180 protein-coding genes, 4 tRNA genes, 2 pseudogenes and 1 riboswitch (2 of these 187 only partly in view) are annotated in these 230,686 nt (G+C 44.0%); of the genes and pseudogenes, 74 read left to right on the top strand and 112 right to left on the bottom strand.

Going from position 1 to position 230,686, the window contains the following annotated elements; translation table 11 throughout:
- Together recQ and ABWW58_RS07345 are read right to left on the bottom strand one after the other, a co-directional pair.
- A protein-coding gene (recQ, locus tag ABWW58_RS07350; RefSeq protein WP_353868506.1) for a DNA helicase RecQ crosses the window boundary here: on the bottom strand, positions 1-1,041 show its 5' portion. Its footprint begins 747 nt before the window's first position; the window shows 1,041 of its 1,788 coding nt (coding positions 1-1,041); the start codon lies at positions 1,039-1,041; its stop codon lies off the left edge, out of view.
- A 77-nt stretch (positions 1,042-1,118) separates the two neighbouring features.
- Entirely contained in the window at positions 1,119-1,709 is a 591-nt protein-coding gene (locus ABWW58_RS07345) for a cysteine hydrolase family protein (RefSeq protein ID WP_353868505.1), read from the bottom strand.
- A gap of 90 nt (positions 1,710-1,799) precedes the next feature.
- Here ABWW58_RS07345 and ABWW58_RS07340 point away from each other — a divergent pair, with 90 nt between their 5' ends.
- Positions 1,800-2,261 (top strand): Hsp20/alpha crystallin family protein, encoded by a 462-nt coding sequence (locus ABWW58_RS07340; RefSeq protein ID WP_353868504.1) that lies wholly within the window; start codon positions 1,800-1,802, stop codon positions 2,259-2,261.
- A 48-nt stretch (positions 2,262-2,309) separates the two neighbouring features.
- Here ABWW58_RS07340 and ABWW58_RS07335 read toward each other — a convergent pair whose 3' ends face one another.
- Positions 2,310-3,467, bottom strand: coding sequence for an aminotransferase A (locus ABWW58_RS07335; protein ID WP_353868681.1), 1,158 nt, complete (start codon positions 3,465-3,467; stop codon positions 2,310-2,312).
- Between the two features lie 88 nt (positions 3,468-3,555).
- Positions 3,556-4,719 (bottom strand): branched-chain amino acid aminotransferase, encoded by a 1,164-nt coding sequence (locus ABWW58_RS07330; protein WP_353868503.1) that lies wholly within the window; start codon positions 4,717-4,719, stop codon positions 3,556-3,558.
- Between the two features lie 351 nt (positions 4,720-5,070).
- On the opposite strand from ABWW58_RS07330, the gene ABWW58_RS07325 reads away from it, so the two are divergent.
- Together ABWW58_RS07325 and ABWW58_RS07320 are read left to right on the top strand one after the other, a co-directional pair.
- A complete protein-coding gene (locus ABWW58_RS07325; RefSeq protein ID WP_353868502.1) occupies positions 5,071-6,315 on the top strand; it encodes an MFS transporter in 1,245 nt (414 codons plus the stop codon).
- 133 nt (positions 6,316-6,448) lie between these two features.
- Positions 6,449-7,027: a DUF6944 family repetitive protein gene (locus ABWW58_RS07320; protein WP_353868501.1), complete on the top strand. Its 579-nt coding sequence runs from the start codon at positions 6,449-6,451 to the stop codon at positions 7,025-7,027.
- Here ABWW58_RS07320 and ABWW58_RS07315 read toward each other — a convergent pair whose 3' ends face one another.
- The 3 genes from ABWW58_RS07315 to ABWW58_RS07305 are packed head-to-tail and all read right to left on the bottom strand — an operon-like array spanning position 7,028 to position 8,220.
- Positions 7,028-7,357 (bottom strand): hypothetical protein, encoded by a 330-nt coding sequence (locus ABWW58_RS07315; RefSeq protein ID WP_353868500.1) that lies wholly within the window; start codon positions 7,355-7,357, stop codon positions 7,028-7,030.
- Between the two features lie 36 nt (positions 7,358-7,393).
- A complete protein-coding gene (locus tag ABWW58_RS07310) occupies positions 7,394-7,633 on the bottom strand; it encodes a hypothetical protein (RefSeq protein ID WP_093674539.1) in 240 nt (79 codons plus the stop codon).
- Positions 7,634-7,677: 44 nt separating this feature from the next.
- Complete coding sequence (locus ABWW58_RS07305) at positions 7,678-8,220, bottom strand: hypothetical protein (protein WP_353868499.1); 543 nt, start codon at positions 8,218-8,220, stop codon at positions 7,678-7,680.
- Between the two features lie 459 nt (positions 8,221-8,679).
- Between ABWW58_RS07305 and ABWW58_RS07300 the strand changes: the two genes are divergently transcribed.
- Positions 8,680-10,398: an IS1634 family transposase gene (locus ABWW58_RS07300; protein ID WP_353868498.1), complete on the top strand. Its 1,719-nt coding sequence runs from the start codon at positions 8,680-8,682 to the stop codon at positions 10,396-10,398.
- 141 nt (positions 10,399-10,539) lie between these two features.
- Positions 10,540-11,058 (top strand): GNAT family N-acetyltransferase, encoded by a 519-nt coding sequence (locus ABWW58_RS07295; RefSeq protein ID WP_353868497.1) that lies wholly within the window; start codon positions 10,540-10,542, stop codon positions 11,056-11,058.
- Positions 11,059-11,335: 277 nt separating this feature from the next.
- Here ABWW58_RS07295 and ABWW58_RS07290 read toward each other — a convergent pair whose 3' ends face one another.
- Both ABWW58_RS07290 and ABWW58_RS07285 read right to left on the bottom strand, forming a co-directional pair.
- A complete protein-coding gene (locus tag ABWW58_RS07290) occupies positions 11,336-11,644 on the bottom strand; it encodes a type II toxin-antitoxin system RelE/ParE family toxin (RefSeq protein ID WP_353868496.1) in 309 nt (102 codons plus the stop codon).
- Positions 11,645-11,649: 5 nt separating this feature from the next.
- Positions 11,650-12,036, bottom strand: coding sequence for a hypothetical protein (locus ABWW58_RS07285; protein WP_353868495.1), 387 nt, complete (start codon positions 12,034-12,036; stop codon positions 11,650-11,652).
- A gap of 246 nt (positions 12,037-12,282) precedes the next feature.
- Between ABWW58_RS07285 and ABWW58_RS07280 the strand changes: the two genes are divergently transcribed.
- The gene (locus tag ABWW58_RS07280) at positions 12,283-13,980 is read left to right on the top strand and encodes an adenine deaminase C-terminal domain-containing protein (RefSeq protein ID WP_353868494.1); all 1,698 of its coding nucleotides are present in this window, start codon (positions 12,283-12,285) and stop codon (positions 13,978-13,980) included.
- Between the two features lie 338 nt (positions 13,981-14,318).
- Here ABWW58_RS07280 and ABWW58_RS07275 read toward each other — a convergent pair whose 3' ends face one another.
- Complete coding sequence (locus ABWW58_RS07275; protein WP_353868493.1) at positions 14,319-14,945, bottom strand: hypothetical protein; 627 nt, start codon at positions 14,943-14,945, stop codon at positions 14,319-14,321.
- Positions 14,946-14,969: 24 nt separating this feature from the next.
- Positions 14,970-15,473 (bottom strand): hypothetical protein, encoded by a 504-nt coding sequence (locus ABWW58_RS07270; protein ID WP_353868492.1) that lies wholly within the window; start codon positions 15,471-15,473, stop codon positions 14,970-14,972.
- Positions 15,474-15,715: 242 nt separating this feature from the next.
- Here ABWW58_RS07270 and ABWW58_RS07265 point away from each other — a divergent pair, with 242 nt between their 5' ends.
- Together ABWW58_RS07265 and ABWW58_RS07260 are read left to right on the top strand one after the other, a co-directional pair.
- The gene (locus ABWW58_RS07265; RefSeq protein WP_353868491.1) at positions 15,716-16,267 is read left to right on the top strand and encodes a hypothetical protein; all 552 of its coding nucleotides are present in this window, start codon (positions 15,716-15,718) and stop codon (positions 16,265-16,267) included.
- Between the two features lie 201 nt (positions 16,268-16,468).
- Positions 16,469-17,830, top strand: coding sequence for an IS4 family transposase (locus tag ABWW58_RS07260; RefSeq protein ID WP_353867754.1), 1,362 nt, complete (start codon positions 16,469-16,471; stop codon positions 17,828-17,830).
- A gap of 345 nt (positions 17,831-18,175) precedes the next feature.
- On the opposite strand, the gene ABWW58_RS07255 is transcribed toward ABWW58_RS07260, so the two are convergent.
- Positions 18,176-19,471, bottom strand: coding sequence for an MFS transporter (locus ABWW58_RS07255; RefSeq protein WP_353868490.1), 1,296 nt, complete (start codon positions 19,469-19,471; stop codon positions 18,176-18,178).
- Between the two features lie 352 nt (positions 19,472-19,823).
- Positions 19,824-20,561: a tRNA pseudouridine(38-40) synthase TruA gene (gene truA, locus ABWW58_RS07250; protein ID WP_353868489.1), complete on the bottom strand. Its 738-nt coding sequence runs from the start codon at positions 20,559-20,561 to the stop codon at positions 19,824-19,826.
- A gap of 217 nt (positions 20,562-20,778) precedes the next feature.
- On the opposite strand from truA, the gene menB reads away from it, so the two are divergent.
- Together menB and ABWW58_RS07240 are read left to right on the top strand one after the other, a co-directional pair.
- Positions 20,779-21,600 (top strand): 1,4-dihydroxy-2-naphthoyl-CoA synthase, encoded by an 822-nt coding sequence (gene menB / locus ABWW58_RS07245; protein ID WP_353868488.1) that lies wholly within the window; start codon positions 20,779-20,781, stop codon positions 21,598-21,600.
- A complete protein-coding gene (locus ABWW58_RS07240) occupies positions 21,597-23,090 on the top strand; it encodes an o-succinylbenzoate--CoA ligase (protein WP_353868487.1) in 1,494 nt (497 codons plus the stop codon). Before menB ends, ABWW58_RS07240 begins: the two co-directional genes overlap by 4 nt.
- Before the next feature lie 560 nt (positions 23,091-23,650).
- Here ABWW58_RS07240 and ABWW58_RS07235 read toward each other — a convergent pair.
- Positions 23,651-23,818, bottom strand: coding sequence for a hypothetical protein (locus ABWW58_RS07235; RefSeq protein ID WP_353868486.1), 168 nt, complete (start codon positions 23,816-23,818; stop codon positions 23,651-23,653).
- 239 nt (positions 23,819-24,057) lie between these two features.
- Here ABWW58_RS07235 and ABWW58_RS07230 point away from each other — a divergent pair, with 239 nt between their 5' ends.
- On the top strand, positions 24,058-24,540 hold the full coding sequence (locus tag ABWW58_RS07230) for a PH domain-containing protein (protein WP_353868485.1): 483 nt from the start codon (positions 24,058-24,060) through the stop codon (positions 24,538-24,540).
- The gene (locus ABWW58_RS07225; RefSeq protein WP_353868484.1) at positions 24,530-25,969 is read left to right on the top strand and encodes a PH domain-containing protein; all 1,440 of its coding nucleotides are present in this window, start codon (positions 24,530-24,532) and stop codon (positions 25,967-25,969) included. Before ABWW58_RS07230 ends, ABWW58_RS07225 begins: the two co-directional genes overlap by 11 nt.
- Positions 25,970-25,987: 18 nt before the next feature.
- Here ABWW58_RS07225 and ABWW58_RS07220 read toward each other — a convergent pair whose 3' ends face one another.
- Both ABWW58_RS07220 and ABWW58_RS07215 read right to left on the bottom strand, forming a co-directional pair.
- Positions 25,988-26,710, bottom strand: coding sequence for a uracil-DNA glycosylase (locus ABWW58_RS07220; RefSeq protein ID WP_353868483.1), 723 nt, complete (start codon positions 26,708-26,710; stop codon positions 25,988-25,990).
- A 51-nt stretch (positions 26,711-26,761) separates the two neighbouring features.
- Positions 26,762-28,327, bottom strand: coding sequence for a bifunctional metallophosphatase/5'-nucleotidase (locus ABWW58_RS07215; protein ID WP_353868680.1), 1,566 nt, complete (start codon positions 28,325-28,327; stop codon positions 26,762-26,764).
- Positions 28,328-28,634: 307 nt separating this feature from the next.
- Here ABWW58_RS07215 and ABWW58_RS07210 point away from each other — a divergent pair, with 307 nt between their 5' ends.
- Together ABWW58_RS07210 and ABWW58_RS07205 are read left to right on the top strand one after the other, a co-directional pair.
- A complete protein-coding gene (locus ABWW58_RS07210) occupies positions 28,635-30,659 on the top strand; it encodes a penicillin-binding transpeptidase domain-containing protein (protein ID WP_353868482.1) in 2,025 nt (674 codons plus the stop codon).
- Positions 30,660-30,890: 231 nt separating this feature from the next.
- The gene (locus ABWW58_RS07205; RefSeq protein WP_353868481.1) at positions 30,891-31,100 is read left to right on the top strand and encodes a hypothetical protein; all 210 of its coding nucleotides are present in this window, start codon (positions 30,891-30,893) and stop codon (positions 31,098-31,100) included.
- 83 nt (positions 31,101-31,183) lie between these two features.
- Here the strand turns inward: ABWW58_RS07205 and ptsP are convergent, their stop codons facing one another.
- The 9 genes from ptsP to ABWW58_RS07160 all read right to left on the bottom strand — a co-directional run bounded on the left by ptsP (position 31,184) and on the right by ABWW58_RS07160 (position 44,515).
- On the bottom strand, positions 31,184-32,902 hold the full coding sequence (gene ptsP / locus ABWW58_RS07200) for a phosphoenolpyruvate--protein phosphotransferase (protein WP_353868480.1): 1,719 nt from the start codon (positions 32,900-32,902) through the stop codon (positions 31,184-31,186).
- Positions 32,903-33,245: 343 nt separating this feature from the next.
- Positions 33,246-35,171 (bottom strand): PTS fructose transporter subunit IIABC, encoded by a 1,926-nt coding sequence (locus ABWW58_RS07195; RefSeq protein ID WP_353868479.1) that lies wholly within the window; start codon positions 35,169-35,171, stop codon positions 33,246-33,248.
- Between the two features lie 111 nt (positions 35,172-35,282).
- Positions 35,283-36,194 (bottom strand): 1-phosphofructokinase, encoded by a 912-nt coding sequence (pfkB, locus tag ABWW58_RS07190; RefSeq protein ID WP_353868478.1) that lies wholly within the window; start codon positions 36,192-36,194, stop codon positions 35,283-35,285.
- A 384-nt stretch (positions 36,195-36,578) separates the two neighbouring features.
- Complete coding sequence (qoxD, locus tag ABWW58_RS07185; RefSeq protein WP_353868477.1) at positions 36,579-36,896, bottom strand: cytochrome aa3 quinol oxidase subunit IV; 318 nt, start codon at positions 36,894-36,896, stop codon at positions 36,579-36,581.
- Position 36,897: 1 nt separating this feature from the next.
- Entirely contained in the window at positions 36,898-37,527 is a 630-nt protein-coding gene (gene qoxC, locus ABWW58_RS07180; RefSeq protein WP_353868476.1) for a cytochrome aa3 quinol oxidase subunit III, read from the bottom strand.
- Positions 37,527-39,470 carry a cytochrome aa3 quinol oxidase subunit I gene (qoxB, locus tag ABWW58_RS07175; protein ID WP_353868679.1) on the bottom strand — a complete coding sequence of 648 codons (1,944 nt, stop codon included), beginning with the start codon at positions 39,468-39,470 and terminating at the stop codon, positions 37,527-37,529. Before qoxB ends, qoxC begins: the two co-directional genes overlap by 1 nt.
- 16 nt (positions 39,471-39,486) lie before the next feature.
- Entirely contained in the window at positions 39,487-40,434 is a 948-nt protein-coding gene (gene qoxA, locus ABWW58_RS07170) for a cytochrome aa3 quinol oxidase subunit II (RefSeq protein WP_353868475.1), read from the bottom strand.
- Between the two features lie 1,075 nt (positions 40,435-41,509).
- Positions 41,510-42,655, bottom strand: a complete 1,146-nt coding sequence (locus ABWW58_RS07165; protein ID WP_353868474.1) for a LysM peptidoglycan-binding domain-containing protein — start codon at positions 42,653-42,655, stop codon at positions 41,510-41,512.
- Positions 42,656-42,730: 75 nt separating this feature from the next.
- Positions 42,731-44,515, bottom strand: coding sequence for a putative bifunctional diguanylate cyclase/phosphodiesterase (locus ABWW58_RS07160; protein WP_353868473.1), 1,785 nt, complete (start codon positions 44,513-44,515; stop codon positions 42,731-42,733).
- A gap of 237 nt (positions 44,516-44,752) precedes the next feature.
- Between ABWW58_RS07160 and pdxK the strand changes: the two genes are divergently transcribed.
- Positions 44,753-45,592: a pyridoxine/pyridoxal/pyridoxamine kinase gene (gene pdxK, locus ABWW58_RS07155; protein WP_353868472.1), complete on the top strand. Its 840-nt coding sequence runs from the start codon at positions 44,753-44,755 to the stop codon at positions 45,590-45,592.
- A 94-nt stretch (positions 45,593-45,686) separates the two neighbouring features.
- On the opposite strand, the gene ABWW58_RS07150 is transcribed toward pdxK, so the two are convergent.
- Positions 45,687-46,304: a TetR/AcrR family transcriptional regulator gene (locus ABWW58_RS07150; RefSeq protein WP_353868471.1), complete on the bottom strand. Its 618-nt coding sequence runs from the start codon at positions 46,302-46,304 to the stop codon at positions 45,687-45,689.
- Between the two features lie 179 nt (positions 46,305-46,483).
- On the opposite strand from ABWW58_RS07150, the gene ABWW58_RS07145 reads away from it, so the two are divergent.
- Positions 46,484-47,215, top strand: coding sequence for an ABC transporter ATP-binding protein (locus ABWW58_RS07145; RefSeq protein WP_445783419.1), 732 nt, complete (start codon positions 46,484-46,486; stop codon positions 47,213-47,215).
- Complete coding sequence (locus tag ABWW58_RS07140; protein WP_353868469.1) at positions 47,212-48,420, top strand: ABC transporter permease; 1,209 nt, start codon at positions 47,212-47,214, stop codon at positions 48,418-48,420. The genes ABWW58_RS07145 and ABWW58_RS07140 overlap by 4 nt, the downstream gene beginning before the upstream one ends.
- Before the next feature lie 536 nt (positions 48,421-48,956).
- Here the strand turns inward: ABWW58_RS07140 and ABWW58_RS07135 are convergent.
- Entirely contained in the window at positions 48,957-49,466 is a 510-nt protein-coding gene (locus ABWW58_RS07135) for a PTS sugar transporter subunit IIA (protein WP_445783418.1), read from the bottom strand.
- 210 nt (positions 49,467-49,676) lie between these two features.
- On the opposite strand from ABWW58_RS07135, the gene ABWW58_RS07130 reads away from it, so the two are divergent.
- Positions 49,677-51,863 (top strand): alpha-galactosidase, encoded by a 2,187-nt coding sequence (locus ABWW58_RS07130; RefSeq protein ID WP_353868468.1) that lies wholly within the window; start codon positions 49,677-49,679, stop codon positions 51,861-51,863.
- A gap of 136 nt (positions 51,864-51,999) precedes the next feature.
- Here the strand turns inward: ABWW58_RS07130 and ABWW58_RS07125 are convergent, their stop codons facing one another.
- From ABWW58_RS07125 to ABWW58_RS07110, 4 genes are all read right to left on the bottom strand, one after another.
- Positions 52,000-53,310 (bottom strand): MFS transporter, encoded by a 1,311-nt coding sequence (locus tag ABWW58_RS07125; RefSeq protein WP_353868467.1) that lies wholly within the window; start codon positions 53,308-53,310, stop codon positions 52,000-52,002.
- Positions 53,311-53,847: 537 nt separating this feature from the next.
- A complete protein-coding gene (locus tag ABWW58_RS07120; RefSeq protein WP_353868466.1) occupies positions 53,848-55,746 on the bottom strand; it encodes an ABC-F family ATP-binding cassette domain-containing protein in 1,899 nt (632 codons plus the stop codon).
- A gap of 89 nt (positions 55,747-55,835) precedes the next feature.
- The gene (locus ABWW58_RS07115; RefSeq protein WP_353868465.1) at positions 55,836-56,471 is read right to left on the bottom strand and encodes a class A sortase; all 636 of its coding nucleotides are present in this window, start codon (positions 56,469-56,471) and stop codon (positions 55,836-55,838) included.
- Between the two features lie 175 nt (positions 56,472-56,646).
- Positions 56,647-63,822 (bottom strand): SpaA isopeptide-forming pilin-related protein, encoded by a 7,176-nt coding sequence (locus ABWW58_RS07110; RefSeq protein ID WP_353868464.1) that lies wholly within the window; start codon positions 63,820-63,822, stop codon positions 56,647-56,649.
- A 719-nt stretch (positions 63,823-64,541) separates the two neighbouring features.
- On the opposite strand from ABWW58_RS07110, the gene ABWW58_RS07105 reads away from it, so the two are divergent.
- Positions 64,542-66,140, top strand: a complete 1,599-nt coding sequence (locus ABWW58_RS07105) for an IS1634 family transposase (protein WP_353868463.1) — start codon at positions 64,542-64,544, stop codon at positions 66,138-66,140.
- A gap of 42 nt (positions 66,141-66,182) precedes the next feature.
- Entirely contained in the window at positions 66,183-66,860 is a 678-nt protein-coding gene (locus ABWW58_RS07100; protein WP_353868462.1) for a DUF3885 domain-containing protein, read from the top strand.
- Positions 66,861-66,913: 53 nt separating this feature from the next.
- Here the strand turns inward: ABWW58_RS07100 and ABWW58_RS07095 are convergent, their stop codons facing one another.
- Together ABWW58_RS07095 and ABWW58_RS07090 are read right to left on the bottom strand one after the other, a co-directional pair.
- Entirely contained in the window at positions 66,914-75,274 is an 8,361-nt protein-coding gene (locus tag ABWW58_RS07095) for a SpaA isopeptide-forming pilin-related protein (RefSeq protein WP_353868461.1), read from the bottom strand.
- 350 nt (positions 75,275-75,624) lie between these two features.
- The gene (locus tag ABWW58_RS07090) at positions 75,625-76,704 is read right to left on the bottom strand and encodes a response regulator (RefSeq protein ID WP_353868460.1); all 1,080 of its coding nucleotides are present in this window, start codon (positions 76,702-76,704) and stop codon (positions 75,625-75,627) included.
- A gap of 183 nt (positions 76,705-76,887) precedes the next feature.
- Between ABWW58_RS07090 and ABWW58_RS07085 the strand changes: the two genes are divergently transcribed.
- Both ABWW58_RS07085 and ABWW58_RS07080 read left to right on the top strand, forming a co-directional pair.
- Entirely contained in the window at positions 76,888-79,998 is a 3,111-nt protein-coding gene (locus tag ABWW58_RS07085; protein WP_353868459.1) for an ATP-binding protein, read from the top strand.
- Complete coding sequence (locus ABWW58_RS07080; protein ID WP_353868458.1) at positions 79,982-83,011, top strand: hybrid sensor histidine kinase/response regulator; 3,030 nt, start codon at positions 79,982-79,984, stop codon at positions 83,009-83,011. The genes ABWW58_RS07085 and ABWW58_RS07080 overlap by 17 nt, the downstream gene beginning before the upstream one ends.
- 98 nt (positions 83,012-83,109) lie before the next feature.
- Here ABWW58_RS07080 and ABWW58_RS07075 read toward each other — a convergent pair whose 3' ends face one another.
- Complete coding sequence (locus ABWW58_RS07075) at positions 83,110-84,009, bottom strand: DMT family transporter (RefSeq protein ID WP_353868457.1); 900 nt, start codon at positions 84,007-84,009, stop codon at positions 83,110-83,112.
- Between the two features lie 181 nt (positions 84,010-84,190).
- Positions 84,191-86,524, bottom strand: coding sequence for an RNA polymerase recycling motor HelD (gene helD / locus ABWW58_RS07070; RefSeq protein ID WP_353868456.1), 2,334 nt, complete (start codon positions 86,522-86,524; stop codon positions 84,191-84,193).
- Positions 86,525-87,046: 522 nt separating this feature from the next.
- Between helD and ABWW58_RS07065 the strand changes: the two genes are divergently transcribed.
- A complete protein-coding gene (locus ABWW58_RS07065; RefSeq protein WP_093674334.1) occupies positions 87,047-87,439 on the top strand; it encodes a hypothetical protein in 393 nt (130 codons plus the stop codon).
- 71 nt (positions 87,440-87,510) lie between these two features.
- Positions 87,511-87,993, top strand: a complete 483-nt coding sequence (locus ABWW58_RS07060; protein ID WP_353868455.1) for a hypothetical protein — start codon at positions 87,511-87,513, stop codon at positions 87,991-87,993.
- A gap of 8 nt (positions 87,994-88,001) precedes the next feature.
- On the opposite strand, the gene ybaK is transcribed toward ABWW58_RS07060, so the two are convergent.
- From ybaK to ABWW58_RS07035, 5 genes are all read right to left on the bottom strand, one after another.
- Complete coding sequence (ybaK, locus tag ABWW58_RS07055) at positions 88,002-88,484, bottom strand: Cys-tRNA(Pro) deacylase (protein WP_353868454.1); 483 nt, start codon at positions 88,482-88,484, stop codon at positions 88,002-88,004.
- A gap of 809 nt (positions 88,485-89,293) precedes the next feature.
- Positions 89,294-90,340 carry a PTS sugar transporter subunit IIC gene (locus ABWW58_RS07050; protein WP_353868453.1) on the bottom strand — a complete coding sequence of 349 codons (1,047 nt, stop codon included), beginning with the start codon at positions 90,338-90,340 and terminating at the stop codon, positions 89,294-89,296.
- Between the two features lie 492 nt (positions 90,341-90,832).
- The gene (locus ABWW58_RS07045) at positions 90,833-91,438 is read right to left on the bottom strand and encodes a DNA-3-methyladenine glycosylase (RefSeq protein WP_353868452.1); all 606 of its coding nucleotides are present in this window, start codon (positions 91,436-91,438) and stop codon (positions 90,833-90,835) included.
- A gap of 30 nt (positions 91,439-91,468) precedes the next feature.
- A complete protein-coding gene (locus ABWW58_RS07040; RefSeq protein WP_353868451.1) occupies positions 91,469-92,122 on the bottom strand; it encodes a M15 family metallopeptidase in 654 nt (217 codons plus the stop codon).
- 64 nt (positions 92,123-92,186) lie between these two features.
- The gene (locus ABWW58_RS07035) at positions 92,187-93,140 is read right to left on the bottom strand and encodes a TerB family tellurite resistance protein (protein WP_353868450.1); all 954 of its coding nucleotides are present in this window, start codon (positions 93,138-93,140) and stop codon (positions 92,187-92,189) included.
- 238 nt (positions 93,141-93,378) lie between these two features.
- Between ABWW58_RS07035 and ABWW58_RS07030 the strand changes: the two genes are divergently transcribed.
- Positions 93,379-94,761 carry a hypothetical protein gene (locus ABWW58_RS07030; RefSeq protein ID WP_353868449.1) on the top strand — a complete coding sequence of 461 codons (1,383 nt, stop codon included), beginning with the start codon at positions 93,379-93,381 and terminating at the stop codon, positions 94,759-94,761.
- Positions 94,762-94,821: 60 nt separating this feature from the next.
- On the opposite strand, the gene ABWW58_RS07025 is transcribed toward ABWW58_RS07030, so the two are convergent.
- From ABWW58_RS07025 to ABWW58_RS07015, 3 genes are read right to left on the bottom strand one after another with little or no spacing between them, the layout of a single operon-like run.
- Entirely contained in the window at positions 94,822-95,832 is a 1,011-nt protein-coding gene (locus ABWW58_RS07025; protein ID WP_353868448.1) for an ABC transporter substrate-binding protein, read from the bottom strand.
- A 16-nt stretch (positions 95,833-95,848) separates the two neighbouring features.
- On the bottom strand, positions 95,849-96,667 hold the full coding sequence (locus ABWW58_RS07020) for an ABC transporter permease (protein WP_445783417.1): 819 nt from the start codon (positions 96,665-96,667) through the stop codon (positions 95,849-95,851).
- Between the two features lie 33 nt (positions 96,668-96,700).
- On the bottom strand, positions 96,701-97,471 hold the full coding sequence (locus tag ABWW58_RS07015) for an ABC transporter ATP-binding protein (RefSeq protein WP_353868447.1): 771 nt from the start codon (positions 97,469-97,471) through the stop codon (positions 96,701-96,703).
- Positions 97,472-97,849: 378 nt separating this feature from the next.
- Between ABWW58_RS07015 and ABWW58_RS07010 the strand changes: the two genes are divergently transcribed.
- Genes ABWW58_RS07010 through ABWW58_RS07000 form a run of 3 tightly spaced genes read left to right on the top strand, consistent with a single transcriptional unit; the run spans position 97,850 to position 101,101 of the window.
- Positions 97,850-98,593, top strand: a complete 744-nt coding sequence (locus ABWW58_RS07010) for an ABC transporter ATP-binding protein (protein WP_353868446.1) — start codon at positions 97,850-97,852, stop codon at positions 98,591-98,593.
- A 3-nt stretch (positions 98,594-98,596) separates the two neighbouring features.
- Complete coding sequence (locus ABWW58_RS07005; protein WP_353868445.1) at positions 98,597-100,228, top strand: hypothetical protein; 1,632 nt, start codon at positions 98,597-98,599, stop codon at positions 100,226-100,228.
- A 48-nt stretch (positions 100,229-100,276) separates the two neighbouring features.
- Positions 100,277-101,101, top strand: a complete 825-nt coding sequence (locus ABWW58_RS07000) for a nucleotidyltransferase domain-containing protein (RefSeq protein ID WP_353868444.1) — start codon at positions 100,277-100,279, stop codon at positions 101,099-101,101.
- A gap of 55 nt (positions 101,102-101,156) precedes the next feature.
- Here the strand turns inward: ABWW58_RS07000 and ABWW58_RS06995 are convergent, their stop codons facing one another.
- A complete protein-coding gene (locus tag ABWW58_RS06995; protein ID WP_353868443.1) occupies positions 101,157-101,495 on the bottom strand; it encodes a hypothetical protein in 339 nt (112 codons plus the stop codon).
- 1,020 nt (positions 101,496-102,515) lie between these two features.
- Positions 102,516-103,382 carry a helix-turn-helix domain-containing protein gene (locus ABWW58_RS06985; RefSeq protein ID WP_353868441.1) on the bottom strand — a complete coding sequence of 289 codons (867 nt, stop codon included), beginning with the start codon at positions 103,380-103,382 and terminating at the stop codon, positions 102,516-102,518.
- Between the two features lie 120 nt (positions 103,383-103,502).
- Here ABWW58_RS06985 and ABWW58_RS06980 point away from each other — a divergent pair, with 120 nt between their 5' ends.
- A complete protein-coding gene (locus tag ABWW58_RS06980) occupies positions 103,503-104,732 on the top strand; it encodes an MFS transporter (RefSeq protein WP_353868440.1) in 1,230 nt (409 codons plus the stop codon).
- A 31-nt stretch (positions 104,733-104,763) separates the two neighbouring features.
- Positions 104,764-105,243: an NUDIX hydrolase gene (locus ABWW58_RS06975; protein ID WP_353868439.1), complete on the top strand. Its 480-nt coding sequence runs from the start codon at positions 104,764-104,766 to the stop codon at positions 105,241-105,243.
- 237 nt (positions 105,244-105,480) lie between these two features.
- Here the strand turns inward: ABWW58_RS06975 and ABWW58_RS06970 are convergent, their stop codons facing one another.
- The gene (locus ABWW58_RS06970; RefSeq protein WP_353868438.1) at positions 105,481-106,425 is read right to left on the bottom strand and encodes a nucleoside hydrolase; all 945 of its coding nucleotides are present in this window, start codon (positions 106,423-106,425) and stop codon (positions 105,481-105,483) included.
- A gap of 750 nt (positions 106,426-107,175) precedes the next feature.
- Here ABWW58_RS06970 and pepT point away from each other — a divergent pair.
- On the top strand, positions 107,176-108,408 hold the full coding sequence (gene pepT / locus ABWW58_RS06965; protein WP_353868437.1) for a peptidase T: 1,233 nt from the start codon (positions 107,176-107,178) through the stop codon (positions 108,406-108,408).
- Positions 108,409-108,474: 66 nt separating this feature from the next.
- On the opposite strand, the gene ABWW58_RS06960 is transcribed toward pepT, so the two are convergent.
- Positions 108,475-109,872, bottom strand: coding sequence for an MFS transporter (locus ABWW58_RS06960; protein ID WP_353868436.1), 1,398 nt, complete (start codon positions 109,870-109,872; stop codon positions 108,475-108,477).
- A gap of 175 nt (positions 109,873-110,047) precedes the next feature.
- Here ABWW58_RS06960 and ABWW58_RS06955 point away from each other — a divergent pair, with 175 nt between their 5' ends.
- The 6 genes and pseudogenes from ABWW58_RS06955 to ABWW58_RS06930 all read left to right on the top strand — a co-directional run bounded on the left by ABWW58_RS06955 (position 110,048) and on the right by ABWW58_RS06930 (position 115,123).
- Positions 110,048-111,217, top strand: coding sequence for an MGDG synthase family glycosyltransferase (locus ABWW58_RS06955; RefSeq protein ID WP_353868435.1), 1,170 nt, complete (start codon positions 110,048-110,050; stop codon positions 111,215-111,217).
- Between the two features lie 171 nt (positions 111,218-111,388).
- Positions 111,389-112,105, top strand: a complete 717-nt coding sequence (locus ABWW58_RS06950) for a DUF2271 domain-containing protein (RefSeq protein WP_353868434.1) — start codon at positions 111,389-111,391, stop codon at positions 112,103-112,105.
- Positions 112,106-112,131: 26 nt separating this feature from the next.
- Positions 112,132-113,070, top strand: a complete 939-nt coding sequence (locus ABWW58_RS06945) for an FAD:protein FMN transferase (RefSeq protein WP_353868677.1) — start codon at positions 112,132-112,134, stop codon at positions 113,068-113,070.
- A gap of 3 nt (positions 113,071-113,073) precedes the next feature.
- Positions 113,074-113,757, top strand: a complete 684-nt coding sequence (locus ABWW58_RS06940; protein ID WP_353868433.1) for a hypothetical protein — start codon at positions 113,074-113,076, stop codon at positions 113,755-113,757.
- Between the two features lie 20 nt (positions 113,758-113,777).
- A pseudogene (locus ABWW58_RS06935) lies at positions 113,778-114,414 on the top strand (LysE family translocator).
- Between the two features lie 46 nt (positions 114,415-114,460).
- Positions 114,461-115,123, top strand: coding sequence for a hypothetical protein (locus ABWW58_RS06930; protein ID WP_353868432.1), 663 nt, complete (start codon positions 114,461-114,463; stop codon positions 115,121-115,123).
- Between the two features lie 74 nt (positions 115,124-115,197).
- Here ABWW58_RS06930 and ABWW58_RS06925 read toward each other — a convergent pair whose 3' ends face one another.
- The 12 genes from ABWW58_RS06925 to ABWW58_RS06870 form a co-directional block, all read right to left on the bottom strand.
- On the bottom strand, positions 115,198-116,580 hold the full coding sequence (locus ABWW58_RS06925) for a DUF4179 domain-containing protein (protein ID WP_353868431.1): 1,383 nt from the start codon (positions 116,578-116,580) through the stop codon (positions 115,198-115,200).
- On the bottom strand, positions 116,561-117,094 hold the full coding sequence (locus ABWW58_RS06920) for a sigma-70 family RNA polymerase sigma factor (RefSeq protein WP_353868430.1): 534 nt from the start codon (positions 117,092-117,094) through the stop codon (positions 116,561-116,563). The genes ABWW58_RS06925 and ABWW58_RS06920 overlap by 20 nt, the downstream gene beginning before the upstream one ends.
- Before the next feature lie 118 nt (positions 117,095-117,212).
- Entirely contained in the window at positions 117,213-118,286 is a 1,074-nt protein-coding gene (gene rlmN, locus ABWW58_RS06915; protein WP_353868429.1) for a dual-specificity RNA methyltransferase RlmN, read from the bottom strand.
- A gap of 545 nt (positions 118,287-118,831) precedes the next feature.
- Positions 118,832-119,869 (bottom strand): AI-2E family transporter, encoded by a 1,038-nt coding sequence (locus tag ABWW58_RS06910; protein ID WP_353868428.1) that lies wholly within the window; start codon positions 119,867-119,869, stop codon positions 118,832-118,834.
- A 197-nt stretch (positions 119,870-120,066) separates the two neighbouring features.
- Positions 120,067-122,460, bottom strand: coding sequence for a GW dipeptide domain-containing protein (locus ABWW58_RS06905; protein WP_353868427.1), 2,394 nt, complete (start codon positions 122,458-122,460; stop codon positions 120,067-120,069).
- Between the two features lie 179 nt (positions 122,461-122,639).
- A complete protein-coding gene (locus tag ABWW58_RS06900) occupies positions 122,640-124,946 on the bottom strand; it encodes a GW domain-containing glycosaminoglycan-binding protein (RefSeq protein ID WP_353868426.1) in 2,307 nt (768 codons plus the stop codon).
- A gap of 1,328 nt (positions 124,947-126,274) precedes the next feature.
- Complete coding sequence (locus ABWW58_RS06895) at positions 126,275-127,615, bottom strand: C1 family peptidase (protein ID WP_353868425.1); 1,341 nt, start codon at positions 127,613-127,615, stop codon at positions 126,275-126,277.
- A gap of 114 nt (positions 127,616-127,729) precedes the next feature.
- Entirely contained in the window at positions 127,730-128,725 is a 996-nt protein-coding gene (locus ABWW58_RS06890; RefSeq protein ID WP_353868424.1) for a 5-oxoprolinase subunit C family protein, read from the bottom strand.
- Complete coding sequence (pxpB, locus tag ABWW58_RS06885; RefSeq protein ID WP_353868423.1) at positions 128,716-129,435, bottom strand: 5-oxoprolinase subunit PxpB; 720 nt, start codon at positions 129,433-129,435, stop codon at positions 128,716-128,718. The genes ABWW58_RS06890 and pxpB overlap by 10 nt, the downstream gene beginning before the upstream one ends.
- A 71-nt stretch (positions 129,436-129,506) precedes the next feature.
- A complete protein-coding gene (locus ABWW58_RS06880) occupies positions 129,507-130,307 on the bottom strand; it encodes a putative hydro-lyase (RefSeq protein WP_093671174.1) in 801 nt (266 codons plus the stop codon).
- 18 nt (positions 130,308-130,325) lie between these two features.
- Positions 130,326-131,087, bottom strand: coding sequence for a LamB/YcsF family protein (locus ABWW58_RS06875; RefSeq protein WP_353868422.1), 762 nt, complete (start codon positions 131,085-131,087; stop codon positions 130,326-130,328).
- A 21-nt stretch (positions 131,088-131,108) separates the two neighbouring features.
- Positions 131,109-132,320 carry an NRAMP family divalent metal transporter gene (locus ABWW58_RS06870; RefSeq protein WP_353868421.1) on the bottom strand — a complete coding sequence of 404 codons (1,212 nt, stop codon included), beginning with the start codon at positions 132,318-132,320 and terminating at the stop codon, positions 131,109-131,111.
- Positions 132,321-132,551: 231 nt separating this feature from the next.
- Here ABWW58_RS06870 and rpiA point away from each other — a divergent pair, with 231 nt between their 5' ends.
- From rpiA to ABWW58_RS06855, 3 genes are all read left to right on the top strand, one after another.
- The gene (gene rpiA, locus ABWW58_RS06865) at positions 132,552-133,256 is read left to right on the top strand and encodes a ribose 5-phosphate isomerase A (protein ID WP_353868420.1); all 705 of its coding nucleotides are present in this window, start codon (positions 132,552-132,554) and stop codon (positions 133,254-133,256) included.
- Complete coding sequence (locus tag ABWW58_RS06860; protein ID WP_353868419.1) at positions 133,256-134,224, top strand: Gfo/Idh/MocA family protein; 969 nt, start codon at positions 133,256-133,258, stop codon at positions 134,222-134,224. The genes rpiA and ABWW58_RS06860 overlap by 1 nt, the downstream gene beginning before the upstream one ends.
- Positions 134,225-134,367: 143 nt before the next feature.
- Positions 134,368-135,864, top strand: coding sequence for an aldehyde dehydrogenase family protein (locus tag ABWW58_RS06855; RefSeq protein ID WP_353868418.1), 1,497 nt, complete (start codon positions 134,368-134,370; stop codon positions 135,862-135,864).
- 89 nt (positions 135,865-135,953) lie between these two features.
- Here ABWW58_RS06855 and ltrA read toward each other — a convergent pair whose 3' ends face one another.
- Positions 135,954-137,342 carry a group II intron reverse transcriptase/maturase gene (gene ltrA, locus ABWW58_RS06850; protein ID WP_353867335.1) on the bottom strand — a complete coding sequence of 463 codons (1,389 nt, stop codon included), beginning with the start codon at positions 137,340-137,342 and terminating at the stop codon, positions 135,954-135,956.
- 551 nt (positions 137,343-137,893) lie between these two features.
- A riboswitch (SAM riboswitch) is annotated at positions 137,894-137,999 on the top strand.
- A 122-nt stretch (positions 138,000-138,121) separates the two neighbouring features.
- Here ltrA and ABWW58_RS06845 point away from each other — a divergent pair.
- Positions 138,122-139,426, top strand: a complete 1,305-nt coding sequence (locus tag ABWW58_RS06845; RefSeq protein ID WP_093671163.1) for an O-acetylhomoserine aminocarboxypropyltransferase/cysteine synthase family protein — start codon at positions 138,122-138,124, stop codon at positions 139,424-139,426.
- A gap of 105 nt (positions 139,427-139,531) precedes the next feature.
- On the opposite strand, the gene ABWW58_RS06840 is transcribed toward ABWW58_RS06845, so the two are convergent.
- The 9 genes from ABWW58_RS06840 to ABWW58_RS06800 all read right to left on the bottom strand — a co-directional run bounded on the left by ABWW58_RS06840 (position 139,532) and on the right by ABWW58_RS06800 (position 149,501).
- Positions 139,532-140,734: an NAD(P)/FAD-dependent oxidoreductase gene (locus ABWW58_RS06840; RefSeq protein ID WP_353868417.1), complete on the bottom strand. Its 1,203-nt coding sequence runs from the start codon at positions 140,732-140,734 to the stop codon at positions 139,532-139,534.
- A 174-nt stretch (positions 140,735-140,908) separates the two neighbouring features.
- Positions 140,909-140,980: transfer RNA gene (locus ABWW58_RS06835), tRNA-Glu, on the bottom strand.
- Between the two features lie 150 nt (positions 140,981-141,130).
- Entirely contained in the window at positions 141,131-141,784 is a 654-nt protein-coding gene (deoC, locus tag ABWW58_RS06830) for a deoxyribose-phosphate aldolase (RefSeq protein ID WP_353868416.1), read from the bottom strand.
- Between the two features lie 28 nt (positions 141,785-141,812).
- On the bottom strand, positions 141,813-143,111 hold the full coding sequence (locus tag ABWW58_RS06825; protein ID WP_353868415.1) for a pyrimidine-nucleoside phosphorylase: 1,299 nt from the start codon (positions 143,109-143,111) through the stop codon (positions 141,813-141,815).
- Between the two features lie 89 nt (positions 143,112-143,200).
- Positions 143,201-144,394 (bottom strand): phosphopentomutase, encoded by a 1,194-nt coding sequence (locus ABWW58_RS06820; protein WP_353868414.1) that lies wholly within the window; start codon positions 144,392-144,394, stop codon positions 143,201-143,203.
- A gap of 162 nt (positions 144,395-144,556) precedes the next feature.
- Positions 144,557-145,510, bottom strand: coding sequence for a ketopantoate reductase family protein (locus tag ABWW58_RS06815; RefSeq protein ID WP_353868413.1), 954 nt, complete (start codon positions 145,508-145,510; stop codon positions 144,557-144,559).
- 1,054 nt (positions 145,511-146,564) lie between these two features.
- Positions 146,565-147,449, bottom strand: a complete 885-nt coding sequence (locus ABWW58_RS06810) for a glycine betaine ABC transporter substrate-binding protein (RefSeq protein ID WP_353868412.1) — start codon at positions 147,447-147,449, stop codon at positions 146,565-146,567.
- 1 nt (position 147,450) lies between these two features.
- Entirely contained in the window at positions 147,451-148,299 is an 849-nt protein-coding gene (locus ABWW58_RS06805) for an ABC transporter permease (protein ID WP_445783416.1), read from the bottom strand.
- Positions 148,296-149,501: a quaternary amine ABC transporter ATP-binding protein gene (locus tag ABWW58_RS06800; protein ID WP_353868411.1), complete on the bottom strand. Its 1,206-nt coding sequence runs from the start codon at positions 149,499-149,501 to the stop codon at positions 148,296-148,298. Before ABWW58_RS06800 ends, ABWW58_RS06805 begins: the two co-directional genes overlap by 4 nt.
- Positions 149,502-149,776: 275 nt before the next feature.
- Between ABWW58_RS06800 and ABWW58_RS06795 the strand changes: the two genes are divergently transcribed.
- On the top strand, positions 149,777-150,331 hold the full coding sequence (locus ABWW58_RS06795) for a GbsR/MarR family transcriptional regulator (protein ID WP_353868675.1): 555 nt from the start codon (positions 149,777-149,779) through the stop codon (positions 150,329-150,331).
- 393 nt (positions 150,332-150,724) lie between these two features.
- Here ABWW58_RS06795 and ABWW58_RS06790 read toward each other — a convergent pair whose 3' ends face one another.
- Both ABWW58_RS06790 and ABWW58_RS06785 read right to left on the bottom strand, forming a co-directional pair.
- Complete coding sequence (locus tag ABWW58_RS06790; RefSeq protein ID WP_353868410.1) at positions 150,725-151,750, bottom strand: NAD(P)-dependent oxidoreductase; 1,026 nt, start codon at positions 151,748-151,750, stop codon at positions 150,725-150,727.
- Positions 151,751-152,281: 531 nt separating this feature from the next.
- Positions 152,282-152,668, bottom strand: a complete 387-nt coding sequence (locus ABWW58_RS06785) for a DUF4183 domain-containing protein (protein ID WP_353868409.1) — start codon at positions 152,666-152,668, stop codon at positions 152,282-152,284.
- A gap of 322 nt (positions 152,669-152,990) precedes the next feature.
- On the opposite strand from ABWW58_RS06785, the gene ABWW58_RS06780 reads away from it, so the two are divergent.
- The gene (locus tag ABWW58_RS06780) at positions 152,991-153,350 is read left to right on the top strand and encodes a DUF4183 domain-containing protein (protein WP_353868408.1); all 360 of its coding nucleotides are present in this window, start codon (positions 152,991-152,993) and stop codon (positions 153,348-153,350) included.
- Between the two features lie 291 nt (positions 153,351-153,641).
- Positions 153,642-154,661: a Rossmann-fold NAD(P)-binding domain-containing protein gene (locus tag ABWW58_RS06775; RefSeq protein ID WP_353868407.1), complete on the top strand. Its 1,020-nt coding sequence runs from the start codon at positions 153,642-153,644 to the stop codon at positions 154,659-154,661.
- 181 nt (positions 154,662-154,842) lie between these two features.
- Here the strand turns inward: ABWW58_RS06775 and ABWW58_RS06770 are convergent, their stop codons facing one another.
- Positions 154,843-155,829: a polysaccharide biosynthesis protein gene (locus ABWW58_RS06770; RefSeq protein WP_353868406.1), complete on the bottom strand. Its 987-nt coding sequence runs from the start codon at positions 155,827-155,829 to the stop codon at positions 154,843-154,845.
- Positions 155,830-156,197: 368 nt separating this feature from the next.
- On the opposite strand from ABWW58_RS06770, the gene ABWW58_RS06765 reads away from it, so the two are divergent.
- The 5 genes from ABWW58_RS06765 to ABWW58_RS06745 all read left to right on the top strand — a co-directional run bounded on the left by ABWW58_RS06765 (position 156,198) and on the right by ABWW58_RS06745 (position 161,406).
- Positions 156,198-157,415, top strand: coding sequence for a glycosyltransferase family 4 protein (locus ABWW58_RS06765; RefSeq protein WP_353868405.1), 1,218 nt, complete (start codon positions 156,198-156,200; stop codon positions 157,413-157,415).
- Positions 157,416-157,558: 143 nt separating this feature from the next.
- Positions 157,559-158,182, top strand: a complete 624-nt coding sequence (locus ABWW58_RS06760; RefSeq protein WP_353868404.1) for a DUF1796 family putative cysteine peptidase — start codon at positions 157,559-157,561, stop codon at positions 158,180-158,182.
- A gap of 367 nt (positions 158,183-158,549) precedes the next feature.
- Positions 158,550-159,785, top strand: coding sequence for a glycosyltransferase family 4 protein (locus ABWW58_RS06755; RefSeq protein WP_353868403.1), 1,236 nt, complete (start codon positions 158,550-158,552; stop codon positions 159,783-159,785).
- Entirely contained in the window at positions 159,778-160,437 is a 660-nt protein-coding gene (locus ABWW58_RS06750) for a hypothetical protein (protein WP_353868402.1), read from the top strand. Before ABWW58_RS06755 ends, ABWW58_RS06750 begins: the two co-directional genes overlap by 8 nt.
- A 24-nt stretch (positions 160,438-160,461) precedes the next feature.
- On the top strand, positions 160,462-161,406 hold the full coding sequence (locus ABWW58_RS06745) for an NAD-dependent epimerase/dehydratase family protein (protein ID WP_353868401.1): 945 nt from the start codon (positions 160,462-160,464) through the stop codon (positions 161,404-161,406).
- A 276-nt stretch (positions 161,407-161,682) separates the two neighbouring features.
- Here the strand turns inward: ABWW58_RS06745 and ABWW58_RS06740 are convergent, their stop codons facing one another.
- Both ABWW58_RS06740 and ABWW58_RS06735 read right to left on the bottom strand, forming a co-directional pair.
- Positions 161,683-162,489, bottom strand: coding sequence for an outer membrane protein assembly factor BamD (locus tag ABWW58_RS06740; protein WP_353868400.1), 807 nt, complete (start codon positions 162,487-162,489; stop codon positions 161,683-161,685).
- Between the two features lie 283 nt (positions 162,490-162,772).
- Positions 162,773-163,957, bottom strand: coding sequence for a pyridoxal phosphate-dependent aminotransferase (locus ABWW58_RS06735; protein WP_353868399.1), 1,185 nt, complete (start codon positions 163,955-163,957; stop codon positions 162,773-162,775).
- Positions 163,958-164,214: 257 nt separating this feature from the next.
- On the opposite strand from ABWW58_RS06735, the gene ABWW58_RS06730 reads away from it, so the two are divergent.
- Positions 164,215-165,801: an amidohydrolase gene (locus ABWW58_RS06730; protein ID WP_353868398.1), complete on the top strand. Its 1,587-nt coding sequence runs from the start codon at positions 164,215-164,217 to the stop codon at positions 165,799-165,801.
- Positions 165,802-165,824: 23 nt separating this feature from the next.
- Positions 165,825-166,190 carry a DUF4181 domain-containing protein gene (locus ABWW58_RS06725; RefSeq protein ID WP_353868397.1) on the top strand — a complete coding sequence of 122 codons (366 nt, stop codon included), beginning with the start codon at positions 165,825-165,827 and terminating at the stop codon, positions 166,188-166,190.
- A 12-nt stretch (positions 166,191-166,202) separates the two neighbouring features.
- Here ABWW58_RS06725 and ABWW58_RS06720 read toward each other — a convergent pair whose 3' ends face one another.
- Positions 166,203-166,715 carry a DNA-deoxyinosine glycosylase gene (locus ABWW58_RS06720; RefSeq protein WP_353868396.1) on the bottom strand — a complete coding sequence of 171 codons (513 nt, stop codon included), beginning with the start codon at positions 166,713-166,715 and terminating at the stop codon, positions 166,203-166,205.
- 243 nt (positions 166,716-166,958) lie between these two features.
- Between ABWW58_RS06720 and ABWW58_RS06715 the strand changes: the two genes are divergently transcribed.
- On the top strand, positions 166,959-167,051 hold the full coding sequence (locus ABWW58_RS06715) for a helix-turn-helix domain-containing protein (RefSeq protein WP_353868395.1): 93 nt from the start codon (positions 166,959-166,961) through the stop codon (positions 167,049-167,051).
- A 6-nt stretch (positions 167,052-167,057) separates the two neighbouring features.
- Positions 167,058-168,134 carry an RNA-guided endonuclease TnpB family protein gene (locus tag ABWW58_RS06710; RefSeq protein WP_353868394.1) on the top strand — a complete coding sequence of 359 codons (1,077 nt, stop codon included), beginning with the start codon at positions 167,058-167,060 and terminating at the stop codon, positions 168,132-168,134.
- A 60-nt stretch (positions 168,135-168,194) separates the two neighbouring features.
- Here the strand turns inward: ABWW58_RS06710 and ABWW58_RS06705 are convergent, their stop codons facing one another.
- Genes ABWW58_RS06705 through ABWW58_RS06695 form a run of 3 tightly spaced genes read right to left on the bottom strand, consistent with a single transcriptional unit; the run spans position 168,195 to position 170,304 of the window.
- The gene (locus ABWW58_RS06705; protein WP_353868393.1) at positions 168,195-168,893 is read right to left on the bottom strand and encodes a polymer-forming cytoskeletal protein; all 699 of its coding nucleotides are present in this window, start codon (positions 168,891-168,893) and stop codon (positions 168,195-168,197) included.
- A gap of 23 nt (positions 168,894-168,916) precedes the next feature.
- Positions 168,917-169,642 carry a hypothetical protein gene (locus ABWW58_RS06700; RefSeq protein WP_353868392.1) on the bottom strand — a complete coding sequence of 242 codons (726 nt, stop codon included), beginning with the start codon at positions 169,640-169,642 and terminating at the stop codon, positions 168,917-168,919.
- Positions 169,643-169,671: 29 nt separating this feature from the next.
- Positions 169,672-170,304, bottom strand: a complete 633-nt coding sequence (locus ABWW58_RS06695; RefSeq protein WP_353868391.1) for a YhbD family protein — start codon at positions 170,302-170,304, stop codon at positions 169,672-169,674.
- A 192-nt stretch (positions 170,305-170,496) separates the two neighbouring features.
- On the opposite strand from ABWW58_RS06695, the gene ABWW58_RS06690 reads away from it, so the two are divergent.
- On the top strand, positions 170,497-171,834 hold the full coding sequence (locus ABWW58_RS06690; RefSeq protein WP_353868390.1) for an amino acid permease: 1,338 nt from the start codon (positions 170,497-170,499) through the stop codon (positions 171,832-171,834).
- A gap of 192 nt (positions 171,835-172,026) precedes the next feature.
- Entirely contained in the window at positions 172,027-173,004 is a 978-nt protein-coding gene (locus ABWW58_RS06685; protein WP_353868389.1) for a LacI family DNA-binding transcriptional regulator, read from the top strand.
- Between the two features lie 40 nt (positions 173,005-173,044).
- On the opposite strand, the gene ABWW58_RS06680 is transcribed toward ABWW58_RS06685, so the two are convergent.
- The 3 genes from ABWW58_RS06680 to ABWW58_RS06670 form a co-directional block, all read right to left on the bottom strand.
- Positions 173,045-174,280 carry a DUF2075 domain-containing protein gene (locus ABWW58_RS06680; protein WP_353868388.1) on the bottom strand — a complete coding sequence of 412 codons (1,236 nt, stop codon included), beginning with the start codon at positions 174,278-174,280 and terminating at the stop codon, positions 173,045-173,047.
- Positions 174,281-174,368: 88 nt separating this feature from the next.
- Positions 174,369-175,322, bottom strand: a complete 954-nt coding sequence (gene msrA, locus ABWW58_RS06675; protein WP_353868387.1) for a peptide-methionine (S)-S-oxide reductase MsrA — start codon at positions 175,320-175,322, stop codon at positions 174,369-174,371.
- Between the two features lie 238 nt (positions 175,323-175,560).
- Entirely contained in the window at positions 175,561-176,280 is a 720-nt protein-coding gene (locus tag ABWW58_RS06670) for an LbetaH domain-containing protein (RefSeq protein WP_353868386.1), read from the bottom strand.
- A gap of 387 nt (positions 176,281-176,667) precedes the next feature.
- On the opposite strand from ABWW58_RS06670, the gene ABWW58_RS06665 reads away from it, so the two are divergent.
- Both ABWW58_RS06665 and ABWW58_RS06660 read left to right on the top strand, forming a co-directional pair.
- A complete protein-coding gene (locus ABWW58_RS06665; RefSeq protein ID WP_353868385.1) occupies positions 176,668-179,052 on the top strand; it encodes a phosphoketolase family protein in 2,385 nt (794 codons plus the stop codon).
- A gap of 142 nt (positions 179,053-179,194) precedes the next feature.
- Complete coding sequence (locus ABWW58_RS06660; protein ID WP_353868384.1) at positions 179,195-179,716, top strand: GNAT family N-acetyltransferase; 522 nt, start codon at positions 179,195-179,197, stop codon at positions 179,714-179,716.
- A 113-nt stretch (positions 179,717-179,829) separates the two neighbouring features.
- Here the strand turns inward: ABWW58_RS06660 and ABWW58_RS06655 are convergent, their stop codons facing one another.
- From ABWW58_RS06655 to ABWW58_RS06645, 3 genes are all read right to left on the bottom strand, one after another.
- Positions 179,830-180,042 (bottom strand): hypothetical protein, encoded by a 213-nt coding sequence (locus ABWW58_RS06655; protein ID WP_353868383.1) that lies wholly within the window; start codon positions 180,040-180,042, stop codon positions 179,830-179,832.
- A 238-nt stretch (positions 180,043-180,280) separates the two neighbouring features.
- Positions 180,281-181,096 (bottom strand): ABC transporter permease, encoded by an 816-nt coding sequence (locus ABWW58_RS06650; RefSeq protein WP_353868382.1) that lies wholly within the window; start codon positions 181,094-181,096, stop codon positions 180,281-180,283.
- Positions 181,093-182,124: an ATP-binding cassette domain-containing protein gene (locus ABWW58_RS06645; RefSeq protein ID WP_353868381.1), complete on the bottom strand. Its 1,032-nt coding sequence runs from the start codon at positions 182,122-182,124 to the stop codon at positions 181,093-181,095. Before ABWW58_RS06645 ends, ABWW58_RS06650 begins: the two co-directional genes overlap by 4 nt.
- A 758-nt stretch (positions 182,125-182,882) precedes the next feature.
- Here ABWW58_RS06645 and ABWW58_RS06640 point away from each other — a divergent pair.
- Entirely contained in the window at positions 182,883-183,827 is a 945-nt protein-coding gene (locus ABWW58_RS06640) for an aldo/keto reductase family protein (protein ID WP_353868380.1), read from the top strand.
- Between the two features lie 142 nt (positions 183,828-183,969).
- Complete coding sequence (locus tag ABWW58_RS06635) at positions 183,970-184,461, top strand: hypothetical protein (RefSeq protein ID WP_353868379.1); 492 nt, start codon at positions 183,970-183,972, stop codon at positions 184,459-184,461.
- A 50-nt stretch (positions 184,462-184,511) separates the two neighbouring features.
- On the opposite strand, the gene ABWW58_RS06630 is transcribed toward ABWW58_RS06635, so the two are convergent.
- Positions 184,512-185,621 (bottom strand): PTS sugar transporter subunit IIC, encoded by a 1,110-nt coding sequence (locus ABWW58_RS06630; RefSeq protein ID WP_353868378.1) that lies wholly within the window; start codon positions 185,619-185,621, stop codon positions 184,512-184,514.
- Between the two features lie 252 nt (positions 185,622-185,873).
- Between ABWW58_RS06630 and ABWW58_RS06625 the strand changes: the two genes are divergently transcribed.
- A complete protein-coding gene (locus ABWW58_RS06625) occupies positions 185,874-187,517 on the top strand; it encodes a malolactic enzyme (RefSeq protein ID WP_353868377.1) in 1,644 nt (547 codons plus the stop codon).
- A 159-nt stretch (positions 187,518-187,676) separates the two neighbouring features.
- On the top strand, positions 187,677-188,567 hold the full coding sequence (locus tag ABWW58_RS06620) for a LysR family transcriptional regulator (RefSeq protein ID WP_353868376.1): 891 nt from the start codon (positions 187,677-187,679) through the stop codon (positions 188,565-188,567).
- Between the two features lie 46 nt (positions 188,568-188,613).
- On the opposite strand, the gene ABWW58_RS06615 is transcribed toward ABWW58_RS06620, so the two are convergent.
- Positions 188,614-189,930 (bottom strand): L-cysteine desulfidase family protein, encoded by a 1,317-nt coding sequence (locus ABWW58_RS06615; protein WP_353868375.1) that lies wholly within the window; start codon positions 189,928-189,930, stop codon positions 188,614-188,616.
- A gap of 434 nt (positions 189,931-190,364) precedes the next feature.
- On the opposite strand from ABWW58_RS06615, the gene nrdD reads away from it, so the two are divergent.
- Positions 190,365-192,572, top strand: a complete 2,208-nt coding sequence (nrdD, locus tag ABWW58_RS06610) for an anaerobic ribonucleoside-triphosphate reductase (protein ID WP_353868674.1) — start codon at positions 190,365-190,367, stop codon at positions 192,570-192,572.
- 13 nt (positions 192,573-192,585) lie between these two features.
- Positions 192,586-193,173, top strand: coding sequence for an anaerobic ribonucleoside-triphosphate reductase activating protein (gene nrdG / locus ABWW58_RS06605; protein ID WP_353868374.1), 588 nt, complete (start codon positions 192,586-192,588; stop codon positions 193,171-193,173).
- Between the two features lie 271 nt (positions 193,174-193,444).
- On the opposite strand, the gene ABWW58_RS06600 is transcribed toward nrdG, so the two are convergent.
- On the bottom strand, positions 193,445-194,131 hold the full coding sequence (locus tag ABWW58_RS06600; protein ID WP_353868373.1) for a hypothetical protein: 687 nt from the start codon (positions 194,129-194,131) through the stop codon (positions 193,445-193,447).
- Between the two features lie 489 nt (positions 194,132-194,620).
- Between ABWW58_RS06600 and ABWW58_RS06595 the strand changes: the two genes are divergently transcribed.
- On the top strand, positions 194,621-194,866 hold the full coding sequence (locus ABWW58_RS06595; protein ID WP_353868372.1) for a hypothetical protein: 246 nt from the start codon (positions 194,621-194,623) through the stop codon (positions 194,864-194,866).
- A gap of 238 nt (positions 194,867-195,104) precedes the next feature.
- Here ABWW58_RS06595 and pgmB read toward each other — a convergent pair whose 3' ends face one another.
- From pgmB to ABWW58_RS06570, 5 genes are all read right to left on the bottom strand, one after another.
- Positions 195,105-195,785: a beta-phosphoglucomutase gene (pgmB, locus tag ABWW58_RS06590; protein ID WP_353868371.1), complete on the bottom strand. Its 681-nt coding sequence runs from the start codon at positions 195,783-195,785 to the stop codon at positions 195,105-195,107.
- Positions 195,786-195,802: 17 nt separating this feature from the next.
- Complete coding sequence (locus tag ABWW58_RS06585; protein WP_100486615.1) at positions 195,803-196,840, bottom strand: aldose epimerase family protein; 1,038 nt, start codon at positions 196,838-196,840, stop codon at positions 195,803-195,805.
- Between the two features lie 65 nt (positions 196,841-196,905).
- Positions 196,906-199,182, bottom strand: coding sequence for a glycoside hydrolase family 65 protein (locus ABWW58_RS06580; protein WP_353868673.1), 2,277 nt, complete (start codon positions 199,180-199,182; stop codon positions 196,906-196,908).
- A 142-nt stretch (positions 199,183-199,324) separates the two neighbouring features.
- Positions 199,325-200,689, bottom strand: a complete 1,365-nt coding sequence (locus ABWW58_RS06575) for an SLC45 family MFS transporter (RefSeq protein WP_353868672.1) — start codon at positions 200,687-200,689, stop codon at positions 199,325-199,327.
- 242 nt (positions 200,690-200,931) lie between these two features.
- Positions 200,932-201,915 (bottom strand): LacI family DNA-binding transcriptional regulator, encoded by a 984-nt coding sequence (locus ABWW58_RS06570; RefSeq protein ID WP_353868370.1) that lies wholly within the window; start codon positions 201,913-201,915, stop codon positions 200,932-200,934.
- A 315-nt stretch (positions 201,916-202,230) separates the two neighbouring features.
- Between ABWW58_RS06570 and ABWW58_RS06565 the strand changes: the two genes are divergently transcribed.
- From ABWW58_RS06565 to ABWW58_RS06550, 4 genes are all read left to right on the top strand, one after another.
- Entirely contained in the window at positions 202,231-203,103 is an 873-nt protein-coding gene (locus ABWW58_RS06565) for a helix-turn-helix domain-containing protein (RefSeq protein ID WP_353868369.1), read from the top strand.
- Between the two features lie 70 nt (positions 203,104-203,173).
- Positions 203,174-203,785 (top strand): sugar O-acetyltransferase, encoded by a 612-nt coding sequence (locus ABWW58_RS06560; RefSeq protein WP_353868368.1) that lies wholly within the window; start codon positions 203,174-203,176, stop codon positions 203,783-203,785.
- Positions 203,786-204,583: a Cof-type HAD-IIB family hydrolase gene (locus tag ABWW58_RS06555; RefSeq protein ID WP_353868367.1), complete on the top strand. Its 798-nt coding sequence runs from the start codon at positions 203,786-203,788 to the stop codon at positions 204,581-204,583. It abuts the gene before it with no gap.
- The gene (locus ABWW58_RS06550; RefSeq protein ID WP_353868366.1) at positions 204,580-205,737 is read left to right on the top strand and encodes an MFS transporter; all 1,158 of its coding nucleotides are present in this window, start codon (positions 204,580-204,582) and stop codon (positions 205,735-205,737) included. Before ABWW58_RS06555 ends, ABWW58_RS06550 begins: the two co-directional genes overlap by 4 nt.
- An 840-nt stretch (positions 205,738-206,577) precedes the next feature.
- Here ABWW58_RS06550 and ABWW58_RS06545 read toward each other — a convergent pair.
- Both ABWW58_RS06545 and ABWW58_RS17185 read right to left on the bottom strand, forming a co-directional pair.
- A pseudogene (locus ABWW58_RS06545) lies at positions 206,578-206,928 on the bottom strand (TatD family hydrolase).
- A 150-nt stretch (positions 206,929-207,078) separates the two neighbouring features.
- A complete protein-coding gene (locus tag ABWW58_RS17185; protein WP_438271004.1) occupies positions 207,079-207,171 on the bottom strand; it encodes a flagellar basal body rod C-terminal domain-containing protein in 93 nt (30 codons plus the stop codon).
- Positions 207,172-207,234: 63 nt separating this feature from the next.
- Here ABWW58_RS17185 and ABWW58_RS06535 point away from each other — a divergent pair, with 63 nt between their 5' ends.
- Together ABWW58_RS06535 and ABWW58_RS06530 are read left to right on the top strand one after the other, a co-directional pair.
- On the top strand, positions 207,235-207,576 hold the full coding sequence (locus tag ABWW58_RS06535) for a hypothetical protein (protein ID WP_353868364.1): 342 nt from the start codon (positions 207,235-207,237) through the stop codon (positions 207,574-207,576).
- A gap of 276 nt (positions 207,577-207,852) precedes the next feature.
- Positions 207,853-208,392 carry a hypothetical protein gene (locus ABWW58_RS06530; RefSeq protein WP_204988010.1) on the top strand — a complete coding sequence of 180 codons (540 nt, stop codon included), beginning with the start codon at positions 207,853-207,855 and terminating at the stop codon, positions 208,390-208,392.
- Positions 208,393-208,632: 240 nt separating this feature from the next.
- Here the strand turns inward: ABWW58_RS06530 and ABWW58_RS06525 are convergent, their stop codons facing one another.
- The 3 genes from ABWW58_RS06525 to ABWW58_RS06515 all read right to left on the bottom strand — a co-directional run bounded on the left by ABWW58_RS06525 (position 208,633) and on the right by ABWW58_RS06515 (position 210,768).
- Positions 208,633-209,820, bottom strand: a complete 1,188-nt coding sequence (locus ABWW58_RS06525; RefSeq protein ID WP_353868363.1) for a phage tail tip lysozyme — start codon at positions 209,818-209,820, stop codon at positions 208,633-208,635.
- 12 nt (positions 209,821-209,832) lie between these two features.
- The gene (locus ABWW58_RS06520; protein WP_353868362.1) at positions 209,833-210,234 is read right to left on the bottom strand and encodes a phage holin family protein; all 402 of its coding nucleotides are present in this window, start codon (positions 210,232-210,234) and stop codon (positions 209,833-209,835) included.
- 135 nt (positions 210,235-210,369) lie between these two features.
- Complete coding sequence (locus ABWW58_RS06515; protein ID WP_249099405.1) at positions 210,370-210,768, bottom strand: ArpU family phage packaging/lysis transcriptional regulator; 399 nt, start codon at positions 210,766-210,768, stop codon at positions 210,370-210,372.
- Positions 210,769-211,573: 805 nt separating this feature from the next.
- Between ABWW58_RS06515 and ABWW58_RS06510 the strand changes: the two genes are divergently transcribed.
- A complete protein-coding gene (locus ABWW58_RS06510; RefSeq protein WP_353868361.1) occupies positions 211,574-212,014 on the top strand; it encodes a hypothetical protein in 441 nt (146 codons plus the stop codon).
- A 146-nt stretch (positions 212,015-212,160) separates the two neighbouring features.
- Here ABWW58_RS06510 and rlmH read toward each other — a convergent pair whose 3' ends face one another.
- The 15 genes from rlmH to ABWW58_RS06435 form a co-directional block, all read right to left on the bottom strand.
- Positions 212,161-212,640: a 23S rRNA (pseudouridine(1915)-N(3))-methyltransferase RlmH gene (rlmH, locus tag ABWW58_RS06505; RefSeq protein WP_093671057.1), complete on the bottom strand. Its 480-nt coding sequence runs from the start codon at positions 212,638-212,640 to the stop codon at positions 212,161-212,163.
- A gap of 515 nt (positions 212,641-213,155) precedes the next feature.
- Complete coding sequence (locus ABWW58_RS06500; protein ID WP_353868360.1) at positions 213,156-214,394, bottom strand: S1C family serine protease; 1,239 nt, start codon at positions 214,392-214,394, stop codon at positions 213,156-213,158.
- A 329-nt stretch (positions 214,395-214,723) separates the two neighbouring features.
- On the bottom strand, positions 214,724-215,518 hold the full coding sequence (locus ABWW58_RS06495) for an MBL fold metallo-hydrolase (RefSeq protein ID WP_093671054.1): 795 nt from the start codon (positions 215,516-215,518) through the stop codon (positions 214,724-214,726).
- 43 nt (positions 215,519-215,561) lie between these two features.
- Entirely contained in the window at positions 215,562-216,377 is an 816-nt protein-coding gene (locus ABWW58_RS06490) for a two-component system regulatory protein YycI (protein WP_353868359.1), read from the bottom strand.
- The gene (locus ABWW58_RS06485) at positions 216,374-217,693 is read right to left on the bottom strand and encodes a YycH family regulatory protein (protein WP_353868358.1); all 1,320 of its coding nucleotides are present in this window, start codon (positions 217,691-217,693) and stop codon (positions 216,374-216,376) included. Before ABWW58_RS06485 ends, ABWW58_RS06490 begins: the two co-directional genes overlap by 4 nt.
- A 1-nt stretch (position 217,694) precedes the next feature.
- Positions 217,695-219,509 (bottom strand): cell wall metabolism sensor histidine kinase WalK, encoded by a 1,815-nt coding sequence (walK, locus tag ABWW58_RS06480; RefSeq protein ID WP_353868357.1) that lies wholly within the window; start codon positions 219,507-219,509, stop codon positions 217,695-217,697.
- Complete coding sequence (gene yycF / locus ABWW58_RS06475) at positions 219,502-220,221, bottom strand: response regulator YycF (RefSeq protein WP_353868356.1); 720 nt, start codon at positions 220,219-220,221, stop codon at positions 219,502-219,504. The genes walK and yycF overlap by 8 nt, the downstream gene beginning before the upstream one ends.
- A gap of 306 nt (positions 220,222-220,527) precedes the next feature.
- Positions 220,528-220,600: transfer RNA gene (locus ABWW58_RS06470), tRNA-Phe, on the bottom strand.
- 10 nt (positions 220,601-220,610) lie between these two features.
- A tRNA-Asp gene (locus ABWW58_RS06465) sits at positions 220,611-220,686 on the bottom strand.
- 3 nt (positions 220,687-220,689) lie between these two features.
- Positions 220,690-220,766 (bottom strand) — tRNA-Met (locus ABWW58_RS06460).
- 774 nt (positions 220,767-221,540) lie between these two features.
- A complete protein-coding gene (locus tag ABWW58_RS06455) occupies positions 221,541-222,827 on the bottom strand; it encodes an adenylosuccinate synthase (RefSeq protein WP_353868355.1) in 1,287 nt (428 codons plus the stop codon).
- A gap of 145 nt (positions 222,828-222,972) precedes the next feature.
- The gene (dnaB, locus tag ABWW58_RS06450; protein ID WP_353868354.1) at positions 222,973-224,343 is read right to left on the bottom strand and encodes a replicative DNA helicase; all 1,371 of its coding nucleotides are present in this window, start codon (positions 224,341-224,343) and stop codon (positions 222,973-222,975) included.
- 66 nt (positions 224,344-224,409) lie between these two features.
- Positions 224,410-224,853: a 50S ribosomal protein L9 gene (gene rplI / locus ABWW58_RS06445; protein ID WP_353868353.1), complete on the bottom strand. Its 444-nt coding sequence runs from the start codon at positions 224,851-224,853 to the stop codon at positions 224,410-224,412.
- Complete coding sequence (locus tag ABWW58_RS06440; protein ID WP_353868352.1) at positions 224,853-226,832, bottom strand: DHH family phosphoesterase; 1,980 nt, start codon at positions 226,830-226,832, stop codon at positions 224,853-224,855. The genes rplI and ABWW58_RS06440 overlap by 1 nt, the downstream gene beginning before the upstream one ends.
- 571 nt (positions 226,833-227,403) lie before the next feature.
- Entirely contained in the window at positions 227,404-228,348 is a 945-nt protein-coding gene (locus ABWW58_RS06435) for a YybS family protein (RefSeq protein WP_353868351.1), read from the bottom strand.
- Positions 228,349-229,056: 708 nt separating this feature from the next.
- Between ABWW58_RS06435 and ABWW58_RS06430 the strand changes: the two genes are divergently transcribed.
- The 3 genes from ABWW58_RS06430 to ABWW58_RS06420 form a co-directional block, all read left to right on the top strand.
- Positions 229,057-229,992, top strand: a complete 936-nt coding sequence (locus tag ABWW58_RS06430; RefSeq protein ID WP_353868350.1) for a cation diffusion facilitator family transporter — start codon at positions 229,057-229,059, stop codon at positions 229,990-229,992.
- Positions 229,993-230,127: 135 nt separating this feature from the next.
- Positions 230,128-230,598, top strand: coding sequence for a chemotaxis protein CheW (locus ABWW58_RS06425; RefSeq protein WP_353868349.1), 471 nt, complete (start codon positions 230,128-230,130; stop codon positions 230,596-230,598).
- 76 nt (positions 230,599-230,674) lie between these two features.
- Positions 230,675-230,686 carry the 5' portion of an HD domain-containing protein gene (locus ABWW58_RS06420; RefSeq protein WP_353868348.1) on the top strand. 648 nt of this gene lie beyond the right edge of the window, so only the first 12 of its 660 coding nucleotides appear in the window; the start codon lies at positions 230,675-230,677; its stop codon lies beyond the right edge, outside the window.

The raw sequence follows: 230,686 nt of genomic DNA, 5'->3' as shown, positions 1-230,686 counted from the left end.
CTGATCAATAAAAAACTTCTGCAGCCGAATATCCTGCGGCGCAAACAAAAGAATACAGTCACTTTTTTCGCCGTCACGTCCCGCGCGCCCCGCCTCCTGGTAATAGGCTTCTATGTTGCGCGGCATATTGTAGTGAATCACAAAGCGGACATTCGACTTATTAATCCCCATTCCGAAAGCATTGGTTGCGACAAGCACCGTCAGATCATCATAAAGGAACCGCTCTTGACTGGAAGCGCGCTCCTGTTCGGAAAGCCCGGCGTGATAACGGCCAACAGCCAGTCCCTTCTGCGCGAGCCGCGCATACAACCGGTCCACTTCCTTACGTGTCGCCGCATAAACGATTCCCGGCTGATCACGGTTCGTCTTCAAATAATCCAACAAAAAGGTGTCCGCATTCTGACCACGGATCACCTGAAAGTTCAAATTTTCACGTGCAAATCCTGTTGCCACCACACCATCCGAAGCAATACCGAGCAGCTGACGAATATCTGCCGTCACATTCGGTGTAGCCGTTGCCGTGAGCGCGACAACAGTAGGCTTTTGCTCAAATCGGGTGATCATTGCAGGTATGGAGCGGTAGCTTGGCCTGAAATCATGCCCCCACTGCGAAATGCAGTGCGCTTCATCAATGGCAACGAGTGATACACGCATGCGCTCCAGAGCACGAACAAAGTTTGGAACTTCCAGTCGTTCCGGCGCAATGTAGACCAGCGTGTACTCGCCTCTTGACGAAGCGGCAAGCCGTTCTCTAACTTCCGAAAAACTCAAAGAACTGTTTATGTAAGTCGCGTGAATGCCCGCATTTTCAAGTGCGTCGACCTGATCCTTCATCAAGGAAATGAGCGGCGAGATCACGAGTGTCACTCCTGAAAAAAGCAGTGCCGGAATCTGATAACAGAGCGACTTTCCGCCGCCGGTCGGCATGATGCCAACCGTATCCCGACCATCCATCAACCGAGAGATGATTTGATCCTGCCCTTTTCGAAATTGATCATAGCCAAAATATTTTTTAAGCGCTTGATGAGCTGCGTCGACCATCAATGAAACCACCTTTTCTTCCATAGAAAGCTAGTTTTATCTTAACATAAATTTAAGGTAGAAAATCGTATGGAACTTCACAGCTCAATATCCGCCTGAGCTCGTGTATCCGCACTGAGCACATTGTGCATCATGCGCAGCGCATAATCATTGTCCTCTTCAACGTTCGACGCGCAGCAGTCCTTAGGAACAATGAGCTTGTAATCCCGCATGTACGCATCGTTCGCCGTAAAGAGCACACAAATATTCCCGGCAACGCCGGTAAGAATGAGCGTCTCGGCTCCCAGATCGTGTAAAAGTGCGTGAAGCGGTGTCGCGAAGAATCCGGAATGCTTCGGTTTAATAATGAAATAATCGGAGGAAGCAGGAAGAATTTGGCGAACAACTGACGCTCCCGGCCCCTTCATCGCTTCGCTGATCAGGTAGTCGCGATCCGATTTCCATCTGCCCGAATTGTCATTGACAAAGATGATGGGGATGGCTGATTGACGCGCGCGAGCAATCAAATCGGCAAGTGGCCCAACCATTTGTCTCATTTCATTCAGTAAAAGATCCGCCCGACTGAACTGAAGCGGATTGATCATATCAATGATGAGCAATACCTTGTCACTTTTCACAACATCGCCCTCCTCTGCCCATTCATTATTGCCAAACAGGGTAGACGGCATTCGAGCTTGTCCTCATCGAAATTAATGAAACAAAATCCTTCCTGATTCATATGCTGATGTTAGCGAAACATTCAAGAGGAGGAATGGATGATGGACAACAAAGACCATCAAAAACCTGAGCAGCCGATACGGCGAAACTTAATGAACGATCTTGACGCGTTTTTCCAGGGCAATCCTTTTGGTGATGTGCTCAAATCGATTGATGATTTCTTCAGCAATCACTCATTCGCCGGATTTCCGGTCAGGCTCTATGACACCAAGAATGAATGGGTGGTTGAAGCCGAACTGCCTGGAGCTGATCGTAAAAATATTCACATCGAACTTCTTGGCGATAAGGTGAAGATCGCTGTGGAAAATGACCTGGAGATGGAGTCGCAGCATCAAGAAACCGGTGCGTACAGCCATGAACGCCGCTTTGATCATGCCGAACGCGTTGTGACTTTGCCGTACACTATTGATCGGTCCCGCACGCAGGCTTCTTACATCAACGGGATTCTTAAAATCCACGGGCCAAAATCTCCAAAAATCGGCCACAATCTTTCCATTAATTAAAAAGAGAATCGGAGAAAATGATTTTCCCGGTTCTCTTTTTTTGCCATTTTATTTGAAAGATGCGACGAATCGCTCCAGACGATCCAAACCGTCTTTCAAAAGATCCATTGAGTATGCATAGGACAAGCGCAGATAGCCTTCACCATAGGAAGAAAAAGCGCTGCCCGGAACCGCCGCGAGACGTTCCTTGTCAAGCAGCCGCAAAGCGAATTCCTCGGATGACAAACCGAATTTCTTAATGGACGGGAACACGTAAAATGCGCCTGACGGGCGTACCACATCAATTCCCATAGCCTCAAGACGGCTGATCACATAATCCAAGCGTTCTTTATACGCTTGCCGCATTGGTTCTGCGTCATCCTTTCCCACAGTTAACGCTTCAATAGCCGCATACTGGGTAATACTTGTGATGCACGAGATGCCGTATTGATGCACTTTAATCAGTTGATCGGCAATCGGCTTGTCCGCCAAAATGTAACCCATACGCCAACCAGTCATCGCATGTGATTTGGACAGCCCATTGATGACCAGTGTTTTTTCCTTCATGCCTGGGAATGTCGCAATTGAAACATGTTTTTGACCATATGTCATTTCACTATAAATTTCATCTGAGACAACAAAAATCCGTTTATCCTTTAACACTGCTGCGATTGCCGCGACCTCCGCTTCGCTAAGCACGCATCCGGTTGGATTTGACGGGTACGGAAGAATGACTGCTTTTGTTCGATCAGTCAGATATTCGGCAATTTGCTGCGCAGTCATTTTAAAGTCCGTCTCTCGCGTGTCAATGTAAACAGGAACGCCGCCGGCAAGTGTGATTGGTGCGGCGTAACCCGGATAGGCCGGTCCCGGAAGAATAACCTCGTCACCATCCTCGATCAGCGTACGAAAGGCAAGATCAATGGCTTCGCTTGCGCCAACGGTCGTAATAATTTCCGATTCTGGTCCATAATGCAGATCATATTTTTCCGCAACATAATCAGCGATTGCTTGTCGCAATTCAAGTAAGCCCGCATTCGCCGTATACGTTGTTTTGTTTTGGTCGATCGCAGCTTTTCCGGCTTCTTTTACATGCTCCGGTGTGGCAAAATCCGGCTGACCGATCGTCAGCGATACCGCCCCCGGATAATCTTTAACTTTATTGAAAAATTTCCGGATGCCGCTGATCTGAATCGCACGGACTCGTCCGTTCACTAATTGTTCCATAGATGACATAACATTCACACACTCCCCGTAAAATACAGAAAAAGCCCGCGCGTCTTGATTCACGCGAAGGCTTCGGTTTTCCTGACTGTTAATCAGTAACCACTGCTTTTTCTTCTATTTTTGTTTTCTCTTCTGACTCTGCTTTTGCTTTTTCTTTTGTTTTTTTGACTTCTTTATTTTCAAATTTAATCTCTTGAGTCCAGCCTAATTTATCTTCAATTTTCCCGGTTTGGATGCCAGTCAGTGTGTCATACAGTTTTTGCGACAGCTTGCCTGTTTTTCCATTGGCGACCTTAATCACATGGTCTTCCCATTTTAAGAAACCAACCGGTGAAATAACAGCTGCCGTACCCGTGCCGAAAACTTCTTTAAGCTTCTGTTTTTCCGCCTTCTTAAACAATTTATTCACGGAAATTTTCTTTTCCTTGACGGTTACACCCCAATGTTTCAGCAATCCGATTACAGAATCGCGGGTTACACCAGGAAGAATGCTTCCGTTCAAAGCCGGCGTCCAAACCTCATCATCGATTTTGAAGAAAATGTTCATACTTCCGACTTCTTCGATATATTTGTGTTCCACGCCATCCAACCACAGCACCTGATCAAAGCCTAATTCTTCCGACTTGGTCTGTGCCTTCAAGCTTGCTGCATAATTTCCCGACGTTTTCGCATAGCCGACGCCGCCTTTTACCGCGCGGACATATTCGTCTTCAACATAGATCTTTACCGGACTCATGGAATTGCCAAAGTAGGATCCGACAGGGGACAGAATGACCAACAGCTTGTACGTTGCAGAAGGATGCACGCCGAGCGCAGGATCCGTGCCAATGATGAACGGGCGGATGTAGAGCGATTGCCCAGGTTCGGAAGGAATCCATTTCTCTTCAATTGCGACTAATTTCTTGATCGCCTTGATCACGAATTTTTCATCAATTTTTGGAATGTTGAGCCGTGCGCACGACTGGTTCATTCGTTCCATGTTCTTATCCGGCCGGAAAAGCAACACGCGCTTGTCTTCCGTTCGATACGCTTTTAAGCCTTCAAACACTTCCTGACCGTAATGAAAAATTGTTGCGGCAGGATCAAGCGAAATCGGACCATATGGAACAATTTTCGGATCATGCCATCCTTCTTCCAACGAATAGTCCATCTCGAACATGTAATCGGTAAAATACTTACCAAACCCCAGCTCGCCGGCATTAGGCTTCGTTTTCAATTGATCTGCTTTTTGAAACGCGATCGACTGCCCCATGTTTCGAATCCTCCTAAAATTTGTTTTCCTAGTTTGATTATAGCAATCCGTTTCGTAACGCGCTACAATCCCCAGACAAATCATGCAAAAGCAGCGAGTTCCATACCAAATCTGTTCATTGTTTTTTATTATTGTTTATGTTTATCTTCATTACTATTCGATGCTTTGTTGGATTTTCTTGAATGCTGTTTATTTATGTAAAAGGAAGGGCAATTAATGTGTAAAAAAAGTAATTCAAACCCCTTCTCTTGTTGGGCTGATCCTGCTACAATGTTCTGGTTGACTTAAGAAGGCGCGCGAGCAATCAACGACCTTCTGTATTCTGTATTTATATGAAAGGAGCGCCATACCATGCGCCAATTTACCTTTGCCTCTTGTGCTCTTTATTTTCTGACCGGACTGACTGCTATTTCAATCGGATCTGTGATGCCTGAACTGTTGAACTATTACCATGTTTCTTACACGATTGGCGGAAGGCTGATTTTCGTTGGCGCGATGGGATTTCTTGCAGGCGTTCTGCTCACTTCATACCTGAATCGCCATTTCCATCCGAAACCGCTCTTAACCATTGCCGCCCTTGTGATCGCCTTTGCCCAGTTCAGCATTCTGATGCTTCCGCCGTTTCCGCTGTTTATGGCTCTCTATTTCATTAACAGTGTTGGATCGGCCTCGATCGGTATTGTTGTCGCTACGATGTTCATTGAGGTATTTATCGGCAGACAAGCGGTTGCGATGAGTTATTTGGAAGTATCATTTGGACTCGGCGCCTTCACCATGCCGCTGCTTGCAAGCTTCTTCATCGCACACGGCATCTGGCGTTACCTGTTTGTAGTCACCGCTGTACTCGCAGTCGTGCTTGCCGTTGTTTGGACACGAATTTCCTACTCCAAACAAATGGTGGATACCGGCGAACCGCTAGATGCTTCCGGTTCAAGCGACGCTCAGCGGCCGCTGAGCGCACACTTGAAATGGATTGTGCTTGGACTGTTCGGTTTCATCGTATTCCTGTATGGAGGATTTGAAGGCAGTTTGAACAATTTCATGTCGTCGATTTTTATGCAGTATCTGAACCAAGCCGCGTATTACGCTTCAATCAGTGTCGGCATATTCTGGGGTGCAATGGTTATTGGGCGCGCGGCAACCGCGATAATCATCCGCAGGCTAACCTACAGTACCTACTTGCTGATGAGTATATGCGGCTCGATTGTTTCACTGCTTTTGTTTATTTTTCTAAAAAACGCATTGATGGGTTATGTCTTTGTCGGCACGCTGGGACTGATGATGTCCGGCATCTATTCCATCACGCTTGTCTATGCGAACTATTCCATTCCGAATAGCGCGCATTTGGTCACACCGGTCATCTCCGGATTGTCCGGACTGGGTGCCGCAATCTTTCCAGCATTTACGGGATTCGCTATCGACCGCTCCGGCATGACCGTAACCTTGTGGTATATCGTTGGCATCGCCATGACCTACCTGATCTTTTTGCTTGTCATTAATCGACTGCGCAGCGGACGTCCTTTAAAAATCACCCTGCGCTTACGCCGCGCTTATTCTGATTTCGCAGCGCGACGCCCTCGTTTTCGTTTTAAATAATGATTATTAATATATAAGCCCATTCGGAACGGATCCGCGTGGGCTTTTTGATGTGATGAAGTTTTGTCAATCATTGCATCTCTTTGAACAATGAATAAACTAGGCGTATAGAGGTGTCAGGGGGAAGCGGTCAATGGATGAGCAAATGCTGGAGGCAGAATACACATTAATCAACGCGCTGGGCACAATCAGCGCGGCAATCAGCGCAACCCCAAGTGTAGCAGTCCCTGAGCATCTAAAAAATGGACTCGGTGTTACCGGCAATACGCTTCAGGCAGCCGGAAGCTCACTAGACGCAAATATAAACGATGGACTGGATGCGATCGGCGGTGCCACCCAAGCCTTCGGCAACTCACTGGTCATCTATGGATTAATCGCCCAATGTTCTAATGAAGAAAATCTCCGCAAAATCACAATCGGCAACTCGCTTCAAGCGCTCGGCGGCTCCCTTTCGCTATATTCGGATCTGGAATCAGAAGAGCGGAACCGTGCTGTTGCCCTTTCCATCATCGGCAATCTTCTGCAAATTGCCGGCAACTCGCTCCAGGCTGTTTCTACCATTTTTCAATTGAATCAAACGGTCGATGAAACAAAATCAGACCAAATTAACGCAACAGGAAGCTGGGTGCAAGCCCTAGGCGCGTCCCTGTCTTTTTTGGCTGCGTTTGATCGAGTAGAGATTGATGGGGACATGCGACCAAGCAATCGTTGATCAGCTTACTCTTTTTGTCAGCAACATGCTGAACAATTTTTCAAACAAATACGGACCAGCAAAAAACAGAATTACTGTAAAAAATCGAATATCTGCATTTCCAACAATAAATAACGCGTACAACGTTATATTGATAAGCACTTCAAGTGTTGCATAAGCTTTGACCTTTACTAAACGCGACGGTTCAACGTTAGCTAATTCAACCTGAGTGATGATTAACGTTAAACTCGATTTAAAGTTCCCAATAAATATATGTATTAACGCTACGATCTGAATAATCGCCAAGATAATGAATAGCAATCTAATAATATTTTTTATTACCTCAAACATGATTTTCCTCCTATTCACGTTTTTCCTCTTAATCTTCTACAATTTCCGTTCACTTGATTTTAAATGTAACAGCGTCGGTAGAAAAGCAAGGGCAATAAGGATAATCATAACAATATCCGGAATTCTCGTACCCGTTACACTGTTAAAACAGACCAGTGCAATCGCAAGCAAGACCAGTGCCAAGTTAACATATTTTTTTAGAGAATTCCCCTTAAAATCAGGCGTGTAAATGATGAAAACCATCAGAAAGAAAGTTAAAAAAAAGATAACAAACATGCAGATGTCTTCCTCTCAATCTAAATTATCCAATCTTTTCAAAATCACTTTCCATGGCGAATTGGTGTTTTTGAGGTCAATAATTTAAATAAACCGTCATCATCAATTACATTTATTGCTACCACCTTGCCATTACTAGTGGTGTTTATATCCCCAATAATGGTTGCCGCATTTGTTTTGCCATTTTTGGTGTAGTCCACATCGAATTTGAATGTGTACCCTCCGGATTTAGCTTTTTGCACGTTGATCGGCATTGCTGCTTTCAATTGATAACCAGCCATGAATGCAGATTGCAGCCAAGTGGTCCCTTGATTATTCTTTAAAAATTCTTGAAGGTATTGTTCTTCTATGAGGGACTTATATTTTTTTTCTAAATAGGGAGTCAATGCTTGCGGATCTGTTGTTGCCTGTATCTTGAACAATTTCTTTTGTTCTTCGTCTGGACCGGTGAATATACTTTTCAAAACAGTTCGGATTGTTTCTTCACTTTTACTATTATCATGCCGACTCGTGTCTCCACTTGAACAACCGACAACGAAAATCAATAAAGATGCTAAAATTGCCAATTTGAGTAAAACACTTTTCATGAATTAGATCCTCCTTGCTTTCGGAAAAAGTTAGATTATGAAGAAAATCGGTGGATGTAATGGTAAAAAAAGCTGCATGTCGAATCGTAGATGTGGGCAATAGCAGATGAACAGATCGGATCAAAAAAACATGGTTATCGCAGAAAAGATTTAAGCTGGGGTTCGGTTTATTGCTGTTTTTGTGATGGACCTTACAGAATATCTTTCTAAATAATAGCATTATAAGCAATAATAAGTAAACTAATTAATGTAAGGTGATTCGATGAGTGAGCAATTGTATTTACACAGTCCTACACTCCGTAGTTTTGCAGCACACCTAATTAAAGTCAGTCTGGAATCATTGATAAGATTAATGATTCCGGGTTTTTTTATTTTTATTTTATGTCATATATATGTTATGTTTTATTATGTATTATGATATAATCAGTATATACATACTGATTAATCGGAGGATAAACGATGTTCCTCAAAAAGGCGAAAAATAAAAAGACCGGCCGCACCTATTTGTCGATTGTTCATGGTTATCGTGATCAAGTGACGAAAAAAACGAAGCTCAAAACGATTGAGTCTCTCGGCTATTTAGATGAGCTTGAAAAAGAATACGAAGATCCGATTGCTTTTTTCAATGAAAAAGTCAAACAGATGAACCGCGAACAGGAAGCGGAGAAGTCGACCATGACCTTCCAGATGAGTCGCGATGAACGCCTTCAACCGTACGCGGCTAATCGTAAAAACTTCGGTTATGCCGTTCTGAGTCAGATCTACCATGAACTGGGGATCCATACGTTTCTCCAGAATCGGCAGCGCCATACGCAGGAAGCCTATGATGCCAATACCATCATGAAGCTCCTTGTCTTTTCTCGTCTGCTTTTCCCGGCCTCCAAAAAGAAAACATACGCACAAAAGGAGTACTTCTTCGAGAAAACCAACTTTTCACTGGACGACCTTTACCGCTGTCTGTCTTTTTTGGCGCAGCGTAAAGAGGCGCTTCAGCTTTGGCTTCATGAACAGATTAAGCAGCGCTATGGGCGTCGGACAGAGCTCGTTTACTATGACGTCACGAATTATTATTTTGAAATTAATGAAGCGGATGATCTCCGTAAAAAAGGCGTCTCTAAAGAACATCGTCCCAATCCGATCGTTCAGATGGGCCTGTTTATGGATACGGATGGCATTCCGATTACCTATGGCTTGCACTCAGGAAATTTACTGGACAAGCAAACCTTTATCCCGATGCTTGGCACGATTCAGCACAATTTTTCACTAGGTCGCATCATTGTGGTTGCGGATAAAGGAATGACCACAGGAGACAACATTTGGTATACGCTTTCCGCCAAAAACGGATATATTCTCAGTTACTCGGTCCGCAGTGCGGATCGAGCTTTTAAAGACTATGTGCTCGACTCGGATGGGTACCGTCCCCAAGGGGACGGATTCAAGATCAAATCCCGGCTTTATCCACGAGAGATCTGGGTGACGACGGAGAGCGGGAAGAAAATCAAGAAACAAGTGGATGAAAAGCAAGTCATCTTTTACAGTGAGAAATACGCGCGTAAAGCTAAGGCGGACCGTGCTCCTGCTTTGGAGAAAGCCAGACGCCTGATTCAAGAGCCTTCCCGCTACAATCGTTCCACCTCCGGTGGCGCGGCTCGATTCGTGAAAAATTTACGTTTTGACCCGAAGACAGGAGAAATCAAAGAATCTGTACAAACTCGGCTGATTTTTGATGAGGAAAAACTAAAAAAGGAAGAAGAACTGGATGGCTATTATGCGATCGTCACCAGTGAATATCAGGAAACGGACGAACAGATTATCAAGCTCTATCGAGGTTTGTGGAAAATCGAAGAGAATTTCAAGGTGACCAAAAGCGATCTCGAAACACGGCCCGTTTATCTGTCGACACAAGAACATATCGAGGCGCATTTTTTGACCTGCTTTGTATCACTGGTGATTGCCCGAATTTTGGAAATCCGTCTCCACGGGACTTACTCAATCTCCACCTTGATCGAAAGTCTGAAAAAAGCATCCTGCAGTCACATTCAGGAAAATTATTACCTGTTTGACTATTATGATGACGTACTCACCGACATCGGCAAAGCATTCGGCATCGATTTTGGGAAAAAATGCCTGCCTCTCCAAGAAATCAAAAAAATTTTAGGACAGGTGAAAAAAGGCTGATTTTCCCTACAACTTTATGACAAATAGAATCAGCCATAAACCGTGTAGCCGTGCGGGTTCATGGCTGATTTTTAGTTCATTTAGCTGCAAAAGTCAGGTTATAAGCAATAATAAGTAAACTAATTAATGTAAGGTGATTTGATGAGTGAGCAATTGTATTTACACAGTCCTACACTTTATGAACTCGATTATCGGCAAAAAATACTCGAGCAGCCTAACACGATGTCCTACAACAAAGGCTACGATCTACAGCTTGACAATTATGATCAGAAAACCGGATGTATTGATTTTAGCAAAGACTATTGGGCAGACTGGTATTCACGATGGGGCAGCCAAGCATCGGGGCGTTATTACGCGTATATCATGCGAAAAAATACGCGATTGCCTATCGGTGATGCCGCACTGCGCTACGATGAAGAACAACGTTCATACTGTGTCAGTTTAGTAATCGAGGCAAAATATAGAGGTATTGGGTACCGCGAAGAAGCCTTGCGCTTACTGCTTGATGTGGCATTCAATCAGTTAGATGCAGAAAAGGTATACGATGACTTCCCAAAAACGAGGGTATCCGCCGAGAAAGTATTTCATAAAGTGGGGTTCAAAAGAACAACTGACGAGATCGTCGAGCTGACCAAGGATGATTATTTAACTAGCAGTTGACGGATAAAGCGCAGGAACCACCGAAAAAACTGAAGAGAAGGAGTAGGACGAACGCCCGAAAAATTAGATCGAATCTATATAAAAAGTTAGATCGAACGCCTGAAGAGTTCAACCTAAGAGAAGAAAAATTCAACTGAAGAACACGAAAATTCAACTAGGCAGTTCTTCTCTACAGGGCAAAAAAATATTCCCAGTAGAAATTTATTTTGATACATCAGCGCCAACTATTGTTCGCTAGTAAAATTCATTCCTCAGTTAAAGATTCCATTTTAGCATTCTATTTTCTTGTTCTGAGATACCGTTTCAGTTCTTCATAAAAGTTTTCTCGCGAGCCGAACATAATACTCGCAACGAGTTTCCCGTTTTCGTCTTCTTCAAGCCGATAGGCAAGTTCGTAGTTAATTCCCTTGTTATACAAATCTAATGATTGATACCCGACAAGATCACCTTTTTTCGACTCCCCAACCGATGGATCATGACGAATCGCTTCGATAGCATCTCTGATTTGCTTATAAAAATTTTTATCCTGTTTTTTAATTTTCTTTAGTGTTCTTCCGGCCTTTGGCTCAATTCTGACATTTAGCATAGGTTTTAGTTATCTTCCTCTTCATCAGGAAGTTTATCTAAGTATTCATCCAAAGACATGTCAGGAGTCATGACCTGCGCCTTTTTTGCTTTATTTGTTTTGTCTTCAAGCATTTGTTTCAACGCACTTGGAATCCGGGTTTTTAACCGTGAAAATTCTGTAATCAGCTCTTGTCCTGTAAGTCCTTGATGAACAAGATCACTTAATAGTTCTTCGCTGAAATCATAGCCTTCATACAGCTTACTGGACTTAATAATAATTCGTTTACCTATCGGATCAAATTCCAGCAATGCTTCATTGGAAAGTCCGGCTTTCGCAAAAAGATCAGACGGAATCGTCAGTTGATGCTTGCTCGATATTCTGACTCGTCTTGGTTCTACTGAATCCACCATTTTTGATGCACCTCCTTTACTAATTCCATCATTGACGTTATGCTTTGCATTTTTTTAAATTGCTCTATTGTTCATTTAAAGAGTAACCGTTAAATACCGTAGTAGTCAATGTGAGCGGACAAGCCCACAAAACTGCCTTTATACCTTCGGAAAAATATTTTTCTACACTTGGAAAATAGTCCATTTCATGAAAAGTCTCGTCCATCTCTGTATAATAAAGACAACTTGTCAGAATGAGATGTGAGCATGATGAAACCAATAACCGAAGAAGCGCACCGCCATCTGATTGATACCGCGCGTAAAAAAGAGGCGGCATCCTTGTATTTTCCGGATGCCTCTGTGCTTCATGTCTATTCAGGAATCGTTCAAAAAGAAAATGTATGGATCAGCGGCGACCGGATTGCTTATGTCGGTCCGGATGAACCGCTGATCTCAGAAAAAACAGAGATTTACCATTTAAAAGAGAACCAGGTGATGGTGCCCGCCTATATCGAACCCCATGCTCATCCGTTCCTTCTCTATAACCCGCTCGCTTTAGGCACTTATCTGACGGAAAAAGGAACGATGATTTCGGTCAATGACAATAGTTTCGCATCTAGGCATTTAAACGAGGAACAAATGCGTACCTTTGTTGAAGAACTGGATCAAACAGGACGTCACTCGTGGCTTTGGTGGGCTTATTTCGAAGAGCATCACCCCGCAACCCGCGTGCTGGAAAAGTGGCTGGACCAACCATATGTAGTGCAGGGAGGCGAGCTCAGCCACTGGCTGCCGTTCAAATTGGGTTCTCCTGATTTGTATGAGAAGCTTTTCACAGTCAGGTACTCTGGAAAACGGATGGAAAGCCACCTGCCCGGCTCGTCGGTCACTACATTAAACCTATTTGCGTCCGCCGGCATTTCGGCTGACCACGAATCCATGACGGCGCGTGATGTCATCAATCGACTGAATCTCGGGTACTACACGGCGATTCGTTATTCGTCAATCCGTCCTGATCTTCCGGAGATCATGAGTGGATTAGCGGAGCACCCGGGACTTGATTTGTCCAAGTTAATGTTAACTAATGACGGTGCGTCACTCCCGTTCTTGAAGCAGGCCACGCACGCGTCGATGATCAAACTTGCGATGAAAAACGGAATTTCAATGCCTGACGCTTATCGCATGGCGACCCTGAATCCTGCCGTATACTACCGCATGGATGACAGCGTCGGCAGCATCTCTCCGGGAAGAATTGCGGACATTAATATTGTCGAGGATTTGAAGGAACCGGAACCGACACGCGTGCTCTTCGAAGGAAAATGGCTTGTGCGTGATGAGGAAAAAGTGACGAAACCAGCAAGCTTTGCATTCGAACATTATTTCAATCAAGCGAATCTCGCGCATTTGCCGGATGAATGTCCCGTGCAGGAGACGACCTCCATCGGTCTGTCGCTTGAAAATAGTGTGATTACCCGCCCGTACACCTTTGATCCGAAGGGTACATTAGCGGAAAATGAGTGTTACTTAACGTATCTTTGCCGAACAACCGGCGCGCATCTGAGCACGCGAATCAAGAACTTTTCGCATTCCCTGCGCGCCCTTGCAAGCACCTATTGCGCCTCCGAGGATATTCTGATTATCGGGCGCGACAAAAAGGCGATGGCGCGTGCCTATCAAACGATCCGCGCCGGATTCCAAGGCATCACCGCGCAGTTTGATGAGACAAGTTCATTTTCGATCAATCTTGATCTGCTTGGTATCATGAGCAAAAAGCCAATAAATGCACTAAGTTCCGAGGCTGAGCAATTCATCGAGCATATGAAAAAGAACGGATTCGCCTTTGACGATCCGTTCTTCTGCCTGTTTTTCCTGACCGAGCTGCATCTCCCTTTTGTTCGTCTCACACCAAAAGGAATCATCGAGATCAAATCAAACGAGATTATTGCCTCAACCGTTAATAATTGATTTTCTCCAAATACAGTCCGCAGGCTTCGGCTATGCGCCCTGTTTGCACGTGCTCATTCGATGCCAAGATTTGCGGGATCGCATCAATTCCGACCTTTTTAAGTACGCCGACCACTTATTTCTTAGTAACACTTTTGCTCGATTGCTTCTGAAGTTCTATTAGCTTGAAGAAAACAAAGAGCCTTCCCAATTTGAGGTAGCGTGTTCAATCAAAGTCAATGCGTAGCTCTAAATCATCCATAATAAGACCGCTGTCGCATGCACTCAATGGAGACAAATCGGGATCACATGATAATTGGCTTGAGAAGAAATATTAGTTCGTAATAGTTATTCAATAACTATTCAAGCTCTGTTAAACTAGCGATCACTTTTTCAAAATCCGATATCGTTACTTTTTCATTACGATCGCTTGTATCTTTTATTACAGCCAATCTGTACAGGTATCCCGTACTCTCGTCAGTCCAGAACAATTGCTGGGCATAGTCATTATCCAAATATACAGCGTTACTATCTTTGGAAATATTAACTATACTTTTTGAATATGCAATTGGTGAGTTTGGATCTGTAATGAATTCGGTCTTACTACCATAAATGGTTACGAGAAATATTCCCTGACTATCTGTGTATTCAGCTTCAAATACATTTCCATCCCCTTCTTTTCTAAAATTGCTTTCGATGCTTACCTTATTAGACTCATCTTTGCTATTCACAGAATCAAGAGAATTTATTTTGGACGAATTATTGAATGGTATTTGCTTGGGTAATTTAATATGTTCTTTGAAAGTATCAGGTGCTGAAGATATTGCAGCGATGCCTTTCTGAAAGACTAATGAAGATTCTTTTGGCTGAGCGTTTGTTTTGGCCTCTGCGTTAGTGCCACTGAGACTGTTTATACCAATTCCAATAATGAAGCCGAAACATCCAATTAGAAAAATGGATAGGATATATTTGATTATATTTCTCAACTTGTATCACTCCTTTAAACTTTCTCAATTTCCAAAATAAAATAGACTCTGTAGTCGAGTTGCCAAATGATTAACAGCAGCAGTTTTATCACTGAGAAAAGTGATAGCAACTTTTCGATTAGATCCTTTAAATTGATTATTTCCTAGGGAAACAGTATATTTTGTATTATTGTTAATTGGAACACCAAAATATTCACTACCATAATGTTTTGCTGTTGTGCTATTGCTATCAGCATATATATCGCTTAGATAAGGCATACCTTTAACTACACTTTTACCAGATATTGTTGCAGATTTAGTTTGTAAGTAACTACTATTGTAATAGTAGCCCACGGATTCATTTATTTCCCAAATCCCTCCTCCCGTTGCACAACCTGTAGTATTATTAGCTGTGTGATTTCCGGTACTTGTTGAACCATAAGTGTAATCATAATAAGTATCAGTGGCATGGGCGTTATAGGTATAGGCTAAGAAAATACCACTAAATAGAGAAAATACTAAACCAAAGATTGCCAACTTTTTTTTCACAAATAAAAACCCCTTTAATTTATGGAAATATAAATTCTAAAATCAGCAAGCTCGTTTGAAAACTGTGAATAATGGAAATGAAGGAGCCAAAAAATAGAAGTAACTATGCAAGATTAATCGTGGTGTAAACTAATTGTGTGGAAGTTTATATTCATACATTGTAATTTAATATTTTTAAAAAATCAATAGATTTCAAATATTAAGCTGAATATTTATGATAATATGATATGAGGAGGGATAAAATGAAAAAAATAATAATTTTAAACGTGATTGTCGTATGTTGCTTGATCATGGTTGGCTGTTCTGGTTCTAAAGATAGTTCTTCTGTGAAAAAAGGTGTTTTAGATATAACGCATTTGACAAAAGAAAATAGCGTCAATAAGGATAAAAATCTTCCGATAAGTTATGAAGCCCCTAACACAAAAACGGCTCTTGAGGCACTTCCATTTACTATCGTACTTCCAAACAAACTTCCCTTTAAATCAAAAGGATTTGATACTAATTCCATTGAGGACCAAAAACATAATAAAAAAAATTTATTAGCATCATTTTCAGCATTTTCATCAGATGCTAGTGAAAGGGTAATTATTGCAGCAAATAATTACAATGCGTCTTATTTAACTAAGAAGTACAAGAAGATCACTTTAAATAAGAATATTATTGGTTATTATCAAGGAACAAGCCTTTCATTTGAATATAAAAAGATTAATTACAATATTACTTATGCGAATGATAAAAATCCAAAAGCTCAAAAAGAAGGGCTCATTAGTATGGCAAAACAAATGATTTATTAACATATAAGAAATGTTTGCGTTTCTTCATGATTTGTATTAATAGGATCTCAACTTTCGCAGAGTGAAAATCCGAAATAACCCTTGATATAACGTACTTTGTGGCCTATTCATTATGTTTCTTGACAAAATAGAAAGACACCTCAACTTTTGGTATAGTGATTTTGACGAAATACACTACCAAACAGAAGAGGTGCCCTCTATATGATAGCGAAAAAAGGTCAAAATAATCAACTACCATTAGAAATAAAAGCAAAATTCGATGAGTTGAAGATTCTAAAACATTTACGTCAGGCAGGAATTCAAAAAGCCTTCGGCTTTTCCAGTGGTTATCTTTTTCAGCTTATTTTTCGTCTGATCTTTACCCAAAGAAATTGGTATCGTTTACTGGAGAGTAATAAAGCAGATGAATTACCAGGCAAGGATGCTGTTTATCGTTTTTTAAACTACCCGAAGTTTGCCTGGCGCCGCTTCCTGACGGCACTAAGCGTATTCACGATTATGAAAGTCAGCCGTTTGACGAGCACCTGCCACACTAAAGTACTCATTCTGGATGATTCATCTTTTTATCGCGACCGCAGTAAGCGCGTCGAACTTTTGGCTCATTGTTTTGACCATGCCAGGAGAAGACACTACAAAGGATTTCGTATGCTGACATTAGGATGGTCCGACGGATCAACGTTCCTGCCCATTGATTTTTCACTCCTTAGTTCAAGCAAAGAAAAGGCAAAAATTAATGATATCAATTCGACGATTGATAAGCGTTGTTCCGGCTATAAAAGACGAATCGAAGCTTTACAAACAGCTCCTGAACAAATCCCTGGGATGGTTAAACGGGCCTTGTTGAACGGAATTGATGCATCCTATGTTCTGATGGACAGCTGGTTTACCCAACAACCTTTGATCAAGGCTTTGACCGATCAAGGTATCGATGTTATTGGTATGGTGAAACCAACGAATCAGCGCTATCGAGTAGGCTCTCAATGGGTTGGATTAAGAACGCTGTATCGACTGTCGAAGCCCGTAACCAGTCACAAAGAAATTTTACGTTCTATTCGTACCACAATGGCTAATGGAGTCCCGGTCAAAGTTGTGTTCGTTCAAAACCGCAATAAACAAAGTGAATGGCTAGCCATCTTAAGTACTGACTGCACACTTACAGAACAGGAAATCATTCGTACGTACGGCATGAGATGGGACATTGAATTATTTTTTAAAGCAACGAAGTCATTTCTTAAGCTTCAAAAAGAGTTCCAGGGCAGATCGTACGATCTGCTGATTAGCCACACAACCATTGTCTTTACAAGGTTTATTCTCCTGTCTTGGCAAAACCGTTGCAGTACAGATAATCGAACCCTTGGTGGTATGTTTTATGAACTCTGTGACGAAATGAATGAACTGGATTGGGCTGTAGCACTGACGCAGCTCATGGATATTCTTCATGACGCCCTAACAAAAACAAAAAAATCAATCAAAAGATGGGTTACTTGTCAACTGACACAATGGATTGAGAGCTTACCCAACTATATCAAGGTTTATCTGCCCAAATTAGGGTGCGAAAGTTGAGATAGGATCAATCAAATATTTACCACAAGATTATTTAATCATGATATTCTCTTGAGCAATCTTTTTTTCAAAATCCATAAAGTGAAAATAGGATAAGCAAAAAAAACCATACGGATCTTCTAGTCATCCGTATGGTTTAACAAGAAACCAAGTAATATCCGCGTTGAGCGGATGTAACGCAAAATCAAAGCAGCATTACAGTGAACGATCCGCTTCAATTATTGCCACCGCTAATGGCATATGAAGCGGATCATTTTTTTGTTAGACAGAACCCCGAATGCGATTATCGCTCCAACAATTAATAGTTAATTTTTTCCAAATACAGTCCGCAGGCTTCAGAGGATTTTAAATTGTTTTTTCATTGGAAACCGATTGGTTCGATTTATTTGTTACCAACATTGAAGCTACAATTAATATTAAGGAAATGACACCATAAGAAAACCAGGAAACATGAATATTAATGATATTTGCAATACCGAGAAAAACAAATTGCCCCAGAGGTGCACCCACCATCATCAGTGTATTAATGACTCCGGCAGTAGAAGCCAAATGTTTTTCATCGATTTTCTGAATCATCAGGGATGAAAAGCGCACATTGATTTTACTAAGGGTATACGCAGCCATAAATGCTGCTATAAATAGAACCCAAACAGAGCCTAGAATTGTAAAATCCAGCGCCATTATAACAAGGCTGAACAGTGTTACATTTAAAATAGATGTAATCTGCCAATTTTTGAAAAAATCATTGCTTAAAAGAGCTCCCAAGATCATGCCTACTGAAAAAATGATTAATGTAATTGCCAGCGTATTACCGAAGTTCCCGAGCCAGAGAAATGATTGATTCGCTAAAGAAACACTGATAAGTCCCTCACAGCTGCCGCCGATTGAGTTAACTAAGAAAAAGAGAATTAAAATTGGAAAAATCGTCGACTGATGCCGAAGATCTTTCAACGTTTCCCAGCTGCTTGCAAAGAAATGATGCGTCGATTTTTCGGTCTGCATGGAAGGTGATTCAGTTTTCTTGGGACTTGTATCCGTTTTAAAAGCGATCGCTTTTCTATTTTTCAGTATGATCAAACCGGCACCTAAAAACGTGCACGCGTTAATTAATGCGAACAGCCCATAATTATGATTCAATAATACAATCAGTCCTGCACCGAGTCCTTGAAAAACGATACTCACGATCTCAGTCATGGCAGAGGATAAAGAAACAGCATCATCCATGTGAGACGGGGTAACAGAATGCTTGATAACAGTTAATTCTACTCCACTGTTATACTCGCCCAACACATCAGAAATAACAATAATTAATAATAGTAGTATGAATAGGAGCAATGGGATTGATTGATGATTGAAGGTAAATGTCAATGCCAGAATCAAAAACAATCCGCACTGAATCACACGAGTTGCTATTATTTTATTCACTTTTTTCCGAGTCTTGTCCGCCCAGTATCCTGTTAAGAGTTGCAATAAACTGGGAAATACCGTTGCAAATGAGGCAAGAGAAACAGCTAGTGTTTTATAGGGCAAAGTTGCAGCGTAGATGATAAATACAATATTAAATAAACTGTCCCCAATGCCATTAAGAACATTCGCATTAAGCAATGCTCGAAAAATTTTATTTGAACGATATTCATGCAATTTTTATCACTCCTCATTGGGAAAAGCAGCATACGTGGGTACTGTTTTCAATGATCATTACGGGTGGGGAGGTTTCGAAGAAGTTACACTAGATTTGAAGCCTGCCATAGTCTCAGCATAATCACTGCGTAGAATGCTAAGTAACCTTAATTGCCATTTTTTAAAAAAAAACACTGATTTTTCCCAACGGTTAGTGACATTATAATTCTACTTTTTTATTTGTCAATAAATTTCAGCAAATGAGATCCATTCTTCTGCCTATTTTTCCTGACCGAGCTGCATCTTCCTTTTGTTCGCCTTACGCCAAAAGGAATCATTGAAATCAAGTCAAACCAGATTATCGCTCCGACGATTAATACTTAACCTTTTCCAAATACAGTCCGCAGGCTTCGGCCATGCGGCCTGTTTGCACGCGTTCATTTGACGCCAGAATTTGCGGGATCGCAGCTGCGTCAATCGTGCCGAGTCCGACCTCGATCAACGTGCCGACCATTTTCCGCGCCATGTTATAGAGAAATCCGTCGCCAGTTAATCGAATGTCGATGAAGTCGTCATACGCGTCAATCGTTATCGCTGAAATTGTCCGCACCGCCGACTTCTTTTTTGATTTTGCATTCGCGTAAGCTGTAAAATCATGCGTGCCAATGAAGTCATGACCAGCCTGCTTCATCAGTGCGACATCCAAGTTTTCAACCACATGCGTGCTGTATTTTCTCATAAAAGGATTGCTGATCGGTCCATTCCAAATTTTATATAAATAGGTTTTCTCCTTAGCATTATATCGGGCGTGAAAACGTTCGGGCACACGTGCTACATCAATCACGCTGATATCCTGAGGCAGTTGATGATTCAGATGCGTATAAATTTCCTCCTCAGTCAGCAGCTTCTTCGTTTTGAAATTTGCGATCTGGCCAAGTGCGTGGACACCCGCATCTGTTCTGCTGCATCCGACGATCTCAACCGGTTCACTGGCGAGCGCCGTAAGTGACTGTTCAATTTTTCCTTGAATGGTATTCTTATCATCACCCAGCCGCTGCCATCCTTTATAGCGGCCGCCGTCGTACTGAATTGTTAATTTATAATTGTTCATGTTTGCTCCCTCTGCGATTTCAATGGTAACCGGCTCTCATGCTCGGTCTTCCGCATTGTCCCCCAATATCAAACGCATGTCAATTTTTCCCCATTAGAATCCTTTTCTAAGCAAGCTTCTTAATCGGAAAAGCTCTAGGAGTTGTGCTACAATATGGATGTTACTTTTGTCAAAACGGTGACAAATTAACCTATTTCTGAGAAAGCCAGGTGAACTTATGTCCTCAATTGAGTGGCAAAAAGTGAAAGACTATGAAGATATCCTCTTTGAAACCTATGAGGGAATTGCAAAAATCACAATTAATCGACCGCATGTCCGCAATGCGTTCACACCAAATACAGTTGTTGAAATGATTGACGCATTTGCTTGGGCACGTGATGATGCATCGATCGGCGTCATTATCCTTACCGGTGCCGGTACAAAAGCGTTCTGCTCCGGCGGCGATCAGAAGGTGCGCGGCAACGGCGGTTATGTTGGAAAAGATAATATTCCACGCCTGAATGTTCTTGATCTGCAGCACTTGATTCGAATCATTCCAAAGCCGGTCATCGCGATGGTTGCCGGTTACGCGATTGGCGGCGGAAATGTGCTCCAGGTCGTGTGCGACTTGACGATTGCCGCTGATAACGCAATCATTGGCCAAACAGGACCAAAAGTCGGCAGCTTTGACGCAGGCTACGGCGCAGGCTACTTAGCGCGCATTGTCGGTCACAAGAAAGCGCGTGAAATCTGGTACTTGTGCCGTCAATATAATGCGCAGCAGGCTTTGGACATGGGGCTTGTCAACACGGTTGTGCCGCTCGACCAGCTTGAAGAAGAAACCGTAAAATGGGCGCGCGAAATGCTGTCGAAGAGTGCCACAGCACTCCGATTTCTCAAAGCGTCGTTTAACGCGGATACGGACGGACTCGCGGGTCTCCAACAATTCGGCGGAGACGCGACGCTGCTTTATTACACGACTGACGAAGCGAAAGAAGGACGCGACGCCTTTAAGGAGAAACGCGATCCTGATTTCAGCAGATTTCCTAAGTTCCCATGATCTCTGAAACAAATCCGGCTATGCCGCAGTGGCTTAGCCAACGCGCGCGGCTGACTCCAAATCGGATCGCATTCGAAACGAAGGATGAGCAGCTCACATTCAATCAATTGCTCGCGCGCGTCCGTCAAGCTGCATCAGCGCTTCGGTCAGCAGGCGTTCGTCCCGACGAACATGTCGCGTCGCTTCAAGGCAACACGCTCACCTGCGCCGTCACGATTCATGCACTGATGATGCTCGGCGCAGTTATGGTGCCACTGAATACCCGATTATCGGTGGACGAGCTTGCCGGACAAATTCAGGACAGCGACTGCCGACTGCTGATTGCGGATCAAAAGTTTGAACAAAAAGCATCGCAAGCCATCGGACGAATCAACTGCGCGCTCATTCATACAGAAAAGTCGACAGACTGCGAACCTTCGCCGGATGACTTCGATAAAGAAATCCAATTAGGCAATCCATGTACGATTATCTTCACATCAGGTACAACCGGACATCCGAAAGGCGTCGTGCTCACCTATGGGAATCACTGGTGGAATGCGAATGCATCGTTAATTAATCTCGGCCTTTCACCCGATGACAAGTGGCTGTGCTGCGTGCCGCTTTTCCACGTCAGCGGTCTGTCCATTTTAATGAAAAGTGTGATTTACGGTATGCCGGTGTATTTGCAGGAAAAATTCGATCCGCAGATCGTCAATCAGTTACTTATAGACGGCGGTATCACGCATATCTCCGTCGTCTCATCCATGTTGCAGCGGATGATGGACACACTCGGCGATCAAAACGCTTATCCAAAAACATTGCGCTGCATCTTGCTCGGCGGCGGGCCTGTGCCCAAGTCACTGCTTCAGCGTTGTCTCGATCAAGAGATGCCCATCTATCAAACGTACGGCATGAGCGAAACTGCCTCGCAAGCGGTCACCTTGCCGCCCGACTATATGCTTGAAAAAGCAGGTTCGGCCGGACAGCCGCTGTTTCCGCTCCAAGTTCGTATCTCCGCTGCAGCAACCAATGAGCCTGGAGAAATTTTGATTAAAGGGCCGACCGTCTTCAGCCATTATTTAAATAATCCTGAAGCGACGCATGAGGCTTTTGACGGTGAATGGTTTCACTCAGGCGATATCGGTTATCTTGATGAGGACGGCTTTCTGTTCGTACTGGATCGCCGGAAAGATCTGATCATTTCCGGTGGGGAAAATGTTTATCCTGCTGAAATCGAATCCGTTTTAAATGGTTGCGCGGGGATTTCTCGCGCAGGAGTCATTGGCATTCCGGATACGCAATGGGGACGCGTTCCTATTGCTTTCGTCAGCCTTAAAGAAGGCGCAAACTTTTCTGAAATGGAATTAATCAACAGCTGCAAGGAACATTTAGCTTCGTACAAAGTGCCGAAACGTATTTTAACTCTGCCGTCGTTGCCTGAGAACGCATCACACAAGCTGCTCAAGCGCAAGCTTTACGAGTTTTATGAAAAAATGAATAACGTCAAATGAAAACCGGGGACAAGCTCGGTTTTTTTACAAGAGTAAAGAAAAGTTATTTTTCCCCGCTGGGTACGATGATAAGAGGCTAATTCCCAATCTGAACTTATCGGTTGGACGATCAGGTAAGCACCCAACTGATAAATAGACGGAAAAATTACCCCTATTAGAAAATGAGCGAAAATATAGCTTAAATAGACGGAGAAATTCCGTTTATCGAATCGAAAAACGTGAAAAAGGAAGGTTTTGCTTTGCATAACCGGAAAAATTACCCTTATTTACCGGCGAAACAAGCTCCAGAATGCATATAACCGGAAAATATCCGCTTATTTTGCTCGTTTAAAAGTACGTCTTGTATGCAATGCGAAAACCAGCGCGTCTTAGAAGTAAAGACCGGGCTTACCCGGTTTTTTTATTGTTTAGGAAAGTATAAAATATCGACTTATGGATAACTCACCGTTAAACTATTTGTAACACTTTTGGAGGATCAGGGCATATTTAACCTGCTGAATAACCAGCGCACCGCCTATATAGGTACCTCCTGCGTAACCCAGAAGAAGGGTGTACCTTTTTTATTTTGACGACGGAGTCTCTCTAACCGTTGTGTTCTCACGGACAATGACTTCTATCTCGGCATGACATACTGGGCAGCGGACTTTTTTTACTGCCCACTCGCTTGAACGATGCACACAGATCTCCGCACTGCTTTGATAGCCATTATAATGGCGACATGCATCCATGACGATCCCTCCCTTCATTATCTGCTATACCCGCATTAATCGGATTTTCATGGACAACAGGTTTATTTCCAGCAGTTCCCTCTTAAATGCCATAAATACGCCACTAATTCCGCTTATTCCCTTTTAAGATCATTTATCTAGTCATGTTATACTTTTACTAGACTGAAAAAAATGCTTGTTGCACGAGTCTTCCAAAAGGACTCAAACACTGCCTCAGCATTCATGAAAGGTGATCTTTATTGGAAAAAAGACAACTCAATCCTCGAATTCTTACGATCTGGCGCCAAAGAGCAATCATGACAAACATCATTTTCTGGCTGGGCATTGGCGGATTCATCACAAGTATTCTATTTTTTGACTGGCCGCATTTCCTGTTCTATATTGCCGGCGCACTTGCCGCGCTCAACATTCTCCAACTGATCCTTTATGTATTTATTTTTCCAAGCATTAATTACCGAACCTTTTTCTATGAAATCAGACAAGAGGATCTGTTAATACAAAACGGGATTTTTATTATTACCCAAACCGTTATTCCGTTTACGCGCGTGCAAAATGTAGAGAACAGCCAAGGACCGCTGCTGCGCAAGCACCACCTGACTGCCGTATCTGTTACAACGGCGGCAGGTGAGCATGAAATTCCGGCTTTGGAAGAGTCCGACGCGCTCGCTCTTCGCGACCAGATAGCTGAGCTGATTAAGGAGAATCCTGTCAATGAAATCTAACGGCAAGCATCTCCATTTCTTCGCCATAATCAGTGATGCCGTCTCAACACTGTGGAGCATCATCGTTCCGCTTGGCTTTGGCTTTGCATGGGGGATGCGTCATCTCGGCCAAATTGCCGGCTATGCTCTTATCATTCTGCTTGTTATTATTGTCTTCAACTTTTTTAAATGGCTGCGGTTCAAATATGAGTTCATCGATGATCAATTTCATATCCGTTCAGGGGTTCTCGTGCGCAGCGACCGTTACATTCGCATTCAGCGAATTCAATCGGTGCAGATCAAAACGAATCTGCTGCTTCGTCTGCTCGGTGTGGTTCAATTAAAATTCGATACCGCAGATCAGGCGTCCAAAGGTGACATGGTTCTCTCCGCGCTTAAACTTGAGGAAGCGGAACGAATCAAGGCAGAAGTCAGCCGCGGAAAAACGCAAAAGTCGATCATCTTTGCTGTAGAAGACCCTACTGAAGCTCCAAAGGTCGTCGATGACTCACCAAAAAAGGTCTACGCGCTCTCCGGAAAACGGCTGCTCGCTGCCTCGCTGCTTACGTCCAAAGTCGGTGTCGTGCTTGCGGCAGTGTTTGGACTTTGGTCGCAAGCAGATGACTTTATACCCGACAGCATCCAAGGACGCTCATTAAGCTACCTGGAACATGCTTCGCTTGTCGGAATGGTCATCATCATTGGAATGGCTATTCTTCTACTCTGGCTTTTTTCTTTGGTCAGTGCACTGCTTCGATGGGGGTTTTTCAAACTATCCATACATGAGGGAGAATGGCGCATCCACCGTGGTGTGTGGGAGACAAGTGACGAAACCTATAAAACCGATCGTGTTCAAGCGATACGTATCAAAGAACAATGGGTGCAACAATTGTTTGGGTGGTGTACAGTCTATGCCGATTGCAGCGGCAGTATTGATTTGGAGAAAAGTGATGGCGGATCGGTACTCGTCTTCCCGCTCCTTAGGAAAAAGGAATTACCCGCATTTCTCGAAACAGCGATACCAAGATTTTCCGGACCAATCAAACGCCACCCGTTACCCACACGCGGTACGCTCTATCGCATGATCCTTCCGGCACTTTTTTGGATTGCCCTATGCTGCACGCTTACTTGGCGATTGGATTGGGGCAAGTACACACTTATTGCGTTGCCGTTCATTCTCGCCTATTTCTGGTTTAAAAATCGCTCAGAGGGCTGGGCACTCATGGACAAGCGGCTCATTGTTATTAATCGATGGCTGACAAAAACAACAACTATTACGAGAAGAAACCATATTCAATCGTTTGCAAAAAAACAGTCGCGTATCCAAAAGAAGCTTAATCTATCCACATGCGCGGCAACCATTCGCGCATCTACTGCGGAAAGCATTACGATTCGTCAGCTCGATGAACAGGATGCGGACAAGATCTTTCAATGGTTTCGTAAGAAATAAAAACAGCTTGCGCTTCGATTAGCGCGAGCTGTTTTTCTCTTTTTCTAATGAAAGGTCCGGCTCTTCCATGGAAACTTGCCAATTGATCGGCGCTTCGCCCACCGATTCCAAGTACTGATTAGTCCGTGAAAACGGGTGGCTGCCGAAGAATCCGTATCGAGCGGAGAATGGGCTCGGATGCGTCGATTTTATAATAAAGTGCTGCTTATTCGTAATCAGCTCTTCTTTTGCCTGAGCATTCCGGCCCCACAAAATGAATACAATCGGCTGCTCGCGATCATTAAGGTCGCGGATCACAGCATCGGTAAATTGTTCCCAACCCATGCCTTTATGTGAGTTCGCGGCGCCGCGCCGAACGGAAAGAACCGTGTTCAGAAGCAATACGCCTTGACGCGCCCATTCAATCAAGCATCCGTGTTTTGGAATCTCACAGCCAAGGTCATCCTTTAATTCTTTGAAAATATTTTGCAGCGACGGCGGCTGACGAACCCCTGGCATGACAGAAAAGCTGAGACCATGGGCTTGACCCGGTTCGTGGTATGGGTCCTGGCCGAGAATAACAACTTTTACTTTTTCATAGGGGGTGTAGTTGAGCGCGTTAAAAAGATCATACATATCCGGGTAAATGGTCTTACTTGAATACTCTTCCTTTAGAAAGCCGCGCAGCTTCTGATAATAATCCTTTTCGAATTCCGGCTTCAGCAAAGGATCCCAATCATTTTTCAAAATGTGCTTTTCCAAGTCCGTGCACCTCTCTCATTTAGATGAATGGCAGTCGCCAACTATTTTTTCTCAATAAACGATCTTCCAATTATGGTCAACTGTCGCTTTGATCACTTTCTTTTCAAGCACTTCATTCGCGATCAGCTCTGTCACGTCAATTGGAATATCTTTGATGACCGTCTTGTTGCAGAACATGAAATAATCACCGCCGCCGACCGCTCGATAATTGTTCATCACCACATCGTACAGTCCGTCCATTTTTACCGGAGCCTCATGATAGTCCAACTTCGTAATACGGTGTCCTGCCGAACGCGAAATATCGATAATATAGTCAATGCCTTCCCACATATCATAATTATAATGCTGAGGCTTCGGATTCGTAAACGCATCGCTGACTTCAATCGAATCGCCGGCATATGTTTTGAAATAAGACGCCGAGCGTTCAAGAGCATCCAGCATATCCCGTCCGCTGATTCGAAGCACACGCAACGTATTCGGATAAATATAGTTTGCGACGATATCTCGCATCGTGACATTAGCCGGCATTCCCGGAGACTCGTTATTGAAAAGAGCGGTGGAACTGATATCCGCGCCTGAGGCTTTCATTTGCAGACGATTGATAAATTCGATCAGCGGATGATCCTGCGTCCGAACCTTCATCGGATCATGCACAAGCATATCGCCTTCGATCTCGCCAAGCGGCTGGTCAAGCCAAGTTTGTGCATCTTTTTCATACCCATCAACAGTTCGAAGCAACGCGACATCCGTTTCAACATTATTCACCGGAAGAAGCTCAGTCCTTCTGTTTATAATCTGCCAATTTCCCTGGGATTTTTCCAGTTCAAGCGTCACCTTGCCGAGATGTGTACCGTTGCAGCCCGGCTGGATCACCGGTACCCCATTGACTGGCTTCCCGTAGATTAATCGATGCTGGTGTCCAGTAAGCAGGGCGTCAATACCCGTGACATTCTGACAGAGCTGATAGGCTTGATTCTCGCCTTTCAGCTCTTCAATCGCCGCGCCGGTATCCAGATCACGTCCGAATCCTCCATGGTACGACACTATAACAACATCTGCTTTTTTTTCATTTCTTAAGAACGGCACCCACTTGTTTGCCGTATCCACAGGATCTTCAAAACGCATCCCTTTAATATTTTCAGCTTTTTCCCAATTTGGCACATATTTTGTCGTCAATCCCAAGACTGCCGCACGCAATCCCTGGTCAAAATTCTTGATGATATACGGCTTGCCAAAGAACGGTTCACCTGTCGATTCATCGACAATATTGGCGGCAAGCCATGGGAAGTCAGAGGAAGTGACCACCCGATCGAGCACATCTCGTCCAAAATTAAATTCATGGTTGCCAAACACAGCACAATCATAATTCAATTTATTTGCAATGACCGCCATCGGGTTGGGCCGCATCTTATCAAAACGCGCATAATAATAGAGCAGCGGCGTCCCCTGTGTCATGTCGCCATTGTCAATTAATAGAATAGAAGGACTCTCGGTGCGCTCTTTGCGGATGAGCGTAGCAATTTTTCCCATGCCGACATCTTTCGGGCTATTATCCGCATAATTAATTGGGTAAATACTTCCATGTACATCGCTTGTCTCCAAAATAACCAGTTTCATTGTCTCACCATTCACCTCATTCCTCTATCATACTAACATGCTGTGCGGGTTTTGGGCGGATAAATATGCAGTACTCGTGTCTAAAACCATAACTCAAACCTCCCACATAAAATTTATGTTTTAACTCAAATCTCATTTTTTACAAATAGTTTAAAAATTTATCGTTTAGAAGTTCAGCAGTTTTCCCGCTAATCCTATATAATAAGAACTGAATTGTTCATTGGACAGCCTGCATGGAATCGGCCATGCTGGAATATATTTGTGATTAGTTGACCCCGTCCCAGACCTTATGGAGGTGTATCTTTATATGAATAGAAGCAAATTCAAGCTTTCCATTCTCTTCATCTTTTTTCTTGTCTCACTCCTCATGCTCTCATCCTGCGGCAGCAATCAGCCGACAGCAAAGGACCGTATGGAAGACTATGTCAAAGCGTGGCAAAAACAAGATTTTTCCAAAATGTACAGTTTTCTCTCAAAGAAATCACAAAAGAGCGTCAGCAAGACGGATTTTATTTCCCGATACAAGCGAATCTATGAAGGAATAGAGGCCGGAAAAGTAAAAGCGAACATTAAAGAAAACGCCAAAAAAGAAGGCACTGTACAGCTGAAAGCAACACTTGATACAGTGGCCGGACCGGTGAAATTCTCCCAATCGGTACAACTAAAAGAAGAGAAACGAAAAGAGAAACAGAATTGGTATATCAGCTGGAAACCGGGAATGATCCTTCCGGGAATGAAAACCGATTCCAAAGTTCGCGTCGACACATTGTCAAGCACGCGCGGCGAGATTGTCGACCGCAACGGTAAGCCTCTTGCGATAAATGGCTCAGCAGCACGCATTGATCTCATTCCCGGAAAAATGGGTACCGATAACGAAAAGGCGCAGACCATTAATAAGTTGACGGATCTGCTTGGCGTCAGCAAAGAACAGATTGATCAAGCACTTGCCGCTTCTTGGGTTAAGGTGGACAGCCTTGTACCGATTACGACAATCGACGCGACAAAAACCGATCTCGTAAAGCAAGTGACTCAATTACCCGGTGTCGTTAAAACCAATGTCGAAAGCAGAGTGTACCCCGATAAAAACGCCAGTGCACATTTAACCGGATATGTTGGAAAAATGACTGCCGAACTTTTGAAGAAACACCAGAACGAAGGCTACAATGCCAACTCAGTCATTGGCAAGACAGGACTCGAACTGCTGTTTGAGAAGCAGCTTCGTCAACGCGACGGTGCTTCAATCATCCTACTTGATTCAGCTGGTGCCGAGGTCGGAACAATTGCCAAGAAAGCTCCGGTTAACGGTCAGAATATCCAACTGACTATTGACCGAAATGTTCAAGACGCGCTCTATAGCCAGCTCAAGAAGGATGCCGGAACCGGGGTAGCCATTGATCCAAGAAATGGCGATATTCTTGGTCTCGTCAGTGCTCCTGCCTACAATCCGAATGACTTTGTTCTCGGCATTTCGTCAAGCGCTTATAACAAGCTAAGTAATAACGCGAAGCAGCCGTTAATGAACCGTTTTACATCAGCATCCGCACCCGGTTCCACATTTAAGCCATTGACGGCAGCGATCGCGTTGACTCATAAAGCGATTGATCCGCAGCAGCAGATCGCTATTAAAGGGACAAAGTGGCAGGCGAATAAGTCGTGGGGCGATTACTACGTCACTCGCCTTGATCACGATCCTGAAGTAAATCTTGAAGAAGCCTTGTTCCGCTCAGACAACATCTACTTCGCTCAGGCTGCGCTCAAGATCGGCGGATCAACCTTTGCCGCGGACGCCAAGAAATTTGGTTTTGGTGAATCACTTCCGATACAGTATCCGATGCGCAAATCCACAATTTCAAACGATGGCAAGCTGGACAGTGATTCGCTTCTTGCCAATTCTGGTTACGGTCAGGGCCAGGTCAGCGTCAATCCGCTGCATTTGTCATTGATTTATTCTGCATTCGTTAATGACGGCAGCATGATCAAGCCGAGGCTGATCAAAACCAATGATCCGCCAACCTTCTGGAAGAAAAATGTCATGTCTGCCGATATCGCTCAATTGCTGAACAAGGATCTGATCCAAGTTATCGACAATCCTGCCGGAACAGCACATGACGCGAAAATAAATGGCTTAACGATCGCTGGTAAAACCGGTACACCAGAATTCAAAAAGAAGCAAGGAAAATCCGGACGCGAAAACGGATGGTTTGTCGCTTACAATACAGACGATCCTCGGTTGATGGTCACCATGATCGTCGAAAACACACAAAAACATGGTGGCAGCCACTATGTCACGCCGAAAGTGAAGAATGTTTTTGAGAAAGTGTTGAACAAATAATCAATAGATTGGAAACACGATATGAGGTGTCTCAACAGTCATTAGACTGAGGGACACCTCTTTATGTGTGCGCAAATAAAAATAAAATTAGTTACCGGAGAAAGAGCCCATAATGACAACAGATGATGTTGCGCTGTAAAGACAAACGGCGAAGGAAAGCAGAAACGCAAAGTTTAAGAAACAAACTCGAAAAAAGTAACGGCTAGCTGTGGAATACCTGAACCTACGGAAATGGACGTCGAGCTCGAGCTTTATCCCGGCAGGTTGGGACTTAATCAGGAAAACTTGGCCTTTAATCCGGGAAAAATCCTGGACTATCCCGGAAAACTGCGTCCTTATCCGGAAATGGACGCCGAGCCCGAGCTTTATCCCGGCAGGTTGGGCCTTAATCTTGTAATTTTTGCGCAACGTGTTGTTGCGCATCTCACGTCAGTTGCATAAAAATCCATTTCTTTTATCAACAAAAAAACCGGGCAGGCTCCTCACTTTCGAGGTTCCTGTCCGGTTTCTCTTTATTTTTGAAATCAGACCATTTTCGTTTTCACGTAGTCAAGCACTTCTTCAGCCGTATCTAGGTTGAGGAACGCTTCTTTGTGTTTTGCCAAGTCTTCCTTGGACAATTTCAGCAGCTGGCTTCTTGCCGGCAAGATTGATGTTGCGCTCATGCTGAATTCATCAAGACCAAGTGCGAGCAGCAGCGGGATTGCCGTTGCATCGCCGGCCATTTCACCGCACATACCTGCCCAGTGTCCTTCTTTGTGAGCTGCATCAATGATGTTGCTGACAAGGCGAAGAATGGACGGGTTACATGGCTGATACAGATAAGATACATGTTCGTTCATTCGGTCTGCAGCCATCGTGTATTGAATGAGATCGTTTGTGCCGATACTGAAGAAGTCAGCTTCCTTAGCGAAACGATCAGCTGAAACAGCAGCAGCTGGAATTTCCATCATCATGCCGACCTGCAGATCATCCGATACCTTTGTTCCCGCGGCAACGAGCTTCTCTTTTTCTTCAAGGAGAATAGCTTTTGCCTGACGGAATTCGTCGATTGTCGCAATCATAGGGAACATGATCCGCAGTTTGCCATAAGAACTTGCTCTCAGCAAAGCACGTAATTGTGTGCGGAAGATGTCCTGACGTTCCAAACATAGACGAATCGCACGGAAGCCAAGGAATGGGTTCATTTCTTCAGGAAGCGGAAGGTAAGAGAGCTTCTTGTCACCGCCGATATCGAGCGTACGGATAACAACCGGCTTGTTCTCCATCTTTTCAAGAACTTCCTTGTAAGCGTCAAATTGTTCGTCTTCCGTAGGCAGCTTGTCGCGACCCATGTACAGGAATTCCGTACGGTACAAGCCAACCGCTTCGCCGCCGTTGTTCACAACGCCCTCAACATCGCCAGGGTTTCCGATGTTGGCACCGAGAATGACATGTGCGTCATCCTTTGTTTTCGTTGTTTCATGAACAAGCTTCTTCCATTCCTCTTGTTGCTCTTTATAGGCAGCTTGTTTTGCCTTGTATTCAGCAACTTCTGCTTCAGAAGGGTCAAGGATGACTTCGCCGTTCAATCCGTCAATAATAGCAAGTTGTCCCTCTTTTGCCTGCGCCATAACGGTTTTTGTTCCGACGACAGCAGGAATTTCCATCGAGCGGGACATGATTGCCGAATGTGAGGTACGTCCGCCAATATCGGTTGCGAAGCCTTTAACGTACTTACGGTTCAATTGAGCTGTATCTGAAGGCGTCAAATCTTCGGCGATAATTACCGTTTCTTCAGTTATGCTCGCAGGGGATGTAAAGGAAACCCCGAGCAAGTGAGCCAGTAGACGTTTGGACACGTCGCGAACATCCGCGGCGCGTTCTCTCATATAATCGTTATCCGTCATACTTTCAAACATTTGAATGAAGAAGCTTGATACATCGTCAAGCGCAGCTTCCGCGCTCAATCCTTCATCATCAATTTTGGAAGCAACTTGACCGACAAATTCCGGGTCGCTGAGGAACATCAGATGTGCGGCGAATACTTCAGCCTTGTCTTTCCCTAATTCTCTCTCAGCGGTTTCTTTAATCGTTGTCAATTCTTTTTTTGAAATTTCAAGAGCATCGTTAAGCTTTTTCTTTTCTGCTTCTTTATCGGCAACTGTGCTTCTTTCGAAAGACAGATCCGGATTCTTCAGGATGAAAGTCTTGGCAATGGCAATACCTGCAGAAGCAGCAATACCTGTAATTTTTTCTGACATACTTTCGTTCACCCAACCCTTCAGATATAAAAGTTCCACGAATCATTAAACCGCTTGTACGTCCTCGTAATTAAAGAGAATTCGCCCACCTGCGTTAACACGCTCAATTGGGGTATCATTTTGATGGAACATCCCTCTGATCACATTTAACGTAACAGCTCGTATAGCCAAACGTTCCGCAACAGTCGTTTCAACGACCTGTTTTCCTCATTCAATAAATGTTAGGAAAACGTAACAGTTATTATTATATCAAGAGTTTTTTTAAATTGAAAGCGAGTACAATCATTATGCTTTAATTGTCATAATTTATTGTCATTCTTACTTTCTTTAAACAGCAATTTGGTCAGGCGTTTTTCTTATCCTCAAGCGGCTTTTTCCAAATACCGTAAAGAATGGCCGTAACCAAGGTTCCGATAATAATTGCGAGTGCGTAAAGCAGCGGATTACCGTTGCTGACAAGCGGGATAACAAAGATACCGCCATGCGGCGTACGCAGACCGACGCCGAATAAAAGGGCCAACCCGCCGGCAAGCGCGGACCCGATTGCCGAGGACACCATAACGCGCAGTGGATCGGCAGCGCCAAACGGAATTGCACCTTCAGAAACAAATGCGGCGCCAAGTACGTAGGCTACCTTTCCTGCATCTCTCTGTGCGCGATTGAACTTATAAGGGAACAGTGTTGTTGCCAGTGCCATGCCAAGCGGCGGAACCATGCCGCCGGCCATTACGGCTGCCTGCGGATAAAAGTTACCCGCACTGATCATCGCAATCCCAAATGTAAAAGCGATTTTATTGAACGGACCACCAAGATCGATCCCCATCATACAACCGAGGATCAGGCCAAGAAAGACCAGGTTTCCTGTACCCATGCCATTAAGCGTATGGGTCATCATCTCTACAAAGGCACTGATCGGCTGGTTAATCAAGAACATCAATGCGCCGGTAATGAAGATACCGAATACCGGGTAAATCAGAACCGGCTTTAAACCATCAAGCGATTGCGGCCATTTTTGAAATGCCCATTTGACCAATTCAACAGCGTAACCTGCAAGGAATCCGGCAATGAGACCGCCAAGGAATCCGGCGTTGCTTGTCAGAGCCATTAAACCGCCAACCATACCTGGAGCGAGGCCGGGGCGATCAGCAATACTCATCGCAATAAAACCGGCGAGGATTGGAATCATTAAATACATGGCATTGCCGCTTCCAATAAAGCTGAGTAATTCGGCAAAGCTATGAACATCAGCTACACTAGAAACCGGTCTAAGTTCAATGCCCATAATGGAAGCGATCATGTATGACACGGCAATCAGAATTCCGCCGCCGACAACAAATGGCAACATATACGTAACACCGTTCATCAAGTTCTTATAAATGTTGATCTTTTTCTCACCGGATCCGTCGTTTGCAGCAGCCTGGGATTTGGAATTGCTTCCATTACTTTGATAAACAGGTGCCTTTCCTTCCAAGACCTCGTTAATCAACTCTTCAGGTCTGCGAATACCATCCGTAACCGGCACTTGAACGAGCGGCTTGCCATTGAACGGTTCGACATTAATATTAATACTCGCCGCAACAATAATTCCTTTCGCCTTCGCAATTTCATCGGCCTGCAGTTTGTTTTTGATACCGGTTGAACCATTCGTTTGAACCTTAATGGACACGCCCATTTCTTTCGCTTTTTGCTTCAGTGCATCAGCAGCCATATAAGTATGAGCAATACCAGTTGGACAGCCCGTTACAGCCAAGACTTCATAACCGTCTGTGTTGCTTTCCGCAGCTTTTTTCTCTTCAGCGGCTACATTTTCACTTGTTTCTTCTTGTTGATCAAAGGCTGCGACAATTTCTTCCGGTGTCGCGGCGTTCATCAATTTCTCACGGAAATCCGGTTTGATCAAAAAGGTCGACAGTGTGGACAACGCTTCAAGGTGTGTTGCGTTTGCGCCGTCTGTAGCCGCGATCATGAAGAACAGATGCGCCGGCTGACCATCCAGGGATTGGAAGTCAACGCCTTCCTTTGAACGTCCGAAGGCAATGGCAGCCTCTTTAACTGCCGCTGTTTTCGAGTGCGGGATCGCGACGCCGTCGCCAATACCCGTCGTACTTTGTTCTTCACGCTTATCAAGTGCCGCACGATATCCTGCAAGGTCATTCAGCTTGCCGGCTTTTTCCAATGTCGCTGCCAGTTCATCTAACACATCTTTTTTCGACGTGCTTTTTAAATCCAAATTAACGGTAGCTGCCGTTAACAGGTCCGTCACTTTCATTATGTTTTCCCATCCTCTCTTATTACCCAAGGTTTCCCAGTTGTTTTTTATAGATGGCGGAGTCCTGACGGTTCCCATTCATTCTTCCTCAACCACATTGAAATCTTCTATTTAGATATTGCTAATTTCAATCTGTGGTAACATCTCTTCAACTTTTTCTTTTGTACATAGATCTACAGAGAAAGCCGTCGCGCTGCCCGACGCGGCACCTTTTTGGAATGCTTTACGGAAATTGCCGCTTACCGCATATTCGGATAAAAACCCGCCGACAAGCGAATCACCCGCGCCTACCGAGTTCTTTAAGACGCCTTTAGCCGGAGGGGCGTACAGATATTCATCCTTGTCTATGTAGATCGCGCCCTTACCACCCATCGAAACGATGACATGGTCAATCCCTTTTTCAACAAGTTTCTTTCCGTATGTTTTCACTTCATCAAAGCTATCGATCGTTACGCCAAAATACTCACCGAGTTCGTGGTGATTCGGTTTTACAAGAAACGGCTTTGCCTCAACAATCTCGCGGAATGCCTTGCCGCTCGTATCAACAACGACCTTAGCCCCGCTCGCGCTCACGTGGTCCATCATGTCTTTGTAGATAGTCACGGGCAAAGTAGCCGGAGCGCTTCCTGAGAGAACAAGGATATCATCTGCTGTCAACTTTTCCAGCTTCGTAAAAAGCATATTCAACTGCTCATCTGTAATTTGCGGTGCCACTCCGTTAATTTCTGTTTCCGTATCACTTTTCAGTTTGACGTTAATACGGGTGTCACCATCGACGGGGACGAAATCAGCCTCAATGCCCTCTTCAGCTAGCTTTCCTTTAATAAATTCTCCTGTGAAACCACCGATAAAGCCAAGGCACTTGGATGTCTGTCCAAGATGTTTCAAAACTCTAGAGACATTAATTCCTTTACCACCCGGCATTTTCCGGTCAGCTTTGACATGGTTCAACTCGCCAGCCTTGAAATTGTCCACTTGCAGAAAATAGTCAATCGCTGGGTTCAGTGTACATGTATAGATCACGAGTGATCAGCTCCTAAATAAGAATTTGTAATTATCATATCAGTGATTTGTTAAAGCACCCAAATAGAGAGCGGATTCATTACCGTGATCGACTAATCTTTTGTATTGTCTGCCGCTTGACACAGATCCATACAAAAGAGAAAACGATCTTCTCGGGGAATCGCTTGCATCTTTTCAGAGTGACTGGAATGCAGGATATAATAATACCCCTCAAGTTACTAATTATAAAGTGAAAAACATTCATTATCAATCAAATAAATTCACAAATGTTCATCATTTGAAGCTTTTTGACCGATTTATGAACGTATCTTCTGAATCCTGACGCATAGAAAAGGCGGAGCACAGAAGCCTCCGCCTTGATCGTAACACTAAATTGTCCGATTCTTATAGCGCATATGCCAAAATCCATAATGTTCCTGCGACAACAACAAAAGTGACATAGATGCCAAAAAGTATACCTATGAGCTGGTGTACCGGCTCGGTTCCTTCAGTCACATGCATAAACATAAACAGTTGAATAAATGCTTGAAAAATTGCCAAACCGACAATAATGGTTAAGGTGACAGGCACCGGCAGCGAAAGGCCAACGGCAATCCACAGCGCGAGGAATGTCAGTGCAAGAGACAAGAACAATCCAATCACTTGTTTCCAAGGGAAAGCGGCATGAGTCCGGTTCGTTACCTGATTTTGATTTTCGTCCATATTAAATCACCAACCCTGTCAGATAAACAGCTGTGAAGATGAAGATCCAAACCACATCAAGGAAATGCCAGTACAAACCGATCATGAAAGCCTTACGGGCGGTTACCGGTGTAATGCCACGCCGTGCCAGCTGCAGCAAGATACCAATGATCCAGACAATACCAAGCGACACATGACAGCCATGCGTTCCAAGCAAAACAAAGAATCCAGAAAGAAAGGCGCTTCTTGATAGCGGCGCTCCTTCATGTACCGCGTAAGTATAAAACTCATTTACTTCGAGACCGACGAATACAAGTCCAAGCAGAATGGTTACGATCAACCAGCCAATCAAGCCTTTCTTGTTATGACGACGCAGCTCAATGGTGCTCAATCCACAAGTAAAACTGCTGACCAAAAGAACAATCGTTTCAGCCATAACCGGACCGATTTCAAACAAATCTTTTGCAGTTGGTCCGCCGGCCGTATGACTCTGCAACACAAGATATGTCCCGAATAGAGTACCGAACAGCACCAACTCAGCCGCAAGGAAGATCCAGAAACCAACAATACGCAGATCGCCCTCTTCTGTCGAATATTCCAGCGGCATTTTGCTTCGATCTTTTTCATTCAAGCTAAGCAGTGAATGTGTCATTAGGATAACCTCCCCGTGCCAGCTTCGGTTCGTTTAATTTCATCCACTGAAATATAATGGTGGTCATTATAAACAAAGGAACGAGCGATCATGCAGATCACAATCCCGACCAAACCGGGAATAGCCATCCAATACCACTCGAACACGCACCCAAACCCGGCAATAAACATAAATGTTGCCATGATAACCGGGATTCCAGTGTTATTCGGCATATGAATCGGTTCGTATGGCTTAACCGTTTTTGTTGTAAACGCACCCTTGTCTTCCTTCATCGCTGCGAAGGCATCACGCGTTGAAACTTCAGGAATATGAGCAAAATTGTATTCGGCAGCAGGGGAAGCAGTCGCCCATTCCAATGTGCGTCCGCCCCAAGAATCACCGGTCTTGTCTTGCTTTCCATGAATTGCACTCCAGACAATATTGTAGCCGATCAAAGCGAAACCGACTCCCATGCCGACAGCGCCAATCGTCATGACAACGTTGATCGGCGTCCAGCCAAGTCCTGCGGGATACGTGTACATACGGCGTGTCATCCCCATCAGTCCAAGGAAATACATCGGCATAAAGCAGATATTGAAGGAAATCATGAAAATCCAGAATGACCATTTACCCTTCGTTTCATCCAACATATAGCCGAACATTTTCGGCCACCAGTAATGCAAACCACAGAAAATGCCAAATACAGTGCCTGCAATTAATGTACTGTGAAAGTGTGCCACAAGAAAGTAACTGTTGTGGTATTGATAATCTGCCGGCGCCATAGCAAGCATAACGCCTGTAACCCCACCAATGGTAAAGTTCGGGATAAACGCCAGTGCCCAAAGCATCGGCGTCGTAAATTGAATGCGTCCTTTATTTAAGGTAAACAGCCAATTGAATATTTTGACGCCTGTCGGAATCGCGATAAGCATCGTCGATACTGAGAAGAATGCATTAACCGGGGCAGTATTGCCCATTGTGAAAAAGTGATGCAGCCAGGTAATGAAGCTTAAGACAGAGATCGCCACCATCGACCAGACCATCACGGCGTAGCCAAACAAAGTCTTATGTGCAAATGTAGCAATGACTTCAGAAAAAATTCCGAATACCGGTAAAAGAACAATATAGACTTCCGGATGCCCCCAGAACCAGAACAAGTTGGCCCATAACATTGGAGACCCACCCGCCGCAATTGTGAAGAAGTGCGCGCCGAAAAGCCGGTCAATGGTCATCAGCGCGAGCGCAACTGTAAAAGCCGGGAAAGCGAAGACGACAATTACCGAAGTAATGAGAATCGACCAGGTAAACATCGGCATTTTAAATAGAGTCATTCCCGGAGCACGCATTTTTAAAATTGTGACTAGGAAGTTAATTCCTGTTGCGAGCGAACCGATCCCAGAAATCTGTACGCCAAGTAAATAGTAGTTTTGCCCGACCCCGGGGTTCATCTCCGCACCAGCATAGGGCGCGTAGCTCGACCATCCGGCATCCGGCGATCCGCCGATAACAAAGGACAGGTTAAATAGCATGGCTCCCATAAAGAACAGCCAAAAACTGAGCGCGTTCAGAAATGGGTACGCGACATCACGCGCACCGATCTGCAGCGGTACCGCAATGTTCATTAATCCAAAAATAAAGGGCATGGCGACAAAGATAATCATAATGGTGCCATGTGTCGTGAACACTTGATTGTAATGCTCCGCATCGAGAAAATGCATATTGGGAAGCGTCAGTTGCGCGCGCATCATCAAGGCGTCAATACCGCCTCGGAAAAGCATTAATAAAGCCGCTAAGATATACATAATGCCGATTTTCTTATGATCGACACTGGTCAACCATTCGTCCCACAGCCACTTCCATTTCTTAAAATAAGTTAGGACAGCAACAATACCGATCGAAACCAAGGCAATGGATGCGTCTGCCCCATAGATCATCGGATCGCCGGTAACAAAAAACCATCCCATAAACGATTTAATGGACTCAATCATTGTTATGTCCCCCTTTCCCGCTATCATCATCCATATTCATACCGTCCATAGAGGAGTCGGTATCAATGGATTCACCATTCATTAACGCTTTCATCTGCGCCTCGTTCAAATTCTTCGAAACAATTTCCGGATAAGACGAAAAAGCTTGCGCTTTAACCGTGTCCGGCTTCAAAAGTTCCATATATTTTTCATGTGTTAAGGCAGGTTTGTTATCTTTCACGTTGCGTGCCCAGCTATCGAAATCACTCGCTTTTCTTGCCATAACGGTAAATGTCATATGGGCAAACCCACGGCCGGAATAGTTCGAGCTTCTTCCCGTGTAGTTACCGGGCTTATCTGCCTGCAGCCATAATTTCATCGGCATATCTGTCATGGTATATTGCTGGCCGCCTAGTTCAGGAACCCAAAACGCATTCATCGCGTCGTAGGCATGCAGACGAAACTTAACTGGTGTTCCCGCAGGAATCACAACATAATTAACCGTTTCTATTTTCTGATCGGGATAACGAAACAACCATTTCCACTGAACAGATGTGACGTCAATTGTGAGCGTTTTTCCGGCGATTGCTGATGATGCCGCTGTTGCCTTAGGAGGATGATTCAATTCAAAAAGGGTCTTTACGGTTGGAACGGCTAATAGTACGCAAATAACGACCGGAACAATCATCCAAATGATTTCCAGTTTTCGATTTCCCGTATCATTAGGATCATAACCATCACCTTTTTTACGACCAAACCGGGCAAGTACATAAACAAATAGTATAAGAACAATAGCAAGAACCAAACTCATCATTATTAGCGACCAAATAATCAAATGATATTGTGATCTAGCCACAGGACCTTGTGGATTCAGTACAGCAATTTTATCTGAACATCCGGTCAGCATCGAAACGACGCCTATGAGTAAAAATGGCTTTATAAGTGCTTTCAGATTCTTCATGCTCTCTCTTCCTCCCCTCTTTTTCTCTCACTCTCTTCACTCGTAAAGCAAACATCCACATTATAGCATAAACTTTTAATTATAACTTTATATTATCTAATGAAATACTGTATTTGTTACAATTTAGTGATAAAACGCAAATACAAGAATTATGTGCATTTTATTTCACTTATTGTTCACCGTTTATTCACATTATAAAAAGAACAGCAACAATAATAAAGCGTTTACACTTAATTTTGATTGTCAATTTACATTAGTCGATAGTTAGAGATTGATTCAAAACAACAACTGACTGCGGTTGGTCGTTTTTCGAGAGAACAAAAAAAGCCGGGCAAAAAGCGCCCGATTCTTAATCTCCAGCCATGTGTGATGGTTTTGTGTCTTTTCAGTGCTGAATCGTCGCTTCGGTTACTCGCTTGCCGCGGGCGCACCGCGAGCCTCCTCAAACAGGCAGAAATCTGCGGGGTCTCGCCGGCACGCTAATCCCGCAGGCGTCTCGTACCTCCGCTTTGATTCTCGGCCAAGACACTGGTCTATTGGTTTGAAAACGTGCAAAATAATAAACTTTCTTTACTTGCAAAAAAACCGGACAAGAAGCGCCCGATCCTTACTTCCGCAGAATGCGGTGACTTTCGCTAAATGCGGTTTTGAATCATCAAGCTTGTCTTGAACAAACAGTTCTAATTCATGAATCATTTTGATCCTTGATTAAGTAACGTGGCCGGAATAAAATAAGCGGAGATTTTCCGGTTATATGCATCCTGGCGCTTGTTTCACAGGTAAATAAGGGTAATTTTTCCGCTTATGCACGGAAAAACCCTCTATTTTCACGTTTTTCGATGCGATAAGCGGAATTTCTCCGTCTATTTAAGCTATTTTTGCTTGCATTTTCTAAATAAGCGGAATTTTTCCGTTTATTTCTCAGATTGGGCGGCTTACCTAATCGTCCATCCGAATCTTATGACCATATCGTCGTACCAACAAACCAAAACGTTACACTTTCTTTACTTGCAAAAAAAAGCCGGAACGAAATCAATCGTGTTCCGGCTCTTCTTTAATTCTTATTTCTGCTTGATTATACGAATGATCCTGGGATGTCCAATTGCTGCCCCGGATAAATTAATGTGGAGGATAGATTATTTGCCCTCATCAGTTGATTTACTGTAATTCCATGGAGCATCGCTATCTCCCAAAGGCTGTCGCCTTTTTTGACCTTATAGTCGCTTGCTGAAAGTGATGATGCTTTTTCTGACTTCGAGTTATATGAGGTCTGTTTAACAGTGGCAGATGATGATGATGATGATGGCGCAGAACCAGACAGTTTCAAACTTTGTCCCGGATAGATCACGTCAGATTTTAAACCATTGGCAGATTTCAAGGCACTTACCGTGATTCCATTTTCGCTCGCAATCTTCCAAAGGCTGTCGCCGCTTCTAACTGTGTATGTTGTCGCGCTTGCGCTTGAAGAAGCGCTTGAATTATCCGGTGAGGAAGATTCCGAAGCGGCCGTTTGCGTCTTCGCGGGTGCAGTTCCTGAGAGTTTGAGTACTTGCCCAGGATAAATAGTATTCGATTTTAATCCATTCAGAGATTTCAATTTAGAAACCGACATACCGTTATGATTGGCAATCAACCACAGGCTGTCGCCACTTTTCACTGTATAGGATGAAGCTGAAGTTGAAGCCGTTTTCTCTTGTGTTGCCGGCGACGCGGAATTAGAAGTCTGAGCAGGCGCTGACGCGTTTACCGCGCTTTCCGCCACCCGACGTGCAGTCTTGAATTTTGATTCCCAGTACGACTGAGAACCTCCACCGCTAAATACATTAGTTATATGTACACCAACTGTGATTTCCGAACTAATCATTTGCCCGTTGCCAATATAGATACCAACATGGTGGATTCCGCCGTCACCCGTTGTATCAAAGAAAAGCAAATCGCCTGGCTGCACTTGGCTTTTGGATACCTCGGTGCCGACTGTCGCCTGTGCTGCAGAATTTCTCGGCAATGAGACGTTTAACGCCTTACTGAAAATAAACTGCGTAAATGACGAGCAATCAAACTCGGTTTCTGAAAAGGCAGCTGCGCCATATTTGTAGGGTTTGCCTTGATAGTTCATCGCTTGATTTACGACATCCTGGCCACTTGCCGCTAAAGCCTGCTGACTGGTCACCGATAATAAAAGTCCGCTCACAAGAGCAGTAGGCACAATCATTTTTTTCATGAAAATCGCCTCCAAAGTATCTTTCTTCGTGATTGAACAATCCAAAATAAAGCTGTGCGACGTGAGACTTCCCATTCAAATCCCGGGTGTAATTGTTTCTCTTATTTGATGTTGAATCGGATTCAGCTGTTCAATAAAGCGTTCAGCCGATAAAGGGCGGGCAAACAGATAGCCCTGTGCAAGCGCGCAATTTGTCTGTTTCAGGAACTGCACATGTTCTGGCGTCTCAACTCCTTCGGCGACCACTTGCAGGTCAAGTTCTTGGGCAAGCGCGACAATCATGCGGACGAGCGCTACATCATGATGATCATGGCGATTGCCGCGTATAAACGACTGATCAATTTTGAGCTGGCTCAAGGGCAATTGTTTCAAGTAATTTAACGAATTGTAGCCCGTCCCGAAATCATCAATGCTGATCCTTACACCCAACTCCTCCAGCGCCTGCAATTTCTGTGACATCAAGAATAAGTCGGCGCCCGCAGTCTCCGTAATTTCAAGCTGCAAGTGTTTCGCCATGAGTCCTGATTCAGTTAAAACCGATTGGACCAGATCAACCAAATTCTCTTGAAATAACTGTCTTGGCGATATATTCACCGAGACATCGAACGAATACCCCTGGTCGTTCCACTGCTTCGTTTGCCGGCAAGCCGTCCTCAGGACCCATTCACCGATTTCCTCTATCAGTCCCAATTCCTCCGCCATCGGAATAAATACACCTGGAGATATAATGCCTCGAACAGGATGAATCCAACGAATCAGCGCCTCAGATCCTACAACCGCCCCCGCTCTAAGGTCAATTTGCGGTTGATAATGCAGGGTGAACTCGTTGCGTTTCACAGCGTGGCGCAGATCCATCTCCATCTCAAGACGTTTACTCAAGCCATTGATAATTCCCGGATTGTAAAATTCATATTTTCCCCTGCTGTTCTTCTTCGCATAGTGAATCGACGCGATAGCACAATCAATCAGCTTGCCGCCATTGTCAGCGTCCTCCGGAAAGAAACTGACGCCCATAGTAATTGTTTCGTACCATGGTGTGCCATGGATCCGGATTGGCGCTGTGAATGAGTTCATGATGCGCTTGATATGCATTTTTACATCTGCCCGCGTTCGGTTTTTGAATAGAATAGCGAATTCGTCACCTCTGTAATGGTAAACGTGCTCCCCTTCACATTCTTTCAGCCGTTTTGCCGCCTCTTGCAGCAGCCTGTCTCCGGCATCTCTACCAATAGTGTCGTTCACTCTGTTCATGCTGTCAATATCGACGAACACCAGGGCAAGCGATAGGGCAGGGTTTTCAAGTATCTCATGTTCCAATCGCTTGCGGAGCGCGAGACTGCCCGGAAGTTCCGTTACCGGGTCTATCAGGCTTTCTTTACGCTCATCGTTCTTAAAATAGGCACGTTCCTCAACATCTGCCGTTCCCACATAAACGGAAGAATTACGCTGTCCCATTGTCCTCTGACATTTGACAATCAAGGGAATCCTTGCTCCGTCTCCCCTTATGAGGACGATCCGCTCATCCATTTCCAGAATGCGCCCTTCTCGCAAATCTTGAATGACCGTCGCGGTACGCTCAGCATTCTGGAGAGAGACAACATCCTGCCACTTCATCTGCTTCAATGTTTCAGCAGAATATCCCGCCAATTCACAAAGACGGTTGTTAACGTAAATAAATGAATCACCTTTTATGATATATGCTCCGATATGCAGGCTATCGGTTATTTTCCTTATGATTTTCTCACTTTCCTCCTTGACGCGAAGTCCCTGAATGCGGAAAAACATCATCAGAGAAACAGCGCAAAGAAGAACTGCCAAGATTGCGGCGACAATAATCAGCCACCCGCTATTAACAGACATTAAAGAAAGCACCTGCCTTCCAATCCATCCATCGCTAATCACTAATTAGCGACAATACTCTTCATCTTTTTATCGGTCTGTATGCCCCTCAATTTAATGAATTTTTGTAAATTTTTTTCGACACAAAGCATGGCAAACCCTATGTGACGGAAACCGGCAATGTCCAACATAGTTTTTTCAGTGGTGACTCATTATAATAGAAAGCAACAGGAATCATCATTTCAGAGGAGATGGCTTATGAGTTCAATTTATAAAGCGATGACGATTGCCGGGTCAGACACAAGCGGCGGTGCCGGCATGCAGGCAGATTTAAAAACGTTTCAGGAACTCGGCGTTTACGGGATGACCGCATTGACTTGTATCGTGACTATGGATCCTTATAAACATTGGTCGCATCGCGTGACCACATTAGACACAGACCTATTAAAGAAACAATTAGACACTATTGTCGTTGGTATTGGCGTTGACGCGCTGAAAACCGGAATGCTCGGCTCTCCGGAAATTATCAAAATCGCTTCGGACACGATTGAAAAAAATCATTTGGAGCGTACGGTGATCGATCCTGTAATGGTATGCAAAGGCGCTGAAGAAGAAATACAGCCGGAACTGCAACCGGAAAATACGGCGGCGATGCTCAAGCTGCTGATCCCTAAAGCCCTTGTCACTACACCTAATCTGTATGAAGCAGCTAGACTGACAGGAATGTCGCGAATCACGACCATTGAGCAGATGAAGGAAGCGGCAGCAAAGATTGTCGCACTCGGCGCAAAAAATGCTTTGGTTAAAGGCGGTAGCAGATTGCCGGAAACAGATCAGGCAATCGACGTTCTCTATGATGGAAAAGACTTCCATATCATCGCTGACGAGCGCGTGGACACACCGAATATTCATGGAGCAGGCTGCACCTATGCGGCGGCAGTCACGGCCGGACTTGCCAAAGGAAAATCCGTTCTTGAGGCTGTCACAGTTGCTAAGGCATTTGTCACCGCTGGGATCCGAGCTTCGTTCAGTCTGAATCAGTACACCGGGCCGACCGATCATAGTGCTTACAAGAAGGAATTGGCCGCAAAAAGATAAGCCGAACATCCTGAGACTAAGGCGGCAAACTTGAGAAGCGCCCCCTATCAAAAAGAATCGCTCACAATGTGACGAGCGGTTCTTTTTTTGCGTGTTATGCCTTAAATGAGAAGCCGAGCGCGCGAAGCGGTCCTCGAGTGAAAATGAGAAAAATTCTCTGCGCCACTTCCTCTTCAGGGATACGCATGTGCTGTTCAAACCACCAGCTGACCAACCCGATCATCGCTGAAGAAAGGAAAATTGGCAATATTTCAAGCATCAGCGGATCAACAGGACCATCTGGAAAGGCGAGCTGACGAACCTCGGCCTGAAACTTGTCTAAAAAACGCTTCTGCATTCGCTGGCGGAACATGGGAATGCCTTCATTGAAAAACATTGCCTGAAAAAAGCGCGCATTCTTTTTGAAGTGGCGGAAAATACTCTGAATGAATGCAGTGATGCGCTCAGGAATTGCCTGTCCATCAAGAAAATAGTCGTGGGGATGAAAATGATCGATTGTTTCAGAAAGTCCTTTGTCAATCACCATTTCCAGCAACTCATATTTATCCACATAGTGAAGATAAAAGGTGCCGCGACCAATCTTGGCCGCAGATGCAATATCCTTAATGGTCAGTACATTAAAGCTTTTCTCCTGCAACAAGTCAAGAAACGCAGATTGAATCGCTGCGCGCGTTTTCATGACTCGCAAATCGGTCGATTCGGATCCCATCATCTTGCCCCCACTTCGTTCTGCAACATTTTTATGTTCGTCTCGATAAATAATCGACGTTTTCAGCCGATGTGTTCAATAATGAGCATAAGAAAAACATTTGGCTATTGATCATTTGTTGTTTCCATTTTATCATAATTAGTGAACACAGTGTTCACTATCTTCATCTCATAAAGGATGTGATGACAGTGAGTTATCCTGTAAAAGGAGAGCATCTTCACAAACGGTACAAAAACCAGGTTGTACTGAATGATGTTTCACTCACGCTTCAAGAAGGTGAAATCTACGGTTTGATCGGTCCGTCCGGTGCCGGGAAAACAACGCTTGTCCGGATTTTGCTCGGCTTGGAAAAAGCGGACAGCGGAACAGTCGAGCTGTTTGAAAAACGACCGACTCTGAATGCCTTTCGGTCGCTTGGTTATATGGCTCAATCCGATGCATTATATAACGAATTAAGTGCTTATCATAATCTTGAATTTTTTGCTTCTATTCAGGGGATGCACGGTAAGGAAAAGAAGCAGCGAATTGACGAAGTCGCCAAAGCGGTCGATTTGGATAAGGATCTTAAGAAAAATGTATCCAACTTTTCCGGAGGCATGAAGCGTCGCTTATCGCTTGCGGCGGCTCTTGTCCATAGTCCTCGTCTTTATCTGCTTGACGAGCCTACCGTTGGGCTTGACCCGATGATTAGGCGCAAGCTTTGGACCCTTTTTCATTATTTGAAAGGAAAAGGTGCAACCATTATCGTGACCACTCATGTGATGGATGAGGTGGCCCAATGTGATCGAGTCGGACTCCTCAGCGAGGGGAAAATCATTGCCGAAGGTCCTCCAAAAGAACTAATCAAGCACTACGGTGTCTCATCGGTTGAAGACATTTTTATCGTAAATGAAAAGGAGGCGGCAAAGAAATGAGGAATTTATTTGCAATGGCGCGACGTATCATTCGACAAATTGTCAATGATAAGCGCACTTTAGCACTGCTGATTATCGCGCCGCTTCTGATTCTCACGCTCGTCTGGTATATCTTCGGCGCAAAAACGTCTGAACCAAATCTGGCAATTATTCACTACGAATCATCTGATTATCTCTCCGCATTTAAATCGAGCGACTACGATCGGATGAGTCCTCTTCAAGCGAGGCAAGCGTTGGCTGACAAGAAAATTGACGCCTATGTAGATTTGGAAAAGCCGGTTAAAGTGCATCTGGAAGGCAGCGACCCGTCGCGAAACGGTCTAGCCATGAACACGATTCAAAAGTCGATGCAGAAGATCCAACAACTGACTATTAAGAGAATGAAAAATGAACTCACCGGTGTGATTAAGGCGCAGCAAAAAGGCATTCAAGCGCAGCAGCAAACTCTGCGGCAAATGTCTGAAGCCATGCAGCGGTACGCGCCGGGAGCACTAGCTGCGATTATGCAGACAGCGCCAAAAACCGAACAGCCGAAAGCACCGCAGGAAGCAGAAAAAGTCGCCCTGGACATCTCTTATCTTCATGGCAATGGTGATTTAAACACATTTGATGCCTTTGGTCCTGCTATGGTCGGGATCTTCGTGTTCCTGTTCATTTTCATGATCGGCGGCGTGTCCTTCCTGCGCGAGCGGACAACCGGAACGTTGGACCGGCTGATGGCATCCCCAATAAAGAATTATCAGATCATCTGGGGTTATATGCTTGGGTTCGGTACCTTTGTTATCATTCAATCATTCATACTCACCTGTTATATCATTTACGTCCTGAACATTTACACAATCGGACATCTGCTGGATGTTCTGATCATCGTGTTCATTCTGTCATTCAGCGCGTTGTCGCTTAGCATTTTACTATCAACCTTTGCGTCGAACGAACTGCAGATGTTCCAGTTCATCCCGATCGTTATTGTACCGCAAGTCTTTTTATCCGGGCTGTTCCCGATCGACACACTGCCCGGTTGGGTACAGGCAATCGGCAACCTGATGCCGATTCACTATTCGACCGAGGCGCTGCGAGACATCATGATCCGCGGCATCGGGTTCTCCGGCTGGTGGTTTGACGGGTTGATTTTGATCCTTTTCTCCATCATCTTCATCGTAATCAATGTTCTCGTCATCCGCCGCGCACGACCGGTGACTGATTAGTTTAGAAAAACCGGGCAAAAAGCGCCCGGTTTTTACTTTTGCAGGATGCAGTGACTTTCGCGTTGCATACAGGACGTACTTTCACAGGATGTGATGGCTTTCGCGTTGCATACAGGACGTATGTGTCATTAGCGAAAGTTCCTTTTCCCTTACATTTTTAGCGATAGTTCCTTCCTTACATATGAAAGCTCTTTTGCTCCAACTGCGGTTTTGAATCATCAAGCTTGTCTTGAACAAACAGTTCTGTTTTAATAATCATTTTAATCCATAATAAAGTAACGCGGCCGGAATAAAATAAGCGGAATTTCTCCGTCTATTTAAGCAATTTTTTCATTAATTTTCTAATTAAGCGGAATTTTTCCGCTTATTTCTCAGATTGCACCTCACCCTGATCACGCCCAACCGACTTTTATGACCTCATCGTCGTATCAGCAAGGCAAAACGATAAACTTTAGTTACTTGGAACAAAGGACCGAGGCGATTGCCCGGTCCTTTAGTGTTTGGCGACGATCAAATGAAATTACCGCATCACGCTATCAAGATACAATGGATACTTTGTTGTTCTCGATGACAACGCGTTCACCATTGTCTAAATTCGTAAAAACAACAGATGTAATTATTGACGGCACCTTGCCCGCGATTCCGGAAAAGTCTACCTGCAAGAGCTTGTCTCCCTTTTTAACATTGGAACCATCCTTAGTCAAAACAGTGAAGCCCTCACCTTTAAGAGAAACCGTTTCCAGTCCAACGTGTATTAAAATCTCTCTGCCTTCATTTGATTCCAGAGAGACTGCATGTTTCGTAGGAAATATATTCGTTATCTTGCCGTCAACCGGCGATCGGACAACATCATTTTCCGGGATAATCGCAAATCCGTCCCCCATCATTTTTTGAGAAAAAACCGGATCCGGGACCTCTGTAATCGGCACAATCTTACCTTTTAGCGGCATATAAAATTCGCCCGCCGCCGCAATTTCTTCCTTACTTGGTTCCGACTGATTCGCATTCAAGTCGCTTTTCTGAAACAAATTTTTTAAAAAGCCCATCCCCTGCTCACCTCCAGAAAAAGTACAAATATACTCATTAAATTAACTATACTGTTCGTTTTCTATTAAATCAAATCTACTGCATTGGCAAACTGTTTCGCGGTTTATCAGAAAATGTATGGGCTTTCTTTACTTAGCCGGTTACTTCACTTACTATTGAGGAAAGATTTACAATTTAAGAGAAGAACAAATGGATCGTGGAGGGCTACCATGATTGATTATGATTCGAAAAATAAAATTTTTCATCTGCAAACGAAACGATTTAGTTATGTGATGCATCTCGACAACGGCTGTCTGCTCCATCTCTACTGGGGAAAGATAATCAGAAATTATCACGGCAGTCGCCCGCTCGTTTATGCCTATCGATCTTTCGCTCCTTATACGGATCCTGACCGCCGCGGATTTAGCTTGAGCACACTGCCTCTGGAATATCCGGCGTACGGAACCGGAGATTACCGTCATCCCGCCTATCAGATTCAACTTGAGAACGGATCGACTGTCACCGATTTGCGTTATGCGGGGCATGTGATTTACTCAGGAAAAAAGAAGCTCAGTGGACTGCCCGCCACCTATGTAGAAGAGGCTCAAGAAGCACAGTCACTGGATATTCTGCTGCAGGATCCGATCGCCGGTCTGTCCATTGTACTCACCTATAGCGTGTTTCGCGATTTCGACACGATCACCCGATCCGCTCGATTCGAAAATACGAGTGACGGTGTCCTCCACATTCTGAATGCGGCAAGCAGCAGCATTGATTTTCGGGATGATCAATTCGACAGTCTGACATTCTATGGATCTCATAATAACGAGCGCACTATGTGCCGAAAACCCATATCTCCGGGCAGCCAAATTGTGGACAGCTCGCGCGGCGCCAGCAGCCCGCAGCATGATCCATTCTTCGCTCTTATGCGCAAGAACGCGGATGAGACGCAGGGTGACGTGTTCGGCTTCAGTCTCGTGTACAGTGGCAACTTTCGCGCGCAAATTGAGGTTGATCAATACAAAACCACGCGCGCATCAATCGGCTTAAATCCATTCGACTTCAATTGGAAGCTGGAACCCAATGAAACCTTCCAAACCCCTGAAGCCGTACTCGTTTATTCTGACCAAGGACTAGGCGGTTTGTCGCAGATCTACCACCGCCTCTATCGAACACGACTCGCTCGTGGAAAATTTCGTGACCAAGTACGTCCAATACTGATCAATAACTGGGAAGCGACTTATTTTAAGCTGAATGAGGAAAAACTGCTCGCAATCGCCAAAGAAGCGCAAACTGCCGGCATCGAGCTTTTTGTGTTGGATGACGGCTGGTTCGGCCACCGCGACAATGACAAAAGCTCGCTTGGCGACTGGATCGTCGATAAGCGCAAGCTGCCGCACGGACTTGCTTGGCTGTCCGATCGCGTTCACGATATGGGGCTGCAATTCGGTCTCTGGTTCGAGCCGGAGATGGTTTCACCGGACAGCGATTTATATCGCGTGCATCCCGACTGGTGTCTGCATGTTCCCAATCGCCAGCGCAGTTTAAGCCGCTACCAGCTCGTGCTTGATCTGTCGCGAAAAGATGTTCGCGATTATCTTGAAAAATCGATAGCCGCCATTCTCTCAAACGCGAACATCAACTACGTCAAGTGGGACATGAACCGCCACATGACCGAAATTGGCTCAGCGCTGCTGCCTCCCGACCGCCAGCGTGAGACCGCGCATCGCTACATGCTCGGACTCTATGAATTGATCGAACGGCTCACGGACGCATTTCCGGACATTCTGTTTGAAAGTTGCTCCAGCGGCGGCGGGCGCTTCGATCCCGGTATGCTCTATTACATGCCGCAGACGTGGACCAGTGACAATACCGATGCGGTTTGCCGGCTTAAAATTCAATATGGTACGAGCGTTGTCTATCCACCGATCGCCATGGGTGCACACGTTTCCGCAGTGCCCAATCACCAAGTGGGCCGGATCACGTCACTTGCCATGCGCGGTGCTGTCGCCATGTCCGGCAACTTCGGCTACGAGCTCGACCTCAGGAAACTGACCGATGAAGAAAAAGCCGCAGTTCAAAAACAAGTAGCCTTTTATAAACAGATTCGTCCTTTGATTCAATTCGGCGACTTCTACCGGATCACAAACCCTTTTGAACGCGGCGATGCCGCCTGGTGCTTTGTGTCCCCGGATCAGTCCGAGGCGATCGGCTTTTATTTTACAGTACTCGCCAGCCCGTCTCAGGTGCAAAAGTCATTTCGTTTTCAAGGGCTCAATTCGGAATTCTTGTATAAAAACAAGGAAACGGGCGATGTGTTCGGAGGCGATGAATTGATGAACGCAGGGCTAAATGTGCCAATCGAAAAAGGCGATTTCCGCAATTATGTCTGGTGGTTTAGAAAAGTTGAGAAATGACCAGATACGCGCACAAACGCAGCAACTTACACAAAAATAAGCCTAGACAAGCGCACCACTTGAGCTAGGCTCATTATTTGCATGCTTCGCAGTAAGTAAAGCATGACTCGTTAGCAAAAACAAAGTTTCCTATAGATCAGACTAATTTCTTTCCTTTGGTTTCGGGCGCAAGTGCGATAGAGACGATCGTGCCAAGCAGCACTACACCCGAGAGAATGAGCATCGTTTGGGAGAGACCCAATCTTGAGATCATAACAGGTAAAAGGAATGTGCCCAATGCCGAACCCACCCGACTGCACGCTGTCGCGACACCCACACCGGACGCCCTTAGTTCCGTTGGAAAACTCTCTGCCGGATAAATACCGACCAGATTATTAATGGCCGATATAAAGATCGTAAACACAACAAAAGCGATAATTAACAGAACGCCATAACTTTGCGGGATGATTCCCATCAAAGCCAGTGAAACGAAGCAGATAATAAACGAACTGATGAGAAATCCCCGTCTAGATAGCTTAACGGTCAAATAGGTGCCTAGAATAGCGCCAAACATTAAGAACCCATCTAAAATAAGATCTGCCGAGTAGCCTTCCTGAACATTAAAATACCTTAATATGGTCGGCAGAAACGTAAATACAGAGAAATACGGTAAGACGATACATGCGTAAAACGTTCCATTAAAGATCGTTCGTTTGATGTATTTCTTACCAAACAAGTGGCGCATGCTTAACTGCTTTGTCGGCTGCTCATCACGAATCACAACCTGTTCACCCAAATGTTCCGTGACAATTTTCTGTGCCTTCTCCGGTTCCCCTTTGCTCATTAAATATTGCGGAGACTCAGGTGTCCCGATACGCAGTAAGAGAACGGTAAGCGCCGGCAGTGTTGATGAAGCGAGCATCCAATTCCATGGAACATTCGCGCCTAACAAAAACATGCCGGCAACACTTGAGACGACATAGCCCAATGTGAAAAAAACATTAAACGAGCCAAGCAAAGATCCGCGATATTTTTTCGGCGAAAATTCAGCGAGCATCGCCTGCCCCACCGTATAATCGCCACCGAGACCAAAACCAATCAAAAAGCGCAACAAAAACAATACCCATACACTAGGGGCGAAAAATTGCATGAATGAAGCAAGCGTAATTAAAACAAAGCTGAAGAGGAAAACCTTTTGGCGCCCAATATAATCAGAGACCCACCCAAGCAGGAAACTGCCGAAAAACAAACCGATTAAAACGGAGCTGCCCAAAAGTCCTAAATCGAATACACTTAGGTTCCAAACCTTTTCTAATGCCAATAAGGCAAAACTAATAATGCCGATCACATAGCCATCGGTAAAATGAGCGCCAAACGTTAACGTCGCGATCTTAATATGAAATTTTTTTATCGGAGATTCATCCATCGGAATTTTTTTCTTTTTAAGTTTTTTCTTTTCTTTTTGCATCAAATCCACCTTTACAGAAATTTTTTCATACGTTGAGTGTGCTTCCTAGTGACGCACCTCGATACCTATACATAGCGTTCACCATTATGTCCACCGTATACAGTACCCAAGACCATTTTTGAAAATTATTGATTGAAGAAATCAATAAAGAAAATTGAGTGAACAACTAATACCATTCGGGGGTTAAAAAACGTGGGGTGACGTGGAAATCACATCAAGGTTACGACACAAACCACTTGCTATTTTTCACCAACATAGTCACTCATTTCTGATCGCCGTCGTACCATTTTCGCAATTCTCCTAGGAAAATTGCCGATCATCCATTTGTATCCTTGGGTCAATGACTAACCATTATAAAGGAAAACACCTTCTATTTCAAATCGGGTCACACCATACACACCGACTTCCTCCCGCAAATCCGCTTGAGCAAACAGAAAAAAAGCGATGCTGATCAACACGCATCGCTTGGTTCTCTAATCTCACTGCGGGTTAATCGAAACCCAGATTCGCCGCAACTTAGAATTTTAGTTATTTCTTTTACTGGTTCTCTAGTTCTTCCACCTTGAGTGACAGCTCAGTCCACCGTTCCATCGCCTGATCGAGTTCGGCTTCGGATTCCTGCTGCTTGCTAAAAAGTTCCTGCACTTTCCCGGCGTCGCTGCCTGCTTCAACAATCTCCTTTTTCAATTGCTCCACGTGTTCTTCAAGTGAAGCAATCCTATCCTCGATCCCATTCCACTCCTGCTGTTCCTTATAGGTCAGCTTCTTTTTCTGGAGCGTTTGTCTGCGCGCCGGCGGTTCCGACTTCACTGCCTTAGCTTTACTCGCCGCTGCCCGCTCCATTTTCCGCTCATCCATATACTCACTATAGTTGCCCTCAAAGCGCCGGATGACGCCTTCACCCTCAAAAGCGATCAGGCGGCTTGTAACCCGATCCAAAAAGTAGCGATCATGGGAAACTGCAAGAACGGTACCCGGGAATTGGAGCAGATAGTCTTCCAGAATCGTCAGCGTTTCCGTATCTAAGTCGTTCGTCGGTTCGTCAAGAAAAAGCACGTTTGGTTCGGACATCAAGATACGCAGTAAGTACAGCCGTTTATGTTCGCCACCGGATAGCTTGCGTATGAACGTACGTTGGCGCGGTCGTGAAAAAAGAAAACGTTCCAGCATTTGTTCGGCGGTAACTTGCTGACCGTCGGCTGTGCGCATCACCTGCGCGGCCTCTTTGATATAGTCAATCACCGTCAAATCCTCATTCATTTCCGTATGTTCCTGAGTGTAATAGCCGATTTTTACCGTTTCGCCAATTTCCACGGTACCCGCGTCCGGATCAACCCGTTTTGCAAGCATATTGAGCAGCGTTGTCTTGCCGCTGCCATTGCTTCCAATAATACCAAGCCGTTCGCCAGGAGTCACAAGCAAATCAAAATCGTGAATGAGCGGCTGTCCGTTAAAGCTCTTGGACACCTGTTTTGCTTCAATGACCTTTTTGCCTAGGCGTGTTGATCCGATCGCGAGGTCCACCGACTGCTTTAATTCCGGCCCTTTATGTTCCTGCATCTCGTGCACGCGTTCAACCCTTGCTTTTTGTTTCGTCGACCGGGCCTTGGCCCCGCGTCGAAGCCAGGCAAGTTCCCTGCGCAGTTGATTCTGGTGCTTTGTTTCTCCGGCTGCTTCCTGTTCTTCGCGCTCCGCTTTCTTCTCGAGAAACAGCTCATAATTACCATCATAAATATAGAGATTGCCATGATCCAATTCAAAAATTTTGCGTGTCACACGATTCAAGAAATAGCGATCATGCGTCACCATTAATAAAGCACCCGGATATTGGTTCAGCGCATCTTCGAGCCAATCGATGATGTCGTTGTCCAAATGGTTCGTCGGCTCATCGAGAACCAACAGATCTGCTGGCTGAATCAATGCCCTAGCCAGCGCGATTCGCTTCTTTTGTCCGCCGGAACCGTCTCTCGCCGGTGTCTCAAAATCATGAATGCCAAGGCGCGTTAAGATGCTCTTCGCTGCCGCCTCCGCGTCCCAGGCATTCGCCGCGTCCATTTGCTGCTGACGTTCAATCAACTTTTCCTGAAGTTGCGCATTAGAAGGATCTTTTTCCAATCGACGAAGCGCCTGCTCATAGCTACGTACGGCGGTCATGATCGGCGAAGTACCGCCGTAGATATAATCCAATGCGGTGACCCCTGATTCAAAGACAGGCGTCTGCGGCAGATAAGCGAGTTCAAACGCATTCGCATGGCGCAGATTGCCGCTTTCCGCCGAATCCCTCCCAGCGAGTACATTCAACAGGGTTGACTTCCCCGTGCCGTTTACACCGATTAAGCCAATTCGCTCACCTTCTGAGATTGAAAATGAAAGGTGATCAAAAAGTGTTTGCATTCCATACGTTTTATATAGATTTTCCACATCAAGAATACTCAAACTGTATCATCCTGTTCTAAAAAGCATTTACCAATCAAATTCTAATCTTTTCATTCGGGTCGTGATCAAGATTCTAAACGGGCACCCAGTTACTGATGCGTTTTCTCCCGCACCAGTTTTCCAGTGACAATCAGTCGATTCGGCGTTCGCGTCGGTTTGTCACAGGTCACGAGTGTAATCCGTTTCTCCTTCGTCTGCCCAATGACATTTCCTTCAGTCTCAGAAAGCACTTTTTTATCAATGACCTGATACACATAGTCCTTTTTCAAATTAGTAATCATGATTTCATCACCAATTTTCGTACGCATCAATGGACCGAAGAGCAGGCTTTCCCGGCGCATGTGATGACCGGCAAGCGGATAATTGCCCGTTCCCATTTGCTGATCCGGACGCATGGTCGTCGCTCCAACCAGCAAATTTCCACTGGTTGTTCCCTTTAAAATGGGAAGATTGATCCCCAGGCGCCTCACTCGGATCTGACCAATCACCGCTTTTGAGTTAACGCTCGTACCCGCTTTTACCGTTTCGTAAAATGTTGGCGGCTGAATTTGACTGAAGTCATAAGATGCATCGCGCTGATTATTCTTTTCCAGCTGCGTTGCCGTTAGTTTATCCGTATTATACTTCGCGCTCAAGAGTCCAATCAGACTTTCCTTTAAAAAAGGAGAAGCGATCAAAAGAAGCCCTGCTCCGACCAGTACGCCGATTAGCACTTTCCGCCACATATATGATCCCGCCTTTATTCAATAAAAAGCACCTGATCAAATCTTACCATGATCAGATGCTAAATGTTATCTTAATCAATCGATCATTACGTTTTCTTCGCAATGTCATTGGAACGATGAGCGTGCTCCCTTTCGATTAACCCCTCTTCAAAATGAAACACGTAAAAATCTCTTGTTAATCATGTTTTCTTCGAGACAATGCAGCGATTGAGCCTCCGCCAAGCAGAAGCATAATACCAATGAGCATCGTTAGAAAATCGTTAGTATCGCCGGTTGTCGGCAAGTTTTTACTGTTCTTTGGCGCTGATGTTTCTTCGAGCCCTAACTGTCCGCGCTCGATTTTCGCACCGGTTTGCGGTTTAGCCGTTGGTTCAGACTTCGGTGTTCCACCACTTTGTTGTTCGGCATCAACACCGCGACCAAGAACCGGAATCGCTTTATTGAGTGCTGTGATCTCAACCGGTTTTGCCTGACCTTTAGCTACCGAGAACGGGATTGGCGTGCCATCAAGCTGATACCCTTGCGGCGCTTTAACCTCTATGAACTGGTAATCTCCGGGTGCCAGCCCCTTCACGATAAATTCGCCATGTTCATCTGTCGTCCAGATTGCAGGCAAATCATTGCCATTTGAATCCTTCGTAACCGGATTTCCTTTGCTGTCCTGGAGTTTAAATTCTGCCCCTTGAAGCACAGCATTCTTATCGTTTGTATCCATTTTTGTTAGTTTTACATCACCCGGCGTCAGTTTATTAGTCGCCGTGATTTCAATGGCTTTATGATCCGTCCGGGTCACCTTGAATGGAATTGGCGTTGTATCCAGATCATAGTTTGCCGGTGCCTTAGTTTCGATGAACTGATAGTCACCTGCAGATAGATTGTTCACGGTGAACTGCCCGTGCTCATCCGTTGTCCAGATGTCTTTCAACTTATTTCCGTTGGCATCCTTCGTCACTACGTCTCCATTACTGTCAACGAGCTTGAATTCCGCCCCCTTCAAAACAGCGTCCTGATCATTTTTATCAACCTTTGTCAGGATGATGCTGTTCACATCATTTGCTTTTGTCAGCTTCACAACTGCCGGTTCTCCACTTGAATCAGCCTGAATGGTGAATGCCTTTGGCGATGCATTGAGCAGGTAACCATTTGGTGCTTTCGTTTCAACAAATTGATAGTCACCCGGCGCAAGTCCATCCGCCTTGATCAAGCCGTCGGCATTAGAAGTTAATCCTTCACGGACTACTTTTTCGTCCTTACCGAGGAGATTGAATACTGCTCCCTCAAGACCTTTACCGTCCGAATCTGTCTTTTGCAATTCAACTGTACCTTGATAGTTGACTGCATCATCTGCTTTGACAACGGTTGGTATGCCTTTTGCATGATCCGAAATGGTAAATTCAATGGGATCGGTATTAATCAGAAAACCTTCCGGTGCTTTCGTTTCTTCAAAGCTGTATTTGCCAGGCCTCAGATTTTCTGCTGTGATTTTACCATCTTTATCCGATTTCAAGTGTTCTTGAACAGGACCATCCGCATTGACAATCTTAAACTCGGCTCCTTCAAGACCTTTTCCGTTCGGATCAACCTTAGTTAATTCTACAGATCCTTGATAATTAACTGCATCCGGTGCCTTAACCGTTACCGGTTTACCTGACGCATGATCCGCAATTGTAAAATCTATTTGAATAGTGTTCAAAAGATAACCATCTGGTGCCTTGGTTTCTACAAAACTGTATTTTCCGGGTTTCAGATTCTCTGCTGTGACTTTGCCATTTTCATCAGATTTCAGATTTTCTTGAACTGTTTTTCCATCGGCATCAATAATCTTGAATTCTGCTCCTTCAAGTCCTTTGCCGTTAGGATCCACTTTTGTCAATTCCGCTGAACCCTTGTAGTTCACTGCGTCTGGCGCTTTAACAGTTATCGGTTTACCAGCCGCTTCATCTTTGATCGTAAAATCAATCTTATCTGCGTTCAAAAGATAGCCTTCCGGTGCTTTTGTTTCAACAAATCTGTATTTACCTGGCTTCAGGTTTTCGGCTTTGACTTTGCCACCCTTATCTGATTTCAGTTTCTCTTGTACTGGCTTACCGTCAGCATCGATAATCTTAAATTCTGCTCCTTCAAGACCATGGCCAGCTGCATCAGTTTTGGTCAATTCTACCGTTCCTTGATAGTTAACCGCATCCGGCGCACTAACCACTTCTGGTTTATTGGAAGCTTCATTTTTAATCGTAAAATCAATTGTATTTTTGTTCAGCAAATAACCTTCTGGTGCTTTGGTTTCTACAAAACTGTATTGACCAGGCTTCAGATTCTCTGCTGTGACTTTACCAACTTTATCTGATTTCAGATTTTCCTGAATGGTTTTTCCGTTGGCATCCACTATCTTGAACACTGCACCTTCAAGACCGTTACCATCCTGATCCACTTTTTTCAGTTCGGCGGACCCTTTGTAGTTCACCGCGTTTGATGCTACTACTGCTTTGGGTTCTCCAGAAGCATGATCTGCAATCTCGAAATCAATTTTATCCGTGTTCAAAACATAGCCTTCCGGTGCCTTAGTTTCTACAAAGCTATATTTACCCGGCTTCAGATTCTCCGCTGTTACTTTACCGTCTTTATCCGATTTTAGGTTATCTTGAACGGTTTTGCCGTCAGCATCGATGATTTTAAATTCTGCTCCTTCAAGACCGTTGCCATCTTTATCAACTTTTGTTAATACCACTGAACCCTTGTAGTTCACTGCGTCTGGCGTCTTGATGGTCTCTGGCTTTCCAGCCGCGTCTGTTAAGATCATAAAATCAATCTTATCGGTGTTCAAAAGATAGCCTTCAGGAGCTTTTGTTTCTACAAAACTATATTTTCCAGGTTTCAGATTCTCAGCTGTGACTTTTCCATTTTCATCTGATTTCAGATTTTCCTGAACCGTTTTTCCATCGGCATCAACTATCTTGAATTCTGCTCCTTCAAGACCATGACCGTCTTTATCAACCTTCTTTAGTTCAACGGAACCTTTGTAGTTAACTGCCTCGCCTGCCGTTGTGACAGTCGGTTTTTCCAAGGCGCTGCCTGTAATAATGAACTTGATTTTCTCCGTATTGATCAGATAACCGGCCGGTGCTTTGGTTTCGACAAAGAAGTATGTTCCCGGTGCCAAGGTCTCTTTGCTTTGAACCAAACCATCCTTGTCAGAGGTCAGACCTTCCTGTACTGTTTTTCCATCTTTATCAACAATGCTGAAGACCGCACCCTCAAGGCCATGGCCATCTTTATCGGTCTTGATCAGCTTCGCGCCGCCTTGATAATCAATCAACGTTCCGGCATTAACATCAGGCAACTGATTGTTCGCGTTCTTCGTTACCGTAAATTCGATTGACTTTGTATTGATCAGATAACCGCTGGGTGCTTGAGTCTCTGTCAGGCGATAGGTACCGGCCGGCAGTCCGGTGAGAACTACTTTGCCGTCGCTACCGCTCTTAATCTCCTTACCATAATTATACGGAAGAAACTGATTGCCAATTTTGCTTTCCAGTTTGAAAATCGCTCCAGGAAGCAGTTTCCCACCAGCGTCTTTTTTGGTCAATGTGACTTTATTCTGCTTATCAACAATCGTTGTATACACGCCGTCCACTGTTGAATCCGCATTTATTTTCACCGGAATACCTGCGACAAGAGCATCGCTGATGGTATAGCCTTCCGGTGCTTGAACTTCCTTCAGAATGTAATCGCCATAGCGGATATTCCCAAAGGTCAAGGTACCCGTTGCATCGGTTGATCCCGTCCGCAACAGCTGCTTACCGTCCTGACTCCACAATTCAAATGCCGCACCCGGTAGAATTTGTCCGAGCTCGCCATTTTTCAGAATGCGCAACGTACCTTTTTTACCGGTCGCAGAACCGCCGCCGGTTGAAATCGCAACTGTGATCGTCTGCGTCGTACCTTGAGTGACCGTCTGCACATTGTCGCCGCTTATTTTTACTTGGTTTGTAACTTTCTCACTTGAACCGGCAATGTTAATGACCGAACGATATTGAACGGCATAAGCTCGATCGATATGTTTGTAATCGCCGATGAATTTCAGCACGAATTGCTGCTTTCCAGTCGTATTATCCGTTGTAACCGTTAACGTGTAATCTTTGCCACGCTGTAACTCTTTATCTGTATTCGGAACGAGATTCCCGTCTTTAGATATCGCGCCACTACCGTCGTACTTAGCTTCATAAACTTTGAACGAATTCTCATCCAAAATCTGATTATCGGACGGATCGTCGGTCACAGTTACGTCATCCAATGCCGACTGGCTTGGGTTCACATTGACATACCAGTTGACGTAATTCCCGCTTTGCGCACCATTTTTAGTGACTAACGTGCCACCATTCGTAATTGATACCGTTCCTCTAATCTGACGATCCGGATATCCTTCGTTATGGTAGGTGGCGATATTCGTGTAGCTGCTTGCACCATTGACAACCTGACCATCCAATGATGTCTTGAACTCAACCATGTATTGATTGGTATCATCGGCATCTGTCTTGAATTTCACAGTCAGTGTTTTATTGTTGGCTGCAGATGGTTCAGTGATCTCATATTTTGATGGATCAAGCGTAGCACCCTCTTTAATCGATCCGCCTGAATTGATCGTATAACTCTTCACTACTACCGAGCCGGATACAAAGTTCTGATTGCCGGTGATTGGGTCCGTGATCGATGCATTATTTGCCTTTTCCCCGTTGTAGTTGACGCCGACTTTCCATGTGATCACTTTATCCACTGCGTTATAAGTGCCATTTTTGAAACCGTTGAACTGGGTTTGACCATTGACATTGAAATCAGCAGTTGCATCATTTGTATGATCCTTGCCATATTGGTCCGTCCATGTTGCGGTTGCTGCGTTTTTCACATTCTTTTGGTTCGAAAAATCGACATTAAAATGTGTTGTATAGGAAATTGTAAATTTGTTGCTCGTTTTCGCATAATCGCCAATGAAGACTATGTTAAACCCTTTGTTGTCGGGCTTCAGTGTGAGCGTATAGTCTTTATCTTTTACAAGTTGATAATTATTTTTATCTGTATCCAGTATCTTAAGCGAATCGGGAACATACGATAGTCCTCCGCTCGTGAACGTATCATCCAGCTTCCAGTTATTCATTTCATACTTGTTTTTATTAATCGTGAGATTCCAATCCACAGTTTTTTTATTGTAATCAACATTTGAAAATCCTTTGGTAATATTCTGCTGTGTCGCTTGACCGCCTGAACCCCCGCTGCTTCCGGTTCCGGTGGTCACGTCATTTTTAAAATTGGTCGGATTATCAATAACGACACCACTTTTGACTTTGGTCTGATAGGTGATGACATAAGCTGAGGTCACCTTATCATTGAAATGTATGGTAAATCCAGTGCTTGTTTTTTCAAGTGTATAGTCCGTACCTTCCTTAAGTATATCGCCAAGCTTAGGTGTTGTTCCGTCAAACGAATTGACCTTCTGCACTTTCAATCCGTCCACTAATTGCAAATTCGTTGAATTGAAGTTGTCGGTGATTGTTGCCTTATCTTTCGCTATTTCTTTCTCACCGAAATTGTAATTAATTTTCCAGCTAAACGTCTGGGAGTCACCATCGTAAGCGGCTTTTGATTTTTCAACTGTTTTTCCATAATTCGCTGTGAGAGAAGCTTTACCGTCAATACCCGGGAAATCTTTTCCGCTGAAGGTCGCAACATTATCAAAATTAACCGTACCGCCATCATCCGGCTTGACGCTGTTATTAATGGTGGTTTGGTAGACCAGACGATAGGCAGATTGAATCGTTCCGTCAAAAGTAACATTGCCATTGCTATCGACCGAGTATCCGGAAGTGAGTTCATCCCCCTGAATGACATTGCCTTGAACATCCACATCAAGCTTATAGACCTTTACCGAGCTGAAATTGATACCCGAAGGCCAGTTCTCGGTGACCTTTGCGTTGGTTACCTTTGCCAGTTCCTTATTGACATCGACCGTCCATGTCACCTTGCTCGGATTCTGACCTCTGTCGAAGGATCCACTTTTTTCAATCGTACTTTTTACACCCGGCTTAAAATGTACCGTTACGATCGGCGAATCACTGTTCACAGGAAATTTAATTTGTTGATCAACCGAACCCGTGATTTCTTTTTCATCAAATTCGGTATTTACAAACAGTGTCCCATGTACATCCGAATTCTGCTTCACTTGATCATTAAAAGTCATGATCACATGACCGTTCATATCCACAGTGAATGTACCGTAATCATCAAGCGTTCCACTAACCTCGTTATGCATTTTAAAAACGCTTGGAAGATCAAATTCATAGGTGTCTCCAGCGTTAATCGTTGCTCCAAGATCGTCCGGGATCGCCCATGTAAACTCGATCTTTGCCGGATCATCTGTATTTGCCGGATGATCCTGATTGAATGGCTTACCATCCTTATCCGTTAACGTCACGCCAGTTAAAATGTTTTGCGAGATTTTATTCGCAGCTTTTGTTGTGGCAAGACTGCTAAATCCACGTTCAATCTTCTTTTCACTATCCTTGGCCGTTTCATCAGCCTTCGCTTCCGGCTTGCTTGGTTCCACTGAGCTGCCATCATCCTGCTTCGCTTGTTCAGCGGAAGAATCAGGAGCCTTCGTTTCTTCCTTCGCTGGCTCAGAAGCTGCATCGGACTGCTTCTGTCCGTCATCCGCAGATGCGGAGCTTCCATCCTGCTCGGTTGCCGCCGCCGTGTTATCCGTATTAGCGGCTTTCACAGGTACTTCCAACTTCTGAACCTGATTTTCACCAAGATCAAATGGAAGCTCAAACTTCGTCGTATCCTTATCTATCTGCGTGGCAAAGGTTGCATCAAATTTAATTTTTCCTGTCGCATTCGTTAAGTCCTTTGCCTGATCATTAAAATGAATCGTCAATTTATTGGCGTCGGTCATATTGTCTGAAGAGGCAACCTTATACGTACCAATAACTTGGTCGCCGTTCGTGACATCGCCGCTGATCTCTTTATCTAGCTTCAGTTCATTCGGAACTTGAACGGTGATCTCTTTATCAGGACTCAGCTTCACGCCCTCTTTTTGTGACCAACTGTATTCAAGATGCACGGCATCTCCGGTCACCAGCGGGTTGCTGTCCGTCTTTGTCAGATCAACCTCCTGATTATTGTGATCGGTAACAAGTACCGAATCAAAAAACGGATGGCCCGCTGCTTCGTCCGCCTGCGCTCTTCCAATGGAAAAATTGCTGAATTGTGCTGCAACGACTAGTGTTGATAATAGGGCAATGAATAGGTTCCTCAGCGGCCGGTGTTTCCTGCCGTAGCGCGCTTTCCGCGTTGCTCTCATCTACTTTCATCCTTTCTATTTATCTACTGATTCACAAGACCAAAAAAGAGATACAGAGACTAGTAACGGTGACCCCTTGTCCTTCTCGCGCGCCTTACCTAGTGAAAACGTACGGTTCTTTCTCTCCGAGCGAAATCATTTTTAGGACGATTTTTAATGTATTCTCCGATTTGAAGAATATGCTGCTTTGGTCGTCTTTTATTAGGAATTATTTGGAAACGGTTTCATATTATTTGTAACGTTTAGTGGCTCTTCAAGCAGCTTTTCTCAATAGTTAAACGCGCACGATAATGGCATAGGAGTCATTCGGATCACAGTTCAATGACATTAGATGTACGAAAACGATCAGGTCAAATGGCAGAATAGACAGTGGTTGTTATGGTGGGTGATTGGCCGGGACATAAGATTCAGAGTTACATTTTCATGCATCATTCTAAAACCTCCCGATTCTTTTAAGCAGAAACACGAAATGTGTCGAATTTCCAACGGTTTCCACAAATTGCTTGTGATTCGTTTGTTTTGGCTTATAATTTCATTATAGTTAGGTGAACTATACAGATTCTGAACCAGTATAAAATACCCCTTTAAACCTGCATTCCCAGTATTTTATAACAATAAAGTGTCCAAATCCCTTGATAGTATTGAGATTTGGACACTTTTTTTCTTGACAAATCTCCCAAACATTGGTATAATTATACCAATGTTTGGGAGGGATTCTCATGTCACTGGTCTATCTGAGAAATAAAAAGAATGGCATCACTTATGTTTACGAATCTGTGGGGTACTGGGACAAGGAAAAAAAGCAAGCGCGGAATAAGCGGAAATGCATTGGAAAACTGGATTCTGTAACGGGGGACTTCGTTCCTTCCAAAAAATATTCCGAAACGATGAAAGAATTGATTGCCCAAAAACCAGGACCGGTTCCGACAGAACGAGCGGAACGCCGTTTCTGCGGAACAACCTATTTGTTTGATGCTATTGGAGATAAACTAGGGATGACAGAGGATCTCAAACGTTGTTTTCCTGATTCCTACAAGCAGATTTTATCAGTAGCCTATTATTTAGTTTTGGAGGATCGGAACTCGTTGAGTCGCTTTCCTAAATGGGCACGGACACATGTTCATCCCTTCGGAAAAAATATCCCGTCACAACGGAGCAGTGATCTTTTTGGATCAATTACTGAGGATGCTAAGCAGCAGTTTTTTCACCGACAAGCGGAGCGTCGCATTCAAGAGGAGTATTTAGCGTATGATACCACATCTATTTCTTCATACTCCAAGTCTCTAAAACAAGTGAAATATGGGAAAAATAAAGACCATGATCCATTACCACAAATCAATCTAGCTCTTTTGTTTGGTGAGACCTCCGGTCTGCCTGTCTCATACCGAAAACTGCCGGGAAACATTGCAGATGTGAAGACGATCCAGCACCTTTTGGAGGAGTTTGAACTGTTCGGGAAAAAGAAGATGAAGTTTGTAATGGATCGGGGATTCTACAGTGAACAGAATATTAATACTTTCTACGAAAAACATCTCAAGTTTCTTATCGGAGTTAGAACGTCACTGAAATTTGTTCAGAAGAAATTGGCAGATGTTCGGGCTACTATGGTTTCGAGACTTCATTATCAGTCGACTATCGGTCTCTACTATCAATCCTTTATGACCGATTGGAATTATGAAAGCATTAAAAAACACTCTGGTGAAGTGATCGAAACCAAGAAACGGATTTATCTGCATCTTTACTACAATGATCAGAAAGCCGTCGATGACAAAATGGCTTTCAATAAACTCCTAGATGGGCTTGAAGAAGAATTAATTTCCGGTCGCCGTAATCCCGATCACGAAAAATTGTATGCCCGTTACTACACGATTAAAGAAACGCCTGTCCGAGGCACTACGTTAACACCCAAACAGGAAGCGATTGAAAAAGCGGAACAGGATTATGGCTATTTCGCCCTACTCTCCAATGGGATCAAAGATCCCATAGAAGCCATTAATAGTTACCGAACCAAGGATATGATTGAGAAAGCCTTTGGGAACTTAAAAGAACGTCTGAATCTAAGACGCACCTCAGTTTCTTCCGAGGAAAACTTAGATGGCAAATTGTTCGTTCAGTATATTGCCCTGTTCTATCTTTCATACATAAAAAAAGCAATGAGTGATCATGATCTCTTCAAACGATACACACTTCAAGAAGTTCTTGACGACTTAGATGTCATTGAACAATTTCAGCAACCCGGTCATAAGCCATCCATTGGTGAAATGACCAAGAAACAAATGGATCTGTACAAAGTGCTTGGTGTGAAGAACCCCTCATAGGTATAAATTCACGGGAATGCAGGTTTAAAGGGAAAGAAAAACATGCATGAACTCGATGATTTTTTACAGATGTATTTTCCAAAACTCTTTCTTGCACCATCATTATCTGATCAATGTGGTGTCAGTCTTCACTTTCTATTCGCAAAGGATATGTATCAATTTAATAAGGACGGCAGCCTAAATGGGCAGATGTTTAAAAAAGTATATACACAGGCATTCACTTTATTTAGCGCACTCTTTTCAAAACAAGATGAGCTGTTTTTAGTCACGAATGTCTATCAAAATAAACGAATTATACGATTGAATGGACGGTTAAAAGTCTATGATCGCCGTGTAAAAAGCAAATCGCTTCTCAGTCATCTGATGCAGCGGACCCTTCCCTACCCGTTCGAAGATGAAGAGGATGCAGATCAGTGCGTGACCTCCCAATTTATTCTTAAGTGCCGAGTTCAAGATTTGCGCACGTCATTGTTAATCAAAGCAGCCTGTAATGAAGATTTTCCTTCCTTAAAGCCTCGGTTTGGCATGCCATGCAGCTTCACTTATCCAGATCTTTTCTTCATTAATAGTACAAAGCGGCTTATTTATTTCATCTATGGTGATCGCGGATGTGAGATCATCGCAACTGACAAAACGATACTTCAACCAATCTACGAAAAATATAGCTGCTGGCTTGATGACTTCGGACGCGAGCATGCAGCATCTCTCTTTGCAAATTGAAAAAAGGCACCCGATCATGATTATGATCGAGTGCCTTTGATCTTACTGTCTGTTTAATTTTTTCTGCGTCTTCTTGAGAAGATGGTTAGGAATCCACCGCCTAACAAGAGGAGCGCGCCGGCTGCCATCGTCATGATGTCGTTGGTGTCACCGGTAATCGGAAGTCCCTTAGCTGCTTTTGCTTTCGGTTTTTTGGTCGTTTGCGTTTCCGCTTCGACACCGCGAACCAGAACCAAGTGATACTTGCCAGTTGCCAGACCTTCGAAGTTCACGTTCCCTTCTTCATCGGCCATAACGCCACGTGCGATGATGTGTCCATTTTCATCAACCACGTTATAAGTTGCGCCCGGCTTTCCATCCAGACTTCTTGTCACTTCGAGCGGCTTGTCGGTCGCGGTAATCTCAACCGCTTTTGCCTGCCCTTTTTCAATGACAAATGGAATCGGCGTATCATCAAGCGCGTAATTCTCCGGTGCTTTCGTTTCAATGAAGAAGTACTTACCAGGTGCAAGATCCTTCACCACGAAATGGCCACTGTTATCGGTTGTCAGGCCAGTTTTCAGCGTCTTGCCATTGCTGTCGGTTAACTTGAATACCGCACCCTTGAGTACCGCATCTTTGTCATTCCGATCAACCTTCGTCAAGCGAACATCACCTGGGGTCAATAGGTCGGTCGCTGTAATCGCAATCGCCTTAACATCCGTTGCCGTAACTTGGAACGGTATCGGGGTCGCATCCAGATCATAGTTCTTCGGTGCCTTTGATTCAATGAAATGATAGTTGCCCGGTGCCAAACCATTTACTGTGAATTGACCTTTGTCATTCGTTGTCCAAACGGATGGAAGTGCTTTTCCGTTCGCATCCTTCTCAACAACTTTCCCGTTATTGTCGTAAAGCTTGAACTCTGCTCCTGCTAGAACTGCATTCGGATCATTTTTGTCGACCTTCGTTAAAACAATGCTGTTAATTTTATCGGTCGCTGTAATCGGAATCGCCTTGACATCTTTGTTCGTAACTTCGAACGGTATCGGCGTTGCATCCAATTCATAACCATTTGGTGCTTTGGTTTCGATGAAGTTATATTTGCCCGGTACCAAGCCGTTTACCGTGAACTGGCCTTTGTCGTTCGTTGTCCAAGTGGATGGAAGTGACTTGCCAGTTGCGTCTTTTTCGACAGCCTTGCCGTCTTTATCGACGAGCTTGAATTCGGCGCCAACGAGAACTGCGTCAGTGTCGTTTTTATCGACCTTGGTGAGAACAACGCTGTTTAATTTATCCGTCGCTGTAATCGGAATTGCCTTAACATCTTTATTTGTTACTGTGAATGGAATCGGTGTTGCATCCAGTTCATAACCATTCGGTGCCTTGGTTTCAATAAAGTTGTAGTCGCCCGGTGCTAAACCGTTTACCGTAAACTGTCCTTGAGCATTCGTCGTCCAAGTGGACGGAAGCGTCTTGCCCGTCACATCTTTTTCGACTTGCTTGCCATCCTTATTAACGAGCTTGAATTCCGCTCCCTTAAGAATTGCTTCAGGATCGTTTTTGTCGACCTTGGTCAGGACGATGCTGTTCTGCTTATCCGTTGCATCAATTTCAATTGCTTTCGCATCAGTGTTAGTCACTTTAACCGGAATTGGTGTCGCATCCAGCTCATAGCCATCTGGTGCTTTTGTTTCAATAAAGTTATAGTTTCCTGGTGCTAAACCATTTACAGTGAATTGGCCTTGGCCATCCGTCGTCCAAACCTTTTGCAGATTCTTACCAGTTGCGTCCTTCTCAACGACCTTGCCGTCTTTATCAACAAGCTTGAATTCCGCCCCTTTGAGCACTGCATCTTTATCATTTTTGTCAACCTTGGTCAGAACGACACTGTTCAGCTTATCCGTTGCCGTGATCGGAATCGCCTTGACATCTGTATTCGTGACTTCAAACGGGATTGGTGTCGCATCCAGTTCATAACCGTTTGGTGCTTTCGTTTCGATAAAGTTGTATTTACCAGGCGCCAAGCCTTTCACAGTAAATTGGCCCTGATCATCCGTCGTCCATGTGGTTGGTAGTGTCTTGCCATTTGCGTCTGTTTTAACCGTGTTTCCATCCTTGTCAACGAGTTTAAATTCGGCTCCCTGAAGGTGGATGTTTTTGTCGTTTTTGTCGATTTTAGTAAGAACTGCGCTGTTCAGCTTGTCAGTTGCCGTAACTGGAATGGCCTTTGCATCAGTATTTGTAAGGGTGAACGGAATTGGCGTCGCATCCAATTCATAACCATTTGGTGCTTTGGTTTCGATGAACTTGTATTCTCCCGGTGCCAGACCATTGACAGTAAACTGACCCTGGTCATTCGTCGTCCAGGTGGTCGGCAGCGTTTTGCCTGTGATGTCCTTTTTAACTACATTATTTTCACTGTCAATGAGCTGAAATTCTGCTCCCTTAAGCACTGCATTCTTATCATTCACATCCGACTTAGTAAAAACAACACTGTTTAACTGATCGGTTGCTTGAAGCGACTGCGTCTGAACATCTGTATTCTTTACTGTGAATGGAATTGGCGTCGTATCCAGTTCGTAGCCATCTGGAGCTTTTGTTTCGATGAAACTGTAATTACCTGACGGGAGTCCATTCACCGTGAATTGACCTTTGTCATCTGTTGTCCATGTGGATGGCAACGATTTCCCTGTTACATCTTTTTCAACGATGTTATTAGAACTATCAACAAGCTTGAATTCGGCACCCTTTAGAACGGAATCTTCATCGTTTTTATCGACTTTAGTTAAAGTGATGCTGTTAATAGCATCTTTTTTGCTCTGGGCAATGGTACTTGGTTCCCCAGCAGATGAATTGTCAATGGTATATGAAACTGGCGTTTTATCTAGTAAATAACCACTTGGTGCAGTGAGCTCTACAAACTGATACTGACCAGGTGCCAACCCAGTAATTGTTGTTGTTCCAGTAGCTGTTAATACGTCCAATTCATCGTTTAAGTAAGGATATGTTTTCCATGCACCATCTAAATATTGTTGGAAATCAAACGTTGCCCCTAATAAAGTATTCCCATCCAAATCTGTTTTTGAAAACTTCACTGACCCTTTATAGTCAGTAGCTGTTACCGGCACTGCATCGGGTTTATCAGATGCATGATCCGTAATGACAAATGGATCTGTCGGCGTATCGTTGATCAGGTAGCCAGCTGGTGCCTTTGTTTCTGCAAAGCGATAGGTACCTGGTGCGAGACCATCCAATGTAAATTGGCCATTTTCATTAGTGGTCATTTGGCTTTGAGCAATTCCTGTCTGCGTTTCCCAATCAGTATCCTTTGCTTCCTTTACGCCTACTCCATCTTTGAGCTTTTGCAGTGAGAACTCTGCTCCTAATTCTTTAATTGTATCCCCTTTTTTGTCCTGTTTCGTCAGTGTCACTGACCCTTGGTAATCTTGTGCCGTAACTTGAACAGGGTCTGGATTGCTTTCGGCGTTTTTATCAATAGTGAATGGCTCCGTTGGTGTATCGTTGATCAGGTAGCCAGCTGGTGCTTTAGTTTCTGCAAAGCGGTAGGTACCTGGTGCGAGACCATCCAATGTAAATTGGCCATTTTCATTAGTGGTCATTTGTCCTTGAGCAATTCCTGTCTGCGTTTCCCAATCAGTATTCTTTGCTTCCTTTACGTCTACTCCGTCTTTGAGCTTTTGTAGTGAGAACTCTGCTCCCAATTCTTTGATTGTATTTCCTTTTTCATTTTGTTTCGTTAAAGTTACTGATCCTTGGTAATCGGTAGCTGTTACCGACACTGTGTCGGGCTTATCAGCTGCATGACCCGTAATGACAAATGGATCTGTTGGCATATCGTTGATCAGGTAGCCAGCTGGTGCTTTTGTTTCTGCAAAGCGATAGGTACCTGGTGCGAGACCATCCAATGTAAATTGGCCATTTTCATCAGTGGTCATCTGGATTTGAGTAATATTAGTTTGCGTTTCCCAATCAGAGTCCCTTGCTTCCTTTACGTCTACGCCATCTTTAAGCTTTTGCAGCGAGAACTCTGCTCCCGATTCTTTGATCGTATTTCCTTTTTCATCTTGTTTCGTCAGAGCTACTGAGCCTTTATAATCTTTAAATTGAACTGGATCACTAATCTTGCCAGCCGAATTAACAATCTGATTGTTTTGATTTACTGAGAAATAAATTTTGTTGTCATTAATTAAATATCCATTTGGCGCTTGAGATTCTGACAAGTAATAGTCGCCCTGAGATAAACCTGCTACCGTGATTTTTCCACTTTCATCATTAATAGCAAATACTCCGTTATTCCCCATAGTGGTATCTACACTATAGTCGCCATCCAAGTTATTCTTATAAAGTGTGAATTGTGTTCCTTTCGCTGAATCACCTTTATCTACAACTTTATTAACAATCAACTGATTTTGATTGTTAACAACATTTATTGTGTTCCCACTTGGCAAATTACCTGTATCTATTTTTTGGGGGGCGTTGATCACATACCCGTCTAAGGTGGATGTTTCTTTTAAAATGTACTTAATACCCGACCCAAGAACTAGTCCGCTAAAGGTTAAATTACCATTGCCATCTGTGGTGCCCGTTCTTAGAAGCGTATCTGCATTTCCGCTTGCATCCTCACTCCAAAGTTCAAAGGTTACATTTTTAAGTGCAGAATCACCTAGCACTGTATGACCTGTTTTATGAATGGTTAAGCTGCCAGTTGTTCCTACTGCCCATCCGCCTGCGCTTAAGTTAACTACATTAGTATTCTGGTTATTTGTATCTTGAACAATTTGTGAGTTATTCCCACTAAATTCAGCACTATTAGTTAATGTACCTGTAGATTTAGAAATATTGATTAGGGAATTATATGAAACAACATAGGCAGTAGCATTAATTTGTTTATTAAACGTTATGGTAAATACTTGCTTACCTGTTGAGTCAGGTGCAGGAACATCAACAGAATAATCACTTGTACTTAATGGATGATCCGTATCAGCGACTAAGTGGCCGGAGCCATCCATTTGAACGACTCCATTAGTTACCTTTGCTTGATAAATCTTAAGCGAATTCTTATCTACAATTTGACCTGAAGAGGAAGTATCTGTAATTACCATTCCTGGATCAATAACTGAAAGGCTTTTATTGACTTCCAGAGTCCATGCAACATACTTTCCATCTTGGGCTCCATACTTTCCAAGCCAATTCCCACCATTCTTTGGTTGGACGGAATCGATTAAGGTTCGAGCTGGATAGTCACCATTTTTAAAGGTTGCATTATTGGTATAACTTGATTTAACCACTTGCCCGCGTAAATCTGTGGCAAAGCTAACCATATAATGTCCTTTATCACCGTTCAAACCACTAAAATCTACTCTTACTGCATTATTTTCTTTTGTAGGTGTCGTAATTGTAAAACCTGAAGTTATTTCGTGTTCATTTGTTACGCTTCCATCACTGTTAATATCATACTTATAAACCTTAACTGGTACTGTATCATCAAATTTCATTCCATCAGGAATTGGATCATTAATATATGCATTATCCAGTGGTTCTTCATTGTAATTTACATAAACCTTCCACAGAACATTTTGATTTACAGGATCATAGTTCTCATGAGTTTTGAATCCATTTGTTTGTGTATATGGATTAGGATTATAGCTGTCCCCTGTTTTTGTCTCATGCGGTGTATTAGTAGTTACCTCATACCAATCAAATATTGAATCATTAGAGATTGTTGTAATGTTTCCCGTATCAGTATCCGATGTATAGCCATTAAAATTCGTCGTATAGGTGATCATAAAGGTACCAGTTGTGTTGTAATAGGCAGAACCTGATTTAGGCGCAATGGTAAAACCTGGTTTTCCTTTACTATTTGTAGAACCAATATTGAAATCACTTGTTACGTCAGAACCTTTAGACCAAGTAACTGCTCCATTTGATTCAGTGATGGGGGTTGCCGTATAAATTTTCAAGTTGGTTAAATTGGATAATGGATAAGAGAATGTATCATCTATAGACCAATTATTCAGTGGATAATTTTTCTCATTGGCCATGATTTTCCAATCAACTGTTTTCTTCTGATAATCAATATTGCTGTGTGATTTTATCAAGCTTTGCTGATCAACATGCCCTGGTATTTCACCAGTTGAAACCGTTCCTGTCTCTGCTTTGTTAGAAAAGTCAGTACCTTGGTCAATATATACATTTCCAGGTTTTACTGCGAGATCATAGGTGATTTTGTAAGCTGCGGTAACGTCCTGATCAAAAACAATTTGAAAGCCACTTGAAGTTGGGATTATGTGATAACCAGTTTTTATATCAGAATAAGTTGCCACTCCACTAGCATCCCAAGTAACTTTCTGTACTTTTACATTTAAATATTGAAACGTATCTGTTATAAAAGTATCGGTGATAATCGCTTGATCATGTGAAATTGTCTTTTCTCCATAGTTATAATCAAGTTCCCAGTGCGTGAGTTGCGCATTATTGGTATCTTTTCCAAGGTATGTCTTAGTAAGTAACTTACCATAGGATGCTGGAGCTGGAGCTGGAGCTGAGCCTAGTGTCGTCTGATCGTCTTTAAGTGTAGCCGTATTAGTGAATGTTTTTGATCCACCAACACTAGGTATTTGTTCGTTATTGATCTTCGTTTTATAAATAAGTCGATAAGCTCCAGTTATATGACCAAGTGTTACTGTTCCTGTACTTTTATCAACAGAATATTTACCATTATCTCCATCAGCTTTTGCACTTTCTGATAAAGGATGACTGGTATCTGCGCCTCCGACAGTCCCATTGACCGCATTGGTTGATAATGGATATATCGTTACCGAATCAAATGAGAGACCTTCACTGGCTAAGTCCTCAACTACCTGTGCATTTTGTAATTCTTGCTTATTAAGATTGACATCAACTTGCCAACTAATTTCTTTTGGATTGTGTTTACTATCAAAGCTTAGGTACTTCTTCTGAATTGGATTTGAAAATCCATCTTCAAAATATATGGTTGCTGTTTCCGTTTTTCCGTTTATCGGAAAATTAATCGTCTTTGTTGTTGAGTCACCTGTATTTTGTTTATTAATTTGAGCCGTAACATACATGCCAAAAGAAACGTCATTATGGTTCTGAAATTCACCACTAAAGGTCATGACTACTTTGCCATTTGCATCAACAGTAAATGAACCGTAATCAACACCACTCTTGTCAAGCAGTTCCCCGCTTAGTGGTGCTTGAGCAGAGGGAATTGAGAATATGTTTGGTAAAGTAAAGGAGAGTGTGTCGCCTTCATTTATTGTTTGTCTTACAGTTTCTGGAACATCCCAGGCATATTCAATTTTCACCGACGAGTCTGGCTTTGCCGGATAATCTGCGGTATATTCCTTGTCACCATTATCAGGGTCGACAAGTTTAATACTGCTTGGTTGCAAATTCGTTATCTCTTTTGACGTTGATTGAACAGAAAAAGCTGAAAAATTTCTAAGCTGATTCGAGCTTTGTTGTTGTGAAGATACATTTCCGGTACTTGACGAATCAGCTGAACTTGACTGCCCTTCATCCGACCCATCTTTATTCCCCTGCACACTTGAACCATCTGTGCTGCTGCCGTCTTTGCTACTCGATGAATCACTTGCCTTTGATTCACTTGCGCTTGACGCATCCGCCTTTGTCTGATCATTTGAACTGGAGGCATCAGATGATTTGCTTGATTCTGGACTTGATGTATCGCTCGCTGCTGCTTTACTATCCGACGATGCAGCCTCTGTTTGCTCAGCAACAGCCTTTACCGCAATCTCAACCGTCTGCTTCTGGTTGTTCCCCAAATCAAAATCTACTGAATCCGTCTTTTGATCCGCTTTGATTTCATCATTAAACACAACCGGAATGATGAGCTTCCCGCTGGCGTTAGAGAGGTCTTTCGTTTTCTCGCTGTCAAAATGGATGGTGAGTTTGTTGATGTCTGTTGCACCGTCACTAGCCTTAGCTGTGTATGTGCCAATAACCGTTGTGTTGTCGGCAAGTGTTATATCACTGGTTGCATCAGTACTGTACTTTCCTTCAGCATCCTTCGTTCCAACCTTGAATTGGCTTGGAATTTGGATGGTCACGTCTTGGTCTGCAGAAAGCTTCTGACCATCTTTTTGTGTCCAAGTATAGTCAAGATTGACGGAATCACCTTGTTTGAGTGGGTTCTCCGCATTAACGTCTTTTGCAGTGTCGCCTTCCCAGGTTGTCAGTTTCACTGAATCAAAAAACTGGTTGGTAGACGTTGTTGCTCCATCCTCAGCACTCGCCTTCCCCATAAGTGGTGACAGTGACATCTGGCTGAATACGACGAATAGCGACAAGGCGATGATCATCAGTCGTTTCATCATTTTGTTGTGTTTTGTCTTTTTGAGTCCGAGTGGTAGTCTTTTTGCTCTCAACTTGCTTCTCCCCTTTATTTTTTCTGTGTAGGAACTGGGTAGTGATCTCTGTGACTAGTATAGAAATCCGGTTTTGATCCGGAGTGCATCAAAAAGTAGATTGCAAGATTCTTGGGATTGGAAGATGTCTGATCGTGATGGATAGTGCGTTCAAATTATGTAAAAAAAGCGCAGTTTCCCCGGAATTTTGTTAATAATTATTGTATCTTCCAGATCTATACAGTTTCTGAACAATTGGTGACAAACGTCACATCGTGTCGAACCGTGTCGCCTGTTCGGGAGTGAAAAAAAGACCGCAAACCCTGTTATGGATTTGCGGTCCTCATATTCTTCTATTAATATTAGGATGATCAGTTCATTGCGTCTTTGCTTTCTTTGTAGCGTTCGTACATGCGGATGGCGCCGTCAACATTGCCCATTTCATTGTAAAGTTTGATGATCAGCTTCATCGTCCGCTCGTCATCCGGCTCAATTTGATTGATCTGCTGGCAGATGTCCAGCGCTTCCGCCTTTCTATTCTTCTTAATCAGGAATTTAACAAGCGTATACGCGTGTTCGAGCCAGAGCCCTGCCAATCTGATGCGCTCAGGTTCGACCCACAAGTAACCATATTCATTATAATAATGATTTCTGTAAGCCTTGAAGTGCTGAATATGAGCTTTATATGTAGACAACTCAAGTGGTGGTAGCTGCGTTAACTGCTTTTCCCACTGCTCCACATCAATCGTTGTTCCGGATAAATTAAGGGAGTAGCCGATATCATTTTTAATAATATGATGATTGAACGGCAATTTCTCCATCAATTTACGGATTTGGTAAACCGTCGTGTACAGTTGTGTTGTTCCTTTGACCGCATCGACGCCAGGCCACAGCAAATCGATCAATGTTTCTTTACTGACAAAATGATCATGTTCCTTCAGCAAGTATGCGTAGAGTTCACGTGCCCGAGACGTACGCCATTTGACAGGAATATAGGTTTTCACCCCGTTTTCAATTTTATAAAAATTGAGACTGTCAAAGCATTCAATGCCAAACTCAGCTTTTACTATTGGCTCGCCGGCCTGTGCTGCCACTTGCTTCTTAAACAAGCGTTCCACAGCCTTTTCCAGCCGAGGTTTCAGCATAGGCTTCAGCAAATAATCGATTGCGTTCAGTTCAAAAGCCTTAATGGCGAATTCATCATAAGCCGTTGTAAACACGACGTCGATATGCTCATCATTGTCTTGAAGTGCTTCTGCAAGTTCAATGCCGTTAAGTTCCGGCATTTCTATATCCAAAAAAGCGGCGTCCGGCCTCACCCTCTTAGCTTCATCAAGCGCCCTTTCCGGATCGGTGAACGATTGAATCGATTGAAATTTTCCAGTCTCCTGCAGCATTTTTCTAAGCTGGTTGCATGCGAGTTCTTCATCATCGACTACAAATGCGTTCATTATTTTCCTCCTTTGCACCGGGTTTGCAAACAGGCATTTTTCCGATCATTACAATTTCGTTACACTGATTATAACACTTACAATGAAAACAAAATCAAGTTTAAGTTGTTTTCGGCTATTCAATTCGCCAAATTGAACTGGTAGAATTACATATATCCGAATGAAATTCAGGAGTGACTTGATGTGCAACGTTTTTTCGCCATGATGACTACCCTCTTAATCTATACCGGACTCTTTTTGATCGCTCTATCACTGATCCATTTCTCTGAATATCACGGGCCGGTTGCCAAGCAGGGCATCCTGGATCTTTCCGCATGGAATGCCACAGAAGATGGAGCCCTTCAATTGAACGGTCGGTGGCAATTCTATCCGAATCAGCTACTCACACCTGCCACGATAAAAACCGTTCAAAAAAACAATGAAAGATTCATTGCCGTTCCTGAGAATACGCGTAACTCAAATAGCTTAAAGCCGTACTACGCAAACGCCGGAACGTATCGACTGACCATTCATTCTGATCGGACGCAACTTTTAGGATTACTTGCGACGAATATTTACAGTTCAAGTCGCTTTTATATCAACACTATTCTTATCGGCGGAAGCGGTAAACCATCTATGGGGAACGATCAGATCGCTTCTTTCAAACCTTACGTCAGTTATTTTACCGTCCACCGCGGTAACAATGAATTACTTCTTCAAGTATCACGAACCGAAGGTGTTACCGGTTGGGGTATTACCAAACCGATTATTCTCGGCACACAGCAGCAGATTTCGAAAAAATGGGATCTGTCTGTTTTTAACGATATGGTCATGGTCGTATCGTTTTTCTTTATGAGTCTGTATTTTTTTGGCTATTTTGTTCAGCGACGTAAGGATTTCCACTTGCTGTTCTTTTCGATTATCTGTCTGCTTTTCTCATTGGTTATTTCATTGCTCAGCCCGGGGCGAGCCATTTATATATTTTTCCCAAATCTCCCGTTCCCGCTGCTCGTCATCCTGGAAGCCGTAAGTACGCTATTTATCGGTGTCGCCATGCTTTTATACCTATATTTTACCTATCCGGCATTAGTAAACAAAAAAGTGGTAGTGATCGGTACCGCTCTTTCTTCCGCCACATTTCTGATGGATTTAACACCGTGGGATTTGTTTATGCCCACCGAACTTTTCCTTCACTCGTTTCTTGCTGTTTCGATTCTCGCATACGCTTCCTATATTTTCATACTTGCCATTATGAAAAAAGTTGAAGGCAGCATCTATCTTATGGCAGCAACCTTATCCATCAGTGTTTTTATGATCATCACGGTCATTCGGGCATACAGTTCAAAGCCCTTAATTCCGTTGTATTCTTTTTCATCATTACTGTTCCTGTTAATGCTCTCTTTACTCATTTCGCAGCGCTTCGCCAATGCGTTTAAACGAAGTGAATCATTGGCTCGGGAATTAGTTCATAACGATCATGTAAAGGATACGTTTATTGCCCGCACCTCGCATGAATTTCGTACGCCTTTAAATGCAATTATTAATGCGACGCAAACCTTACTGGCAGGGGATAAAAGACAGACGATCAGCAATGCACAGAATACGTTGCAGCTGATTAATCGAATTAGTCATCGTCTTTCCGCACTGATTAACGACATTCTTGATCTTGAGAAAATGAAGCAGGGAACAATGCGGTTTAAACCTGTTCCACTGGATATTTATTCAACGGTTCAGTCGGAGATGGGCTTTTATCAATTGCTCGCTAAAGAGAAACGTTTATCCATTATTAACAATATCCCGATTCATTTACCGTTCGCTTTTGCTGATGAAAACCGTTTTCGGCAAATCATCAATAACCTCGTTGGTAATGCGGTTCAATATACTCAATCAGGAAAAATAACTTTACGTTCAAAACTTCTGGAACAATCCGTTGAGATCATGATCGCCGATACCGGCGTCGGCATTCCTACTTCGGAGCACCAATCCATTTTCAACATGTTTGAGCGACGGGACAGGCTTAATCAAAGTGAAGGTGCCGGTTTGGGATTAAATATTGTGAAACAGCTTGTAGAGCTTCAGGGAGGAAAAATATGGGTTCAATCGACGATCAATGTTGGTTCCGTTTTTCATTTTACAGTGCCTCTTTACGACCAAAGGCTTGTGCCTTCTGTCTGCACACTCGGAACGAATCGAACGGTTCTTGAGCAGCACGGCAGTGAAGTCTTGATGACGACCAAGCCTTTAACAACACCTTACCATTCATCGAACATTTCCGCACCGACAATCGTTGTCGTTGACGATGATTTGGATAATCTCAAGATTCTCGTTGATATGCTTGAGGGCATTCCTTACCATGTGGTGGCGGCGAAAAACGGTAAGGAAGCACTTGATGAAATCGTTCGTTCAAAACCCGACTTGGTCATTTTAGACTTACTTATGCCGGGTCTGTCCGGTTATGATGTCTGCACAAAAATACGTGAACACTATAGTCTGACGGAGCTTCCTGTACTTATGCTTACGGCCGCGATTTTAAACGAAGACAAGCAGGAGGCGTTTCGGGCAGGCGCAAATGACATTTTACAGAAACCGTATAATTTTTCCGAGTTTGCAGCACGCCTGCGAGGTCTGATCTTAATGAAGGATGCGGCCGGTCAAGCAGTAACCATGGAAGTCGCTTTCCTGCAATCACAGATTAAACCACATTTTCTCTACAATGTACTCAACTCAATCATTGCTCTCAGCTACGAAAATATTGAACACGCACGCGAGATGATCGCTCAATTCGCATCCTATCTGCGCGACAGCTTTGACTTTCAAAATACATCGGCTATGAGCACCTTTAAGAAAGAACTGACGCTTGTTCGCTCTTATCTCATGCTTGAGAAAATGCGGTTTCAGAATCGTTTGCATGTTCGGATCACTGTTGATGCCTCCATTGACTTTCCGCTTCCTCCGCTGATGATCCAGCCGTTAATCGAAAACGCCGTTCAGCATGGGATCAGTAAACGAAAATCAGGCGGACAGGTTATACTTACCGTCACTCGGCAACAAAATCGTTACACAGTCATGATCGAAGACAACGGTGTGGGCATGGATAACGAACAAATAAAGAAGCTTCAAGCGAATGAAACAAGCAGCAGCGTCGGTTTAAAGAACATTAACGATCGGTTAAAACATTATTATGGTACACAATTAATTATTCGAAGCACCGTTGGCAAAGGAACCATTGTCTCTTACACCTTAACATCACCAAGCTGGAAGCAGCAGGAATCGGAACAAGAAAGGAACGGAAACGATAATGAAAATGAAAATTAAAATGATTAGCATGATTTTTCTTGGCTACCTCTTTTTATTTCTATTCGTTCTGTTCCTTTCAAGCAATCATGGAGATGCTGCACCGCCGGTAAAACAAGGCGAACTCAATCTTGAACGCTTGAATTTCGAACAAAACGGAACGGTGCAGTTAAATGGCGAATGGGCCTTTTACCGTGATCAGCTTTTAACACCAAAGCAGATTCATTCCAGCGACACAAAACCGCTGACGTACGTTCAAGTTCCGATGAATAATCTTACACATTTCGGAAGTTCGCTACAGGCAGATTCGGGGACTTATCGTTTAATCATCCGTTCCGATCAGAACAATCGTATGTTCGCAATTAAAATTCCGGTTATTTATACCGCAAGTAAGCTCTTTGTTAACGGCAAAGAGCTTGGGCACAGCGGCACGGTTGCACGCAATCGGTTTAACCCAAGACCGGTTACGTACACCCGCTATTTTCCAATACACAAAGGATCAAATGAAATCGTTATTCAGTTTGCTAATTATGGAGTCATTAACGGCTGGGGGATTGCCAAACCGGTTTTATTCGGTACGGAACAAGCGATTTCCGGCGTTAGAGCACACAATCTCGCAATCAGCTGCATCATCATTATCCCTTTTTTCTTAATGGGATTGTTTTATTTCGGCCATTACTTGCAGATGAAACGAAATCGATCTTTTATATTTTTCTCACTGATGTCTCTGCTCATTTCTATTGCGCTATCTACCTATGATCTTGAAGGAATGATTTATATTCCATTTCCGTGGCTTCCGTTTTGGATGCATGCCCGTCTTGAATTCATCTGTTCTTTGCTGGGCATTCTCATGTTCATATATAGTTTCGCTCGTCTTTATCAACCATTGGTTTCCAAGATCATGCTTCGGCTGATTACCGTTTGGGCGGTAATTCCCGTTATTGTTGATCTTTTCTCCATAGAGGTGCCGACTTTTATTACTCTAATTACAGCTCTGTTCATCCTATTCATATTAATCTATTCGACTTATATTGCTTTAATGGCCTTGCTTCATAAGATGGAGGGAAGTCTTTACTTAGTCGTATGCGGACTGTCGCTGAATGGCTATATGATTACAGCGATCGTTAATGCATCCAGTACAAGTCAAATTCTCGTTTATAACGTCTTTGCGGTACTCGGCGTCGTTCTTTCTCTTTCTCTCTTAATGGCACAACAATTTAATCATGCCTTTTTTCAGGCAGAAGCACTCACGAAGAAACTTCAGCAGATCGATCAATTGAAAGACGAATTCATGATCCGTACCGCGCATAAATTCAAGAGACCGCTTAATGGAATCATCGCCAGTACGCAAACGTTATTAAGAGGCAATAAAAATCGGTTGATTATGAGCGAGCAAAACAACATTCAATTAATTACCCGAATGTGTTATCGGCTTTCTAATTTAGTCAGTGATATTCTGGACATTGAAAAAATGAATCAAGGGATGCTTGCTCTTAAATTAGGACCTGTTGATCTGCAATCTCTCATTCGTATTGACGAACGTTTTTATTTAAAAATGGCTCATGACAAGGGGCTGCAAATGACAATCACGATCCCCGAGAATCTTCCACTCGTTTACGCGGACGGGAATCGACTTCGCCAAGTCATAAATAATTTGCTCGATAATGCGATTAACTACACGCATCGCGGACAAGTGACTCTTTCTTCCAAGCAATCGAGAAATCATTTGGAAATCGAGATCACAGACACTGGCGTCGGCATTCCCGAAGCAGCTTTTCCTAAGCTCTTTGATCCCTTTCAACAAGCGGATACACATATGAGTGAAGGGAGCGGCCTCGGACTCGCTCTGACAAAGAAGCTTGTCGAATTACAAGGGGGAAAAATGTGGTTTGAATCAGAAGTCGGCGTTGGTTCAACGTTCCATTTCACGTTGCCGCTTTTTAATCAAACCCCAGCAGGCGCAGCTAACGCTGTGCTTAACCAGCGAACGTACGCCATCGCTCATGATGCTGAATTGACGCTCGCAACACCCTATTACTCTCAAGTTGCTGACGCTTCGCAAATTTTAGTCGTCGGCAATGATTTAGATAATTTAAAAGTGTTAATTGATATGCTGGAAGGTGTCTCTTACGCTGTTATCGCCGTAAAAGACGGTGGAGATGCACTGAGCGAGATCCACCGTTCGAAACCCGACCTGGTCGTCTTAGATTTAATGAAGGATGGTCTGCCCGGCTTTACCATTTGCCAAATGATTCGCGAGCAGTACAGTCTGACTGAGCTCCCCATTCTCATGCTCACCACATCCAGCATTAACAAAGACATTCATTATGCTTTTCGCTCAGGCGCGAATGATGTGTTGGAAAGGCCGTATAACTTTGCCGAGTTTTCAGCACGCATACGCGGGTTAATCATGATGAAAGTGGCAGCCGCTCAAGCCACCAATACGGAAGTTGCCTTTCTTCAGTCGCAAATCCGTCCGCATTTTCTTTACAATGTGTTAAATTCAATCATCGCGCTCAGCTATGAAAATGTTGAACACGCTCGTGAAATGATCGCTCAGTTTGCCACTTACTTGCGCAGCAGTTTTGATTTTCAAAATACTTCAGCGATAAGCTCACTGAAAAAAGAACTCACACTTGTCAATGCCTATTTATCGATTGAAAAAACGCGTTTTCAAGATCGCATACAAGTTAGTATAAACGCGGATCCGCACCTCGACTTTCCGCTGCCGCCTTTAATGATTCAACCCTTAATTGAAAATGCCGTTCAGCATGGCATCGTCAAGCAAAAGAAAGGCGGAAAGGTTCACCTATCTGTCTTAACCGAAAAAGATGCATACGTCATTACCGTATCCGACAATGGCAAAGGCATGGATGAAGAACAAATACGCTTCGCGTTAAATAAAGAGCGCGGGCGGAGTGTCGGTCTAAAAAATATTAATAGCCGATTAAAACATTTTTATAATACGGAACTGAAGATCAAGAGTGTCTTGGGCAAAGGCTCTTATTTTAGTATGCGCATACCTAAAAAATAGGCACTGTTATTTTTTCCATTGGAACACTAACGCAGTTTGCGTGGCGACGATCTCGATTCGTCACAAAATCGCGACTGCCGATGATATGATCCATGTCCTTATGCATATCTTGTTTTTGCTTCCTCTTTCGCCGTGCTTTTTCGATTTGTCAGATAAACGCCAACAATAACGAGCGCACCGCCGATCATCTGCGGCAAAGTGATCGGATTGCCGAGCATCAGGCTGATCAGCGCGGTAAACACGGCCAGTAAATTGAGATAAACGCCGGATTGACTCGCGCCAACAGCGCGAACGGCGTAATTCCAGAAGACAAATGAGAATACCGATGGAAAAAGCGCAATGTAGAGTATGCCCATGAGCGCCATCCCACTTAAACGGTAAGAGAATCCTGACGTGAGAAAGAAGGGCATTAGAACAAGCAGTCCAAGCGTTGCAGATACTGCCGTTGCGGCAATCGGCGGAATGTCTCCCAACTTCTTTCCAATCAATGTGTAAAAGGTCCACACCGTGATCGCAAGCAGCATCAGCAAATCCCCATGGTTATATTGAATACTGAACACCTGCAGCAACGCGCCGCGTGTCAGAACAAGCAGGACACCTACTAAGGAGATCGCAAGCCCTAAACTATTGGCAAGAGCTATTTTCTCTTTCAAAAACCAGACAGCAAATATCACGATCATTGCCGGATTCATCGAATTGACAAGTGCCGCATTCAACGATGTCGTAAAACGAAGTGCCTCGTACAGCAGCACATTGTACCCAACAATGCCGAGTAAAGACATAATTAACAGAACCTTCCACCGTTTCCATACCTGGCCCCATTCTGGTTTTTCAATCACATGAGCCAGTGGGAATAAGATCAGCACTGCAATCAGCCAGCGCACAAAGGTCATTTGGATCGGAGTCATCTCACTCACCACGTACTTGCCGAAAACATAGTTGCCTGCCCAGAATAAGTTGGCAAGAACAAGAAAAATCACCGCCTGATACTTCTTCACAAGAATAGTTCCTCCTCAAGTAGAACGCATCCCCCAGCCGCGTTCACCTTTCTTTTTTTCACTAAAAATAGCGGGAAAGAGTACACAAAAAAATACCCTCCCGCCAAACTCTATAATTGCTTGTCCTGTATCCAATCACAAATAGCTCATTTTTTCGAGCACTATTTGTCCTTAGCCTGTTTCACCCATTGATTCGCGTTCGCAAATAGTGTTCGGACGGAATCATGTTGAGGAATGGACTGGGTTCGCCGTTTGATAGCAGAACCAGCTCATGCATCGCGCGCGTGCACGCGGTGTAGAAAATAGTCCGCTCGCTCTCACGGCTATAGTTGGCAGATGATGCATCATAAATAATCGCCGCATCGAATTCAATTCCCTTCGCTAAGTACGTGGGAATAATGATAAATCCCTTATCGAATTGATAGGTGGCTTGCGTAATTAACTTAACATCCGTCTTATCCTTTATCAAACGATAGGCTTCCCTGCACTCCTTCATAGTCTTTCCAATCAAGGCAAAGGTTTCAAATCCATTTTGCTTAAACGCGGCGATTTTCTCTAAAATGAGTGCGGATTTCTCCAATTCATCCGACGTGTCGATCCATTCGGGCAGCTTCCCGCTGCGGTCAAACGGCTCAATTTGCTCACCGCCCGGAACAATCGCCCGCGCGAAATTCATGATTTCTTTGGTGGAGCGGTAACTGCGCAGCAATGTGAGCTTCTTCACTTCTTCAGGCTTATAAAGATGCTCTGATAGCATCGTATCTGAATTCAGACTCTGAGCATAAATCGCCTGGTTCATATCACCCAGAATTGTCATTCGACATCTTGGAAATGCCGCTTGCAGATATGCCAATTGAGCTGGTGAATAATCCTGCGCCTCATCAATGATCAAGTGGCGAATTTCCTGATTTCCTTTTCTTCCCTGAATTTTTTCCTTCATATAAAGATAAGGAACAGCATCTTCCCATGGACAGTCGCCTTCTTCAAAACGCATCCGTGTTGACTTGCATATAGTGTCCCAGTAGCTCGGAACCGCGTCATCTGCATAGTGCCGATAAAATAGTTCACTATATACCTTTTGGCAATTCACGAAATCAAGCTGTTTCACTTTCCGTCTCATTTTTTTCATACGACGATTCATAACAATTTTACGCAGAAGCTGCTCCTCGCGGTCATAGTCATCGAATGTTTCCTGACTAAACTGTTTTTGCTTCTGCAGTTTTTCAAAAATGCTGGCATAATCCGATTTGTCCAGCAGTTCCGCTTCTTCCAGCACCCAATCTTCTTTTCTCTCCCGTTTAGAAAAAGCAGCCATTCGGCGCAACAGCCAGTCACGTACCTGTTCCAAACGATTCAGTAACGTTTGGTCGTTAGGCAATGCGTAAAAATAGTTGCTGATTTCTTCTCTGGAAACAATAACTTGATCGCGGAACGTAATGTTTCGAAAAATCATGCCCCTCGATTTCAAAGTTTCCAACAATTGGTCGATCAGATCCCGATAAACAAGTGATGCTTTAAAGCGGATGCCGGCAGTTCTTATCTTTAATTGCTCTCCATCCATCATTGTCAAGCATGATTCCGTTTGATCGAATGGGTTTTCAAGCTGAAGATCACCGCCGATCCGATCTTGGATGAAGTCCTTAAATGTCGTCTGCACCACATTTTCTTCACCTAGCTCAGGCAGCACAGAAGAAATAAAGCTTGAAAAAAGCGGATTTGGAGAAAAGAGCATCATATTGTCGGACCTCAAAGTCTTGCGGTAACGGTACAAAAGAAATGCGACACGTTGCAGTGCCGCGGACGTTTTTCCACTGCCCGCCGCTCCCTGAACAATTAAATAACGGTCGCTTTCATTGCGTATTATTTGATTCTGTTCCTTTTGTATCGTTGCAACGATACTTTTCATTTGCGAAGAGGCCTTCCCTCCAAGTACCGCTTGGAGGAGCGAATCGCCAATTGTCAGGCCCGTATCGAACATTCCCTTAATTTTGCCCTCACGAATAATGAACTGTCGCTTAAGTGTCATGTTGCCCCGAACTTCTCCGTCCAGCGATAAATATTTTGATGGACCGGGTGCGTAATCATAGTACATGCTCGAAACTGGAGCGCGCCAATCATAAATCAAGAAATCTTCATTTTTCGCATCCATTAAAGAGCCAATACCGATATAAAGCGCTTCGGACCGTCTCTCGTCTTCTTCACGGAAATCAATGCGCCCAAAGTATGGCGTATCCTGCAGTTTGGACAACGTCTTAAGTGCTTTCGTCATCTGCCCATGTCTTCGTTCGCGTTCCGACAAAAGCTCCGCCTGTTGCTTAATGCTCGCTTGAGTCTCGTACACATCATCATTTTCATCAAGGTTGACTGTAACGTCATCCCAGAAATTTTTCCTTAGGTCAACAATCCCCTGCTTCACATTGCTTTTTTTCCCCGTTATTTTTTCAACTTTTTCTCCAATAACATCAATGACTTCATTGACACGATCTTGTTCTTGCCTGCGTTCGCTCTGAGCCATAAAGGGAACACCTCTTGTTTGTTTGATCAGCACAAGTCATGGCGATTTTATTTTTTTGTTCACTTGACATCAATTAAATTTTATGCTATGTTATAGTTTGACGTTTCAACTCGATAATTGTCTCTTATTGAGTTATAACTATAACATGCACCGGAAGAAACTTCAATATCCGTGCGTCCTTCAACGTATGATTTGATTTAATTATATTCCAACTACCGCTTGAATGTATCATGGCGTTTGGATTTGGTTTTTAATATATCGTATTTATTTGGAGATAATCATTTTACACTAAGCTGAAAAAAGGTTAATCTTAATATGTATCCTTTTGAAGGCCGACGATTGATGCTGGTCATAGATGTAAAGCCACATCAATGTTTTGTAATAAAGCTCAAAAAGCAAACGCTTTCTTAGATAAGAAAACCTTAATTAGGGACAGACATTGTTTCGATTTAATTGGCAAGGGCATATAATTAAAGGGGATTTTCTCGGTGAAGATCCAATTGACGGGGAGGGGTTCATTCCATGAAAACGATTAGCAGCATCCAAGATCTCAGAAAAGCGCAGACAGCCATTGAGAACTTCAAGGAAAGCTACCCAAACACATTCTATCGGCTGATGCACCTTGTGAACTTCACACGACAACTTCAGTTTAAATACGAATACCTTTGTGGTCTGATGCTCGGAAAAGACGCGTACGCATTGCAATACGCCCCTCACTTTGTCCAAAGGTCGATCATCGATCTTTATAAAAATGAAATTGAGAAAATACACAAGCATCCTCAAGGGCTGCGCGCTTTGGAACAATTAATGAACGCGCATTTGGAAATCGGCTATGAAAATTTTTGTCTGCTCGTCCGCGGAAAATCACCGGAAGAGATCAAAGGCGTTTACTCTAATAATCGGATTATCAATTGATCTATTCGCTTTTTTGGACTAGATCGTTAACAGTTTCACCTCCCTAGTTATGCTGGAAGAAGGAAAAAGGAATGATATGCGCACCTGTATCTTTAAACAATGTGGTTTCTCCTATATTTATGTTTTATTTCCTTCCTCCACTTTTCGGTGTGGCAGCAGTGGTCAATTTAGTCATAGCGGTACTCGCTTTTTTCCTATCGACTAAATTTTTCAACATTAAGATTCCTTGGATTCATAAACTGCGCATGCTGATCAGCCTTTGGCTAATCAGTCTTATTGCGAATGCCTGCGGGTCGTTGTTCTTAAGCTCTATAGGCACTCTTGGTTTAAAAATTCATTTAAATCTCGTCGATTACTACACGATCTACGCTACACCGATGAGCGCACTGATCTTTGCCGCTGCTGTCCTTTTCTCCGGCTTGATCCTTTACGCATTTGCATACTTCTATTTGAACGCCCATTTAACAAAAAAACAAGCCGCACGGATCGCTGTTTTTTTCGCGATCATTGCGGCACCTTATCCGTTCTTAATCCCCACAAATTGGTTCTATTAAAATTTGCTTTATCTGATGATATCGGCAAGTTCAGCATGCGCTGCCTCAACTAAATCATCCACACCAAGAATAATCTGCATACCTTTTTTTCCACCACTGACAATAATATGATCAAGCGTACGCGCAGAACCATCGATCACTGTTTGATAGTGCTTCTTCATTCCAATCGGGGAACAGCCGCCGCGGACGTAACCTGTGTGTTTTTGGATATCCTTAACATGAATCATTTCAACCTTTTTTTCAGAGACTGTTGCAGCTGCCTTTTTCAAATTTAATTCCTCTGCGACGGGAACGACGAATACATAGAGCTCTCCGCTGTGTCCCTGCGTCACAAGCGTTTTATATACATTCTTCGGATCTTCTCCAACCTTCTTCGCAACGGAGATACCGTCAATCAGTCCATCGCTGATTTCATAGGTTTGCACGCTATAGGAAATGTGTTCGGAATCCAGAAGGCGCATGGCATTGGTCTTTGCTTTTGATTTCGCCATATGATCATACTTCCTTTCATTTTCTTGTACATTCTAACATAGCTATCGTTCAGGTGGATAGCTTTCCAAAGTTTATCGGCAAACAGCGCCCAGTCCCTAATTTCACAGGATGAGGTGACTTTCGCGTTGCATACAGGACGTACTTTCACAGGATGTGGTGTCTTTCGCGTTGCATATAGAACGTACTTTCACAGGATGTGATGACTTTCGCGTTTCATACAGGACGTATGCGTACTTAGCGAAAGATCCCTTACATACGAAAGGTCTTCTATTCTTAGCGAAAGATCCTTACATACGAAAGTTCCTTTGCTCCAAATACCGTTTTGAATCATCAATCTTGTCTTGAACAGACAATTCTGTTTCACACTGGTAGGAAAGTATAAGAAAACATTTAAAGGAAACGAGTGTAAGCGGTCCGAAAAAACGCCGCGTCCTGCGGCTCACCGGACACTAGGCCATCCATGGCCGTCGCAACTAAGTCTTCGCCTTCGCCAGAGGCTTGGCGAAGCCAAGTTTTCTAATAAATCATTTGGATCCTTAATTAAGTAACGCGGCCAGAGTAAAATAAGCGGAGATTTTCCGGTTATATGCATCCTGACGCTTAGTTCACAGGTAAATAAGGGTAATTTTTCCGCTTATGCACAGAAAAACCCTCCATTTTCACGTTTTTCGATTCGATAAGCGGAATTTTTCCGTTTATTTCTCAGATTGGGTGCTTACCTGATCGCCTAACTGTAAAAAAAGACCGAAGCGGCATCCTTAGGACCGCTTCGGTCTCACTTTTTTCTCTAATAGGTTTATTCTCTCTCTTATTGAACTTCCATGTGAAGATCGCCTGCTTTAACCCAACCAAACATTTTGATCACACGGTAAAGCACGATGGTGATGACACCAGGAATTAAGACGCCTGCGACAATAAATGCCATCAGGCCTTTAATACCTTGGAGGGCCAGTATGTTCAAAGGAGCGATGAAAGAACTAAGACCGAGTCCGCCAAGTTCGTAAGGAACCTGGAAATGAAGGAGCATAGTTGCGATTGGTGCACTGACTACCGCCGCAACGAACGGAGGAATCACAAGCTTCGGATTTTTCACGAGATTAGGGAACTGAACCTTAGGTGTAACAAGGGCCTGTGCAAAGAAACCGCCAAAATCATTCTCTTTAAATGACATAACTGTAAATCCAACAAATTGGACCGTACACCCGATTAATGCGGCAGCACTCGAAACAGGATCAAGCTGAAGCGCAATCGCCAGAGCCGCTGAAGAAGCAGGCGACATCAGGAAAATGCTCCAAACCAGCGCGATAACCATCGAAGCAATCAGCGGAGACCCTTGTACAGAATGAGTAATCATTCCACTGACTTTGTTCAGCGCAGGTGTGACAACGAGCGCTAGTCCATATCCGCACATTCCACCGACGAAAATGGATGCGAATGGGATCGCCATCATATCAAATTTCGTTCTGCCGCTGATCTTCTTTCCAACAAAGACTGCGATTATCGCTGCAATAACACCGCTGACCGGTTGTCCGGGAGCTATTGTTAATACTTGAGGTACCGCCGATTGAATTACAATCGCGTTGGCACCTACCGCCGCGCAAGCCATTGCGCTAAACATTGTCAAGGTGTTTGCCCTTAATTGATAAGCAATACCTGCGCCAATTGCCGGGGCAAGAAGTACTTTGGCTGCGCCGCCGATCACCATAAAAGGTTGGTAGCCGGTGAATTTGCCCAATGTTTCAAAGAGAAGACCCATACCTAATGTTACTAAGATTGCGTTGGCAATTCCCGCCGAACACTTATACATTCGATCCATAAAATAATCCTTCATTTTCTGTTTCCTCTCTGCATTCATCCTTTTTCGCTCCTTAATAATTTTTTCTCTTATAATTTAATAATCAAAATATTCCGCCACGAAAAGTGCTTTTTTAAGAAGAATATGGCGTTTCACACTCAGTTTCATCAACAAGGTTACATGAAAGATTCGAATAAAAAAACCCATCCGTAATTTTCTCGGATAGGCGCTTCTTCGCGATTGCTTGAGCGCCTATTTTTGACGATGATAAGCTAGACTCAAACAATTCCATTGTAATTAAATGGTTGTTGTTTCAGTCTTTCATGTGCGCAATCGCAAAATAATTCGAATCAAGCCTTTCACTCGTATCTTATTGATGACCTGTGCCATTATTCTCACTTCCTTTTTTCTGACTTTTTGTGGTTGACACTGATACTATCAGAATTTTTCCAAGTTGTAAATACCTAATTGCATTTTTAATTAAAATTTTCTGTGAAAGCCCCTTGAATCTATTTTTTTCGCTTACGAGCAGTGATTTTCCGTCTTTCACTATCAAATTAATTTACGTTTTCTTGTTTTTGAGACATAGGGATTGCCGGAAATCCAATAGCGCCAAGGGTAAAAGCGCGCCTCTCCTGTGTTCTCAATACCGACACGCGGACCGGCTATAATTCGTTTCGGCTTAAATCCCGAAGCGATATAAAGCGGTGATTCCGTAAACATGTGCCCATAATCCTCATGGGTTATATGTAACGCTTCCGTGAGTTTTCCCGGACCATTCGTCCGATCAATTGCTCGTTGCACGTTTCTTCTGGATTCGACAAGTTGCAGTCCATCCAAGGGTTGGACAGCACGGATTAGGATCGCTTCTGGGACATTTTCCGGACCGCTCACAACGTTAACCAGTGTGTGCGTGTGCATCAAAAATGTGTAGACGTGACCCGCGGATGAAAACATAATTTCCGTTCGTTTTGTACGCCTGTTTCCGTAACTATGCGCCGCGCGGTCTTCCGCACCCATGTATGCTTCCGTCTCAACGATATATCCTGATGTTGTTCCTTCTGGTGATTCTTTGACAAGTAAGCAGCCAAGAAGTGTTTTTGCTAACTCTTGTGTTGGCTGTTGGTAGAATTCTATAGGCAAAGGTCGATAGATCATGTTCAGTCCTCCGACAATTTTTCCACTCGTTCAGTGAACGCGTTCGATTCCTCCATAGAGTGGTTCTGTTTGATGTTCCCGTGCCCACGTGCGGTCACCATATGAATAATGCCACCATTCCGTTGGATTATGCGTAAATCCGGCATCTTCCATCATCTTTTTCAAAAAGCGTCGATTATCCCGGGCATGCAACTCGTTTACCGAGAGATTCTCGTTGCCTTCATAGAAATCCAGGTATGCCTCTTGATTAAACTCATCGAAATCCGTGCCCATCTCCAGCCAATCATTTCCATTGGCTAGTGTAAGATCAACGGCCGCGCCTGTATAGTGCGGTGCGGGCTTGAGAGGATCTTTAGAAGGAAATGCGACAAAGTCACTAATTTCTTTCTTAATCTTTTCTTCTGAATACCCTGCCTCGCGAAACTGGATAATCGTCCGATCATAGATAAATTTCTGCGTCTGAATTGAACGCCATCCGTCAATTAAAACGAACGAGATTCCTTCAGGAAGCCGCTCGGCAATAGACAAAATTTTTGCCGCGACACCTTGACGAAGGAACAGATCGTCACATGTTCCCGGCATTTTCTGTAAAAAATAGGATGGATAAATAGTAATTTTTGGTGAAAAATCGGATAATGAAACCAAAGGTTCATCTTGCTTTGTAAATTTATTGATTGTATTCATTTAGCGCACCTCAATGATTAAAGCGCCTATAATGACGCCTTGCCTATGTATTTTCTATTATTAATTACCGCGCTGCCATAATCTGCTCGTATGCCCGCTTAATCTGCGCCACTTTTTTATTTGCCTCTTTAATACTGTCTTCAGATGCACCTCGGCTCATCAGCCGATCCGGATGGTTTTCTTTGATCAGTTCCCGATATTTTTTCTTTATCACCTGATCCGAATCACTCGGCGCGCATTCAAGTAGTCGATAACTTGCGTCCAGGCTGACTTCATGAGAAGGTTCTCCTGCCGACGATTGTCCGAAAAATTGTGCTTTTATCGACTCATAATCTCCAGCCAGTCCAAAAATTGTGCACGCCGTCCGAATCATTGATTCCTCTTCAGCACGCAGCGAACCATCAGCCGCAGCAATCGCAAACAGAGCGGTAACCGTATCCACGAGCAGATCACGCCGCCCACGTACCGACGCGTATAAATTTTCAGAAATGGACTCGAAGGACTCCTCTGAATAACGCGACTCGTTGAAGAGCGCCATGATTTTCCCCAGTTGCTCTTTGGTCGGCAAGAAGGCCTGTCGGACAATTTGGTCGACTTGGCGCACCTCATTTTCAGAGACCACGCCATCTCTCTTCGCCAACTTGGCAAACAGTTTCACAATCAGCGCAACCTGCGGCATCAATTCGCCTTCTCTTGATTTTGAAACACGTCCATCAGCGTTGTATGTAAAGGTGTTTCCGCAATCCGGGCATGTCCAGTTGCCGGGAATATCATCAAAAGTTACATGATGCCCGCAATAAGGACAATTACGCGAGACTTTTCTGTGCCAGCGTGTGTCCGTACCCGTGCTGCGTCCTCCGGAAAACACGCGTCCTCCATTGCCGTTCGGCAGGAATATAATGATGATCAACGGAATCCATTCGAGCAAAAAGCCCGCAATGAACCAGACCACCACATTTCTTTTCTTTGCAGCGGCAAAGATAGCCACAACAATCGCGCATAATAATCGCCAAGCCACATCAATCAAACCTTTCTGCCGATTCAGTATTCCCGAATAGTTACTATATAAATAATAGCAGAAATTCGGACAGGTTCATGCACAAAAATTCTTGAATCATGATAATGGATCAGCAGCCTATTCCCGCTTTTTTTCTCAGTTACTTTTCGCAGTAGTATTTTTTTCAGGGTTGCGCAAGTTAAGGACATAGTGGCTAGTTCCCCTGTTTCTAAATCCGAAAAATTTGGAGGCTTATGTGTTGATCCGAACTATTTATTTAATGGCTATCGTTAGTTATATCGTATCTTTTCTTTTTCCCTATCAACCGGTCTTTAAATTATTCGTTTCCGTTCTCTGCATGCTTGCCGTTGGTTTTAGTCTGCGCCGCGTGCGAGGACTGGCTCTATTCTTTGGCGTCTTTTTTCTAGGGATGGGCGGTATAATGCTGATATTTAGTCACGCAAAGGCTACTCAATACATTACTTCTTTCGGAGAAATGATCCAGATGGTGACTCTTTTCGCGCTTATTCCCATTTTGTCATTACCCATTCGTTATGGTCATTACGCAGATGAGATCAGCGAATTAATTCGCAGAAAGGTGGCTAGCCGCAATCAATTTTATGTGCTCACTTCCCTAGTCTCTTTCTTCTTCAGTTCATTTATGAACTTAGGCGCACTGCCGCTTACTTATCATTCTATTGCTCCATCGACGAATCAGTTTGAAATGATGAACAAAAAGCGTTATCTGAGTCTGGCCATTACTCATGGCTATGCTATGCCCTTATTATGGAGTCCTATTACACCGATTGTCGGAACTGTTTTATACCTAACCAACACTGCCTATGCACATGTTCTTCCTTACCTCATCATTTTAAGCATCGCGGGTTTAGTACTTGATTGGGCAACTTCCGGGAGCGCCCCTAGATCCATGAACAAAGCGCGTAATAAAGCCGCAGAAGAAATTGCGGTCACCCTGGCAAGTGGCGCAGTCAAAGAACTCCGTTTGACACGACTTTGGCAAATTGTCGGCGCTGTCCTTTTACTGAACGGCCTAGTCACTGTTCTTGAACACTTCTTCACACTCAATTTTCTGTTTCTTGTCAGTCTGATCGTTCTGCCATTTGCCTTTATTTGGTGCTTTCTGATTGGTAAGAGTCGCTCCTTTTTGTTAGGGATTCGTCATCACTTCCGCACCTATATTCCTCAAATGCAAAATCAATTTTTTATTTTTTTAACCGCCGGGTTCTTTATTACCGCACTGCATGTTTCTCGGGCAGACCATATGGTCACTCGTGTGGTAGACGGACTCATCCAGTTCACCGGACTCAGACTTTTTCTTATTGTTCTGCCACTCATTCCGTTCGCACTCGCGTTTCTTGGACTGCACCCCGCAGTCGGTCTCGCCCTGATCTCTGAGGCGCTCCGTTCTCAGGTACTCCTTGAGGCACCTGTCGTTGTGACGGTCGCGATGCTCGGGGGCTCTATTCCCGCATTTCTAATGGGACCATATAATGCAACACTTGGCATGATGTCCGCGCTTATCCATGAAAAGCCGTTCACTTTGTCTCATTGGAACTTTCCGTTCACATGGCGCTATCTCATCCTGCTCACACTCTTTGTTCAGTTCATTTATAATCTTTAGATGCTACGGCATTCCGTTATGTAATGAAACCAGGCAGGGTTCCCCGCACCTGGTTTCTTTTTATTTCTCAGTAGCCTTCTTCACAAATTTCATAGTCACAAGCTTGCTGTATTTATAACCGTGCGTGTAGATACCTGTTTTCTTGACAACATCCATTGGTTTGGCAACAGACGCTTTGGTGATGTAACCGTCTTTGCTCCAAAGATTATCCTTGTATGCGCGATCCATCGCCGCTTTCAGACTGGAATCCGGCGTTGTCGGGAATTCCTTCTTCAACACTTTGAACGCTTCAGCTTTATCTTCATTAACAACCTTCAGCCCTTTCAACATCGCATTGACAAATTTCTGTACGGTTTCAGGATCTTTCTTGATTGTTGATTCTTTCACGCTGACTACGGAGTACGCATAGTCGCCAAGACTTGGGAACCCGTAGAACGGCTGACCCCAGGCACCTTTTTTGATGCCTTCGTTAATTTGCGGTTCGGCACCGTTCGCCATATCTGCTTTGCCTTGTGAAACGAGTGAGACAACAGCCGTTGCATCTGCAGGTTCATCGAGCTTTACGTCTTTATTCGGGTTAAGGCCGACCTTCATGAGCAAATAGCGAGTGAGCAGGTTCGGACTGCCGCCATAGCGTCCCGCCGCGATTGTCTTGCCTTTCATAAAGGCCGCTAGATCTGCGTCACTGTCACCCTTCAAAGTTAATTTCTTATTTGCCATTAAATAAACATTAGCGCGGTTGACAACATTAACGACTGAAGTAATCGGATCCTTGCTTTTATAATTGGCAATCTGGTTGGATTCGGGACCGCCAATGACGCCCCACGCATCGCCACTGACTACAGAGGTAACATGAGCGCCGCCCGTTGCTGTAATCGTTTTGACATCAAGACCTTCATCTTTAAAATAACCCTTGTCAATCGCAACGTACAACGGAAGATAAGCGATCAAATGCACCGGTTCGGCGATCACAATCTTTTTCACTTTTTGTTTGGAACCGTTTGTGGCGCATCCGCTCAATACCAGTGCAAATAAAAGCAGCAGACTTAACGCCCATTTCATTTTTTTCATCGTACAATTCCCCCAATTATTTAGGTGTTCTTCCTTTCATCAGCGTATGCTCCAGCCAAACCGTGCCTAAATACATCACAATAGATAATAGAGAAAGAACAATGACGCCGACCCATACGAGGTCGATGTTAAGCACTTGACCGGCATATAAGATCATGCGGCCGATGCCTTGCCTGGAACTGATGAATTCACCGACAATTGTACCTGCGAGCGCGAGCGAAATATTAATTTTCAGGATGCTTACGATCCACGGAATCGTCGTCGGTACAACCACTTTCATAAAAACGTGCCGACGTTTCGCCCCGAGCGAAACAAGCATTTTCTCAAGATCACGGTCTACATTTTGCACGCCGCTGTACGCGGCGATCGCAGCGACAATGATGGTCATGAGAAAAGCGAGTACTACCTTAGAATCAAAGCCGATACCGAACATGATAACCAGTACCGGTGCCAGTGCCAGCTTCGGAATCGCGTTAAATGCGATCATATAGGGCTCGAATATTCTGGAATAAAGCTCCGACCACCAAAACGAAAGCCCAAGTAAATAACCAGCTGCCGTACCCAGTATAAAACCGAGTATGGTCGATCCTGATGTATAAGCCAGGTCCTGCAGCAGCGTTCCTTGAGTGATCGCAGTCCACCCGGTGCGGACGATCGTACTCGGACTGCTCCAATAATAACTGTCGAGCCACCCGATGCGTGTCAAGAACTCCCAAAGAAATATGAGGACGACGCCAACCAGAATCTGCCCAATAAACGCTCGCCTTCTCAATTTAGTAGTTTGGATGGTTGGGTCTTCAATAAAAGGCTCACTTTTTTTTAATTGATCCGGCACTATTTTCACCTCCGTTCACTATGCATGCAACATTCAATCCGATGAAACGCGTTCTTCTCGGAGCATTAAAAGCAATTCTCGCTTTAATGTCAGAAAATGATCGTCCATCAATGTTTTTTCACTGCGCGGGCGTGGTAAATCAACCTCGATCTTCGCCTTGATTTTCCCAGGACGATGCGTGAATACATAAATTTCATCTGATAAATAAATAGCCTCATCAATATCATGGGTAACAAAAAGAATCGTTTTCTTAAAGTCCTTCCAAATATCAAGCAGCCAGTTCTGCATCTGCATCCGTGTCTGAGCATCGAGCGCGCCAAACGGTTCATCAAGCAAGATAACATCCTTGTCGTAAAGCAGCGTTCGAATCAACCCCGCTCGCTGCCGCATACCACCGGAAAGCGCATCGGGATGGTCATATTCAAATCCGCCCAACCCGTAATTTTTGAGCATGGGCAATGCCCGTTCGCGCGCTTGTTTCTTGGGGACGCCGCGAATTTCCAACCCGATAATGACGTTGTCGAGAATTGAGCGCCAAGGCAAGAGCAGGTCTTTTTGCAGCATATAACCGACATTTCCGGTTTCCCGAGTAATATCCTTTCCATCAAGAAGTACCTCACCGCTCGAAGGTTGGATGAGCCCGGCAATGATATTAAATAATGTCGATTTCCCGCAGCCGCTCGGACCAATGATGCTGACAAATCGTCCACTCTCAACATGCATCGTCGCGTCTTCCAACGCACACATGGGTTCACCATTCTTTTTATAATATTTACTGCAATTCACAATCTTGAGCTCGCTCACAAATCGCCACATCCTTTTCGAGGTTTGCGAGAATCTGAAGGGATCGAAATCCGTTTAGTTCCAAATGATCGCCTCCATCTGAATCAATGAATGCCCAATACGAGTGAACCGAGACGAGACGCCTCATTCACGTGTTCTTTAAATTGGGCCTTAATAGTGATATATGCTCTGGGCAGGAGCCGTGACACACAAATAAACAGCCGAAAGGGGATTCATTTTATTAAAAAGCACCTCGTTCTTGTCCTATGTCAGATTTTCCGCGAATTTCGACGGACAAATCTGTAGGGGAAGTGTTAATCTAGAACTAATCATTTAGTTCGGGAGATGAGGAGAATCGAAACAAAAGAATCTGTTGTTTTATCCTTAGAGGATTTAACGATGAATTATAGTGGACGCTACGTTCTCAAGGGACTCAATCTTGAGGTTCGACAAGGGCAAATTATCGGCTATATCGGTCCAAACGGCGCAGGAAAAAGTACGACCGTCCGCATTTTACTTGGTCTCCAGCAAGGCTACGGTGGAACGGCGCGTCTGTTTGGCGAGGACATCCGAACAAGCGGCATTTCGTATAAAAGCCGGATCGGCTACGTACCTGAAACAGCCGAAGTGTATGATATGCTCACCGCGCGCGAGTATCTTGTCTTTACCGGCGGATGCTATGGTATGGACGAACAAAGGGCGGAACGCAAGGGGAAACTGCTCATGGATCAATTCGGTCTTGCCGATGTTTTTGATACCCGCCTCTCTTCTTTTTCCAAAGGAATGCGGCAAAAAGTTCTGATTATCTCAAGTCTGCTTCATAATCCCGACCTGCTCTTCTTTGACGAGCCGCTAAGCGGACTCGATGCAAATAGTGTCCTCGTTTTCAAGGAGATTATCGCTAAACTCGCCGATCAAGGCAAAACCATCTTTTATTCCTCACACATAATGGATATTGTTGAGAAAATCAGTCACCGAATTGTGCTCCTGTACGATGGGCAGATTGCAGCGGATGGTACGTTTGACGAATTAAAGGCGCAGAACAAAGAAGGCAGCCTGGAGGAAATATTCAATCAGCTGACCGGCTTTCATCAGCACGCGCAGATCGCCGAGGATTTTGTGTCGATCGTGGAAGAGGTGTGACCGATGGGAGATAATCGTTTTTTAAACGTGTTGGATCGACTCAGATGGATTTTTGATCGAATACATGTGGATTATCCGATCATGCGGAAGGTGCTCGCTGCCAAATTGCTGATGGACGCGCGGCGGACGCCCGTTGTGCTCGGTGATCGCGCTCGAAATAAGAATAAAGAGGGCAATCTGTTTCTGAAATCACTTTGGGTCTATGCACTAACCGGGCTGTTTATTGTCCCAATTAATTTTCTTGGCAATGATTATTTATTCAAAATGAGTATCGTCTTCAGTATCATCCTTTTTATGGTCATGACGGCAATGATCGCCGACTTTTCGGCGGTGCTTCTCGATACACGTGATCAATCCATCCTATGGACGAAACCCATTGATTCCAAGACGCTGCATGCGGCGAAAACCGTTCACATTTGCATTTATCTCATCTTATTAACCGGAACGATGGGCCTCCCATCAGCAATTGTCGGCCTGATGCGCAGCGGTCCGCTGTTCTTTCTACTGTTCCTTGTGAATCTTGTGCTGATTGATTTGATCGCCATCTCTTGCACAACGTTCATTTATCTGATTGTGTTAAAATTTTTTGACGGCGAGCGTCTCAAAGATGTGATTAACTATGTGCAAATTTTCCTGTCATTCGCCATCGCCATCGGCTACCAGCTCGTTATTCGCGCGTTCGATATCACGGTAAATCACATCAGTCTGTCTCTATCTTGGTGGCAGTTTTTCGTTCCCCCGCTTTGGTTTGGCGCACTGTTCGAGTGGCTGATTGGCGGACATCACGAATCACAATTTATCATTCTAGGAATGCTCGGTTTCGTTGTGCCTATTGTGCTCATTGTGATTAATCATGGATTTAGCGCATCCTTTGAACGCGCCATCATTAAATTATCCGTGCAAACCGGAAGAAGCAGACAACAGCTCGGGTGGTTCAACCGATTTCTCGGCGGGCTGCTCTGCCCTAAGCAGGAAGAGCGGCACTTCTTCCGTTTCGCTGCGTTAATGATGAAGCAGGATCGCATGTTCAAGCTGAAGGTCTACCCATCACTTGGCCTGTCGCTTGTCTTTCCCTTCATTTTTTTAATGAACAGTTTGCAAGGCACATCTTGGGATCAACTGGGTAAAGGATCAGGTTACTACTATGTCTATTTCAGCCTGCTTCTGATTCCTACCGCTCTGCTCATGCTTAACTATTCAAGTTCGTATAAAGGCGCGTGGATTTACGGAACTGCGCCGATTGCCAATCGCTCGGCAATTTTTTCCGGAACACTCAAAGCAGCCCTCGCGCAGCTTTTCCTTCCGGTATTCCTGATTTTATCCGTTCTGTTCCTGGTTCTTTTTCATTGGCGTATTCTACCGGATTTAATTGCGGTACTCTTAACCGCCTCGATCTTCACCATCATTAGTTACCGATATTGCTTGGATGAAGCATTCCCATTCTCAAAACCTTTTGACGCCACTCCGACAAGCGGAAATATAATGATTTTCTTCTTGTTTCTCATTGCCGGATTGTTCGTCGCAGCGCATGCTACCATCCGCTGGGCTCTTCCCGGATACGGTATTTTCATCTACATTGCCTGCTTGCTCGTTGCGAATGGGATTGTGTGGAAAACGGGGTTGGGGAAAGAGTGATGTGTCGACAGGCAGGGACCGTACGCCACAAGAAAGGAGATTTTGCTCTTGGTGAATCATCCAGAGGATCAAAGACTTCCTGAAGAACGTGAAAAACTAAAGACGCGTATTATAGAGACAATTTACAATGATCAGCGAATTTCAGGTGCTTTTTTCGGTGGCTCCGTCGGCAATGGAACTGAAGACTTGTATTCTGATATTGATCTTCGTATCATCACCCAATCAGATCAACTCAAATCACTGACTGATCATAAAATAGAGATGGCCAGTAAATGGAGTGACATCTTGTTTATTGAAAATGCAAGTCTCTCTCGACTGCTTGTTGTCCATTATACAAATTTTATTAAAGTGGATCTTTTTTTCTATACACCAGAAATGATTCGTCCCTCTGTTTGGCTGCAAAAGATCAAAATAATCAAAGATTTCGAGAGTGGATTTCTACAGAATACTGCCGAACAATCAAAAGAGATAAACTATAAATATTCAACTCAGGACTATTTCGATTGGCGAAACAAATGTTTTGCCCATGTGCACGAAGCCTATCGCAGGTCTATGCGGGGAGAATATTATTATGCGCTTCATGATCTCGATGCGCTGCGCCAGTTACTGGCAATCGGCTGGTATATGGAAAAAGGGGCACAGCCCAACGCATATGGCGACTGGGCTAAACTAGAAGGCAGCCGAACGAAATTAAGTAAAAGTGAATTAAATCTGCTGGCCTCTTGGACGACATCAAGAAATGCCAATGACATTATGAAAACAATAGTAAAGATAAAACCCTATTTTGTTGAACTATGCCGTCATTTCTCTCGTCGATTTTCATTAAGCAATGATGAAGACTTAATTAATTCCGTGTTTCATCGAATTGAGTAAACAAAAATTATATATCATTCATTTCTTCATAGGTTTGTATCAGCGCGAACTTCCGCTACTTTTGCAGATGTTCAATCGTTTTCCGTTCATTGGCAAGTTGTGAAAAATCATAATTATTCTGCCAACGAGCCAATAGATCAGCGTATACTTTTCGATATTTCAATCCCGACTTGTTAAGAAACACAGCGTATGAAAGCCAGTCGATATGTTGTCTTGTACGTTCCTTTGGGTGATTGATCATGCTCAATAAATATTTTTGCGCATGTTCATCGGTAACGGTAGCGCGATTAATCATTTTGTCTCCGAAGGGATTCGGTGCCTGCACACCATCAAAGCCGACTTTCTGATACTTTTTATTTGAATTATAAATAGCGTTGGCTTCATAAAATGTCATAATCTCACCATTCGTTTTATTAAGGAGTTTAAAACGTTTAATCGTTATCACTCAAAAAGAATCATTCAAATCGGTTTTTTAACGATATGAATAACCTATTTCCTAATTAATCTAACAAACATGTCATGGATTCCGTCACTTACTATTTCTCTAATCATTGCGATCTTAACAATTACTTTGATAAGATTTCTTTTAAACTTTCGTATCCGTAAGGAGTTTCAGAGTGATCAAGTATTAAAAAAAGATGCTCAATTTATCGTTTATGGCAGTGGTGTAACTATTTTAAGAAGAAATTCCAAAACTCAATATAGTTGGAATGATATCTTTTCTTTTCAACAGTATAAAGAACTCTTTTTATTGTACGTCTCAAAAAAAACAAAGCAATTGTTATTCCTAGAAGATATTTTAGTTCAGTTCAGGAAATCCAATTATTTAAAACAATTAATGGCAACAAATCTTTCAAAAAAAATTAATAACAAATGACACGTTGACACATTCGAATCACTATTAAAAAAAACGAAACAACTGTATATGCTGTGTTTGTAGACTAGTGACAGCAGCTATGTCAGTGCCCCTCTTTTGCAAAAAACAAGCCACTTAATGCCTATCTTCGCAGCCAGTAAAAAAATTGAGAAAAACCCGAATGAGATTCATCAATAGATGACCAATTCTGCTCCTTCCCTATTTACTACTACGACCATTTTTTTAAGGCCCTGACAAAAGGGGGGACAGCGCAGAAACTGACGAGGTTTCCCGTCTACCTCCTGGATTTTTTGTAGAAGGTGGTTAATGTTATGGCAGAGCATGTCCAATTTTTTTGGCACGGTTGGTCTATCCCGATGGCCGCCTTCAGTCGTTGTCGGGCAGGTTGAATGCAAGGAAAAAATAGTGTTGTGGAAATAACTGCCCCTGATAAACTGATTGATCAAAAAATAGAAACAAACAGCTTGCACCCATTAAGTAATTTGGGCAAGTTTAATATCTCGTTTAGAAAAGGTAAGCAACATGAATCGGGAATATTTACGACATGTTAACACCAACCTCAATCCCCAGCTGTTTACATAGCTTGGAATAATAATTGGCAGTGTCCTGATAGTTTAAATTAATAAACAGCTGTAGGCGTTCTTCTAGTTTCGTTCCAGACTCTTTGCCCAACAAATTATTCGCCATGTGTTCCAAGGTCTCACTGATCAGTTGATTGTACAGATCATGATTTTTAACCGTGTAGCCTTGTGAAACCTGACAGTATTCCAAAGCCGTTTTGAATTCATGATTTAATAATGCCATTTCAGCTAGATTGTTAAAGAATACTGGTATTTTATAGTCACTGAAGTGCGATTGGTTATTTTGAAATTTAGAAACAAATTGTTTGGCCAGTACTTTTGCGACTGGATATTCTGCGAGAAAAATAGAGTTACTTAATAGAGCGAGCTCATAGTGACGCCAATTTTGACATTTTAATAAATAGGTAAACAGCGACTGGTACTGAGCATAATCAATTTGCCCGTTGTGTCGAATAAAATCGATCAACCCCAACATATTTAAACGCTTATGTTCGAGACGAAGCGAGTGCTTCGCAACGTCCTCTGTAAATTCTGTTTCCAGAAATGCTGCAAGCTCATCAATCTTGCTTTCTGTTGAAAGATCGTTCGCGTGCTGACTATAATAGTCCTCAAAAAAGCGTTTGTTCTGATGAAGTTCACGTTCAAATTCCTCCAAAGATAATCCTAATCTGTAAACCAGTGTGATCATTTTGTCATAGGTTGGATAGTAATTATTATGTTCAAGTTCGGATAAATGGGAACGCGAGAGAATACCTTGAGCCGTTTCTTTTTGGGTCATTCCTTTGTCCATTCTGATCTTTCTGATCAACGCTCCGATTGTCATCGTATGTATCTCCTCACTTTATGTCGATATACGTAACACAATGCTAAGCCTATTATGGCAACCATTTAATATGGTATCAATAGTTACGAGTAATGTTTGGGGAAGAGGTACAGAGCCTTAATGAATGGGACAGAAGAAAAAACAGTGACGCATGTACATGCGCATTGGCATCGATTAATGCTCATCCTATTATTTGGCAACATCGTCGCAGGAATTGCTTTTAGTGAAGTAATGCCCTTTTTGCCCTTTTTCTTGCGCGATTTAGGGGATTTTTCAGCGCGGCAGCTTAATAGCTATAGTGCCCTGGTGTTCTCATCCACTTACTTGACTGCTCTGTTTCTTTCACCGCTCTGGGGGAAAATAGGCGATCGGTTTGGAAGAAAACCAATCTTGTTGCTGAGCGCATTGGGTGCCGCACTAACAATCGGCGCTTTTGCCTTGGTAACCAATGTTTGGGGATTAATTAGCCTGCGTCTCCTGCAAGGCGCGTTCGCCGGCTATTTCAGCAATACAAATGCTTTATTGGCGGCGGAAGTTCCTAAGGATAAAAGCGGTTATGCCTTAGGAACGCTCGCTACCGGTTTCATAACCGGTTCACTACTTGGCCCTCTAATAGGAGGAGTGACCGGCTCACTTCTCGGTTACAGGCTTACTTTTTTAATTACAAGCTTTTTATTAATGATTGTTTTCTTGATCAATCTGTTCGGTGTTCATGAAACAAATCATCGCCCATGGATAAAGCGCTCATCGCTGAAACAAGTGAGATTTAGCGCTTTGCCGAACAAAAAAATCATCATGAACTTGTATTTGACCACACTGCTGATTCAAATAGGAAACAATTCCATCAATCCAATACGGTCTTTGTATGTGGCACACTTAATGAATCATACCGGAAATGTGACTTTAATGAGCGGAGTGGTCGCTTCGGCGCCGGGTATCTCTTGCTTATTGATGTCTTCCTATTTTGGCAGATTAGGTGATCGGATAGGGACGGACCGAATACTTAAAATCAGCTTACTGGCAACTGTTTGTTTCGTGCTGCCAATGGCTTTGGTCACGAACATTTGGCAGCTGGCTCTTCTACACCTGCTTATCGGACTATCCGATGCGGCATTACTACCGGTAGTGAATATCCTGCTTGCCAAGAATACACCTGTCTCAATTTCCAGCAGTATTTTTGGTTACAACCAATCTTTTCAATCTGCGGGAATCGTAATCGGTCCATTTCTCGGCTCCTTTATCGCTAATTTATTCGGGTATCGGGGAGTGTTTCTCGCGGCGACTCTAATATTCTGTGTCCTCGTGGTGATTAACAAAACTGCAAGATATCAGAAAGCATCAAAATGTTAAATAGTCATCATTTTTGAAAGGAAGGTTGGATATGGCAGATTATACTAAAAGCATCAGAAAGTTCGTAGGACATACGCCCATTATTTTAAATACAGCGACTGGAATTGTTATGGATCATGGTCAGCTGCTCCTGCAAGAAAGAGCTGGTGGTGGCTGGTGTCTGCCTGAAGGGTATCTGGAGTATGGTGAATCCTATTCGGAGGCATGTAAAAGAGAACTACTTGAAGACACCGGATTAAATGTCGAAGTTGTTCGACCACTCGGTATGTTTGACAAGTATTTTATGGACTATTCAAACGGAGATAAGCTGCAAAACATCGGTATGTTATTTTTGGTAAAGCCAATGAGTGGACATCTGCTTAAGAAACGAACCAATGAAACTTGGGATCTCAAATACTTTGATATAAATCATACCCCTGACCTCGTTTTCAAACAAAATCAGGACATGCTTGATTTGGTGAGAGACTTAGTTCGTCAAGATAAATTGATGCAGCATGATCATTTAAATTAAACGAGAAAGGCTGGGAGAGCATTGGATTACATAAACTATTTGAGATCAATGGTTGGTCAATGTGATCTTGTCAAACAGACGTTATCCTATCATTGAATAACTAACAATATAGAACCTGATTTCAGCTCAACACTATCCAAAAAATAAGCGACTCTCCTGCAATACAGGAAAGCCGTTTATTTTACTTTTTTCGAGTAAATATGCCTTCTCGGTCACATCACTTACAACTGTAAATCCTCACTGCCACGCCTTCTTCGCAAGACTCACAATTGATTCAAAAAACGCATCAGCGTTCACGTCATAAACAATCTCAACTTCACGCCCATCCGTGGATTCTTCGATCCGCCCCTGGCTCGGCTCTTCCGTATGAACAATTGTGCGCACCTTCTTCGTCTGCACCAGATCGGGATTGCCGGCCGCCATTGTCGTTAATACATCCCACAGGTAGTACGTCGAATTGGTTTCAAAATGAACGAGTGGTGGAACGGCCGCATAGCACTGGCCGAGAAAATCAATACCCGTATATCTGCGCAGCGACGCCCAGCGCTTGCGTATCGGAACGGTCAACGGTACCTGATTCGTGCTCTCCAGCGCGACCATCCGCACAGGAATACTGCTACGCCAAACCCGAGCCACGGCTTCCGGGTCCCAAAATGCATTCCATTCCGCTGTGCCGTCATGCTCCGGCTCCTGCACGTTACCCACAGGATTCAATGTACCGCCCATCCAAATCAAACGCTCGATTTTCTTCTCAATGTCGGGAGCGAAGTCGAGCGCACGCGCGACATCAGTCAAGGGGCCGGTACATAGGAGTGTTGTTTTTCCCGCACGTTCTTTGACCGTCTGCGCTAAATGCTCATGCGCAGGCAGTGTACTCAGCGGCGCTTTTACTTTTCCCGATTCATTTAATAGAGGAAGCGCATCGACAAAAAACGGATGCATGCGCCATTCTTTCGGAAACGGATTGTGCCCGCGTGAATTTGAGCGCGCAACCTCAACTGTTTTTCTACCAAATCGATCGATGATTTTCCGGCTCGCCTCAATGCCCGGCGTTAAATAGCCGTCGGCAGGAATGACCGACACGCCGGTGACCTCCACCTGATCCATTTGCAATAATAAAAATAAGGATACAAGGTCATCAATCCCCGCATCATGATTAAAATAAACATTCATCCGTTCCATCTCAGCACACCCTTTTGTCCAATACATATCTGTTATTTAACATAACAGATCATGTAAAAAAGGCGCAATCAAAAATGCATCTGATCAAACCTTACTATGATCAAGTGCTTATTGTTATCTTAGTCAATTATTGAGCTCTGTTTTTCGTGCATTGGGTCACGATTTTCGTGCATTGGATTGCCATTTTCGTGTATTGAATCATGATTTTCGTGCATTGACTCGGCTCCGGATCGCACTCGTGCATTGAACTCTGTTTTTCGTGCATTGGGTCACGATTTTCGTGCATTGGATTGCTATTTTCGTGCATTGAATCACCGATTTCGTGCATAGTCTCGGCTCTGGGCCGCGTTCGTGCATTAGATCCCCATTTTCGTGCATTGAATCATGATTTTCGCGCATTAGATCGCCATTTTCATGCATTGGATCACCGATTTCGTGCATTGACTCGGCTCTGGATCGCATTCGTGCATTGGGTCACGATTTTCGTGCATTGGGCTCTGTTTTTCGTGCATTGGGTCACGGTTTTCGTGCATTGAGCCACCGGTTTCGTGTATTGACTCGGCTTCAGACCGCGTTCATGCATTGAATCCCGGTTTCGTGCATTGGATGCGCACAGATTCCCTGTTCGTGCGCTTATATCGCGTTATGTGCTTTGCCGCGATTCAATTTTTCGTAGCCTTCTCTGCTGACATGATCTGTTGCCTTTGAAGTGGTAAGATAGGAACAGATAATTTAAGGAGGTTGACCCTTTTGAAAGAAGATCTGATTAAACGCTTCACTTCATATGTAAAAGTCAATACACAATCCGATGATGACAGTCCTAGCTGCCCGTCAACACCCGGACAATTGACGCTCGCTCGCCAACTTGTTGCCGAACTGAAAAGTATTGGCATGCAGGAAGTTACAATGGATGAAAATGGCTACGTTATGGCCACCTTGCCGGCGAATACGGACAAGTCTGCTCCTGTTGTCGGCTTTATGGCCCATGTTGATACTGCTACCGACTTCACCGGCGATGGGGTTAACCCGCAATTCGTCGAAAACTATGATGGCGGAGATATTGTCTTGAACAAAGAGCTGAACATCGTCCTCAGCCCTAAGACCTTCCCGGAATTACTCAATTACAAAGGTCATATGCTGATTACCACCGATGGCACCACGCTGCTTGGCTCCGATGACAAATCTGGCGTTACCGAGATCGTCACCGCCATGGATTATTTGATTCAGCATCCGGAAATCAAGCACGGCAAAGTACGCATTGCCCTCACTCCCGATGAAGAGATCGGCCGCGGTCCTCATAAATTTGATGTCAAGGCTTTCGGCGCATCGTTTGCTTACACAGTCGACGGCGGCGCGCTCGGCGGACTTGAATACGAGAACTTCAACGCTGCAGAAGCGAAACTGATTTTCAAGGGCAGCAACGTCCATCCCGGTTCTGCCAAGAACAAAATGCTCAATTCAATAAAAATGGCCGTTGATTTCCAAAATCAGCTTCCGGCGGAAGAAGCGCCTGAACTCACCGACGGATATGAAGGTTTCTACCACCCGCTGACCTTCACCGGCGATGTGGAACAAACCAAAGTTGTTTACATCATCCGTGATTTCGACAAAGAAAAATTCGAAGCGAAAAAGGCCTTTGTCCAAGAGACCGTAAAGAAGCTTGAGAAGAAGTACGGCGAAGGTACGATTGAACTTCAATTGAAAGATCAATATTATAATATGAAAGAAATTGTCGAACAGCATAAAGAAGTCTTTGACGTTGCCTATCAAGCAATGAAGAATCTGGATATTGAGCCGCAAGTTTTGCCGATTCGTGGCGGTACCGACGGCGCGCAGATCTCATATATGGGACTTCCAACCCCGAACCTGTTCACCGGCGGCGAAAACTTCCACGGCAAGTACGAATACCTGTCGGTTAACGATATGATTAAAGCGACCCAGACGATTGTCGAGATTGCAAGACTCTTTGAAGAACAAGCCTGACCCTCGAAAAAACGCCGCTGAAATCCGTAATAAGGATTCAGCGGCGTTTTTTTATTGCCTCTATAATCACACAATCTTCCCGCGCTTAACCAATGTCTTCTTAACCGAATGGATATCACGGACATTATATTTCGCCATGATCACATAGCACAGCGCGGACGGGATAAGTGGCAGCTGCAGGATGCTCATTGTTAAGATATAGTCTTTCGGACTGTGGAGGTAGATCGAAATAATTGCGAGCACAGCACCCATTCCAAGGTTGCCAACCGTTCTCCCAAGGCTATTTGCCAGATTAGCAATACTGAACACGGCACCACGATGCTCCGGCAGATTCACATCAGTAATCAGAGCCAGCCAATTTGGTGTGTTGGCTGATTGCGCAGCTGAGGCGAATAATGAGATGACAAAAAGCGACAGAATCCAAGGATTGGTAAACAGTTGTCCAATTAAACTGAAAAACAAAGTAACCGAATTTGTTGTATTCGGGAGTGATAATTGATCGATTGGAAAAATAAATAATACTATATAAAGAGGCATGGTCAAGAAAACAAACACAGCCGTGAGAAGCGCACGTGCTTTGTAGCTTCTTCTTTGAAGCACATCACCTAAATAGCCGAAAAAGGAGGATAATGTGCCGCCAATCTGAAAAATGCCGAACAGAAATGCCGCGACAATCATCGCTATTTTCGTCCCATAACCAAGCTCTTCAATTCGTGATATGTAAAGCGTAGGCAGCCAAATCAGGCTTCCGGTGGCAATATTCATGAAAAAGCCTTGGAGAAAAAGGAGCAGATTGCTTCTTTTCCCAAGCATATTCATAATTTGGTTTAACCCGATCCTGTAGGTGTATTTCATACCGCGGTCCATTAATAATTTCAGTTCGGGTTCCGCACTTCCGAAGCGCGGCTCTTCCACAAAAAAGTAGAAGACAATCAGGAGCAGTCCGATCATTGCCAGTATTTCAAAAGGTGTTCTCCAGTTGGACATGGTTGAAATAATCGACGCAATCAACGCGCCGGCGATCCCGCCAAATCCTTGAGACATGCCCCAAAGACTCAGCACCATGCCTCTTGAATGATAGGGGACGTAATCAGTCAAAGCGCTGAACCCGATGGATGCGATGCAGCCCAGCCCGATACCGGTAAGTATTTGGCAGATGAGCAAGTGGATATACGAACCACTAAGCGCAGTCAAGTAAACACCAACAACCCAAATTAAAGTACCAATCATGACCAGACGCTTACGGTGATACTTTCCAGACAAATAACCCCAAAACAGTGAGGAAAAGGCAGTCGCCAGAATATTAATCGCTGAAATAACGCCCATGGACGAGATTGCCACGTGCAAATCATGCGATATATTGGAAAACAGCGGCGGGAACAACCCAATAACAATATTGTCAAACGCCGCCAGACTGACGTAGACGGATATAGCATACACAGTTTTAAATTTCTGAAGTGACATACAAACGTAATCTCCTTAAAGTTTATGTTGCGCAATAGTAAGCTTTTTGTTACGATTGTTCAATAACTTCCAAAAAAAATTGTTTCTTGTCCCAGTTTAGCATACAATATAGGGTAGACAGAAGAGACTGCTTATCTAGCGAGTCAGTCCAATTGTTAGAGAAAGGATATCTTCGATGATCAAAAATATACTCATCATTTCTTCAAATTACACCGGACACGGTCACAAAAGTATTACTGAATCGCTTAGTGAAAAGTTCGATATCGTTCCGGATGTAAAAATACACGTTATCGATGGTTTCTCATTAGGCGGCAATACATTGCTTAAAGTTGGCAAAATGTATGGACCGATCACTAGGAACTCCGAACATCTCTGGAAAGTTATTTGGGATATCACTTCCGTTAAGGTGCCATTTGTTAATCACTTGATTGAGGCAAAAATCCGGACCAATTTTCTAGCTCTGCTCGATAAAGTTAAGCCTGATCTCATTTTGACCGTTCATCCGAATTTTAACGGTTCAGTCCTTAATATTCTCGAAAAAAATGACATCCATATACCTTTCGTCACACTAATCGCCGATCTGATCAGCATTACACCGCTTTGGGCGGACAGCCGCGCTGATTATATCATCAGCCCGACCAAAGAAGCCAAAGAAAAATGTATTGAATTTGGTGTTCCGGCGGGCAAAATCAAGGTCTTAGGGTTTCCTGTCCGTGAGCGCTTTAATAATCAGCTGCGAAAAGATGCAGATCAATACTCACCCAACAAGCCGCTTAATTGCTTGATTATGAGCGGCGGAGAAGGCGTCGGGCACATGGGTAAGATGGCTAAAACATTGATTGAAACATTTGGTTTCAATATTACCATTGTAGCCGGAAGAAACGAAAAATTACAAGCACACCTGAAAAAAACGCTCGTTAAAAAGTATGGGGATAAAGTCACCATTTACGGTTTCACCCGTAACATTCAGGACTTGATCGCCCGCTCCGATATCGCGTTTATCCGAAGCAGTCCAAATGTGATGATGGAAGCAGTATCCTGCAACACACCTATTGTGATTACAGGCGCACTGCCGGGACAAGAAGCAGGCAACCCAAGATTTGCGGAAAAATACCATTTGGCAATTACCTGTAACTCGATGAATAACCTTGTGCCGACGATTAATGAGTTATTGGAAAATAACGTTGCAATGCTGAAAGAAATTAAAAAATCACAGCAACAATATGTTGATCCACAGATTTCCGAGAACATTGTGAACTTTATTTTGAACATTCCCAGCGAGAGTCTTCAGCCGGCGGGAGTCGCGCGCGATGTTTCCTTCAATAACATTAACTACGAATCATAAACGTTTAGCAAAGCGGTGGAAAACCTTGATGGTTTTTCCACCGCTTTTTATTATATTCACGTCTATGTTACCCTCATCATTGTAAAAATTTTCGCATTTGCTGTACAATAATGAAAGAAACTTCCACATAACATGGCAAATGGACAAATTGTGAATTTAGGAGTGAGATTTATGAAAAAAATACTAGCTCCTGTCGTTGGAACCTTAGGTGCTGGTGTCATTATTCTTTCCGGCATGTCCCATTTCGCTCACGCCGACAATCCCTTTTCCTTCTCCCAGTCTTCATCAAATGCCTCATCCTCATCTACGCCTGCGCAGACCAATTCAGCGACTCACATCCCTGATGTAAAGACGCTTGGCTTGGTCGCCATTAATTATCGACTTTTTCATCTGGATCAGCTAGCAAGCAATCAGATCGCTTTTTGGATTGAGGATGAAAAAGGTCATTATGTCAAGACACTGCGTGCTTCAAGTTTCACAGCCGGAGGCGGTTATAAAATGCGTGCCGAAGCTCTTCCCGAGTGGCGCAAGGCATCAAACTGGGCTCATGCATCCAAATCCGAAATCAATCAAGTCAAGCTGCCGGAACAAGCAGCCGGTAACCATACTGTCTATTGGGATTGTACTGATGCTGCGGGAAAGGCAGTGAAACCCGGCACGTATATATTTAAAGTTGAAGGAAATATTTACTGGCAGAATCGCGTGGTATACACCGGCAAGATTACTATTGGAAAGAATAATGCGGAATCGACTGCTCAGGCCGTCTACAAACCATCCGGCGCAAAATCACACGGTGTTCTCCTAGATCGTGTACGTGCAGGGTTTGATACTGGCAAACGTATCACTTCGGTCAAACAAGAGCCAACGACAAGTACACAAGGATCATAATTTTGCCTGAATTTCACAGTTATCATATGAATACTCGGGTACATATCTCTGGATTAAACGCGCCGGACGCATCTGGAGTTTTTAAATGGATGACCCAGACAGAAGAACAATTTTCCAGGTTTCTACCTTGTAGCGAATTGGGCCATGTCAACCGAAGCGTTGGGAACGCCACACATGTGTCACGGCAATTCGCAGAACTTTTATATGAAGCACTCTGCTTCTACCAAGAAACAGATGGTATCTTTAATCCTTTTCTCGGCCGCATAATCCAAGAACTTGGCTATGATCGTTCATTTGAAGAAATGGACAAACGGAATGCCCACCGTGAACCGTTGTTGCCCTTAACGACTAACCAGACGGCCTTTACATTCGATCTTGAACAACGCACCATCACATTACCATCTGGGAGTGCCTTGGACTTTGGCGGCATCGCAAAAGGTTGGGCTGTTCAGAAAACAGCCATGAATCTTATTGGGCAGGGGCGGTCCTGCGGGCTGATTAATGCCGGCGGGGATCTCATGTGCTGGAACGGTGCAACGCCCACTGAGCCTTGGGTCATTAATGTCTCTCATCCTTATTCAGATGATCAAACGATTGGACAACTCATCTTCCATGGTGGACAATGGGGTGTCGCCACGAGCAGCAAAATCAAACGCAGTTGGAGCGATGGGAAGCACAGGCTTCATCATCTGATTGATCCACGAACCGCCCTGCCCTCAGAATCAGATATCATTCAGGCAACTGTTGTTGGTCCGGAACTCCTGCCATGCGAAATCTATGCAAAATGCTTGCTGATTATGGGCAGTAGACGCGGTCCTGTCTGGCTTGAGACTAGGCGACCTGATTTAGCTTATTTGTTCATCGATAAACAAGGAAAAGTGATTGTCTCGTCCAATTTGAAAGATATTTGTATTATGAAGCATACACCAAATAAACGATCCTTTCTACCCAATAAGGAGAGATGAACTTTGGAACAAAAGCATAAAGTTTTAAAGTGGGCTGTTGGACTTTCATTGATAATCATCATCAGTTTATTTATTGAATTCGAACGCCGGACAGGCTTTTTATCTGCCCATGCACCGACCTGGCTCATGGTTCGCGTACTCGGCATCAGTGCGTACCTGCTCCTTTTCTGCGGCATATGCTTGGGCATTATGGCCGGCATGCCCATTTGGGGAGGAAGAAAAAAAGCTCGTGATCTGCTTCTGAGCATCCATTTTTTCTTCAACACAACCGGCGTATTTGTCGCCATGCTGCATCCGCTGCTCCTTGTCATTGATCCCTATGTACCTTTTTCATGGATGCAGCTGCTTGTTCCTTTCACAGCACCGCGTGAGCCATTTCTTTATGGACTCGGAACCCTCACACTTTATGGATTGCTGTTCGTACTGCTGACGACCGATCTGAAGAAAAAAATGCCGGTCAAGCTGTGGAAAAGTTTTCATCTGATCTCTTATATACTGTTTCTTTTGGCGCTCACCCATGGCATAATGGGAGGAACAGATTCAAGCAATATCCTCATTTTTTCCATGTACGTTGTCACATTTGTCAGTGTGCTCGCCCTCATGATCGTACAAATCCAAACGGTCAGTGCATTGAAGAGAAAAGCCTTGAATAAGCAACGTCTGACAGAGCGCAACATGCATCAATAACTATTGGAGTGTGGTCACCAATGGAACATTTTACGCTCTTTATCATTGTCTCTATTTTTTTAATTCTGCTGCCCGGTCCGGACATGGCGCTGGCCACACGGAATACACTCCTCTACGGACGATTTGTCGGCTTAGGTACTATCACAGGTACATCAAACCGCGCTTTTGATCCATACGACTGCAGCTGCGCTTGGCCTTTCCGCTTTGCTTGTCCAATCTTCACTATTATTTTCGCTTTTCAAGTACATCGGTGCCCTTTATCTGTCCTATATTGGAATTCGGACATTATTAAGTCTTAAAAATCAAACTGCAACGCAAATGAATGGACGATCTGTGTTTTCAAAAAAATACCTCTCAAAGAAAGCCGGATATTTTCAAGGATTTCTCACCAACCTGACAAATCCTAAAGTCGTCGTTTTCTTTTTGACGTTCCTGCCTCAATTTATTCGGCCGGACAATCACTCAATTATTCCTTTCTTTGTCCTAGGTATCACACATATTATCATTAATTTTATTTTGTTCAGTGCCTATGTGCTGCTTATCAGTACATTCAGTCAGTGGATGCAGAAACCGATCGTTCAATACATCATTCAAAGTGTAACTGGATTAATCCTAATCGGATTTGGTATGCATCTTGCACTGTGGACTCAGAGATAATACCTATAGCAATCTCTTCGATCGCGAAAGGATGCGTAAAAATCAGATGGAAAACGATAATCTAATCAATAAAACGAACTGTTCCGTTCCTAACTACCCGGTCGATGATCAAGATTTTTGTTTTGATGTTTTCGTCAGTCCGCAAAAAGAAGCATGCATTATCGGCCGATTGGACAATAACTACATTTGCTGGTGTTCCATTACCCATCTTGATGACCAAGAGACCAACGCCTCCATTTTTAACCATCTACTAAAAATGAAACCAAGCATGGTATCACACGAATCAGATGCATTAGGCACGCGTTATAGAGAAGTGAAGGACTGGCATCAATTGCGTTTTTACAAACGAATGTATCAAGATGAATACCGCTACTATTCGCATGTTAGCAGTTGTTTTTGTGGCGATGAAGACTACAATAACGGTCAATTTTTTGCCTGTGAAATGCATAAGTTCTATGTCGATGAATCTGCTAAATGTAATTACCGTCTGATTGATCGCCATTATTCAAAAATACTCGAAAAATATAAAACGATTTTAACGCAAAACAGCAGCGATGGTTACTATCAAAAAATAAAACCCCTTATCTCTATATTGGAAGCTGAAAGCTATCTAAAATTATGTCTGAACGAAAAAATACGGATTTTATATTTGGAATGCATGAACGAATGTTCAAATCTCTATAATCGCTACATGACAGCCATTCATTAAAGACACGTAGGTCTATCATCCACAAAAACAGCGAACTCGAATGATATTTTCGAGCCCGCTGTTTCTGTAGCCGTTTAGTTAAGTTTAAGTGTCGCCGTGCTCAGTTCTTCAGGCATGTTGACGGATAGACTGCTAAGTCCTACCCTTAGTATATAGTCATCAATGTCGTGGTCATTCGCGTTGACTTTGAAGGTACTGCTGAATCGGCTCGCTTGTTTATCCACTACTTTAACCGAATGTTTTAATGGCTTCTGATAGATGTTCTTTTCGGACTTTTTCACAAGTTCCACATCGTTTCTAGTGAAATCTCCAAACAGGTAGGAAAACCGGTTCTTTCTCTGACGATCAAGTATGATTTGGTAATTAACGGTAAACTCCCCGTTCTGAAAAGACATTTTCTCAATGCGGATCGCAAGTTCTGACCATTCTGCTTTGATTGTATAGGGCAACTTTTCATTAAGAGAGACAAAGTGAACTTTTTCCGCCTTACGATTAACCGGTGTGATCGTTAACGCTTTTGTTTGATTTCTTACTGATGAAGAAAGAATTAATCGTTTCGTGATAATCTGCTTGCCGTTCCTTATCCTTTTCTTTAGGATTCCGTCGGATCGCTGCTGTACCTTATTTCCCTGATCATCAACTACATTTTCAATTCCTATTTGATCATGCTTGTCTTGAGCTGGAACAACCACTTGATAGTTAAGTACTGTTGATGATTTTCCAAATACTATAGAATTATAGCGCACTTTTACTGTTCCATCTTTGCCCTGACTCTCTGCTGATGTCTTAATCGTTGTCGTCGGAAGTTGTTTAATCGGAACGTCAAATTTCCAATTCCCTTTTTGACTGCCGATTTCTTTAAATGTAATCGGTAGTGTCGCATCCTTTGGTAGGATTGACTTTGGATAGTTAAGCTGCACATTTCCCAAATATTTGTTATCAATCACACGAGTCTGTGCAACTTCTTTACTATCAGCAATGTTAGGATCTCCGCCATAGACTTCGTAGTAAGCGTTAAAGCTTTTTCCCTGCTCCCCATTGTCATCCACTTTGATCGGACCGTTTGCCTTAAAGGTCAGTCCAATGGATGCCCCGTCATAATAGGCACTGGTAATCGTAATGTTAATGCCCTTGTCCGTTGCGCTTTGATTTAATTCGGTCACGAGCTTCTGGTTGGAAAGATTCTGTCCAATAGAATCATAAGCTCTGCCATAAATAGCACTTAGAATTGGAACTTCAGCTAGCACTCGAGATACCGATGGTGATAGAAAACTGAATGCAATGAGCGCAGCCGCTGTTCCGGCAGTGACCAAACCGCCCGCTAGTTTTCGATGCCTTTTGCGCGATGCACCACCTATTCCTCCTGCTTCTTCCATTCCTCGATGAATCGCATCCATAACCCGATCCTGGGGCACGTTTATTTTATCCGTTTCTTTTTTAAACGATGTCTTGTTCATGATTTTCCTTCCCTCCTAAACTTTTTTTCAGACATTCTTTTGCACGCCTGAGTACCGTCTTGACCGTATTTTCTGGCATCCCCATTGATTGCGCGATCTCTCGAATCGTCTGATCATAATAATAGAAAAGAATAATTGCTGTACGTCCCTTGTCGTTAAGCTGATTAATCGCCTGTACAAGATCCAGATGCATTTCTGACTGCGTCTGTTTGGCCCGCATCTTCTCATCCGCTTCAGCAACTACGACTTCACGTTTGCGTTTCTTCAAAAGTTCATAGCAGCAGTTGATTAAGATTCGTGTGACCCAAGTGAGAAAGTACTGTTCATTTTTTAATTGACTTACCGTTCTGCAGGTACGGCAAGCCGTTTCTTGGACGGCATCAAGCGCATCCTCTTGATTCCCCACATACAAATACGCGGTTCGGTAGAGCTGATCACTATGCTTGATCAATAGTTTTTCAAGAGCTTTTCCATCCCCGCTTGTCGCGCGCCTGACAAGCTTTGCATCGTTCATGAACGAACCTCCTTTTCATTAATTAGAGGAGTCAAGCCCGCAAAAAGTTTCATTTTTTGTATTAAAAAATCCGGAAGGAAGGAACCATCCCTTCTCCCGGATTTATAGTTTTAAAAAATTATCGTTTAACGGCACGTTCTTTTTTGATCTGCTTACTGCGCAGCTGACCGCAAGCGGCGTCAATATCAGTACCAAACTCTTTACGAACAACGGCGTTGATCCCGCGCCTTTTTAAGGTCTCGTAAAATGTGACCACCGCATCCTTTTCACTGCGCTGATATTCTGAGTGCTCTTCAACCGGATTATAAGGAATCAGGTTGATATACACGAGATGGCGTTTGTTCTCAAACAGCTTGGCGAGCTGCAGCGCTTCTTCTTTATGATCATTAATATCTTTAAGCATAATATACTCAAAGGTGATGCGCCGGTTGGTCTTCTCTAGATAATAGTTGACGGCCTCCATCAGTTTCTCAATCGGATACGCGCGATTAATCTTCATGATACGGCTTCGCAGTTCATTGTTCGGCGCATGAAGCGAAATCGCGAGATTGACTTGCCAGTCGATATCGGCAAACTCATAGATTTTCGGAACAATACCGCTTGTTGAAACGGTGATATGCCTCGCACCAATCGCGAGTCCTTTGCCATCGTTAACAATCCGTAGAAAATCCATGACATTCTCAAAGTTGTCAAAGGGTTCACCAATACCCATGACCACAATATGGCTCACACGCTCGTCTTTGCCTTTCACATCGAGGCTTTGTTGAATGGCAACTAATTGTTCAACCATTTCACCGCTTGTCAAATCACGATTTTTCTTCAACAACCCGCTCGCGCAGAAGCTGCATCCGATATTGCACCCAACTTGAGAAGTGACACAGACGGACAGGCCGTATTCATGAGACATCAGCACGGTCTCAATCAGGTTGCCATCTGAAAGCTTGAACAGAAACTTTGTCGTGCCGTCCTTCGCCTTCTGCTCAATCTGTTTTTCAAGGCTGCCCATAACAAAATGGTTCTCAAGCAGCTGAATCATCTTCTTGGAAAGGTTGGTCATTTTATCAAAGCTGTCGACACGCTTGATATAAATCCAATCCCAAATCTGCGCGGCTCTAAACTTTTTCTCGCCTTGAGCAACCAGCCACTTTATTAATTGATCTAATGTTAATCCATAAATGGACGCTTTACTCATATTTTTAACTACCTCTTTTAAGTCATCATACTGAATCAGCACCGATTGCGCAAGGAGCTTTTCAGCATGTGAATCTTATTTCTCATTCACGTTAGAAAAACCGGGCAAGCCCGGTCCTTAATTAAGTAACGCGGCCGGAGTAAAATAAGCGGAGATTTTCCGGCTATTTGCATCATGGCGCTTGGTTCACAGGTACATAAGGGTAATTTTTCCGCTTATGCACAGAAAAACTCTCCATTTTCACGTTTTTCAATTCGATAAGCGGAATTTCTCCGTCTATTTAAGCAGTTTTTTCATTCATTTTCTAATTAAGCGGAATTTTTCCGTTTATTTCTCAGATTGGGCGCTTACCTGATCGCCCAACCGAATCTTATGACCTTATCGTCGTACCGGCAAGGCAAAACGCTATATTTTCTTAACTTGTGAGAAAAACCTTGGTCTTTAAACCATCCTGATTTTTGTGTACGCTCCGATTGCTCGCTTGATGCATGGCCAAAATTTTATCTGGTACAAAGACAGGGCATACCCTGTCTGGTGTCTGCTTCTTATTTTTTTGATCGATTAAAAGACAGTTTTTTAATCGGTCGTTTGTATTCAACACCAAGCACATCAATCAGGAACACGAAAACCGGAAGACCAACAATCAAGCCCCAAATACCAAAGAAGTGCTCGGAAAAAATCAATACGACAAACGTATAGAAGACAGGGAGTTCCGTTTTTGCCGACATTAGTTTTGGATTCAGCACATAAGCCTCGACTGCATGTACAACAAGTATCGTCACCACCATATAAATAACATCTTGAATTCCACCAATCGTATAACCGATCATGCATAGCGGAATGAGCGAGATGACAACACCCGCGACAGGTATCAGACTCAGCACGAACACCATAAAAATCAAGCTGAACAATTGCGGAAAGTGGAGCACCGCGAGAATGAGCGCCGTAAGCGCCGTATTGACAATGGCGATTACAAATTGAGCTTCAATCACCTTGCCGAAGGTCTGTACGAACCGAGAACCAAAAAACGCAACTTCATCATATAAGAAACCGATTTTACTCGTTTTAAATCCTTTTGAGAATTGGAGCAGCCGCTCTTTTTCCAGCGAAAAAAACAAGCTAAGCAGCAAAGCCAAAAACACGTCGATCGTAAAGGAACCAAAAGAAGAAAATGAGTCAATCAGAAACTTGACACCTGACTTCAGGTAAGACTCAACATTATATTTCTGCAACTGATCCAAAATTGCATTCACAACGACCGATCCGCGGAATTCTTTGATCGTCTTCATGATCGAGTCAAATAACTGTACCGTCTGATCCGCAATAATAGGCAAGTAGATTGTTATTGCCGCATAAATGCCTAACGCAATGAGTAAATAGAGCACAATGACAACAAGACGTCGAGGCAGCTTCAGTTTTTGATGAACAAAAGTTTCCAAACGATCCACAAGAAAGCAGAAAATAAATGTCAACAACAGCAAATCAATCAAACTTCGACACAAATAAATAATAAAAAGCAGCAAAGCGAAAATCAGGACACGTCTGACTGATTGTTTTTGCAAGTACCCGATCAGTAAATTCATAGTTTCTGTTTCCTTTTCTCCTTTTATTCCCGCCCTAAATTTATATCTAGTAATAGGAACAGATGTATATCTTTATTCTAGAGGTTTTTCGACACAGATGCAAAGACTAATCTTGTTCTTCTATTTAATTGTCAGCAATTTCCTCGTTCACTTCGGTAAAAACCGAGCAATGAGCCATTGCCCGGCAAACAGATAACTTATTTGTCGACTGGAATATCGACTGAATAAATTTGATGATTGTGAAAACCAATCGCCAATGTCACCTGATCATTCGCTTCACCAATAACTGTCAAGCCTTCGCTCTCTGCCGGAGTCTGCTTCGGAATGGAAAAACGATATCGATGACTAATAGCAAAGGTATCAGGATCGAGAACCGTTAAATAATTGTTAGCCAGGAAGTAAATAGTTCCTTTATAATACTGCATACCCTGGACAACGCCTAGTTTACCGATCTGAGTCGTGCCTAAGTTTTTCCCGCTAGTGACGTCAATCGTATAAAACGTATCCAAATCAGAATAGGACTCAGAAAGCATGATGAGTTGGTTTTCATTTTTCACTGCCATCATCGCGATGTATTTGATATCAGGCAGATCAATGCTTCTGATCAAGGAAAGTTCATGTGAATCCTGATTATAGTTCAGTGTGTTGAGCGTTGGAGCAGTCCCAGAGCTGTTCACCTCGTACAAGATATGGCTGTTCTTATCATAGCTCAGCGCGCAAGTATGTCCGAAATTCTGAATGCCTGTGTCGGAGAGCTGTTCGCCCTTACCATTATATACGACAATTCTGCCTAATCCATTGCCCTCGTCAAAGCCGACAAAATAGTTGCCTTGTCCATCATAAGCCAATCCTTGTTGATTGCGGGAGCCGGGAATTTGAACCCGAGCATCCGCACTAAACTGCTCTGTCTTGTTCTCAAGCGTTAACAAACTGCTGTTTCTCACCCATCCAATGTAAACATCTTTACCCGTTTTCTCATACCAATCATTGTACTTGAGAAAATCCCACAGAACCCCATTAATACTCTTTGTATCAATAACCTCGAACATTTTATTTCTATAATTTTTATCCAATAGAGAAGCAATACGATCTCTGGATAAAGCATTTCCATCATTTGGATTACTGTCAAATAAGTCAAAATCGCCATTGGATGGATCAATATATTTGTATTTACTATTGTCCGAAGCGCTAACGAGATTCCCTGGAACATCAAGGGCTTGACCACTGATCCATCCGATCCCATTAATCCGATACATCATATCCCCGTTGATTACTTTCTCTGCGTTGACGGAATATGAATTGTTAAGAAAGTCTTTGCTGTAGGTAATAAATTCATTTTGATCGTTAAAAATCGGATAATTTCCATTTACTATACCGACACGGGTTACATAATTAAACGTTGCGGTGCTCGGTGCAGGATCTGCTTGCAAATTGCTGCTCGCCTTTATCCAACCAACTGAAGTTCCGGCGGTATATTTCTTGATGTGGACCCAATTTTGTCCATCAATCGTCGCTACTTGGTCAACATTCAATGCAATGGTGGCGTAAACCTCCAAAGTGACATGGTTTGACTGGTCATCGCGAAGTGCAAATTGATCATCTTCCACCGGTTCGCTATATATTTGTGCATTGAGGTTTGATATCGCACCGACCTTCCACAAAGCCGGTAGCTCGCGGAAAGTCGTCCTGAACGCATCCTGTAGCACCCATCCTGTAGTACCTTGAGTAAATTGAACTTGATACCATTTCGTTGATCCAACGGTCGCTTCCTTTATAATCTTTTGTGGTCTTCCATTCGCAAATTGCGACAATTGGGCAAATGCAGCCGAACCATTTAGTCCGCTCGGCATATTCCAAACAGCGTGATTACCTGAATCGCCGATTAAACCGTATGTATTGATTGGTAATTCAGATTCATTCACACTTGTCTCGCTGTTCGCGAGATTGGACGCGAATACATAACAATTGACGCCATTGTAGTTCACCCAGTATAACTTGTTCGACTGCGGGCTCGTTGTTGTCAGCACTGTATTGACTGGTATGGTCCCGCTATATTTTTTTGTGTGCGCGTAATTTTTGTAGCGTTTCGACGCCTTGACGACAAACTTTGTGATCGGTGTTTTCTTAGTTGACAAATTGCTTGCATAAACATAGCCGCGTTTTCCTTTGTAGTTCACATGATACATTTTATTATTGAGGTTGCTGTCCGTAGTCAGGCTTTTGTTGATCGCAATCTTCTGCACACGTTGTTTCGCTGCATTCGAGCTTGTATATAAATAGGATGTCTTGTGAATGTAGCGGTTCACCGTTGTACGTCTCGTCCATAGATTCGACTTATAGACATAGCCTGTCTGACCTGAATAACTTACTTTGTACATCTTGTTCGATTTTTTGCTGCCTGTCTTCAACGTCGCGTTAATAGGAATCAACCCCATCGATTGCTTGGTTGAGTCAGAAGCTGAGTAAAATTTAGACGTTTTGTGCACATAATAAGTGCGCGATCCCTTTGCGTGAGCTGGATAATCGGCAACTACACTGAATACAAGAACAACTATGAGTAAAAAGGTGGTTAATCGCGCTGTATGTCTCACTTCAATTAAAGCTCCCTTCCTGTCTTTATCTAAGGTATAAAAAATTCTCTGTTTTCTGTATCCGCTAAAAATCATAAATTGAGTATAGTCTGACTACATGCGGCAAAACAATGGTTGATTTTTCATTTAAAAAAAGATGCCCGAATGGCCGTATGAGCCACGGGCATCAGTGATTGTGTTTAATTTTGAATGAAAATAGTATGATCTGCGAATCCGATCGCTAACTTACCGTTAACCATCGTCAACCCTTCACTCTCTTGAGGGGTTCCGCCGTTCGGAATGGAGAATTGGAAACGATCTTCTATCCCATAATTCGCGTTTAGGACAGTTAAATAGTTATTCGCTAAGAAATAGAGCTTTCCATTCTCATAGTGCATGCCTTGAACAACACCCATTTTATCCATTTGTGCCGTCTGAGTCAGTTTTCCTGTGGAAAGGGTATATTCATAGAACGTATCTTTCCCACCGACCGATTCAGTCAGTAGGATTAAGGTGTCGCTGTCCTTCGCTGTCATCATCGCTACATAGTATGGAAAACTGGTAAGAGTCGTCGTCTTTTTAATGCTTAGATTATTTGGATCAGGGTTAATCTCATGAAGAATCGGCTTTTGTCCGGCACTGCTAATTTCATAAAGTTTGCCGTCTATATAACTGAGTGCACAAGCATGACCAAATGATGTCACTGCTGATGAACCCTTGTAGTTGCCGTTTTGATCATAAGCGACAATTTTCCCGGTGCCGTCTCCGGTGTCATAACCGACATAGTACAGATCCAAATCAGGATTGTACGCCAAGCCTTGCTGATTGCCTCCGCCAGCTGTAAATAAATGGCGAAAATCGGCGGTACCTGATCTGAGACCGGACAAATCGCTACTGTGTACCCAGCCAAGGTCAATATCCTTGCCCATCTTTCCATACCAATCGTTGTACTTAATAAACGACCATTCACCAGATGTTTTGATGACTTCAATCATGCGATTCGTGTATGAGGACAAAGAACCGAGCTGCAATCCTGTATCAGGAGCATCTCCATTTGATTGTCCGTTGTATATTGCACCTGTGTTTTTCACGATTTGATAACTTATCGTCGGGTTATTTAGGTTCAACGCCGTGCTGACGACCCACCCGATCACATGGTTATTGTAGGAAATACGATACCGTTCTTCGTTCTCTACTTGTTTTTCCTGATTAATTTGAACATGTCTGCCGTCTGCATTAAACTGTCCGCTGTATCCGACAAAATGATCTTGATCATCAAAAATCGGCGCTTTGCTGCTGGCTATGGTCGCGCCATAATTGACGTTCAAAGCTTTGCCGGCGCTTGTCGCTTGAATGGAAAGATCGCTAGCTTTAACCCATCCTAAGGATGTTCCAGCCGTATATTTCTTAATATGCACCCACTCGCCGTTGTTTGCAATCATGTCAATTTTGAGTCGCAGGTTAGCATAAATGTTAAGGCTTGTAATAATCCCATTGCCCGGCGATTGATACAGGAATGAATCAGACTTTGCCACACTCGCAACAGCCAGGTGCGGAATGCTTCCGTCATTCGCCATATTCGATGTAATCTGCACAGTGCTCTTATGAATCCATCCAAGTGTTCGTCCATCAACGCTGACTTGATACCAAGCCACGCCGCCAACTTCCGACTCGCGCAATACATTCAGCGGAACACGTTCATATTCAGCTATTTTGCCAACCGATTTCGCATCCTTTATTCCATAAGGCTGATCCCAAATTCCGTGATTGCCGCCTTCGGACACGACACCATACGTATTGTCCGCTACTTGGTTGTTATAGGTATAATTCAATTCAGCATTTGTCAGATTGGATTTATAAACATAGCTTTTCCGTCCATTATAAGTTACCCAGAACATCTTGTTTGATTGCGGACTCTGTGTCTCCAATCGGGTTCCGAGCGGAATCGTTCCGGAATATCGCTTTGTATGACTGTAATTTTTGTACTGCTTTGATTTTTTCTTCACGTATTTAACAACGGTCGTTTTATAAGGAGACAAATTTGACTTATAGACATACCCGCGCTTTCCCTTGTAGTTCACGTGATACATCTTGGAATTCATGTTACTGTCTGTGGTCAGTTTCTTATTGATCGCTATTTTCCAAGTACGTTGTTTCGAAGCGTCGCGGCTTGAGTAAAGGTAAGAGGTTTTATGAATGTATCGGGTTTTCGTTGTCCTTTTCGTCCATAGATTTGAACGATAGACATATCCGTTAAGCCCTCCATATGTAATCTTTACCATCTTGCTTGTTTTCTTGCTCGTCGTCTTCAGTTTCGCATTGATTGGTACATAGCGCATAAACTGCTTAGAACTGTTGGATGTTGTGTACAGTTTGGAAGTCTTATGAACATAATATGTATAAGATTTCTTCGCCTGTGCCGGATAATAGGCTAATAGACTTACGAGCATAATAGCAACAAGTAGAATTGAAAACCGGGTGTACTTAATACGAGATTGACCGTTCACTGTTTAAAGACTCCTTCCGGGGATAACTATTTCGTCATATTCTGAGAGGTAAAAAAGCTGTGGAAAACCAAAACTATTCGTGCATTTATCGAATTTGATAGAATTAAACGATTTATGAAATTAATAGTTCTAGTATAACTCTATTCCATGTCACCTAACAATAGGATTATGCTTTTCTAACTATTTTTTCATGGACTGAACGACACTTAATGACTTAATTTTTGGTTTTCCTTAGAATTCGGTGCTTCATTTACGCGAAAATCACAATGAACACTATTTAATATATTAGACTAGTAGAACTTAAAAATAGTTTCAGTTTTCTTAAGAAATTCTTATCTTTTACTTGGGCGCATAAGAAAAACCGGGCAAACCCGATCCTTACATCCGTAGGATACGGTGGCTTTTGCGTTGCATACAGGACATGCTTTCACAGGATGTGATGACTTTCGCGTTGCATACAGGACGTATGCGTAATTAGCGAAAGTTCCTTACATACGAAAGATCCTTTGCTCCAAATAACGTTTTGAATCATCAACCTTATGCGTGAACAGGCATTTCTGTTTCATTAAGCATTCTGATCCCTCACTAAGTAACGAGTAAAATAAGCGGAGATTTTCCGCTTATATGCATCATGGCGCTTGTTTCGCCGGTAAATAAGGGTAATTTTTCCGGTTATGCACAGAAAAACCCTCCATTTTCACGTTTTTTGATTCGATAAGCGGAATTTCTCCGTCTATTTAAGCGATTTTTTCATTCATTTTCTAATTAAGCGGAATTTTTCCGCTTATTTATCAGATTGGGTGCTAACCTGCTCACCCAATCGAATCTTATGACCTTATCATCGTACCAGCAATGCAAAACGATAAACTTTCTTTACTTGTTGGGAAAACCGGGGCAAGCCCGGTCCTTACTTTCACGGGATGTGGTGGCTTTCACGTTGCATACAGGACGTACTTTCACAGGATACGGTGGCTTTCGCGTTGCATACAGGACCGTATGCGTAATTAGCGAAAGTTCCTTTAAAGTAAGAGAAAATTCCTTTTTATATAGCATTGGTTCGTGTCTTTATTATTCTGAATCGACACTTCAACTGCTCGCTTGCCGCGGGCGCACCGCGAGCCTCCTCAGACAGGCAGGAATCTATGGGGTCTCGCTGGCACGCGATCAACAGAGACGCTCCCGCAGGCGCCCTCGCACATCCGCTTTGATTACCGGCCAAGACACTGGTTTATTGGTTTGATACAGGGCAAATCATGTACTTTCTTATTCTTACCCTACAAAAAAACGCCCCTCAAAATTAGAAGGACGTTTTCTTCTTCAAATAGTTCTTATTGCATGACAGCTAAAGCACCCATTGGATCCCATGGTTTCAATTCAATCGGCTTTTGTTCAAATGCAGCTTTCAATTCATTGGAAAGATATTTTTTATTAATTACGACTTGATACGTATAGTCATCCATCCAGGGATCACTCATGGCAAAATAACCTTTGGTGCCCCACTTCTCGCCCCAGCTGTTTTCCACTTTCCACCGGTTTGATTTACCGTCAACCAGATTCACTCCGGTCAGAACCATCGCGTGCGTCAGGCAGCTGTGTTTATAGTCGAGACGTTCTGCCTTTGTCATTTTGAATTCTGTGCCAAAGGCTGTAGTGTAATCAAACAGTGCGGTATCCATGATGCCCAGTTTATTATCCGAGTATTTTCCTACGTCACAGCCGAACCATACCGACTCACCGTCTTTAATTTGACTGATCGCCAGCGACTTCAAAGTCTCCATATCAACATTTAAATATTTGATCGGATGTCCGCCGACTACAGTGCCCAGATATTGAACCGTATACGTTTTCTTGTACGGCTTATCTTGTGTTGGCGCATTGATAACGGCGATGTAATCATTTAAGTCAAGACCGATGTACTTTTTAAAGAATGCTTGCGGCGTAATACCGAGATCTCTGTGAAACTTCTTGTCCTCGTCGCGATATTCGAAATCAAAGGTCTTCGGAGGTTCACCGAGCGCGAATGCGAGAATACGGTAAATAGCGCCCAAGGCAGCTGTTTTGGCTTCCTCAAGTTCTTCACTCGATTTCCCAGCTGCACTCATGGTACGCAGGATGCCTGCCACCTCCCGCAGCTTCGTATTCAACACGCGATTAAGTTCAACAGTTCGACTGCTCTGATAGGTTTCCGGCATCGCTTGTTTCGGAACCACACCATACTTCTCAATAATCGCAACCAGCATATCCCACTGTCCGCCGTCCTGCTGCGGCGTTTCCATCAGCCAAGAGACAAGTCGACCGTCTAAAGGCTCAGCAGCCGTATCAATGATGCTTTCAAGGAAATAGTTCGCTTTCTCGAATTTATCCCAGAAGAGCGTATAATTTTGTGAGAGTTCAAAGTCTTTAAGGTTAAAATCGGCACTAAATTTATGACGGAAGGTATTCAGTGCGGCGAACATCCAGCATCGTCCGCTTAATTTCTGATCAGCTACTTTTCCGGTCTCAATTTCTTCAGAGAATACAGGATTCATAGATACAACTGCGTCACTGTTCAGGGTTGCCGCATTGATTCCATTCTTCATCACCGAATCTTGAATAACCTTATTTTCAGCGACACTATGTATTTTTTCCGAAAATGTTTCAATCATTGATGCAGAGATTTCTTTTGCCACTTCATTTTCCCCCTTTTAAAATAACAAGACCTATTATAGTTCTAAAGGAAAGGTTCGAAAAGGTCAGTGAGAGTGAATAGTATGCTTTCTGAAATAATATACATGTTTGAAATTTCAAAGCGTCAGATTATCTAATTGGAAACTAATTCTTGTATGAACCTGCTCAAAGTCTATAACTTGCTTCACAAATTGTTTTTCCGCCTCTTCACTAGAAATTTGTTGAAATCGAAGTTTACTATTCGGCGGCAGCTGCGCGAGCAGTGGCAAATCCGCTGATGCCACTTGAGCAATCCTTGGATAGCCTCCTGTCGATTGGTGATCCGTCAGCAGGATAATTGGCTGTCCATCCCTCGGAACCTGAATTGAACCATTCGTCACCGCTTCTGAATACAGTTCGATGGGCTCGTCGAGCGTCAACTCCGCTCCCTCTAAGCGATAGCCCATCCGATCCGACGATGTGGTTACTCGGAACTCCAATTGCAGAAAGTTCTTTCTGCTCTCTTCTGAAAAATAATTCCATAGCGTATCCGGTATGACACGAATCGTTTGTACACCTTGATAAGTTCGCCGCAATGAAAAAAACCAGCGGACCGTGCCCGCTCTCTTGGACAGAATAGTAATCACACGCTTCGCTCTCTCGGAAGGTTCGCCGACCGGAACACAGTCTTGTTCCTCTAGTCGTCTTCCTTGAAAGCCTCCTTGACCGGCTCGTTCATAAGTGGAGCGGCTTCCAAACCATATTGGTGTATCTATGCCTCCGGCGACAGCCAGGTAGCCGCGGCTTCCCGCAATCAGACTGCCGATGGTCAGAATCTGGCCCTTGCGCGCAAAGCATGGCCTGCCGGTTCCAATTTCCTGACTGTCAAGAGTCGGCCGGCAGTATGCACCGGTCAGAGCAAACAATGTATCCCCTGTAAAAAGAATGCTTGGACCAAGAAAGGAATATTCAATGACAGCACAAGTCTCGTGATTGCCAACCAGCCAGTTTGCTAATTTTGCCGATGGAGGGTCCATCGCGCCGCCAACGATCATACCGAATCTTTGGTATCCCAACCGGCCAAGGTCTTGTACGGAAGAGGCAAAGCCTTTTCTAATTATAGTTAATGCCATGGATGTCCCTCCTTAATCCGCATGTATTCCTGCACCGAAATCGGATCGAATTTAACCAAATCTCCAGCTGAAAGCAGCGTTGGCGGATCTGATTTCGGTGTAAAAAGCGGCACGGGCGTCCTCCCGATAATCTGCCATCCGCCGGGAGAATCAAGCGGATAAGCGCCTGTCTGTTTCCCTGCAATACCGACTGAACCGGCGGCAATTTTCAGTCGGGGTGTCGCCCGTCTCGGTGTGGCAAGCGCCTCAGGTAACCCCCCTAAAAAAGGAAAGCCCGGTGCAAATCCAAGCATGTAGACGAGATACTTCGGTGCGCTGTGCCTTTCAATTACTTCATTTGTGCTGAAGTGATGAATCGCCGCCACTTCTTCGAGATCCGGTCCGAAATCCTGCCCATAACAAACCGGAATATGGACAACCCTTCTTTTTTCTTCGTTATCTGCGCAGTCGTCCATCCGTTTTGATACATTCTTTAAATAGTCAATGACTTGTCGCTGTGCTGATATATCCTTCCGACCGCTTTCAATAACGATTATTGGATTGTAATAGAACACGACATTTGTATAGGCAGGCACATATTCAATAAACCCGCTAAATGGTTCGCGATCAAACAACAGCGTAAATTGATTGATCTTCAACTGTATTTCAGGCGCTATTTGATTGCCAAAGATAACTCGGACAGCTTGGTCGCCAAATGGCTCAATCTTCATCGTGCTGTTGCCCCTTCTAATGAAGAAACTTGCCAAATGGCAAGTTTCAAATGATTTTTTCATAAAATAGCTTACATGATACTAAATGCTGTATCTTTTTGATCCGTTATGAACATATGGCCTGGTGAATGCGTAATCGCTAGTTCCGGTTTGGAAGCCATAACCGCTGCCTGAGGCGTGACCCCGCACGCCCAGAACACAGGAATTTCACCTTCACGAATGGTTACCGCTGCGCCAAAATCCGGATGCCCGAGGTCATGAATGCCAATTTTATCCGGATTGCCGAAATGAATCGGCGCTCCGTGCACGGATGGATAACGTGTCGTTACCTGTATCGCTCGAATGGCTTGCTCTTCAGACATCGGTCGCATGCTGACCACCATAGGCCCTTGAAAAACACCCGCGGATTTACATGGAATAGTCGTCCGATACATTGGCACATTGCACTGTTCCTCAATCTGGCGAACCGGAATATCATTTTCTAAGAGTGCTTGTTCAAAGCTGAAGCTGCAGCCAATCAGAAATGATACGAAGTCTTCCCGCCAGAAAGGACGTAAATCCGTCACCTCTGAATGCATTACCCCATTTTTGTAAATACGGTACTTAGGAATATCCGTCCTGATATCCGCGTGGTCAGCCATTAATTTTACGATTGGATCGCCCGTGTCCAGAACCTCTAGCAACGGACATGGCTTTGGGTTTCGCTGGCAAAACAGCAAAAAATCATAAGCATATTTTTCCGGCAGAATCACAAGGTTCGCCTGTGTATGGCCGTTGGACAAGCCGCTGGTCGGTTGGTCCCACTCTCCGGCACGAATCAATTCGCGGACGTCCGATGGTGATTTTTCCGCAAGTGCCAAATAGTCGATCATTTCGCTCATCTCCTAAGTTCACCCATGCCAGGCTTCAATCTTTATTCCGCAATTCTGCAGCTCGCTCCGAATCGTCGCGGCAAACGCAAGCGCGGCAGTACCGTCTCCGTGAACACAGATTGTTTCTGCTCGCAGCTTTATTTTCTCCCCTTCGGCTGTCGTCACCGTTCCCTCCTGAAGCATCTGCACAACTTGTTTTAGCGCTTGATTCGTATCGGTAATGAGCGCGTTCGGATGTGATCTGGATGTCAGCGATCCGTCCCGTTGATAGGTGCGATCAGCAAATGCCTCATAGACAACATGAAGTCCGGCTTTTTCGCCGACCGACGTTAAAAACGTTCCGTCCATACCGAACAGAAGCAAATCAGTAGTCACATCTGCAATCGCTTGAACGACTGCCTTTGCATATTTTTCTTGATCAGACGCCATATGATACAGCGCGCCGTGCGGCTTTACATGATTCAGTTTAACATCTTGTGCTTTCGCGACTGCCTGAAGCGCGCCAATCTGATAAACGACCATATCATAAACCTCAGAGGGGGTGACGTCCATTTCTCGTCTTCCGAAACCTTCTAGATCCGGAAGCCCCGGATGTGCGCCAACGGCCACGCCATTTTTTTTCGCGCGAGCTACCGTCCGCTGCATTTCCGAGAAATCACCTGCATGAAAGCCGCAAGCGACATTTGCAGATGAAATCAGCGGAAGAACCTGCTCATCATTTCCAATGACATAGTGTCCGAAACTCTCTCCTAGATCACAGTTCAGATCAACTTGGTTCATTTAAATCATTCCTTTTTAATCTCAGAAAATTGATGAGAATCCCTTTATTACAGATTGGACACCTGCATAGGCCATGAATACAACAATAATCCAACCGAAAATAGTGAGCCAAATAGGATGCTTATAGAATTCGCCCATTATCTTTTTCTTCGTCACAGCAACAAGCAAGATGGCTAAGGCAATTGGCAGAATCAATCCGTTAATTGCGCCAACCATAACAAGCACCTTGGCAGGACTGCCGATAAAATAGAAAACCGCTGTTGAAAAAACAATGAAGAAAATGATCAGATACGGACGCAATTTATGATAGATATTCGTTTCGCTCTCAGCTTTAGAATAATCCAAAAATGACACTGAAGTAAAGGTTGAACCTAAAGTAGACGTCATTCCGGCTGCAAGCAGAACTAACCCAAAGAATTTATATCCGAAATCACCCGCCGCCGCACTGAAAATGCTGGCTGCCGGATTAAGCGGATTAAGCTTGAAGCCCTCTGCAATGACAGCTAGCGCGGCCAGGAACAGCAGCACACGAATGATTGATGCAACACCGATTCCAGTTAATGCGCCTCCATTGATGTAACGAATGCTTTCTTTCCCTTTAAGTCCGCCTTCCAGCAATCTGTGTCCACCGGAAAAGGATATGTATCCGCCCACCGTTCCACCGACGATCGTCACAATGGAGTAAAAGTCAATATGAGAAGGTGCGAACGTATGAAGTGCCGCCTGTCCAACCGGAGGTGAACTGATTGCTACAATAAAAATAATCAGCAGGACTTTGACTGCTGCGAGCACTTGCACCGTCCGGTCCATGACGATTAGCGCGTTCCGAACAAGAAAAATAACCAAGGCAATAGCTCCGCCTATCAACGCACCATTTTCCGGGGTGATGCCGAACAGAACATTGAACCCAAGACCGACACCGCCGATATTGCCAATGTTAAACGTCAGGCCGCCAATAACAATTAATGTAGTGAGCAAATAGCCAAGGCCGGGCACCAGTTCATTGGCTATGGTTTGCGCTTTTTTCCCTGATACACAAATGATCCGCCAAATGTTCAGCTGAACACCGATATCAACCAAAATACACACAAGTATTGCAAAACCGAAATCCGCGCCAAGCTGTCCCGTGAACGCGGCAGTTTGAGTCAGAAAGCCAGGTCCGACTGCTGACATCGCCATCAAAAACGCTGCACCCATCGCGATGCCGAAAGCTGTATTTTTCTTTTTTACCACTTATATATCCTCCTAAAAAAATTATATAAAAATTATACATCATTCAAAATTATTTTCATATTACTTTATTTTTGTTAATTAATTATCGAATCAGAAAATACTCTGAACTAACCTTTTTACTAGTTCAATCGAGGCAAGCACGATTGTTTGACACCATAATGGCGTATGGTATACTTAATCCATTAAATGGCACATATTATTCCATATAGCACATATGTGCAGGTGAGGGTGATGAACATGAGTCCCGCGGATATTAAAAAAGAGTGTGCTAAGGAAGCCTTGGCAATTATTCCGAATCATTCGATCATAGGACTAGGCGGAGGAAGCACGATCAGCCACCTGATTCACTTTATTAAAGAAAAACAGAATTTCGACATTAAGATTGTCACTCCTTCCGCGCAAACTAAACTACTCTGCTTGGAGAATGGGCTACAGGTGCTTCATACAGAATGCGTTGGCCATATTGATCTGGCTTTTGACGGCTGCGATCAAGTCGATGCCCAGCTTAACGCTTTAAAGAGCGGAGGCGGGATTCACACGAAGGAAAAACTGATTGGAACGATGTCTGATGAGTATATTCTTCTCGTGGATGAATCCAAATATGCACCGATACTGACTTTTGAAAAGCCAGTGGTTCTCGAGATTTTGACGGACGCGCTTGCCTACGCTCGAAGCAGGGTCGAACAATTAGGCGGCAAACCAGCCATGCGGCGCAGCGGCGCAAAAGATGGATTTACAATTTCCGACAATGGTCACCCGTTAATGGATGTATCTTTTAACCAAGTGAATGATATTCGTAAACTGGATAACGATTTGCAGGCCATCCGTGGTGTAATCGACACTTCTCTTTTCGTAGATGTCGCAACAAAGGCTCTAATCGCCGGAGAAAATGGCATGAGATGGTTGAACAAGCCAAATCACGAGGTGTCACTATAATGAAAGAACTGAAATGGGCCATAATCGGTCCTGGGGCGATCGCTTCTGAATTCGCACAGACAATGCACGCCAACGGACGGAAGATCTATGGTGTCGGATCACGCAGCTTGGAGCGAGCACAAGTATTTGCGGATAAGCATTCTATTGATAAGGCATATGGAAATTATGATGACCTTTTAAATGATCCGAGTATTGATGTTGTTTACCTCGCGACCCCGCATTCCAACCACTACAGCTATCTGCTTAAGTGTTTGGAGTATGGCAAGCATGTCCTCTGTGAAAAGGCAATTACCGTAAGCAGCAGGCAACTTGATCCCGTCCTTCGTTTCGCTGAACAGAAAGGTCTGATCGTTGCTGAAGCGATGACGATTTATCATATGCCGCTTTATCAAAAATTAAAGGAAGTCGTCGAGAGCGGAGCAATTGGCGAAGTCAAAATGGTTAACGTAACCTTTGGCAGTCTAAAACCATATGAAGTAACCAGTCGTTTCTTTAATATGGATCTCGCCGGCGGGGCACTGCTTGACATCGGCACATATGCCCTTTCTTTTGCGCGGTTCTTCTTAAAGAGCCAGCCTAATGAAATTTTAACTACGGTTAAACCTTTTGAGACTGGTGTGGATGAACAATCAGGCATTATCCTAAAAAATCCCGATGATCAAATGGGTGTCATAACGCTCACAATGCGGGCAAAATTGCCAAAACGTGGACTTGTTACCGGCGATAAGGGCTATATCACTGTAGATAATTTTCCGCGGGCAGACAAAGCGACGATCACGTACCCAGATGGTCGTGTCAAACTAATTGAGGCCGGAAATACTGCCAAAGCAATGGTTTATGAATATGACTACATGAATGCCGTAGTTAATGCAGAGATTGAGGAACGGACGATTCCGTTCACCGACGGAGTGATGAAAATCATGACTAATGTGCGTGATCAATGGGGCATTCGTTATCCTTTTGAGTAACAAATGCGTTCCTTGCTGCGCACTGATGCATTGATTTTTAATCGTTTCAAAAAAAGAGAGCGTTTTCTTTTTCATTTTCGAAGGTCTGCATTACAATAGACATGTGATATTAATTACACCAACTATTGAAGGGAAGATGTGCAATGAGTATTCAAGACACAGTCCTGGAACACGCAGTAGACACTGACTATAAATTATATATTGGCGGCAAATGGGTTGAAGGTTCCGAGGGCAAGAAATTAGCAAGCTATAACCCTAGTACGGGTAAAAAGTTGACAGAATTCATAGACGCGAGCCACGCCGATGTAGACGCTGCCGTGGAAGCTGCTACAAAAGCTTTTGAATCTTGGAAAGAAGTCAGCATTCAAGAAAAAAGCACGATCTTGCTGAAAATCGCCGACTTGATCGATGAAAACGCCGACCGATTGGCACTTGTTGAAACGTTAGATAACGGTAAGCCGCTTCGCGAAACGAAAACAATTGACGTTCCGGCAAGCTCCGACCACTTCCGCTATTTTGCCGGTGTTATCCGTTCTGAAGAAGGAACAGCAAATGCACTTGATGAAAATACATTAACCATTAATTTAAAAGAACCTGTCGGTGTCGTCGGACAGATCGTTCCTTGGAACTTCCCATTGCTGATGGCAGCATGGAAGATCGCTCCGGCCATCGCCGCAGGCAACACGGTTGTTATTCACCCGTCATCATCAACATCATTGAGTCTGCTCGAATTGGCTAAGATCTTTGATCAGGCGCTTCCTGCAGGCGTTGTAAACGTTGTCACCGGGCGCGGTTCTGATTCCGGCGACTATATGCTCCATCACCCAGGCTTCGCGAAACTTGCATTCACGGGATCTACACAGATCGGATATGAAGTTGCCGCGGCAGCCGCAAAACGCTTAATTCCGGCAACACTCGAACTTGGAGGAAAATCCGCAAACATTTTCTTCGACGATGCACCATGGGAACGCGCGATTGAAGGCGCACAGCTCGGTATCCTGTTTAATCAAGGTCAGGTTTGCTGCGCGGGCTCACGAATCTTCGTTCAAGAAGGCATTTACGACAAATTTGTCAGCGCTCTAAAAGAAGCGTTCGAAAAAGTTAATGTTGGCCTTCCTTGGGAAGACGGCGTACAAATGGGGGCTCAAGTCAACAAACGTCAATTGGAAAAAATCTTGGACTATGTAAAAATAGGTCAGGATGAAGGTGCGAAGCTTGTAACCGGCGGATGCCAGCTGACCGACAACAACCTTGACAAAGGGGTCTTTATGGCGCCGACACTTCTTGCGGATGCAAACAACGATATGCGTATTGCGCAGGAAGAAATCTTTGGACCTGTTGCAACTGTAATCAAATTCAAGGATGCCGACGAAGCTATCAAGCTGGCGAACCAATCCGATTACGGACTCGGCGGCGCGGTATGGACGCGTGACATCAACAAAGCGCTTCGTGTGGCACGCAGCGTACGCACCGGCCGTATGTGGGTCAACACCTATAATCAGCTTCCTGCAGGCGCTCCATTCGGCGGCTACAAGAAATCCGGCATCGGTCGTGAAACCTATAAGAGTATCCTCGATGCCTATACACAAACGAAAAATATTTATATCAGCACAAAGGAAACGGTTGACGGGCTCTATTAATTAAGGCATAAGAAATATTCTATCGAGTAGGAGGAGATAATTTCTCCGACCTCTCACACCACCGTACGTACGGGTCCGTATACGGCGGTTCAATAGCTTAAGTGTACATGCTCGAACAGATGGACTAGATTTTTGAGTCCCACCTGTTCGAGTATTTTGTTTGTGATCGACCGATGTAAGATATGGCTACAGGCGATGCGCCAGTAGCCTTTTCGTGTATTTGCCCATTCCCATGCTTTTGGTTTTGGAACGTTAAGTTTCATGAGACTTTTATATCTCGTCTTGACTTTCTTCCAACGTTTCCAAATGATCTGGCGAATTCTTCGCCGGAGCCACTGATCAATATGCCGAATATAGCTCTTCATATAGCTTATGCCATAGTAGTTGATCCATCCTGTGGTTACTTCATTAATTTCTTTAACGATCCCACGGATGTTACCGCTTCGGCTTCTTTTCGTCAGTTGTTTGAGCTTTCGCTCAAAGCGCTTTTTCGACTTGATGTGGGGGCGAAATCCCAATCCCTGCTTGGTCGTGTGCAGGCAGAATCCAAGAAATTTAAGTTTCGTTGGGCTGCCGACCTGAGTTTTCTCCCGATTGACGGTTAGTTTCAGTTTATCTTCCAGAAAGGTGGTGATGCTCTTCATGACTCGTTCGCCCGCTCTTCTGCTTTTGACGTAGATCGTACAGTCGTCGGCATAGCGAACAAACTTATGTCCTCTTCGTTCCAGTTCCTTGTCCAGTTGATCAAGATAAATGTTGCCTAGAATGGGCGAGAGATTCCCCCCCTGGGGAACACCGGCCTCGGTCGGTACAACCTTTCCATTCGTATGCACACCACTGCGCAGGAACTTGCGAATGAGTTGAAGGACGATTTTGTCCTTAATCCGTTTTTCCACGCAATACATCAACTGATCATGATTCACTGTGTCAAAGTAGGCTTTTAAATCAAGATCCACCGCATATCTATATCCTGCTTCGTAGTAAGCCTTGACGCGTTTCATTGCGTTATGGGCACTGCGGTGCGGGCGGAAGCCAAAGCTGTTGTCTGAGAACGTCGGATCAACGATTCGTTCCATCACTTGAAGGATCGCTTGTTGCACCAGTCGGTCACAAACAGTCGGAACGCCAAGGTTTCTTTTTGATCCATCGGGTTTGGGAATTTCCACACGTTTTACCGGTTGTGGCTCGTACGAGCCATTCGTGATCTGTTGGATAAGCTCATCCCTATTTCGCATGAGAAAGGGAAAGAGTTCATCAACGGTCATTCCATCAATTCCGGCTGATCCTTTATTCGCCTTAACACGCTTATAGGCTCGATTTAAGTTCATTCGGTCGGTGATTCTCGTGATGAGATCATGCACACCATCTCTTCTTTCAGTTTCACCGTGAGTCGTACTGCACACTTCTACCGTACCTTCGGATTCCATCCTATTCTTCGATAGATAGCCATCTTTTGATGTTGTCTGTGATTGTCGCATGACTCACACCTCCGCTGCTTCCAAGATTACTATTGTTCAGCCCTTCGTCCTGTCGGACTACTATGGCTTCTGCTGACTTCTTACAGTTCACCAAACCATCACTGGCTCGGTTGCTTCTGTGGAAATTTTCTTTCCTCTTGTCGGAGGCCCCTGTAAGATCTCCCCGGGTAAGAACGACCGCTTTCCTTCCATGTGGCTGCTGCATATACTGTTTGAGATTCGGGCAGTATTGGACTTCACCTTGTTACGCAGGCTTATCCGTCTCTATTCAGCCTTAGTATGCAGTTCTTGTTCATCAGCCCAGAAGTTTGCCTCCGGCTTCCTTCAGATTCCACCTCACGGTGGACACCCTTGCCTTTGGCTAACAGTTCCTACTGCCAAGCCTGTAGCGGACTTTCACCGCCTAGCTGTCGTCCATGCCGGGCGCACATAAAAGCGGCGAATGTATGATACATTCGCCATTTTTATATTTATAATTAAATCTACCAAATTACTTGTATTTATGCTTGACAAACAGAAATGTTAAAGCTAAACTAAATTCAATTAAATAAATCTTATCAAGAGTGGCGGAGGGACTGGCCCGACGAAGCCCGACAACCAGCACAGTATCTTGTGTATGGTGTTAATTCCAGCAGATTAAATTCTGGCAGATAAGAAACGAATCGGCGTAAAGACCGTTTCCCTCTAAATTCTGCGGGAAGCGGTCTTTTAATCTGCTCGCACATCCTTTCTAAGATTTTATTTAATGAAAACACTCAAAGGTATAGGGAGAGATGAACATGGCAGAAGAAAGACAGTATGGGTTTGAAACATTGCAAGTACACGCAGGACAGGTGCCTGATCCTGCAACCGGCGCACGCGCGGTCCCGATTTATCAGACGACTTCATTTGTATTTAAAGATGCAGATGAAGCGGCAGACTTCTTTCAGCTTAAGAAGCCAGGCAACGTATACGCACGTATTATGAATCCTACAGAAGATGTCTTCGAGCAGCGGATCGCGCAACTTGAAGGCGGGTCGGCAGCTCTTGCCACTTCTTCCGGTTTGGCAGCTATTACCTATGCGATCCTGAATGTGGCAAGCAGTGGAGACCACATTGTCTCTGCTTCCACATTATATGGCGGTACTTATGAACTGTTTTCCGTAACATTGAAGAAACTCGGTATTGACGTAACCTTTGTTGATCCAGATGATCCTGAAAATTTCCGTAAAGCGATTCGTGACAATACAAAAGCAATCTACGGTGAAACGATTGGCAACCCGAAAATCAACATCCTCGACATTGAAGCGGTTGCTGATATCGCTCATGAGAATAAAATTCCTCTCATTTTGGATAATACCTTCGGAACACCTTACCTCCTTCGGCCAATTGAATTCGGTGCAGACGTCGTTGTCCACTCCGCCACTAAATTTATCGGCGGCCACGGCACAGCGATCGGCGGTGTCATTGTTGACGGCGGCAAATTCGATTGGAGAGCAAGCGGTAAATTCCCGGATTTCACCACTCCTGACAAAAGCTACGGCGGCCTCGTGTATGCCGATTTGGCACCAGCCGCATTTGCCGCGAAAGCGCGTGTTCAATTGCTTCGCAACACCGGTGCAACCATCAGCCCGCAAAACGCATTCCTGTTCCTGCAGGGTCTGGAATCACTATCGTTGCGTGTTGAACGCCATGTTCAAAACGCGCGCAAAGTTGCTGAATTCCTGAACAATCACCCGAAAATCACTTGGGTCAACTATCCTGAACTTGAAGGCAATCCATACAAAGAACTCGCAAAGAAGTATCTGCCAAAAGGCCCCGGCTCCATTTTCACATTCGGCGTCAAAGGCGGTTTGCAAGCCGGCAAGGCACTGATCAACAACGTTAAACTGTTCTCACTGCTCGCAAACGTTGCCGATGCAAAGTCCCTGATCATTCACCCTGCAAGCACCACACATGCCGAACTGACTCCTGAAGAGCAGGCGGTAACCGGTGTTACACCTGAACTCATCCGCGTTTCCATTGGTGTCGAAACGGTTGACGACATCATTTACGATCTGGAACAAGCGCTCGCAAAGATTCCTGACGCTGTAGCAGCAAACTAATCACCAAAAAAAGAGAGAACTGCCTTATGGGGGTTATGAAATAAAGAATGGGCCTGCAAATCATTTTTGCAGGCCCATTCTCATTTTACACTGGTTAGAAAATACTTATTTGCTTAAGCTGAATCGGCCTTTCTTGATCATTGTTTCAACACCGCCGATCTTCACCAGCGAACGATTTTCAATCACTTTCTTCATAATTGACGCCGGACGGCCTTTCAAATCTCTACCCATGATTTCTCCAACTGCATCATCTCTTCCTAGTGAACAAACCGTCCCCATGAATTTAAATACAAATGGCTTTGTCGGACGTCCATCAAGCATTGCGTTTAAATTATATGCAGCGCAGTCCGCCTGTTGCATCGCAATCTGCGCCGTTGTCGGATACGGACGTCCGCTTTCGGGGTTAACGACTGCCGAGCAATCCCCTATAATCAAAATAGTTGCATCATCCGCTACTGATAGATCATTAGTGACCATGACACGCCCACGTCGTTGGTCAAAGCCCGATTCACTGACCACAGAACTGCCGCTGACACCCCCGGTCCAAATAAACGTTCCCGCGCGTAATGTGTGCTCCTGATCACCAGCTTTGTAATAAATTTGCTCACCATCAATGCCGCTGACTCGGCCAATCACAAATATAACACCACGATCGCTCAGTTTATGGGCGCCATACTCAGCAAGATGCCGATTGAACATAGGGAGTGCGTTAGGCGTTGGTTCAATGCAGATAACCCGCACTAATTGTCGGTCGACTTGATAACGTTCAATCAATTTTGGAATGCGATGGGTCAGTTCCCCTAGGAATTCAAAGCTTGTAAATCCCGCTCCTCCAACAGCAATAATCAAATGCTCCGGCCGATGATCATTCGTCCATTTTTTAAACTCACCTTCAATGTGTGCTCTTATTCTCGTTACTGAAGGAATATCCGAAATAGACAATCCATAGTGATCCATCCCCGCTATGCCAAAATACTCCGGTTCAAAGCCTAAGCTGATGAGCAGGTAATCATAAGCAATCGGCTCGTGTTCCTGTAGAATCACGCGTTTGAATTTCCGATCCACGCGCGTAACCGTATCTTGGATGAATGTTGTTCGCTTTCGATCAATGACTAAATTAAGAGAATAACAGATTTCCTCAGCGTCCGCCGTACCTGCTGCGACCTCATGAAGAGAAGTCGTCTCACAATGGTAATCATTCTTATCAATAAGAAAGAGTTCAGCATCCGGTCTCATCTTCTGAAGTTTTTTCAATGCGCGCAATCCACCGTAACCCGCTCCCAAAATGACGATTCGTTTTCTATCCAAAATCATCCATCCCCTTTGACGGTATCGATAAATTCAGAGAATCCTTCATTCAATGATTCCGTCACATTTTGTTCACATTCCCTTATTTATTGTAGCCTAAAATGTAAACGCTTACAATACAATGTGCAAAATAAATGCCACCCCTTTAGACAGGATGGCATTCGGTTCCTTATAGAGGGCGTACGGGAATTGAACCCGCGATCATGGAATGAGAATCCATTGGCTTAACCACTTGCCCAACGCCCTATATTCATCGTGCACATTCCGTGGAAAACAGTTCATTCACACATTCAGCACGACAAATAGTATACCATAATCAGCATCGTTATTTCAAGTCTAATTTTGATGCGGGATTTGCTCTGCTTTAAACAATAGACTGCTTACCAATTCTTTTGATTACAAACCTTCGCCCACGATCTTCACCCCTGAACTGGCGCCGATACGCGACGCACCTGCTGCTATCATTGATTCAGCATCTGCCTTTGAGTGAATGCCGCCTGCCGCTTTAACGCCAATCTTTTCACCCACGGTCTTACGCATAAGTGCAACATCTTCAGGGGTCGCTCCCCCGGTAGAGAATCCTGTTGAGGTTTTCACATAATCCGCGCCTGCATTAACCGCCAGCCGGCAAACACGAACTTTTTCATCGTCGCTCAACAAACAGGCCTCAATAATAACCTTTACAAGTGCGCGCTTATTTGCCGCTTGCACGACGGCATGAATGTCAGCCTCAACACGTTCCTCTTGTCCGCTCTTCAGGGCACCGATATTGATCACCATATCGATTTCACCCGCGCCTTTTGAGATTGCGTCTTTGGCTTCAAATGCCTTCGTTTCCGCGGTTGATGCCCCAAGTGGAAATCCGATCACCGTGCATACCTCTACACTCGAATTCTTCAGTTGTTCTGCGGCGAATGCCACCCAGCATGGGTTGACACACACTGAAGCAAAGCCGTATTTCTTTGCTTCATCAGTCAGCTTGAGAATATCCGCTTGCGTCGCTTCAGGTTTTAACGCTGTATGATCAATATAGTTTGCGAGGTTGGTCATAGTAATCTCTCCTTTTTTACTCTGTCAATTAGTTTATAATCTGGTGAATGAGTTTCAGTCGATCTGCGCGCTCGGCAATGGTTATATTCTGATACAGCTTTCGCACGACTTGATCAACCTGTTTGGAATCCGAATGGATAGTTAGGAGGGACTCTCCTTTCACCACGGAATCGCCTACTTTCTTATGCAGGACAATTCCGGTCCCACGATTAATAGTATCATCTTTCGTTGATCTTCCTGCCCCGAGCAGCATAGCCGCTAGGCCAATCTGATCCGCCTTCAACGCGGCAACAACCCCAGACACTTTGGCCGGCAGCTCTATTTGAAAATCAGCTTGCGGCAATTGTTCCGGATGATCGGCGACGCTTGGATCGCCACCCTGATTTTCAATGAATTGCTTGAATTTGGCGAAAGCAAGTCCCTGTTTTAACGCTTGTTCAAGTTGTTTCCTGGCATCATCCAAATTCGGAGCTTTGCCCGCCAACGTGACCATCCGGCTGCCCAGTTCATAGACCAGTTCTTCCAAATCACTCGGACCCTTTCCTTGCAAGGTATCGATTGCTTCCTTAACTTCAAGCGCATTACCAATCGCAAACCCGAGCGGCTGGGACATGTCCGTAATCACGGCTGACGTTTTTCTTCCAACATGCCTGCCGATCTGAACCATCGTTTCCGCAAGGCGGATTGCATCCTTCTCATTTTTCATGAACGCTCCATCACCGCATGTCACTTCGAGAACGATCGCATCTGCACCGGCAGCGATTTTTTTGCTCATAATTGAACTCGCAATGAGTGGAATCGATTCGACCGAACCACTGACATCACGCAACGCGTACAGCTTTTTATCCGCAGGTACCAGGTCTCCTGTCTGGCCAATGACAGCAATATGATCACGATTTACACGTTTGACGAACTGATCACTGCTCATTTCAACAGAAAAACCGGGGATGGATTCAAGTTTATCAATCGTGCCGCCGGTAAAGCCAAGCCCGCGCCCGGACATCTTAGCCACCGGAACACCAATTGAGGCAACGAGTGGAGCCAGAACAAGCGTTGTCGTGTCGCCAACCCCGCCGGTCGAATGTTTATCCACTTTGATTCCGTCTATTGCCGACAGATCAACAGTGTCGCCGGAGTCAACCATCGCTCGAGTCAGTTCAGCGATTTCCAAGTCGGTCATATCTCTGAAATAGATCGCCATAGTCAATGCGCTTGCTTGATAATCGGGAATCGATCCGCTGACGTATCCTTCAATAAAAAAACGAATTTCTTCAGGAGTCAGGGCGAATCCATCTCGCTTCTTCGTGATTATATCGACCATTCTCATACCGGCTCACCTCGAATTCATTTTAGTGCATCTAAAGAAAAACGTAACGCAGCCAATTTATTTATTACTCAATTCCGCCAATCTCTTTTTCAAGCTAATTTGTGTAGAAAGCTTTCGCCCGTCTTTGGCTGTTCCACAGTGAAGTTCTCAGCAATCGTCGCTCCAAGGTCCGCAAAGGTCTTGCGAACAGGTAGCGCTTTTCCCGCCGCAAATGTCGGTGAATACACGAGCAGCGGAACAAATTCACGTGTATGATCTGTTCCTCTGAATCCCGGGTCGTTGCCATGGTCAGCAGTAATAATGAGTAAATCATCATCTTTGAGCTTTGGCAGAACCTGACCCAACTGCTTGTCGAATGCTTCGAGCGCCTTGCCGAAGAGTACCGGTTCCCTGCGATGACCGTATTTGGCATCGAAATCAACAAGGTTTGTGAAGCTGAGGCCATGGAAATCCCGATCCAGAATTGAGATCAACCGTTCCATACCATCCTCGTTGCTGACCGTATGCCAACCTTCCTTAATTCCCTGCCCACTAAAAATATCATTAATTTTGCCGATAGCAAACGTGTCGATTCCCGCATCTTGCAACAAATTGAGAACAGTCTTTTCTGGCGGAACTAATGTCAGATCGCGACGGTTAGCCGTGCGCTCGAAGTTATCTGCGTTGTCGCCGATATATGGGCGAGCAATCACGCGGCCAAGATGATAGGGCTCTTCAATGGTCAACTCACGTGCGTATTCGCAAATTTTATAGAGTTCTTCTAATGGTATAACAGCTTCATGGGCAGCAATCTGAAGCACCGAATCTCCAGATGTATAGAGAATCAGCTCGCCTGTCTTCATCTGGCGCTCGCCAAGTTTTTTGAGGATCTCCGTACCGCTGGCCGGTTTGTTCCAGATCACCTTTCGACCACTGAATGTCTCTATTTTATGAATCAGCTCATCCGGGAATCCATTTGGAAAGGTGCGCAGCGGTGTGAGCACGGGCAGACCCATCATCTCCCAGTGCCCGTCCATGCTGTCCTTTCCTGCGGATACTTCATGCATTTTGGTAAAATAGGCGAGCGGTTGTTCCTGCACCGATACGCCTTGAATTGGCTTTTCAGGACGAATATTTGATAACCCTAACTTGGCTAAATTCGGGACGCTCAAACCGTTCATCGCCTCTGCTGTATGTCCTAATGTATCGCAGCCCTCATCGCCGTACTTTGCGGCATCCGAGGCTTCACCGATGCCTACAGAATCGAGTACGATAATATGAATACGCTTAAATTTTTTAGTCATCTTATCCTCCTATAAACATGAGCAATCTTGTCTTTTCACGAACGAAATCTATAGTCTATTTTACCTCAACCGATAAGAAGCCGCAAAAAACTCCGGAACATTGACCACATTCCGAAGTTTTCTCTGGTCTACCTATTCATTTAAAGAGCCAATAGCTCTTGTTTATTTTTCGTTATACTTTCTTGATTCTTCTTTGAGGTGCACGAGATCAACCAACATGGAATGATAGGGCGCTTGAAGGCCGTTCTTTTCAGCAAGGCGAACAATCGCGCCGTTGATATAATCAACTTCTGTTGGACGGTTCGTACTCATGTCCTGATGCATGGAAGGGTAGTGAAGAGGATTGCTTACTTCGGATACGTACATGACCTCATCGACAAGTTCATCGCGACCTACTTCCAGCTTGAATCCTTCTGCGTCAATTGCTTCATAGGCTTCATAAATCAGCTTGCGCGACATTTCCTTGGCGTTCTTATAAGCAGCGAACTGACCCATTTTCATATTCATGAGCGTGCAGAGCGTATTTACAACGGAATTGAACACGAGTTTCGTCCAAACCGTACTCATATAATCCTTCTGAACAGTTGGGTGCATAAGCGCTTTTTCCATTTCATCGGCGACTTTATAAATAAAGTCATTGGGTTCACCCGCTACACGAACGATATGCGCATGACCGCCGCCGCGCTTGCCGATGAAATCAACTTTGCCCGGTCCCTTCATGACAGTCGCGATCATCGCCGTACCTGCGATAATACGCTCGCGAGGCACAAACTGCGCAATGTATTCCGCGCCGCCAAAGCCGTTCTGGTTTGTCATCACATACGTGTTCTCGCCAATGAAATGCTTACACCTTTCCATTGTTTCAACAGTGTGCATGTCTTTAACAAACACAATCGCGAGTTCCGGCGCTTCATGGTAGTCTTCAGGGTAGCTGACACTGACTTCGACGAACCGTTCGTCTTTTCCGTCGCGCCAAACGTGCACCCCACCGTTTTTCTTAATTTCTTCAACGTTTGGTTCCCATGTGTCTACAAAATGAACATCATTCCCTGCTTCCTGTAAAAGAACACCATACCTTAACCCCATCGCTCCTGCACCAATAACAACAATCTTCATCCTTCTCGTCTCCTTTTTCTGTGCATCTTTTTTGTCTTCTGTGCTTCTTCTACTACCTTGCTTATTTGCTCACCGATACGAAAAGCCCCATCCAGAAGTTTCTGAATGGGGCTTACCCAAGTCCCGTTCAGAGCGAAGAGGACTCGAGGCACATGCGGTCAATTGAACGACTGATGTACCGGAGTCCTAGCTAATCAAAATGACGACTACTTCATACGCTCTGGAACGAAACATTAGTATACCTTCTCTGAAGACAGTTTTTAGTGAGTGCTGTCAGTTTACACTTTCAAATTATTGATGTCAATAGAATTTTGAGAATATTTGTGTAAAAAAAACAGGCAAAGCCCGGTCCTTACTTCCGCAGGATGTGATGTCTTTCGCTAAATGCGGTTTTGAATCATCAAGCTTGTCTTGAACAAACAGTTCTAGTTCACGAATCATTTTGATCCTTGATTAAGTAACGTGGCCGGAATAAAATAAGCGGAGATTTTCCGGCTATTTGCATCATGGCGCTTGTTTTACAGGTAAATAAGGGTAATTTTTCCGCTTATGTACGGAAAAACCCTCTATTTTCACGTTTTTCGATGCGATAAGCGGAATTTCTCCGTCTATTTAAGCGATTTTTTCATGCATTTCCTAATTAAGCGGAATTTTTCCGCTTATTTATCAGATTAGGCACTTCCCTGATCGCCCAACCAAATCTTATGACCATATCGTCGTACCAACAAGGCAAAATGATAAACTTTCTAAACCTGTTAGAAAAACCGGGCACAGCCTGTTCCTTGGCTATCATTCTGCACGCGGCTTTGATCCATCAACCTTGAACTTGAACGACACTTCAGCTGCTCGCTTGCCGCAGGCGATCCGGGAGCCTCCTCATACATGCTCTTATCTGCGGGGTCTCCCCTGGCTCGCTGGTGCCGGTCCCTCAGATGTCCCGCGCCCCTCAAACGGGTCATGGATGTTTCTTTACTCTTGTAAAAAAAAGAAAAAGGTCCGATCACGGCCTAAACCGTTCACGAACCTTTTTATAAGCCGGCTGCATTTCAGTCGCTTAGTCTTTTAAATCGTTAATGGAATCAATGGATACATAAGAGGGAACAACCAGACCCAACTTCGTTCCTTTTAAATTCGGACCTAGGTCTGTGACTTGACTCTTAAACTGTTTCATGTAGTCCGCGTGTGTCGTCGGCAGCCACGCGGCAACAATTGCATCATCACTGCCCTTTGCAACGCCGGCCCACATCTGACCAGCACCGAGCTGTTCCATCGTCACGGTATAACCCAAATCTTCAAGAACAGCAGTTACAACATTCGTACTGGCAATTTCAGAAGCCCAAGCAACATAGCCCAGTTTAATTTTCTTTCCACTGACTTTCTTCGCGCCTTGAGTCCATTCATCGACCTTTTTCTGATTTTCTTTAACCCACTTGCGCGCAGCTTTATCAGCATCCGTACCTTTTTGAATATCGAGCATTACTTTACTCATATCATCCGGCGCCCATGAAAATTGATCGAGCACTTTTACCGCATTCGGATCTTTCTTATCAAAGCCCTTGTGGATGATTGTATGGATCTCCTCCGATTTACCGTAAATGCCCTTCGGATCCTTTAAATACTTTAAGTCATATTTTTGAAACATCCAGTGCGGCGTCCATCCGGTGACTACAATCGGTTGTTTCTTTTTGATTGCTTTTTCGAGAGAGGCAGTCATTGTCGCTTCAGATCCTGACTGCACGGTCCAATTGCTCAGTTCATAATCTTTAACTACTTGATCTGTCAACTTCATTTCCCCTGCGCCTGGATCGATACCGATTATTTTATGATCCACTTGATTGCCAAAAGAATCGGCACTTCCTGAACTCTGATTCTGACATCCGGTCAGGACTAATGCAACGAGCAAAAAAACACTAATGACAGTTACTTTTACGTTTTTCAAATTATAATTCTCCCTTTTTCTTATTTCGAGTATTTTGTGATAATCGATCCAGCATGATCGCAAGAATCACAATTGCAAGACCCGCTTCAACACCGATATCTATGCGCAGCGATGTCACGGCAAGATAAACATCGGCACCGAGTCCAGGTGCGCCGACAAGGGACGCCACGACGACCATGGAGAGGGAAAGCATGATACTTTGATTCACACCTGCCATTATCGTCGGCGCAGCCATTGGAATCTGCACTTTAAAAAGCTTTTGCCAAATCGTTGATCCAAATGCATTAGAAGCCTCAATTAAATCAGGCGGCACTTGGCGAATACCTAATCCAGTCATACGGATTGTCGGCGGCATAGCAAAGACAATCGTCGCCACAACACCCGGAGGCATTCCTGTTCCAAATAAGAAAATGGCGGGGATAAGATAAACAAACGACGGCATGGTCTGCATAAAATCGAGAATCGGCGTGACCACGCGATGAAAGGTTGTATTGATTCCTGCCCAAATACCGAGCGGAAGACCAATGATAATCGAAAGGACAACCGAGGTCAGCACAAGCGCGAAGGTCTGCATCGCATGCACCCAATAGCCTAAATCATAAATAAGAATGAGTCCGACTAATGTAAAAAGAGCAACACCGATTCCCCTGCGCCAAAACGCAATTCCGACAAAAATCAAAATAAAAACGACCGGCGTCATGAACGTAAATAGCCAAACCAGACTGTCTACAAAGCTTTGGATACCTGTCGCGATATAGCCGAAAAACGTATCGCAGTAACGTGTAATAAATTGAATGAGCAAATCAGCCCAATGACCAATAGGTATTTTCGGTAATGGGGTAGTAGTCAAGAGTTTTTCACCTTCTCATCATTAATTAACGGTTTATTGCCCGCAAGCGCATTGATAATCGCACCGCGCCGCACAAGTCCGCGCAGCTTGCCTTGTTCATCAACAACTGCTAATGGAAGGGACGACTTTGAGATGTCTTCAAATAGATCAGCAAGATGCGTGTCCAACCCAACCGGATTTACCTTGCATACGATATCGCGTGCGCGTGTTCCTGTTTCTACCGCTTCCGCTGCGTCATCAGCGTCCACAACACCAAGAAACTTTTGATTGCGATCCACAGCAAAAATACTTGATATTCCGTTGTCATTCATTAGCTGCAGAGCAACACGTGCGCCGCGATCAATCAGCATCGCATCGGCGCGGCTCATGATGTTTCCCGCTGTGATGACTTTGGACAGATCAACATCCTCGACAAAATGTTCGACATAATCGTTTGCCGGATTCATGAGAATCTCTTCAGGAGTGCCAATTTGAACGATGCGCCCATCTTTCATCAAAGCGATGTGATCACCAATACGCAACGCTTCATCTAAGTCGTGCGTGATAAATACAATGGTTTTTTGCATCTCATTTTGCAGGTCCAACAACTGATCCTGCATTTCTTTGCGGATCAAAGGATCAAGCGCGCTAAAGGCCTCATCCATGAGCAGTATATCTGTATCACTGGCCAATGCACGCGCAAGGCCAACGCGTTGCTGCATACCACCAGATAATTGATTTGGAAAACTGGCTTCGTATCCCTTAAGTCCGACAAGTGCCAACGATTGATAGGCACGTTTTGTTCGCTCACTTTTATCCACGCCTTGAATTTCCAGACCGAAAAGCGTATTTTCAAGAATGGTTCGATGTGGAAAAAGCGCAAAGCCCTGAAAAACCATGCTGATTTTTTTACGACGAACCTGCCTCAAGCCTTCCGCGTTCATTCGAGTGATATCCTCACCATCAATAAAAATACGCCCGGATGTCGGTTCAATTAACCGATTAAGAAGCCGAACCAATGTAGATTTTCCACTGCCGGATAGACCCATAATCACAAAGATTTCACCTGATTCAACTGAGAAACTCGCATCGGCAACGCCCACATTTAAGTCTGTCTTTTCTTTGATCGCTTTTTTTGAAAGTCCCTTTTTCAAGAGATCTAAACCGCGTTGCGGATTTTTGCCGAAAATTTTCATCGCTTGTTTCACTTCAATTTTTTTCATTTAAACACCTCGTTTTTTTCTGGACTTTATCAAGCACCCGCTATTTATAAAAGGTCCCATGGCGTTTCTCAAACACGATGCGTATAGCACTGTATTAATCGTAGCATAATTATTTATACAGTTCAAACTGTACAATCAGATAATACAATGTATACTGTATAATGTATTGGCATTTCCAAGCGAAATGAGATTGTTGTTATTCCGTTGCATTTCGTTCTTTTCAGAGCACTAATCAACGTTTACAATGTAGTATAGTGAAATTTTCTTTTAAGTTGGTGAATAGGTTGGATCATGCAGAAATCGTTGAAAATATAAGGGAAAGAGTCATTGAATCCGTTTCTCAAAATATGTACCTATACGGTGTTTCACCATCAATCGGTCGTCTTTACGGCACATTATTTTTTAATGGCGCTCCCATGACCTTGGATGATATGAAGGAAGAATTGAGGATGAGCAAGACAAGTATGAGCACCTCAGTTCGTACACTTACTGAATTGAATATGGTTGAACGTGTTTGGAAAAAAGGGGTTCGAAAAGATCTTTATGAAGCTCAAGAAGATTGGTATCAGATTTTTACCGATTTCTTCTCAAATCAGTGGCGCAAAGTCACCTCATTGAACGCTAAAGCTGTACGTCAATCGCTTAAAGAACTAAACGATTTAATGAAAAATCAGGATCTCACTGAATCCGAAAAACAGCTGATCCAGACAGATATTGATAAATACCAATATATCTTGAATTATTACGAATGGTTAAATCGTCTGTTTGATTTTCTTGAAAGTGATGAACTTTTTGAAATAATTAAGAAAAAAGCGAACGATGACCAATAATTTAACTCTGAGCGATGTTCGTCCTCAACACAATCTAATTCAAACAAAACCAATGCCGTGCACCTACATCCGCGAATACAGTGGTATGCAGGTGTACTTTTCTTTAATTTGCCCTACTGGGTATACTATCTGAGGCTGCGGCAGTACGCATACCTCCGTTGTTTCTGAGACAACGCGTGTTTAGTCTGTTCATTCGAACGTATTACTATTCATTCCACCGTATAGCTGTCATCCTTGCGACGCACCAAAAAAGCAGCTCCGCTTTTGACAACGGAACTGCTTTTTATATTTATTCAAGACTGACTATTTAGAAGGTGTTCAAAAAGTCCGGGAAAAAGGTAATGAGGATCTTCTCGGCTCTTTTTGTCCTCCTTTTTGAACAGACTCTATTATTTATTTTGCAGCTGGCTGAGGAAGTTCAACTTCAGCGCGGCCGAGGCTTTCGCCATTGACTGCGGCATTGAAGTTGTCGTAGCTTGTTGAAATCATGTTTGAAACGGCTACATCGGTCATCGCAGCAACGTGCGGCGTGATCAATACCTTAGGATACAATTCGATCAATTCTTTGATCGTAGCATCCGGGAATTCAGTGCCGTCGGAGAAGTCTTTGCCGAAGAAGCGTGCTTCGTCAGTCAATACGTCGGCGCCGAAACCTTCGAGCTTGCCGCTCTTGATTCCTTTAACAACAGCAGCTTCGTCAACGATTTCGCCGCGAGCAGTGTTGATCAGAATTGCGCCGTCTTTCATTTTGCTGATGAAGTCTTCACCAACAAAGTTTTCATTTTTGCCAGGGAAGTATGGAAGGTGCAGGCTGACGATATCAGATTCAGCAAGCAGTTCATCCAATTCCTTGAATTCAACCAATTTCTTGGCGAAGTCGCTTTGGAAGATATCATAGCCGAGCAATTTCGCGCCAAGACCTTTATACAGCTCTGCTTCGACACAGCCGATATGGCCGGTTCCGACGATACCAACAGTAATTTTATGAACTTCGTGGCTGAAGTTCGTTTCTGTTACCTTGAAGTTCAATTTAGAAGTGCGGGCAGTCGTATAAACTGTGTGACGAAGGAGTGCTGTACCAAGATAAACAGCCAGTTCCGCAATCGCGTTCGGTGAGTAAGCAGGAACGCGGGCCACCTTCAATCCGAGATCGGAAGCTGCTTGCAGGTCGATATGGTTGAATCCGGCAGTACGCGTAAATACGTATTTAATACCGTATTCGCTGAATTTTTCGAGGTTTGCGCGGTCTGCAAGACAGTTAACGAAAAGCAGCACGCCGTCGTGACCTTGTGCGAGATCGCCATTGTCGGCAGTCAACAAATCATTAACCAAAGTCAATTCGTAACCGTATTTGTTCAATTCACTGTACAAATGTTCTTCGTAAGGTTCTACACCGTACGCAATGATTTTAAAAGCCATGCTCAAACATCCTCCTAAAGAAAGTTTATTCTACACCCGATATTTCTGAACATCGGGGATGTAACCGGAACAGCTTAATTTATTCGTGATTCGTTTCACAATATACAAAAAAAGTTTTCTCTTTCTCTTCACAATTTATTCAACGCGTCTTCGTTTAGACACAAAAGTGTGAATGATTAGGGAATCTTTTTTCACATAAAATTATAACACCACACTCTGTTAGCGACAATCTGCTAATGTGCAAAAAAAGTGATCTTTTTGTGAATGATGAACTTTTGAGTGCCTGCTTCTCCTGTTACGGCCTTTGAAAACAGCGCCGTCATTCGGATTGCTGTATGAAAATAAATGAAAAAATGTTTCCTAAGGCAATTGAAAAACCCGCCCCAAATTCGTCCTTTTTTTCATTCAATAAGCCCAGTGATTAGATAATTTGGATTCAACAAACCTCTTGTGTATACTTTCTTACCCATGAAAAAAGTTATTCACGGTGTTGGTTCCATGAATAACTTCAGCAAATACGTGCTTATTTAATTATTCCTTTTCAAAAGAAGATGTATTTATAATTGGATCAAAGTTAATGACTTCTATGATGATCGGTGTTCCTTTGGCAATATCCGATCCTTCGGGCACTGTAATTAATAGATTTCCAACTCCGTTCTCACCAGCTGTATACGCAAAATTGTCCGCCATTTGAACAACACCATTAATATAAACATTGAGATAACTATTATCAAGCTCTAATGCCGGAAACGATTCAACAGGCGCGCCCTCGTCATCAAAGAACTTAGTCGTATCAATTTTCACTACGGTTTCCTCGGGTATCACTTGCTCCAGTTCATAGAAAAAACGAGTAACCGATGGTGCTACCTTGATGCTGCTTTTCGCCTCAAAAACGGGCTTAATGATTTTAAGACCCATCTTATTTCCCCCTTTGATCGATAGATATCAGCTAACCTTGAGAAGTTGTCGCATAACTGAATCTGCCTAATCCCTCATACTTACCGATTTATTACACCATATGCTTGAGGAGGAAAAGGGCTATCCACGAAAGCCAATTAAGCGAAAAGATAAGAAAATAACCCAAAGAAAACACAGTTCATGCAACAAATAAGACAGCGTTTTGTGGCCAGTATCCGCTAACGCCACCCGCTCAGCTTTTACCTCTTCGTCTGAATGTCAAATGGTACTCACTTTATCCGACGCGGTTCATATACTTTAATACGAGGGGGGGAAAATAAAGATGGAAAATATGTTTTCTTCAAAAAAGGCATCATTCATTCCTCAGCCGTTTCTGTCACTCCCGAAAGCACAATGCGGTCCGAAACGGCTTTTTATCCATCCGCAACAGGTGGATGCGCTCACATTTTATACATTATCCGACGGACAAAAAAGAGTTTACACATCCGTTGACGCACTGCATGGACATGGCACAAACATTATTTTAAACCCTGATGAAGTGTCTTACATGAATTTGTTCATTAATGGCATTTTACAATCCAAACAGAGTTATGACGTAATTAACGGACAGTTGGTGATCCATACTGAAGACATCCCCATTAAAGGTACCCCTATTATTCTGCAGATGCTGTCGATTCGTTAACATAAAACCCAGTGGATTAGGCTCCAGATTCCATACTTTTTTGCGAATGGTGTTTCTTTTCGATCACCTTCGAGATAAAGAAAATCATACACACTTTTCATTCCACCCTTTCTGCATGAAAACCAAATACATACACGAAAAGGTGTTCATGAGCGTCACAAAAAGCCCATATCTTGAATAGGATACAACTATCTATTTTATTATATCCTTAATAGCTCTGCGCTTGAAAAACACATCTTTTCACAACATGGATCCTAGTAAAAAAGATCACAATGGGGATGATTTATCTACATGACGGACAACGGTCAACTTATCCAGAGAGAATTAGATTATCTAAAGGGCATAAAAAACAAATCAGTAGGAATTATTAGTACAACGGCTAGAAAATCAAATGGATTACGTACATTGCCAAGAAGATCCGCAATGGGCTTTACGGCGATAAGCTTTTTGGTAACAGAAGTAGAACAAGCACGCACTTGCCTATCCGCCTTAGATGGTCGGGTCGACTATATATTAATTGATATTGAAGAGAAGCAGGGCTTGTCTCTTATTCGTGAAGCAAGACAAATCATAAAACTATCTAAAGTTATTACCTGCAAACCGAACGATGCAACGATAGAGTCCTGTGATCTGCTTATACGGCATCACTATCAAGACACATTGGAAAATAAATCCGTGCTGGTTATTGGTTCCGGAAATTTAAGTACAAAAATAGCCTTAAGGCTGGCTGAGCGCCAAGCAAACGTGTATTTGCATAGTAGAAACTATCAAAAGTCCGTTAAAATTGCCGACTCATTAAATTTAATTATCCCTAAATTTTCTCCCAAAATCCAAGCAATTAAAAAACCTAATGAGAAGTATACGATCATTCTATCTTTTTTGTCTGCCGAAGAAATTATTGGTGAGGACTATTTGTCACTATTAAATGAGCATTCATTAGTGATTGATGGCGGAATAAATAATTTTAAATCGGCATTCATTCAAGGGGCTCTGGAAAAAGGTATCACGTGTTACCGACTAGATGTCCGAATTGCTTTTTTATATAATCTGCTTCTTCTCAGCGATGAAGTCGAGTTATTTTTTTCAAAAGTAATGGGCCGCATAAAGGATCCGAGTAAAGGATATGATCTAGTATCCGGGGGAGTTATCGGCAATAACGGTGATGTTATTGTTGATCAAGTGATAAAGCCCACTCAAGTTGTCGGCGTTGCGGACGGATTAGGCGGAGTGAAACGTGAACTCGATTATTCTAACGATGAAAAGCGAAGAGTAGTCGAACTCTTAAACCATTTAAAAGGTCATCAAAAGTAAAGAATTTTTCAGCTTTTTCATTAGTCATCCGGCACCAGCCATTTCCCATTTCATGAGACAAATAAACTGGGTCTTTAACACAATTAAAAGTGCAGGGAGCATAGTTCTCCCTGCACTTTTATGGTCGTTGACGAGATCGGTAACTCGTTTGTCCTTCCATTATCAGCGGGCAACACGTTTATTATATGAATCCGTCTTTCTCTAACATCGCTTTGATCTCTTGTTTACTCATTAACCCCTCTTTGGAACTGTATTCTGCAATTTTTGCCGCGGGATAGCTTGCGTAGTGTTCTTCCACACCCTCAATCGGGAGGGTTGGAAGAATCACATAATACTGATCGCTGTAAACAATGGTTTTCCTACTTTCATTTAAAGAAAGCAGCAGCTCATGAATTTTTTCTCCCGGACGAACACCAAGTGTCTCAATCGTTATCTTTGTTCTCCCTGAAGCGTCAATCAGCACCTGTGCCAGATCACTAATTTTACAGGAAGGCATTTTCATGACAAAGGTTTCTCCGCCAACGCTTTCATAAGTGGCCTTCAAAACAAGCTTAATTGCGTCTTGCACAGACATGAAAAAGCGCGTCATTTGAGGATCGGTAATGCCAATCTTATTTCTTTGTTCCATCTGGCTTTTAAAGACATGGATGACACTCCCGTTTGTTCCTAATACGTTTCCGCCACGGACACAGACAAATTTCGTTTGCCCTGTCAATGTATTTGCATGAATAATTAACCGCTCGCCCATTGCTTTTGAAAACCCGTAAAAATTTAGTGGATCTGAAGCCTTGTCTGTTGAGATATACACCACTTTTCTCACGCCGCAATGAATCGCTGCATCAATGACATGCTGCGTACCGATCACATTTGTTTTTAACGCATCAAGCGGTTGCTCTTCACAAACAGGGACATGCTTTAATGCTGCCAGGTGAAAGATATAATCCACTCCTCGGCAAGCTTCAATAAGCGCGTCCTTTTCTCGTATATCGCCTATAATAAAACGCAATCGGGATTCTCCATCGAATACTTGTTTCATAATGAATTGATTGTTTTCATTGCGTGAAAAAATCCTAATTTCCTTTGGTCCTTTATCTAATAGTTGCTTTACTAACTCATAGCCCCACGATCCCGTTCCACCCGTTACAAGGATGGTCTGATTGTTCAACACGTCCTATGCCTCCTATATTCAACATTACGCTATTAATATCATCCGTCGCCGTTCGGTTTTTTTTATTTTTGTAAGGAAAAATGTTTAGTTGCTTCTCTATGAGCATGTGGTGTATCGAACTACTTGGCTGATCAAGCGCCGACTCTTATAACCTATGCAATCCTAGTTTCATTGTCATAGGCAGTCTATTTAATTTAAAGCGAAATAGGAATAAATGCAGGTGTATTGAAGACAAATGAGACTCGCCCGCTGATGCTATTTTTACAGAGTAACAGAGGAGATATTTCGATCTCTAGGTCATCCATCCAAACCAAACACGGGATGGAACAATACATTATGTCATATAGCGAAAGCGGGATGATTGACTTTTGAAGATACTGCTTGCCACCTTTTGGGTGATTCCACATGTCGGTGGGGTTTGGAACTACATGGTTCAATTAAAGGAAAGCTTGGAGAAAATGGGGCATAACGTTGACTTATTGGGGTATGGCGAAGACAAAGCCTATATTCATCTCGTTAACAAAAAGAAAAAAATATCTATTGATGCGCTGCATCCGGCAAAAAGCAGAACGGATCATCAACAAAACAACGCAAACGAACGCGTTGCACAAACCGAACGTCATATGAATTTTTATGAAGCGGCAGCAGCATCTTTTGGATTAAGCGACTATGATCTCATCCACACACAAGATGTGTTGTCAACGGCCGCCATGAGCCGTATCAAGCCGAAGCATGTGCCGCTCGTTGCAACATTGCATGGATCCGTCGCACTCAAAACGTTCTACGAGCTCGAAGCGCCCCACCAGTCTTCTTCGACATCCACAGCAAAAGAGTATTTTAAAAATCTGGAGCACTTTGGCGCAACCTGTGCCGACATAACGATCGTTGCGAACCACTGGCTGAAGAACGTCTTAATCCATGAATTTGATGTCCCTGCAGAACAAATTCAAGTACACCATTACGGTTATAATTGCACTCATTTCGTAAAACAGTTAAATACAAAAACATCCTTAAGAACCAAGAAAAAAGTAATTATTTATACGGGCAGACTGGTTATGTTAAAGGGTGTTGACTTTCTGCTGAGCGCACTGGGTCGACTGAAACAGCAAAGAGCAGAGAATGATTGGGTCTGTTGGATCGTTGGCGATGGCGATATGAGCAAGCAATTAACGGCACAAGCAAAAAAGCTGGGATTAATCAACGATGTCATCTTTTTCGGAACCCGACAAGATGTTCCCTATCTGCTCTCTCAGGCCGATATCCATGTTTCACCCAGCCTTCTTGACAACCAGCCCCTATCCGTCATCGAAGCCCAGCTTGCCGGAAAAGCAGTTGTAGTGAGCCGTTCAGGCGGACTGCCCGAAATGGTTGACGATGGCGTCACCGGAATTATTGTGCCTGAGCATGATCCTCGGGCGCTATTTAAAACGCTTGATCTTCTGTTAGACAACGACCGACTCAGAGAAAAACTAGGAACCAATGCAAGCAAATGGGGGCGCAGTCATTGGTCTCAAAAATGTGCTGTACAAAATTTAGTGCGTGTCTATGAACAGGTTAAGTGCAAGGAGGACCGGATTAAACAATGAAATGGACTACTCTGTTTATCATTAAATACAAACTATCGCATTGGTTTTCAAGAACCCTCTTTAAAATCCATCAATTTCGAAAGGTGCGGGAAATTGAACAAGCGAAGAAAAAAATCCATATAAAAAGGAAGAAGAGGTGCACCATGAGTTTTAAAACGATCAATGGAACCTATGATGCGATTTTCAGTTTAGGAGACTTATGCTTAGCCAGTATTCAATTAAGAAGGCTCAATCTGCGGCCATTTGCCGGCGTTATCGACTGGATGGGATCGCCCTCTCTTAATGATGTCAATCGCTTGCTTAAAAATAGGTTTGAAGGGTTTATGGACGCGTCACATCTGTCAATCAGAGGCTATGCCACTGCACAAAATTTACTAGTCGCTGATGAGCAGTATAATATTATGTCAAATCATGACTTCGATGCAGAAAGAAATAGCTTAGCCTATTTGGCAACCTATCCGGAAGTAAAAGCAAAATTCGATCGTCGAATTAAGCGATTCTTAACCAAATGTGAAACAAGCAAACGGATTCTTTTTGTTCGAACCGAGGGGACATTTGATGAAATTTTAGCATTGGAAGATACCTTATCTGAACTGGTTAAGGGCGACTTCCGCATTCTTGTGATCAACCATACAAACGTTGCCGGGATCGTTGTCAAAAACTGGCCGCTGGAAAATGTCCTTTCACTGGAGTTCCCTAATGGTGAAAGATGGGAAGGAAATAACGCGCTTTGGGCCCAAGTCCTAAAAGGGGTTCATATTAGATAAGCTGCAGTTAGCGGTTCAATCCCCCTCAATCCGTACAACGCTAAAGCTGCCGATTAAGCATACCACTTTGGCGTTGTTTTTTTGTTCGCAAAAAATGTGCTTGATTGGGCCTTTCTGATACTCGGAGAAGCGGAATTTTTTCAACAGTTTGCGACACACAGGGGGCGACCGTCTACGGGTGCAACGCGCCGGGGAAATGGTCGAAAGCAATGAGATAAATGGACGCAATCATTACTTCTTTCAGAGCCAAACCCCAAAAAATAGACAATTAAAATATTTTTTTGTCAAAAAGAAAGAAACATGCCTACACAATATATTGACTGCACAATACAGTAACAATATATCATCCATAGGAGAGATGCGGAAAATGAAAATTTTGCTAGCCACTTACTGGTCCATTCCCCATGTGGGCGGAGTTTGGCAATATATGACCCAGCTGAAAAAAAAGCTGGAGTCGTATGGTCATGAAGTTGATCTGCTTGGCTATGATCAATCCAACCTTAATGTCACAGTGTTCAATAAAGGATTGGTTCTGTCAAGAGAGAAAGTCACTCCGTTAATCGATACCCATTTTACGCAAGAAAATTATCCAGCAATGCATGCTAATTTCTTAGTGAAATGGACAGAGATGCAGCGTTATGTATATGAATTGAGCGCCTCTTATTTCGGTGTTAAGGATTACGACATCATCCACACTCAAGATGTGCTCTCAACCGTTGCAATGAGCCGAATCAAAGATCCGAATACACCATTAATTGCCACCCTGCACGGATCAGTTGCCCATGAGATCAGACGTCAGTTGAAAAGCGTTCACAAGTCGGCAACGGATTATCTCGCCAGAACGTACTACGATAAATTGGAACATGACGGAGCCGTATCGGCAGACACAACCATCGTCTGCAATCAGTGGTTGCAAACGATGCTGACCAACGAGTTCCACGTACCGAAAGATCAGCTTAGAGTGCTGCATTACGGTTTTGATACTGAGGCCTTCATTAAAAAAGTACACCAAGAGGCAACACTTAAGGCACCAAAGGATAAAAAAGTCATTATTTACACTGGACGGCTCGTCGAACTTAAAGGAGTCAATTATCTCATCGATGCATTTGCCAAACTGAAACAGATTAGAAACGATTGGGTAGGCTGGATCGTCGGTACTGGTGAAAAAGAGTCGGAACTCAAAAGCCAAGCGCTGTCACTTGGCCTAGGTGATTCCGTTCGATTTTTAGGAAAAAGAGAGGATGTGCCAAGTCTGCTCAATCAAGCAGATATGCTTGTTCTGCCGACATTGATCGAAAACCAGCCCCTGTCGGTGATCGAAGCACAAATAGCGGGCAAAGCGGTTATTGCAAGCAATGTCGGTGGAATCTTGGAAATGATTCAGCATGGCGTGACCGGCATGTTGACGCCGCCAGAAAACGCTGACGCTCTGTTCAGTACGATCAACCAACTTCTCTCTGATGACCAGTTAAGAAAAAAACTCGGAATTAATGCTCGAAAGTGGGGCTTGACACACTGGTCAATTGATCGAGGCACTCAGGATCTTCTGAACATCTATCTTCAGGCCATATACGCCAAAGGAAAGGGTGAGAAGCTTGTATAAGCTGATTGAATTCTTCAAGTATATTTTTCTCGTCTGCTATTGGAAGGTTGCCGATCTTTGGAAAAAGGCACGGGGGAAGAAACCAAGCAACATTTCTGACTTTATGAGTGAGCAACGTACTAATCCTACTCTTTTAAACATTGAAGACACGCATTCACTATTTGCTTCTCCGCCCCGGGACGCAACGATTTTCATGTCGAAACCCATTTTTGAGAAAATTGTTCATTTGCTTCCAACGAATTACGTACTGCCGGATCTTGAAACACTAAAAATTGTCACAGACATCTATAACCAGCATGAAACGATACAAGAAGAACCGCAGCACAATGATTCCCCGGTTCTCAACAAAATAAAGACAACGCATCCGACCGTCCGTACACTGTCTCAACCGTTCATAAAAAAAACGAGCCGACCGTCTGAGCCGACCAAGCAACACATCAGCCGTATAAAACCATTCACACCCAATGTCACTCCCGAACTTGCGCACATTTCATCGTTAGATCGGAACGAACACAGTACCAAGCAGGAAGCGGTATCTGACCCAGCACTCCGCATCACACCGCTGCAATCAAAAAAGAAGATTATTAAGCCTGCTGAACGGAAGGATGACGTTACGCAAAACGACCACTATAAATTTGTTTTCATAAAGTAATTATGAACTGAGGGAGGGAGCATGATGAAAGCAATTGTTTCAGGCGGTGCGGGATTCATCGGCTCTCATCTTGTGGATGCCTTAATTGACCGCGGCGATGACGTTCACATTATTGATAATCTGCACTCTGGCCGTATCGAAAATATTCACCCGTGCGCCACTCTGCACGTGATGGACATCTCGAACCCGGAGGTTAAAGATATGATTGTACACATCAAGCCTGATGTGGTCTTCCATTTAGCGGATCAAGCAGAAGCGGCGGCTTCCGTACAGACACCGAATAACGATACTGAACTCACAATTGACGGAACTATCAATATTCTGGATGGGTGTTGTCTTGCCCAAACCAAAAAGTTTATTTTCGCCTCATCAGCAGCCGTCTATGGTGAAAATCAAAAGGATCTAGTATCAGAAAAAGATCCGACAGCACCGATATCCTGTTACGGGTTGTCAAAACTGACGGAGGAGTCTTATATCCGGCTTTTTAGTCGAATTTATCAACTTCCTTACACCATTCTCAGATATGCCAATGTTTTTGGACCCAGAAAAGCCGCCGAAGAAGCAGGCGGGGTTATTGCCATCTTTTTAAATCAATTAAAAAAAGGTGAACCCTTAAAAATTTATGGCGATGGCAATCAGACCCGTGATTTTATCTATGTGAAGGATATAGTTAAAGCAAATCTTGCCGCAATCAATCACGGGGATGGGGAAATTATTCATGCAAGTACCGCTCAAACGACATCCATCAACCAGTTGATTAACCACCTGCGGAACGTGTATGGATCAGAACCCAAGACCATCTATCTTGACGCGAAAGCCGCAGATATCCGGCACAGCTGTTTGGATAACGGGAAAGCGAGAAAATTACTGAACTTTGTACCGTCATACGATATCGTAGATGGATTACGAGAAACGTATGAGGCAGAAGTACTGAATAAAAAGAGGAACAGAGACAAGAATTGTGACTAGCCAAACTTGGCGAAGTCTCGCCTATGCTGGCTTCCGCTAAGCTTTGATACGTTTTTGTTGTATAAACTAAAGACCTGCCGGGATCAATAATCCGGCAAGTCTTTTTTCACTGGTACAATCCTTTACCCGCTTGAGGAGATGATACACCGGACCTAGGCCGACCTTGTCCGGTGCATCGACGGTTTCGCCTAAGGGTTTGGCGAAGGCACAATAAGTATAAACTCTTCACTTCACTCATAGCGCATACGAGTCCCGTTAATCTTGCAAATGGTCCGATCAATGATTCACATCTTTATACGAGTTGCTCAGAAGATCGAGCTGCGTGATTTTCCCTGACTCTTTGTAATAGCGGAAAAATCCGGCGGACGGAGCGGTATTAGGATCCGCCGCACTGTCATTTGTATGATTTTCACGCAGTTCCATTGAATAATAGGTACCATTGTCGGTCGTGTCTACATAGACTTCATCCGGCGTATATCCGGCTGCCTTAATCACGGCTGTCTCTGCTTTTTCCTGAGACACCGCAACACCCGAGCTGTTGGATGAAGTCGCGGATGAACCGGAAGAAGATGATACCGATGATGAATCATCTGAACTGCTCATTTGCGTATCAGGCGAACTGCCGGATGATGATTCCGAGGAGCTCTGGGAAGATTGATTGGATGACGTTTTTTCAGCATTCTTTTGTTGTGCCGTTATCACTTGTTCTCTTAACTCCCTTGCATCTTTTCTCAATATGCCTGATCCATTTTTTTGAAGAATGACCATATTCAATGCTTTTATGGCTTGTTCCGGATGATCCGTCACCGATTTAGCAACCAGAAAATTTGTGGTTTGAGCCGCTAATCGTGTTGCTTTCTTATCCTTTTTCTTATACGTCAAAGCCTTTTTAAAATAACTTGCCGCAGCATCATAATCCTTAGAGACAAGAGCAGCCTGTCCTTTTTTCATTGCCTGTTCATATGCATTGTCTTCTTGATTAGCGCAGCCGCTCAAGACAAGGGCTGCAATCGCAAATAAAATTAACAGTGTTTTTTTCATGCCTGCCTCCAGTTTCGAGTGACGTTGTAACATCTCTATCATATCATGTTTTCTCCTTTTTTTGACTTCTTTCTCTGTTTATCGCCGCATTTCGTGCACGTATTAACAGGCAAACAGCCAGACAATTGATGTATGCGTATCGGAGCCAATAGAGACACCGCTCCAGCCTGCCTCTTGATCCGCGAATACTGCCAAACCAATGCAATGAAAAGAGCTGAGCAGTCTTACGAATCCTGCAGACAGAATCGAAAAGGATCAGGCATTGCTGCCTGATCCTTCTAAACCGGAGCTTTATGATGATTTCGTTTGTCAACACATGGAGCGATTACTGATAATCCTTCGCAAGTTTTTCAAATGCGGCAAGGGATCGCTCTACTTTTTCCGTCGGGATGCAATAGGCCATGCGGAAGTAGCCTGGGCAGCCGAAACTGTCTGCCGGTACAAGGATCAAATCATAGTTCAACGCGCGCTTGCAGAACGCAACTGCATCGTCCTCCAATGCCTTCGGGAAAATATAGAACGTGCCCCCAGGCTTCACACACGAGAAACCTAGTTTTGTCAGACCTTCATACAGGATGTTCATGTTCGTTTCGTATACCGATAAATCGGCAGTCATATCGATCACTTCAGCTACGGCGAGTTGGATCAATGACGGCGGACAATTATGACCGATGCCGCGAGAAATTTGGCCGCACATGTTCACGATTAAAGCCGCATCCGGGTTATTCGGATTGACAGCGACGTAGCCAATGCGCTCACCTGGCAGAGACAGCGACTTGCTGAAAGAATAGCAGGTGATGGTGTGTGTGTAATACTTAGCGACAAATGGCGCATCTACATGATTGAAAACAATTTCACGGTACGGTTCGTCGGAAATCAAATAGATATCATGACCATATTCTTTCTCCTTTTGCGCTAAAAAGGCAGCTAATTTCTTAATCGTTTCGGTCGAATAAACGGCACCCGACGGATTGTTCGGCGTATTGATCAGCACCACTGCGACCTTTGGGGAGAACATGCGCTCAAATGCTTCAAAGTTAATCTGCAACGTTTCCGTATCCGGCGGAACTACTTTTAGAATAGCGCCTAACCCATGCACGTATGGCGTATATTCCGGAAAATAGGGCGCGAACGTGATCACTTCATCCCCAGCTGTCGCCACAGCACGCATTGCGTGTGCCAAAGCGCCGGCTGCGCCGGATGTCATGAAAATATGTTCTGTTTTGTAGTCAACACCGAATCTTCTCGAAAGCGAGGCGGCAACCTTTTCACGAACTGAGGTGATACCAAGGCTTGGGCTGTATCCGTGCACAGCCATCGAGTCGTTACTTGAGGCTAGTCCCACCAGTTTATCGGTAAATGCTTGGGGTACGGGCACGGACGGATTACCAAGACTATAGTCAAAAACATTTTCGTAGCCAATTTGTTTCGCTCGTTCCGTGGCATATTCAGACAGTTCTCGAATGACTGACTTTTGACTGAGCATTTGCTTAAATTCTTCAACAATCATAAAGTAATCCCTCTCTTTTTCGTAGACCTTTTCTTAGCATAGCGGCAGAGTGACGCCATTCGGCTTGCAGTACTGCTATTATACCTATATTGGTGGACAATTTCTATGAAGATCCAAAGAACGATTCTAGCACCTTTAATCAAAAAAGTAGTAAATACAATTGATTTATTGTGATTACGCTGATTTTAACGTATGTTTAGGATAAACGATTTTGAAAATTCACGGTTAGTCAGCTGAATAGAAGCGAGGCAATTGAAATGAAATTGTGGAAAAACGGTACATTCTATACTATGAACAAGCCCGGCGAAACCGCTGCTTGCGTACTTACGGATCATGGAAAAATTATTGCTTTCGATGAGCAAGCGCAGACAATTGCCCACGAACAGAAGGCAGAGTCTGTCGATCTTCAAAGCGGCATCGTCTTCCCCGGATTTGTCGACAGCCATCTTCATTTACTTTGGTATGGGCAGGCCCTGGATCGGTTGAACCTCTCAGGATACAAGACAAAAAAGGCTTGTCTTATGGCAATCGCCGAGCGTTCGGCGAACTTGAAGAACGGAGAATGGCTGTTTGTCGAAGGCTATGACGACAACAATTTGAGCGACAGTGATCAGCTCTTGACGCGAGAGGACCTCGACCCGATCAGCGATACGCATCCGATCCTCGTACGTCGGATTGACTACCATACCGTGAGCGTGAACAGCCCGTTCATTAATAAAATCGGGCTGACTCGCCATCAGATTTTTGCCGGTGGCGGCAAGATTGACCTTGATAGCGCGGGATTCCCGACCGGCGTATTACGGGATGAGGCCTCAATGCTCGCTATCGAACGATTTCCAACCGAAAGTACTGCCGAGTTGGAACGTCTTTTGAAGATCGCTGTTCAAGACCTTTGGAAAAAAGGCCTGACCGGCGCGCATTCCGAAGATCTTCATTACTTTAACGGCCTGGAAGGAACCGTTCAGGCATTCCGCCACGCGCTTTGTGAACAGTTCCCGTTTCGTGCTCATCTGCTCGTCCATCACAAGGAACTTAATGCTTATCTGAATACGCCCGAATCCCTCAAAACGGCAAGTGATTTTGTCGAACTTGGCGCGATGAAAATTTTCTACGATGGAACAGTTGGTTCTCATACCGCATTCATGACGCAACCCTATGAAGGCGAGCCGAACAACTACGGCCTGCAATTTCACAGTGATAAAGAATTCGAGGATCTTGTGCGACAAGCACGTGCGGCAAAACTGCCGGTCGCCGTGCATATGATCGGTGATCGCGCATTTCAAAATGTTATTCGCGTTTTAAAAAAATATCCGCCGCTGCTTGGGCAAAAGGATCGCATGATTCACACACCGTGGCTCCGTCCGAATATGTTAGATGAAGCGCACGGGATGCCGCTTGTTTTTGATAGTCAACCACAGTTCATGAGCAGCGATATGCCCTGGGCACTCAAGGTGCTCGGACCGGATTACCCGCCTCTTGCTTTTGCCTGGAAAACGATTCAAGACAGCGGCTTTACGATTGCCGGGGGCAGTGATGCGCCAATTGAAGTACCGAACCCTATGCTTGGCATTCATGCAGCTGTTACCCGAACCTGCCGTGCGGATTTAAACGGCAAACGCTACTTTCCTAAAGAAGCATTAACCGTGTTTGAGGCAATTGCCTTATATACTTCCGGCAGTGCCGACGCCTGCGCGCATTCAGAATCGCGCGGCACTATCAGCATCGGAAAAGTTGCCGACTTCACCGTTCTCGATCAAGACCCCTTTCAAATTGATACCGCGGATTTGCCGGGCATAAAGGTTCGGAAAACGATTGTGAACGAGCGCATTGTTTTTGAACAGTAAGATCCAATAAAGAGGTGTGCACAATGGACAGACTAGTTCCTTTTCTTATTACCGGCATCATTTTCTTTGTTGCTGGTCTGTTTTTTGATCATTACTTGAAGAAAAAATACGTGGTCGCAAAGAACTATGGTTGGACCTATCACCACATAAATAAACTCCAGTACCGAACGGAAATCATTTTGGCTCTGTTTTTTCTTATTACCTCAGGCCTTTTTAGACATCCGATCTATGGTCTCATTGCCTATCTCCCTGTTCTCAATGGGTTTCGCGCCTATATGGAATGGAAATACGAACGTGAGAAAAAAAGATATGTTCTTTTCCTGTTCTCAGCCATTTATTTAATCATCTTCTTTTGCACTGTTAGCGCGATGCGCATCCTTCCACTCTGAGGCAGTGTTATTCTATAAGAATTTTTTTATTTGTGACCAATCGTTGATCTTCTCATCCACTGACTTTGGATAACGAGAAGGTGTTGGGCTGGTTGACGGCATTTTAAGTAATTCAATGGTCGGTGGAATCACCAACTTAAAATATTTTTTAAAAACGGCAAAGGACTTACTGCCGTTAAAGGCGATTACTCGTATTCCGGGGTTAGCATTCAACAAGCCAGCGACATCATTTGGCTTTTCGTCCTTAATTGCCGAATCCAAACTGCCCTTGCGAACGCAATAGTGAATTGAATCCCACAAAGCGATCCGATGTATCTTAATGAAATCAACCTTTTCCTCATAGGACGGCTGATCATATTCTTTATCAAAGAGTGCGTACATGATCATCCAGAACTGGTTTCTCGGATTGGCGTAATACTGTTGCTTTGCCAAAGACTCTCGGCCGGGCATTGAACCTAGTATGAGAACTCGGGCATCTTCCCCAATAATGTGAGGCATTGAGTAAATACGTTCATTTGCTTCCATCTTATTCTCCTTATTATCATGGCGAAGGATACGCCGGTAGTTAATCAATGGTTATTCTTTGACTGCCGATTGAACAACTGCTTTTTCATCTTTTTTATAGAGGAGACCATCCTGAGAAAACTCGGCCATTCATTACCGAGATGAATCAGTGTCTAGGGTCTCCGTCCTTTGTTTGGTAACTATTTGAATCGTTGCCAAAAACGAACATATGTGCTATAATCAAACTATAAAAGAGGTGAATCCATGACCTTAAAAGGACTTAAAGTACGTATCTATCCAAACGAAAAACAGAAAGTAATGATTCACTTAAACTTTGGCTATAATCGTTTTGTTTGAAATCAAATGCTGAACCTGCTGATTGAGCGGTATCATAATAATTCGAAAGCCAAATTTTTAAATGCCTATGACTTAAACCGTTTGCTTCCGGCATTGAAGAGCGAATTCCCCTGGTTAAAAGAAGCAGAAAGTACAAGCCTTCAGGCCACCAATCATGATTTAATTGAGGCCTATAAAAAATTCTTTAAAGAGAAGCGCGGGTTCCCAAAGTTCAAGTCAAAGAAGTTTTTAAAGCAATCCTATCAATCGAAATGCATCAATCAGAACATCAGGCAGGTCGCACCCCATTACATGAAATACTCCAAACTGGGCGTGATGCGTTTTAAAACAGGAAAACCCATCCCCGATACCATTAAATCAGTGACGATCAAACAATCGTTTACTGGCAAATACTATGCCGTCTTACTTGTCGAATGCGAAAACCAAGCATTTGATAAAACAAATAAGCAAATCGGCTTAGATATGGGCGTCAGTGATTTGCTCATCGGTTCGGAGGGCACTAAATTCCCCAGCATTCGTTTTGATAAAGAGCTCGCCCAAAAGAAGCGCTATTGGGAAAAACAGTTCGCCCGAAGACGATTGCGAGCGGAAAAAGAAATGGCTTGGGACAAACACAATCAAGTGCTCCATCCAAGGCAGCTTTCCGACTTTAAGAACGTTCAAAAAGCTAAGTTAATGGTGGCTAAACTTCATGAAAAAATCGCGAATCAACGCCAGAATTATTTACATCACATCACGACGCAGCTGGTGAAAAACTATGATGTGCTTGTTATCGAAGATTTGAAAACCAAAAGCATGCTGCACAATCACAAGTTGGCACGGGCAATCGCAAACCAAGCCTGGCGGGAACTACGCCGGATGCTTGAGTACAAATGTGCTTGGTATGGGAAGAAGTTAGTAGTTGTTAATCCCCACAAAACCTCACAAATCTGTTCTCATTGTGGGCGTGATGATGGGAAACACACGTTAGACATCCGGGAATGGACGTGCCCTTCGTGCCAAACACATCATGACCGCGACATAAATGCAGCGAAAAACATCTTAAACATTGGGCTTGGTATAAGCCTTGGTAAAGAACTGTAACCTCTGCTCCTGATTGAAAGATCAGGAGTAAGTAAGCAGTGTTCCCAGAAGCTCGGTACTTTAGTACCGATGTAGTTCACAGTGCATTTTATAAGTGACACGGCCGATGGAGCAGCCGGGACCAATCGTGACATGATTACCCCTGACTACTTTTGCTTCCGTGTATTCAAGATAGATTTCATCGCCTTCTATAGAATCCACAAACAACTTTTTACAGCCGAATGCGCTTAAAAGCTGGTCAAAAAAGAAATGCGTAAACCGGCGGTGAACCATCAACGTACCGCATCCAATTTCTTTAATACGTGAGGTGTGACCGGATAACGTGATGTCAATCCGCTCAGCGCTGCAGAGCCCGCCTACGGTGAGCGGCCCTTCCGAAACGATCTCCTCGCCCTCTAAATCGCCGCCAACCGACAAGATTCCTGCGACGCGTACGTTATCCCCATGAACGCTTCCAAGAACCTTCGCCCTTCCGTTGATCTGAATGCGCTCCCCGGAGACATTTCCTTCTGCCCGGCATGTGCCATTGATAGTCAGCGACTCCGCAATCAACTGTTTTTCAATCACCCCTGAACCGCTGATCATAACACGCGCTGCCTTGACATCTCCGCCAATACGTCCTGATCCGTTAATATCAATGCTGCTGCAAATCAAATCACCGTGAATTTTTCCGCTTCCATTGATTCTGACGTCTTCATAGCATCCCCCCGGTGCAGTGCCTGAACCAGAAATTGATAGATTTTTCTTCTCCTCAATCATCTGAAGATCCTCCGCTTCACTAGTTAGTTTTCATCCGCCAATCGAACAGCTTGACCAACCGTAAACTTACCACTTGTTTTATAAGAACCTGAATACTCAACACGATCAATCGTACATCCCTCACCGATTTCAACGTCGATGCCGCGAACCACTTTTGCCTCAGTGTATTCAAGAGAGACACGGTCGCCTTCAATCGTTTCCGCGCGAAACATATTCGTCAGTGCGGTATTGAATAGCGTACGTCGTCTTTTGACCGACACATGTCCTGCGCCAATTTCCTTCACATAATTTTGCGTATTAAATTTAAGAACAATATCAATGGCATCACAATTCAGCAACCCCTCAACGTTAATACCGCCTTGCATATCTAGTGTTTCCAATGATACATTCCCTTCTGCATGGAGTGCACCGCGCACTTTCATCTCTTCACCTGTAAGGTTCCGAGCGGCGAACAATTCGCCATAGATCGATGCTTGCTGGAGTGCGCAGTCCCCTTTCACATGCGTCTCGCCGATTAAGCGTGATTCCGCGGCAGCCAGCCTTCCTCCAATGGTCACCTCGCCCATATTTCGAAAATAGTCGCAGGACAGATCCTCAGATACTGAGCATTCCCCCATCACCTTGCATGTGTTTGCTTCGATGGAACCGGTAACGCTGCATTCACCCATGATGCTCACCTTGTCAAATGTGCCGCCGTTTGACTGCGTTTCACCCATAACTTTTAAATTCTGCTTTGATTCATGAATCATTCTCGCAATCCTCCTTTGAATTTCTCCTCTTAATTTCGTTCAATCAACCTTTTCAGTGCCTCCATACTTGAGGAAATGGATTGCGCCTCAATCACGTTCACCCCATCATCAAAATAGAGGGCAACATCCTCCGCTGCAAGGAGAACCATTGAAACACCCATCTTTCGAATAAAATAGAGACAGCTGTTCTTGTCATAAACTTTATGACTGTTCGTTGTGAGCACATCGAGCAAATCCCTTGCCTCGGTGCGATTCATTCGTCCGTCTTTTAACATCTGATCGAGAAGAAATAACGCAAGAACAGCGTCAAACGGGTAGTTCTGCTTATGCGGTACGAGTTCTTTATAAATCTGCAACGTAAGGTTCGAAACAATGTTTCGGTCAAGCAATTCTTGTTCGGATAGAATGATTTTTGTGACCGATTGAGGAGAAAATCGCTCCGCCAGCTCATCAAGCGACTGCGTATCTTTCATTTCAGAAATCGTTTGAACGCGTTTGAGTATTTTTTCTTTTGGAAAAAAGGTCTCCTGACCGGTAAATGTCGACTTTCTGATAAACCAATCTTCTGGAATCAGCTGCTTCCTTTTCCAACGGTAGAGCTGCCCATAGGAAATACCGGTCAACTCCAGAAGATCCTTTTTTGCGATTAATTGCTCTTCCATAAGATCTTCCTTCCTCTCTTTTATGACGCCCCCAATATAACATAACACTGTTACGATGTAAATAAATGCTTTCTCACATTATCACGCTAAATTCCTTGCTTTATTTGTTATAATGAAAAAACACTGTCTTCTTACATAAACGTTGGAAGATATACAAAAAATAGAGACTGCAAACAGAAAGGATATGAAGTAGTGAAACAACAGCTAGAAAGAAAACTAAAAAACAGACATATTCAGCTAATCGCCATCGGCGGCGCGATCGGAACCGGTCTTTTCTTGGGATCCGGAAAAGCAATTCATCTTGCCGGTCCATCCATTTTGTTCGCCTACCTCATTATTGGTGTCGCTTTGTTTTTTGTCATGCGCTCACTTGGTGAACTGCTGCTGTCGAACACCGGTTACGCTTCATTCACAGATTTCACGGTCGAGTATATCGGCCCATGGGCCGGCTTTGTGACCGGTTGGACCTACTGGTTCTGCTGGATTATGACCGCCATGGCTGATATTACCGCTGTGGGAAAATACATGCAGTTCTGGTTCAACATTCCGCAATGGATTCCTGCCTTTCTTTGCTTGATTGTTCTAACTATCTTAAATCTGCTTACTGTAAAAATGTTTGGCGAAATTGAATTTTGGTTTGCGATTATTAAAGTGATCACGATTATCGCGCTCATTGTTCTCGGGTTAGTTATGATCGTTGTTGGTTTCAAAACGGACACGGGACATGCTTCGATACAAAACTTGTGGTCATACGGCGGTTTGTTCCCGCACGGCATTAACGGCTTCTTTCTCGGCTTCCAAATGGCCGTCTTCTCATTCGTCGGCATTGAGCTTGTCGGCGTAACTGCTGCAGAAACCGCTGATCCGGAAAAGAATCTGCCGCGTGCAATCAACAGTCTTCCTGTTCGTGTCCTTCTTTTTTACATTGGCGCCTTATTTGTCATTCTCTGCATCATTCCATGGACACAATTGAGTGCCGATAACAGTCCGTTTGTGAAGGTCTTTACATTGGTCGGCATACCCGCGGCCGCCGGTATTATCAATTTCGTTGTCCTGACGTCAGCTGCTTCTGCATGCAACAGTGGTCTTTTCTCGACAAGCCGCATGCTTTATTCACTCGGACGTGAAGGCAACGCGCCGAAAAGCTTCTCTATTTTAGGAAGAAGCTCAGTGCCAAGCACCGCATTGATCAGCTCCACGCTGGCACTTTCCGTAGGTGTTGTGCTGAACTACTTTCTGCCGGATTTCGTGTTTACACTCGTCACCAGCATCAGCGCCATTTGTTTTATTTGGGTATGGGGAATTATCCTTGTCTCGCATATCATTTATTTGAAAAAGCGTCCTAAACTGGCAGCCGCTTCGAAATTCAAGGCACCGCTTGCTCCTTTCATTAACTGGGTAGTTCTCGTGTTCTTTGTATTTCTTCTCGTACTGATCGGTCTGGCTGCCGATACACGTGTCGCGCTTTTCGTAACACCGGTTTGGTTCCTGATCCTTGTCAGTGCATACCTCATGCGTCGTAAAAAATAAACTTTGCTGATTATAAAAGGTTCCTGTGTGTTTATGCAGGAACTTTTTATTTTTCTCATTATTTTCCAGCGTTGGAAAATGTGAGGATATGCATTGCTTTTATGGCAATTAAGCTATAATACTTGTAAAAGGTGGAAATAAAGTAATTTATTTCATACCATACACTCGTGACTGATGGGGAGGATTTTGATTTTGGCAGGAAAACCGAAACTAGAAGATGTAGCAAGATTTGCCGGCGTTTCGCCAACAACTGTCTCGCGTGTGCTGAACAACCGCGGAGCGATAAGCGATAAGACAAGACGCAGAGTAAACGACGCGATCGCGCAATTGAACTACCACCCAAACGAGATCGCACGTTCTTTATTTGTCAGCAAGACCCATTTTATCGGTCTCGTTTTTCCAACTACTGGTCATCCCTTTTATGGCGAACTGATCTTTCAAATTGAAAATATACTATCCGAGAAAAATTACAAGGTACTCATATGCAATACAATGGATCAAGCAGAGAAAGAGAAAAAATATCTGGATATGCTTCTTGCCAATCAAGTGGACGGCATGATTGTCGGTGCCCATAACATTGGTATAGAAACCTACCAGCGGGCGCACCTGCCCATTGTCGCGATTGACCGTAAAGTTTCAGATACGATTGCCGTCGTCAGCAGCGATAACTACGGGGGCGGGCGGCTTGCCACTGAAGATTTGCTTAATCAAGGGCTCACCAAGATCATCCACATCAACAGCGTGCCGTGTGAAGAAGCTCCATCTAGCTTGCAGCGGAGAAAAGGCTACGAAGATGTAATGAAAGAGCATGGGCTCCCTTTTAAAACCTATGAACTTGACTATCCATTTGATCGAGAAGCGAAGATACAAATCTTGTCATCAATCTTTGCGCAAAACCCAGCTATTGACGGCATGTTCATCAGTGATGATATGACGGCAGCAATCGCGCTCAGTATGGTTAGAAAAATGAAGAGAGATATCCGTATCGTCGGTTTTGACGGAACGGAAACAGTCACCACCTGTGTTCCGGAACTAACCACGATCGTCCAGCCTCTTCGGGCAATGGCGCAACTGGCTGTTGATCTTTTGTTAAAAGAAATAAATAACCAATTCAGCGACATTAAGAAAAATTATAGTCTACCGGTGACGCTAAGACGCGGGAAAGCGTAACTTCACTCTGAATGCACCATTGAGACGCTGGGCTTTATGCTCAGCGTCTTTCTTTTTGCAGCAGCATAAGCCTGTGACGCAGGTTCGGATCACTGGCATAAATATAAAGTCCGCAGACACCTCGAGTCATGAGCACGTTGATTGAATTCAGAATGATCTGCTCCTTGATCGCTTCAAGGTTTTTTAAGTCATCACGCTTCACGAATGCGGCGCCGTCCTCATAGTTTTCAATGCGAATGGTGATCTGATCATTGTCCTCGTCGTACGTTACGGAAGGACCGAGGATCACACCCGCGTAGTTTAAATCAAATCCTTGAACTGTGTACACAGAGCCCACTTCGTCGATCGTATCGGCGCGCTCCGCCCACGCCTGTTTCTCAGTGGGTTTCGAACGGTCCCACCGCATATGAAAATTCGGCTCATCAATATAATGATCGTTGCCGTCCAGCGAATAGGGATAGTCATAGGTTGCGGTCAATCGTGAAAGATGGTAGTGGTCGTTTCGCTCTTTGATTGCTTGATACAGTTCACCCGCATCCCCGAAAATACGAAAATCAAAAGACTGTTTCTTCGGGAGCGGCAAAACTTTTTTATGAACAAATGCGTGAATCCATTCGGAAACATCAGCATTTGCCCGGACACGGAATTGATTCGTTAGGTAGAAAATCTCGCTTGGAATCCGTTCCCTAAATGCCTGCACATACGTCTCATTCCAGTAACTCTTTAACTTCAAAACCTGCTTTTCATCAAAGACCATCACAACAACACGGCTGCATTTCAGAATCTCCTCAAGTTGATTGTCTTGGTTGAATCGGTTGTATCGATCACTCTTGGTGAGCAAGAGATGCGCTTCATCGATGAACACCACATCCGCTCGCGCCCCTTGCTTTTGCATCCGGTTGATGAAGGTTGTCGGCCGGACAAAATCCTTTTTTTGAACATGAGGCAGCTGCTCGGCAATTTCTTTGTACAGCTTGATCATTTCCGGATGATTGACAATGAGGTAATTGCTCGTATGTAGAAGCGGATCGGCAGCGCTGCCTGCTCGTGAAACGTTCTGAACCTCATTAAAAATAGAGCTGAGCACCACGCTTTTACCGGTTCCCGCATCACCGTGAATAATAAATAGCCCCGGTGTGTCATTTTTTATATGCGCTCGGCAAAACGCTTCAATTTTTTGCTTCAGTTGTACTTGCTGTGCGGAAAGTTTTTTAAACGGCGAAAGCTTAACTACCGCCTGGTTGTAATCCTGTTCATCCGCGTTCTTTTGCAACATGAATCAACCGCTCCTTTTTCCTCTTCAGTTTAGACGAGTTTCTTGAAGAAAAAAAGAGCAGTCCCGGGACCGCTCTTTGTGCATCATTCTATTTAAAAAGTGCTCGATACTCGCCGTAACCGCCGGCTTCCAAATCTTCTTTCGGGATAAATCGCAGCGCAGCGGAATTGATGCAAAAACGCTGCTTGGTCGGGACTGAAGGCTCAGGAAATACATGCCCTAAATGCGAATCACCAAGCTTGCTGCGCACTTCAGTGCGAAACATGCCGAATGTGTGATCCGGTACGTCCATCATACGATTGGTGCTGATTGGCCGGGTGAAACTTGGCCAGCCGCAGCCGGCATCATACTGGTCGATTGTCGAAAACAGCGGCTCACCGGAAACAATATCTACATAGATTCCGGGTCTTTTATTGTCCCAGTACTCATTTTGAAACGGCGGTTCTGTGCCCTTCTCCTGGGTCACCTTATACTGACGTGGCGTCAGCTTTTCCTTGAGCTGCTTGCGATCCTTTTTGACGCTCCAGTGCTTCGCAATAAAATCCTCCCGGCCGGAGTTTTGCCGGTAAATCCGATAACTCATCGGATCCTTGCGATAGTAGTTTTGATGAACGTCCTCTGCCGGATAAAAAGTTTCTGCCGGAACTATTTCTGTCACAATCGGTTTCCGAAAGCGCCCACTCTGCTCAAGTGCTTTCTTTGACGCTTCGGCAAGCGCCTTCTGTTCTTCATTATGGTAAAAGATCGCTGTCCGATATTGAGATCCGCGGTCATGAAACTGTCCTTTGCGATCAGTCGGGTCAATCTGCTGCCAATAGAGCTCCAGCAATTTTTCGTAAGGAAAGATATCCGGATCAAAAGTAATCTGAACGGCTTCTGTGTGACCGGTACTGCCGCCGCATACGTCACTATAGGTCGGATTCTCCGTCTGGCCACCCGTATAGCCGGACAGAACGTCGATGATTCCGGGTTCTTGATCAAAGGGCTGTACCATGCACCAAAAACAACCGCCGGCAAATGTCGCTTTTTCCGTTCGACTCATTCAAATCCCCCCAATATAGAGCGCATTCGTTCACGTGAAATCGGTTAGAGTTAATTATAGCATTCCCAAAACCAGATCACGAAATGTAACAGCAGAATTGCTCCTTATGTAGCTAAAGCAACTATGCATGTCATTTATCGGCAGTTCCATTCGTCAGCAGCCTCAAGCTCGCAAAAACAAAAAGAGCGCACCCAATCGGGAACACTCCACATCTCATCATAGTCTACTCTTTCACCTTTTACGGCTTCAACTTCATTTTCTTATTCGGAGTAAACTCAAGCTCTTTACTCGTTGACACGCGCGTTTCCTTCGGGACAAATCCACGCACACGCGTCAGCGGGAACACCCAAGTATACGGTCCGATGCATGTGCCCGGCAGCGTCGCCGAGTTGGCACCGATTCTGCTGAAATCACCGAGCACGCAGCCGAAGAAATCGGTGCCGAATTTCGTATACGTGTCACCGACTTTGACACCGATGATGCCTTGGTCGAAGCGGCGGTTGGCAATAATCGTTCCCGAACCGACACGCGCACCTTGGCCCAGCACTGAATCGCCGGCAAAAGTAAAGCTTTGCACCTTCGCACCGTTCCCCACGATGGCATGCTTAACCTCGCATCCGTGACCGATGACGCAGTTATTGCCGATAATCGTATAGGGACGAACGAGTGCGCCCGATTGAATGGTTACGTTCTCCCCGATAATGACCGGTCCTTCAATGGTAACCTGCGAATGGATCTGTGTGCCTTTGCCAATCGAGTAATTACCATGCAGATAACTGCCTTCAGCTAAACTGCCTTCATTAACTTTCAGATTTTTCGTTTCAACCCGTTCTTCAATAATTTGCGTTGCTTTTTCTAACGCTTCCCAAGGATACGCAACACCTTCAAAGACTTCAGGAACAGCAAAGTTTTCCGTATTCTCAAAAAAATAGCTCAGTTTCAGCTGCTCAACACTCACTTAAATAACCTCCAATACTTAATGATCAGCCATCAAGCTTTACATATTTTTGGGTTTTGCACATGCAGTTGCGGACAAAGGGCCGGTACATCGATCAGGGTTCTGTTGGGTACCATAATGCCCCTTTACCATTATAGCTATTACCTTAAGCGGTTTGTAGATTTTTCGTGATTGTTTGCCGACAAAGAAATTCGTTTTCATGGGCACATTTACTTTTGTATACTCTGACATCCCCGCTCATTTATGAGATAATTGCAATTAATACGATTGAAAGCCGCGCATTTTCTCTTTCTTCTTATTTTTTTCCTTTGCATAACGAATACTATAGTTAGATGCCTGTTATCTGATCGGACAAAATTATTTTTTCTATAGAAGGGGTGCTGCACCATGCATGAAGCAACAGAAAAAGGGCCGGACTATTCATCAAAGAGCTACATGGATAAAGTGGATAAATTCTGGCGCGCTGCCAACTATCTATCAGTCGGACAGATTTACTTGAAGGACAACCCGCTTCTCGACCGCCCGATTGTACCCAACGATATTAAGGTGCATCCGATCGGACATTGGGGCACGATTGCGGGGCAAAATTTTATTTATGCGCATTTGAATCGAGTCATCAACAAGTACGATGTCAACATGTTCTATATTGAAGGACCGGGACATGGCGGGCAAGTCATGGTATCCAACGCCTATCTTGACGGCAGCTACAGCGAGATTTATCCGGATATATCTCAGGATAAACAAGGGATGCAGCGATTATTTAAGCAGTTCTCTTGGCCGGGCGGGGTTGCTTCGCACGCAGCGCCGGTAACACCAGGATCCATCCATGAAGGCGGCGAACTCGGCTACTCCATCTCTCACGGCGTCGGCGCCATTTTGGATAATCCTGATCAAATTGCCGCTGTTGTGGTTGGCGATGGTGAAGCCGAAACCGGGCCGCTTGCCGCCTCGTGGTACTCGAATCATTTTATTAACCCCATTCATGACGGAGCAATTCTACCCATCGTTTACATTAATGGCTATAAATTAAGCAACCCAACCCTCTTCTCTCGAACATCCGATGAGGATCTAAAGCATTATTTTGAAGGCATGGGCTGGGATCCTTTCTTTGTCGCAGGCAGTGATCCGGAACTTGTCCATCCGGCAATGGCCGAAGCCATGGATCAAGCCATCGAAAAAATTATTAGCATTCAAAAAAATGCCAGAAAAAATAACGATGCGACGATGCCTCAATGGCCTGTGATTATCTTCCGGAGTCCTAAGGGTTGGACCGGTCCGAAAGTCTGGGAAGGCAAGCCGGTTGAAGATTCGTTTCGGTCGCATCAGATCCCGATCCCTGTTGATCAACAGCACATGGAACATATCGATGACCTGATGCACTGGTTAAAATCCTATAAACCGGAAGAATTTTTCAATTCGGATGGCACGTTAAAATCCGATGTTGTTCAAATAATCCCTAAAGGGCCTAAGCGTATGGCGACCAATCCAATAGCAAACGGCGGCATTAATCCGCGTGACCTGCGCCTTCCGGATTATCGAAACTACGCCGTCGACACCAAAGAGCGGGGCAAACAGGTCGCTCAAGATATGGTCATCTTTGGCGACTATATTCGCGATATCCTTCCGCTCAATCCGACTAACTTCCGCATTTTCGGTCCTGACGAAACCGCCTCGAATCGGTTAGGAGCTGTTTTTGAAGTGACCAATCGGCAATGGTTGGGCGAAATTGATGAACCTCGCGATGAATTTGTCGCTGCGTCCGGTCGCGTTCTGGATGCACAATTGTCTGAACACCAAGCAGAGGGCTGGCTCGAGGGCTATACACTGACCGGCCGCCATGGCTTTTTTGCAAGCTATGAAGCGTTCCTGAGAGTGGTCGATTCAATGCTCACGCAACACTTCAAGTGGCTGCGCAAAGCGAGTGAACTCGCATGGAGAAAATCTTATCCATCATTAAATCTTATCGCGTCATCTACCGTTTTCCAGCAGGACCATAATGGCTACACGCATCAAGATCCGGGCATGCTCACCCATCTTGCGGAGAAGAAGCATGATTTTATTCGTGAATATCTGCCGGCAGACGCAAACACATTGCTCGCAGTTGCAAACAAAATTTTTAGAAGCCGCGATAAGATCAATTTGGTCGTAACATCCAAGCACCCGCGCGCGCAATGGTTTTCTATCGAGGAAGCATCGGAACTGGTCGACAACGGACTCGGGATCATTGACTGGGCAAGCACCGACCAAGGATCAGAACCGGATCTTGTCTTGGCCAGTGCCGGCACCGAGCCGACATTGGAGAGCCTCGCTGCAGTTCACCTGCTTCACCAGGCATTCCCTGAAATGAAAATCCGCTTCATCAATGTGGTGGATTTGCTGAAACTGAAAAGCCCGAAGAAAAGTCCTAGAGGGTTGTCCGATGAATCGTTCGACCACTATTTCACAAAAAATAAGCCGGTCCTTTTCGTTTTCCACGGCTATGAAGACTTGATTGAGGATCTGTTCTTTGGTCGCCACAACACGAATCTGACCGTGCATGGCTATCGTGAAAACGGGGATATTACCACACCTTTTGATATGCGTGTGCTGAACCACTTGGATCGTTTTCACTTAGCCAAAACCGCAATCACTTTGCAGTCGCGTTTCTCGGAAAAAGGTGACGCGTTCATCGCGCAGATGGATCGTATGATTGCCAAACACAATCGCTACATTCGCGATGAAGGTGCAGACCTGCCGGAAGTAGCCGATTGGAAATGGACGCCGCTAAACTAAATGGCGTTATTCTCTTGCCCCCTAATCAGCCGTTTGATTAGAGGGATTTTATTTTATTGCCACCTACTCAGGCTCCATATATAATACAAGTACACATATTTTTGCCGTTTGGATGTTGACGTCCACTTGAGGAGGGCCTGTAGTGACTACTTACTTACGTAAAGCGACAAACCATGATTTTCCAGAGATTAAAAAAATCATTGAACAAGCCAAACAATTGCTGAAAGCCGACGGTATTGATCAATGGCAGGATGGCTATCCGGACGATGCCGTTATACGCAACGATATTGCCCAAGAAATAAACTACGTACTCATTGTTGATGAAAAGATTGCCGCTACAGGCGTTATTTTTGAAAAAAAAGAGCAAGCCTATGAAGCGATCGAGGAAGGCACCTGGATCAAGACCAAAGCACCCGCGTATGCTTCGCTTCATCGGTTAGCCATCTCCCCCGACTTTCGCGGCCGCCGCTTATCGTCAACTTTGATGAGTCATCTCATCACTGCGGCATCATTAAAAGGATACACCGACCTCAGAATCGATACCCATCCCGAAAACCCGCGCATGCAGCATGTAATTAAAAAAGCAGGCTTTGATTATCGCGGAGTTGTTCGTTTGGATATGCCGAATGGCAAACGTTGGGCGTACCAGTTGGTATTGGCTTAATATGTAAATCAGGAATACGAAAAAAGAGCAGATCGCCTCACGCATGTCTGCTCTTTCATTATGGTTCTTGCGAATAATCTTCTCACGTCTTCTTAACTGCTGTCGGTACTATCTTATCTTGTGAACATCCATTTCAATAGCTTGCAGATACCTATGATGAGCAGAATGATCACTAACCATTTCAACATAAAACCGAAAAAAAGAAATAAAATCAGTGCGAGAATACCGACCGCAACCCATGCAAAAGCTGTAATCAACACGCCGCCAACCGCAATCAGCACAACAAAAATAATAATTGCTGCAATTAATCCAAAGATAAGTCCCATTAAATTCGTTCCTTTCGTGACACATTCGTAAGCTGTGCACAAGCGTGATGAGTAGAAAGATGATCGATTTGCTTATGCAACTCTAACTCTATAAGCTTACTATAATGCACGACGGACGTTTTGATAATGAGCGCAAGGCGGGGAATTTACTACGTCTTAAGACTTATTTTCACGGATTCAATTGCTCGCGCGAAAAAACGAATCAAATGATCGCCTGGCTTCGTTTTAAAGATTAATTTCACGTACGGCGCATGTATGCGCGCACGGTGACCGGCGCAAATACAGCTACAATCACAGCCGCTCCAATAAGAGAGATGGCAAAGTCCCAGCCAAAAGTTCCGGAATTAGCCAGATTTCGAACAGCTGTGACTAAATGCGAAACCGGATTGATTTTAACGAACCACTGGAGCCAGTCAGGCATCGTGTTCACCGGCACAAAAGCATTGGAGAGGAATGTAAGTGGAAACAGGGCAAGCATTGAGATTCCTTGTACGCTTGATGCCGTACGCGCGATCACACCAAAAAAGGCGAAGATCCAACTGATTGCCCAGGAGCACACAATTACGAGAATGCCCGCGATTGCCACATAAGCAAGCCCCCCATCAGGCCGGTAGCCCATGATATAGCCCATAGTAAAAGTGAGTACCGTTGCAATGGTATAGCGGATGGTGTCTGCAAGTAATGCGCCTGCAAGCGGAGCAATTCGCGCAATCGGCAGCGATTTAAATCGATCGAATACGCCTTTATCCATATCCTCACGCAGCTGAACTCCCGTGACGATTGAGGTCGTGATCACAGTTTGCACAAGGATGCCCGGAATGATGACCGGCAGATAGCTCTGCACATTCCCAGAGATTGCCCCTCCAAAGATATAAGTAAACATCAAAGTAAAGATGATGGGCTGCAGCGTAACGTCAAACAATTGCTCGGGCGTGCGCCGAATCTTAAGTATTCCTCGATAGGCCATTGTAAATGAGTTGCGCACCGATTGACCGAAGCTCACATAGTTAGTCAATTGCCTGTCGGCAACCGGTTTAATCATCGTACTTTTCATCGCTGCGCACCTCTCATTCTGTTCGATTCATCCGTTGCTTTTGATGTGTCTTCCTTTGCAGTATGACCGGTAATTGTTAAAAAGACTTCATCCAGGGTTGGTTTCTGCACACTCAACTCAGCAAGATGAATGCCCGCGTTTCGAAGAACAATCAACAGGTCTGTCACCCGGTCGGCATCCGCCATCGGAGCGGTTATTTTCCCGCCCTCCGGTGATACAGTTGCCTTGACTTTGAGCACATGTTCAACAGTCTGGCACGTTTCCTCAAGTTCCAGTGGATTTTGAATTTTCAATTGCAGCGATGAGCTGCCAATCGACGCTTTCAAATCATCACCGGTTCCCTCAGCAACAACTTGGCCATGATCAATTACCGCAATGCGGTCAGCCAGTTCATCCGCTTCTTGAAGATACTGCGTTGTTAGCAATACAGTTGAACCCGTCCTTACCAACCGCCGGATCGTTTGCCACATTTGATTACGTGTGCGCGGATCCAATCCGGTTGTCGGTTCATCCAGAAAAATAAGCGGTGGCTGCGCAATTAGACTCGCCGCCAGATCCAATCGTCGGCGCATCCCACCGGAGAAATTTTTCAGCGGCCGTTTCGCGGCTTCTGTTAAGCCGAACTCCTCTAGAAGCTCCGCCGCTTTACGCCGGGCCTCAGCACGTCCCAACCCGAGCAGCCGTGAGAAGATCACCAGATTCTCGGTAGCACTGAGCGCCTCATCCACCGATGCGTATTGACCGGTCACGCCAATTAATTGACGTACAATTTGCGATTCACGCACCACATCATGTCCGAAGATGCGCGCAGAACCTGCTTCCGGTCGTAATAATGTCGCGAGCATTCTTATTGTGGTCGTCTTTCCCGCTCCATTCGGGCCCAGAACGCCGTAGATCGTACCGGCACGCACGTTCAGATTAACGCCGTCAACAGCACGATTGTCACCAAACGTTTTGACCAATCCTTCTGCCTCAACAGCCCAATCACCAGTGTCCGGCATTTTTTTTCGGATAATCCTGTCGTCCATTTCCATTCCTCCCTCTTTGTCTCACTATAATTTAAATTGACTTTTTTTATAATGAGCTCAGGGCGGGGAATGACCTCCTCCTAGAGACGGATTCTCATCACTTATCTTCGAGAGTCTCCTTGATAAACACTTTAAGAATTACCCAGATTGGGTTGTGATTGGTGGTGTCATTATCTCGGGACTCATTCAGGTTCAAACAATGAATTTTTCTATAAAAATGGTAAAAACAACCGCTATACAATAATGAAAAATAGACGTGAGATGCGCAGCAACCTGTATGAAAAAACTACAGATGGCGGTCACCTGCTAAATCAGGAAAGCAGCCGAGTTTGAGGTTAAACCGAACCCGCGGAAAATTAGAACGAAGAGAGGAAAAGTTCAGCCGAAGAACAGAAGTTCAACCGAACGAGTAGTAACGAATGAACCCAAAGTCGTAGCGAAATCATCGAAAGTTGTAACCAATTTCCAGACTCGTAACCAATCGCGAAAAATCGTAACGAATTCCGAAACTCGTATCAAATTGCCGATCAATGTAACGAATTTGCTGCGTCGTTCGTCTTTACTGTGCAGCCGAAAATCACAGCTTAATTTCATTTTGTGTAATTAATAATCTTTAATGCTCGTCTCCCCCATATGAAAATCTCTAATTCTATTATTTGACGCTTACAAAAGAAGAAGCCTATCATTAAATTGCAGCTTGCGGACATGCTCCGGGCTCGAACATGCCTGAGCGAAAAGGGTAAGAGGAGGTTTTTCCCATGAACTATCGTCGTCTTGGCAACACAGGTCTCAAGGTCAGCACTGTCAGTCTCGGCAGCTGGCTGACGTACGGCGGCTATGTCGCTAATGAAAATGCAGTGAATACGATTTTAAAAGCTTATGATCTCGGAATTAATTTCTTCGACACAGCGAACGTTTATATGCGTGGTGAGGCCGAGAAGGTCGTTGGCAAGGCAATCAAAGCCTTCCCACGTGAATCAATCGTACTTTCAACAAAAGTCTACTTTCCAATGGGTGACGGACCCAATGACCACGGTCTGTCCAGAAAGCATATTATGGAACAAGCAAACGCCAGCCTGAAACGTCTGGATGTCGATTACATTGATCTGTACTACTGCCACCGATTTGATAAAGAAACACCGATTGAAGAAACCTTGCGCGCGTTCGATGACCTGATCCATCAGGGCAAGGTCAACTATATCGGCGTCAGTGAATGGACCGCGGATCAGATCTCCGAGGCCGCGCAGCTTGCCGATCAGAAGCTGCTCAATCATTTTGTCGCCAATCAATCGAAGTACAATATGTTTGCCCGGAATATTGAAGACCAAGTTATCCCCGCGAGCTGCGCGCACGGAGTCAGCCAAGTATGCTGGTCTCCGCTCGCCCAAGGTGTGCTGACCGGAAAATATGCGTCACTAAATGATTTTCCATCAGGAAGCCGGGCGGCTGAAAACAAAGGCGGCATCCGTGAATATCTGACGGAAGAAAACTTGACTAAAGTCGCTGCGCTCAAGAAAATCGCCGCCGAACTTGGCATCAGCATGGCGCAGTTGGCACTGGCCTGGATTCTTCGTCAAGAAAATGTTGCCAGTGTCGTAGTCGGCGCCAGCAAGCCCGATCAAATCGTCGATAACGCTAAGTCGGCCGATGTTGCGCTAGATACAGAAACATTAAATCAAATTGAAAATATACTGAATTCTTAACAGGAAAAACAGGCTGTACCAACCGTGTTCAGGAATCTGAACACGGTTTTTTATGTCCTTAAATTCGCAGATACAAATCACAGATTTAGGCCATTTACATAGTCTAAATTGAAGAAATCCGCAAAGGTCCGGGTGATTAAAAATGAACATAAACTGGCAAGCATTTCAAGGCGTAGTCACACTGATCAGTGATTTTATGATCGGACCAAGTGAAGAAGGACAGGGCTGTTACAAGTTATTTACCCTAGAAAATAATTCAGGCACTGTAAATTTTGTCATATCGCCTACTACCTACTTTGTGGGTCATGCCCGCGTAGCCGTGGGTGATCGGGTCACTGGTTATTATGACGGTAACGCACCTGTCCCGCTGATTTATCCGCCACAGTATCGAGCGCTTATTATGGTCAAGGATAATCCGGATCACAATGTAAAGGTCGACTTTTTCAACGATCAACTTGTGAGCGGTGATGGGCAGTTACGTTTGACCTTAGCGCCTTTCACACAAATTTTACTGCCGAACGGACAATATTTTACACACAATCCCGCTAATCACAATCTGATTGTGATTTACGGCCCTTCGACAAAAAGTATCCCCGCACAGACCGCGCCATACAAACTCATCGTGTGGTGCTGATAGGCAAAAAAACGCCACGCATTGGAACGCGTGACGTTTTTATTATTATATTAAGCATTTTCCAAGACAAGTTTAGGCTGCGATTCCGGTTTTTCTTTCTTAAATTCCGCCATCTCTGTACTGTAATCTTCCGGAGCATAGAGATGGAGCACCCTTCGACAGAACCATTCGAAGAAAAATCCGCCTGCGAAAGGCACCGCAATGAATACGAGACCAATGATCAACAGGTTAGCAAGTGTTGCTCCGCCAGGCATAAAATGAATGGCATTAATAGGACCGACCATGCCTGAAAATCCAAACCCGGCACTGATCGGTGTACCTTTAATTTGGAAAATAGCACCTAGTGCGCCCAACAGAGCTCCATTAAGCATAATCGGCACCAAAATTTTCGGTTGGCGGACCATCGCCGCGATCATGATCTTAGGTGTTCCGAGAACAATAGATAACGAAAGACCAATTTTATTGACATGCAGCCCTCCGACAAACATACCTACAGCTGCAGCAACACAGCCCAGATTGCCCGCACCTGAAGCAATACCGCTCATGCCGATCGCCGATGCAATCGCCACAGTCGAAACGGGTGAGATCATAATTACCGAGAAAGCAACCGCAATCAATACGCCCATTAGAACCGGCTGCAATGCTGTGAAACTGTTGATCATCCCGCCAAGTCCGGTCGTAACCGTATGCACAATCGGATAAACAATCAGCCCCATACCGCCTCCGACGATACAAATAATCGGCGGCATTGCGAGCGGTTCAAACGACTTCAGACGCCCGCCAATAAGCAGGACCAATCCGCATGTCAAACTGATCGTCACTAATATATTCACTAAATCGCCCATGCCGTTGATCACAATGCCGTTTGGTGTGAATTGTAAGGCTCCGGACCCGGCCCATGCCGCCGCAGCCACGCAGGCCATCGGAATCGGTTTTAATTTGAATTGATGTGCCACCGCCGCGCCAATAAGCAAAGGAACGGCGAGCATGAAAATGGTGACCAATTGATAAATGCTTCCGAAAACCGGATACCTTCCCATCAGCGCCTTGCTTAATTCACCGAGTAATGCCGATGGAATCAATGCTGCAACAATTCCAATCGCATGGCCGACAAGGACATGGTTTACGAATGCTTTCACCGTCAGCTTTTCCCTTTCCAACGTCAACATCCTCTCCTGTTTTCTGTCTCTGTTTTTTCACGTTAATAGTGAGTGTTGCTATTTTAACACATTGCATTTCGCAATGCAACGCGTTTATTCACTAAAGTATTTTATACTGCTAATCACCGCAAGCCTTTGCTTAACCGCTAGTCATATAAACAGAACCTATTGCAATGGCACTGTTTGACTATAATGAACACCTATTACTATGATGGACAGGTAAATGAAACTAGAGATTAAGGAGATCTTCTCATGAATCCAGTAAGCATTCTAAATGATCCCTTCTTGAACAAAGGAACGGCTTTTACGAAAGAAGAACGCCAAAAGTACGGATTGGCCGGACTGCTCCCTCCTAAAGTGCAATGCCTCGAGGAGCAGGCAAAACAAACCTACGCTCATTTTCAAACCAAAACATCCGATTTGGAAAAACGGCTTTTTTTAATGGATATTTTCAACGAGAATCGCGTTTTATTCTTTAAACTGTTCAGCCAGCATGTCGTTGAATTCATGCCGATTGTGTATGATCCAACGATTGCGGACACGATTGAAAATTATAGCGATCTGTTCGTTCAGCCGCAAAATGCCGTATTTTTATCGATTGATGAACCGGCGATGATCGAAGGTGCACTAAAAAATGCAGCAGAAGGCCGCGACATTCGTCTAATTGTTGTTACCGATGCTGAAGGCATCCTTGGCATCGGCGACTGGGGAACGCAAGGCGTTGACATTTCGGTTGGCAAGCTGATGGTTTATACCGTTGCTGCCGGCATTGATCCAAGTCAAGTCATGCCGGTTGTCCTCGATGTCGGCACTAATAATCAGAAACTGCTTGAGAATCCGATGTATCTTGGCAATCGCCACGAACGCATTAAGGGTGATCGTTACTATACATTCGTCGATCAATTCGTTGAAAGTGCGGAACGACTTTTTCCAAATCTTTACCTGCACTTTGAGGATTTCGGTCGCGATCACGCAGCAAATATCTTAAACAACTATAAGGATAAAATCACAACCTTCAATGATGATATTCAAGGTACGGGAATTATCGTTCTGGCCGGTATCTTAGGAGCGCTGAATATTTCAAAACAGAAAATGACGGATCAAATCTATCTGTGCTTTGGTGCAGGTACCGCAGGTGCGGGCATCACAAAGCGTATTTATGATGAATTTCTGCAACAAGGATTGTCAAAAGAGGAGGCAAAAAAACACTTCTACATGGTTGATAAACAAGGACTGCTCTTCGATGACGATCCGACGCTGACGCCGGAACAGAAACCGTTCGCGCGCAAGCGATCTGAGTTTGCACATCCGGAAAAACTGACCAATTTAGAGGCAGCCGTCGCAGCCATTCATCCAAGCATTCTGGTGGGAACATCAACACAGCCCGGCACGTTTACCGAAGCCATTGTAAAAGAAATGGCCGCGCATACCGAGCGTCCAATCATCTTCCCACTTTCCAATCCAACCAAGCTGGCTGAAGCAAAGGCGGAAGATCTGATTAAATGGACAGATGGTCGCGCGCTCGTTGCAACAGGCATTCCCGCTCCAGACGTTTCCTACAAAGGGGTTGTCTACCAAATCGGCCAAGCGAACAATGCGCTGGTTTATCCAGGACTTGGACTCGGTGTCATTGCATCCACAGCAAAATTATTAAATGACGAAATGATTTCAAAGGCAGCCCACTCGCTTGGCGGGATTGTCGACCCGAATCAGCCTGGCGCTGCGGTTCTTCCGCCCGTTTCAAAACTCGATGCTTTCTCGCAGACCGTCGCCTTGGCTGTCGCTCAGAGCGCCGTTAATCAAGGCCTGACTAAAGAACCGATTACCAGCGTTGCCGATGCCATCGAGAAGGAAAAATGGGTGCCTGAATACCAAGATCTAGACGGTCGGTTGTGACACTACAAAAAAATTAATTATCTGTATTAATCTAAGGTCAAAAGCCACTGAATCACATAGGATTCAGTGGCTTTTGTTTTGCTTATGACGCACAAAGGCATCTTAATGGTACACTAAAGGCAACGAACTGAAGCTGAAAGATGCGAGGCGAAACTGCTCATGAATATACGGGATCTCTATTATTTTGAACAGCTGTTTCAAGAAAAAAATTTTACAAGGGTCGCTCATTACTTTAATGTTAGTCAACCGACAATTACGGCCGCCATTCAGAGACTGGAAAAAGAGTTAGAAACTCAGCTTGTTATTCGCGATCAATCGCATAAAGATTTGATTTTCACAGAAAGCGGCAGACAATTTCAGACTCATGTCACGCAAATCCTGCTAGAGCTTAAAACAGCCAAGTTAGAGATCACGGCAATTAAGCAGGAAAAGATTCGATTCGGTCTGCCGCCTATAATTGGCAGCTCATTCTTCCCAGCGCTTTCAGCAAAACTCTCGAAAAAGAACCTGCTCTCCCATCTAGACACACGCGAGGACGGTTCGAACTCGCTTTTAAACCAACTGAAAAACGGACAGTTGGATTTGGCCCTTTTGAGCTCCACCAAGCCCATCAAGGACCCCAAACTGTCCGTTCACTTACTTGCACGAAAACACTTTAAAATTATCGTCGGCCAGAGCCACCCAATGGCACAAAGTGGTTCACTGTACATTCATGATTTGAAGCACGAATCGTTCATTCAGCTCAACGAACGCTTTGTTCATTCAATCGCCTTTCGCGAGTTGACTGAGCACGCAGGGATTAAACCGAAACTCATCTATCAGACCAACGATGTGCAAATTATTAAAGGCATGGTCGCATGTGGTGTCGGGATTAGTATGCTTAGCGAAACCGCACTCCTTCCGCAGGACCCTGTCGCTGTACTGTCCTTAAAAGATCAACCGCAGCCGGAATTCCTAATTCAGCTCGTCTACCGATCGAACCATCTGCTGACTTCACTGCAAAAATCAACAATCGAGCTGCTGACGCGGCAAAAAGATGTGGACTTATAACTATGAACTTATCCATTCTATTCGGCACGATCTGAGTCTTGTTATGTTATGTTTCGTTTTGTTCGTCAGCGACAGCATCTTTGCTGGTATGTTCAAGCATGATATTAATGATTTCACGATCTGTTTGCCGCATCCCTTTTTTAGCCAGAATGCCCACATTATGAATCGTGTTGTCCACGCCTTTGGTGACGATGCCGTCGCCGCCGAAGAACTGCTGGTTATTTTTATACATGTGATAGCCAAGAATGCCGGCATCAACTGCCGAGGAGATTTTGGCGGCGCATGATGGCTTCGCGCCGTCACAGATAATGCCTGAGGTGATCGCCAAAGCATTGACAATGGTATGGGCAATATCTTCATAATCTCCACCCTGCAAATAGGCAATGCCGGCCCCCGCGCCGCATCCGGCACTGACCGCACCGCAATATGCAGAGAGACGCCCAATGCCCGTTTTCTGGTAAATGGTAACCAAGTTGGACAGAACCAGAGCACGATAGAGCTTATCACGCGACACACGTAATTCCCTAGCATATTCAATGACAGGAAGAGAGGCTGTCATCCCCTGGTTCCCGCTTCCCGAAACAATCACAACCGGTTTTTCACAACCGCCCATTCGCGCATCGGATCCCGCTGCCGCGGCGGCTCGAGCACGCGTCTTGACATCATTGCCATAGGCACGCAACAGAACTTTTCCTATATTGGCACCCCACTCGTGGGTCAGCCCTTCTTCAGAGACAGCGGAATTAAAGGTGACCTGTCTTCCGATAACTTCTGAAATATCCTCAAAGCGTACACTAGTCGCAAAATCGAGAATGTCCCGAACCGTGAGGCGGCTCCGATCCGTCAGCCCTCCGCCTTCATCGGAACCGCTGCCCGATTCATACAGTACTTTTTCATTTCGCGTGATGCGGACAATATTGGTATGATACTGTTCAATGACAACCGTTGCTTCATTGTTCCCTTTTTTAACGGTCGCTGCAATATAAAAAACGATATCCTTGTCCGCAGGGGCGACAGTGATCGGATGCGCGTCAATGTAGCCCTGTATGGATGCCTTCGCCTTTTCTTCACTATCTGCCAACACTTCCAGCTTTTTCGATGCATCTCCGGCGACAATACCGGCTGCGGCAGCTGCTTTAATGCCTTTCAAACCATTTGTATTGGGAACAACGACACTTTTTACATTCTTAATGATATTTCCGCTTGCCGCAATGATGCAGCTCTCAGGCACCGCGTTCAGCACTTCTCGAGCCTTCGCGGCCGCATAAGCAACCGCTATCGGCTCAGTGCAGCCAGTAGCAGGAACCAGCTCTTCTTTTAAAATATTCATGTAATTTTGATAAATCTGTTCTCCTGGGTTCATTAAAAATAATCCTCCTACGTTAACCTATTGATTTACAAGCTGTATCGCCATTTCTCTGCATTCATCCATGTTTCAACGACTAAAATTAGGATGCTTTGGATTTCTGACATACATGACTTCTTTCTTGTCTCCATTGTAACGGATGTTTTTAGTGGATAGCACTCTAAAATTCGAGTATTTTGAATCAACTGTTTTGATAGCTATAACGCTAGTGATTTTCCAGTATTATTATAGAGGATTACGGCAAGCTGTAAGATTTGTGTACCTACCACATCTTTCACAGGCTTGTCACAATTTGAATTTATCCCATTACAACACAATATATAGTATCTTCTATGAGTTTTTCAAACTATTCGTTCCTATATATTGATTGAAACATGCCCGATAATCTCCTATTATAGATTGAGTAATCGTTCATGGGGGGGCATTTCATGATGCTAGAGATGAAACAAAAGACAGCAGCGAACACGCTGGCGATCAACGTGCAGAAGCGCGATGGTCGGATTATAGATTTTAATACGGAAAAGATCACAACCGCTCTTTTAAAAGCGGCGAAACATGTCCTCGGTGAATTAGATCCGTTGACCTATCAATTAATTAATGAAATTACCAATGATGTCATTACTGAAATCAGATCACGATTCCACAATGACGTTAAAATTTACGAGATTCAAAATATTGTTGAACAGACGCTTCTGACCCATCACCAATATGACATTGCTCAGGAATACATTAACTATCGGACCCAACGCGATTTTTCGCGCAATCAGGCAACCGACATTAATTTCACGATTCGCAAATTGCTACATAAAGATAAAACGATTGTGAACGAAAATGCGAACAAGGACAGTCACGTATTTAATACGCAAAGAGATTTGACTGCGGGTACCGTTGCTAAGGCCATTGGACTGAAAATGCTCCCGCCGAAGGTAGCCAATGCACAGCTAAAGGGCGATATTCATTGGCATGATTTGGATTATCAGCCATACAGCCCAATGACTAATTGCTGCTTGATTGACTTTAATGAGATGCTAAATCATGGTTTTAAAATAGGTAACGCCGATGTCGAGCCGCCGCACTCCATCCAGACGGCAACTGCTCAAATGGCACAAATTATTGCCAACGTTGCTTCCAGTCAATACGGCGGATGCTCAGCGGACCGTGTGGACGAACTTCTTGCTCCTTTCGCTCAAAAAAATTACGACAAACATTTAACTGACGCTAAAGAGTGGGTTGAAGGCGCTGAACGTCAGCAGGCCTTTGCCCGCAAAAAAACAAAGAAAGACATCTATGACGCAATGCAAGCGTTAGAGTATGAAATTAATACGTTGTACTCTTCCCAGGGACAAACACCCTTTACGACTTTAGGATTCGGACTCGGAACGAATTGGATCGAACGGGCCATTCAAAAGGCGATTCTGCGCATCCGTATTGATGGTTTGGGTAAAGAACACCGCACCGCAATTTTTCCTAAGCTGGTATTCAGTTTGAAACGCGGCCTCAACCTTAATTCGGGTGATCCGAATTACGATATCAAGCAGCTGGCTGTGGAATGCGCAACCAAACGTATGTATCCGGATGTACTGATGTATGACAAGCTGATCGAGCTGACGGGAAGCTTTAAAGCGCCGATGGGTTGCCGCTCCTTTTTGCAAGGCTGGCATGATGAGAACGGCAAAGAGGTAAACTCCGGGCGAATGAATCTCGGTGTCGTAACCGTTAATCTGCCTCGTATCGCCATGGAGTCAAAAGGCGACAAAGACACCTTCTGGAAGATTCTTGAAGAACGTCTGCAAATCTGCAAAGAAGCACTGGTCTTTAAAGTGGAACGCGCAAAGCAGGCAACACCGGAAAACGCACCGATTCTTTACCAGTATGGCGCATTCGGTAAACGATTGAAGCGTACGGACTCGGTTGATGAACTATTCAAAAATCGACGTGCCACCGTCTCTCTAGGCTACATCGGCCTGTATGAAGTCGGCACTGTTTTTTACGGCAGTACATGGGAAAGCAATCCGGAAGCAAAGGATTTTGCAATCAGCGTTGTGAAAAACCTTTGGGAACACTGCCAAGACTGGGAAAACGAATACGGCTACCATTTTAGTGTGTACAGTACACCTAGTGAAAGCCTGACCGATAAATTCTGCCGCCGAGACACTGAGAAATTCGGCAAAGTGAAGGATATTACCGACAAAGAGTACTATACAAACAGTTTTCACTATGATGTTCGAAAAGCACCGACACCATTTGAAAAATTAGATTTTGAAAAGGATTTTCCGCCTTACTGCTCCGGTGGGTTCATTCATTACTGCGAGTATCCGAATCTGAAACAAAATCCGAAAGCTTTGGAAGCTGTTTGGGATTATGCCTATGATCGAATTGGCTATCTAGGTACCAATACTCCGATCGACCAATGCTTCAAATGCGGATTCAAGGGTGAATTCAAGCCGACTGAACGCGGCTTTGAGTGTCCGGAATGCGGCAACAATGATCCGCAGAGCTGCGACGTCGTAAAACGCACATGCGGTTATCTAGGGAACCCGCAGCAGCGTCCGATGATTCACGGCCGCCACGTTGAAATCGCCTCGCGTGTCAAGCATTTGACTGCGGGCAATGACAGCAACACGATCGCTCGGCAATAAGGGAGGGCGTCTGATGGTCCAAAATCCGGAATCAACCGGTCCGCGAAACCCGAACCCAAAGACATGGCGTGCTGAGAAATTAAGTCAACGCTACGTTGCCAGCTATAAGCCATTTAATTTTGTCGATGGCGAGGGCGTGCGTTGCAGTCTCTATGTCAGCGGCTGTCCATTCGACTGCCCAGGATGCTACAATAAAGCCGCTCAGAACTTCCGCTATGGGCATCCGTACACCAGGGAGTTAGAGGATCAAATTATTAAGGATATTGGACAGCCCTATGTCCAAGGACTGACTCTGCTTGGCGGCGAACCCTTCTTAAACACGGAAGTCTGCTTGTCCCTGGTGGACCGTCTCCGCAGTGAATTTGGACAAACCAAAGATGTCTGGTCATGGACAGGCTATACTTGGGGAGAATTACAGCAAGACTCTGAAGACAAGCGCGAACTTCTGTCAAAAATTGATATTTTAGTTGACGGCCGCTTCGAACTCACTCAGAAAGACTTGACCTTGCAATTCCGCGGCAGCGCCAACCAGCGCATCATTGATGTTCAAAAATCACTGAAAAACGGACACGTTGTGATTTGGGATCGGCTTGTTAAGTAACTAAATTTTTTCCATGCAGCCCGCACCTTTGATTAGGTGCAGGCTGTTTTTTAGTTTTTCCTTAATCCGCTGGCGCGGCTCGGCGCATTGCTCGTGCTTATTTTCCCATAGTTCAGCATCACGAGGCGGCTCAAACAGTCAAGCAATGCCGGTAATACGCGCATCACTATACTTTTGAGTACACGTTAGCACCCCGTTTGATTGGCAAGCATACTCTATATAGAAAAGCAAAACCCGCCCATACTCGTGAGCAGGCTGATAGAAAATTGCTTTACTTGCATTTCTTTTTGTTGGCCTCAATTACTTCTGCGGTAAGGGTGTAGCTGTGAACATTTTTTACGCTCAATTTCGGCAGACTATAGCCCAAAAAGCCTGACAGTTCTGTTAAGACTGTTGGCGCAATCGTCGTTTCATCAGGTTCAATTGTGGCAAAGTATTTGTTTTTACAAAGAGTTGGGTCCGAATCCACTGCGTGAATCGTTGTCGTCGTGTTGGCAATAATTTCTTCGTGATAATAGTAAGCGATGCCAAAGCTGGAATCTCTTTTCTCCGAGATGAGTACAGGACCTGAATCGCCTTTTCTCCAGATTTTGAATATCGCCGGAAATGGAACTAAGATAGGATATGGGAGTGCCTTTGCTTCTACAGCAGGTCCCAATTCCGGATAAAACTTAGGACCCCATTCCACAGTTAAGTCCACAACGACGCGCTCCTTACAGTCATCGATGCACACGTCTACATTCGCAAATTTATTTCTCAGATTTGGTGTTTTGCGTGTTGGAACGATGGTCGGAAATTGATCGGCCTGAAGTTCAGTCAGCAAGCCCTTTTCTTCTTTTTTACAGCATTTTTTCTCTTTCTTTTTGAAATCTTTGCATGGATCATCGCAACAATCATGTTTGAATTTATCACATGGGTCTTTTTGATGGGTGTCATTTTCAAACATATCGTAACTCATTCATAACCACTCCTAATTGTTTTGATAATACATTATATTGCTGGGAGCAAATTATGGACGGTATATATGACAGGTGCGATTTGCACAATTTCATTCAGATGAGGGATGTACTGGCGTATTCACGAATCAGGCACTGCTTGATCAGGTGCATCGACTTAGAACGTCGAAAACACTGATTTTCGATCTGGATTGCACCCTTTCCGAACCTACCGGCAGTCAGAAATCGTGCACGTACAGCGCTCATTATGGGAACCTCACTCACTTATGATACGGTTCTCCGTAATGGGTGTAAGTGAGGTTTTATTACACAAACTAAAAATCTTCTAGACCATTATCTATTTCCTTTTTATAATAGAATGTAATACTTGAAAAGAAGACATTGAAAATTCTCCGTTTCTTGAATGAATTTGTTTATATTGGCCAGTTGTAAAATCAAATTAGCCAGCTAGGTTGGAGCAATTCAAGAAGACCCTGGAACAGAATAAGGCGTTGAATCAATTTGATTGGTTCACTTTTGAGAGCATCGTAGAAAAAGTTATTGTCGGCGGTTATGATGAAGATGGCAATAAAAATCCGGCACAACTTCTCTTTGTCAATAAAATGGACCTGAAAAATCATTTAGATGGCAAGAAATTTAAGCCACTGAGAAAAAATGCTGAAGCAAGGCATACTCCTAATAAATTGCTCTCTTATAGCAGTCCTGTCATATATGGCTTTTGGGAATACTGTCGCTGAAATCCATTGGAAGAATGAGTTGATGCATGTTATACTTTTCGAAGATAATGTTTTTCAAAAAAATCGTCTTCATTCATTGAGACTCGGGATAATTTCATTTAAAGAGAATTGGCGATTTTTTTCTATGATTTTTATCCAGAAACGCGAAAAAACGAGAGGGATAAAAATTCCCTCTCGTCTTTCATCTGCTGACCTTTTGAGACAGCCTCTTACACTGAAAACAATTTAAATGATCGATTTATGCGTTAACTTTCATTGCAGCTTCAATGTTCGCTAATGTAATGTCTTTTGTGCTTGAGAAAAGAATATCAGCGGCACTTAGTTCTTGTGTATCACCAATACCAATTGATGTTTCGCCGGCTCCATTAATGGATTGAATCCCTGCAGCGGCATCTTCAATTCCAATGCATTCTTCAGGCTTCAAGTTCAACAGTTCAGCTCCACGAATATAAATTTCAGGATCTGGCTTTCCTTTTTTCAGTTTAGATGGATCGACAACAGCTGGAAAATATCTTGCCAGGTTTAACTTTTTAAGAATAATTGGAGAATTCTTTGAAGCAGATGCCAAACAAATCTTATAATTGTGGGCCATTAAATCTTCTAAGAACTCCGGTATTCCAGGTAAAAGATCATCAATATTCATATTTCCAATAAGCGCCAAATAATTGTCATTTTTCTTTGCCGCTAATTTGATTTTTTCTTCTTCGGTATAGTCGTTTTCTTTATTGCCAGCTTTCAAAATCATTTCTAAAGAGTCCATTCGGCTGATCCCTTTGAGCCCATCTTCAAGTGATTTTGTCCATGTCGCATCCAACTCATCGGCAATCTGATGCCAAGCCTGACTGTGATACTTAGATGTCAGCGCGATTACGCCATCCAAATCAAAGATGAACCCCTTAATGTCATTAAAGTTTGTCAAGTAATTTTCCCCTCTCATTAAATTTCTTCGTATTGATAGTGTACGGTATATACTTTAGGCTGATTCGCTTTTAATACGATATCGCCAAATTCCGGATGATGAATGGCATCCGGAAGCGTCTGTGCTTCAATTGCCACACCATTATAGGGATGGCTTGCTTCCCATTCCTTCGGTTTTCCAATCACTTCAGGATTGGCCGTGAACATCACGATACCATTTCGGTCAGAATAAACGCGAACTTGACGGTGGGAAGCGTTATCCCGAATCACAACAGCTGGATGTTCTTGGCCGACCAATTTGAATGCGTCGTCAAATTGGTTTTTACCCATTTCTTTTTGTAGTTGCGCGACCGCCTTTCGCATCATTACAGGTTTCGAAAAATCAAATGCCGTTCCACTATGTTCAAGTAAACGACCGGTCGGCAGTTTTTGATCATCAACTTCAACGTGTTGCAGGCTATTGATCTGCAATTCATGATTCATAATCGTTTTCTGATCATCGCTCAAATTAAAATATACATGCGTCATCGGATTGAAGAGCGTATCTGCATCACTTTGACCAAAAAATTGAATGGTGACTTTGTTTTGATTGTCTAGGGTGTATGAGATTTTCACCTCAATATTTCCCGGAAAACCATCATCTTGAGTTGCTATCTTCCGACTAAATGTCACGTTCACTGCATTTTGAAGGCTTTCCGTAGCGGCATGCCAATTCCAACTGGAAAAGCCATGGTTGCCGCCATGAATTAAATTCGGACCTTCATTTGCAGGAACGTGGTATTTAATGCCTTTAATGGCGAAGCTGCTATTTTTAAGTCGGCCACCTACGCGACCGATGGTATTACCAACATGAAATGGATTCGTCAAATAAGTGTTGATGTCATCGAATCGTAAAATCAAATTGTGTAATTTGACATTTTGATCTGGAACCATAAATCCTTGCCAAGTTGCTGCATAGGACATACATACGACTTGTACATGGTGATCGTTTTCTAAGGTATATTGTGTAATTAGCTCATCAGCAATTGAACCAATCGTTGCTTGCGTAATTTTCACCGTTACTCCCCCCTAACTTTCCTCTATACTTTAGGGATAAATGCAGAAACTCACTCAATATGAATTTAAGCCGTGACGGTTTTTGAATCCAGTTGAACGTTTTGTCCTTTAACATCAATGGTGAGCGGTTCACCAGAAACTAATGTAATCCGTGTTCCCACATGATCGATAGCAACTTGGATGATCCGTCCACGGAAGTTGATCCGGAAGCGATACCCTTCCCATTTCTTCGGTAAGAATGGATCAAAGTGTAGATGATTATTGCGAACACGCATGCCTGCAAAGCCTTGCACGATGGCGAGCCAGCTGCCGGTCATTGAGGTAATATGCAGTCCATCGGCAGTATCGTTGTTATAGTTATCCAAGTCTAAGCGGGAGGTCCGTTCATACATTTCAACTGCCTTATCTTCGTAATGCAGGTCGGCAGCTAAAATCGAATGAATCGAAGCAGATAAACTTGATTCATGAACGGTTAAAGGCTCATAGAAGTCAAAGTTGGCTTTCTTTTGTTCCGGTGTGAATTCATCGATAAAATCCCATATTCCTTGAAGGACGTCACCTTGCTTGATGTATGGCGAACGTAAAATTTTATCCCATGACCAATGCTGGTTAATCGGCAATTGATCAGCTGGAAGTTCACTGACCGGTTTTAAATCTTTATCCAGGAATCCGTCGTCCTGAACAAAGATGCCAAGTTTCTTGTCTTCTGGTAAGTACATCTTGTTGATGATCTCTTTCCATTGTTTCTTTTCTTCATTAGAAACATTTAATTGAACTGCTTGTTCGGATGAAACTTCATCCAATATTTCAAGTGTGTATTTCAAAGTCCATTGTGCCAGGTAGTTCGTATACCAGTTGTTATTGATGTTGTTTTGGTATTCATCTGGACCGGTTACACCGTGAATCATGTATTGATCCTTACGTTTTGAATAATGTACCCGATCTGCCCAGAAGCGAGAAATTTCGGTTAAGACCTTGCTGCCTTCGTTTAATACATAAGATTTATCACCGGTATATCGGGTGTAGTTGTAAATGGCAAATGCGATATCGCCGTTTCGATGAATTTCTTCAAAGGTAATTTCCCATTCATTATGGCATTCAATTCCGTTGAACGTCACCATCGGATATAGCGCACCCTTTAAGCCTTGTTCTTTAGCGTTGACATAAGCACCATCGAGCTGCTTATAACGGTACATTAACAAGTTTCGGGTCACTGTAGAATCGGTAACTCCTAAGTACATTGGAACGGCAAATGCTTCGGTATCCCAATAGGTGGCACCACCATACTTTTCGCCAGTAAAACCCTTAGGGCCAATGTTCAGCCGATCATCTTCACCATAGTACGTAGAGAATAATTGATACAGGTTGAAACGAATTCCTTGTTGTGCAGCAGCATCGCCGTCAATTTCAACATCGGATTTTTTCCAACGTTGTGCCCAAACATGTGTGTGAGCCGCCTGTAAATCGGCTAACTTTTCATCCGCGATTTTGGCAGCTAATTCATGCATGGCTTTGATTAAACTCGCTTGGTCATCGTAATCGCGTGAAGTAATGACAACGACACGTTTTTCAAAATAAGCTGTGTCACCTGGTACAAGTTTTTTACTGAACTGGTTTTGAACGGCTAATTCTAATTCATCCGTCTTTTCAGCAGTCAAATCCGTTTTGTTGACCATCTCATTACCAACGATAAATCGAGGAGTACCGAACTGATTTTCTTTAGTGATCGCTACAACATGACCTTTGGTATTACTTTGGGACTTATCTAAAACTTTCCAGAAGTGTTCTCCGTAATTTGCATCTTCATTTTGAACATCAGCGTCAATTTGGGTATTTACGGTTAATTTAAAAGGCGTTGAACCCTCATTTTCAAATTGATAAGCATCCACGAATAATTCTTTTTGTGCGGCGCTGACAAAGCGATTAATGGATACTTTTAATTTAGCGTCGCCCTTTTCAACAATGAATTCCCGTGATAGTATGGAACGTCTCATGTCCAACTGTAATTTAAAGCCGCTGATCGAATCACTGGCTAAATCAATCGGTTCACTGTTAATCAATACGTTTGTTTTGATGAAGTTAACAGCATTGATCGCTTTGCCGAAGTACTTTGGATAGCCGTTCTTCCACCATCCAACGCGTGTCTTGTCAGGGAACCAAACACCCCCGATGTAAATCCCTTGCAGTGTGTCTCCGCTATAACTTTCTTCAAAAAACCCACGCATGCCCATGTAGCCGTTTCCAATACTAGTCATACTTTCTTGCACCCGTTTGTTTTCTTTGTCTAATTTATGAGTAACGACTTCCCAAGGGTCAATTTCAAAAATTCGCTGCATGCCAATTCCTCCTCTGTCCATTTTTAATGCTCTTCCATGCCCTATATTAAATGCAACCGGTTGCATTTGTCAAGCAAAAAGTTAAACGGTTTCACTTAATATTGACACTTATATAAAAGGTTGGTTACTCATAATATTGCTGGTTAACTTATTCTGCATAGGTTTCTTTGATAATTGAAACAGAGAATGCACCGATAATCAGCATAACACCTGAAAATAAAATCATTGACGGCATCGATGATCCAAAAGTCGGGAATAAGGCAAAGCTTGCACAGGATGCAATAATTTGCGGCAAACAAATGCTTCCATTGAACAGTCCGAGATACGTTCCCATATTCTCGCCAGACAAAGCATTAGTCAGTATTGTGAATGGGAATGTCATCATAGCAGCCCAGGTTATACCGATCAAGATAAATGAAACGATCAACGTCCATTGATTATGAATGAAGAATACTGAGCCAAAACCGATACCGCCTAGCAACAGGCTGAAGGCATAAGCCGATTTGCGTTTATCATTTGGCAGGCGCGACAAGACAAGTGACCACAAAACGGCAGCAAATGAATACACAGCTGATAAAATACCAAACCAGTTCCCGGCGTCTTGATAAGCTGCGCTTGTTGGATCAATCGTCTGCCAAACATTCTTAGCAACGGCACCTGCGCCGTAAGTCCACAAATACTGAAAACCCATCCAGCAAAAGAGTTGCACGATACTAACGGTCCAGAAAACTTTTGGTGCATGGACAAGCAGTTTGAAAATGTTACTTTCTCTCTGAGCAGGTTTATTTGTGATCCCGTGATAGAATGCATACTCAGAAGGTGAATACTCTTTAACCTTGAATATCGTAATTAAACTGCAGACAATTAAAATAATTGCTCCCGCATAAAATGAAATAACAACTGATTGAGGAACAACGCCCTTTGGTGCACTGTTTGACGTGCCCAGCACGGTTAAAACAAAGGGGAAAATACAAGCCAGCACAGCGCCGCTGTTTGAGAGAAAGCTTTGAATAGAATAGGCAAACCCTTTTTGCTCCTCGTTAACCATATCGCCAACCATCATTTTAAACGGTTGCATAGCAACGTTCGATGACAGATCCATGAACAGAATCGTGATGGCTCCAAATGTCAGTGCTGTCATTGAACCAAAACCAAAACCAAAACTGCCTGAATTAGGCAATAGGCACATGACAACGACGGCAACAATAGCTCCGATGAGCAGATAAGGGATACGACGGCCAAGTTTTGGTATCCACGTGCGATCGGAAAAATAACCAACTAAGGGTTGAACAACTAAACCTGCCAGCGGAGGCAAGATAAAGAAGAAACCGAGTTTAGTAGGATCTGCGCCGATCGTCTGGAAGATCCGTCCCATATTTGAACTTTGTAATGAGAATGCCATTTGAACGCCCAAAAACCCAAAACTAATCATCCAAATCGTACTGAACGGGAGACTTGGTAATTTCTGTTCGGTGCTTTGTACATCGGTCTTAACGGGTTGTTCTTGATACATCATTCTTTCTCCTCCTTCATAATCGAACAACAATGCCTTAAAAAGGATAATGTTCGTTACTTGCATAATCTATTATGTAACGGCTTACAAAAAAATGCAACCGGTTGCAACTAATTTTTTAAAGATTTTTTTACGAAGGGACAGTCGAGTGTATCAAAAAGCCAACAAAAAAGCAGCTCCTTCGCGGTTTAGGCGAACTAACTGCTCGATTGGCGAACCAAATCCGCCAGTACATTTTTTAATTAATTTTGTTCGATGATTTTATAGGGTACAATCATTTTTTCGAAAGGTTCATTCGATTCCTGCTCGAGTTGCTGAATAATCAACTGTGCGGCTGCCTTGCCAAGTCGTTTCGGATAAATTTGTACGGTGCTGATTTTCGGTTCGGCTAATTTAGCAAATAAAGAATCGTTGAATCCCATCAGTTCAATCTGCCTTTCAGGGACAATTCGCTGCACAGCTTTTTGGACTTGAAAGGCTAAAATATCATCACTCGCCAAAATGGCAGAAATGTCTGGATAGCGTTGCAAGTATTCCTTAATGGCGGTACCAAAACGTTCACTGCACAGTTCCAGATCATAACCATAAGAATCATTGCGACGAATTGCTTCATGAAAACCAAGCATTCGGTCTGTTTGTACCAATCGGTATCTACTAGTAAAAGCATAACCTAACTGACGATGTCCTTTGTTTATCAAATATTCCGTTGCATCTAATCCAGCATTGACATTATCATTGTCGACATAGGGGATGCTATTGGCGTTAGTATAGGGCTTTCCAATGACAGCATACTTTGCTTTTCGTTGCTGCAAATATTTCAAAATAGGATCATTTTCAATAGAATACAATAAAATGAATTGCTCAATTTTACTATTTTCAATCATTATTTTGATAGTTTGCTTCAATTCCTTTATGGTACCACCTAAAGCCACCGTCATGAAAAAATGCTTTGGTGTTAACTCCTGATTAATGCCTTCAATTAATTCAGTATAAAAGGGGTTTTGGTACAAATCATCCTTATCAACTGGGAAAACAATACCAACAGTGTTATTGGCGTTAGTTGCTAGATTATGTGCGTTGAAATTTGGAACATAGTTCATTTTTTTTGCAACAAGTTGCACTTTTTTTCGTGTTTCTGGGCTGATTAGTGAACTATTCCGTATGGCGCGTGATGCCGTTGATGCAGATACACCAGCATATTTTGCTACATCCCGAATGGTTACCATCAATATTCCTCCCGTGTACTTCATTATAGCAGAAATTCATGCAACCGTTGCATGGGATTCTCAAAAAATTGTTCTCTGTAATGTGGTCCAAGAAATGCGGTATTATAAAAAAAATAAACGTTTACCATAACACCTGTCTTAGTAACTTGCTGACTCAGGAGTTATTATTGAAAGTAATTAGAACTATTATTGTTCTATCGCTTACTGGTAAAACGGTTGATTAATCGTTCAAAGCTCGAATGTGCTATGCTTTTAATGTTATGCAAGGCTCTTAATGCTCCGGTGACCCTATATCTTCAAGCGAGGTGATAAGACATGACAATACAGCATGAAAATGTTCAACTCACGCCTAGACTGCCGTTCAAATACTATAAACACGATCCGTTAACGAGTATTAATGTTTCTCCACATTGGCATCAAGGAATCGAACTGAATTGCCTGATGTCCGGTGCAACATTGAAGTTCGTGACAAATGGTGTGACAAATGAATACCATCCAGGAGATGTATGGGCAGTTAACCGTCGCGTTATTCATAGTGTCACTGGTCCTTCAAAGGCAAACTGGTCAGAGTTTGGCTTTATCATCGATGATAACATTCTCCAGTCACAGTTTCCGGCCAGTACTAACTGGCAGATTACCCTACAGGGCAGTCGCTCGTCACAGACCAATCGGGCTTCCTATGGAGCAATTCGGGAGCATCTTATCGCGATTCACGATCTTATCAGTTCTCAGGTAACAGACCTTTCACGGATGTCGATTTTAGGTCATTTTTTCATGATATTGGCAATATTGGGAGAGTCTTTTACGGTTCCCATGATTGCGCAAGACGCCAATCCTAATCCACCTCTAATTGATACTGTCATGAACGCAATCAATAGGGATTATGCACAACAGCTGACTGGAACAATGCTGGCTGAACAATTCCATGTCTCGTTGACAACACTTAATCAACAGTTCAATATCAATCTGCAGATGTCAGTAAATCGCTATATTCGTTTGGTTCGCTTAATGAACTCGCGGCGTCTACTTCTCGAAACGGATAAAACGGTTGACTATATTGCCGCCGAATCCGGATTCACCAATGGTAAGACATTTAATCGCAACTTTAAATCATGGAAAGGCATGACGCCGACTGAGTATCGACAGGCGTATGCACGTTATCACAAAAATGATACCAGTTGCCTTTGAAATTGTCCCTTAAGGGCTTGATAAATATGCTAATCTACTTCCTGTAATCGATTTTACAGGAGGTTTTTTTATGCCAACAGAACGTGAATTAATGCTCGCGGGCAAGTTATACGACTCAAACGATACTGAATTGGTGCAAATGAGACTGAAGGCGAAGCAGTTGACTTGGCGTTATAACGGCACACAACCGGAGCAGAGTGAAGAACGTGACGAGTTACTTAACTTAATGATTGACTGTCCGACCAATGACGCTTACATCGAACCGCCGATGCGAGCGGACTATGGTTCCAACTTGCATGTGGGAAGACGATTTTATGCAAATTATGACTGCATTTTCTTAGACATTGCGCCGATCATCATTGGAGATAATGTTATGCTGGGACCACGCGTCTCGCTATATACTGCTGGACACCCAATTGTTGCAAGTGTACGGAACGAATATCTTGAATATGGACATCCAATCACAATTGGAAATGACGTCTGGATCGGCGGAAATACGGTAATTTGTCCAGGTATCACGATCGGCAGTAACGTTGTGATCGGTGCCGGATCAATCGTGACAAAAGATGTTCCTGATAACGTGGTTGTTGCAGGAAACCCCGCACGCGTCATTCGACCGATTACCGATAATGATGAAGCGTATTGGAAAGCTGAGCAGCGCGCCTATCTGAGGAGAACGTAAATGATTAAGTTGATTGCAACTGATATGGATGGCACATTCTTACGCGACGACATGAGTTATGATCGTCTCCATTTTTCGAAGCTGTATACGGAAATGCAACGACAAGGCGTTCACTTTGTTGTTGCGAGTGGGAACCAATACTTTCAATTGAAGTCCTTTTTTGAAGATTATCCCGATACAATTTATGTTGCTGAGAATGGTGCGTACATTCTTGATGAAAAGCAAGTCTATGCGCTGCATGCCTTCAGTTCTCTAGCCGTCAAGCAAATCTTGCCTAAGTTGATTGAGATCCCAGAATTGAAGATACTCGTATGTGGGCAGAAGAGTGCCTATGCACGAGCAAGCGAAGGTGAAGCGCACATTCAGTTTGTGCATCGCTACTACCATCAATTGACTGTTGTAGAAGATTTTGACCATATCGACGATAATGTTTTGAAGTTCGCGATCACTTGCCCGCCTGAACTGACTGAGGATATTGTCGCACGTCTGCGAATCATGTTAATCGGATTAGCTGAACCGACAAGTAGCGGACATGGCGATATTGATGTCATTCAGTTAGGGATGAACAAAGCTGCAGGGCTAAGGGAATTGGGAACAGTTCTTGGAATCGATCTGAGTGAAATGTGTGCATTTGGTGATGGTGGGAACGATCTTGAAATGATTAGAGAAGTTGGACTCGGCGTTTCGATGCAAAATGCTCAACCGGCTGTTACCGCTGTAGCGAAGGCAAAGACGACCGATAATCAGTCGCAAGGCGTTCTCAGCTTTATTGACCAACTGCTGGAGAAACAATTTTGAGTCAATCTCGGTTCACGACAACGGTCAGCATTTTAAGCATTTCGATGGTTGGTGGCGTTTCAACGATTATCACCGGGATAATTCCTCAACTGGAACATGCATACCCGCAGATGCCGACGACTATGATTGAATGGCTTGTAACAGCAGCGAATCTTAGCGCTCTGGCGACACTTTTACTGAATCCAAAGTTGACCTATCGCTACGGCAGTCGCAGTGTTGTGATCACGGGGTTGCTGATTGCTGCTTGGGCCGGAGTCATTCCCCTATTGATCAAAAATTTTACACTGATTATGGTCAGCCGCCTTGCGCTCGGATTGGGCATTGGTCTGTTTTCACCACATGCCATTGGGCTGATTGCTCATGTATACACCGGGGAGTTTCGCACACGATTGCTTGGTTATCAGACGGGGCTATCCGCTTTAGGAAATGCATTGTTGCTTGCGTTGGCTGGCGTTGTGGTGGCGTTGAACTGGCGATCAGTATTCCTTATATATCTGCTTTTGGGCGTTGTTGCAGTTGGTGTATGGCGCTTTGTCCCAGCAGTCGGGGAGACGGATACACATGAGCATGTACGTAGTCACTTAAACAATGAACGTTGGCGTTTTATCAGACTGGCTTTTATCACATATTTGTTGATTTGGGGCGTTCAGCTAAAACTGCCCAGTCTATTTTTGACGAGAGGATTCGGAGATGCGTCGGTAGTTAATTGGACGCTTGCTGCAATGAATATTGGCGGCCTGATTGCTGGCCTATCCTTTGGCTTGGTCTACCGCCGACTGCGTCAATATACGCTCGTTTTGGGTTATGGCGGTGCTGCGGTTTCTGTTGCGGTGCTCTTACTTGCTAAGAACCAAGTAGTTGCAATCCTCGCCGCAGTCTTTTTCAACTATATCTATTCGTACACCGGACCATATCTGGTATTTCGCAGTAATCTTGGGCTTGCTGATGATCAGGTCGATACTTTGAGTAGTTATCTGACGATTGCCACTGTGATTAGTGCCTTCTTTGCACCGGTGGTATGGAATTTTCTCGGCAACCTCGGCCCGAATGATGTTACTGGAAATGCTTTACTATGGGTGACTGGTAGTCTACTTGTGATTACAGGATGCATATGGATCCGAGTGCTGCAACCTCATATGGAGAAGAATAAATGATAGACTAAGATGAGAATAGTAGAGGAGACAAACGGCTGTAAAATATTTGAAGTATTGAATAAAGGAACGCTGAAATATGATTAGAGACATTTTTTCGGATACGGACGGGACTCTTCTTAACAGTCATGGACATATCATTCCAACTACAGTTCAAGTAATTCGGGACATAAAATCCTGCTTAAACTTGTATCAGGCCATGCACCGATATGGCAAGTGAACAATTCTATGGGAACCAAACAGCCGCGTTCAGTGATGCCATGGTGTACCCATGGCATCAAATTGACAAGAATCCCGATTGTAATGACGTATGCGGATGTTGAAATCAAAGAGTCCCATCTATGTCACAACCTCTAGTGATGTAAATGGAGTCGCTGATGTACTGATGCATCTCTCTGTATTTCGTCAGTAGTGCAGTCTGAATATCGAATAATATCGTTCAAAGTATCACGACACAATTATAGGAGATAGAATTACAGAGATAAAAAAGTTTATTTTAGCGATGGCTTTATTTTTTAGAGCTATATGTACTTATTCAAAAATCTGTACGGATGATGAGGTCCGCTCAGGCTTTTTTTCAATACTTAAAAGTTTCATAGAAAAGAGGTATCTTGCAACAAATAGCATTGTCCCGGTGAGAGTCAGTATGAAAGATGGGAAGAGAAACGAATTTTCCATGTTTCTCACTGGCTTGGCAAAGGGGTGTGTTTTTTGAGATCTTCTTCTTTCAACAAGAATGTTCGCATAGTATTCAGCTATTGATTGATAGGCTGATGAAAGTAATTTGGATGTGAATTTATTACCATTAACTTTGAACTTTTGTAAAGGGACCATCACTTTCTACTAGGAGTCTGTTAGTAGGAATAAGTGAGAGCTTTGGTTTTGCTTTCTTACTGTGTGTCGTATTATAGTATTTGTGGAAAAATAACAATTTAAGGCTACAACGGCATTTAGTTGCGTAGATGAACCAGTAAACCAATGAATTATGCATTTTGATGGTTTATATTTCTTTATAATGTCTATCGCCGCCTTCTAGGATTTACGTAAATGTACAGACATTAGTTTATCATTTTCTGCACACAATTTAACTATTTGTTCGAAATAATCTAATTGTTGATTCTTAGGTAAATATCTACTTGAGGAAAAATCTAGACCAATTTCACCAATATATCTTACATTATTCGCTAAAACCAAGAAATTTGCGAAACCTCTAACGCCTAAAGTTGATTCCTGCGGTTGAAATCCTATACTTCTTCACATCTACGAGACCAAACAAACTAAAGAAAAAAAGTGACAAGCATTATGTGTTTGCTCGTCACCGGATTTTGATTGATGTTTACCTTTTCAACTGTACCAATTCTTGTAGGATTTGATCTGCACTAGTAATGCTCTTGCGTTGGATTGATAAGCTCTTTGCGCATTGATCAGCTCCGTCATTTCATCGGTTAGATCAACATTCGAAGCTTCAAGTGCTCCAGAAATGAGTGGGACGGCCAACCGGTGCGTAGTGTCGGCCTGACGCCCTCTGCTCTAGGACGCGTCTGTTTACCAACTCGACCTATTCCGGGTCATTGCTGCGCAAAGGAGCGGCTCTCTGCCGCAATGGATGCGGTAACGGCGCGCTACGGGCATCTCGCGCTCTTTCATGGGCCACCGTTCATGGAAGGCAGCCAGTTTGCAGTGGGCGCACATAAAATTGCGGACATTCACGTTGATTATTCTTCAAAACAAGCCCAGATCTCAGTGCTTTCTGAAGGCATTATTACTTTTAATTTACTCTATCCACATGCTATGGAGGGATTACGTATGGACATAATCATAGCAACGACACCTTCCTATTAAAAAGGATAAACCTAATTAGAACAACTCGACTAGGATATTGTTGTTTTCACTGTAATGAAATTCTGGTCAAGCTCACTGTCCTTGAATTTTTGCATTACGATTCAGAGAATGCTAAACTAATAATGTTTTGAAGACAGGAACCTCATCATTCAATGAATAATCATACATCCTCGGGTAAGATTCTCTCTTTAAAACCACTCTCATGTTCAGGCTATTCTAACTTCCTTGCAAACCAGATTTAGCAATTAGTAGTTCATTTGGAGGCAGGTCGAAAAAATGAAAAGAGTTCTGGTAGTATCGTTAGCGATTCTGATTGTAATTGGAGGATTGTTTATTTTTTTGAATCATAACTCAGATTCGAACAGATCATCTAGCGGCAAACACACAGAAAGTCAAGCCCCTGCGGGTCAATCTCACGTGTCATCTTCGTCGAGTCACGAGATTACGGAGAGTTCGAGCCAGCCGATAACAGATAGTTCAACAAGCAGCGTAACAGAATCAGTGAGCCCCTCCGCTGCATCATCAAGTCGGACTGCAACCAAAACCCAGTCAAATGAATCATCAACAAGCCATTCTGCGGCATCTGAAAGTACAAATACTACAAGCGGACAAACGAGTGCAATTCAACCTGCCAGTAAACCGACGGGAGCTTGGGTTAAAAAATTTGAACAAGACCTATATAAAGGTTATCACGTAACACCCAGCCGCTATAAATATATAGGCAATGGTCTTTGGGAGGTCTGGGTAAAAGAATATAATACAGGGCAGAATCCTTATGTAACCGTTGATCAATATACAGGCAATTTTCACGGTTAACAGATCCCCCTCGTTATCCTAAAAGTCGTCTTCGAATAATGTGGACTGGTCATTTACATTACAAAAGGAAAGATGGATTTCTTCTGAAAGAACCCACAGAAATATAAAAACTGAGAGGTGAACTCCTCTCAGTTTTTATATTCGGGGGTTGCCTGTTAAGACCACCTTTAAATTAAGCACGATGAATTTTAATCTTCTTCTGTCTTCAGAATAATTGTATGGGTTTCTGATCTTTCGATATCAGACCACCAATACCTGACCAGCGTATATTTTGTTGGCATTGGCAACATTATTCCACGACTGAAGTTGTGAAACAGATACACCAAACTTGGCCGCAATTCCACTCAGCGTATCGCCAGATTCCACGGTATAAGTCCGTGATCCGCCACCACCGGCTCCCGAAGTAAAAATGGAAAGCACCTCTCCAGCATAAATCTTATTGGCGTCAGCAATACTATTCCACGCCTGCAGTTGTGAGACAGATACACCAAACTTGGCCGCAATTCCACTCAGCGTATCGCCGGATTGAATGGTATAAGAAATCTCACTGCCACCACCGCCACCGGAACTGTACATTTTCAAAGTTTGTCCAACGTATATTTTGTCGGGATCGGAAATGTCATTCCACTGCTCGATATTGCTTAAACTTACGCCAAAACGTTCCGCAATGGCGCTCAATGTATCCCCGGATTTTACAGTGTATACCATTGTACCCGTTCCCCCGCCGTTTTTATACACAATAATTTTTTGACCGACATATATCTTGTTTGGATCAGAAATATTGTTCCACGATTGCAACTGCGATACTGTAACATTAAATTGCTGTGCAATGCCGCTCAGTGTATCTCCTGATTTGATGACATACGTATTTGACGTCTCCGAATTATCGCTTTCATCCGGTTTAAGCTTTAATACTTGTCCAACGTAGATTTTATTTGGATCAGAAATGCTATTCCATGATTGTAGCTGCGAAACCGTGACGCCGAATTTTAGCGCAATGCCACTCAGTGTATCGCCGGATTCAACAGTATACGTGTTGGTATCCGTAGGTTTGCTTGGCGTTGGTTCGGTTGGCGCTGATGGTTTTCCGCCTTCGGCTAACTGATTGTACCAATACTGCGCCTGATCTCCACGTTGGGGCTGATCGGGATTCTTAGGTCGCTCGTAATTTGCAAGGAACACTAATCTTAACGTTTCAGCTGATTCTGTACTCGTGATGAATTGGGTCGAAGTCATTGAATAAGAATATGAAGGATAGAATTGAATGCCGTTCATCATTTCATATTCAATACGCGCGCACTGCGAACCGATATCCTTGTAATCCAGCCCTTGCGCATCACACCAGCTGATAAGTTTGCTGGCGGGTGTCCACTGAACAAGGCCATACCCTGGGCCGACACCACCTTCCCAGATATCGGCGTAGAGCAAAGACTGCCATTGTTATAATTCCGTGTTATTCTTCTTATTTATTTTAGTAAGATCATCCTGATTGTCCGTGCCTATATCACTTGATTTTTCCTTCAAACTATTTAACCGGCTTGTAATTCCCTTTGGAAAAGGAACGCCAAGAAAGCTCAGATTTTCTATAATCGAAAGACTTTCGTCACAAACGGCCATGATGACCATCATTGTTTGAAAAACGGGCGAACCGTTATTTACGAGACGATCTAGGACATAGGATAGAATCAGAGCCAGAAATATTCCTGACTTTTTTAGCAGTCCATCTCGAACGGCATCCGATTGAAGCGTTCTCTTTTTAATAGCTTTTAATAATCCTGCTATGACATCCAGCCCCATTAACAGGACCAGAAAAACATATACAGTCATACCCTGCATACTCATTTCACCCCTCCTCTTTTATAGACACGCAAGACACATGGCCTGTTTTAACTAAAACCCATGCTATCTGATTTTCTGGCTTCAGGTCTCCCAACTTTCTGCTTGAGGGAGCGCTACTGTTGCCACATAAAAATTTTATTACAAAAGAGAACAATGAATATTACTGATTGGAAGTAAATGGAGAGCAATGGCCAATTTAGTCAAAGCCCGTTTTTTCTTTCGATAATACGTGCGTTCAGACATAGCCAGACGGTTTTGTATTTCAAAATCCATAGATGACGCCTTTCTAAGATATTTATAAAACACAATAGACTGTTCATCGATATCCAAAGCCTGAAGTGCCGCATAAATTTTCAATAACTGATTGACTTCATCAAATTCAAGAAAATGAAAATATTCTCGACTGATTTCAATATGATAATCATCAAACAAAAAAGGCGATTGCGTCATCTTCACAAATAACAACTGGCAACGATAAAGATAATCTTTTAGATCGATAACCGCTTGTTTTTCACTAGGATTTCTAACACTTTTCATTTCGCCCACCTGATTCAATTAGTATTTTCCATATGTTCAGATACATAAAATTCAAGATAGTATGACATGATGTGTTTTCTATGTCATCAAGAGGAGTGAAAGGGGATGTGCCGGGTGCTTATTCCCATCATAAATCGTTATATCTGTTAAACCTTGCCAAAAACATGCCTAAATACTGTCATCCACATAATCAGGAACATACGTTCGTGTTATTTAAAATACACGAAAATACTTATTCTTTCAAGGATGCAACAATGGGCCTTTCAAAATTACGAAATAAATTGATAACCGTCGCATGAAAAGCAGAGTGATGGAGATGGATTTGGATAAGTATATTTATCCGCTCTCTTAGAGCCTTCCTTTGCTGTGTTGGTCATATTACTGACAAGCTAGTCTATAATTGCCGAACGATAGTCAATAGATAATTACCACATGACTAAGTAACGCGCCAAGCAACATATTTTGGTTATTATCAACCCCTGATATGCAATTTGGCCAGTCTAGAATAACTTTAAATCTTGTTTGGATCATAGCATTATCCCTCCATTTTGCACCCTTGTACACTATGCTCCTATTAAAAAAGGTCAACAATTAGTTAATGTGACTAATTGTTGACCTTTTTTGCCATGCCAATTTTAAAAGGAGATATAACCCATGGCGAAGAAGCTCACTAAACAGGAACGGGACAAACTCATCCAAAAAATCTTAGAGCACCAAAAGAAATATGGACTGCCTTCGCGCAAGAAATAAGTGTCGCATGGTTCTATTTGGCTGTCCCTCTCCTTTTAAGTCTGCGACCATGAGAATGTGTCGCAGACTTAAAAGGAGAGAAGGATGCATCGATGCAGGAAATCAAGGGAGAGCGCACGCGAAAAACACGATCGAACAAACGCCATTGGATACGACCCGTGTTGTCGGTCACGCAGAACGAATGCCTGGCGCGTGTCAGCTATATCACGGACACACCCATGAAAGATTCGCTGAATATCTTTGCCGGAGTGCGCTGATTACGACGCCGGTCATTCAGTCCCTTACGCCGTATTTTAAGCGCAATTATTGGGCGTCATCTGCTCATTTGTATGCCGGTCATTACAACCATCCGACATATTCGGTGGTGCGTTCGTTCGGCCGTGTACGGACGACAGTGCGGTTTTTGGAAAAGGATTACCGACGGATCGAAAAGCTGGCCTATGTACGCATTGTCCATCACGCCGTATGCAGCTGCTTCTCACAAGCGCCGAATTGATCGATGCCTATTATCTATCGGCACGTTAGAAAGTCGCTGGACGCGGGGCGCAGAGGTCGGCAGAAGTTTGGCGGTTGCTGTCTACTACGCATTACGAAAATTTCTTTATGTATATTTATTCACTGACTCCCCCCAAAAAACCTCATTTACTTATGATACGGCTCACCCCGCATGATTTTAAACGCGCGGTAAATCTGCTCGATCAGAATTAGGCGCATGAGCTGGTGCGGAAACGTGAATTTGGAGAAGGAGAGCTGGAAATCAGCCCTCCTTAGAACTTCATCGCTCAAACCGTTCGAACCGCCGATGATGAAGGCAATATCGCTGTGTCCATAGGTCGCAAGTTCTTGAATCTTTGCAGCGAAATCCTCGGAAGGCATTTGCTTCCCCTGTATTGCGAGTGCGATGGCATAGGCATTGTCAGCCAACTTCTTCAGTAGCCGCGCGCCTTCTGCCTGCTTGACCTGCTCGATTTCTGCTGCGGAGAGATTCTCAGGTGCTTTTTCATCCGGCACCTCAATGATCGCGACTTTCGCATAGGGCCCCATCCGCTTTACATATTCCTCAATCCCTTGTTTAAAATATTTTTCTTTCAACTTTCCCACGACTAAAATACTGATATTCACAACTTATCCCAACCTTATTTAGAGTTATACACAGAACTTATGCACATATCCACAGGCAAATTCTATATTCTGTATGGAATCATTCGTTTGCCACAAGATATACGTACCGAAAAATGATGTATTTTGGTGAATGTGGATAACTATTTTCATCATAAAAAGTCACTATTTGTCGAAATTCACTATTTATTCGCATTGCTCTAATTATGTGATGCACTACTCTCTGCGTATAGCGATTTCCCCTGTACTATCGCGCTTTTCACTTCTATTAACTAGGCTGCTCCTACGAAATATCTTCATTTTACCATAATTGAATGTGATGAATTTTCAGAGTTATGAACAGTTTTTCCTCAAACGTGCATAACTTGTGGATAAATGTTTATTGCTGTGCACAAATTGTCCACAATCACGCATAACTTGTTCTCACTTCTATGCCCTGAAAACTTAGTCACATGTGCATAAAAAAACAAGTCAAAGGGCTATTGTTTCAGTCCTTTGACTCGTTCTGCTCTTACGTGTTAAGAAAAGGTTTTGCTTCCAAGCTTTAACTTTGCATCATGCACTTTGCCCATTCGGTAATACTTGATAGTCACTGTTTGGCCCGCACGAAGCTGTGTATACATATATGTGGAGAATTCAATGTAGCTTTTAATTTTATGTCCATTGATTTCCGTAATCACGTCGCCTGCTTCCAGTCCGCTCTTGGCAGCAGGACTTGAGCTTTGAACATCAGTAACAACCAGCCCGGTCTTTACGTCAGACGGCAGCTGCAGCTGTTTGGCTTCTTCATTCGGAACCATTGAAAGGTCGACAATGCTGACACCAAGCATCGGCCGTTCAATTTTACCGCCTGTCTCAAGCTTGTTGATCACCAGTTTCGCAACGTTAATTGGGATCGCAAACCCGATACCTTCGACGCCTTCATCCGTGCCGCTTCCCGTTGTAGCAATCTTGGATGAGTTAATGCCAATAACCTGTCCTGCAATATTTACAAGAGCCCCACCACTGTTGCCGGGATTAATCGCCGCGTCGGTCTGCAATACCTGCGCTTCGATTGAGGCGTTATTGCTCTCCACGGGAATTGTTCGACTTGTTGAACTGATGATGCCCTCAGTCACGGATCCGGAGAAACCAAGTGGATTGCCGATCGCGATGGCAGGTTCACCGCGTTTCAATTTTGTCGAATTGCCAAATTCAGCGACTGATTTAACATTCTTTGCCGGAATTCGAAGTACCGCTAAGTCATAGAGAGCGTCTTTACCCAAAACAGTGGCATTCGTTTTCAACTCGTCATTCAAGCGAACCTCCACTTTCTCCGCTCCGGACACCACATGGTTGTTCGTAACCACGTATGCATACTGATTATCCTTTTTATAAATAATGCCTGAACCAATTCCTGATTCGGTATACTTGTTATCAAAGAAGTTCGCCTTTTGCAGATTGATAACGGCGACAACGGCAGGCGATACTTTATCTACGGCCTCGGTAACCGATGAAGTTACATTAACATTCACTTGCCGGTTGAAGGTCGGATTACTCACATTATTGGTATTCTGCGACCCCGTTGAGACCTGATAAGGGAAGACGCCTAGATCCGATAGTATTGGAGCAAAGATCAAAAGGCAGACCATTCCGACAATAGCGCCAATAAAGCCTGAAAAAAACCATCCGCCGTGCATACGCGTTTCACGTGGGTGCTGGGAGTTGCCGTCGGATTCCGGATCGCTCCCTATATGGTTGTCATCATAGAACCCCATACCTATTCCTCCTCTTTTGAATTCATGAAAAATGTTCGGAGCTTGAGAACACATGGCTTCATCAGAATTAGAAAACTTAGCTTCGCTAAACCTCTCGCGAAGAAGCTTCATTCGCCGGGCGCTTGTACTCGTTTTCTTAAATTCTCTGTCTTTTATACTTTCCTACCCGTATAAATACCTATGAGGCCTTAGTTATTCACGTTACGTCCTTTATGAATAATTTACCACCGATAATCTCTCTTATAAAAATTATGTGACTATTTCTATAAGCATCGCAAATTTGCCATTGTTCTATGTAAAGAATAGCCACAATTCCGCGCGAATAAACCTTAAATTGCGGTCAATATCGTCGCGTGGTCAGGATCCGTGTCATAAAGACCTACTTCACGTCCCGGCTTGAGCCCGATGCTTTCCAGACGCTGTCCGACGCTCATTCTCGCCAGCTCTTTCATATTATTGTCCTTGCTAAGATGCGCGAGATAAATCTTTTTCGTCCGGTCTCCGAACATCTCAGTCAGTGCAAGACCGGATTCATCATTTGAGATATGACCGGTATCGCCTAAAATACGTCTCTTGACGCTCCACGGATAGCGCCCCATCATTAACATTTCCGTGTCGTGATTCGCTTCCATAATATACGCATCCGAGTTCTTAATTAATCCTTTAATATGTGTTGAAACATAGCCGAGATCAGTCAAAATCGTCAATTGTTTCTCATGGTCATGCACGACATAAAACATCGGATCCGCCGCATCATGTGAAACAGAGAATGATTCAATGGCTAAACCACCGAAATCCTGCGTTGTGTTTGGCGCAAATTCAAATTTTTGTTCCGTAGGAATTTCCCCGATACCTGAAGACATGGCCTGCCATGTTTTTCGATTCGCGTAAACAGGTGTATGGAATCGGCGCGCGAAGACGCCAAGACCTTTAATATGGTCACTATGTTCATGCGTGACCAAAATTCCGTCAATATCTTCCGGACAGCGACCAATTTGTCCAAGTAATTCAATCATTTTCTTACCGCTCAGCCCACAATCGATAAGTAGTCGTTGCTGCTCTGTCTCAATATAAAGCGAGTTCCCCGTACTACCGCTCGCCAGTACACTAAAGTTAAACGTCATTTCTCCCCCTCCCAAGGGTGGCCAATTATCCATTCTTTCTTATTTAATTGATGGATTGAACATTGCCAGTTACCGCATTAACAAAGTAATCGTTCGTTCTGCTGTCGATACGCGCGACAATATGCCAAGCTGGTACAAAAATCAATGGCTCTGTGCTCTCAACACCGACCGTATTCAAGTAACACAGTTCAATGGCCTTGATGTGCAACATGCTGTAGCCAACCAGATCCGTCCGATCCGCCAGGTAGTTTATCGCTTGTTCCGCGTTAATGAGATCGACTTTATTGTGTTTGTTCGAGCTCAATTTTAAATAACTTTGGCGGAAACCCGTTACCTGGTTTTTCTGAACAATGAAATCAAGCATCTGCACTTTATTTCGAGTGCTGACATATACTGGTCGACTTTGATAGGTTTGAGCGAATTTTATCGTTTCTTTGCCTTGATCAAGTCGCCAAAACTTATACTCATGTCCTTGGTAAACCATGTTAAGCAAGGATTTTTGTACATCCTCATTCTTAACATCGCCAAGCATCATAGGATTCACAAGCATCCCTGTCAATTGCCGACCATTTTCTTCTAAATTGACTTTCTGTTTTTTCGCGTCATTCTTGCCGCTGGCGAGCTGAACAAGCGCGTCTTTTTGATAATTAAAATCAATCCGCGTCCCTCGAAGGAATGTGACATTCTGAGGGAGGGTAGGCATGATTGTCTCCATTTTGTAATTGTGCGTAATGGCGCTACCATCCGCAACAGGTTCAACATTTTCATCCTGCTGCCGCATATACATCTCAAAAACGAGAAAAACATCGAGAAGAAGAAAACAAATAATAAAAATTGATTTTGTTCTGCTCCAATTCATGACGGATCCTCCTTCCCATTGTTTATCTGAGAAGGAAATAGTTTGTCACTTACAGATTTCCAGCGACCATTCATTTTATAAAACCAGTCAGGCGTTGCGACAATGGATTGATCGGAGTTAGAAGAAGGGTTTTTCAATTCATACCCTATGGACAGATCTTCTATTGCATTCACGTCCACATGTGCATCGCTCAGACGATCAAGTATTTCCTTGCCTGAGTCAAGCACCATACTCCCCTGACTGTCCACCGGATTCAAATCAAGCAGTGTTCCCTTATAATTGCTTAATTCACCGCTTTTCCAAGTGAGTTCAATCATACTTAGATACCAGTTGGGATAAACCTCCGTATTGAACACCATATAATTTCCCAAAGTCATACGGAAAGTGACTGCTCCATCACCACGATAGTTTTTCAATGAAGTCCCTTGATAGATATAGTCATCTGTCCATAGTTTATAAGTGTTCATCCAATCAAAACTACCGATGATTGGATCCTGTCTCTCCTCCACAGTGCTTGTAATACCCGGATTTACAAATTGGACAATATTATTCGTGCGCTCCATCTGCCGTTCACTATCGGTATATTGTGTCTTTCCTTTTGTAGGGAATACATTATCGGGATCAGTCGTAAAAAGAATCGGAATGAATTCTTCCAGCGAGAGCTGCTCATAATAGCTCACTTCGGAATGCATCTTCGTTTTCTCTTGTGGCAGATAGACCACCTTGCCTTTTAAAGTCTGACGAGCATATGGTTTTAGATTTACGTTGGCATATACATTTTTCAAATTATTAATATTCAAATGATCAACTGTCGTAAAAAGCTTGCTTTTTTCATTTGGCGAATAGAAAACTGCCGTTATACTGCCATTTGTCGAGCGAAAGACCTCAACTCGGTCAATAAGTATGTGGTTCTCACTTAATGACTTGCCGCCGGTGTCAAACTGAAATACCTTGCTCAACGCGCCGAACGTGAGCGGACCTGGAAATACGAGTTTATAAAGAGCGTTATCCCCACTGTCCATTCCAGAGCTATAGTTCGTCTGCACACTAAAAACAGACCCCCGAAGCAGTGTGTACGCCTTTTGTATCTGGGTACGGCTGATTTGGCCAAAGTCACCATTTTTGTTATGTTCCAGCATTAGATTGGGACGAATGACTTCAGGAGTCTTACGCGCTTGGGCAATTGCTACCTTTTTAGTGGAATTTGGATTATAATTCTTAAAATCCGATTTATAGAATAGTATGTTGAAGGTCATGGCGACACTTGCGAATACGAGCGCACCAAGCAATAAGGATTTGAATACTTCACGATGCATCTCAATGATCCCTTCTGTCCAGCGGAAGTACAAAATGAATGGCCGTTCCTCTGTTCCAGTCACTCTCCGCCCAGATTTCTCCGCCCTGCGCTTCAATCATTTCCTTCGCAATGGCGAGTCCCAGTCCAGTGCCGCCCAATTTACGCGAACGCGCGCGGTCAACACGATAGAATCGATTAAAAACTTTAGACAAGTTTTCTTTTGGAATACCGACACCCTGATCGCTGATCATTGTCCGGACATTTCTACCCCGTCGTGTAATTTTGAAGGTAATGGTGCCTCCTTCCGGTGAATATTTAATCGCATTGGATATAATATTATCAATTACCTGAGTCAGCTTATCACGATCAATTTGGACATAAAAGGATCCCTTTTGAAAGTTGCGGACAAAATCAATATTTTGCTTCTTGGACATTTCAAAACGATCAATGATACTTTGACAGAATGAGATATAGTCAGTCCGTTCAAGTTGTATTTTATAATCCCTGGAGTCCAACCGAGACAACTGCAGCAAGTCGTTTACCAACCGGATCATACGCTCCGTTTCGCGCTGAGTAACACCAAGAAACTTCGTTGCGAGCGCTGCGTCTTCAACCGCACCGTCTTGTAATGCTTCCAGATAACTCTTCATTGTGGTCAGCGGCGTCCGGAGCTCATGCGAGACATTGGCAACAAATTCCCGACGTTCCATGTCCACCTGCTCCTGCTCCGTCACATCGTGTATGACTGCGATTAAGCCATTCGCAAGACCGTTGTCCTTCTTAACAACTGAGAAGTTTGCCCTGAGAAGGATCGTTTCATCGTCCGTACTGAAATCGAGTACGATCGAATCGTTCAAATCATAGAGATCCATGATCTTGTGTTCTTTACGAATCTTCAGCAAATCCAAGATCGAGTTTCCCGTTACATCATGACGATATACGTTAAGAAGCTGTTCGGCCCGGTTATTCATTAAAATAACATTTCCCTTACGATCTGTTGCGATGACACCGTCGGTCATGTAGGTCAGCACCGACTTCAATTTGCGGCGTTCCGATTCAGTCGTCGCGTTGGCCTCGCGGAGCTTCATGGTCATATTGTTAAATGACGTAGCAAGCTGTCCAATTTCATCCGGCTCGCTCATTTTCACCTTCCGCGTAAAATTCCCCTGTGATACGGCAAGCACCTGCCGCTGCATTTGCACCAATGGCCGCGTGATTGTCCGCGCAAGGAAAAAACCGAGAACTGCGGTAACCAATAGTGCGAAAGCTGTCGCAGAGGCCAGTACTTGATTGATCTGCTGCAACTGGCTATAGACACTTTCAAAACTCTTCTCCACATAGAGCGTGCCATAATGTTGACTGTCTACTCTTATCGGTGTCGTAACAGCATCCACGCGTTCACCGTTTTTTTGATCGGTAAACCGATCTGTATTGGTTACGTTGGATGATAAATTCTGAATGATTAGCCGGTTGGTCGTTCGCTTTCCAACAACGTTCTCATGTTTCTCATCTGCGGCAATAATGACCATATTGGGATCTATCACTTGAATTTCTCTAATATTGCTGTCGAGTTCAATCAGCTGGTTCTGAATCTTGTTCGTCACATGATCAGGATCATCCACATTCGTTTCCTTTGCCTCACGTATCGCTTCACCGACATTCCAAGAGATCAGCTGACTCTGGCTCTCAAGCGATTTTTCAAAACTGTCCAAGGTAATTGTTTTAACACGATCGGAGAAGTAGACGCCAATCAGCTGCATGGCAAGTAAAATAAGCAGCGTATAGATTAATACAATTTTAAATTGAATCGATTTAAAAAAACCGACCTTATTCATCACTAGTCTCCTGATTTGGTTCTTTCAAATAGTATCCAACACCGCGCCGTGTAATAATCCATGCCGGACGACTGGGATTATCTTCGATTTTCTCGCGCAGCCGGCGCACTGTTACGTCTACGGTTCGAACATCACCAAAATAATCATAACCCCAGACTGTCTGAAGCAGATTTTCCCGAGTCATAACCTGTCCGATATGATCCGCAAGATAGTGAAGCAGTTCGAATTCACGATGGGTGAGCTCGACCATTTTCCCGCGTTTGGTCACTACGTAGGCATCAAGGTGAATAACTAAATCGCCGATTTCAATACTGTTTCCTTGCTTCTTCTCTTCCTCGGTGCCTTCCTGCCTGTGCCGCCTCAGGTTCGCTTTCACTCGGGCGATCAGTTCACGGTTGCTGAATGGTTTTGTGACGTAGTCGTCGGCACCCATTTCAAGACCAAGCACTTTGTCGATTTCCGAGTCTTTGGCTGTCAGCATAATGATCGGCATATTATGCGTTTTTCGAATTTCGCGGCATACTTCCATGCCATCTTTGACCGGAAGCATCACGTCAAGCAGAATCATATCAGGATTTTCCTGCTCTACCTTTTCAAGGGCTTCTTCACCGTCATAGGCACATACAACTTCGTACCCTTCTTTTTCCAAATTAAACTGTAGTATATCCGCAATTGGCTGTTCATCATCAACAACTAGAATTTTACTTTCCAACTTGTGCAGCCTCCTTTGTAGTCCATAGAATTTATTTCCCGTGCAATGTGTGCTTTTTTTACTGTACTCATCATTTATCTTGTAATCCGGATCGCAACTTGCTCCGCGATTTGTGCTCATGGCGTTTTGTGATAGAATCTTCGCCATAACACGTGCTCGGACATTTCTTCTATAGTTTAACATAATCCCAATAATGATGTCATAAGGAAGAAAACAGAACGAAGCCCCTGAGCTAGATCAAGGGCTTCGTCCTGTTTAAGTATATTTTCTATTAAGAGCGATGATCGCTTATGTGCGGCGAAAACATGGCTCGAGGCGGAATCGAACCACCGACACGAGGATTTTCAGTCCTCTGCTCTACCGACTGAGCTACCGAGCCATAATAATAATGGCGGATCCGAGCGGATTTGAACCGCCGATCTCCTGCGTGACAGGCAGGCATGTTAACCCCTACACCACGGATCCATTTGGTTGCGGGGGCAGGATTTGAACCTACGACCTTCGGGTTATGAGCCCGACGAGCTACCAGACTGCTCCACCCCGCGATATTTTCAATACAACACCATGTCTTTTTGCAGCACAAGAAATATTTTATCATGGTCAATTCATTAATGCAACCTTTTTTTGTAATTAAATTTTTCATGCATCAAAATCATAACTCATGCGGCCTATACCCGCGAGTAAATGAGAAAAACCGTGAAAACCCGATCCTTACTTCCGCAGGATGCGGTGGCTTTTGCGTTGCATGCAGGACGTACTTCCACAGGATGTGGTGACTTTCGCGTTGCATGCAGGACGTACGCGTGCTTAGCGAAAGTTCCTTACATACGAAAGCCCCTTTGCTCCAGATACCGTTTTGAAGTATCAACCTTGTCTTGAACAGACATCTCTAGTTCATAAATCATTTTGATCCTTAATTCAGTATCGCGGCCGGAGTAAAATAAGCGGAGATTTTCCGGTTATATGCATCATGGCGCTTGTTTCACAGGTAAATAAGGGTAATTTTTCCGCTTATGCACAGAAAAGCCCTCCATTTTCACGGTTTTCGATTCGATAGGCGGAATTTCTCCGTCTATTAAAGCAATTTTTTCACTCATTTTCTAATTAAGCGGAATTTTTCCGTTTATTTCTCATATTGAGCGCTTACCTGATCGCCTAGTCCAACCGAATCTTATGACCTTATCGTCGTACCGGCAAGGCAAAACGCTATACTTTCTGCTCGTTTCCTTAAATGCGCCAATGTAAAAAATACCGCAGCAATCGCCACGGCATTTTGTCTTTTATACGGTTGATAAGCAAAGCTTTCAAATCATTTAAAGTTAGGCAAACGGACTGCGTACTTCAATCGTTTGCGTCCGATCCGGACCGACAGAAAACAGCGACAGTGCCACTTCGGTCAGCTGCGCGATGCGTTCCATATAGTGACGCGCATTTTGCGGCAGTTCTGATAGTGATTTCGCTCCTGTAATGTCTTCAGTCCACCCCGGCAGTTCTTCATAGACCGGTTCACATTCAGCAAGAACGTTCAGGCTCGCAGGGAACTCTTCGATCAACTTGCCTTTATATTTATATGCCTTGCAAATTTTGACAGTTTCAAGACCTGTGAGCACATCAACACAGTTCAGAGAGAGATCGGTCAAGCCGCTGACACGACGCGAATGGCGGACAACCACACTGTCAAACCAGCCAACGCGGCGCGCGCGTCCTGTAACGGTTCCATATTCATGGCCGACTTCACGAATCTTGTCGCCAATTTCATTAGTCAATTCTGTTGGGAACGGACCATCGCCAACACGCGTAGTGTACGCTTTTGCGCAGCCCACAACGTGATTGATCTTCGTTGGTCCAACACCCGCACCGATTGTGACGCCGCCAGCTACCGGATTGGAAGAAGTAACAAATGGGTACGTTCCTTGATCAATATCCAGCATACAGCCTTGCGCTCCTTCAAACAGGACACGTTTTCCTGCATCAAGCGCATCATTCAGTACCACAGAAGTATCACATATGAGAGGTCTCAGGCGCTCTCCGTATTCAAGATATTCATCATATATATCATCAATATTGAAGCCCTCAGTATCATAAAACTTCTCAAGAAGTCGATTCTTCTCTTTCAGATTCTTCTCCAGTTTCTGACGGAAGGTCTCAGGTTCCAGAAGATCGGCCATCCGGATACCGACACGTGCCGCCTTATCCATATAAGCAGGACCGATGCCCTTCTGCGTTGTGCCAATTTTAGACGCACCCTTATTTTCTTCTTCAAGTTGATCCAACTTCAAGTGATAAGGGAGGATCACATGGGCGCGGTTGCTGATACGCAGATTATCCGTGCTTACACCGCTCTCCTTCATGTAGTCCAATTCTCTGCACAGGGACTTAGGGTTGACAACCATTCCGTTCCCAAGGACGCAGATCTTTTCTTTGTAAAGAATTCCTGATGGCATTAATCGTAATTTGTACGTCTTACCGTTCCAGACGATTGTATGCCCGGCATTATCTCCACCTTGATAACGCGACACTACTTCCGAGTTCTCCGAAAGGTAGTCGGTAATTTTTCCTTTTCCTTCATCGCCCCACTGTGCGCCAACAACAACAACAGAAGACATTCATTTAGCCCCCTACTTTTACAAAATAATATTTTAGTTCACTAAAGCCACTGTTTAGTCTAACAGGTAATCGTTTTAAAAGTCAATGAAGAAACGAACGTTTCGGAAAATATATTGTTTATCGTTCGGATTCAGGCAAAAAGGATCAGGCACCTCTTGGCACATCGTCATCACTATGTTTTCGATCAATATTAACGAATTTACTATATTCTTTGACAAAAGCCAGTTCGACGGTACCCACCGGACCGTTACGCTGCTTTGCGATAATAATCTCGATGATATTCTGTTTTTCACTTTCTTTGTTGTAATAATCATCACGATAAAGAAACGCTACAATATCGGCATCCTGTTCAATACTTCCCGACTCACGAATATCACTCATCATCGGCCGCTTATCCTGACGCGCTTCCACGCCACGAGACAGCTGCGAAAGTGCAATAACCGGCACGTCAAGCTCTCTAGCCATCGCTTTCAGTGTTCGCGAAATTTCTGATACTTCCTGTTGGCGGTTCTCTTGTCTGCCTCCGCCTCCTGAGCCCAAAATCAGCTGTAAATAGTCAATAATAACCATATCCAGCCCTTTTTCCTGTTTCAGTCTGCGGCATTTTGAACGGATATCATTGACACGGATACCCGGCGAATCATCAATATAGATGCCCGCGCGTGACAAACTTCCCATAGCCATCGTCAGCTTCTGCCAATCTTCATCCTCTAGGCTGCCGGTTCGCAGTTTCTGAGCATTAATATTCCCTTCCGCGCACAACATACGCATGGCCAGTTGTTTCGCACCCATTTCAAGGCTGAAAATGGCAACATTTGCTTCATTTTTGATGGCGACATTCTGCGCAATATTTAGGGCGAACGCCGTTTTACCCACGGAAGGACGTGCGGCAACAATAATGAGATCACTTTTCTGAAAACCCGCCGTCATTCGGTCAAGCTCGAGAAAACCCGTTGGCGTGCCGGTGACATCGTCATGACGGCTCTGCAGCATTTCGATGTTGTCGTAAGTCTCAATCAACACATCTTTAATTGACTGAAATTCACCGGTGCGCTTTCGCTCGGCGACTTCAAGAATCTTCCTCTCCGCTTCATCAAGAATGCCTTCAACACCCTCTTCACGAGTGTATCCATCGGAGACAATTTGTGTTGCCGTTCGGATCAAGCGCCTGAGGGTTGCTTTCTCCGCAACAATCGTGGAGTAGTATTCAATGTTTGCGGCAGTTGGCGCCGATCCGGCGAGTTCAGCTAAATAGGACACGCCGCCAATCTCTTCAAGCCGTTTTGACGTTTGAAGCGCGTTCGTCACTGTAACCACATCGACCGGCTCATTTTTTTCTGAAAGGTCCAGCATAACGGAAAAAATCAACTGGTGACTTGTCCGATAAAAATCCTCGGGCACCAGCAATTCTGAAGCAGTAATTACCGTTGACGGTTCAAGAAAAATCGCGCCTAAAACCGCCTGCTCTGCCTCCATATTATGGGGTGGAACTCGGTCAGCGAATAAGTCACTCATGGCACGCCTCCTTCGTTTGAAACGTTAAAATCCGCCAAGTACGTGCGCAAGGCGGATGAAACGCGCTTATTCTTCCGTGACATGAACCTTTACAGTTGCAAGGACATCCGAGTGAAGCTTCAACGCTACGTCTGTGTAGCCTAAAGTTCGGATGGGTTCCGGCAAGTCTATTTTTCGTTTATCGATAGAAATATTCGCTTTCTTTAAGGCTGCGGCGATTTGTTTGCTGGTAATCGATCCAAACAATCGTCCTCCCTCGCCGGACTTTGCCTTCATGTCAATAGTCATTTTTTCAATTTTTTCTTTAAGTACTTCCGCTTCATGCCGCTCATTCGCTTCAAGCTCTTGCTTCTTTTTCTTCTGAGCTTCCAGATGGCTCAAGCTGCTTCTATTTGCTTCAACCGCAAGTTTCTTGGGCAAGAGATAGTTACGTGCATAACCTTCTGATACATCTTTGATTTCGCCTAAACTTCCTTTACCTTTAACATCTTTTAAAAAGATCACTTTCATTAGGATAAACCTCCTTCAAGATACAGGTCGATGGCGCGTTTCACGCGTGTGGTCGCTTCTTCAATGGTCGTGTCTGCCATCTGCGTCGCCGCGTTATTCAAATGGCCACCGCCTCCAATACTCTCCATGATCACCTGTACATTCAAATCACCGAGTGAACGGGCACTTACGCCAATTAGTCCGTCTGTCCGTTTGCCGATGACAAACGAAGTTCGAATCCCCTCGAGCATTAACATCGTGTCAGCAGTCTGTGCAAGGAGTACTTGATCATAGATGTGATCGCTGTCGCCCGCCGCCATTGCAACATTCTGCCTATACAAATGTGTCCTTCGAATTAATTCTGCACGCTGATTAAACTGATCCAAATCATCACAGAGAAACTTCTGTACCAAAATTGTATCTGCGCCATGTGCGCGTAAATAAGATGCTGCGTCAAATGTTCGGAACCCAGTTCTGAGTGTGAAATTCTTGGTATCGACGGCAATCCCGCCAAGCATCGCCGTCGCCTCAATTAGATCTAAAGGTCGTTCATTCGGCTGATATTCGAGCAGCTCTGTAACCAATTCGGCTGTCGAAGAGGCATACGGTTCCATATACACCAGAACCGGATCTTTAATAAATTCTTCAGCCCTGCGATGATGGTCAATGACAACAATACGATGGCTGCTTGCGAGCAATGGTGGATCAGCAACCATAGACGGACGATGTGTATCAACGACAACAACCAATGTCCTTCTCGTTATCTGATCGGCAGCCTGACCTTCGGTGATGAAGTTCGACCACAAGTTCTTCTGCTTCTTGAGTTCATCAATCAGCCTTGCGACCCCGGAAACATTACGTGTCTGATCCATGATGATTTTTGCGCTTCGTCCATTGGCATGAGCAATTTTCAAAATGCCGATACACGAGCCGATAGAATCCAAATCCGGTGCCTGATGTCCCATAACCATCACTTGATCACTTTCCAACATCAATTCAGACAATGCGTGTGAAATAACGCGCGCGCGTACCCTTGTCCTCTTTTCCACCGGATTCGATTTTCCTCCATAGAAACGGACATCTCCATCCGGACGTTTAATAACCGCCTGGTCTCCTCCTCGTCCCAGCCCCAAGTCCAACGCAGATTGAGCATAGCTTCCCAAATCTTCTAGTGAAGCTGTACCCGCACCAACGCCAACACTTAGAGTCAAAGGAATATGGCTGAGCGGAACCGTAATTTCCCGTACCTTATCAAGTATCGAGAAATGCTCTTCTTCTATAGAGTGAAGCAGACGTTCGTTCAAGATGGCAAGAAAACGATCTGATGCCGTTCGGCGCAAATAAATACCGTGCTCAGACGCCCATGTCTTAATGATTGTCGTTGTTTCATTATTAATTGTGCTTCGCACCTGATCTTCGAGCCCTTGCGTCACTTCATCATAATTATCCAAAAAAATCAAAGCAAGCACTGTTTTTTCATTGTAATACTGTTTCTTTATCTCCAAGACATCCGTAATATCGGTAAAATACAGTAGACGTTCCGGTCGCTTTAAGCGCACACGATATTGCCGTTCGTTCAATGCGACGATCATTGATTCGTTGTCTGATGCAATCAGCTTGCTCAGCAGCTCCGAAACCTCATGCAACGGGCGTCCGATGACCGTTTTTCGGCTCTCATCCGCGATTTGGTTGAGATAAGGATTGCACCATTCCACCCGTTCTGACTCATCATACAAAAGAATACCAATCGGCATATTAAGCAGCGCTTCATTACCGACTTTCTTAAGCCGATAGGATAGACCGGCCACATACTCAATTAATTCCTTATCGAATTGTCTTTCATTAACTAAGAACCACAAAACGGACAGGGCGAGAAGCACAAGTCCGGCAATGGACAGCAACCAATTTAAGAATGCTGTGAATACAAGAAAAAGAAGAAACAGCAGCCCGATCACTATGAGCAGATCACTGCGCCATCGATGTTTAAATTGGTTCGCCAAATCATTCAGCTCCCGCAACCGCATTTCTCCGCAATAATTCTGAGAGAAGATGGTTCATAAATTGAGTAAACACAACATTAGATACACTTGTTGCACCTATGAATGTAGTAATTTTCAGGGAATTCATTCACTATAAGAAAAACGGGCACAGCCCGGTCCTTAATCTCCAGCCATGTGTGATGGTTTTGTGTCTTTTCGGTGCTGAATCGTCGCTTCGGTTACTCGCTTGCCGCGGGCGCACCGCGAGCCTCCTCAAACAGGTAGAAATCTGCGGGGTCTCGCCAGCACGCTAATCCCGCAGGCGTCTCGTACCTCCGCTTTGATTCTCAGCCAAGACACTGGTCTATTGGTTTGAAAACGTGCAAAATAATAAACTTTCTTTACTTGTTAGAAAACTTGGCTTCGCCAAGCCTCTGGCGGAGGCGAAGACTTAGTTGCGACAGCCATGGACGGCCTAGTGTCCGGTGAACCGCAGGACGCGGCGTTTTTTCGGACCGCTTACACTCGTTTCCTTGAATCTTTAATTTTTTTATACTTTCTTATCAGTGTAAATACAGTCCCATTGTATATATTAGGACTTCTTCTGATCAATTTTCTTCCGAAGATTGAAACCTAGGTCAATTATACCTAATATACGTACCATTTGCAGTAACAAGAATCCGAAAATGCCTGCTAATAGCGTTAGCGAAATGGGCACAATCAATGGAAATCTCCGAATATGGGCGTAATAATAAATGAGACTAAACCCTTGAATTGCAAGCAATATCTGCAGGATAACATCAATATTAAGCATCGCCGTGTACAAAGGAGTGTCTTTCTCAATACCAAACCAACCGGCAAACAAGACAATTAAATAGATCCAGATAATACTTTTTGGCATTTGCCACATACGAAACGGAACCCAGCGCGGCACATCAACCTTAAATTTCCGTAAAACCGGCAAGCTAATTAAGGCAACAATTAGAGCATAGGTAACGGCGACTACGATTAAAATCACCGGTGCGAGGTGAACAATACTGTCCATTTGCGTCTGATATTGCGTTGCCAATTCATCTGTATTCTGTTCCAATATCGGTGCCATTTGCTTCGCAACCTGCTGAAACGAATCATTGAGTGCGGACTGTACGGCAGTAACCGGATTAAAGTGAAAAATCAGAACAGACATTGCTAAATAAACAATCAGCACTGAAATGTTGGTCAGACTCCCCACAAGCAGGAGTGCGAATGCAGATTTTTTCAAATAAACCGCATAGCCAAGTACAGCACCCAAAGTCATAAAAAATATGGGTAACAATGAGTAGAGCGAATGGTCCACGATCACTAAAAACAGAACACCGAGACCAAAGCCGCATAGAGCGTGCTTCCAGCCATCTTTGGCCGCAAGAAACATAAGCGGCAACGGAATAAACCACACGGAAATCAATGAAACATAAGGCATAAAAAAAGTTAAAGCAATTAGAAGATATAATGAAATCGTTGCAAGCGCTCCGCGTATCAGAGCGTTTCGATCAGTCATAATAACACCTCTTAAGCTTGGGCTTTGCAGGAGAATCCCGCATTTTCTTACGCTGGTAAGAAAGTGGTAAAAATAAAAAAAGTTAAGAAAACGAGTGCAAGCGGTCAGGCGAATAACGGATCTTCGACTAACGGCGCTCACTTCCTATGAGCAACGCCGAAGCCCACCACATCCTGCGGCTCATCGGACCCTGACCATTATGGCCGCGACGGCTTGGCCTTTGCTAAAGCTTGGCGAAACCACGTTTTCTAATATAAGTTCACTGGATTAACAGCTCAATGAACGGCAAACAATTGGTCACAATCGAAATTTGCCTGCTTCCGCTTATGAACAAGCAGGCTATTCGTCTTAATGAATAGGACGACTTTGAAACCCCATAATTTTCATTATAATACAAAAGCACTTTTTATTGAAAGAGGTGATCTTTTCCTTGCAATTCATAAAAGATATTCATATAATTAAAATGTTATCTTAAAAACAAAAGAAAGCGTTTTATTTTTAGTGGATGACTTGCCTCTCCTTTTGATTACAGGCTTGTTTCCGTTTTCCTTACCAAAGCTATTGACTACTTTTATCAACGAGAGTTGGTATCCTTATGAATACTTTAACAGTGAAAATAGACTTTTTTAAAAAGGCGGTCCGCTTGCGGATTGCCTTTTCTGTTTCCCGACTTGCCTTGGGTAAACAATTTAAGGAGTGTGAATCATTATGACCTATGAAGGACCAAAAGCACTGCTTACCGCATGGGTCAGTCTGGTAAGCAACTTACTTTTAACTTTAATAAAAATCATCTTCGGATTGATTTTCCATAGTACTGCTCTTGTCGCCGATGGCGTGCATAACGGAGGCGACGTGATTGCTTCCATAGCCACAATTGGTTCAATGAAACTCTCCAACCATCCGGCCGACCGCGAACACCCTTACGGTCACGGAAAAGCGGAAGATATTTCAACCGCCTTTATTTCAATCGTCTTGATTGTCGCCGCTTTGTTTCTTTCATACGAGGCTGTCAAAGCGTTATTTGGACCCATATCTTCTGTCAGCTTGTGGGCATTCATCGCGGCCCTTGTCTCTGCTCTGTGGAAATGGCTCTTATACCTGTACACGAATAAAGCCGCTTATCGCTATCACAGCAAAAGTTTACATGCAACTGCCGCCGATCACCTTGCAGATATTTACGCGTCGATCGCTGCGGCACTTGGTCTGGGCATCGGCTGGATCGGCAGTGTCCTCAATATCCCTTATACACACTTTGGAGACCCGGTCGCCGGCATCGTTGTATCCATTTTGATCTTGAGAATTGCCATTGTCATGATCATCAAAGCAACAAATGTGTTAATGGAAAGCAGTGTCGATGAGAACGCGCAGGAAAAATACAGCGAAGTCTTTCTTTCATTTCCCGAAGTGAAAAAAATCGATATACTACGTGCCCGTGAACACGGAAACGCAGTACTTATTGACGCGCAGATTCGTATTCCCGCCTCCTATACTATTCAAGAAGGCGATGACCTTACCGAGGCAATCCGAACAAAAATGCTTCGTATTTACCCGGATGTAGAGGAGGTACTGATTCACATCAACCCATGGTATGAAGGCAAAGAATTAGTTGAACCGGATTCGGTGCCTCATCTGAAAAACAAATGACGAACATGTATTTTTCGTTTACACTATTAAGTAATCTTAATCAAAGTTCGAAATAGATTATAAAGAGAGTTTGCGTTCTCACCATTTTGGTCGAGGCATTTTCTCATTAGTTTATTGAGGTGATGGATGTTGGCAATGGATTCCGAAGAGTATTCAGGTATTACATTATTTGTTGGCACTCAAGAAATCGGCGTACTAATTAAGGATGTTCAAGAAATTATTGAACCGATCTCAATTCTAAGCGTACCCGTTACTCATCCCTTTTTTGCAGGCTTGATTTCATTGAGAAGCACGATTATTCCGGTTCTCTCATTAAGACAGATTTTCCATGCTTCGGAAAATCGATTCACAAATAAAGACAAAAAATATGTGATTTGTGCTTTAGGATCGGAGCCCGTGGCATTGGACATTGATGCCGTTGGCGATACATTTTCTTTCGAAGCCAGTCAGCTGGTCACTATAACCGAGGATGATGCGGACCCACACCAACTTTTAACAAAACAGGTTACCTTAGAGGACAAAGTTCTGCCGTTGATCAGCATATCTAAACTGATCAATTTTACTTCCGGATTGAACACTGAGGAACGTGAAAAAATCGGTTATTGACCAACGGATGGAGATTACGCGGTGATCTGGTGTCGTATTACAAATCAACTACATGTTTAAGCGGGAGGAGACATTTATGGGAATTCAT

Origin of the sequence: Sporolactobacillus caesalpiniae (genome assembly GCF_040513385.1) — a bacterium.
In the GTDB taxonomy this organism is placed as follows: Bacteria; Bacillota; Bacilli; order Bacillales; family Sporolactobacillaceae; genus Sporolactobacillus.
Note: the sequence above shows the minus strand (reverse complement) of the source record. Positions and strands in the feature narration are given on the sequence as shown.

Coding starts and splice junctions, on each gene's coding strand:
- ABWW58_RS07345 (WP_353868505.1), bottom strand. CDS start 1,709: ATGCCGTCTACCCTGTTTGGCAATAATGAATGGGCAGAGGAGGGCGAT.
- ABWW58_RS07340 (WP_353868504.1), top strand. CDS start 1,800: ATGGACAACAAAGACCATCAAAAACCTGAGCAGCCGATACGGCGAAAC.
- ABWW58_RS07335 (WP_353868681.1), bottom strand. CDS start 3,467: ATGGAACAATTAGTGAACGGACGAGTCCGTGCGATTCAGATCAGCGGC.
- ABWW58_RS07330 (WP_353868503.1), bottom strand. CDS start 4,719: ATGGGGCAGTCGATCGCGTTTCAAAAAGCAGATCAATTGAAAACGAAG.
- ABWW58_RS07325 (WP_353868502.1), top strand. CDS start 5,071: ATGCGCCAATTTACCTTTGCCTCTTGTGCTCTTTATTTTCTGACCGGA.
- ABWW58_RS07320 (WP_353868501.1), top strand. CDS start 6,449: ATGGATGAGCAAATGCTGGAGGCAGAATACACATTAATCAACGCGCTG.
- ABWW58_RS07315 (WP_353868500.1), bottom strand. CDS start 7,357: ATGTTTGAGGTAATAAAAAATATTATTAGATTGCTATTCATTATCTTG.
- ABWW58_RS07310 (WP_093674539.1), bottom strand. CDS start 7,633: ATGTTTGTTATCTTTTTTTTAACTTTCTTTCTGATGGTTTTCATCATT.
- ABWW58_RS07305 (WP_353868499.1), bottom strand. CDS start 8,220: ATGAAAAGTGTTTTACTCAAATTGGCAATTTTAGCATCTTTATTGATT.
- ABWW58_RS07300 (WP_353868498.1), top strand. CDS start 8,680: ATGTTCCTCAAAAAGGCGAAAAATAAAAAGACCGGCCGCACCTATTTG.
- ABWW58_RS07295 (WP_353868497.1), top strand. CDS start 10,540: ATGAGTGAGCAATTGTATTTACACAGTCCTACACTTTATGAACTCGAT.
- ABWW58_RS07290 (WP_353868496.1), bottom strand. CDS start 11,644: ATGCTAAATGTCAGAATTGAGCCAAAGGCCGGAAGAACACTAAAGAAA.
- ABWW58_RS07285 (WP_353868495.1), bottom strand. CDS start 12,036: ATGGTGGATTCAGTAGAACCAAGACGAGTCAGAATATCGAGCAAGCAT.
- ABWW58_RS07280 (WP_353868494.1), top strand. CDS start 12,283: ATGATGAAACCAATAACCGAAGAAGCGCACCGCCATCTGATTGATACC.
- ABWW58_RS07265 (WP_353868491.1), top strand. CDS start 15,716: ATGAAAAAAATAATAATTTTAAACGTGATTGTCGTATGTTGCTTGATC.
- ABWW58_RS07260 (WP_353867754.1), top strand. CDS start 16,469: ATGATAGCGAAAAAAGGTCAAAATAATCAACTACCATTAGAAATAAAA.
- truA (WP_353868489.1), bottom strand. CDS start 20,561: ATGAACAATTATAAATTAACAATTCAGTACGACGGCGGCCGCTATAAA.
- menB (WP_353868488.1), top strand. CDS start 20,779: ATGTCCTCAATTGAGTGGCAAAAAGTGAAAGACTATGAAGATATCCTC.
- ABWW58_RS07240 (WP_353868487.1), top strand. CDS start 21,597: ATGATCTCTGAAACAAATCCGGCTATGCCGCAGTGGCTTAGCCAACGC.
- ABWW58_RS07235 (WP_353868486.1), bottom strand. CDS start 23,818: ATGGATGCATGTCGCCATTATAATGGCTATCAAAGCAGTGCGGAGATC.
- ABWW58_RS07225 (WP_353868484.1), top strand. CDS start 24,530: ATGAAATCTAACGGCAAGCATCTCCATTTCTTCGCCATAATCAGTGAT.
- ABWW58_RS07215 (WP_353868680.1), bottom strand. CDS start 28,327: ATGAAACTGGTTATTTTGGAGACAAGCGATGTACATGGAAGTATTTAC.
- ABWW58_RS07210 (WP_353868482.1), top strand. CDS start 28,635: ATGAATAGAAGCAAATTCAAGCTTTCCATTCTCTTCATCTTTTTTCTT.
- ABWW58_RS07205 (WP_353868481.1), top strand. CDS start 30,891: ATGGACGTCGAGCTCGAGCTTTATCCCGGCAGGTTGGGACTTAATCAG.
- ptsP (WP_353868480.1), bottom strand. CDS start 32,902: ATGTCAGAAAAAATTACAGGTATTGCTGCTTCTGCAGGTATTGCCATT.
- ABWW58_RS07195 (WP_353868479.1), bottom strand. CDS start 35,171: ATGAAAGTGACGGACCTGTTAACGGCAGCTACCGTTAATTTGGATTTA.
- qoxD (WP_353868477.1), bottom strand. CDS start 36,896: ATGGACGAAAATCAAAATCAGGTAACGAACCGGACTCATGCCGCTTTC.
- qoxC (WP_353868476.1), bottom strand. CDS start 37,527: ATGACACATTCACTGCTTAGCTTGAATGAAAAAGATCGAAGCAAAATG.
- qoxB (WP_353868679.1), bottom strand. CDS start 39,470: ATGGGATGGTTTTTTGTTACCGGCGATCCGATGATCTATGGGGCAGAC.
- qoxA (WP_353868475.1), bottom strand. CDS start 40,434: ATGAAGAATCTGAAAGCACTTATAAAGCCATTTTTACTCATAGGCGTC.
- ABWW58_RS07165 (WP_353868474.1), bottom strand. CDS start 42,655: ATGAAAAAAATGATTGTGCCTACTGCTCTTGTGAGCGGACTTTTATTA.
- ABWW58_RS07160 (WP_353868473.1), bottom strand. CDS start 44,515: ATGTCTGTTAATAGCGGGTGGCTGATTATTGTCGCCGCAATCTTGGCA.
- pdxK (WP_353868472.1), top strand. CDS start 44,753: ATGAGTTCAATTTATAAAGCGATGACGATTGCCGGGTCAGACACAAGC.
- ABWW58_RS07150 (WP_353868471.1), bottom strand. CDS start 46,304: ATGATGGGATCCGAATCGACCGATTTGCGAGTCATGAAAACGCGCGCA.
- ABWW58_RS07145 (WP_445783419.1), top strand. CDS start 46,484: ATGACAGTGAGTTATCCTGTAAAAGGAGAGCATCTTCACAAACGGTAC.
- ABWW58_RS07140 (WP_353868469.1), top strand. CDS start 47,212: ATGAGGAATTTATTTGCAATGGCGCGACGTATCATTCGACAAATTGTC.
- ABWW58_RS07135 (WP_445783418.1), bottom strand. CDS start 49,466: ATGGGCTTTTTAAAAAATTTGTTTCAGAAAAGCGACTTGAATGCGAAT.
- ABWW58_RS07130 (WP_353868468.1), top strand. CDS start 49,677: ATGATTGATTATGATTCGAAAAATAAAATTTTTCATCTGCAAACGAAA.
- ABWW58_RS07125 (WP_353868467.1), bottom strand. CDS start 53,310: ATGCAAAAAGAAAAGAAAAAACTTAAAAAGAAAAAAATTCCGATGGAT.
- ABWW58_RS07115 (WP_353868465.1), bottom strand. CDS start 56,471: ATGTGGCGGAAAGTGCTAATCGGCGTACTGGTCGGAGCAGGGCTTCTT.
- ABWW58_RS07110 (WP_353868464.1), bottom strand. CDS start 63,822: ATGAGAGCAACGCGGAAAGCGCGCTACGGCAGGAAACACCGGCCGCTG.
- ABWW58_RS07105 (WP_353868463.1), top strand. CDS start 64,542: ATGTCACTGGTCTATCTGAGAAATAAAAAGAATGGCATCACTTATGTT.
- ABWW58_RS07100 (WP_353868462.1), top strand. CDS start 66,183: ATGCATGAACTCGATGATTTTTTACAGATGTATTTTCCAAAACTCTTT.
- ABWW58_RS07090 (WP_353868460.1), bottom strand. CDS start 76,704: ATGAACGCATTTGTAGTCGATGATGAAGAACTCGCATGCAACCAGCTT.
- ABWW58_RS07080 (WP_353868458.1), top strand. CDS start 79,982: ATGAAAATGAAAATTAAAATGATTAGCATGATTTTTCTTGGCTACCTC.
- helD (WP_353868456.1), bottom strand. CDS start 86,524: ATGGCTCAGAGCGAACGCAGGCAAGAACAAGATCGTGTCAATGAAGTC.
- ABWW58_RS07065 (WP_093674334.1), top strand. CDS start 87,047: ATGAAAACGATTAGCAGCATCCAAGATCTCAGAAAAGCGCAGACAGCC.
- ABWW58_RS07060 (WP_353868455.1), top strand. CDS start 87,511: ATGATATGCGCACCTGTATCTTTAAACAATGTGGTTTCTCCTATATTT.
- ybaK (WP_353868454.1), bottom strand. CDS start 88,484: ATGGCGAAATCAAAAGCAAAGACCAATGCCATGCGCCTTCTGGATTCC.
- ABWW58_RS07050 (WP_353868453.1), bottom strand. CDS start 90,340: ATGAATGCAGAGAGGAAACAGAAAATGAAGGATTATTTTATGGATCGA.
- ABWW58_RS07045 (WP_353868452.1), bottom strand. CDS start 91,438: ATGATCTATCGACCTTTGCCTATAGAATTCTACCAACAGCCAACACAA.
- ABWW58_RS07040 (WP_353868451.1), bottom strand. CDS start 92,122: ATGAATACAATCAATAAATTTACAAAGCAAGATGAACCTTTGGTTTCA.
- ABWW58_RS07025 (WP_353868448.1), bottom strand. CDS start 95,832: ATGAAAAAAATGAAATGGGCGTTAAGTCTGCTGCTTTTATTTGCACTG.
- ABWW58_RS07010 (WP_353868446.1), top strand. CDS start 97,850: ATGAATTATAGTGGACGCTACGTTCTCAAGGGACTCAATCTTGAGGTT.
- ABWW58_RS07005 (WP_353868445.1), top strand. CDS start 98,597: ATGGGAGATAATCGTTTTTTAAACGTGTTGGATCGACTCAGATGGATT.
- ABWW58_RS06995 (WP_353868443.1), bottom strand. CDS start 101,495: ATGACATTTTATGAAGCCAACGCTATTTATAATTCAAATAAAAAGTAT.
- ABWW58_RS06985 (WP_353868441.1), bottom strand. CDS start 103,382: ATGACAATCGGAGCGTTGATCAGAAAGATCAGAATGGACAAAGGAATG.
- ABWW58_RS06980 (WP_353868440.1), top strand. CDS start 103,503: ATGAATGGGACAGAAGAAAAAACAGTGACGCATGTACATGCGCATTGG.
- ABWW58_RS06975 (WP_353868439.1), top strand. CDS start 104,764: ATGGCAGATTATACTAAAAGCATCAGAAAGTTCGTAGGACATACGCCC.
- ABWW58_RS06970 (WP_353868438.1), bottom strand. CDS start 106,425: ATGGAACGGATGAATGTTTATTTTAATCATGATGCGGGGATTGATGAC.
- ABWW58_RS06960 (WP_353868436.1), bottom strand. CDS start 109,872: ATGTCACTTCAGAAATTTAAAACTGTGTATGCTATATCCGTCTACGTC.
- ABWW58_RS06955 (WP_353868435.1), top strand. CDS start 110,048: ATGATCAAAAATATACTCATCATTTCTTCAAATTACACCGGACACGGT.
- ABWW58_RS06950 (WP_353868434.1), top strand. CDS start 111,389: ATGAAAAAAATACTAGCTCCTGTCGTTGGAACCTTAGGTGCTGGTGTC.
- ABWW58_RS06945 (WP_353868677.1), top strand. CDS start 112,132: ATGAATACTCGGGTACATATCTCTGGATTAAACGCGCCGGACGCATCT.
- ABWW58_RS06930 (WP_353868432.1), top strand. CDS start 114,461: ATGGAAAACGATAATCTAATCAATAAAACGAACTGTTCCGTTCCTAAC.
- ABWW58_RS06925 (WP_353868431.1), bottom strand. CDS start 116,580: ATGAACAAGACATCGTTTAAAAAAGAAACGGATAAAATAAACGTGCCC.
- ABWW58_RS06920 (WP_353868430.1), bottom strand. CDS start 117,094: ATGAACGATGCAAAGCTTGTCAGGCGCGCGACAAGCGGGGATGGAAAA.
- rlmN (WP_353868429.1), bottom strand. CDS start 118,286: ATGAGTAAAGCGTCCATTTATGGATTAACATTAGATCAATTAATAAAG.
- ABWW58_RS06910 (WP_353868428.1), bottom strand. CDS start 119,869: ATGAATTTACTGATCGGGTACTTGCAAAAACAATCAGTCAGACGTGTC.
- ABWW58_RS06890 (WP_353868424.1), bottom strand. CDS start 128,725: ATGGCATTAACTATAATTAGAAAAGGCTTTGCCTCTTCCGTACAAGAC.
- pxpB (WP_353868423.1), bottom strand. CDS start 129,435: ATGAAGATTGAGCCATTTGGCGACCAAGCTGTCCGAGTTATCTTTGGC.
- ABWW58_RS06880 (WP_093671174.1), bottom strand. CDS start 130,307: ATGATCGACTATTTGGCACTTGCGGAAAAATCACCATCGGACGTCCGC.
- ABWW58_RS06875 (WP_353868422.1), bottom strand. CDS start 131,087: ATGAACCAAGTTGATCTGAACTGTGATCTAGGAGAGAGTTTCGGACAC.
- rpiA (WP_353868420.1), top strand. CDS start 132,552: ATGAACATGAGTCCCGCGGATATTAAAAAAGAGTGTGCTAAGGAAGCC.
- ABWW58_RS06860 (WP_353868419.1), top strand. CDS start 133,256: ATGAAAGAACTGAAATGGGCCATAATCGGTCCTGGGGCGATCGCTTCT.
- ABWW58_RS06855 (WP_353868418.1), top strand. CDS start 134,368: ATGAGTATTCAAGACACAGTCCTGGAACACGCAGTAGACACTGACTAT.
- ltrA (WP_353867335.1), bottom strand. CDS start 137,342: ATGCGACAATCACAGACAACATCAAAAGATGGCTATCTATCGAAGAAT.
- ABWW58_RS06845 (WP_093671163.1), top strand. CDS start 138,122: ATGGCAGAAGAAAGACAGTATGGGTTTGAAACATTGCAAGTACACGCA.
- deoC (WP_353868416.1), bottom strand. CDS start 141,784: ATGACCAACCTCGCAAACTATATTGATCATACAGCGTTAAAACCTGAA.
- ABWW58_RS06825 (WP_353868415.1), bottom strand. CDS start 143,111: ATGAGAATGGTCGATATAATCACGAAGAAGCGAGATGGATTCGCCCTG.
- ABWW58_RS06820 (WP_353868414.1), bottom strand. CDS start 144,394: ATGACTAAAAAATTTAAGCGTATTCATATTATCGTACTCGATTCTGTA.
- ABWW58_RS06815 (WP_353868413.1), bottom strand. CDS start 145,510: ATGAAGATTGTTGTTATTGGTGCAGGAGCGATGGGGTTAAGGTATGGT.
- ABWW58_RS06800 (WP_353868411.1), bottom strand. CDS start 149,501: ATGAAAAAAATTGAAGTGAAACAAGCGATGAAAATTTTCGGCAAAAAT.
- ABWW58_RS06790 (WP_353868410.1), bottom strand. CDS start 151,750: ATGGCTTTTAAAATCATTGCGTACGGTGTAGAACCTTACGAAGAACAT.
- ABWW58_RS06785 (WP_353868409.1), bottom strand. CDS start 152,668: ATGGGTCTTAAAATCATTAAGCCCGTTTTTGAGGCGAAAAGCAGCATC.
- ABWW58_RS06780 (WP_353868408.1), top strand. CDS start 152,991: ATGGAAAATATGTTTTCTTCAAAAAAGGCATCATTCATTCCTCAGCCG.
- ABWW58_RS06775 (WP_353868407.1), top strand. CDS start 153,642: ATGACGGACAACGGTCAACTTATCCAGAGAGAATTAGATTATCTAAAG.
- ABWW58_RS06760 (WP_353868404.1), top strand. CDS start 157,559: ATGAGTTTTAAAACGATCAATGGAACCTATGATGCGATTTTCAGTTTA.
- ABWW58_RS06755 (WP_353868403.1), top strand. CDS start 158,550: ATGAAAATTTTGCTAGCCACTTACTGGTCCATTCCCCATGTGGGCGGA.
- ABWW58_RS06745 (WP_353868401.1), top strand. CDS start 160,462: ATGAAAGCAATTGTTTCAGGCGGTGCGGGATTCATCGGCTCTCATCTT.
- ABWW58_RS06740 (WP_353868400.1), bottom strand. CDS start 162,489: ATGATAGAGATGTTACAACGTCACTCGAAACTGGAGGCAGGCATGAAA.
- ABWW58_RS06735 (WP_353868399.1), bottom strand. CDS start 163,957: ATGATTGTTGAAGAATTTAAGCAAATGCTCAGTCAAAAGTCAGTCATT.
- ABWW58_RS06730 (WP_353868398.1), top strand. CDS start 164,215: ATGAAATTGTGGAAAAACGGTACATTCTATACTATGAACAAGCCCGGC.
- ABWW58_RS06725 (WP_353868397.1), top strand. CDS start 165,825: ATGGACAGACTAGTTCCTTTTCTTATTACCGGCATCATTTTCTTTGTT.
- ABWW58_RS06720 (WP_353868396.1), bottom strand. CDS start 166,715: ATGGAAGCAAATGAACGTATTTACTCAATGCCTCACATTATTGGGGAA.
- ABWW58_RS06715 (WP_353868395.1), top strand. CDS start 166,959: ATGACCTTAAAAGGACTTAAAGTACGTATCTATCCAAACGAAAAACAG.
- ABWW58_RS06710 (WP_353868394.1), top strand. CDS start 167,058: ATGCTGAACCTGCTGATTGAGCGGTATCATAATAATTCGAAAGCCAAA.
- ABWW58_RS06705 (WP_353868393.1), bottom strand. CDS start 168,893: ATGATTGAGGAGAAGAAAAATCTATCAATTTCTGGTTCAGGCACTGCA.
- ABWW58_RS06700 (WP_353868392.1), bottom strand. CDS start 169,642: ATGATTCATGAATCAAAGCAGAATTTAAAAGTTATGGGTGAAACGCAG.
- ABWW58_RS06695 (WP_353868391.1), bottom strand. CDS start 170,304: ATGGAAGAGCAATTAATCGCAAAAAAGGATCTTCTGGAGTTGACCGGT.
- ABWW58_RS06680 (WP_353868388.1), bottom strand. CDS start 174,280: ATGTTGCAAAAGAACGCGGATGAACAGGATTACAACCAGGCGGTAGTT.
- msrA (WP_353868387.1), bottom strand. CDS start 175,322: ATGAGTCGAACGGAAAAAGCGACATTTGCCGGCGGTTGTTTTTGGTGC.
- ABWW58_RS06665 (WP_353868385.1), top strand. CDS start 176,668: ATGCATGAAGCAACAGAAAAAGGGCCGGACTATTCATCAAAGAGCTAC.
- ABWW58_RS06655 (WP_353868383.1), bottom strand. CDS start 180,042: ATGGGACTTATCTTTGGATTAATTGCAGCAATTATTATTTTTGTTGTG.
- ABWW58_RS06650 (WP_353868382.1), bottom strand. CDS start 181,096: ATGAAAAGTACGATGATTAAACCGGTTGCCGACAGGCAATTGACTAAC.
- ABWW58_RS06645 (WP_353868381.1), bottom strand. CDS start 182,124: ATGGACGACAGGATTATCCGAAAAAAAATGCCGGACACTGGTGATTGG.
- ABWW58_RS06640 (WP_353868380.1), top strand. CDS start 182,883: ATGAACTATCGTCGTCTTGGCAACACAGGTCTCAAGGTCAGCACTGTC.
- ABWW58_RS06635 (WP_353868379.1), top strand. CDS start 183,970: ATGAACATAAACTGGCAAGCATTTCAAGGCGTAGTCACACTGATCAGT.
- ABWW58_RS06625 (WP_353868377.1), top strand. CDS start 185,874: ATGAATCCAGTAAGCATTCTAAATGATCCCTTCTTGAACAAAGGAACG.
- ABWW58_RS06620 (WP_353868376.1), top strand. CDS start 187,677: ATGAATATACGGGATCTCTATTATTTTGAACAGCTGTTTCAAGAAAAA.
- ABWW58_RS06615 (WP_353868375.1), bottom strand. CDS start 189,930: ATGAACCCAGGAGAACAGATTTATCAAAATTACATGAATATTTTAAAA.
- nrdD (WP_353868674.1), top strand. CDS start 190,365: ATGCTAGAGATGAAACAAAAGACAGCAGCGAACACGCTGGCGATCAAC.
- nrdG (WP_353868374.1), top strand. CDS start 192,586: ATGGTCCAAAATCCGGAATCAACCGGTCCGCGAAACCCGAACCCAAAG.
- ABWW58_RS06600 (WP_353868373.1), bottom strand. CDS start 194,131: ATGAGTTACGATATGTTTGAAAATGACACCCATCAAAAAGACCCATGT.
- ABWW58_RS06575 (WP_353868672.1), bottom strand. CDS start 200,689: ATGTATCAAGAACAACCCGTTAAGACCGATGTACAAAGCACCGAACAG.
- ABWW58_RS06570 (WP_353868370.1), bottom strand. CDS start 201,915: ATGGTAACCATTCGGGATGTAGCAAAATATGCTGGTGTATCTGCATCA.
- ABWW58_RS06565 (WP_353868369.1), top strand. CDS start 202,231: ATGACAATACAGCATGAAAATGTTCAACTCACGCCTAGACTGCCGTTC.
- ABWW58_RS06560 (WP_353868368.1), top strand. CDS start 203,174: ATGCCAACAGAACGTGAATTAATGCTCGCGGGCAAGTTATACGACTCA.
- ABWW58_RS06555 (WP_353868367.1), top strand. CDS start 203,786: ATGATTAAGTTGATTGCAACTGATATGGATGGCACATTCTTACGCGAC.
- ABWW58_RS17185 (WP_438271004.1), bottom strand. CDS start 207,171: ATGACGGAGCTGATCAATGCGCAAAGAGCTTATCAATCCAACGCAAGA.
- ABWW58_RS06530 (WP_204988010.1), top strand. CDS start 207,853: ATGAAAAGAGTTCTGGTAGTATCGTTAGCGATTCTGATTGTAATTGGA.
- ABWW58_RS06520 (WP_353868362.1), bottom strand. CDS start 210,234: ATGAGTATGCAGGGTATGACTGTATATGTTTTTCTGGTCCTGTTAATG.
- ABWW58_RS06515 (WP_249099405.1), bottom strand. CDS start 210,768: ATGAAAAGTGTTAGAAATCCTAGTGAAAAACAAGCGGTTATCGATCTA.
- ABWW58_RS06510 (WP_353868361.1), top strand. CDS start 211,574: ATGTGTCGCAGACTTAAAAGGAGAGAAGGATGCATCGATGCAGGAAAT.
- ABWW58_RS06500 (WP_353868360.1), bottom strand. CDS start 214,394: ATGGGGTTCTATGATGACAACCATATAGGGAGCGATCCGGAATCCGAC.
- ABWW58_RS06495 (WP_093671054.1), bottom strand. CDS start 215,518: ATGACGTTTAACTTTAGTGTACTGGCGAGCGGTAGTACGGGGAACTCG.
- ABWW58_RS06490 (WP_353868359.1), bottom strand. CDS start 216,377: ATGAATTGGAGCAGAACAAAATCAATTTTTATTATTTGTTTTCTTCTT.
- ABWW58_RS06485 (WP_353868358.1), bottom strand. CDS start 217,693: ATGCATCGTGAAGTATTCAAATCCTTATTGCTTGGTGCGCTCGTATTC.
- walK (WP_353868357.1), bottom strand. CDS start 219,509: ATGAATAAGGTCGGTTTTTTTAAATCGATTCAATTTAAAATTGTATTA.
- ABWW58_RS06455 (WP_353868355.1), bottom strand. CDS start 222,827: ATGTCTTCTGTTGTTGTTGTTGGCGCACAGTGGGGCGATGAAGGAAAA.
- dnaB (WP_353868354.1), bottom strand. CDS start 224,343: ATGAGTGACTTATTCGCTGACCGAGTTCCACCCCATAATATGGAGGCA.
- rplI (WP_353868353.1), bottom strand. CDS start 224,853: ATGAAAGTGATCTTTTTAAAAGATGTTAAAGGTAAAGGAAGTTTAGGC.
- ABWW58_RS06435 (WP_353868351.1), bottom strand. CDS start 228,348: ATGACTGATCGAAACGCTCTGATACGCGGAGCGCTTGCAACGATTTCA.
- ABWW58_RS06430 (WP_353868350.1), top strand. CDS start 229,057: ATGACCTATGAAGGACCAAAAGCACTGCTTACCGCATGGGTCAGTCTG.
- ABWW58_RS06425 (WP_353868349.1), top strand. CDS start 230,128: ATGGATTCCGAAGAGTATTCAGGTATTACATTATTTGTTGGCACTCAA.